172 protein-coding genes (1 of these 172 running past the window's edge) are annotated in these 212329 nt (G+C 59.2%); 73 read left to right on the top strand and 99 right to left on the bottom strand.

Annotated features, from left to right (window positions below; translation table 11 throughout):
• Positions 1-173: 173 nt before the first annotated feature.
• From rpoH to ftsY, 4 genes are all read right to left on the bottom strand, one after another.
• Positions 174-1028 (bottom strand): RNA polymerase sigma factor RpoH, encoded by an 855-nt coding sequence (gene rpoH, locus ACNKU7_RS11375; protein WP_418297101.1) that lies wholly within the window; start codon positions 1026-1028, stop codon positions 174-176.
• Positions 1029-1289: 261 nt separating this feature from the next.
• Positions 1290-2315 (bottom strand): permease-like cell division protein FtsX, encoded by a 1026-nt coding sequence (ftsX, locus tag ACNKU7_RS11370; RefSeq protein ID WP_418297100.1) that lies wholly within the window; start codon positions 2313-2315, stop codon positions 1290-1292.
• Positions 2278-2964: a cell division ATP-binding protein FtsE gene (gene ftsE / locus ACNKU7_RS11365; protein ID WP_418297099.1), complete on the bottom strand. Its 687-nt coding sequence runs from the start codon at positions 2962-2964 to the stop codon at positions 2278-2280. The genes ftsX and ftsE overlap by 38 nt, the downstream gene beginning before the upstream one ends.
• Positions 2965-3007: 43 nt before the next feature.
• Positions 3008-4261, bottom strand: a complete 1254-nt coding sequence (gene ftsY, locus ACNKU7_RS11360) for a signal recognition particle-docking protein FtsY (protein ID WP_418297098.1) — start codon at positions 4259-4261, stop codon at positions 3008-3010.
• Positions 4262-4385: 124 nt separating this feature from the next.
• Between ftsY and rsmD the strand changes: the two genes are divergently transcribed.
• The 3 genes from rsmD to ggt all read left to right on the top strand — a co-directional run bounded on the left by rsmD (position 4386) and on the right by ggt (position 7366).
• Positions 4386-4985 (top strand): 16S rRNA (guanine(966)-N(2))-methyltransferase RsmD, encoded by a 600-nt coding sequence (rsmD, locus tag ACNKU7_RS11355; RefSeq protein WP_418297097.1) that lies wholly within the window; start codon positions 4386-4388, stop codon positions 4983-4985.
• 85 nt (positions 4986-5070) lie between these two features.
• Complete coding sequence (gene coaD, locus ACNKU7_RS11350) at positions 5071-5559, top strand: pantetheine-phosphate adenylyltransferase (protein WP_418297096.1); 489 nt, start codon at positions 5071-5073, stop codon at positions 5557-5559.
• Positions 5560-5629: 70 nt separating this feature from the next.
• Positions 5630-7366 carry a gamma-glutamyltransferase gene (gene ggt / locus ACNKU7_RS11345; RefSeq protein ID WP_418297095.1) on the top strand — a complete coding sequence of 579 codons (1737 nt, stop codon included), beginning with the start codon at positions 5630-5632 and terminating at the stop codon, positions 7364-7366.
• Positions 7367-7629: 263 nt separating this feature from the next.
• On the opposite strand, the gene ACNKU7_RS11340 is transcribed toward ggt, so the two are convergent.
• The 6 genes from ACNKU7_RS11340 to radC form a co-directional block, all read right to left on the bottom strand.
• The gene (locus ACNKU7_RS11340; RefSeq protein ID WP_418297094.1) at positions 7630-7962 is read right to left on the bottom strand and encodes a hypothetical protein; all 333 of its coding nucleotides are present in this window, start codon (positions 7960-7962) and stop codon (positions 7630-7632) included.
• Positions 7959-8450, bottom strand: a complete 492-nt coding sequence (locus ACNKU7_RS11335; protein ID WP_418297093.1) for a type VI secretion system amidase effector protein Tae4 — start codon at positions 8448-8450, stop codon at positions 7959-7961. Before ACNKU7_RS11335 ends, ACNKU7_RS11340 begins: the two co-directional genes overlap by 4 nt.
• 336 nt (positions 8451-8786) lie before the next feature.
• A complete protein-coding gene (gene mutM / locus ACNKU7_RS11330) occupies positions 8787-9602 on the bottom strand; it encodes a bifunctional DNA-formamidopyrimidine glycosylase/DNA-(apurinic or apyrimidinic site) lyase (protein ID WP_418297092.1) in 816 nt (271 codons plus the stop codon).
• A 181-nt stretch (positions 9603-9783) separates the two neighbouring features.
• Complete coding sequence (rpmG, locus tag ACNKU7_RS11325; protein ID WP_043319942.1) at positions 9784-9939, bottom strand: 50S ribosomal protein L33; 156 nt, start codon at positions 9937-9939, stop codon at positions 9784-9786.
• A 33-nt stretch (positions 9940-9972) separates the two neighbouring features.
• Entirely contained in the window at positions 9973-10209 is a 237-nt protein-coding gene (gene rpmB / locus ACNKU7_RS11320; protein ID WP_160151975.1) for a 50S ribosomal protein L28, read from the bottom strand.
• A 251-nt stretch (positions 10210-10460) separates the two neighbouring features.
• Complete coding sequence (gene radC / locus ACNKU7_RS11315; RefSeq protein ID WP_418297091.1) at positions 10461-11135, bottom strand: RadC family protein; 675 nt, start codon at positions 11133-11135, stop codon at positions 10461-10463.
• A gap of 139 nt (positions 11136-11274) precedes the next feature.
• On the opposite strand from radC, the gene coaBC reads away from it, so the two are divergent.
• From coaBC to slmA, 4 genes are all read left to right on the top strand, one after another.
• Positions 11275-12489, top strand: coding sequence for a bifunctional phosphopantothenoylcysteine decarboxylase/phosphopantothenate--cysteine ligase CoaBC (gene coaBC, locus ACNKU7_RS11310; protein WP_418297090.1), 1215 nt, complete (start codon positions 11275-11277; stop codon positions 12487-12489).
• A gap of 80 nt (positions 12490-12569) precedes the next feature.
• Positions 12570-14915, top strand: a complete 2346-nt coding sequence (locus tag ACNKU7_RS11305; protein ID WP_418297089.1) for a phosphomannomutase/phosphoglucomutase — start codon at positions 12570-12572, stop codon at positions 14913-14915.
• 44 nt (positions 14916-14959) lie between these two features.
• Entirely contained in the window at positions 14960-15871 is a 912-nt protein-coding gene (gene argB / locus ACNKU7_RS11300; protein ID WP_418297088.1) for an acetylglutamate kinase, read from the top strand.
• A gap of 198 nt (positions 15872-16069) precedes the next feature.
• The gene (slmA, locus tag ACNKU7_RS11295) at positions 16070-16681 is read left to right on the top strand and encodes a nucleoid occlusion factor SlmA (RefSeq protein WP_418297087.1); all 612 of its coding nucleotides are present in this window, start codon (positions 16070-16072) and stop codon (positions 16679-16681) included.
• A 34-nt stretch (positions 16682-16715) separates the two neighbouring features.
• On the opposite strand, the gene ACNKU7_RS11290 is transcribed toward slmA, so the two are convergent.
• On the bottom strand, positions 16716-17345 hold the full coding sequence (locus tag ACNKU7_RS11290; protein WP_418297086.1) for a hypothetical protein: 630 nt from the start codon (positions 17343-17345) through the stop codon (positions 16716-16718).
• A gap of 70 nt (positions 17346-17415) precedes the next feature.
• The gene (gene pyrE / locus ACNKU7_RS11285; RefSeq protein ID WP_418297085.1) at positions 17416-18072 is read right to left on the bottom strand and encodes an orotate phosphoribosyltransferase; all 657 of its coding nucleotides are present in this window, start codon (positions 18070-18072) and stop codon (positions 17416-17418) included.
• A 122-nt stretch (positions 18073-18194) separates the two neighbouring features.
• Between pyrE and ACNKU7_RS11280 the strand changes: the two genes are divergently transcribed.
• The gene (locus tag ACNKU7_RS11280) at positions 18195-18962 is read left to right on the top strand and encodes an exodeoxyribonuclease III (RefSeq protein WP_418297084.1); all 768 of its coding nucleotides are present in this window, start codon (positions 18195-18197) and stop codon (positions 18960-18962) included.
• A 101-nt stretch (positions 18963-19063) separates the two neighbouring features.
• Here ACNKU7_RS11280 and ACNKU7_RS11275 read toward each other — a convergent pair whose 3' ends face one another.
• Both ACNKU7_RS11275 and rph read right to left on the bottom strand, forming a co-directional pair.
• Positions 19064-20776: a hypothetical protein gene (locus tag ACNKU7_RS11275; protein WP_418297083.1), complete on the bottom strand. Its 1713-nt coding sequence runs from the start codon at positions 20774-20776 to the stop codon at positions 19064-19066.
• Between the two features lie 166 nt (positions 20777-20942).
• Positions 20943-21662, bottom strand: coding sequence for a ribonuclease PH (gene rph, locus ACNKU7_RS11270; protein ID WP_418297082.1), 720 nt, complete (start codon positions 21660-21662; stop codon positions 20943-20945).
• 125 nt (positions 21663-21787) lie between these two features.
• Here rph and ACNKU7_RS11265 point away from each other — a divergent pair, with 125 nt between their 5' ends.
• The 8 genes from ACNKU7_RS11265 to ACNKU7_RS11230 all read left to right on the top strand — a co-directional run bounded on the left by ACNKU7_RS11265 (position 21788) and on the right by ACNKU7_RS11230 (position 32300).
• Positions 21788-22657, top strand: a complete 870-nt coding sequence (locus ACNKU7_RS11265) for a YicC/YloC family endoribonuclease (protein ID WP_418297081.1) — start codon at positions 21788-21790, stop codon at positions 22655-22657.
• 7 nt (positions 22658-22664) lie between these two features.
• On the top strand, positions 22665-23900 hold the full coding sequence (locus tag ACNKU7_RS11260) for a glycosyltransferase (RefSeq protein ID WP_418297080.1): 1236 nt from the start codon (positions 22665-22667) through the stop codon (positions 23898-23900).
• A 529-nt stretch (positions 23901-24429) separates the two neighbouring features.
• Positions 24430-26502, top strand: a complete 2073-nt coding sequence (locus tag ACNKU7_RS11255) for a S8 family peptidase (protein WP_418297079.1) — start codon at positions 24430-24432, stop codon at positions 26500-26502.
• 289 nt (positions 26503-26791) lie between these two features.
• Complete coding sequence (locus ACNKU7_RS11250) at positions 26792-28036, top strand: sterol desaturase family protein (RefSeq protein ID WP_418297078.1); 1245 nt, start codon at positions 26792-26794, stop codon at positions 28034-28036.
• A gap of 243 nt (positions 28037-28279) precedes the next feature.
• Complete coding sequence (gene gmk, locus ACNKU7_RS11245; protein ID WP_418297077.1) at positions 28280-28906, top strand: guanylate kinase; 627 nt, start codon at positions 28280-28282, stop codon at positions 28904-28906.
• Positions 28907-29051: 145 nt separating this feature from the next.
• Positions 29052-29315, top strand: a complete 264-nt coding sequence (gene rpoZ / locus ACNKU7_RS11240) for a DNA-directed RNA polymerase subunit omega (protein WP_226664147.1) — start codon at positions 29052-29054, stop codon at positions 29313-29315.
• Positions 29316-29363: 48 nt separating this feature from the next.
• The gene (locus ACNKU7_RS11235) at positions 29364-31481 is read left to right on the top strand and encodes a RelA/SpoT family protein (protein WP_418297076.1); all 2118 of its coding nucleotides are present in this window, start codon (positions 29364-29366) and stop codon (positions 31479-31481) included.
• A 435-nt stretch (positions 31482-31916) separates the two neighbouring features.
• Positions 31917-32300 (top strand): RidA family protein, encoded by a 384-nt coding sequence (locus ACNKU7_RS11230; RefSeq protein WP_418297075.1) that lies wholly within the window; start codon positions 31917-31919, stop codon positions 32298-32300.
• A 50-nt stretch (positions 32301-32350) separates the two neighbouring features.
• On the opposite strand, the gene ACNKU7_RS11225 is transcribed toward ACNKU7_RS11230, so the two are convergent.
• On the bottom strand, positions 32351-33229 hold the full coding sequence (locus tag ACNKU7_RS11225) for an NAD-dependent epimerase/dehydratase family protein (RefSeq protein ID WP_418297074.1): 879 nt from the start codon (positions 33227-33229) through the stop codon (positions 32351-32353).
• Between the two features lie 202 nt (positions 33230-33431).
• Positions 33432-33689, bottom strand: a complete 258-nt coding sequence (locus ACNKU7_RS11220; protein WP_418297073.1) for a GlsB/YeaQ/YmgE family stress response membrane protein — start codon at positions 33687-33689, stop codon at positions 33432-33434.
• A 236-nt stretch (positions 33690-33925) separates the two neighbouring features.
• Between ACNKU7_RS11220 and ACNKU7_RS11215 the strand changes: the two genes are divergently transcribed.
• From ACNKU7_RS11215 to ACNKU7_RS11200, 4 genes are all read left to right on the top strand, one after another.
• On the top strand, positions 33926-34849 hold the full coding sequence (locus ACNKU7_RS11215) for a hydrogen peroxide-inducible genes activator (protein WP_418297072.1): 924 nt from the start codon (positions 33926-33928) through the stop codon (positions 34847-34849).
• Positions 34828-36954, top strand: a complete 2127-nt coding sequence (gene recG, locus ACNKU7_RS11210; protein ID WP_418297071.1) for an ATP-dependent DNA helicase RecG — start codon at positions 34828-34830, stop codon at positions 36952-36954. The genes ACNKU7_RS11215 and recG overlap by 22 nt, the downstream gene beginning before the upstream one ends.
• A 212-nt stretch (positions 36955-37166) precedes the next feature.
• Positions 37167-37865: a hypothetical protein gene (locus ACNKU7_RS11205; RefSeq protein ID WP_418297070.1), complete on the top strand. Its 699-nt coding sequence runs from the start codon at positions 37167-37169 to the stop codon at positions 37863-37865.
• 287 nt (positions 37866-38152) lie between these two features.
• Positions 38153-38830: a hypothetical protein gene (locus ACNKU7_RS11200; RefSeq protein ID WP_418297069.1), complete on the top strand. Its 678-nt coding sequence runs from the start codon at positions 38153-38155 to the stop codon at positions 38828-38830.
• A gap of 124 nt (positions 38831-38954) precedes the next feature.
• Here the strand turns inward: ACNKU7_RS11200 and ACNKU7_RS11195 are convergent, their stop codons facing one another.
• Complete coding sequence (locus tag ACNKU7_RS11195) at positions 38955-40268, bottom strand: dicarboxylate/amino acid:cation symporter (RefSeq protein WP_418297068.1); 1314 nt, start codon at positions 40266-40268, stop codon at positions 38955-38957.
• Positions 40269-40499: 231 nt separating this feature from the next.
• On the opposite strand from ACNKU7_RS11195, the gene ACNKU7_RS11190 reads away from it, so the two are divergent.
• The 4 genes from ACNKU7_RS11190 (at position 40500) to phoR (ending at position 44386) form a co-directional block, all read left to right on the top strand.
• Positions 40500-41072, top strand: coding sequence for a chorismate--pyruvate lyase family protein (locus ACNKU7_RS11190; RefSeq protein WP_418297067.1), 573 nt, complete (start codon positions 40500-40502; stop codon positions 41070-41072).
• 29 nt (positions 41073-41101) lie between these two features.
• Complete coding sequence (ubiA, locus tag ACNKU7_RS11185; RefSeq protein WP_418297066.1) at positions 41102-41989, top strand: 4-hydroxybenzoate octaprenyltransferase; 888 nt, start codon at positions 41102-41104, stop codon at positions 41987-41989.
• A 133-nt stretch (positions 41990-42122) separates the two neighbouring features.
• Complete coding sequence (gene phoB, locus ACNKU7_RS11180) at positions 42123-42827, top strand: phosphate regulon transcriptional regulator PhoB (RefSeq protein WP_418297065.1); 705 nt, start codon at positions 42123-42125, stop codon at positions 42825-42827.
• Positions 42828-43072: 245 nt separating this feature from the next.
• On the top strand, positions 43073-44386 hold the full coding sequence (phoR, locus tag ACNKU7_RS11175; protein ID WP_418297064.1) for a phosphate regulon sensor histidine kinase PhoR: 1314 nt from the start codon (positions 43073-43075) through the stop codon (positions 44384-44386).
• 67 nt (positions 44387-44453) lie between these two features.
• On the opposite strand, the gene traF is transcribed toward phoR, so the two are convergent.
• The 5 genes from traF to ACNKU7_RS11150 form a co-directional block, all read right to left on the bottom strand.
• Complete coding sequence (gene traF, locus ACNKU7_RS11170; RefSeq protein ID WP_418297063.1) at positions 44454-45611, bottom strand: conjugal transfer protein TraF; 1158 nt, start codon at positions 45609-45611, stop codon at positions 44454-44456.
• Positions 45612-45834: 223 nt separating this feature from the next.
• Positions 45835-46194, bottom strand: coding sequence for a hypothetical protein (locus tag ACNKU7_RS11165; RefSeq protein ID WP_418297062.1), 360 nt, complete (start codon positions 46192-46194; stop codon positions 45835-45837).
• 52 nt (positions 46195-46246) lie between these two features.
• Positions 46247-46849: a DUF938 domain-containing protein gene (locus tag ACNKU7_RS11160; protein WP_418297061.1), complete on the bottom strand. Its 603-nt coding sequence runs from the start codon at positions 46847-46849 to the stop codon at positions 46247-46249.
• A 5-nt stretch (positions 46850-46854) separates the two neighbouring features.
• Complete coding sequence (yaaA, locus tag ACNKU7_RS11155) at positions 46855-47634, bottom strand: peroxide stress protein YaaA (protein ID WP_418297060.1); 780 nt, start codon at positions 47632-47634, stop codon at positions 46855-46857.
• Positions 47635-47708: 74 nt separating this feature from the next.
• Positions 47709-48200, bottom strand: a complete 492-nt coding sequence (locus tag ACNKU7_RS11150; protein WP_418297059.1) for a DUF4265 domain-containing protein — start codon at positions 48198-48200, stop codon at positions 47709-47711.
• A gap of 72 nt (positions 48201-48272) precedes the next feature.
• On the opposite strand from ACNKU7_RS11150, the gene ACNKU7_RS11145 reads away from it, so the two are divergent.
• Entirely contained in the window at positions 48273-49568 is a 1296-nt protein-coding gene (locus ACNKU7_RS11145) for a M48 family metalloprotease (RefSeq protein ID WP_418297058.1), read from the top strand.
• A gap of 94 nt (positions 49569-49662) precedes the next feature.
• Here the strand turns inward: ACNKU7_RS11145 and ACNKU7_RS11140 are convergent, their stop codons facing one another.
• The 7 genes from ACNKU7_RS11140 to ACNKU7_RS11110 all read right to left on the bottom strand — a co-directional run bounded on the left by ACNKU7_RS11140 (position 49663) and on the right by ACNKU7_RS11110 (position 57248).
• Positions 49663-50466 (bottom strand): putative porin, encoded by an 804-nt coding sequence (locus ACNKU7_RS11140; RefSeq protein ID WP_418297057.1) that lies wholly within the window; start codon positions 50464-50466, stop codon positions 49663-49665.
• Between the two features lie 376 nt (positions 50467-50842).
• Positions 50843-51559 carry an outer membrane beta-barrel protein gene (locus tag ACNKU7_RS11135; RefSeq protein ID WP_418297056.1) on the bottom strand — a complete coding sequence of 239 codons (717 nt, stop codon included), beginning with the start codon at positions 51557-51559 and terminating at the stop codon, positions 50843-50845.
• 133 nt (positions 51560-51692) lie between these two features.
• Complete coding sequence (phoU, locus tag ACNKU7_RS11130) at positions 51693-52388, bottom strand: phosphate signaling complex protein PhoU (protein ID WP_418297055.1); 696 nt, start codon at positions 52386-52388, stop codon at positions 51693-51695.
• A 25-nt stretch (positions 52389-52413) separates the two neighbouring features.
• Positions 52414-53154 (bottom strand): phosphate ABC transporter ATP-binding protein PstB, encoded by a 741-nt coding sequence (gene pstB, locus ACNKU7_RS11125; protein WP_418297107.1) that lies wholly within the window; start codon positions 53152-53154, stop codon positions 52414-52416.
• 187 nt (positions 53155-53341) lie between these two features.
• Positions 53342-54658, bottom strand: coding sequence for a phosphate ABC transporter permease PstA (gene pstA / locus ACNKU7_RS11120; RefSeq protein WP_418297054.1), 1317 nt, complete (start codon positions 54656-54658; stop codon positions 53342-53344).
• On the bottom strand, positions 54651-56030 hold the full coding sequence (gene pstC, locus ACNKU7_RS11115; protein ID WP_418297053.1) for a phosphate ABC transporter permease subunit PstC: 1380 nt from the start codon (positions 56028-56030) through the stop codon (positions 54651-54653). Before pstC ends, pstA begins: the two co-directional genes overlap by 8 nt.
• A 150-nt stretch (positions 56031-56180) precedes the next feature.
• Positions 56181-57248, bottom strand: coding sequence for a PstS family phosphate ABC transporter substrate-binding protein (locus ACNKU7_RS11110; protein ID WP_418297052.1), 1068 nt, complete (start codon positions 57246-57248; stop codon positions 56181-56183).
• Between the two features lie 244 nt (positions 57249-57492).
• Between ACNKU7_RS11110 and ACNKU7_RS11105 the strand changes: the two genes are divergently transcribed.
• Both ACNKU7_RS11105 and ACNKU7_RS11100 read left to right on the top strand, forming a co-directional pair.
• Complete coding sequence (locus ACNKU7_RS11105) at positions 57493-58119, top strand: TRAP transporter small permease subunit (RefSeq protein ID WP_418297051.1); 627 nt, start codon at positions 57493-57495, stop codon at positions 58117-58119.
• The gene (locus ACNKU7_RS11100) at positions 58116-59477 is read left to right on the top strand and encodes a TRAP transporter large permease (RefSeq protein WP_418297050.1); all 1362 of its coding nucleotides are present in this window, start codon (positions 58116-58118) and stop codon (positions 59475-59477) included. The genes ACNKU7_RS11105 and ACNKU7_RS11100 overlap by 4 nt, the downstream gene beginning before the upstream one ends.
• A gap of 337 nt (positions 59478-59814) precedes the next feature.
• Here the strand turns inward: ACNKU7_RS11100 and ACNKU7_RS11095 are convergent, their stop codons facing one another.
• The 4 genes from ACNKU7_RS11095 to ACNKU7_RS11080 all read right to left on the bottom strand — a co-directional run bounded on the left by ACNKU7_RS11095 (position 59815) and on the right by ACNKU7_RS11080 (position 66364).
• On the bottom strand, positions 59815-62943 hold the full coding sequence (locus ACNKU7_RS11095) for an efflux RND transporter permease subunit (RefSeq protein WP_418297049.1): 3129 nt from the start codon (positions 62941-62943) through the stop codon (positions 59815-59817).
• Positions 62940-64556 (bottom strand): efflux RND transporter periplasmic adaptor subunit, encoded by a 1617-nt coding sequence (locus ACNKU7_RS11090; protein WP_418297048.1) that lies wholly within the window; start codon positions 64554-64556, stop codon positions 62940-62942. Before ACNKU7_RS11090 ends, ACNKU7_RS11095 begins: the two co-directional genes overlap by 4 nt.
• 18 nt (positions 64557-64574) lie before the next feature.
• Positions 64575-65885, bottom strand: coding sequence for a TolC family protein (locus ACNKU7_RS11085; protein WP_418297047.1), 1311 nt, complete (start codon positions 65883-65885; stop codon positions 64575-64577).
• A 71-nt stretch (positions 65886-65956) separates the two neighbouring features.
• A complete protein-coding gene (locus tag ACNKU7_RS11080) occupies positions 65957-66364 on the bottom strand; it encodes a hypothetical protein (protein WP_418297046.1) in 408 nt (135 codons plus the stop codon).
• Between the two features lie 245 nt (positions 66365-66609).
• Between ACNKU7_RS11080 and ACNKU7_RS11075 the strand changes: the two genes are divergently transcribed.
• Positions 66610-67002 (top strand): acyl-CoA thioesterase, encoded by a 393-nt coding sequence (locus ACNKU7_RS11075; RefSeq protein ID WP_418297045.1) that lies wholly within the window; start codon positions 66610-66612, stop codon positions 67000-67002.
• A gap of 104 nt (positions 67003-67106) precedes the next feature.
• On the opposite strand, the gene ACNKU7_RS11070 is transcribed toward ACNKU7_RS11075, so the two are convergent.
• Entirely contained in the window at positions 67107-72533 is a 5427-nt protein-coding gene (locus ACNKU7_RS11070; RefSeq protein WP_418297044.1) for a S8 family serine peptidase, read from the bottom strand.
• Between the two features lie 402 nt (positions 72534-72935).
• A complete protein-coding gene (locus ACNKU7_RS11065; protein ID WP_418297043.1) occupies positions 72936-73532 on the bottom strand; it encodes a hypothetical protein in 597 nt (198 codons plus the stop codon).
• 231 nt (positions 73533-73763) lie between these two features.
• Here ACNKU7_RS11065 and groES point away from each other — a divergent pair, with 231 nt between their 5' ends.
• Both groES and groL read left to right on the top strand, forming a co-directional pair.
• Positions 73764-74078, top strand: a complete 315-nt coding sequence (groES, locus tag ACNKU7_RS11060) for a co-chaperone GroES (protein WP_418297042.1) — start codon at positions 73764-73766, stop codon at positions 74076-74078.
• Positions 74075-75715, top strand: coding sequence for a chaperonin GroEL (gene groL, locus ACNKU7_RS11055; protein ID WP_418297041.1), 1641 nt, complete (start codon positions 74075-74077; stop codon positions 75713-75715). Before groES ends, groL begins: the two co-directional genes overlap by 4 nt.
• 57 nt (positions 75716-75772) lie before the next feature.
• Here the strand turns inward: groL and ACNKU7_RS11050 are convergent, their stop codons facing one another.
• Entirely contained in the window at positions 75773-76939 is a 1167-nt protein-coding gene (locus ACNKU7_RS11050; RefSeq protein ID WP_418297040.1) for a TRAP transporter substrate-binding protein, read from the bottom strand.
• A 154-nt stretch (positions 76940-77093) separates the two neighbouring features.
• Positions 77094-79325 carry a DNA helicase II gene (gene uvrD / locus ACNKU7_RS11045; protein ID WP_418297106.1) on the bottom strand — a complete coding sequence of 744 codons (2232 nt, stop codon included), beginning with the start codon at positions 79323-79325 and terminating at the stop codon, positions 77094-77096.
• 318 nt (positions 79326-79643) lie between these two features.
• Between uvrD and hexR the strand changes: the two genes are divergently transcribed.
• The 3 genes from hexR to ACNKU7_RS11030 all read left to right on the top strand — a co-directional run bounded on the left by hexR (position 79644) and on the right by ACNKU7_RS11030 (position 83754).
• On the top strand, positions 79644-80498 hold the full coding sequence (hexR, locus tag ACNKU7_RS11040; RefSeq protein WP_418297039.1) for a transcriptional regulator HexR: 855 nt from the start codon (positions 79644-79646) through the stop codon (positions 80496-80498).
• Positions 80499-80513: 15 nt separating this feature from the next.
• Positions 80514-82313: a DUF4153 domain-containing protein gene (locus tag ACNKU7_RS11035; protein ID WP_418297038.1), complete on the top strand. Its 1800-nt coding sequence runs from the start codon at positions 80514-80516 to the stop codon at positions 82311-82313.
• Positions 82314-82509: 196 nt separating this feature from the next.
• Entirely contained in the window at positions 82510-83754 is a 1245-nt protein-coding gene (locus ACNKU7_RS11030; protein ID WP_418297037.1) for a multidrug effflux MFS transporter, read from the top strand.
• 3 nt (positions 83755-83757) lie between these two features.
• On the opposite strand, the gene gstA is transcribed toward ACNKU7_RS11030, so the two are convergent.
• Positions 83758-84357 (bottom strand): glutathione transferase GstA, encoded by a 600-nt coding sequence (gstA, locus tag ACNKU7_RS11025; RefSeq protein WP_418297036.1) that lies wholly within the window; start codon positions 84355-84357, stop codon positions 83758-83760.
• Positions 84358-84380: 23 nt separating this feature from the next.
• Between gstA and ACNKU7_RS11020 the strand changes: the two genes are divergently transcribed.
• On the top strand, positions 84381-85223 hold the full coding sequence (locus tag ACNKU7_RS11020) for a sulfotransferase family protein (RefSeq protein WP_418297035.1): 843 nt from the start codon (positions 84381-84383) through the stop codon (positions 85221-85223).
• A gap of 18 nt (positions 85224-85241) precedes the next feature.
• Here the strand turns inward: ACNKU7_RS11020 and ACNKU7_RS11015 are convergent, their stop codons facing one another.
• From ACNKU7_RS11015 to ACNKU7_RS11005, 3 genes are all read right to left on the bottom strand, one after another.
• Positions 85242-86216, bottom strand: coding sequence for a glutathione S-transferase family protein (locus ACNKU7_RS11015; RefSeq protein WP_418297034.1), 975 nt, complete (start codon positions 86214-86216; stop codon positions 85242-85244).
• A 35-nt stretch (positions 86217-86251) separates the two neighbouring features.
• Complete coding sequence (locus tag ACNKU7_RS11010) at positions 86252-86659, bottom strand: DoxX family protein (RefSeq protein ID WP_418297033.1); 408 nt, start codon at positions 86657-86659, stop codon at positions 86252-86254.
• A 304-nt stretch (positions 86660-86963) separates the two neighbouring features.
• The gene (locus ACNKU7_RS11005; protein WP_418297032.1) at positions 86964-87851 is read right to left on the bottom strand and encodes a LysR family transcriptional regulator; all 888 of its coding nucleotides are present in this window, start codon (positions 87849-87851) and stop codon (positions 86964-86966) included.
• 139 nt (positions 87852-87990) lie between these two features.
• Here ACNKU7_RS11005 and ACNKU7_RS11000 point away from each other — a divergent pair, with 139 nt between their 5' ends.
• The 3 genes from ACNKU7_RS11000 (at position 87991) to ACNKU7_RS10990 (ending at position 92185) form a co-directional block, all read left to right on the top strand.
• Entirely contained in the window at positions 87991-88863 is an 873-nt protein-coding gene (locus tag ACNKU7_RS11000; protein WP_418297031.1) for a pirin family protein, read from the top strand.
• Positions 88864-88959: 96 nt separating this feature from the next.
• Positions 88960-90258, top strand: a complete 1299-nt coding sequence (locus tag ACNKU7_RS10995) for a cation:proton antiporter (RefSeq protein WP_418297030.1) — start codon at positions 88960-88962, stop codon at positions 90256-90258.
• A gap of 67 nt (positions 90259-90325) precedes the next feature.
• Positions 90326-92185: a monovalent cation:proton antiporter-2 (CPA2) family protein gene (locus ACNKU7_RS10990; protein WP_418297029.1), complete on the top strand. Its 1860-nt coding sequence runs from the start codon at positions 90326-90328 to the stop codon at positions 92183-92185.
• Positions 92186-92216: 31 nt separating this feature from the next.
• Here the strand turns inward: ACNKU7_RS10990 and ACNKU7_RS10985 are convergent, their stop codons facing one another.
• The 16 genes from ACNKU7_RS10985 to ACNKU7_RS10910 all read right to left on the bottom strand — a co-directional run bounded on the left by ACNKU7_RS10985 (position 92217) and on the right by ACNKU7_RS10910 (position 121795).
• Positions 92217-93563: a c-type cytochrome gene (locus ACNKU7_RS10985; protein WP_418297028.1), complete on the bottom strand. Its 1347-nt coding sequence runs from the start codon at positions 93561-93563 to the stop codon at positions 92217-92219.
• 1 nt (position 93564) lies between these two features.
• On the bottom strand, positions 93565-95172 hold the full coding sequence (locus ACNKU7_RS10980; RefSeq protein WP_418297027.1) for a GMC family oxidoreductase: 1608 nt from the start codon (positions 95170-95172) through the stop codon (positions 93565-93567).
• Between the two features lie 3 nt (positions 95173-95175).
• The gene (locus ACNKU7_RS10975; RefSeq protein ID WP_418297026.1) at positions 95176-95697 is read right to left on the bottom strand and encodes a sugar dehydrogenase complex small subunit; all 522 of its coding nucleotides are present in this window, start codon (positions 95695-95697) and stop codon (positions 95176-95178) included.
• 36 nt (positions 95698-95733) lie between these two features.
• Complete coding sequence (locus ACNKU7_RS10970) at positions 95734-96192, bottom strand: lipocalin family protein (protein WP_418297025.1); 459 nt, start codon at positions 96190-96192, stop codon at positions 95734-95736.
• 109 nt (positions 96193-96301) lie between these two features.
• Positions 96302-96544 carry a VF530 family protein gene (locus tag ACNKU7_RS10965; RefSeq protein ID WP_418297024.1) on the bottom strand — a complete coding sequence of 81 codons (243 nt, stop codon included), beginning with the start codon at positions 96542-96544 and terminating at the stop codon, positions 96302-96304.
• Positions 96545-96721: 177 nt separating this feature from the next.
• Positions 96722-99190 (bottom strand): thrombospondin type 3 repeat-containing protein, encoded by a 2469-nt coding sequence (locus ACNKU7_RS10960; RefSeq protein WP_418297023.1) that lies wholly within the window; start codon positions 99188-99190, stop codon positions 96722-96724.
• Between the two features lie 296 nt (positions 99191-99486).
• Positions 99487-100134 carry a hypothetical protein gene (locus tag ACNKU7_RS10955; RefSeq protein WP_418297022.1) on the bottom strand — a complete coding sequence of 216 codons (648 nt, stop codon included), beginning with the start codon at positions 100132-100134 and terminating at the stop codon, positions 99487-99489.
• Positions 100127-109282 (bottom strand): FG-GAP-like repeat-containing protein, encoded by a 9156-nt coding sequence (locus tag ACNKU7_RS10950; protein ID WP_418297021.1) that lies wholly within the window; start codon positions 109280-109282, stop codon positions 100127-100129. Before ACNKU7_RS10950 ends, ACNKU7_RS10955 begins: the two co-directional genes overlap by 8 nt.
• A 1240-nt stretch (positions 109283-110522) precedes the next feature.
• Entirely contained in the window at positions 110523-112880 is a 2358-nt protein-coding gene (locus ACNKU7_RS10945; RefSeq protein WP_418297020.1) for an outer membrane protein assembly factor BamB family protein, read from the bottom strand.
• 350 nt (positions 112881-113230) lie between these two features.
• Positions 113231-115060 carry a glutamine--fructose-6-phosphate transaminase (isomerizing) gene (glmS, locus tag ACNKU7_RS10940; RefSeq protein ID WP_418297019.1) on the bottom strand — a complete coding sequence of 610 codons (1830 nt, stop codon included), beginning with the start codon at positions 115058-115060 and terminating at the stop codon, positions 113231-113233.
• Positions 115061-115156: 96 nt separating this feature from the next.
• Positions 115157-115930, bottom strand: a complete 774-nt coding sequence (locus ACNKU7_RS10935) for a DeoR/GlpR family DNA-binding transcription regulator (RefSeq protein ID WP_418297018.1) — start codon at positions 115928-115930, stop codon at positions 115157-115159.
• 60 nt (positions 115931-115990) lie between these two features.
• Positions 115991-117148 carry a dihydrolipoamide acetyltransferase family protein gene (locus ACNKU7_RS10930; RefSeq protein ID WP_418297017.1) on the bottom strand — a complete coding sequence of 386 codons (1158 nt, stop codon included), beginning with the start codon at positions 117146-117148 and terminating at the stop codon, positions 115991-115993.
• Positions 117145-118167: an alpha-ketoacid dehydrogenase subunit beta gene (locus tag ACNKU7_RS10925; protein WP_418297016.1), complete on the bottom strand. Its 1023-nt coding sequence runs from the start codon at positions 118165-118167 to the stop codon at positions 117145-117147. The genes ACNKU7_RS10930 and ACNKU7_RS10925 overlap by 4 nt, the downstream gene beginning before the upstream one ends.
• Positions 118168-119292 (bottom strand): pyruvate dehydrogenase (acetyl-transferring) E1 component subunit alpha, encoded by a 1125-nt coding sequence (pdhA, locus tag ACNKU7_RS10920; RefSeq protein WP_418297015.1) that lies wholly within the window; start codon positions 119290-119292, stop codon positions 118168-118170.
• Between the two features lie 263 nt (positions 119293-119555).
• Entirely contained in the window at positions 119556-120917 is a 1362-nt protein-coding gene (gene glmU, locus ACNKU7_RS10915; protein ID WP_418297014.1) for a bifunctional UDP-N-acetylglucosamine diphosphorylase/glucosamine-1-phosphate N-acetyltransferase GlmU, read from the bottom strand.
• Between the two features lie 77 nt (positions 120918-120994).
• Positions 120995-121795 (bottom strand): formate/nitrite transporter family protein, encoded by an 801-nt coding sequence (locus tag ACNKU7_RS10910; RefSeq protein WP_418297013.1) that lies wholly within the window; start codon positions 121793-121795, stop codon positions 120995-120997.
• A 308-nt stretch (positions 121796-122103) separates the two neighbouring features.
• Here ACNKU7_RS10910 and ACNKU7_RS10905 point away from each other — a divergent pair, with 308 nt between their 5' ends.
• Positions 122104-125433 carry an amidohydrolase family protein gene (locus ACNKU7_RS10905; RefSeq protein WP_418297012.1) on the top strand — a complete coding sequence of 1110 codons (3330 nt, stop codon included), beginning with the start codon at positions 122104-122106 and terminating at the stop codon, positions 125431-125433.
• An 81-nt stretch (positions 125434-125514) separates the two neighbouring features.
• Here the strand turns inward: ACNKU7_RS10905 and ACNKU7_RS10900 are convergent, their stop codons facing one another.
• The 22 genes from ACNKU7_RS10900 to rpmH all read right to left on the bottom strand — a co-directional run bounded on the left by ACNKU7_RS10900 (position 125515) and on the right by rpmH (position 147421).
• Positions 125515-126990 carry a tetratricopeptide repeat protein gene (locus tag ACNKU7_RS10900; RefSeq protein WP_418297011.1) on the bottom strand — a complete coding sequence of 492 codons (1476 nt, stop codon included), beginning with the start codon at positions 126988-126990 and terminating at the stop codon, positions 125515-125517.
• A 41-nt stretch (positions 126991-127031) separates the two neighbouring features.
• Positions 127032-127661 carry a glutathione S-transferase family protein gene (locus tag ACNKU7_RS10895; RefSeq protein ID WP_418297010.1) on the bottom strand — a complete coding sequence of 210 codons (630 nt, stop codon included), beginning with the start codon at positions 127659-127661 and terminating at the stop codon, positions 127032-127034.
• 37 nt (positions 127662-127698) lie between these two features.
• Entirely contained in the window at positions 127699-128733 is a 1035-nt protein-coding gene (locus ACNKU7_RS10890; RefSeq protein ID WP_418297009.1) for a patatin-like phospholipase family protein, read from the bottom strand.
• Between the two features lie 78 nt (positions 128734-128811).
• On the bottom strand, positions 128812-130185 hold the full coding sequence (locus tag ACNKU7_RS10885; protein WP_418297008.1) for a tetratricopeptide repeat protein: 1374 nt from the start codon (positions 130183-130185) through the stop codon (positions 128812-128814).
• 298 nt (positions 130186-130483) lie between these two features.
• Positions 130484-130903 (bottom strand): F0F1 ATP synthase subunit epsilon, encoded by a 420-nt coding sequence (locus ACNKU7_RS10880; protein WP_418297007.1) that lies wholly within the window; start codon positions 130901-130903, stop codon positions 130484-130486.
• A gap of 65 nt (positions 130904-130968) precedes the next feature.
• A complete protein-coding gene (gene atpD / locus ACNKU7_RS10875) occupies positions 130969-132366 on the bottom strand; it encodes a F0F1 ATP synthase subunit beta (protein WP_418297006.1) in 1398 nt (465 codons plus the stop codon).
• A 51-nt stretch (positions 132367-132417) separates the two neighbouring features.
• Positions 132418-133278, bottom strand: coding sequence for a F0F1 ATP synthase subunit gamma (atpG, locus tag ACNKU7_RS10870; protein WP_418297005.1), 861 nt, complete (start codon positions 133276-133278; stop codon positions 132418-132420).
• A 62-nt stretch (positions 133279-133340) separates the two neighbouring features.
• The gene (atpA, locus tag ACNKU7_RS10865) at positions 133341-134885 is read right to left on the bottom strand and encodes a F0F1 ATP synthase subunit alpha (RefSeq protein ID WP_418297004.1); all 1545 of its coding nucleotides are present in this window, start codon (positions 134883-134885) and stop codon (positions 133341-133343) included.
• A 51-nt stretch (positions 134886-134936) separates the two neighbouring features.
• Positions 134937-135473, bottom strand: a complete 537-nt coding sequence (locus tag ACNKU7_RS10860) for a F0F1 ATP synthase subunit delta (RefSeq protein ID WP_418297003.1) — start codon at positions 135471-135473, stop codon at positions 134937-134939.
• 11 nt (positions 135474-135484) lie between these two features.
• The gene (locus ACNKU7_RS10855) at positions 135485-135955 is read right to left on the bottom strand and encodes a F0F1 ATP synthase subunit B (protein WP_418297002.1); all 471 of its coding nucleotides are present in this window, start codon (positions 135953-135955) and stop codon (positions 135485-135487) included.
• 54 nt (positions 135956-136009) lie between these two features.
• A complete protein-coding gene (atpE, locus tag ACNKU7_RS10850; protein WP_010131056.1) occupies positions 136010-136258 on the bottom strand; it encodes a F0F1 ATP synthase subunit C in 249 nt (82 codons plus the stop codon).
• A gap of 93 nt (positions 136259-136351) precedes the next feature.
• Positions 136352-137293, bottom strand: a complete 942-nt coding sequence (atpB, locus tag ACNKU7_RS10845) for a F0F1 ATP synthase subunit A (RefSeq protein ID WP_418297001.1) — start codon at positions 137291-137293, stop codon at positions 136352-136354.
• A gap of 50 nt (positions 137294-137343) precedes the next feature.
• The gene (locus ACNKU7_RS10840) at positions 137344-137793 is read right to left on the bottom strand and encodes an ATP synthase subunit I (RefSeq protein WP_418297000.1); all 450 of its coding nucleotides are present in this window, start codon (positions 137791-137793) and stop codon (positions 137344-137346) included.
• 183 nt (positions 137794-137976) lie between these two features.
• On the bottom strand, positions 137977-138885 hold the full coding sequence (locus tag ACNKU7_RS10835; protein WP_418296999.1) for a ParB/RepB/Spo0J family partition protein: 909 nt from the start codon (positions 138883-138885) through the stop codon (positions 137977-137979).
• Positions 138886-138905: 20 nt separating this feature from the next.
• The gene (locus tag ACNKU7_RS10830) at positions 138906-139712 is read right to left on the bottom strand and encodes a ParA family protein (protein ID WP_418296998.1); all 807 of its coding nucleotides are present in this window, start codon (positions 139710-139712) and stop codon (positions 138906-138908) included.
• Between the two features lie 195 nt (positions 139713-139907).
• Positions 139908-140552, bottom strand: a complete 645-nt coding sequence (gene rsmG / locus ACNKU7_RS10825; protein ID WP_418296997.1) for a 16S rRNA (guanine(527)-N(7))-methyltransferase RsmG — start codon at positions 140550-140552, stop codon at positions 139908-139910.
• A 94-nt stretch (positions 140553-140646) separates the two neighbouring features.
• Complete coding sequence (mnmG, locus tag ACNKU7_RS10820) at positions 140647-142536, bottom strand: tRNA uridine-5-carboxymethylaminomethyl(34) synthesis enzyme MnmG (RefSeq protein ID WP_418296996.1); 1890 nt, start codon at positions 142534-142536, stop codon at positions 140647-140649.
• A gap of 764 nt (positions 142537-143300) precedes the next feature.
• A complete protein-coding gene (mnmE, locus tag ACNKU7_RS10815; protein ID WP_418296995.1) occupies positions 143301-144674 on the bottom strand; it encodes a tRNA uridine-5-carboxymethylaminomethyl(34) synthesis GTPase MnmE in 1374 nt (457 codons plus the stop codon).
• A gap of 105 nt (positions 144675-144779) precedes the next feature.
• Positions 144780-146468: a membrane protein insertase YidC gene (gene yidC / locus ACNKU7_RS10810; RefSeq protein ID WP_418296994.1), complete on the bottom strand. Its 1689-nt coding sequence runs from the start codon at positions 146466-146468 to the stop codon at positions 144780-144782.
• A gap of 31 nt (positions 146469-146499) precedes the next feature.
• Positions 146500-146745 (bottom strand): membrane protein insertion efficiency factor YidD, encoded by a 246-nt coding sequence (gene yidD / locus ACNKU7_RS10805; RefSeq protein ID WP_418296993.1) that lies wholly within the window; start codon positions 146743-146745, stop codon positions 146500-146502.
• The gene (rnpA, locus tag ACNKU7_RS10800) at positions 146742-147245 is read right to left on the bottom strand and encodes a ribonuclease P protein component (protein ID WP_418296992.1); all 504 of its coding nucleotides are present in this window, start codon (positions 147243-147245) and stop codon (positions 146742-146744) included. The genes yidD and rnpA overlap by 4 nt, the downstream gene beginning before the upstream one ends.
• Positions 147246-147286: 41 nt before the next feature.
• Entirely contained in the window at positions 147287-147421 is a 135-nt protein-coding gene (gene rpmH / locus ACNKU7_RS10795) for a 50S ribosomal protein L34 (protein ID WP_105102590.1), read from the bottom strand.
• A 611-nt stretch (positions 147422-148032) separates the two neighbouring features.
• On the opposite strand from rpmH, the gene dnaA reads away from it, so the two are divergent.
• The 4 genes from dnaA to gyrB all read left to right on the top strand — a co-directional run bounded on the left by dnaA (position 148033) and on the right by gyrB (position 154517).
• Positions 148033-149625 carry a chromosomal replication initiator protein DnaA gene (gene dnaA, locus ACNKU7_RS10790; protein ID WP_418297105.1) on the top strand — a complete coding sequence of 531 codons (1593 nt, stop codon included), beginning with the start codon at positions 148033-148035 and terminating at the stop codon, positions 149623-149625.
• Between the two features lie 103 nt (positions 149626-149728).
• A complete protein-coding gene (dnaN, locus tag ACNKU7_RS10785; protein WP_418296991.1) occupies positions 149729-150838 on the top strand; it encodes a DNA polymerase III subunit beta in 1110 nt (369 codons plus the stop codon).
• Between the two features lie 111 nt (positions 150839-150949).
• Complete coding sequence (gene recF / locus ACNKU7_RS10780) at positions 150950-152050, top strand: DNA replication/repair protein RecF (RefSeq protein WP_418296990.1); 1101 nt, start codon at positions 150950-150952, stop codon at positions 152048-152050.
• A gap of 46 nt (positions 152051-152096) precedes the next feature.
• The gene (gyrB, locus tag ACNKU7_RS10775) at positions 152097-154517 is read left to right on the top strand and encodes a DNA topoisomerase (ATP-hydrolyzing) subunit B (RefSeq protein WP_418296989.1); all 2421 of its coding nucleotides are present in this window, start codon (positions 152097-152099) and stop codon (positions 154515-154517) included.
• 109 nt (positions 154518-154626) lie between these two features.
• Here gyrB and ACNKU7_RS10770 read toward each other — a convergent pair whose 3' ends face one another.
• Positions 154627-155106: a GNAT family N-acetyltransferase gene (locus ACNKU7_RS10770; RefSeq protein WP_418296988.1), complete on the bottom strand. Its 480-nt coding sequence runs from the start codon at positions 155104-155106 to the stop codon at positions 154627-154629.
• Positions 155107-155292: 186 nt separating this feature from the next.
• Between ACNKU7_RS10770 and ACNKU7_RS10765 the strand changes: the two genes are divergently transcribed.
• Entirely contained in the window at positions 155293-157455 is a 2163-nt protein-coding gene (locus ACNKU7_RS10765; RefSeq protein ID WP_418296987.1) for a TonB-dependent receptor family protein, read from the top strand.
• Between the two features lie 93 nt (positions 157456-157548).
• Here ACNKU7_RS10765 and ACNKU7_RS10760 read toward each other — a convergent pair whose 3' ends face one another.
• The 5 genes from ACNKU7_RS10760 to glyQ all read right to left on the bottom strand — a co-directional run bounded on the left by ACNKU7_RS10760 (position 157549) and on the right by glyQ (position 166126).
• Positions 157549-158739 carry a class I SAM-dependent rRNA methyltransferase gene (locus tag ACNKU7_RS10760; protein WP_418296986.1) on the bottom strand — a complete coding sequence of 397 codons (1191 nt, stop codon included), beginning with the start codon at positions 158737-158739 and terminating at the stop codon, positions 157549-157551.
• A 279-nt stretch (positions 158740-159018) separates the two neighbouring features.
• Positions 159019-162030, bottom strand: a complete 3012-nt coding sequence (locus tag ACNKU7_RS10755) for a S8 family serine peptidase (protein ID WP_418296985.1) — start codon at positions 162028-162030, stop codon at positions 159019-159021.
• 467 nt (positions 162031-162497) lie between these two features.
• Positions 162498-163052, bottom strand: a complete 555-nt coding sequence (gene gmhB, locus ACNKU7_RS10750; protein ID WP_418296984.1) for a D-glycero-beta-D-manno-heptose 1,7-bisphosphate 7-phosphatase — start codon at positions 163050-163052, stop codon at positions 162498-162500.
• 21 nt (positions 163053-163073) lie between these two features.
• A complete protein-coding gene (glyS, locus tag ACNKU7_RS10745; protein ID WP_418296983.1) occupies positions 163074-165155 on the bottom strand; it encodes a glycine--tRNA ligase subunit beta in 2082 nt (693 codons plus the stop codon).
• Entirely contained in the window at positions 165155-166126 is a 972-nt protein-coding gene (glyQ, locus tag ACNKU7_RS10740; RefSeq protein ID WP_418296982.1) for a glycine--tRNA ligase subunit alpha, read from the bottom strand. The genes glyS and glyQ overlap by 1 nt, the downstream gene beginning before the upstream one ends.
• 108 nt (positions 166127-166234) lie before the next feature.
• Between glyQ and ACNKU7_RS10735 the strand changes: the two genes are divergently transcribed.
• Entirely contained in the window at positions 166235-167170 is a 936-nt protein-coding gene (locus ACNKU7_RS10735; RefSeq protein ID WP_418296981.1) for a lysophospholipid acyltransferase family protein, read from the top strand.
• Between the two features lie 33 nt (positions 167171-167203).
• Here ACNKU7_RS10735 and ACNKU7_RS10730 read toward each other — a convergent pair whose 3' ends face one another.
• The 5 genes from ACNKU7_RS10730 to def form a co-directional block, all read right to left on the bottom strand.
• Complete coding sequence (locus tag ACNKU7_RS10730) at positions 167204-168655, bottom strand: TrkH family potassium uptake protein (RefSeq protein ID WP_418296980.1); 1452 nt, start codon at positions 168653-168655, stop codon at positions 167204-167206.
• A 16-nt stretch (positions 168656-168671) separates the two neighbouring features.
• Positions 168672-170057, bottom strand: coding sequence for a Trk system potassium transporter TrkA (gene trkA, locus ACNKU7_RS10725; RefSeq protein ID WP_418296979.1), 1386 nt, complete (start codon positions 170055-170057; stop codon positions 168672-168674).
• Between the two features lie 242 nt (positions 170058-170299).
• A complete protein-coding gene (gene rsmB / locus ACNKU7_RS10720) occupies positions 170300-171607 on the bottom strand; it encodes a 16S rRNA (cytosine(967)-C(5))-methyltransferase RsmB (RefSeq protein WP_418296978.1) in 1308 nt (435 codons plus the stop codon).
• A complete protein-coding gene (fmt, locus tag ACNKU7_RS10715) occupies positions 171600-172574 on the bottom strand; it encodes a methionyl-tRNA formyltransferase (protein WP_418296977.1) in 975 nt (324 codons plus the stop codon). Before fmt ends, rsmB begins: the two co-directional genes overlap by 8 nt.
• A gap of 68 nt (positions 172575-172642) precedes the next feature.
• Positions 172643-173149 carry a peptide deformylase gene (gene def / locus ACNKU7_RS10710; RefSeq protein ID WP_418296976.1) on the bottom strand — a complete coding sequence of 169 codons (507 nt, stop codon included), beginning with the start codon at positions 173147-173149 and terminating at the stop codon, positions 172643-172645.
• A 204-nt stretch (positions 173150-173353) separates the two neighbouring features.
• Between def and ACNKU7_RS10705 the strand changes: the two genes are divergently transcribed.
• The 3 genes from ACNKU7_RS10705 to ACNKU7_RS10695 all read left to right on the top strand — a co-directional run bounded on the left by ACNKU7_RS10705 (position 173354) and on the right by ACNKU7_RS10695 (position 176863).
• Positions 173354-174421, top strand: coding sequence for a LysM peptidoglycan-binding domain-containing protein (locus tag ACNKU7_RS10705; RefSeq protein WP_418296975.1), 1068 nt, complete (start codon positions 173354-173356; stop codon positions 174419-174421).
• A gap of 95 nt (positions 174422-174516) precedes the next feature.
• Positions 174517-175662: a DNA-processing protein DprA gene (dprA, locus tag ACNKU7_RS10700; RefSeq protein WP_418296974.1), complete on the top strand. Its 1146-nt coding sequence runs from the start codon at positions 174517-174519 to the stop codon at positions 175660-175662.
• Positions 175663-175732: 70 nt separating this feature from the next.
• Entirely contained in the window at positions 175733-176863 is a 1131-nt protein-coding gene (locus ACNKU7_RS10695) for a PQQ-dependent sugar dehydrogenase (protein ID WP_418296973.1), read from the top strand.
• On the opposite strand, the gene rrtA is transcribed toward ACNKU7_RS10695, so the two are convergent.
• Positions 176851-177456, bottom strand: coding sequence for a rhombosortase (rrtA, locus tag ACNKU7_RS10690; protein ID WP_418296972.1), 606 nt, complete (start codon positions 177454-177456; stop codon positions 176851-176853). The genes ACNKU7_RS10695 and rrtA overlap by 13 nt on opposite strands.
• A 421-nt stretch (positions 177457-177877) precedes the next feature.
• On the opposite strand from rrtA, the gene tsaC reads away from it, so the two are divergent.
• The 8 genes from tsaC to ACNKU7_RS10650 all read left to right on the top strand — a co-directional run bounded on the left by tsaC (position 177878) and on the right by ACNKU7_RS10650 (position 183895).
• Positions 177878-178465, top strand: coding sequence for an L-threonylcarbamoyladenylate synthase type 1 TsaC (tsaC, locus tag ACNKU7_RS10685; protein ID WP_418296971.1), 588 nt, complete (start codon positions 177878-177880; stop codon positions 178463-178465).
• Positions 178466-178529: 64 nt separating this feature from the next.
• Positions 178530-179435, top strand: a complete 906-nt coding sequence (gene hemF, locus ACNKU7_RS10680) for an oxygen-dependent coproporphyrinogen oxidase (RefSeq protein ID WP_418296970.1) — start codon at positions 178530-178532, stop codon at positions 179433-179435.
• A gap of 73 nt (positions 179436-179508) precedes the next feature.
• The gene (locus tag ACNKU7_RS10675; protein WP_418296969.1) at positions 179509-179946 is read left to right on the top strand and encodes a hypothetical protein; all 438 of its coding nucleotides are present in this window, start codon (positions 179509-179511) and stop codon (positions 179944-179946) included.
• 77 nt (positions 179947-180023) lie between these two features.
• Positions 180024-180854: a shikimate dehydrogenase gene (aroE, locus tag ACNKU7_RS10670; RefSeq protein ID WP_418296968.1), complete on the top strand. Its 831-nt coding sequence runs from the start codon at positions 180024-180026 to the stop codon at positions 180852-180854.
• Between the two features lie 357 nt (positions 180855-181211).
• Positions 181212-181703 carry a 5-(carboxyamino)imidazole ribonucleotide mutase gene (gene purE, locus ACNKU7_RS10665; protein ID WP_418296967.1) on the top strand — a complete coding sequence of 164 codons (492 nt, stop codon included), beginning with the start codon at positions 181212-181214 and terminating at the stop codon, positions 181701-181703.
• A 42-nt stretch (positions 181704-181745) separates the two neighbouring features.
• On the top strand, positions 181746-182861 hold the full coding sequence (locus ACNKU7_RS10660; RefSeq protein ID WP_418296966.1) for a 5-(carboxyamino)imidazole ribonucleotide synthase: 1116 nt from the start codon (positions 181746-181748) through the stop codon (positions 182859-182861).
• A gap of 209 nt (positions 182862-183070) precedes the next feature.
• Complete coding sequence (locus ACNKU7_RS10655) at positions 183071-183472, top strand: hypothetical protein (protein ID WP_418296965.1); 402 nt, start codon at positions 183071-183073, stop codon at positions 183470-183472.
• 33 nt (positions 183473-183505) lie between these two features.
• Complete coding sequence (locus ACNKU7_RS10650) at positions 183506-183895, top strand: c-type cytochrome (RefSeq protein ID WP_418296964.1); 390 nt, start codon at positions 183506-183508, stop codon at positions 183893-183895.
• A gap of 111 nt (positions 183896-184006) precedes the next feature.
• On the opposite strand, the gene ACNKU7_RS10645 is transcribed toward ACNKU7_RS10650, so the two are convergent.
• The gene (locus ACNKU7_RS10645; protein WP_418296963.1) at positions 184007-184918 is read right to left on the bottom strand and encodes a dimethylarginine dimethylaminohydrolase family protein; all 912 of its coding nucleotides are present in this window, start codon (positions 184916-184918) and stop codon (positions 184007-184009) included.
• A gap of 190 nt (positions 184919-185108) precedes the next feature.
• A complete protein-coding gene (locus ACNKU7_RS10640) occupies positions 185109-186353 on the bottom strand; it encodes a Zn-dependent hydrolase (protein ID WP_418296962.1) in 1245 nt (414 codons plus the stop codon).
• 134 nt (positions 186354-186487) lie between these two features.
• Here ACNKU7_RS10640 and ACNKU7_RS10635 point away from each other — a divergent pair, with 134 nt between their 5' ends.
• From ACNKU7_RS10635 to ACNKU7_RS10615, 5 genes are all read left to right on the top strand, one after another.
• On the top strand, positions 186488-187465 hold the full coding sequence (locus ACNKU7_RS10635; RefSeq protein ID WP_418296961.1) for a LysR substrate-binding domain-containing protein: 978 nt from the start codon (positions 186488-186490) through the stop codon (positions 187463-187465).
• A 216-nt stretch (positions 187466-187681) separates the two neighbouring features.
• Positions 187682-189103 (top strand): aldehyde dehydrogenase family protein, encoded by a 1422-nt coding sequence (locus ACNKU7_RS10630; protein WP_418297104.1) that lies wholly within the window; start codon positions 187682-187684, stop codon positions 189101-189103.
• Between the two features lie 73 nt (positions 189104-189176).
• Positions 189177-190577, top strand: coding sequence for an APC family permease (locus ACNKU7_RS10625; RefSeq protein ID WP_418296960.1), 1401 nt, complete (start codon positions 189177-189179; stop codon positions 190575-190577).
• Positions 190578-190771: 194 nt separating this feature from the next.
• Positions 190772-193099, top strand: coding sequence for a TonB-dependent receptor (locus ACNKU7_RS10620; protein WP_418296959.1), 2328 nt, complete (start codon positions 190772-190774; stop codon positions 193097-193099).
• 39 nt (positions 193100-193138) lie between these two features.
• On the top strand, positions 193139-194554 hold the full coding sequence (locus tag ACNKU7_RS10615) for an NAD(P)/FAD-dependent oxidoreductase (protein WP_418296958.1): 1416 nt from the start codon (positions 193139-193141) through the stop codon (positions 194552-194554).
• 131 nt (positions 194555-194685) lie between these two features.
• Here ACNKU7_RS10615 and ACNKU7_RS10610 read toward each other — a convergent pair whose 3' ends face one another.
• On the bottom strand, positions 194686-195525 hold the full coding sequence (locus ACNKU7_RS10610; protein WP_418296957.1) for a helix-turn-helix transcriptional regulator: 840 nt from the start codon (positions 195523-195525) through the stop codon (positions 194686-194688).
• Between the two features lie 203 nt (positions 195526-195728).
• The gene (locus ACNKU7_RS10605) at positions 195729-196295 is read right to left on the bottom strand and encodes a gamma carbonic anhydrase family protein (RefSeq protein WP_472439831.1); all 567 of its coding nucleotides are present in this window, start codon (positions 196293-196295) and stop codon (positions 195729-195731) included.
• 120 nt (positions 196296-196415) lie between these two features.
• On the opposite strand from ACNKU7_RS10605, the gene ACNKU7_RS10600 reads away from it, so the two are divergent.
• From ACNKU7_RS10600 to ACNKU7_RS10590, 3 genes are read left to right on the top strand one after another with little or no spacing between them, the layout of a single operon-like run.
• Positions 196416-198464 carry a M3 family metallopeptidase gene (locus ACNKU7_RS10600; protein ID WP_418296956.1) on the top strand — a complete coding sequence of 683 codons (2049 nt, stop codon included), beginning with the start codon at positions 196416-196418 and terminating at the stop codon, positions 198462-198464.
• Positions 198465-198488: 24 nt separating this feature from the next.
• Complete coding sequence (locus ACNKU7_RS10595; RefSeq protein WP_418296955.1) at positions 198489-198758, top strand: YheV family putative zinc ribbon protein; 270 nt, start codon at positions 198489-198491, stop codon at positions 198756-198758.
• A gap of 27 nt (positions 198759-198785) precedes the next feature.
• Positions 198786-199592: a hypothetical protein gene (locus ACNKU7_RS10590; protein WP_418296954.1), complete on the top strand. Its 807-nt coding sequence runs from the start codon at positions 198786-198788 to the stop codon at positions 199590-199592.
• Positions 199593-199607: 15 nt separating this feature from the next.
• Here the strand turns inward: ACNKU7_RS10590 and ACNKU7_RS10585 are convergent, their stop codons facing one another.
• Complete coding sequence (locus ACNKU7_RS10585) at positions 199608-200222, bottom strand: hypothetical protein (RefSeq protein WP_418296953.1); 615 nt, start codon at positions 200220-200222, stop codon at positions 199608-199610.
• A 186-nt stretch (positions 200223-200408) separates the two neighbouring features.
• Positions 200409-201767, bottom strand: a complete 1359-nt coding sequence (locus tag ACNKU7_RS10580; protein ID WP_418296952.1) for an MATE family efflux transporter — start codon at positions 201765-201767, stop codon at positions 200409-200411.
• 431 nt (positions 201768-202198) lie between these two features.
• Here ACNKU7_RS10580 and coxB point away from each other — a divergent pair, with 431 nt between their 5' ends.
• From coxB to ACNKU7_RS10560, 4 genes are read left to right on the top strand one after another with little or no spacing between them, the layout of a single operon-like run.
• Positions 202199-203368 carry a cytochrome c oxidase subunit II gene (gene coxB, locus ACNKU7_RS10575; protein WP_418296951.1) on the top strand — a complete coding sequence of 390 codons (1170 nt, stop codon included), beginning with the start codon at positions 202199-202201 and terminating at the stop codon, positions 203366-203368.
• Positions 203369-203392: 24 nt separating this feature from the next.
• Positions 203393-204943, top strand: coding sequence for a cytochrome c oxidase subunit I (gene ctaD / locus ACNKU7_RS10570; RefSeq protein ID WP_418296950.1), 1551 nt, complete (start codon positions 203393-203395; stop codon positions 204941-204943).
• A gap of 21 nt (positions 204944-204964) precedes the next feature.
• Positions 204965-205537, top strand: coding sequence for a cytochrome c oxidase assembly protein (locus tag ACNKU7_RS10565; protein ID WP_418296949.1), 573 nt, complete (start codon positions 204965-204967; stop codon positions 205535-205537).
• A 6-nt stretch (positions 205538-205543) separates the two neighbouring features.
• Positions 205544-206434, top strand: a complete 891-nt coding sequence (locus ACNKU7_RS10560) for a cytochrome c oxidase subunit 3 (protein WP_418296948.1) — start codon at positions 205544-205546, stop codon at positions 206432-206434.
• Positions 206435-206475: 41 nt separating this feature from the next.
• Here ACNKU7_RS10560 and ACNKU7_RS10555 read toward each other — a convergent pair whose 3' ends face one another.
• Positions 206476-206700: a DUF2909 domain-containing protein gene (locus ACNKU7_RS10555; protein ID WP_418296947.1), complete on the bottom strand. Its 225-nt coding sequence runs from the start codon at positions 206698-206700 to the stop codon at positions 206476-206478.
• A 141-nt stretch (positions 206701-206841) separates the two neighbouring features.
• Between ACNKU7_RS10555 and ACNKU7_RS10550 the strand changes: the two genes are divergently transcribed.
• The 6 genes from ACNKU7_RS10550 (at position 206842) to ACNKU7_RS10525 (ending at position 211890) form a co-directional block, all read left to right on the top strand.
• Entirely contained in the window at positions 206842-207531 is a 690-nt protein-coding gene (locus tag ACNKU7_RS10550; protein ID WP_418296946.1) for an SURF1 family protein, read from the top strand.
• A gap of 54 nt (positions 207532-207585) precedes the next feature.
• The gene (locus tag ACNKU7_RS10545; RefSeq protein WP_418296945.1) at positions 207586-208254 is read left to right on the top strand and encodes an SCO family protein; all 669 of its coding nucleotides are present in this window, start codon (positions 207586-207588) and stop codon (positions 208252-208254) included.
• A 53-nt stretch (positions 208255-208307) separates the two neighbouring features.
• Positions 208308-209351 (top strand): COX15/CtaA family protein, encoded by a 1044-nt coding sequence (locus ACNKU7_RS10540; RefSeq protein WP_418296944.1) that lies wholly within the window; start codon positions 208308-208310, stop codon positions 209349-209351.
• A 54-nt stretch (positions 209352-209405) separates the two neighbouring features.
• Positions 209406-210320: a heme o synthase gene (gene cyoE / locus ACNKU7_RS10535; protein WP_418296943.1), complete on the top strand. Its 915-nt coding sequence runs from the start codon at positions 209406-209408 to the stop codon at positions 210318-210320.
• The gene (locus ACNKU7_RS10530) at positions 210317-210985 is read left to right on the top strand and encodes an SCO family protein (RefSeq protein WP_418296942.1); all 669 of its coding nucleotides are present in this window, start codon (positions 210317-210319) and stop codon (positions 210983-210985) included. The genes cyoE and ACNKU7_RS10530 overlap by 4 nt, the downstream gene beginning before the upstream one ends.
• A gap of 113 nt (positions 210986-211098) precedes the next feature.
• The gene (locus ACNKU7_RS10525; RefSeq protein WP_418296941.1) at positions 211099-211890 is read left to right on the top strand and encodes a CPBP family intramembrane glutamic endopeptidase; all 792 of its coding nucleotides are present in this window, start codon (positions 211099-211101) and stop codon (positions 211888-211890) included.
• A gap of 18 nt (positions 211891-211908) precedes the next feature.
• On the opposite strand, the gene ACNKU7_RS10520 is transcribed toward ACNKU7_RS10525, so the two are convergent.
• On the bottom strand, positions 211909-212329 hold the 3' portion of the coding sequence (locus ACNKU7_RS10520) for an iron chelate uptake ABC transporter family permease subunit (protein WP_418297102.1). 380 nt of this gene lie beyond the right edge of the window; 421 of the gene's 801 nt are visible here — the last part of the coding sequence; its start codon lies beyond the right edge, outside the window; it ends in the stop codon at positions 211909-211911.

Here is a 212329-nt window from a genome sequence, read left to right as displayed (position 1 = left end):
CCCCCCCCCCCCCCCCCCCCCCCCCCCCCCCCCCCCCCCCCCCCCCCCCCCCCCCCCCCCCCCCCCCCCCCCCCCCCGCCACCGTACCAGCTCCAAAGCAAAACCACTGAAGCACATACGAAAAAACCGCGCCATAAGCGCGGTTCTCGAACCCGGATGACTCAGTCAGCCAATCAGGCCTCCATCGCCACCCGGACTTTTTTCATGGCGTTCTTTTCAAGCTGGCGGATACGCTCAGCGGAAACACCGTATTTGTCAGCCAGTTCATGCAACGTGGCCTTGTTCTCGCTCAACCAGCGCGCCTCAATGATATCGCGGCTGCGCTCATCCAGCTTCTCCATGGCCACGGCCAGGTTGTTCACGCTGGTTTCCTGCCAGTTATCGTTCTCCAGCATGGTCGCAGGATCGTAACGGCGATCTTCCAGGTAGTGGGCCGGGGCCTGCCAGGCAGACTCGTCGTCGTCATCCACACCCGCGTCAAACGCGGCGTCGTGGGCGGCGAGACGGCCCTCCATTTCGTGCACGTGTGCCACGTCCACATTCAGTTCTTCAGCAACCCGCTTGGCCTCATCACTGGTCAGCCAGGCCAGCTTCTTCTTCTGGCCACGCAGATTGAAAAACAGCTTGCGCTGCGCCTTGGTGGTCGCGATTTTCACAATGCGCCAGTTGCGCAGGATAAATTCGTGAATCTCCGCCTTGATCCAGTGCACCGCAAAGGACACCAGGCGAACACCTTTCTCCGGGTTGAAGCGCTTCACCGCCTTCATCAGGCCCACATTACCTTCCTGGATCAGGTCGCCCTCATTCAGGCCATAGCCGGAATAGGACTTGGCAATATGTACGACAAAACGCAGGTGAGACATCACCAGCTGACGTGCTGCGTCGAGATCCTGGTGATAGTAGAGGTCTTCCGCCAGCTTCTTTTCTTCCTCAGCGGAAAGTACCTCGAAACCACTCACTGTCTGAATATAGGCATTCAGGTTTGCGCCCGGAGACAGCGTGTGGATCGGCTGTAAACTGGTTCCCATTCAGGTTTCTCCTCAAAACTCTTATTTGCCCCGCTCCGCAGTAAGCCTGCGGTCCGCGGCGGCGGCGCTGTCCCGGCCCTTACAAGGCGCCAAGACGCGCTAAGTTGGCCACAGTGTAGCACCCACAGAGGGAAATGGAACCCCGGCTGTGGATGGCCGGCAACCCTCGCCAGCCCTTGTTTTGCGGCGCTTTAGATGAGTTATCCACAGGGAAAGTTCCACGCCCCGGGGGGCCTTTACGAAGCTTTACAGACCCAGCGGTCAGCGCGGCTGAATTGCCGAAATATGGCGCGCCACTGCCAGCCAGGCACCACCCAGTCCGAGCGCGGCAGCGCCGCCTGCCAGCGTCGCCAGGTAAGTAAACCCGGGGCCCTGCAGCCGGAAACCGCTGCCGTAGAGGTTGGCCAGCCCACCGACAGGGCCCGCCAGCAGCCACACGCCAACACTCACCAGCAACCAGGCCACCAGCCCCCCGACAAGGCCGTAACACAGGCCGGTGTACAGAAATGGGCGGCGCACAAACGCATCGGTGGCGCCCACCAGCTTGACCACCAGAATCTCTTCACGACGGTTTTCGATATGCAGGCGGATACTGTTCACCACCACCAGCAGCACCCCCAACGCCAGCAAAAGTGCCAGCCCCAGGCTCATACGGCGTCCAAGTTCGGTCAATTGCGCCAGGCGCTGCACCCATGCCATATCCAATACCACGGAGTCGGTAAGGGCACTCTCGCGAAGTTTTGCCGCCAGCGTCTCCAGCGCCGCGCGGTCAGAGCCGGCCGGGCGTACCAGCAGTACCGATGGCAGAGGGTTGCTGTCCATGCCCACCAGGGCGTCACCCAGCCCCGAAGCCTGCTGGAATTCCGCCAGTGCCTGTTCCGGGGAGATGTAGGTGACTTCCGATACCAGGGCGTTGCCACGCAGCTCGTCGGCGAAGCTCTGCACGGCGGCCTCTTTGGCGCGCTTGTGCAGGAAGACCGAGATCTGCGGCTGTCCGTCCCAGCCCGCCACCGCGCGCTGAAAGTTGGTAAGCCCTAACTGCAGGGCCGCGGGCAGCGCAAGGGCAATGGCGATCACCAGCGCGGTCATGCCGCTGGACATGGGGGAAGCAAAGAAACGCCGCCAGGCCTCACGCCACATCTCGCGGTGGTGCCCCAGCCAGCTGTGCAGGCGGTCGCCGGTACCGGTACGGGCGGTAACCGCACCGGCCGCCCGGCGTTCGGCGGCTGGCTGCGCCGCCTGAGAGGAGTTAGGAATACGCTGGTTCACGGCTCGGGTATCCGTCATAGATCAGTTGCCCCGCCTGCAGGGTCAGCACACGTTGTTTCATTCGCGCAATCAGTTCCAGGTCGTGGCTGGCGATCAGCACGGTAACGCCCACGGCATTGAACTGGCGGAATAGCTGCATGATTTCTTCTGAGAGCTTGGGATCCAGGTTGCCGGTGGGTTCATCCGCCACCAGCAGCGCGGGCTTGTTGACGACTGCGCGGGCAATACCGACCCGCTGCTGCTCACCGCCGGACAGCACGATGGGATTCTGCTTTTCCTTGTGCAGCAGGCCAACCTTGTCGAGCGCGGCGCGCACCCTGCGGCCCACTTCGCGCTTGCTGCAACCCGCCACCGACAGGGGCAGGGCAACGTTGTCGAACACGCTGCGGTCGAACAGCAGCTGGTGATTCTGAAACACGATACCGAGATTGCGGCGGTAGTAGGGAATCTGGCTGTTGCGCAGGCGATTGAGGTTCTGGCCACCGACGATGATGCTGCCTCGGGTGGGCCGCTCAATCGCTGTCAGCAGTTTCAGCAGAGTGCTTTTACCGGCGCCGGAGTGACCGGTGAGAAACACCATCTCCGCGCGCTCAATCTCCAGGCTGACGCGCCCCAGCGCGTCCTGCCCGGACTCGTAGCGTTTATTGACGTTGTCGAATTGGATCATCGGCGCGCTTATTGTTGTTGTGGTCAGGTGTGCGCAGGGCCGGTCAGCTCTGTTCGCGATTGAACAGCGCGGCGACAAAATCTTTCGCCACAAACGGTTGCAGATCTTCGGCCTGCTCCCCGACACCGATAAAGCGTACCGGAATCCCCAGTCGCTGTGCCAGCGCGAAAATCACCCCGCCCTTGGCGGTGCCATCCAGCTTGGTCAGCACCAGGCCGCTTACACCGGCCGCATCGCGGAAGGTTTCGGCCTGAGACAGGGCGTTCTGGCCGGTGCCGGCATCCAGCACCAACAGCACTTCATGGGGGGCACTGTCATCGAGCTTACCCATTACCCGGCGCACTTTGGACAGCTCTTCCATCAGGTTGGACTTGTTGTGCAGGCGGCCGGCCGTATCGGCAATCACCACATCGACACCGCGGGACTTGGCCGACTGGATCGCATCAAAAATCACCGAGGCGCTGTCGGCACCGGTGTGCTGGGCAACCACCGGTACATTGTGGCGCTCGCCCCAAACCTGCAGCTGCTCCACCGCAGCGGCACGGAAGGTATCACCCGCGGCCAGCATCACCGACTTGCCCTCGTTCAGGTAGCGGTGCGCCAGCTTGCCGATGGTAGTGGTCTTGCCCACGCCGTTAACGCCAACCACGAGAATGACAAATGGCTTTTTACCCTGGTCGATCACCAGCGGCGCCTCGACGCTGTCCAGCAGGCCGGCAAGTTCCTCCTGCAGGGCGCTGTAAAGGGCCTCGCCGTTGGCGAGCTCGCGGCGGGACACCCGATCGGTGAGGCGATCGATGATTTCTGTGGTGGCTTCAACGCCCACATCCGCCATCAGCAGCTGGGTTTCCAGCTCTTCCAGCAGGTCTTCGTCAATTTCCTTGGCCCCCAGGAACAGGTTGCCCATGCCCTCGGCAAACTGGCTGCTGGTGCGGGAAAGACCGCGGCGAATGCGGGCAAAGAAGCCCTCCTTCTTGGGCTTCTCCTGCACCACCGGCTGCGGGGCAGGAACCTCCGCGGCGGGAGCGGACACTTCGGGGGCCGGCTCTGGCTCGGGCTCAGAAGCCGAATCGGCAGCGGATGCCAGTTCCGCGCCTGGATCGAAAGATGCCTCCGGCGCCTCCTCTACCGACAGGTGCTCGCTCGCCACATCTTCAGCCAGCGGGTGTCCGGGCACCGGGTGAGTCTCTTCCGCCGCGGCGTCGCCGCCTTCGGTAACTTCCGGGCTTTCAACCGGTTCGACGGCGGCATCGTCAGCCTTCGCCTTTTTCTTTTTGCGCAGGAAATCAAAAATCATCTTGGTGTGGAATCTTTGGCTGGTCTTCGCTGGCCGGCAGCGATGGAAAGGCGCTAATCTTAGCACCGCTGGCTGTTTCGCACACAGTCACCTCCACATGAATTTACCGCCCACAGGAATCCCCTTGGCCAGACCACCCAAGTCCAGAAAGCAAGCAGACCGCCAACCCGAGTCACAGCTGCGCATCATCGGCGGCCGCTGGCGCGGGCGCAAAATTGCCTTTGCCCCGATCACCGGATTGAGGCCCACGGGCGACCGCCTGCGGGAAACCCTGTTCAACTGGCTTCAGTTCCACCTGCCGGGCGCCCGCTGCCTGGATCTGTTTGCCGGTTCCGGGGCACTGGGCTTGGAAGCGCTGAGCCGCGGCGCTGCAGCGGTAGACTTCGTCGAGCTTGATCGCGGTGCCGCACAGACCCTGCGCGACCAGCTGAAAATGCTGGACGCCGACAACGGCATGGTGCACAACTGCCCTGCGCAGGTGTTTCTGGGCCACCCCGGGGAACCCTGCAGCGTGGTCTTCGTGGATCCACCCTTTGCCGCAAACCTGTGGGCGGAAACCCTGTCAGCACTGGAAAGTAGCGACCATCTGGCGCCGGGCGCCCTGATTTACGTGGAGTCGCCACGGGATCTGCCACTGGCAGTCCCCGACAGCTGGCAGCTGGAAAAGGAAAAACTGGCGGGGCAAGTGAAGATGCAGTTGTTCTCACGCAACCAGCCCGTATAACACGCGGCAGCTCGCGCTTTTTTGAGCCCCGCCGCTAAATTGTTTAAGATGCGCGTCCCTTCAAGCCGGCAAGGCGATTTGCCCTATGAAAAAAGTGGTTTACCCCGGAACTTTCGACCCCATTACCAATGGTCATATGGACCTTGTGGAACGGGCCTGCCGACTTTTTGACCATGTGGTGGTCGCGGTCGCCGCCAGCACCCGGAAAAATCCGCTGTTTACCCTGGAAGAACGGGTAGAGCTGGCTCAGCAGGAGCTGTCACACCTCGACAACATCGAGGTCATCGGCTTCGACATCCTGCTCGCCGACCTGGTGCGCCAGCTGGACGCCTACGGCGTTGTGCGGGGACTGCGAGCGGTCTCCGACTTCGAGTACGAATTCCAGCTTGCCAATATGAACCGCCAGCTGGCCCCGCAGATGGAAAGCCTGTTCCTGACTCCGGCAGAACATCTCTCCTACATCTCATCCTCACTGGTGCGCGAGATTGCGTCCCTCGGCGGCGACGTCACCAAGTTCGTACCCCCGGGGGTGCAGAAGGCGCTGCAGGAGAAGTACAGCCGCCAGACCCCCTGACGCCGATTCCTGCCAGCCCGCGCAGGTCTGATACACTCGGGCGATCCCAGTCACAGCCATCGGATCGCCCGTGTACAGAAACCTCCTTTTCTCCATCGCCGCCTGCCTTTCCGCTTCTGTCTGCGCATTTTCACCCCAGGGAGAGGTACAGCCGGAAATTGCCACCGGCCGCACGGAAATCAAATCCGCCACTGCCGACAAATTTATGGCGGTCACCGCCAACCCCCACGCGTCCGCCGCCGCTGAGCAAATACTGGCTCGCGGAGGCAGCGCCGTGGACGCGGCGATTGCCGCCCAGCTGGTGCTGAGCCTGGTAGAGCCCCAGTCCTCGGGCATCGGCGGCGGCGCCTTCATGCTGAGCTACCGCGCCGACCAGAAAAAGCTGTATTCCTATGACGGTCGCGAAACCGCACCGCTGGCGGTTGACGAGAACTATTTCATGCGCGATGGCAAGCCGCGCGGGTTTCTCGACGCCGTCATTGGTGGTTACTCTGTGGGTGTCCCCGGCGTGATGCGCATGCTGGAACTGGCCCACCAGCGCGATGGCAAGCTGCCATGGAAAGACCTGTTCCAGCCCGCTATCGCACTCGCTGAGGAGGGCTTCGCCATCTCGCCGCGCCTTTACCAGCTGGCCGCACAGCTGCCGCGGGTCGCGGCGCGCCCGGCCATCAGTGCCTACCTGTTTGGCGAGGACGGCAAACCATTACCGGTGGGGCATATCCTGAAGAACCCGGACTATGCGCAGACGCTGCGACAGCTGGCAGGGGAGGGCGCCAGGCCGTTCTACGAAGGCGACATTGCGGCGGCGATCGTCGCAGCCGTGACAGGCGATCCGGAAAACCCGGGCGTGATGACTCGCGAGGATCTCGCCAGCTATACGGCAAAAGTCCGCGAACCGGTGTGCGGAGACTTCCTGCAGTACCGCTGGTGCGGGGCGCCACCACCATCTTCCGGCGGCACTACGGTCGGCGCCATGCTGGGTATGCTGCAGCACTTCCCACTGCAAAAATATGAAGTGGGCAGCGCCGAGCTTACTCACCTGTTTGTGGAGGCATCGGAGCTGGCCTTTGCCGACCGCAATACCTATTCCGCCGACCCGGACTTCGTCTCCGTGCCCACCACCGCCATGGTGGCTCCGGACTACCTCGCCCAGCGGGCCGAACTCATCAATCCACGCCGCGCCCAGCCTGCGGTTGCCGGGAATCCGCTTGGTTTTGCCGAACAGCGCCGCACCGCAAAATCCCCAGAATTACCGAACACCAGCCACCTGTCGATCGTGGATCAATACGGCAATGGCGTGAGTATGACGACCAGTATAGAAACCGGCTTTGGTTCGCGCCTGCTGGTGAAGGGCTTCCTGCTGAACAATCAACTCACCGATTTTTCTTTCACCCCCGTCAACGCGGATAAACAACTGGTGGCCAACCGGATTCAGCCGGGCAAGCGCCCGCGCTCGTCGATGTCACCGACGATCGTCTTCAACAAAGACGGCAGCCTGCGCCTGCTGGTGGGCTCACCCGGCGGTTCGCGCATCATCGATTACACGGCACGCACCACTCTTTACCACCTGGCCAAAGGCATGCCCATCGCCGACGCCATTCACGCAGGGAACATCGGTGCCATCGGCCACCAGGTCGAAGTAGAACCAGATACCCTTTCAGAGGCGGAATACGGAAAACTCGAGGCCATGGGGCATCGGGTGGTGCGCAAGGAGCTGAATAGCGGCATTCACGCCATCGCGGTAATGGATGGCGCGCTACATGGCGGTGCCGATACACGGCGTGAGGGTAGTGCGGTGGGGCGCTGACAGAATTCCGGAAAAGTGCGGTGGCGAGTTTCAATCCCGGGCAATTTGGCTCCGCCGATCCGTAGCGTTGATTGACTGGCTAACTCGGAGAATATCCACTACACCGGAGAAAGAGCCCAACCCAGCGCCCTTAACAATCGTTTTCGAGCTCCATCAAAATCAGGCTGGCGCTTCGCGTTTTTAAAAATCTACACGCTGGTGCAGCGAAGCAAGATACAGAGAGTAAATGCGCAGGCTTTTAAATTTGGGCTGAAATGGACGCTTCAATTAGCAATAAGTGCGCGAAGTTCAGCACTATTACTCAGAGAAAAACAACGTAGCAAATGGGGGTCTATGTTATTTTTTGATGCCAGCGCTGGGCTATAGTCTTTTATGAAGATCGACACTGCTTGAAATTTTTCCGCAGGTAAATCACTTTTTTCCACCATACCACCAGTGATCGCCCGGATATCCTTGGTATCGTACCCCTTTTCATCAAAATACCAGAACAAACAATTCGCCTGCGCAAACTCGTAAAGCTCTTTTTGCTTATCTGTAGCAGTCGCACATGAGCTCAACAAAAAAAAGGCGAGAAGCAATAGTCGAAATCTACTCACTGAAGTGTCTCCCAGAATAAGATTTGGTTGGACTTATTCCCATAATCGCTCCCTACACTAGTTTCCCCATCCCACAGATCGGCATGGCCAGTTGCATCGGACCACCCCGAAACCACATAAACAATAATGCCTCTCTTGCCCCTTAATTGGTTCCGGTATGAGTCGACCGGGATAATTTTTGGCCTCCCATACACTTCACCCAAATACTGTGCCATTACTTTAACGCGATAGATATACCAATACTTTTTTCCTCCAGAAGACACCTGAACAACTTCATTTCCACTGCCGTCTTTCGTTTTGTAAAAAGGGATCCTATGTTGATCTCCAGAAAAATTGAGAGCTCTAGAGATTCTTGTCGCACATGCGTTGCTAAAAACACCTATGTCGTAATTCAATTTGACCTTCCCGCCAATTTCTGTAAAGACCTCGGCAGCGGGCTTATTCGGGAAGTTGCGCAGAAGTGCCGCCCAGGCAGGCAAATTTTTCATATTTCTTCCATGAAATAAATTGATTCACAGAAGATACCACCTAGCAGGTTTTCAGGTCTCTTGACACCGGTACCACTTTCGCACTGTTGACGCCCGATCCATCCTGCGCCCGTATATCAAGAGATTCGACTTAATACAGCCTCTTTTCGCCAATTTTTTGATAGGTTCATCCCACAAAAATTGAATCCAATTCAGTAATGCTGAGATGTGCGCTAGCAGCAAATTGACCAAGGGTTGGATATCAAGCTATCCAACAGCATCCGATGTCATTCTGCCCTCACTCCTACCTTTCTCCCCTTGTCGCATCATTAAAAGGGCGGAGCCAAGCTCTAGCAGTTAGCGCTGACAGCGGGGGCAGAAGAAGGTGTTGCGCTGGCCGATGATTTGCTCGCGAATAGTCCCGGGGCAGCGGGGGCAGGGCTGGCCGGCACGTCCATAAGCGTTGAGCTGCTGGGCAAAATAGCCGGGCTTGCCGTCGCCACCGACGAAATCTTTCAGCGTCGTACCACCCTGCTGTATTGCTGCGGCGAGAACAGTTTTGATGGCATCCACTAACCGCTCGTAGCGCGGACGGGTGATCTTGCCTGCGGGTGTCTGCGGGCGGATGCCTGCCATAAACAGCGCTTCGCTCGCATAGATATTGCCGACACCCACGACGATGCGGCCATCCATGATGAAGCTTTTCACCGGGGCCTTGCGGCCGCGAGAAGCGCTGAACAGATAGTCGGCGTAGAAGTCGTCGCTCAGGGGCTCGGGGCCGAGGTGGGCAATAAGTTCATGTTCTGCCGGGTCTTTGGTTGTCCAGAGCAGGGCGCCAAAGCGTCGCGGGTCGTGGAAACGCAGACGCTGGCCGCTGTCGAGCAGCCAGTCGATATGATCGTGCTTCTGCGGGGGCAGGCTCGCATCCACCATGCGCAGGCTTCCCGACATCCCCAGATGCCAGATGGCCACTCCCTTATCCGTCTGCACCAGCAGATACTTGGCACGACGATCCAGGCGCAGGATGCGCGCGCCACAAATCTTCTCGGCAAAGTCGGCGTCCACCGGCCAGCGCAGGCTGTGCTGGCGGATTTCGCACAGTTTTACTTTGCGGCCTTCCAGGTGGGGGGCGAGGCCACGCTTGGTGGTTTCTACTTCTGGTAATTCAGGCATGCTCTGACTTCCGGGTAGCCACTGGATACTTCTGTGGCGGCCGCACTACCGCTAAACAATTGCGAAACCCGCCGTAAGTCTATCCATGGGGGCTCGACCGTCATTCTGAACTCTGACACTTCGAACAGACACAAAAAAGCCCGGATAACCGGGCTTTTTCGCGAACCAGCAAGGCAATCAATTACTTGATTTTGCCTTCCTTGTACATAACGTGCTTGCGAGCAACGGGATCGTACTTTTTGATCTCCATTTTCTCAGGCATGTTGCGCTTGTTCTTGTCAGTGGTGTAGAAGTGGCCGGTACCGGCGCTGGAATTCAGGCGAATCTTGTCACGCATTGTTCTATCTCCAATCTGCTCTTAAAGCAGCTATTAAACTTTCTCGCCGCGCTTGCGCAGCTCAGCCAGAACGGTATCGATACCTTTCTTATCGATAATACGCATACCTTTAGTAGAAATGCGCAGCTTAACGAAGCGCTTCTCTGCTTCCACCCAGAATCGGTGGGACTGCAGGTTCGGCACGAAGCGACGCTTGGTGCGGTTTTTGGCGTGAGAAACGTTGTTTCCGGTTACCGGGCGCTTACCGGTTACCTGACATACCTTGGACATCTGATTGGCCTCTTAAAAACTCTCGTGCCCTCTGCTCTGGGGCGGGGCAGGACTAAATTCGGTATCCAGCGCGACCGCGGGATCTGTACAGAATCTGGCCCGGCCGCAAAGAGCGGCGTTTTATACCAGAACACCCTATGCGGGGCAAGTTTTGATCAATCTTTTTACTGTCTGGTCGGCCACTTTTGGTCGATTCAAAGAAGCCTTCCGCCTCTGGCCCCAAGGTATGCGCTTTGATACGAAGGCACCAATCAAATCAGGCCCCGCTCGGCAAACGAGTACCCAGCCCCCTCACCAACGATCAAATGATCCAGTACCCGAATATCCACCAGCGCCAGCGCGTCCTTCAACCGCTCGGTGATATGGATATCCGCCTGACTGGGCTCGCTGACCCCGGAAGGGTGATTGTGCGCAAGGATGACCGCAGCAGCGCCACGGGTCAGCGCTGCCTGCACCACCTCACGGGGATACACACTTGCAGCATTCAGGGTGCCCTCAAACAACTCCTCAAAAGCGATCACCCGGTGCTGGCTGTCCAGAAACAAACAGCAGAACACTTCCCTGGTGCGGTGTCGCAACTGCGCGGACAGGTAGTCACGCACGGCCTGCGGGCTGGTCAGCGCATCGGTACGCTGTAAGTGCTCCGCCAGATGCCGGCGCCCCATCTCCAGCACGGCCTGCAACTGGACAAACTTGGCGTCGCCCAGCCCCTTGCCTGCGCAGAAAGCCTTGCGATCCGCTTCCAGCAGCGATCTCAGGCCACCAAAGTCCGTTAGGAGCTGGCGCGCCAAATCCACTGCAGAGACCCCGCGCAGCCCGGTGCGCAAAAAGATCGCCAGCAACTCCGCATCGGATAAATTACCCGCACCCTTCGCCAGCAACTTCTCCCGCGGACGCTCCTCCGGCGGCCAATCAGTAATCGCCATGTTTCCTCCCTGAATAAGTGAATACTCGCTTTCCATGCGAGATGCGTCAGACATATTGCCCGCCGCCCTAAAGTGGTAACCTTACCGGCTACGCCTTTGTAGAGTTTCACAAATATTTAGAGTTACGGAAACGCAAAATATGTCCTCCCTGGCCGACAAACGGATATTGCTGGGCGTCTCAGGCGGTATCGCCGCCTACAAAAGCGCCGACCTGGTACGAAGGCTCCAGGATCGCGGCGCCAACGTGCGCGTGGTCATGACTGCCGGGGCTCAGGAGTTCGTGCGGCCACTCACCTTCCAGGCACTTTCTGGCAACCCCGTGCATACCGACCTGCTGGATCCTGCCGCCGAAGCCGCAATGGGGCATATTGAGCTCGCCAAGTGGGCCGACTTCATTCTGGTCGCGCCGGCCAGTGCCAGCGTCATGGCGCGGCTTGCCGCCGGCATGGCCGATGACCTGCTGTCCACCCTGTGCCTCGCATCCGAGGCGCCACTGGTTCTGGCCCCGGCAATGAATCAGGCCATGTGGCGCCACCCAGCGACCCAGGCCAATGCGCGCACCTTACAAGCTCGTGGCGCAACCCTGCTCGGCCCGGCCGCCGGCAGCCAGGCCTGTGGCGACGTGGGCCCCGGGCGCATGCTGGAGCCTCTCGACATCGTCGACCAGCTCATTGCCACGCAGCTGCCGGCGCAGGTGTTAGCCGGAAAAAAGGTAGCCATTACCGCGGGCCCGACACGCGAAGCGCTGGATCCGGTGCGCTACCTCAGCAATCACAGCTCCGGCAAAATGGGATTTGCCATCGCCAGCGCCGCCGCGCGCGCCGGTGCCGAGGTCACCCTGATTGCCGGCCCGGTGAGACTCGACACGCCCGCCGGGGTACACCGCGTGGATGTTGTCAGCACCACGGAAATGCTGGCTGCCGCAGAGAAGGCCGCGGACAGTTGCGACATTTTCATCTCTGCAGCAGCGGTAGTGGACTTCCGCCCGGCCGTCGTGGCTGAACAGAAAATAAAAAAGCAAGACGGCAACGACGCCGATGTATTAAAGCTGGTAAAAAACCCGGATATCGTCGCCACCATTGCGGCACGCACGCACAAGCGGCCGTTTGTCGTCGGCTTTGCAGCGGAAACTGAGAACGTGATCGCACACGCACAGGGCAAACTTGCACGGAAGCAACTGGACATGATTGTCGCCAATGATGTCAGCGACCCGGAAGGTGGATTCAACAGTGACCGCAACCAGGTCGTCGTCATTGACCACAGTGGGCAGCAACCACTACCGGCAGGCCTGAAAACCGAACTCGCCGCACAGCTGATCGAGATGATCGCCAAACAGGCATTCACGTCGCACTGATACCGCGGTAGAAACACAATAATTACAAATACAACAGCACCCAAGTTATCGCTTAATACATATTGGTCTGGGTAGATTTCGTGGCAACACAAACACAAACAGAAAAAAAACCGCTGATTAACAGCGGCATGGTTCTGCCAGCCCTGCTGGCTGCAGCAGTTTGGCTTGGGGGTAGCTACCTGCTGTTCACCAATGTCATTGCCGGGCGCAATGCGGCCAGCGTCCAAGCCGCCAGCCAGCAGGTGGCCGACAAGATGGCGCTCCAGCTGCAGCCCTTTTTCGCCACACAGCGGCAGACACTGGACAAACTTCCCTCCGCGCCCGGCGCCTCCACAACAAGCCGCAGCAGCAGCGTCTTGCCGCAGGCATCCGTGCAACTGTTCACGCCGGCAGAGCTCAATGTAGGCACCGGCCAGCCTCCGCTGAGCTTTGCGCTGGTCGACCTGCTGAAGCGCAGCCTGGAGGGCCAGTCACCGCAGCCGGAGTTTCTGCAGGGCAGCGACAAGCAGTGGCACCTGTACCACGCCATTGCCAAGAACGGCGGAGCCCTGCTTGTTCAGCAGCCATTTGCAGTGTTCACCCAGCAAATCGACGGACTCGACCAAAGTGCCGGCACGGTGATCATCAGCCAGCAATTTGCCGACGGCCCGGCTCGCACCCTGTGGAGCTCCGCCGCACAGGCTTCCGCCGGCGGTGCGGCGACCGCGCCGGTTCCGGGCAGCTACCTGAAGATATCCGTAACCCCCTCCACAGCGTTTGCTGAGCAACATAGCATTCCGGCCAGCTGGCTCTATATGTTGGCCGCGCTCGGCCTGCTGGGCACTCTTTATGCCCTGTGGCGCCATGCCCCCGGGGATACCCCGGCCCCGTGGGAGAGGGCGGCGCAGCGGAGCAGCAAAGCCAAGGACAAGCTGCGCAGAGAAGATCTGGAAGCCGATACCATTGCCGAGCAAACTGCGGCAGCATCGGCGCTGCCTCAAAAAGCTGCTGCCGCGCCGCAGGCGGAAGAGCGCGCAGCCAGTCGCAATACGGTGATGCGAACCCCCAGCACGGAGTTTCCGCGTCATGTGTTTCGCGCCTACGACATTCGCGGTATCGCCGGCGAAGAAATCAATGAGCCTTTCGCTTATCAATTGGGTCGTGCGTTGGGCACCCTGGCATTGCAGTCCGGGGAGGAAATCCTTCTGGTGGGACGCGACGGTCGCAACAGCAGTGAGCTGCTGCGCGACTGCCTGATCGAAGGCATTTTGGAAAGCGGCTGTAACGCGGTGGATCTGGGACTGGTGCCATCGCCGGTGCTGTATTTCGCCTGCACCAAAGCCAAAAACACCAGCAGCGGCGTAATGGTAACCGCGAGCCACAATCCGGCAGATTACAACGGTTTCAAAATGGTACTTGGCGGCCGCCCACTCGCCGAGGAAAAACTGGCTGACGTTTACGACCTGATGAAGTCCGGCGAGTTTGCCACCGGTCAGGGCAGCCACCACCAGCAGGATGTCAGCGAAGCGTACATCGACGAGATCTTCAACGACGTAGCGCTTGCCGGCCAGCCGCAAATTGTCATCGACGCCGGCAACGGCGCAACTTCTGAACTGGCACCAGAACTGTTCGAGCAACTCGGCTGCGCCGTGGAACCCCTCTACTGCGAAGTGGACGGCAACTTCCCCAACCATGCCCCGGATCCGTCTCGCCCGGAAAACCTGCAGGATCTTATTGATGCGGTCAAAAAGGCCGGTGCCGATCTGGGTGTCGCACTTGACGGTGACGGCGACCGCGTGACCCTGATTACCAGTAGTGGCCGTATCATCTGGGCAGATCAGTTGGTCATGTTGCTCGCGCGGGACATTCTCGCCCGCAACCCGGGTGCGGATATCGTGTTTGACGTGAAGAGCTCTCGCGCCCTGGGCAACCTGGTAACCCAGTATGGCGGCCGCCCGATCATGTGGAAAACCGGCCATGCGCCGATGAAAACGAAAATGCTCGAAACCGGCGCGCTACTGGGTGGCGAGCTCTCCGGGCATATTTTCATCAAGGATCGCTGGTACGGCTTTGACGATGGCGCCTACGCCGCGGCCCGTATACTCGAAATCATGGCCCTGCGTGAGCAGTCACTCGACGAACTGATCGACTCACTGCCACATATGGTCAACACCCCGGAAATCCTGCTGCCGGTGCCCGAGAGTGAAAAGTTCGCGCTCATCGACCGGTTGCGCAAAGAGGGGAGATTCGAGCAGGCGGATCTCAACACCATCGATGGGCTGCGCATAGAATTTGCCGATGGCTGGGGCCTGGTACGGGCGTCCAATACCACCGCGGCCCTGACCTTGCGCTTTGAAGCCGACAACGAACCGGCCCTGGAACGCATCCGCCAGCTGGTCGCCGACCAGCTCCACAAACTCGATCCGTCCCTGGTAATTCCGGGCTGATCAAACTACCCCAGCAGTAAGACCCGAGCGGTAAGGAATACGCTATGTCCCTGGATCAGAAATCCGCCCTGCGCGTGGCGCAGGTTCTCAACGAAGCGCTGCCCTATATCCAGCGCTTCATCGGCAAGACCGTTGTGGTGAAGTTTGGCGGCAACGCCATGGTGGACGAAGAGCTGCAAAACAGCTTCGCCCGCGACGTGATCCTGATGAAGCTCGTAGGCATGAACCCGGTCGTGGTGCACGGCGGCGGGCCGCAGATCGGCGAGCTGCTGAACAAGCTCAGTATCGAGTCGCGCTTTGTGGACGGCATGCGGGTCACCGACAGCGAAACCATGGATGTGGTGGAAATGGTTCTCGGCGGTACCGTCAACAAACAGATCGTCAACCTGATCAACAAGAATGGCGGCCGCGCTGTGGGCGTAACCGGCAAGGACGGCCTGCTGATACGTGCGAAAAAACTGCGTCGCAAAGAGGAAACCGCTGGCCTGCACGCCTCTGAGATCATCGATATCGGCCACGTTGGCGAGGTTGAAAGCGTCGACACCGGCGTAATCGACATGCTGATTAACAGCGATTTTATCCCGGTCATCGCGCCTATCGGGGTGGGTGAGCACGGCGAGTCCTACAACATCAATGCCGACCTGGTCGCGGGCAAGATCGCCGAGTACCTGAAGGCGGAAAAACTGATGTTACTCACCAATGTGGCTGGGCTGCAGGATAAAAACGGCGAGGTGCTGACTGGTCTTTCCACCCTGGAAGTGGACGGCCTGATCGCCGACGGCACCATTTACGGCGGTATGTTGCCGAAAATTGCCTGCGCGCTGGATGCCGTAAAAGCCGGCGTCACTTCCGCACATATTATCGACGGCCGTGTACCCCATGCGGTGCTACTGGAGATCTTCACGGACACCGGCGTTGGAACCCTGATCACCAATAGCGCTCTCAATCGCGCGTGAAATCTGTCACATTAACGGTGTTAACAGGCACTAACAATTGATGGGGCGGCGGCGAATCGTTAGGATTCTGCCGCCGGCAACAGGCTTTTCAGCGACATGCTACGGGCTTCTGACACCCTTCGCCGAAAACCGACCCAAAAAAAAGCAGGCACAACAACAAAATCAGTTCCCGGCTGAATTTCCGGGTATAGGCAGTCAATGAGCAGCGAAAAAATCAATCGGCGCCAGCAGATACTGCAGGCCCTGGCCCATATGCTGGAAGCCAGCCCCGGCGCCCGCATCACCACCGCGGCACTCGCCAAAGAGGTGGGTTTTTCCGAAGCGGCCCTCTACCGCCACTTCCCCAGTAAATCCAAGATGTTTGAAGGGCTGATCGAGTTCATCGAAGAAACGATCTTCAGCCGTATCAAGTTGATCATGCAGGACGAACCCAGTGCGCTGGCGCGCTGCCAGAAAATCCTGCACCTGCTGCTGGCCTTCTGCGAGCGCAACCCGGGTATCACCCGATTGCTGACCGGCGACGCCCTTACCGGTGAAACCGAGCGCCTGCACGGGCGCATCCTGCAGTTGTTTGACCGCCTGGAAACCCAGCTCAAGCAGATTCTGCGCGAGGCGGAGCTGCGCGAGCAGCTGCGCCCCGCAATACCGCTCACCGCGGCGGCGAACCTGCTGCTCTCCAGTGCTGAAGGCCGGATCGTTCAATATGTGCGCAGCGGTTTCAAACGCCGCCCAACCGAGCACTGGGCGGAGCAGTGGCCGGTACTGGTCGCGGGCTTTTTCCGGGAAAGTGCGCTGGCTGCGCAAGCCTGAAGGTAATAGCGGGAAAGGTCACCAGATAGCCGGCTTACTTGCCGGCTATCTCCTGGTATCGACTGGCAGCCCGATCAAAATCACTGTTTATCGTTAGCGCCTCTTTCTCGCGCAGCGACAGGCGCTCCCGTACCACGCTGACCTCGGCACGCAGGTTTTCAATGCGTGACAGCAACTCGGGAGACACCGCCTCGCCGTTGCGCTGGGCGCGGGCAGCAACCGACTCTTCGCTTTCGATTTGGCGCTCAAGGCTCACCAGGTTGGAGCGCAGGATCGCCATATCCTGTTGTACGATCGCGAGTTTGCGCTTGCGTGCAGACTCGATGTCGGCAACGCTGTTGTACCGCTTGAGCAGCTGCAGGTCGGCAGCCTCACGGGCTTCGCGGCGCTGTTTTTCCGCCAGCTGCTTACCTGTCAGCTCCGGCTCGACCACTTCCAGCACGCGCCCGGACGGTGTGAGCACTTCGTACCCGCCCGCCACATAGCGGGGAGGCACCAGATCATCCAGCACTTGAACGCCGTGTTCGTTGGTATAGCGGTACAGCACCTTGCCGTCCCAGCCCTGTTCTGCAGCACTGACATCCACTGTCAGGAGGGCGCCGGCCAATGCCAGCGCAAGCGCAGTTTTCACGACAACCTCATTATTTTTTATTCTGCTTTTCATTCCACTTCCGACCTTTAGCGACAATCCCTTCGCGCCGCGATTAGGCAGGCTGACTTATGCGTTTCCCGGGTTACCCCTGGGAACTGACGCCATAGCGCTGCCGGTAGTCGATGATCCTTGCCAGCAGCTCTTCGCTACCGGCTTCCGCCTTAAGATAGGTAATAATATCGTCAAGTTCCACAATACCGATCACGGGAATGCTGTATTCCTGCTCAACCAGCTGGATAGCGGACATGTCTGTGTCGTCATTGGCCTTTTCCTGACGGTTAAGACCAATCACAACGCCGGCAGGCTCTGCACCCTGCTGGGCGATGATCTGCATCACTTCACGCACCGCGGTGCCGGCAGTAATCACATCATCGATGATCAAAACCTTGCCTTTGAGCGGCGCACCCACTAAGGTTCCGCCCTCGCCGTGGTCCTTGGCCTCTTTCCGGTTATAACAGAAGGGTTTATCTACCCCTTTCTGCGCTAATGCCACTGCGGTTACCGCACCCAGCGGGATGCCTTTATAGGCCGGCCCGAAAATGACATCAAACTCCACTCCAGAGGCAATGATCGCCTCGGCATAGGCGTTGCCCAGAGCGGCCAGCGCCGCACCGCTGTGGAACCGGCCGGCATTGAAGAAATAGGGACTCTGGCGGCCTGATTTCAGTGTAAAGTCCCCGAAGCAGAGCACATCGTGCTCCAGGGCCAGTTGGATAAAGTCGCGCTGGTACTGCTGCATGGCAATTTGATAACTATTGGCTAAGGTGAAGGAAGATCCCCACGGAATGGGGAGCGGCTATTGAAAATGTTCAGACGAATAACGACTGCAATTTTACACAGTCCGCTGGTAAGGGGCTAATAATGCGAATAGTGAGTTTGTCCGTAGATGGCGTGCACCAGGCTGCACAGCGCGGACTGTATGATTGGCTGGCAGAGCAGGACGCAGACATCATTTGCCTGCAGGATCTGCGCTCACTGGAACCGGAACTCGATCATCCGATTTTCCACCCGGATGGCTATTACAGCTATTTCTTCGATTCCGGCACGCCCCACGAAAACGGCGTCGCCATCTACACCCGTGCGCAGCCGAAGGCGCTGATCTATGGCATGGGCTTTGCCAACGGGGTCGATATGTACGGCCGCTACCTGCAGGCGGACTTCGAGCGCCTGAGTGTTGGCTCCCTGCTGGCACCGGTAGCGACTGACGAGGCCTCCCTGGAAGTCAAAGTGCAGTTCTTCGATGATATGCAGGCCCACTTGGCCAAAATCAGCCGCAAACGCCGCGATTTTATCTTCTGTGGCAACTGGGGTATGGCCCACCGCCGAGCGGATGTCCAGAATTGGCAGGATCATCAGGATACACCCGGATTCATGCGCCACGAACAGCGCTGGCTCGACCAGCTGTTCAATGAGATCGGCTATGTGGACGCCTTCCGCCGCGTAGTGAAGGACGCCGACGAGTTTACCTGGTGGCCCAGCGGTGAAGTAGGCAAGGGCGATGGCTGGCGTACCGACATGCAGATTGTTTCCCAGACCCTGAAGAACAAAATTGAGTACGGCGCGATCAATAAAAACGTGGCGTTCTCCAGCCACCTGCCGGTAATCATGGATTACGACCTGGAAGTCTGAAACGCTCCCAGCCATTAGCCGGCCAGTAGCAAAGGGCAAAGGGCGCATCCGCTGCGCCCTTTTTCATGGGTAAAATAAGCCCGTTTTGTGGCCGGCTGCCTCTAGCGAAAGCGCGACGCGCTGAGTTTTACATCCGCATTGCGCCACGCCTTTTTGAAGCGGGCGGCTATCAGTTCCTGCTCATCGAACTTGCGCTGCTTGCGCAGTGCCTCGGACAACCCGAACAGCGCCCAGCCATTGTTTGGATACCGGTTCAGGTTCTGCCAGTAAACGGTCTCGGCTTCCCCGGCGCGCCCCGCTTCCAGCAACACCGCCCCCAGGGCGAGACGCGGGGGGTAGTGCCACTCGGTGGGCTCGGTGTAGACCAGCCCGTCCTCCAGGCGAACCGCCCGATCGAGATGCGCAATAGCGGCGTCGAATTCCCCTTTGGCCGCAGCAATTTCTCCCGCCAGCACCTGCGGTGCAATCGACAGGATCGCAGCCGCGCTGTTGGGGGAAAACATGGTGTACTCCAGCTGATTGTCGGCGGCAATCTTCCGCACCTGATCAAGTTCCACCTCCGCCGCATCCAGGTTGCCCTTGCTGACCTGCGCCAGCCCGCGCACATAGTGCCAGGCTCCTTGCAGGAACAGATCCGCCGGGGGTTCTGGCAGCGCCAGGATCTCATCCCACTTGCCGAATCGCGCCAGTGCCCAGTAGGGAACCACCCGGAAACCCGCCAGCAGGGGCATTTCCGCCAGCGCCTGGTCTGAAATCTGCTCCGCGGCTTTGTTAGCGGCATCGATTGCCGCCTGGCTGCGTCCCTGTGCGGTGGTCGCAAACCAGAGGAAGTGAATGTTGTGGGGGTAGTAGGCCATCGGGTAAATACCCTGGGCCCGGCACTGGCTGATGTAGTCTTCATCCGCAGCAATGGCACGCACGTTGGCGTCGGCGGAGTCCTCGTAGCGCCCGACCCGCTGGTAGATATGGGCCGGCATATGCACGATATGCCCGGCACCCGGCATCAAACCGCTCAGGGCATCGGCGGCTTTTTCCGCACGCTGAGGCTGGTTGGTCGGCTCAATCAAATGGATGTAAAGGTGCAGCGCCCCCGGGTGTTTGGGATTGCGCGCCATCACCGACTCAAGCAGCGCAACGATATCTTCGGTGCCCGCATAAGGCGTGCCGTCGCGCATCCAGTAATTCCACGGGCGGAGATCCATCATCGACTCCGCATACAGGGTCGCGATGTCCAGATCACTGGGAAAACGCTTGGCCACCGCCGCCATCGCATCCGCATAGTCACTATCCGCCTGGGAACGATCCGCGGGATCCCCCGAATAGCGTTTCGATAATGCGCCGATCAGTGCGCGCTCGCGTTCATTCAACCCATCCTGCAGGGACAGCGCTTTCCGCACCAGTTCATGGGCCTTGGCCTCGTTTTCCGGATCCATGGGCACATTGATATTCGGCCCCAGCACCAGTGCCTGCCCCCAGTAGGCCATGGCGCATTTCGGATCCAGTCGTGCCGCCTCCCGGAAAGACCGACCGGCTTCTGCATGGTTGAAGCCAAAGGCGAGATTGACACCCTGGTTGATAAATTGCTGTCCTCGCTCGGAGGCGCAACTGACGGGAAAAGTGTGGCTACCGAGATTCTGCAATCGCGGCGCCACTGCTCCGGAAGGCGCGGGCTTATCTGCGACCGGCTCGCGGTAGTGCTTATGGTGGGGTTTGGACTCCTGGCGGGCGTCATTGGCGCTCGGCCCCGCGGTGACCAACAACGTCACTATCGCCACGATGGCCACATGGGAGGTTACAACCAGGCTATTCGTCATTCTTCTTTCTCTTCCCTGTCCTGGGTATGGGAAAGAAGCCTAATGGCAAATCAGACGGATCGAGGCGAAAACAGGTGGCAGGACATGCCTAAATTTTACCGCAGTGGAGGGATGCGACGCCCGCTACCGCCGACACCCCAAGCCAGGATGCCGGCGAAATCACAGGTTATTCAGCCAGAGCCTTTTTCTGCAGGCTGATCAGCTCTTTAATGCCCGCCTTGCCCAGAGCCAGCATTTCAGCAAACTGGTGCTCGGTAAAAGGCGCACCTTCGGCAGTACCCTGAACCTCGATCATGCCGCCGTCTTCCGCCATGACCAGATTCATGTCGGTATCCGCATTGCTGTCTTCCGGGTAATCCAGATCCAGTACGGCCGCCCCGTCATAAATACCAACAGAAATGGCGGCCACCATATTTTTCAGCGGGTCAGTGGCGATCATTTTTTCGCGCTGCATAAAGCGCAGTGCATCAACCAGAGCCACGCAGGCACCGGTGATCGACGCGGTGCGGGTTCCTCCGTCCGCCTGGATCACGTCGCAGTCAATCGTGATCTGGTGCTCGCCCAGTAGTTTCAGATCGACTGCCGCGCGCAGGGAGCGGCCGATCAGGCGCTGGATTTCCACCGTGCGGCCACCCTGCTTACCGCGCGCCGCCTCGCGGCCCATGCGCGAACCGGTAGAGCGGGGCAGCATGCCGTATTCCGCAGTAATCCAGCCGCTACCCTTACCGCGCAGGAAACGCGGTATGTCCGCCTCAACGGACGCGTTACACAATACCTTGGTGTCGCCAAACTCGACTAACACGGAGCCTTCCGCGTGGCGTGTGTAATGGCGAGTGATGCGCACATCGCGCAATTGCTCTGGTTTGCGGCCACTCGGTCGCTGCATAAGGCACCTCAGTTTTGCGTCAAATCATTTAAGGCCCGGCATTATAGCCATCATTTACCCCGATCACCCTGTGCTATGCTGTGCCGCTCTTTTTCTAGCAAGCAGCTTTTCTGGAGCACGGCAGTATGGCCAACAACAAAGTGCGCAGTATGACCTCCTTCGGCCGCGCCGAAGTGAACTTTTCCACCGGTACCGCCGTGTGGGAAATGCGCTCCGTCAACCATCGCTACCTGGAACCCCACTTCCGCTTGCCGGAAGCCGCGCGCGCACTGGAACCAAAGTTGCGCGAGCTCCTGCGCAAAACCCTCAACCGCGGCAAAGTGGAAATGAACCTGAACCTGAAAGCAAGCAGTGGCGAAGTAACCGGCCTGCAGGTGAATCAGGCGCTGGTGGAGGAGCTGGTCAAGGCTGCCAGGCAAGTAGCGCCTGAGAGCCAGCCCCTGAACCCACTCGAAGTCCTCAAGTGGCCGGGCGTGATCGCCGAACCGGAAACCGATGCGGATGAGCAGGCCAGCGCCATCCTCACCGGGTTCCAGCAAGCGTTAACGCAAATGGTAGATAACCGTGAGCGCGAAGGTGCGGAACTGGCCGGTTTTATCGAGGCGCGCCTTGTTGGCATCGATGAGCAGGTAGCCCAGGTGCGCAAACTGTTGCCACAGATTCTGCAAAACCAGCGGGAAAAACTGCGCAGCCGCCTCGAGGAATTGCTGGAAGAAATAGACAAGGATCGCATCGAGCAGGAAATTGCACTGCTCGCGCAAAAAGCGGATGTCGACGAAGAGCTCGACCGCCTGGAAGCCCACATCAACGAAACTCGACGCGTCCTCAAAAACGGCGGGCCAATCGGCCGCCGCCTGGACTTCCTGATGCAGGAATTCAATCGCGAGGCGAACACCCTGTCGTCAAAGGCCGTGGTAACGGATACCACCCAGGCTGCTGTGGAGCTGAAAGTACTGATCGAGCAGATGCGCGAACAGGTGCAAAACATCGAGTAACTTAAAGATGTATCCCAACGCGCCAAGCAAACGCGCGCTACTAATCGCCAAGCAGTGGCCCGAACCCAACTCGACCGCGGCCGGGCGCCGCACGCTGGATATACTGGATCTGCTCGCCGAAGCGGGTTATGCCATCGAGATTGCAAGCCCGGCCCAGCCCACGCCGTTCCAGGCCAAGACCGGATACGGCGAACACCAGATTGAAGTCAATGACACAAGTTTCGACGACTGGGTGCGCGTATTGAATCCCGCGCTGGTGATCTACGACCGCTTCATGATGGAAGAGCAGTTTGGCTGGCGGGTACGCGAACAGTGTCCGCATGCCGTCACGCTACTCGACACCAGCGATTTTCACAGCCTGCGCGAGGCGCGCCACCAAGCTCTCAAAAGCGGCCAACCGGTAAACCTGTTCAACGCCACTGCCGAGCGCGAAGTCGCGGCCATGGCGCGCTGCGATCTCACTGTGATGATTTCGCAGATTGAAGTGGAATTGCTGAAGCAACATTTCTGCCTGCCCGACTGGCAACTGCACTACCTGCCGTTTCTGGTGCGGGAGCTGCCCGATCCGGCCACACTACCGGGATTCGAAGAGCGCGAACACCTGGTAATGATTGGCGGCTTCAAACACGCCCCCAACCGCGATGCCACAGTCTGGTTTGCGCAGGAAGTCTGGCCGCAACTCCGATCCCTGCTGCCCGGTGTGGAGTGCCATGTTTACGGCGCCTATTCGGATCACGCCATGCATCGGCTGAGTGACCCGCGCACGGGCCTGCGGATCCACGGGCGCACCGAGGACGCACTGGCCACGCTGGCGCGCTACCGCCTGAATCTGGCACCGCTGCGCTTCGGCGCCGGGCAGAAAGGCAAGATACTGGAAGGCTGGCTCAGCGGCACACCGACGGTCACCACACCCGTCGGTGCCGAGTCCATGGCGCCGGCGGATGCCTGGGGCTATACGCTAAGCGATGCACCCGATGAATTTGCGGCAACAACCGCGCGCCTCTACCAGGACAAAACTGCCTGGCTTGCCGCAAGGGACGCGGGTAACCGCGCGCTGCAAGATGGATTTGCATACAGCGATCACGCCGGAGGATTTATCCAGCGACTGAAAGAAATCACCGCGAACCTGGAAGCGTATCGCAACCGCAATATCTGGGGACGCATTCTCCGGCGCACCGAACACCGCGCCGAAGAATTTATGAGCCGCTGGATCGAAACCAAAAACAAGCTCGCGGATACATAGATTTCACCCTATCGCTTAGGCGCAACAAATTCTCGTGCACTGCGTGCTGGCCGCCTTGTGCAGAGATCAACACAAGCCAGCTAAAACCCAGAGCTTCCCCCCTCTTAAAACCTTTCCGAGCGAAGCTGTGTACCGCGATTGCGCCGGAGGACATACGCACAGCACAAACACACCACGTCATCTTCACCAACCGACCCGACCACGCGCTGCGCTGCCGGCGCCATTTGCCTCTTTTCTGCACAACTGGATATACGCCACCCGGTGAGACGCAAGTCACGCTTCATTATCAATGGGTTACGTTCGTACCAAGTAGATCCTAATTTTGGCGCGAAAACCAAAGAGTTGTCCGCATTTTCACATGAGGCGCGCTTTGTACCTCTCGTTACAAGAAGACCTCGGAAGAAAAAGCGCAAAGAGACTGTGCCCGACTTGCCGCAGGTGCGCTGCTCAGGAGCTCCGCAGTGGCAATCCGACGGTCGCTCACACAAGCGCACCGTCGAAAAAAATAATGAAGGAGAAAATCACAACAATGAAAGTATCAAAGACATTAAAGAGACGCCCCGGCAGCCTGCTGGGCGCCGCGGCACTGATGTTAAGTGCCTCTATTTCAGTTCAGGCGGTAGAACCCGAACTTTCCGCAATGGCCGTTGCGCCGGCCGAGGTGGTCACCGATCGCATCATCATCAAGTACAAGAATGATATTGCCGGTGCCAACGCCGCCGTCATGTCGCAAGGTGCCCTGCAGCGTGCGGCGCACAGCGCCGGCCACGGCTTCAAGCACATGCGTCGCCTGGCCACCGGGGCACAGCTGTTGCGCTTGGAAAAGCGCGCCAGCAAGGCGGAGCTCGATGCCATCATCAGCCGCCTGCAACAGGATCCGGAAGTGGAATATGTCGAGCCGGATCGCCTGATGCAGCCCATGGCTACCCCCAACGACCCCAACTACAGCCAGCAGTGGCATTACTTTGAGTCCACTGGAGGCCTCAACCTGCCGGCGGCCTGGGATGTGACCCAGGGTGAAGGGGTGGTGGTTGGTGTGATCGACACCGGCTATCGCCCACACACGGATCTGGCCGCCAACATCCTGCCCGGTTATGACATGATCTCCGACACCACCGTGGCCCAGGACGGCAACGGCCGCGACAGTGACGCCAGCGACCCTGGCGACTGGTCGCCGGCGGGCGCCTGTGGCTCTGGCCAACCGGCGCGCAACAGCAGCTGGCACGGTACCCACGTGGCCGGCACCATCGCCGCGGTGACCAATAACGGTACCGGCGTTGCCGGGGTCGCCTACAAAGCCAAAATCGTGCCTATCCGCGTGCTCGGCCGCTGCGGCGGTTACACCTCCGATATCGCCGACGGCATCATCTGGGGCGCCGGCGGTAACGTCAGCGGCGTACCCGCCAACGCCAACCCCGCGCAGGTATTGAACCTGAGTCTCGGTGGCGGCGGCAGCTGTGACACCACCACCCAGAATGCGATCAATACCGCCCGCAGCCTCGGCACCACCGTCGTGGTCGCCGCCGGCAACTCCAACGCCAACGCGGCCAACTACAGCCCCGCCAGTTGTAACGGCGTGATTTCCGTCGCGTCCACCAACCGCGCCGGCAGCCGTGCCTACTACTCCAACTACGGCAGCGTGGTGGATGTCGCCGCACCGGGCGGCGAGACCTCAACCTCATCCAACGGCGTTCTGTCGACCCTGAACAGCGGTACTCAGGGGCCGGGCAGCGACAACTATGTGTTCTACCAAGGCACCAGTATGGCGGCACCCCATGTGGCCGGCGCGGCCGCGCTGCTGTATGCGGTGGACGGCACCATCACCCCGGATGAAGTGGAATCCACGCTGAAGAACACCGCGCGCAGCTTCCCCGGCTCCTGCAGCCAGTGCGGCAGCGGTATCGTCGATGCCTCGGCGGCAGTGAACGCAGTAAACGGCGGCGGCAACCCGGATCCGGATCCCGGCAATGGCGAGCTGGCCAATGGCGTAGTGGAAACCAACCTGTCCGCGAGCACCGGCGGCGAACTGCAGTACACCCTGCAAGTGCCAGCTGGTGCCACCAACCTGAGCTTCCAGATGAGCGGTGGCAGCGGTGATGCAGACCTTTACGTCCGCTACGGCTCTGCGCCCACTACCAGCAGCTATGACTGCCGTCCCTACCTGAATGGCAACAGTGAGACCTGCAACATCGCCAATGTCCAGGCGGGCACTTACTACGTGATGGTGCGCGCCTACAGCAGTTTCTCCGGCGTGAGCCTGACCGGCAGCTTTGATGAGGGCGGCAGTGGCGGCGGTGGCGCCACCGGCTGGACCGAGAGTAACCTGTCTGGCAGCAGCGGTGCCTGGCAGCATTTCACCCTGAACGTGAATAGCGGCATGGCGGCTCTGGAAGTGCTGATGAGCGGCGGCAGCGGCGATGGTGACCTGTATGTGCGCTACGGTGCACAGCCCACCACCAGCAGCTACAACTGCCGCCCCTACCGCTGGGGCAACAATGAGAGCTGCAGTATCAGCAACCCGCAGGCGGGTACCTGGTATATCAGCATCCGCGGTTATAGCGCCTATTCCGGGGTAACCCTGCAGGCCGAAGCCGCACCCTGAACCGCTCACCCCTCCGGCGCCTGAGCAGCGCCGACACCTTGTTGATTGGCCGGCGTCACGCCGGCCTTTTTTTGTGGCCGTTGCGCTCCGGATCAGGTGCCCGTATCCAGGGCAGTTCCACAGTGCGCTTCACCTGTTTCCCGGCGCGCAAAGAAAATTCACACGGAAAGTCTCACGGATTTTGAAATCCGCGTTCACAGGACATTGCCGGCGATAGCCGCTGTGGCAACATTAGCCCGCTGGATTCAGCCAATAACGATAACGATACACGCAACATTCCGAGGTAGCCGTGGGCCTTGTCACTCTCGCCATACCCTTTTTCCTGCTCGCTGTCCTGATTGAGCTGGCCCTGGATCGCTGGAAGGGCTGGGGCCTGTACCGCCTTAACGATGCGATCGGCAGCCTCAGCGCCGGCATCCTGAGCCGCATTCTGGGACTGGTGCGCGTGGGCATATTGATGCTCATCTACATCCCCCTGTACCAGTGGCTGGAACCCACTTACCAGCAGCTCGGTATCGCCTGGTCACTGGACAACCCCTGGCACCTGGTGTTGGCCGTGGTCGCCTACGACTTCTGTTACTACTGGAAGCACCGTATTGCCCATGAGATCAATATTTTCTGGGCCGAGCATCTGGTGCACCACCAGAGCGAGGACTACAACCTCACCACCGCACTGAGGCAGTCCAGTGACCTGGTGCCGCTCGGGTGGGTCTTTTACCTTCCGCTGATGCTGGTCGGCATGCCGCCGGAAGTATTGATCACCGCCGGCGCCATCGACCTGATCTACCAGTTCTGGGTGCACACGCAGAAGTTTCCCAAAGTGCGCTGGATGGAATGGTTCCTGGTCACCCCGTCCAACCACCGGGTGCACCACGCCCAGAACAAGGTCTATGTGGACCGCAATTACGGCGGGGTGCTGATCATCTGGGATCGACTGTTCGGCACCTATCAGGAAGAGCTCGATGAGGAGCCGTGTATCTATGGGGTGCGCAAACCCCTGAACACCTTCGACCCGCTGGCCGCCAACCTGCAGCACTTCCGGCGCATGTGGCTCGACGCGGTGCACACCAGAAGCTGGAAAGAAAAGCTCACCCTGTGGTTCCGCGCCACCGGCTACCGCCCCGCCGACGCGGAAGCGGCGATGCCGGTACCCAGCGGTGACCTGGACAACTTCAGGCGCTTCGATCCGCAGATCGGCCGCGGCCTGCGTTTCTATGCACTGGCACAACATGTCTGCTACTCCGCCGCCACGCTGGCACTGCTCTGGTACGGCAAGACCCTGGGCTACGGTACTACCGCGCTGTTGGTACTGATGCTCACTTTGGGACTGGTGGTAAACGGGCGCATCCTCGATGGCGAGCGCCGCACCCGCTACTGGGAACTGGTACGCCTGGCACTGCTTCTGGTGGCCGTGCCTGTCCTACCCCAGATCACCTGGCCAGCATTTGTCGGTTACATTGGCGCCAGTGCCGGTATCTGGTGGCTGTTGGTTTTTCACCGCAAAGACGATAGAGTCTCGCCCGTTAGTCATTAACATCAGGGATCCGCGGTAGCCCTGCGCCTTTCCCCAAAGGGCGTATTGGTTGTGATTCCGCAGGGAACCCCGGCCGGCCACGGCGGTAATACCTTCTGGTGCTGCCGCCACAAAGCCCAACACTTTGCCCCCAGCACCGGCCGTGTGGTTGCCTGTTACTCACTTCGATTTTGGCCCCCGGCCATCCGCTTTCGTTATAATCCCCGGCTAACCGCCAAAGTTTTACCCGCAACAGGATCCGCCGTGTCTACAGGTACCCTTTATACGGTGTCCGCGCCCTCCGGCGCAGGCAAAACCAGTCTCGTGAAAGCACTGGTAGAAAGTGACAGCCAAGTCACCGTATCCGTCTCCCACACGACCCGCCCGATGCGCCCCGGCGAGACAGACGGCATCAACTATCATTTTGTCGATCGCGACGAGTTCGTGGCGATGCTGGGGGAGGGCGCCTTTCTGGAGCACGCCCAGGTCTTCGAGAACTTCTACGGCACCTCCAGAGCCTGGGTCGAGGAGACCCTTGCCAGCGGGCGCGATGTCATTCTGGAAATCGACTGGCAGGGCGCTGCGCAAGTGCGCAAGCTGAAACCGGAAACCGTGGGCATCTTCATCCTGCCTCCGTCCCAGCAGGCCCTGCTGGAACGCCTGACCGGACGCGGGCAGGACGAACAGAGCGTGATCGACAAACGCATGGCCGAGGCGATCAGCGAAATGACGCACTACGCAGAAGCCGATTTTGTGATTATCAACGACGATTTCACCACCGCGCTTGGCGAACTGCGCGCAGTAATGGTTGCCGAGCGCCAGCGTCTGGATCGCCAGCAATCGCGCCACGGCGCGCTGCTGCAGTCGCTCCTTCGCCAACAGGGCGATTGAGGCGGTTGATCGATTTGCGTACACTGCGCTGTCCGGTAGAATAACTACCCCCTATCCGACTGCCGGCGACCTCCGTGCGCCCGCCCGGATCAAAGAATTCGCACACCTTGCCCGATATGCGGGCATATATTGGAACAGTAGATTTATGGCACGTATCACCGTTGAAGATTGCCTCGACCACGTCGACAACCGCTTTGAACTGGTTATTGTCGGCAGCAAACGCGCTCGCCAGATCGCTACCGGCGGCCGCGACCCCCATGTCCCGGAAGAAAACGACAAGCCCACCGTAATCGCCCTGCGCGAAATCGAAGAGGGTTTCGTTGACGCCAGCATCCTCGACGAGCCGGAAGACGAGCCAACCCCGCGCGCTGCGCCGGCGCCGGTATTCCTGTCCGAACAGGACATGTAATCCGAACCCTATACGTTTGATGCTGATCAGTTAGAGGCGAGCGCGGCTTTGCACACAATCGACAGTCTGGCCCATCGCCTCTCGTCTTATCTCCCGCCCGACCAGATCCAGTTCGTCCGCCGCGCCTATTTCTACGCGGAGCAGGCCCACGAAGGCCAGACCCGGCGTTCTGGTGAGCCGTATATCACCCACCCCCTGGCGGTAGCCACCATCCTCGCCGGTATGCACATGGACGCCCAGAGCCTGGCTGCGGCCATGCTGCACGATGTGATTGAGGACACCGGTGTCCCCAAGGCGGCGCTGGCGGAGCAGTTTGGGGAGGAAGTGGCGGACCTGGTGGACGGGGTCTCCAAGCTGACCCAGTTCGAGACCGACAGCCCGGCGGAAAAGCAGGCGGAAAACTTCCAGAAAATGGCCCTGGCCATGGCGCGGGATATCCGCGTGATCCTGGTGAAACTCGCCGACCGCCTGCACAACATGCGCACCCTCGGCTCGCTGAAACCCGAAAAGCGCGCGCGCATCGCCCGCGAGACCCTCGAGATCTACGCGCCGATTGCCAATCGCCTGGGCATGAACGATGTGCGGATCGAATTCGAAGACCGCGCGTTCTTCGCGATCCACCCCCTGCGTGCCAGCCGCCTGCGCGCGGCCTTGGTAGCCGCCCGCGGCAACCGCAAGGAACTGCTGGAAAAGATCCAGAACGCGATTGAACTGCGCCTGGAGCGGGAACAGATCGACGCGCTGGTAATCGGCCGCGAGAAACACCTGTTCAGCATTTACCAGAAGATGCGCTCGAAGAAGAAGTCGTTCAAGGAAATCATGGACGTCTACGCCTTCCGTATCATCGTCGACAGCGTGGATACCTGTTATCGCACCTTTGGAGTTATCCACAACCTGTACAAGCCGGTCATCAGCGAGTTCAAGGATTACATCGCTATCCCCAAATCCAACGGCTACCAGTCACTGCATACGGTTCTGCTGGGGATGCACGGGGTACCGATTGAAGTGCAGATCCGCACCAAGGAAATGGACGAGATGGCCAATAGCGGGATTGCTGCCCACTGGCTGTACAAATCCTCCGGTGACGAAGTGCTCAACACCGGCGGTACCAGCCAGGTGCGCGCGCGCCGCTGGGTACAGGGCCTGCTGGAAATGCAGCAGCGCGCCGGTGACTCTCTCGAATTCATCGAAAACGTAAAAATCGATCTGTTCCCGGACGAAGTTTACGTATTTACCCCCAAAGGCAAGATCATCGACCTGCCAGCGGGTGCCACTGCGGTGGACTTTGCCTATTCGGTGCATACCGATATCGGCAACTCCTGCGTGGCCGTGCGCATCAACCAGCGCCTTGCGCCGCTATCACAGCCGCTGGAAAGCGGCCAAAAGGTCGAAATCCTGACCAGCAAAAACGTGCAGCCAAACCCCAACTGGCTGAACTTCGTGGTTACCGCGAAAGCCCGCAGTGCCATCCGCCACTTCCTCAAGCACCAGCGCCACCACGATTCCATCGCGCTCGGCCAGCGCCTGCTGGAAAAAGCACTGGCGAAATTCAAGCTCAAAATTGCGGACCTGAACGACGAGGACAAACGCCGGGGCGTCAGGGAAGCCAGGTGCGAAAGCTTCGACAACCTGCTGGAAGAAATCGGCCTCGGAAACCGGGCTGCATATTCAGCGGCAAAGCTGCTGGTGCCCGCCGGTACCGAAGAGGGCGAGGCGAGCCATATTTCCTCGCCGCTGACCATCGATGCCCAGGAGGGGATGATGATCAGTTTTGCCCGCTGCTGCCGTCCGATCCCTGGCGATACCATCATCGGGCATATCAGCTCGGGCAAGGGGGTCGTGGTGCACCGGGATACCTGTCGCAATACCAGTGACCTGCGTGAGCACCCGGAAAACATCATGGCGGTGAACTGGTCGCCGGATGTAAAGGGTGAATTCCTCGGCGACGTGCGCGTGGAAGTGGAGTCCGAGCGCGGCATCATCGCCCGCCTGGCCACCCGGATCACTGAAGAGGGCGCGAGTATCGAGCAGATCCACGTGGACGAGAAGGATGCACAGCACAGCGTTATATCACTGACCCTGGAGGTGACCAACCGGGTGCACCTGGCGCAGGTGATGAAGCGCTTGCGGAACCTGCCGGCAGTGATTCGGATTGCGCGCCCCTAATCTCCTACCCACAACTACTGAGCAAAAATCACACAGCAGCACCCGGTAAACGCACTGATACTGGGGACTGTTCGCGGTGGCAGCGCCGCCCCCAAGCCTTCTACCTAACTCATCGCGGTGCGGCGTCTTTTTCGAGACCCGCCCCTGCCTGCATCCACCCGCCAGACAACCTCATCGGCCATCGTTCGCCGGATGGATGCCGGGAGGGGCCTCCGCGGGTTCTGGCATATCGTTAATCTCATGTGATTAAGGATGCATTTCCGCAAGCATGCGAAGAATCGAAAGGAAGTTTTCGGGAATATGGTGAGATGGGGATGGAGCGGGCCTATCACTCATCACGCGGCGCCAAATCTCCCAATCGCCATAAAAGCGCGCTATATTCTCCCGCTTCTTTTTTCAGTAAGCAGGACCGAAAGGCCCGGGAGAGAAGTAATCATGCCCAATCGCGCCGTGATAAAAACTGATAAGGCACCGGCCGCAATCGGCAGCTACTCGCAAGCCGTCAAAGTCGACAACACCGTATATCTGTCGGGCCAGATCCCACTGGTGCCCGAAACCATGGAAATGGTCTCCGACGATTTCGCGGAGCAGGCCCGCCAGGTATTCAAGAACCTGAGTGCCGTCTGCGAAGCGGCAAATGGCTCGCTGGATGCCATCGTCAAACTGAATTTGTACCTCACCGACCTCAGCAATTTCGCTACCGTCAATGAAGTGATGGAAGAACTGTTCACCAAGCCATTCCCCGCACGCGCTGCGGTCGGCGTCAGCGAGCTGCCCAAAGGCGCACTGTTTGAAGCCGAAGCCATTATGGTGATCTAGGCGGAAGCCTGTTCAGGACTGCGCTGCGAATGCAGCGCAGTTTCGCGAGATCAATCGTTTTCCAGCAGTGTGCTGTAGCCGGCACGGTAATCCGGATACAACATCTCGTAGCCGGTCTCCAGCATGCGCTTGTTGCTCAACTTCTTGGAGCGACGCTCACTGGTGACCACCTCTTCGCGCAAGTGCGCACTGGTATAACCCATCGATTTGGCCAGCCAGCTCTGCAGCTCATACATGGGCACCGGGGTACAGTCTGCGCCGATATACAGCTTTTCTAGCGGCATACCGACTTTCTGCCCGTCAATCAGGTGCGCAAGGAAGCCGACGGCATCGTCTACATGAATACGGTTACTGAATTGCGGCGGCGAGGGCGGCGCGCAGCGACCTGCCCGCACCTGTGACAGCAGCCGGTCACGGCCCGGCCCGTAGATACCGGCAAACCGCACAACACAGGCCTCTGTATTGACCTGCTGCACGATTTTTTCCGCCGCCAGCAGGGACTCGCCCTGAAAGCTGCTCGGGAGTGGCTGCGAACGCTCGTCGAGCCAGTGATCGCCGCTCTGGCCATACACCCTGGTGGAAGAAATCCACAGGAACAGGCGCGGCGGCTTTTCCAGCTCGGCAATGGCATTGCGCATGGCCATCGCTGTTTCGACATACGCACGGTGGTAAGCCTGGGGAGTGCTCGCGCCCGGGGTGAACGTAGCAATGACAATATCCGCACCACCGGAAAGGTGCCGCTGAATATCGGCCGGTTTGGTGGCATCACCACGCCGCCAATTCACCACATCAGCCCGACGCTTGCGCGCCAGTGCCTGCAGCGGATTGCGCCGCACACCGAATACGGTATACGCCTTGCGATCCAACTTTAAAGCCAGTCGTGTGCCGAGATCGCCGCAACCGAAGATCCAGACTTTTTCCTTTGCCATAGCCGCTTGTATAAACCTCCAGACTCCGTTGCCGGATCCTGTCAATGCTTTGCGCCATACCCTGGCGCTTCTGCGGAGCTCATTATCTTATCGGTACTATCCCCAGACGGGGCACCGTATTTATAGCCGGTATCGATTTTTTATTCTGTGAACAGAGCCCGGAAGCGCTCAACCCCGGGCCCGCTTGCAGCAGATTCAGTGGCTAACTGCGCGATTTCACCATGCGATAGATGACGAGCAGGACGATAGCCCCGATCACCGCCGTGATGATATCTCCCAGCGCAAAGCCGGTCACAGGGCCGCCGATGCCCACCAGAGACCCGAGCCAGCCGCCGATAAAGGCGCCGACGATCCCGATGACCATGGTGACAATCCAACCGCCCGGGTCCGGCCCCGGCATGATCCACTTGGCCAGCGCACCGGCGATAAGGCCAAGAATTATCCACGATAAAATTCCCATAGCGATACTCCGCTTAACGTGTATTTCAACACCTGCACATACACGTATAGCAAAAACTCCGCCACCTCACCGAACTTTAGCCGGCAGTTAATAGCAAAACTTACTATGTTGAAATGATTTTAATAGCATTTTTTTCTAGTTTGAGAACTTTAACCGGGTGATTAGCAGATTTGCTGGCCGCCCGCTGGTATTTATGAATAAACTCTATCGCCAAGTTTTATCTGATTGCCTTAACCATGACACTCAACGAATTGCGCTACATCGTCACCCTGGCCCAGGAACAGCACTTTGGGCGCGCGGCCGAGCGCTGCTTCGTCAGCCAGCCGACGCTCTCTATCGCGGTCAAGAAACTGGAAAAAGAGCTGGGTGTCGCCCTGTTCGAACGCTCCAAGACCCGCGTTCAGGCGACGCCGCTTGGGGAGCGCATCGTGGCTCAGTCACAACTGGTGCTCGAGCAGGCTGCCGCGATCAAGGATATTGCCAGTGCCGGTAAGGATCAGCTCAGCAGCCCGCTGTCCGTAGGCGCCATCTTCACCATCGGGCCCTACCTGTTCCCGCACTTCATTCCGCAGTTACAACAGCTGGCTCCGCAGATGCCGCTGTATGTGGAAGAGGGTTACACCTCGACCCTGCGCGCCCGGTTGCGCAAAGGCGAGCTGGATGCCGTGATCATTGCCCTGCCGTTCACCGAGCCAGACGTCGTCACACAGCCACTTTACGACGAGCCCTTCGTGGTACTCATGCCCTCGGATCATCCGCTGGCCAAATATGAAGCGCTCCTGCCCGAGCAGCTGTGCGAAGACAATGTTCTGTTACTGGGCGAAGGGCACTGCTTCCGTGACCAGGTACTCGAAGCCTGCCCCCAGCTGCAACAGTCCATCGAGAAGGAGGCCGGCAGCGGCCACATCCGCACGGCCGCCGACGGCAGCTCTCTGGAGACCCTGCGGCACATGGTGGCGTCGCGCCTGGGCATCACGGTACTGCCGCTGTCAGCCGCAGCGGCATCGCAATATGCCACTGGTGTGCTGGTCACCCGCCCATTCGCCGCTCCGGCACCACAGCGCACAGTCGCCCTGGCGTGGCGCGCGAGCTTCCCTCGCCACCGCGCGATCGACATGCTGCGCGACGCAATCAACCAGTGCCAACTCAAGAGTCCGTAAGCCAGGCCAACGTGAACCGCGAAGTAAAAACACTGGCGGACATCCCTGTCACCGAGCTCAAGGGGGTCGGCGCCAAGCTGGCAGAAACCCTGGCCAGGCTGCATATCAGCACACTGCAGGATCTCCTGTTCCACCTGCCTGCTCGCTACCAGGATCGCACCCGGGTCATCCCGCTCGCAGGGTTGCGCCCGGGTATGGATGCGGTGATTGAGGGCGAAGTGCGCGCGGCCGATGTGGTTTTCGGCCGCCGGCGCAGTCTCGCCGTGCGCCTGCAGGACACCACCGGCAGCGTCACCCTGCGCTTTTTCCACTTTACTGCCGCGCAAAAAAACCGCCTCACGCCGGGCACACGGGTGCGCTGTTATGGCGAAGCCCGCCGGGGCAGCGCCGGTATTGAGCTGTATCACCCGGAAACCGAAGTCCTCGGTGAGGAACTGTCGCCAACCGCCGACACCCTTACGCCGGTCTACCCACTGACAGAAGGGTTGGGGCAGGGCAGGCTCAGGGCGCTGATCGGGCAGGGCCTGGACTGGCTCGCGGACGGAAACGTCACCGAGCTGCTTCCGCAGCAGTTGCTGCCGGGCAAACTGCAGCTGCCCCTGGCCGGGGCACTGATGTACCTCCACCAACCGCCGGCCAGTGCCGACTTGTCCCTGCTCGCAGAGGGACAACACCCGGCGCAACAGCGCCTGGCACTGGAAGAATTGCTGGCCCACCACCTGAGCCTGCTGGAACTGCGCCGCAGTGCGTCAGCCATAGCCGCGCCGCCACTCAGTCCGAACCCGGCCCTGGAACGGGACTTCAATGCCCGCCTGCCATTTACTCCGACCGGCGCCCAGCAACGGGTTGGCCAGGAAATCGCCGAAGACCTGCGCCAGACAAAACCCATGATGCGCCTGCTGCAGGGTGACGTCGGCGCCGGCAAAACCCTGGTGGCCGCCAAGGCCGCTCTGCAGGCCATCGGCGCGGGGTACCAGGCGGTGGTCATGGCACCGACGGAAATTCTCGCCGAGCAGCATCGCATCAATTTCTGCGGCTGGCTCGAGCCCCTCGGCATCACCGTCGCCTGGCTCACCGGCAGCATGAAAGCCAGCGAGCGCCGCCAGCAGCTCGCCGCCATCGAGAGCGGTGAGGCACAACTGGTTGTCGGCACCCACGCCCTGTTCCAGGAAGGGGTAAGCTTCCACCGGCTGGCGCTGGTCATCATCGATGAGCAGCACCGCTTCGGCGTGCGCCAGCGGCTGCAGCTGCGGGAAAAAGGCAGCAGCGAAGGCACGCGGCGTACCCAGCCGCACCAGCTGATCATGACCGCCACACCGATACCGCGCACACTGGCAATGTCGGCTTTTGCGGATCTGGACTGTTCGGTAATCGACGAGCTGCCCCCCGGTCGCCAACCAATCAACACGGTCGCCATTTCCAATGAGCGCCGCGACGACGTTGTCGCACGCGTGTACGGCGCCATTCAGGAGGGTCGCCAGGCCTACTGGGTCTGTACCCTGATCGAGGAATCGGAAACCCTGCAGGCGCAGGCCGCGGAGTCCACCGCGGAAGAGCTGGCCGATGTACTCAACGGCGCCCGCGTGGCGCTGGTTCACGGGCGCATGAAACCCGACGCCAAGGATCAGGTGATGAAAGCCTTCAAGGCGGGCGAGGTCGACCTGCTGGTGGCCACAACCGTCATCGAAGTGGGCGTCGATGTGCCCAACGCGAGCCTGATGATTATCGAGAACCCTGAGCGGCTTGGCCTCGCCCAGTTGCACCAGCTGCGGGGGCGGGTAGGGCGTGGCAGCATCGCCAGCCACTGTGTGCTGCTTTACAGCACACCCCTGTCTGCGAATGGCCGCGCGCGCCTGCAGGCCCTGCGCAGCCATTCCGATGGCTTCGCCATCGCCGAAGAGGATCTGCGCCTGCGCGGCCCCGGGGAAATTCTCGGCACCCGCCAGACCGGCGAAATCCAGCATCGCATTGCCGACCTGCAGAGGGATGCACACCTGCTGCCCCTGGTGCAGAAAATTGCTGCCACCGATACACTGGATGAGAACCAGCGCAGAGCGATCATTCGCCGCTGGCTACACAATAAACCCCGCTTTGCCGAAGCCTGACGCCATCCCCCCTAACCACATCCGTCGAACCCGCATTAATACGACCAATTAGTCATATCTGGTCACCAATATTTTTGCAATGGCTCGCCACCGGTGGCAGCCTGACAGAACAATAATCAGGGTGGATGCTCTCCCAGCCGAACACCACCCAAAAAGCATTGCCCTTCCAGGGTAACTATCAATAGCGATCACTAATTTTCAGGAAGGTTTCCGTGAACACCTGTCATGTGCGCGGCATTTTTCTCGCAGGCCTGTTATTTTCCTCGGCCTTCACTTACCAACCAGCCCAGGCTCAGGGCTTATTCGGCAGCCGTGGTGAAGAGGCGCAAACGCCACATATAACCCTCGCCCGCGCGGAAATTGCCCTCGAGATCCCGACACCGCTTCAGGGCAATGATTTCGACACCCTGCTGGCACAGGCCACTGCCGGAAGCGGCGCCACAGCGGCCAAGGAAGCCGCAACGCGGCGCCACACCGACCAGTTGCGCCAGACACTCGAAGCCCAGTTGCGCGCCTTTTTCACAGACGAAGAGGTGCCACTGGTAGCCGACAATACCGCACTGACCCTCTACAACTTTGTCGATGTAGTTGTGGTGAAGCAGCTCAGCGGCCTCAAAAACACCAGTGAATACGAACTGGAGCGGGGCAACCTGAGCATCAGTGGAGATTTCCATTTCCGGGTGCATTCACCCAGCGGACAGGTTTTGAAAGAGAAGCACCTGGATCTCGCCGATCTGAACCTGAAGGAAAAATACGAGATAAAAACGCCCCTGGATGGCAGCGGCAGTGAAGACAATACCGATGAGAAGCTGGAGAAAGTACTCTCCCAACTCGTCGACAGAGTTTTGACCCGGATCGATGACGACCTGGAAGCCGACAGTCTCCGCGAACTGGCCGGTAGGCGCGATTGACCCTCGACTCGCGAATTGGGCCCCGGCGCAAGATGCCGGGTTCCCCTTTCACTAAAAGCCCTCGCCAGCCCCAGGTTAACCCCACCAGCGCCAACCCCTACCCTAATTTGCTTAAAAAAAACGCAAAGCGGCGCACAAAAACATCCGTTGACGCATAAGTCATCGAAAAATTTTGCTCTTCATCACAATAAATGGCAGCCTGTATGGGTTAATAAACCCATTTAGAGCGAAAACCATTTCGCCAGCTACCAATTCCCATACAGCAAAAAAATATTGGGGAGTGACGAGTGAATACATTCAAGATCCGCAACCTGGCTCTCGCCGGACTGCTCAGTGCTGCCAGCGTGTCCAGCATGGCTCAAAGTGGCTTGTGGGGAGGCGATGACGCCAACCTGAGCATGACGATTGCGCCTGCCGAGCTGAAAATTGATGTGCCGATGCCGGTGTCGAGCGGCAACTTGCAGGTGATGTTGGCCCAGGCCACCAATGACGGCGGCCTGGCCGACCTCAAGCAAGAGGCGGTGCGCAAATATTCCCAGCATATACACAGCGAACTGGGGCGGGAGCTCAGTGACCTGCTCGAGGGCGAAGACGTACTTCTGGTACAGGACAGCGGCGCCCTCAAGCTGCAAAACAGCCTGGACGTCAAGGTAATCAAGCATCTGGGCGGCATGGCACCCCGCGGCAATTACGACCTGGAAAAAGGCACCATCCAGGTAACCGGTGAGTTTCGCTACACCCTCAGCAACAAGGCCGGATCCTCGTTGCGCGAGCAGCGTATCAACCTGGAAGACTTAAAAGTTAAATCCAAGTATCTGGTGCGCACGCCGCACGACGGCTCGGCGGCGGATGACAACACGGAAGAGGCTATCAGGGAGGCCCTGTCCGAGATGGTCGAAGAACTGGTTGAACAGATGGAAGAGAGCCTCGACGCCGACAACCTTAAGGCACTGGCCGCACTCTGACCCGGCTTTAGTGCCGTCTCAACGCCGTTGCCGGTGGCGAGACAGCACTGTAACCGAGGCGCCTGCCATCCAATAAAAAAGCGAGCCAATGGCTCGCTTTTTTATTGGGTGTTCGTCAACTCTGTCAGCTGGAAACCGAAGAGCTTCGCTCACCGTCATTCATCACGCTGTGATACTTGTCATCGTTGAAGATTTCCAGATCCATCGCGCCCTCACTCTTGGCAACAATGGCACTGACGACTGAATCACCGGTGATGTTCACAGCGGTGCGCACCATGTCCAGCAGGCGATCCACTCCCATCACGATGGCAATACCCTCCAGCGGCAGGCCGACCTGCTGCAGCACCATCGCCAACATGATCAGCCCGACACCCGGCACGCCAGCGGTACCGACGGAGGCCAGCGTCGCCGTGAGGATCACGGTCAGGTAACCCATCAGGCCGATCTCGATGCCGTATAGCTGGGAGATAAAAACTGTCGCCACGCCCTGCATGATCGCGGTGCCATCCATATTGATGGTCGCACCCAGCGGTATGGTGAAAGAAGCCACCTTGTTGTCCACGCCCAGGCGCTTCTCCACCGTCGACAGGGTCACAGGGATGGTGGCTGCAGAGGAGGCCGTACTGAATGCGAACACCATCGCCGGGCGCATCTTCTTGAGCAACTGGATCGGATTCAGCCCAGACAGTACCTTGAGCAGCAGAGGGTACACACCCAGCGCGTGTATCAACAGCGCGCCCAGAACCACCAGGAAGTATTTGAGCAGCTGCAGGATGGCGTCCAGCCCCAGCTGCGCAATCTTGTTGGCCAGCAGCGCAAACACCCCATAGGGCGCAAACACCATCAGTACGCTGACCATGCGCATGATCACTTCATTCAGGTCATTGAAAAATCCCGCAATGCGCTGGCCCGGTTTACCACTGCGGGAAATCGCGTAACCCATTAACAGGGCAAACACGATGATCTGCAGCATATTGCCCTTGGCCATGGCATCCACCGGATTGGTGGGGAAGATATTGATCAGTACCTCAGACAGCGGCGGCGACGGCTTCGGGTCAAAGCTGGCGTCGCCAGCCATCGCTTCCATGCCAGCTCCAGGCTGGATAATCAGTGCCAGTAACAACGCCAGCGAGATCGCCGCAGCGGTGGTAAGCAGGTACAGCAAAAGCGTCTTGCCCGCGAGAACCCCAACGCGACTGCCCTCGGACAGGGCACAGGCACCGCACACCAGCGAAACCAGTACCAGAGGCACCACCATCAGTTTCAGCGAGGCAATGAAAATCCGGCCGACAATGTCGAACAACCCAGTGGTCAGGTAATTGTTGATAAACCCGGTGACACCGGCACCCAGCAGCTGGCTGGTATTGAGGAAGTTGAACAGCAGGCCGACCGCGATACCCGCGACCATTGCCAGCACGATTTTTTTGGTAAGCCCCATGGTTCGTCCTGTTGATTATCCAGCTAACGCTGAATGTTTATTGTCGATTCAATACGCGTGAACGCGATACAAGAGCACTTCGGTGGCAAGGGCAAGGCCTCACACCCACGCGCGAGCGCCTCAGGCAGACCGCCACTATATCGACAGGGTGCCAAGGGGGCAAAGCCCGCCGGTTTCCCATTGGCGCCGGTCGGTTACAATGGCGGTTTTTGAGCCCGCGCGGAGTCAGCGTTGTTCCACTCCCCCTATACCGCCACCGGCGACTGGCACCCACAACCCCTGGAAAGCCTGCACGGCCACGTGCCTCCAGGCAACCTGGTGCCCTGGCTGCTGCACGCCGGTTCGCTGACGGCCGCCCTCAAACACCTCAGCGGCGGCGAATTCAGTGTAAAAATCCTCAACCAGGGCTGGCAGCAACCGCATCCTGAAGAGCGCCGCGCGCTCAACCTGCGCGAGCGATCCCAGGCCCTGATCCGCGAAGTATTGCTGTGTGGCAAAGGGCAACCCTGGGTGTACGCCCGCAGCGTGTTGCCCGAACGCACGCTGGACGGCCGCAGCCGCTACCTGCGCACCCTGGACAACCGGCCGTTGGGGGAACTGCTGTTCAGCCAGCCGGATACCCGGCGCGGGCCCATTGTGCTGAACCGGCTGGAGCGCAACCCCAAATGCCGACTGGCCGAGCTCGCTGGCATGGCCCCGCAGGCCTGGGGGCGCCGCTCCACCTTCTGGTTACACGATAAACCATTACTGGTTGCAGAGACCTTTCTCAGCAGTTTCAATCCAACCATGCCCCCGATGACCTGAACGCCTCCAACAAGGTACGGATGTAAAAGATGCAAGTGATCAGCCAACAGATCCAACAACGGTGGCCCCTGGCCCTCCCGTACTGGCAACTGGCCCGCCTCGACCGGCCAATCGGCTCGCTGCTGCTGCTGTGGCCGACCTGGTGGGCACTGTGGATCGCCGCCGAAGGCTGGCCCGGGCTGCACCTGTTCAGCGTGTTTACCCTTGGGGTCATTTTTATGCGCGCCGCCGGGTGCGCCATCAACGACTTTGCCGACCGCAGGATCGATGGCCACGTGAAACGCACGGCCACGCGCCCCCTCGCAACCGGCGCCGCCACCCCGAAAGGCGCACTGTTGCTGTTTGCCGGCCTCAGTGTCGCCGCCTTCGCCCTGGTACTGACCACGAATACACTCACAATCCTGTTGTCGTTCGCCGCCCTGGCACTGGCGTTTTGCTATCCCTTTGCCAAACGCTATACCCATATGCCACAAGTGGTGCTGGGCGCAGCCTTCAGTATGGGCATTCCGATGGCTTTCGCCGCCGCAACCGGCGAAGTACCCGCGGTGGCCTGGCTGATCTTTACCGCCAACCTGCTGTGGACAGTGGCTTACGACACCTTTTACGCCATGGTGGATCGGGACGACGACCTCAAGATAGGCGTCAAATCCACGGCAATCCTGTTTGGCGAAATGGATCGGGCCATGACTGGCAGCCTGCAGGTGATGGTCGTGATCGCGCTGTTGATGCTGGGCGACCGGGCAAACCTGGGCGCGCTGTATTACTGCGGTGTCGCCGGCGCCGCGGTGCTCTTCGGCTTTCAGCAGTGGCTGATCAGGGATCGCCAGAGAGAACCTTGCTTCCGGGCCTTTCTCAACAACAACTGGGTTGGCGCCGCGGTCTTTGCAGGAATTTTTTTCCACTATCTGACCAGTTAGCGCGATTTCTCTGATTTTCTCGTCGTGATCCAGCGGGAGCTGTCATATATTTGTCATCAAAGTGCCGTTAAATGGCCACTCTAAGGAAGAGTCAGTTCGCTGACGACGCAATCAGTTAGGGTATGGCAGACAGATGCACAGCAAGACGATTCTGATAGTCGACGACGAAGCCCCGGTCAGGGACATGTTACGGATTGCGCTGGAGATGGCGGATTACCGCTGTCTCGAAGCGGAAAATGCCCAGGCTGCACACGCGCTGGTTATCGATGAAAAGCCGGATCTGATCCTGCTGGACTGGATGTTGCCCGACGTCTCCGGCGTAGAGCTGGCCCGCCGCCTGAAACGCGACGAACTTACTTCGTCCCTGCCCATCATCATGCTGACAGCCAAGGGCGAGGAAGATCACAAGATCAAGGCCCTCGAAACCGGCGCCGACGATTACATCACCAAGCCGTTTTCCCCCCGCGAACTCGTCGCGCGCCTGAAGGCGGTGCTGCGCCGGGCCGGCCCCAGCACACCGGAAGAGCCCCTGACCGCCGGCGGCCTGGTACTGGATCCGATCAGCCACCGGGTCACCATCAACGGCAATCCGGTTGATATGGGCCCCACCGAATTTCGCCTGCTGACCTTCTTCCTGTCGCACCAGGAGCGCGCCTATACCCGCACCCAACTCCTCGACCACGTGTGGGGAGGCAATGTGTACGTAGAGGAGCGCACCGTGGATGTCCACATACGCCGCCTGCGCAAGGCGCTCACCATTGACGGGCACGAGCGCTATATCCAGACTGTCCGCGGCACCGGTTACCGCTTCTCGGTACAGACCGTGGAAAGAGTATAATCTCTGACCCGCGCGCGACCGCACGGATCACTGATCCGTTCCGGAAGCAGCAAAGTACAGGTAACAGGCAAAGGCCGCTGAAAGCTTTTTGGGGTAATGCTGTGCAACCTGTCGCCAGCGGGGGCGTAAACCCGCTCGGTACTTTGTTTTCGCAGCTTTCACATTTTTTGCTTTCGCATAAAGTCTGCAGGTTTCTCCATGCCCATGGAGTTTCACGCAACGAAACAACAGATGGCCCAACCATCATGCTCGATCGCAGTATTGGCGAGTTCGCACGCTTCGTCGTCATCGCCCTGGTTACTACCATTCTCGGCTTCTCAACCGGGCACTGGTGGCTGGCGCTCTGCGCTGGCCTGACCGTCTATCTTTTCTGGATTCTCTGGCAACAGAATCAGTTCGACCGCTGGCTGTCCAACGGGCGGCGCGGGCCTGCACCCACCAGTTTCGGGGTTTGGGGCGACATCTCCGACGACTTCTATCGCCTGCAGCGCCGCCACCGCAAGGAAAAGCAGAAGCTGCACGCCATGCTGCGCCGGGTGCAGGACAGCACCAGCGCGCTGCGCGAAGGCATCGTAGCGCTGGAAGACGAGGGCAACCTCGCCTGGTGGAACCCCGCCGCAGAGCAGATGTTGCGCCTGCGACCGGATGATGCCGGCCAACCGCTGGTGAACTTCGTGCGCGACCCAAGGTTTGTCGAACACATGTACCAGCGCGTGGTGCTGCAAAAAACCGCCAATCAGGAGCCCATCACACTTCCGGCCCCCGGGGATGACTCGCGTATTCTGCAAATGGAAGTGACCCGCTTCGGGCAGGATGAGGCACTGGTGATCGTGCGCGACATTACCCGGCTGCACAATCTGGAGCAGATGCGGCGCGATTTCGTCGCCAATGTATCCCACGAACTGCGCACGCCACTGACGGTGATCGCCGGCTATCTGGAAACCTTGCAGAGCAGTGGCCAGGCCCCCCGGAACTGGGATCGCCCGCTGGCGCAGATGAGCGAACAGACCACCCGCATGACCAGCCTGGTCAACGACCTGCTGCTGCTGGCCCGCCTGGAAACCTCCGAGCGCGACAGCGGCCGCGACAAGGTCTCTGTGCGCGAGCTGATGGAACGTGTGGCCAGCGAAGCCCGCGCGCTCAGCGGTGAACGGCACGCGCTCACCGTGGAGTGCGACGAGGATTGCATCCTGACTGGCGACAGCGGCGAATTACACAGCGCTTTTGCCAACCTCGCGTTAAATGCCGTGAAGTACAGCCCGGACGGCGGCCCGATAGAACTGCGCTGGTATCGCGATGATCGGGGCGGACACTACGCGGTGAAAGACTGCGGTATCGGCATAGACCCTGTGCATATTCCCCGTCTCACGGAGCGCTTCTACCGCGTGGATGCGGGCCGGTCCCGGGAGAGTGGCGGCACCGGCCTCGGGCTTGCGATCGTGAAACACGTATTACTGCGTCACAGTGCTTCCATGAGTGTGGTCAGCACCCCCGGACGCGGCAGTACCTTTACGCTTAACTTCCCGGCGCACAAACTGACAGCCACCACCTCTGCCTGAACAGAATTCACGGCAATAAAAAAGGGGCCTCAAGGCCCCTTCTTGTTGTACCGATGCCAACCCGTGATTAAAGCTCAATCCCGAACTGCACCGCAGCACCCAGAGTGTCATCAGAAGACTTGATGGCCGATACGTGCAGCTGCAGCACATCGAACGGCGAGAAGCCCACGCCGAGCGTCATCGCGCCGTCAAAGGTGTCCTTCAGGTCGTGCCTGTAACCAACGCGCAGCTGTGCCCAGTCAAACAGGTCCACTTCCGCACCCAGGCGCGCAACCTGCACTTCGCCGGCTCCCTCGAAAAGCTCCACCGCATTGAGGTCGAGATCCGCGAGCAGGGTAAGTACTTCACCCGTATAACCAAAGCCTGCCGTCACCTGCGGATCCAGCTGGATTTTCAGTCCTCCCAGCGTCTCGTATTCCTGCGCCAGGCTGTTACGCACCGACAGACCGCCCTGCAACTCACCCCAGTTGATGGTGGCACCCAGGTCGAGGTTGAAGTTGCTGTGCTCCAGGGTGTAATCATCTACCTCGAAATCGTCGTCATCGAAATCCGCCACGGTCTCAATGTATTCGATGGTCTCAACCTGCTGGTGCTTTGGCGTGGCACCCAGGGAAACCTGGTACTCACCAAAAGTGAATGTACGGGCCATCGCAACGCCCACTTCCCGCATGCTGTAACCAAAAGCGCCAGCTTCGGACTGAAGGTCGTTTTCGTCGAACAGCTGTTCACCGAAATTACTCAGCAGTTCAACGTCGGCATCCGCCAGGTTAATTTCGGTGGAAATGAACGCAGACTGGCGCACAAACAGCAGGCCGGAAACTGCACTGCCGGGGATGGCGATAGTGAGCTGCGCACCGGCGTCCAGCGTCAGCCGCGATTGATCCAGCGCGCGCAGGGAGTCGAGAATGAAATCCGCATCGCCCTGGTTCGCCGTCATGCCATCGATCTCGTCGAGGTAGTCCGTCAGGTCTTCCGCGGTATCAATGAATTCATTCTGGTCATTGGCGATCACACCAAAATCCAGTGTCAGCGCGAAGTCGTCGTTTTCCTTGAAATTGGTGGCGGTCGCCGGATTGACCAGCGCGCTGTAGCTGTAGTCACCGCCGGCAACCCCAGCACCAGCCATTGCACTGCCGCGTCCGGAAAAAACTTCTGCGGCTACCGGCGCCGCCCCCAGAATAGCCCCCGCAGCAACAATGCTGGCAATTCGGTTCTTGATCCACATGATCAACCAGATCCCTTCGTAAGTGTTGTAAGAAAATTTTTGTTTTGCGCCGGTTATTAGCATTATTGGCGGCGCCAAAATACACGCCCGGATCGGCGTGATCAACGTTCCGAAAGGAATTTTTGTGACCTGGTCGGTGGAAACCAACCAGAAATGGATGGGCGTAGACGAAAGATAGTGCCAGGGTAGCCCTATTAAAAAGGCCACCCGAATACGTAAGTGCTTACTCCAGCTCTTGCAGCGCGCACTGTTCACCACCGGCGCGGAAGAAGGCCTCACCAGGCTCCACCGCCTCGACAGCCACATCACCTATGGTTACGTGCACCAGTTTTCGGCTGCTGTTGCGGATCATCACATGCTGTCGGCCCTGATCGTCCCTTGGCAGCTCGCGCTCGCCAGTCAGACCGTCACGCAGGGCTCGCAGTTGCGGAACATCGCGATAGCGGTCGAGATCCTTGGAGAGCTTGCGCTTCATCCGTTCCGATTCTTCCAGTGCGGCCGCAGTCTCGCGGTACTTGGCAAAGAAAAACACGGCGGCAATGGCGGCCACGATGGCCAGTGTCGCTTCAAACCAGGCGGGCATGTCAGGCTCCTATTGTTCTGCGGATATTCTTAAGGGTTTATGCATTTCGGAGTCAGCCCGCGTTTTTCCATACCAGTAACTGGTTGTTCGCAGGCAGGTCGTTATTCTCGGTGCGGCGGAGGCCCCCGGCGGCCGCCAGCTGATCCAGCCATTCAAGGTCACGGATACCGCGCTGCGGATCCTGTTCCCTGAGCCATTCATCAAACCCGGCATTGCCCGGGCCAATATATCGGCCCCCGATCTTTACCGGACCATAAACGATCAACTGCCCCCCCGGCATCAATACCGATGGAAGCCGGCGGAAAAATTGCTCTACCGCCGCGACAGGCATGATGTGCAATGTGTTGGAGGTAAACACCGCATCCACGGTAATCGCGGGCCAGTCGCCAGTCACATCCAGCGCGACGGGCTCGAGAAGGTTTTGCGCAGGCTGGTGGGCAATCCACGCGGCCACCTCGGGCAGATTCTGCAGCCGCTCACTGGGCTGCCAGGTAAGGTGGGGCAGGCGCGGCGCAAAATAGACCGCGTGCTGGCCGGTACCGCTGCCGATCTCGAGCACGCTCGCGCTCTTGCTTAACAGGCGCTGCAGTTCCGTCAATATCGGCTCCCGGTTGCGCGCCGTCGAGGGCGCATCCGGTAACTTCTGTTCTTCCATGTGGATCAAGCCGGCTGCTCGTCGCGCAGAAAGACCCAATCATTGCCCTTGGAATCTTTCTCGCTGAAGTAGTATCCGGCAACGTCAAAATCTTTCAGCTGCTCCGCCTTCTTTATGCGGTTGTCGATGGCCCAGCGGCTCATCATGCCGCGGGCTTTTTTGGCAAAAAAGCTGATCATCTTGTACTGGCCGTTTTTCCAGTCCTTGAAGTGGGGCGTGACGATGTCCGCGTCGAGGGCTTTCGGCTTTACGGACTTGAAGTATTCATTGGAAGCCAGGTTTACCAGCTCCCGGCTTTTTAATGCCTGCAGCTGCGCATTGAGCGCAGCCGTGATCTTGCCATCCCAGAATTCATACAGGTTTTTGCCGCCGGCATTCGCGAATTTGGTGCCCATTTCCAGCCGGTAGGGCTGCATCAGATCCAGCGGTCGCAGCAGGCCATACAGGCCAGACAGCATCCGCAGGTGTTTCTGGGCAAAGGCAAAATCCCGCTTGTCCATGCTTTCCGCTGCGAGGCCGGTATACACATCACCTTTGAAAGCCAGCAGGGCAGGGCGCGCGTTGCGGTCGGTAAACGGCCGCTTCCAGGCGTGGAAACGGTCGTAGTTCAGCACACCCAGCTTGTCGGAAATTTTCATCAAACTGGATATTTGCTGCGGACTGAGATCGCGCAGTTCCTTGATCAGGGCCGCAGACTCCTTCAGGAAGTCCGGCTGGGTGGTATCCAGTTGCGGAATGTCGCTCTCATAGTCAAGGGTCTTGGCCGGGGAAATAACGATCAGCATGATTCGGGTCGATGTCGCTTGGTGATTCGGGGCCAATCCGGCACACGCCGGAGTGGCATTTACAGAGGGCTGGATTACTCAGGCTTGAGAATATCCTGCCACCAGTTGAGAGGCGTTTGGCCGTCGACCGGGTCGTACACATTGCCGTAATACCAGACGCTGTTGGCCCCATCGCAGACGCTGTTGAGGATCTCTTCGATTTCGGCAAAGCCGCAGCTGACATGGATGCTGTACACCAGCAGGCGCGGGGTTTCCATGTCCAGCTCACCGCCGAGCTTTTCCAGTTGCGGGGTCAGCTGGTCCGACAGCTTGGTGCTGTCACCGCGGCAAAACACCCGCACCGCCAGGTTGCCGGAGCGCTTCACCAGCTCGAAGCTGGGCTTGTCGGGATCCTCGCGGTTGACCTTGATGGTATCGCCGCTGGCGATGCCCTTGATGAAGGCCGGAGAACGCACCAGCTGCACGCTGTCGTCCTCGTTGACCCGCACCTGCATACGCTCCACGACGGGCTCTCCGTCCGGATTGGTACCGGCAAACAGTTCGATAATTTGCAGTGCCGTCGTCATAACCTCACTCCCGGGACTGTGTACAATAACGCGCTATAGGCATAAACCGAACATTATACAGGGAGGGGAAGCATGTTTCCGCGTTCCATATCCAAAGGCCTGCTGGCCAGTGCGATCACCACGGTTATGGCGGTTGGCGTATCCAGCTGTGCCGTCAATCCGGTGACCGGTAAAAAAGAGCTTTCGCTCATGTCCCAGAGCCAGGAAGTGGCACTCGGCGCGCAGCAGTACCCCAAAGCCCAGCAACAGCAGGGCGGTGAATATCTGGTCGACCCCGCGCTGCAGAGCTATGTCAGTCGCGTGGGACAAAAGCTCGCCAAGGTTTCGGATCAGCCGACATTACCCTACGAGTTTGTGGTTTTGAACAACTCTGTGCCCAATGCCTGGGCGCTGCCCGGTGGCAAAATCGCGGTTAACCGCGGTCTTCTGGTGTTGCTGGAAGACGAAGCGGAGCTCGCTGCAGTGCTGGGCCACGAGATAGTGCACGCCGCCGCCCGCCACTCCGCTGCAGCCATGTCGCAACAGCAGATCCTGGGCGCTGGTATCGCCATCCTCGGCGCGACTACCCAAAACACCAACTACGGCGACCTGGTATCCCTCGGCAGCCAGCTGGGCGGCTCCGCTTATATCGCCAAGTACGGCCGCGAGAACGAGCTCGAATCGGATCAGTACGGCATGAAGTACATGGCCGCCGCCGGCTACGACCCAGAGGGCGCCGTGCGCCTGCAGCAAAAGTTCGTCGCGTTATCCAAGGGGGCAAAATCCGGTGGCCTCGAGGCCCTGTTTGCCAGCCACCCGCCCTCCCAGGCACGAGTGGATGCCAACAAGAAGCACGCATCCAAGCTGGCTACCCGTGGTTCAACCAACCGCGCCCAGTACCAGCAGGCCATTGCGCAGCTGAAGCGCGATGCCGCCGCCTATAAAAGCTACGACGATGCCGTCGCCGCGGTCGGCAACAAGGACTACGACCGCGCCCTGACCCTCACGCGCCAGGCGCAGAAACTGCAACCCAAGGAAGCTGCGTTTTTTGCACTGGAAGGCGACCTGCTGGCGCAGAAAAAACAGTACCAGCCCGCGCTCAAATCCTACGAAATCGCGGTGCAGAAAAATCCGACGCTCTTCTCCAACTGGCTGATGCGGGGCATGCTGAACGCGGAGCTGAAAAACTACAGCGCCGCCGAGCGCGACCTGAAGCGCTCCACCCAATATCTGGATACCGCGCATGCGCACTATTATCTGGGGCAGGTATATGAGGGTCAGGGCAATACCAAAAGTGCATTGAGCCAGTACCAGATTGCCGCACAATCGGAAGGTGAAATTGGTACCAAGGCACAGGCGCGCGTGCAGGCGCTGGGGAATAACGGCTGAGTACAGCGCGTTTCTTTAAAGCCGATAGTGACGAACAAAAAAAGCGGGCGAAGAAATTCGCCCGCTTTTTTATTGGTAATTTCTTGCGGAGAAATTACAGCTGGACGGTCACACCAATACGGAACATATCCATATCGTCGAAATCGCGGTTAGCGCCGTAGGCAACTTTAGCCGCAACGTTTCGATTGAAGAAATGGGTGGCATTGACTTCATAGTCTTCCACCAGTTCATCATACGCTACACCTACAGAGGTATTTTCGTTGAAGAAAAACTCCACGGCCCCCTCCCAGTAGAAGTCGCCACCGTCGGTATCTGTGATTCCCAGCTCTGCTGTCAAATATTGGCCACCGGCCAATGAAGTAAAATATTTTGAAGAAATGCTGCGGTAATCGAAACCATCGTCAATTTCTGCAGTGAAACCGATGTAGTCAGTTCCGCTCAGTTGGTAGTTGTATTTACCACGAACAAACAGAGCGGTATCTTCATCCTCCAACTTCACCGCTTCTACTTCGGCGAGCAAATTGGGAGAAAACAGGTAGCCAGCACCAGCGCTATATACGTTGGTGGTGAAAACATCCTGGAATTCACCAAATACTTTCCACTGACCGGTATAGTATTCACCACCCAAGGTTACGAATTCATCGTCGAAAGGATCACCATCGAAAGAGCCAAGGCCACCGTAGATGTTGCTCACCGGCAGGATGTAGTTGAATTCTTTACGGGGACCCAAGGTATTCAGGGCGCCAAAATAGTACTGAGACAGTACGCTCAGGATGCGATAATCTCCATAACCGTAGTCGCGGTTTTCATAATCGGCGTCAGTGAAAGAGTTGTACTGCTCTGCGGAAGCGATAGCAGAAACCAGCATCAGCGGAAGCGCTGCAAACTTGAACTTCATGGAAGTGTTCCCTGTTTAAATTACATCTGTACTTGCGTACGCGCGCATATCCCCCAAGGGAAAATGCGGCGCGATTGTAGCAAACAAAAGTCCCCGCGCAATAAATAACCACAATTGTGACGGCCGTCTCAAATGCGCGGTTTAACCTGTAGCGAGCTACAAGTCGATGCGATTTATCGCACTCTCTGTATTAACAGAAGCTGAACCAAAACTGCGACGAAAAATAGCCGGGCACCATGTGCTACTTTTTGGCAAAAAAAAGTAAGGGGAAATACAACGAGGAAAAAAGATGAGGAGCGAAAAAGGTAGAAGAACAATAAATTGCCGGCAATTGGATATCTGGTTAACTAGATACCACCTGCCGGCAATGTATTACTTAGAAACGCGTGGATACTGAGAAGATTGTACTTGCAGGATCCGCAAATTCGGTCTGGAATACGGTGTATTCAACACTCAGCGTCCAGTTGTCTTCACTGTAGCTGGCGAGTAACCCGAGATATGGATCGGTGCCGTCAGTCGATCTCGAATAGTCAATGAGCTCTTCATAAAATGGCACTATTGCCGTTTCACCAGAATCACCCACTTCTACAAGTTGGGTTCCTTTATTAACGGCCGAGAACTTTTCCTCAACCGTCCACATGTGAACGCCACCTTTCACCCCAACGGAAAACGGGCGCTCAACGGAAGTCGATAACACCACACCCACTGTGCCGGTATAGCCGGAAACGGTTGCCTTTGACCGGAACTGGCCGGTAATGCCATCAGCTTCCAGGTTGCCGTAATAGTAGCCTTCTTTAACGGTGGATTCGCCCCAATTCAGCAGCCCACCTTCCACGGCGATAAAGCGGTTGAACTGGTAGCCAAGCGTGCCACCGAGGCCCCTGGCAAGATCAAATTTATTTTCGAAACCCAGTTCGTCAAACAACAACTGCTCATACTGGCCGGCATCTGGCTCAGTCGCACTGTAACCAAACTTCGCATACCAGGAATGCTCTACCGCTTGCGCGGATGCCGTTGCGCAAAACACCGCTGCACCAAGTAAAAACTTCTTCAAACCGGGCCCCCAATTATATTTCGTTTTAAAAATGACCAAAAAAATGGCGCCGACGCACTTTAATAGCGCGAAAAGCGTTTATCAATAGGACATTTTTCTACAAAAGATACAATTGTGGATTTTTGTGCCAGTTATTACTATCCAGCGGCAAATTAGCTATTTTTGGGGATGCCTATTTCAGCCTCGCCTCATTCCCGTGGCGAATGTCCGTCCCTTTTACCAGGTAGACCACCTGCTCACAGATATTCTTGGCGTGATCGCCGATACGCTCCAGTGAACGCAGTGTCCACAACACGTTCATTACCCGTGAAATACTGCGCGGATCCTCCATCATATAGGTCATCATCTCGCGCACCGCACTGCGGTAATCCATATCCACCTGCTCGTCTTCTGCCAGGGTTTCCATTGCAGATTTCACGTCGAAGCGGGTGTAGGCATCGAGGGAATCATTCAGCATTTTGCGCACGGCGTTGGCGATATGGCGGATCTCGGTATACCCGCGCGGCGCCGTGCCTTCTTCCGTCAGCGCGATGGCCATTTTTGCAATCTTGCTCGCCTCGTCACCGACGCGCTCAAGGTCGCGGGCAATGCGGATGATCGACATCACCATGCGCAGGTCAGACGCCGCAGGCTGGCGCTTGGCGATGATCAGGGTCGCGTGCTCGTCCAGCTCCATTTCGCAGCGGTCGATTTCCTCTTCCACGCGCAGGACCTTCTCCGCCAGCTCGCTGTCGGCATTGGCCAGCGCTTCTACGGCGTCAGCCACCTGGCGGGTAACCATGCCGCCCATTTCCAGCATTTCCGTCTTGATGCTCTCAAGATCTTCGTTGAACTGGCGGGAGATGTGTTGATCGAAATGCATTTCCATAATCTTCTGTGGACTCCCCCAAACCTTAGCCGAAGCGGCCGGTAATGTATGCTTCTGTGAGTTCGTGCTCAGGGTTAGTAAACACGGTCTCGGTATCGTTGACCTCCACCAGCTTGCCCAGGTGGAAGTAGGCCGTGCGCTGACTCACGCGCGCCGCCTGCTGCATGGAGTGGGTCACGATGGCGATGGTGTAATTCTCGCGCAGCTCGTCGATCAGCTCCTCGATACGCGCCGTGGCAATCGGGTCGAGGGCCGAGCAGGGTTCATCCATCAGGATCACCTCCGGGCTCACCGCGATGGCGCGGGCGATACACAGGCGCTGCTGCTGACCACCGGAAAGACCGGTACCCGGCTTGTCGAGGCGATCCTTTACTTCGTTCCACAGACCGGCGCGGCGCAGGCTGTTCTCGACAATTTCATCGAGTTCCGCGCGGCGGCTGGCAATCCCGTGGATCTTGGGTCCGTAGGCGACGTTGTCGTAGATGGACTTGGGGAAGGGGTTCGGCTTCTGGAACACCATGCCGACGCGGGCGCGCAGCGGTACCACGTCCACCTTCGGGCCATAGATGGCTTCGCCATCCAGGGTCAGGTCACCCTCGACGCGACAGCCTTCGATGGTGTCATTCATTCTGTTCAGGCAGCGCAGGAACGTGGACTTGCCGCAGCCGGATGGACCGATCATCGCCACCACTTCATTGCGGCCAATGTCGAGGCTTACATCGTGAATTGCCTGGGTCTCGCCGTAGTAGACATTGACGTTGCGCATGCGCAGCTTCGCCTGGTCACTGAACGGCTGGCCCACAGTCTTCACTATTTCCGCACTGGTTTTCACGGCATTCTGCTCCGCGGCTGGATTTTTTGCTTGGTTGCCGGCGGCTACAGCCGGGCCCGTATTCAGGGTCATGGTAGTCATGGCTCTTTCTCAGGTCGCTATCTTAGCATTCGCCCGCGGCTTACCAGCGGCGCTCAAGTTTCTTGCGCAGCCAGACTGCGCAGGTGTTCATGGTGATCAGTACTGCCAGCAGTACCATGATCGCGGCGGAGGTGCGCTCCACGAACGCGCGCTCCGGGCTGTCGGCCCACAGGAAGATCTGCACCGGCAATACCGTGGACGGGTCAGTTACCCCGTGCGGCACGTCGACGATAAACGCCACCATACCGATCATCAGCAGCGGCGCGGTTTCGCCCAATGCCTGGGCCATACCGATGATGGCGCCAGTCAGCATGCCGGGCATCGCCAGCGGCAAAACGTGGTGCAGCACCACCTGCATGCGTGAGGCCCCCATACCCATGGCCGCTTCGCGGATGGACGGCGGCACCGATTTCAGCGATGCGCGGCTGGAAATAATGATCGTGGGCAGCGTCATCAGGGTCAGTACCAGGCCGCCGACCAATGGCGCCGAACGGGGCATTTCAAAGAAATTGATGAAAATCGCCAGGCCCAGCAGGCCGAACACAATGGACGGTACCGCCGCGAGGTTGTTGATGTTCACCTCGATCAGGTCGGTCCAGCGGTTCTTGGGTGCGAACTCCTCCAGGTAAATAGCAGCAGCCACCCCGATCGGGAAGGACAGCGCCAGGGTTACCAGCAGGGTCAGCAGGGATCCCACCAGCGCCGCGCGGATACCCGCCTGCTCGGGCTCGCGGGAGTCGCCGTTGGTAAAGAAGGTGGTATTGAAGTGCTTTTCCAGCTCGCCGCTGTCGCGAAGCTGCTGAATCCACGCCGCCTTCTGTTCCGAGGTGCGCCCGAGGAATCCCTCATCACTGTCGGAAAGGCTTTTCACGTACGTATCGACATCGTCGTCCGCATTCACCCAAACAGTCTCGCTCTGGCCCAGCAGCGCGGGATTGTTCTCCAGTCGCTCACGCAGGTTGAAGCCGGCGCCACTGGATACCAGGGAGTAAAGCTCGCGCTTGTCGCGGCGACCGGTGACATCCGGGAAGCGCTCGCGCAGGGCACTGCGAATCACGCCATCGAAGTTGGCCCAGGCCAGGCTTTCGTGATCGACCTTGTCGATGCCGAGCTCCGCCGGATCGTAGGTGACCTGCAGCTGGATTTGGCTCTGCACAAAGGCGCTGGCGCCCTTGCTGATGATGTCGGTAAACAGCACCAGTACCGCCAGCACGCCGAAGCCGATACTGGCAATACCCAGCCCGCGGAACAGTTTTTCCTTGCGGTGGCGGCTGGCAAGCCGCGCCTCGATGCGGCCGCGTACCTGATCCTGGCTCAGCGGAACCGGGCCGGTCTTTGATTCAGTTATATCAGTCATACTGTTCCCGGTATTTTTTCACGACGTGCAGGGCGATAAAGTTCAGGATCAACGTGGAGATAAACAGCATCAGACCCAGGGCAAAGGCCGCCAGGGTTTTCGGGCTGTCGAATTCCTGGTCACCCACCAGCAGGGTGACGATCTGCACCGTTACGGTGGTCACCGACTCCAGCGGGTTGGCAGTGAGGTTCGCGGCAAGGCCGGCGGCCATCACCACGATCATGGTCTCGCCGATCGCGCGGGAAACCGCCAGTAGTACACCGCCGACGATGCCGGGCAGCGCCGCCGGGATCACCACCTTGCGCACGGTTTCGGATTTGGTAGAGCCGAGACCCAGGGCGCCGTCGCGCAGGGACTGGGGCACCGCATTGATCACGTCGTCGGACAGCGACGACACGAACGGGATGATCATCACGCCCATCACCAGGCCCGCCGCCAGCGCACTTTCACTGGAGGCCTGCAGGCCCACGGACTGGGCAAGGTCGCGGATGAACGGGGCCACGGTCAGCGCGGCGAAGAAGCCGTACACCACCGTCGGTACACCGGCGAGAATTTCGATCAGCGGCTTGGCCACTGCGCGCACTTTCTTGCCCGCGTATTCCGCCAGGTAGATGGCTGACATCAGTCCCACCGGCACCGCCACAAACATCGCGATCGCGGAAACCATCAGGGTGCCGGTAAACAGCGGCACCGCACCGAAGGCACCGCTGGAGCCCACCTGATCCGCACGCATCGCCATCTGCGGACTCCAGTGCAGGCCGAACAGGAACTCGGTCACCGGCACGGCATGGAAGAAACGGATCGACTCGAACAACACCGACATCAGAATGCCCACAGTGGTGAAGATCGCGGCACAGGCGCAGGTCAGCAGCACCGCGCGCAAAACTTTTTCCACTTTTTCCCGCGCGCGCAGTTCCGGGGTAATGCGCAGCAGGGCGAAGGCGCCGAGACCGATCGAGAGAATGAGGATCAGTGCAGACTGCATCAGCTGGCCGCTCTGGCGCAGGCTGGCCAGGTGTTCGGCGGCGGCCAGCAGCTGGGGCGTCACTTCACCGAGCTGGTTGCCCGCCGCCAGGTTCTGGATCTGCGCATACAAAAGGTTCTGCCCGGAAAGGCTTGTCGGCTTTTCAGCGATGCCGCTCATCACCAGGGTGCGGATGATGGCATCGTCAAATGCCAGCCAGACTCCCAGCAGGATCAGTGCCGGCAGTCCACACCAGAGTGCGGTATGCACGCCGTAATAGCTGGGCAGGGAGGCCAGGCTGCGGATACCACCGCGGCTGCGGGCGGCGGTAATGGCCCGACTGAAGCCGGTACCGTAAGCCACCAGTACCAGCAGCAACAGCAGGGCGAATAAAGTGGGAGTCTGCATCGATTCGCTCGGTTGAAAATTTGCTCGGCAATTATCAGGGCTTCAGGCGACTTTTACATGACGTTTTCAAGCCGCGTTCTTTATATATGCAAACGGCCAAGCCCTGGGGGGCTTGGCCGGTAATTCCCTTTACCTGCTCTGGTTGCCGATTTATTTGGCCGCCAGATTGGTCAGGGCATTCAGTTTGCGCACGTCGGTGGCAACCTGCTGGCGCATGGTAGTGGGCAGCGGGATCATGCCCTTGTCGGCGAGGTAACCTTCGTCGCCCCAGGCGCGCTCATTGGTGAACTCTGCCAGGAACTGCTTGATGCCGGGTACCACATCCACGTGCGCTTTCTTCACGTAGATGAACAGCGGGCGGGATACCGGGTAGCTCTGGTCCGCGATGGAGTCGAAAGTGGGCTCCTGGCCCTCGATCACTGAGCCCTGCACCTTGTCCGCATTCTGGTCGAGGAAGCTGAAACCGAAGATGCCCAGGGCATTCGGGTTGGCTGCCAGCTTGTTCACGATCAGGTTGTCGTTCTCACCGGCTTCCACATAAGCGCCGTCTTCACGGATGTTGTGACAGATTGCTTTGTAGGCATTCTTGTCGCCGTCTTTCTTGGCCGCGATCCAGTCAAATTTCTTGCAGCCACCTTCCATCGCCAGTTCGGCAAAGGCGTCGCGGGTACCGGAAGTCGGGGGCGGGCCCAGCACTTCGATCTTGTGCGCGGGCAGTGCCGGGTTCACGTCTTTCCAGGTCTTGTAGGGGTTGGCGACCAGGGTTTCGGAGCCGTCCGGGTTCGGGACATCTTTCGCCAGCGCCAGGAAGATGTCCTTGCGGCTGAGCGCGAACGGCTCGGCAGTCTTGGCATTGGCCAGCACGATGCCGTCAAAACCGATCTGAACTTCCACCACGTCCACACCATTGCCGTTACACATTTCCAGTTCGGACTGCTTGATGCGACGGGAGGCACCGGTGATGTCTGCGGTATTTTCGCCAACACCCTGGCAGAACAGCTTCATGCCGCCACCGGTGCCCGTGGACTCGACCACCGGGGTCTTGTACTGGGTGGCGCGGCTGAAGCGCTCGGCCACCACAGTGGTGAACGGGTAAACCGTAGAGGAACCGACAATGCTGATGTGGTCGCGTGCGGCCAGGGCGACGTTGGAAGCCGCTATCGTCAGGGCTGCCAGGGCCGAGGCCAGGACTTTCTTGTTCGTGGAACGCTTGTTCATGGGTGTCTCCAGGGTGTTCAAAATCTCTTCACGCGAGGCATGCTATGTCGAACTGGTGACGATTCTATGAATGAAAAGTTACAAACAGGTTACAGTCTCCCGCTGCAATTTTAACCAGAGCCCTCCGGATCGACCTGTGGTGCCGGGACTGGCCGGGCGCGCAGCGCTGGCGTCCTTCCTGACCAGAGGGTACGCTCAGTGCCATAACGAAAAAAACGATATCTAGGGATTAGAGAAAACGGGTATGTCGCTTCTGTTACGGGCCGCTGACGGCCTCGACCGGTTCGCCACGGCCACGGGCCGCGCGCTGGGCTGGTTTACTTTGCTGATGGTATTGATCCAGAGCCTGGTGGTGGCTTTGCGCTACGGTTTTGATGCCGGCTCCCTGGCGCTACAGGATACCGCAGCCTACCTGCACGGTGCCGCGTTTATGCTCGGCCTGGCCTACGCACTGCGCTGTGGTGCGCACGTGCGGGTGGATGTTTTCTATCGCGAAATGCAACCCCGCGGCAAAGCGTGGGTCGACGCAGTCGGCTGCCTGATCTTCCTGATGCCGCTGTGTGTATTTATTGCCGTGGGCGGCTGGCACTTCGCCGCCAACAGCTGGGCGGTGCACGAGAGCAGCGCCAGCGCCGACGGCCTCGGCGGTGTCTACCTGCTGAAAAGTCTGATCCCGCTGGCCGGTGCCACCCTGATCCTGCAGGGCATTTCCCAGTTTGCCCGCGCCCTCAATACCCTGATGCAGCTCGAGTCGCGAGCGATCGGCACTGCACAGCCGGCGACCACCAGGCAGACGGAAGTCACTCTGCCGGCGAGCGGCCCGGCTATGCGCGAGGCGCCCGGGAAGCTGGGCAGCGAGGTGAGCGCATGATGGAACTGATCCCGCTGTTGATGTTTCTCGCCGTATGTCTCGCGCTCATGTTCGGATACCCGGTGGCCTTTACCCTGGGCGGCACCGCACTGATCGCCGCAGGGCTTGGCATCGTCGCCGGCATCTTCGATGGCGAGCTGCTGCGCGCCTTCCCGGATCGCCTGTACGGCATCATGCAGAACGGCACCCTGATGGCGGTGCCGCTGTTTGTGCTGATGGGAATCATGCTCGAACGCGCGCGTATCGCCGAGGAGCTTCTGGTCAACCTCGCCCGGGTGTTCTCCCGGGTACCCGCTGGCATGGGTATCTCGGTGGTGGTGGTCGGTGCGCTGCTGGCGGCGAGTACCGGCATCGTCGGTGCGACGGTAGTGACCATGGGCCTGATGTCCTTGCCGACCATGCTCAAGCGCGGTTACTCGCCGCAGTTGGCCACCGGCACCATCTGCGCCACCGGTACCCTGGGGCAGATCATTCCGCCCTCGATTGCGCTGGTTCTGCTGGGGGACACCCTGTCCAATGCTTATCAACAGGCGCAGTTATCCCAGGGCATTTTCAATCCACAGCCGGTCAGCGTGGGCGACCTGTTCGTCGGTGCGGTAATTCCGGGTCTATTGCTGGTCACCGCGTATATCATCTACCTGCTGTTTATCGCCCGACGCGAGCCTGTACTTGCGCAGCGCAGCAGGGAAGAGGTGAACCTGGCGGAAACCCTGAAGAGCCTGTTGCCACCCATTGGTTTGATGCTGCTGGTGCTGGGTTCGATCATTACGGGCGCGGCCACGCCGACAGAAGCCGCGGCCATCGGCGCCCTCGGCGCCGGTATCCTGGCCTGGGGCCGCGGTGCGCTGAACTGGAAGCGCGCCGGTGAGGTAGGGCAGAGCACATTGCAGGTGACGGCGATGGTGTTTGCGATCCTGATCGGCGCCTCGCTGTTCTCGCTGGTATTCCGTGGTTTTAATGGCGAGGAAGTGGTCACTCACTTCTTCAACAGCCTGCCTGGTGGCGTGGTCGGTGCGACGCTGCTGGTGATGCTGGTGATCTTCCTGCTGGGCTTCATTCTCGACTTTATCGAAATCACTTTCGTGGTGGTGCCGATCGTGGGCCCGGTACTGCTGGCGATGGGACTCGACCCGGTATGGCTGGGTGTGATGATCGCGCTGAACCTGCAGACCTCGTTCCTCACCCCCCCGTTCGGCTTTGCGCTGTTCTACCTGCGCGGGGTGGCGCCGGCCGAAGTGGCTACCGGAGCCATCTATCGTGGCGTGGTGCCATTTATTTTTATCCAGTTGCTGGTGATGTGTTTGCTGGCAGTGTGGCCTTCGCTGGCGACCTGGCTGCCGGGCTTCGTAGCGGGATAGGTTCCGAGGTTTTTGGGCAGGCCCGGTGGCGGTAGAGCACCGGGGATGCGTTTTTGAAACCGGCATGAATACGTCCCTGTAGCCTGCGTCGGAAACATCCCTGTTTCCGACGCTTTCAAAAACGCATCCCCGGCACTCTACCTTCGCATTTGACTCTCAAGCTTCGTAAGCGGTTAGAGCCTCAGCTACGGAGTGCATTACTGGAAGCTAAGGCGGGGTACCGGGTGCAGGTTTTCAGGAGCGTCGCAAACAGGGACGTTTGCGACGCAGCGTACATGGATGTACTCGCAGCGGTCCTGAAAACCTGCACCCGGTGCCCCGCCGCCACAGCACTTTGCTACGAAGCCCCCTGCAGACCCCGCCCTTTCCACAACCGATAAACCGCAGGTAAAACCATCAGGGTCAGCAACATGGCGCTGACCATGCCCCCCACCATCGGTGCGGCAATCCGCTGCATCACTTCAGAGCCCACACCCGAGCCAATCATTACCGGAATCAAACCGATAAATACCGTGGCGGTGGTCATCAGCACCGGCCGCATGCGTTGCCCGGCGCCACTGCGGATCGCATCGCGCAGGTTTTCAAGCGTGGGCTTGCGTTCAGCGGCCACGCAATCCGCCTGCGTCCGGTCCCAGGCCTGGTTCAGATAGACCAGCATGATCACGCCGATCTCTACCGCCACCCCGGCCAGTGCGATGAACCCCACACCCACCGCAACCGACAGGTTGTAGTCGAGTAAATACAGCAGCCACAGGCCGCCGATCAGGGCCAGCGGCAGGGTGCCCATGATCACCAGCACCTCGCCCACATGGCGGAAACTGAAATACAGCAGCAGCACGATGATCCCGAGAGTGATTGGCAGCAGCAGGCCGAGCCGCTCGCGCGCGCGCTCCATGTATTCATATTGCCCCGACCACGCCAGCGAATAACCCGGGGGCAGCTCCAGCTCCTGCGCCACCAGTTTCTGGGCCTCCGCCACCCACGAGCCCAGGTCGCGACCGTGAATGTCGATGTACACCCAGCCATTGGGACGCGCATTCTCGGTCTTGATCATCGGCGGACCGCCCTGCACCTCGATTTTCGCCACGTCCCCCAGGGACAGGTGGGTACCGTTCGGGGCAACCAAGGGCAGCCCGCGCAGACTCTCTGGCGAGTCACGCCAGGCCTGTGGATAACGCAGGTTGATCGGGTAGCGTTCCAGGCCCTCCACGGTTTCGCCGACGTTCTTGCCGCCCACCGCCGTGTCGATCACCGTCTGCACATCCTGGATGTTCAGGCCGTAACGGGCCGCGGCACTGCGGTCGATCTCGATATCGATATAGCGCCCGCCCTCGACCCGCTCGGCAAACACCGAAGTAGTGCCCGGCACAGCACCCAGCAGGGACTCCAGGCGGGTGCCGACTTTTTCAATCTGGTGCAGATCCGGGCCGGCAATCTTGATTCCCACCGGGGTCTTGATGCCGGTGGCGAGCATGTCGATGCGGGTCTTGATCGGCATCACCCAGGCATTGGTCACGCCCGGCAACTGCACCGCCGCATCCAGTTCCTCGCGCAGTTTTTCCGGGGTCATTCCCGGGCGCCACTGGTCGCGGGGCTTGAAGCGGATGATGGTCTCCACCATGGTCAGCGGCGCCGGATCGGTTGCGGTCTCGGCGCGGCCCATCTTGCCCCACACCTGCGCCACTTCCGGGACCTGCATGATCATCTTGTCGGTCTGCTGCAGCAGCTCGCGCGCCTTGCCGATGGAAATGCCCGGATGGGTGCTGGGCATGTACATCAGGTCGCCCTCGTCCAGCGGCGGCATGAATTCGCTGCCGGTGCGCGACAGGGGATACAGGCTGCTGGCAAGCAGCAGCAGCGCCACACCGATGACCCATTTGGGATGGCGGATCGCCAGCTCCAGCATCGGCCGGTAGGCCGCGGTAAACGCGCGGTTGATGGGGTTGGCCTGCTCCGGTTTCACATTCCCGCGCACCAGGTAGCCCATCAGCACCGGTACCAGGGTGATGGCGAGGCCGGCGGCGACGGCCATGGCGTAGGTCTTGGTGTAGGCGAGAGGGGCGAACAGCCGTCCCTCCTGGCCTTCCAGCGCGAACACCGGCAGGAAGCTGAGGGTGATGATCAGCAGGCTGAAAAACAGCGGCGGGCCCACCTCGCTGGCGGCCTCACCGACGACTTTCCACCGGTTCTCATCATTGAGCGGAGTGCGCTCCATGTGCTTGTGCAGGTTCTCGATCATCACGATGGCGCCGTCCACCATGGCGCCGATGGCAATGGCAATGCCGCCGAGGCTCATGATGTTGGCGTTGATGCCCTGCAGGTGCATCACGATAAACGCACCGATGATGCCGAGTGGCAGGCTGATGGCGATCACCAGCGACGAGCGCAGGTGGAACAGGAAGAGGGCGCACACCAGCGCCACCACGATGAATTCCTCCAGCAACTTGTGCCACAGGTTTTCCACAGCGCTGTCGATCAGCTCGCTGCGGTCGTAGGTGGGGACAATTTCCACTCCGTCCGGCAGGCTGCGCTGCAATTCATCGAGCCGCGCGCGCACGCGGTCGATCACCGCGCGGGCATTTTCACCGAAGCGCATCACGATTACGCCGCCCACCGCCTCGCCCTCGCCGTCGAGCTCCGACAGGCCGCGGCGCATCTGCGGCCCCAGGTGTACATCGGCCACATCCCGCAGCAGCAGCGGGGTGCCGCTGGCGTTGACCATCAGCGGCAGCTGGCGCAGGTCTTCCACGCTCTGGATGTAACCGCTGGCGCGCACCATGTATTCCGCTTCCGCCATCTCCACCACTGAGGCGCCCGACTCGCGGTTGCCGCGCTCAATGGCCGCCTGCACCTGGGCAAGCGTCAGGTCGTAGGCGCGCAGGCGCAGCGGATCGACTTGGACCTGATACTGGCGCACCATGCCGCCCACGGTGGCCACTTCGGACACCCCGGGCAGGGTCTGCAGTTCGTACTTGAGGAACCAGTCCTGCAGCGAGCGCAGCTGCGCCAGGTCGTGCTGGCCGCTGCGGTCCACCAGGGTGTAGCTGTAGATCCAGCCCACCCCGGTGGCGTCCGGCCCCAGCTCCGGGGTTGCCGCTGTCGGCAGGCGCGGGGCCACCTGGCTCAGGTATTCCAGGACCCGGGATCTCGCCCAGTACAGGTCGACATCGTCGTCGAAAATCACGTAAACATAGGAATCACCGAAAAACGAGTAGCCCCGCACCGTATGCGCGCCGGGCACGCTGAGCATGGCGGTGGTGAGGGGGTAGGTGACCTGGTCCTCCACCACCTGTGGCGCCTGGCCCGGGTAGCTGGTTTTCACGATGACCTGCACATCGGACAGATCCGGCAGCGCGTCCACCGGCGTATTGCGCAGGCTGTAGAGACCGGCGAGGGCCAATGCCACGGCACCGATCAGCACCAGCGCGCGGTTGTGCAGGGACCAGTAAATGATGCGCGTGATCATTTCTGTGGCTCCTGAGAATGGTCATGGGACATGGAGCCGTGATCCATCTGCGAGTGATCCACGTCACCCTGACCGCCGTCTTCGTGGTTCATGCCCTCGTGGTTCATGCCTTCATGGGCCCCATCGCCACTGGCCAGCGCGCGGGTGGCGATCACTTGGTACTTGCCGTCCTCCCGCTTGCGCACCTGTACCCGGAGGCTCGCACCGCTGTCGAGCGCCGCGCGCAGTGCAGCCTGCGCAGGCTCCGCCACATAGAAGCCCATTACCATGCCGGGCCAGTCCCAGGCCGGCACCGGCCCGTGCTCGAGGCGCGCGTAGTGGTTGTCATCGGGCATGCTGAGCACTTTGGCCTCGGCCCACGCCGTATCCGCAGTCGCCGCATGTTCGCTGCGTTTATCCTGCTGATCACCGCCAATGCGCTGCAGATCGGCGCTGATGCTGGATTCCGAGTCGATCAGGAACTGGGCCGAGGTCACGACCTCGGTACCCGCCTCAATGCCTTCGAGAATCTCCACCCGATCGCCCAGCTCGCGGCCGGCCCGCACCCGCACCGAGCGGTAACGGCCACCGCCCTCGGCAATTACCACGCGATCCATCTCACCGGTACGGATCAGCGCGCTGCGCGGCACGGTTAACGTATCCACCTGCGGGCCGTCCAGCTGCAAGCGCACGAACATGCCCGGACGCAGGGATTTATCTGCGTTCGGCACCAGTACCCGCACGCGCAGGGTGCGGGTCTTCGGATCGAGATCCGGCAGGATATGCACCAGCTCCCCGCGCCAGCTGCGGCCGGGTGCGAAATCCCCGAACAGGGTCGCGGTGTCGCCCACGCGCACCTGTGCGCCCTGTTTCGGGAACAGCTCGCCCTCGACCCATACGGATTCCAGCGGACCGATGCTCATCAGGGTGGCGGCGGGGGTGATGTACATGCCATCGCGGGCGGCAAATTCATTCACATAGCCGTGAATCGGCGCAAACAGGGTGATGTTCTGGCTCACCTTGCGCGAGCGGGTGACCTCGCGCACCTGCTCGGCCGGCACCCCGAGACTGTTGAGGCGCTCGCGGGTGGCTTCGATCAGGGTGCGGTTGCCACTCTCCAGCGCCGCCACCAGTTCACTCTGCGCCTTCACCAGTTCCGGCGAATAGATTTCCAGCAGTGGCTGCCCCTGCTTTACGTGGTCACCCACCGCCTTGACCCAGCTCTTGTGCACCCAGCCACTCAGGCGCGTGTGGATGTGGTGCAGCTTGTCCTCATCCAGCTGCACCAGCCCCACGGTCTCCACGCGGGTGGTCACCGGGCCTTTTTCCGCACGCGCGGTGCGCACGCCGAGATTGCTTTCGACCTGCGGCGAGATGCTGACGGTACCCGGTGCCGCGCCACCTTCCTCACCTTCGTACACCGGAATCAGATCCATGCCCATGGGCGACTTGCCAGGCTTGTCGCGGCGATAATTGGGATCCATGGGGGCAACCCAGTAGAGAATCTTTTTTTCCGCCGCCGCGCCCTCGGTTGCGTTTTGTGCGGTGTTGTCGCCGGTGGTCAGGCTGCGGCCAATCAGCACGCCTGCGACCAGGGCAATCAGGGCAAAGGCGGCTAGTTTTACTTTGTTCATAACGTCTGGAACCGGTTGTTATTTGAAGTTGCCGATGGCGTCGCCACTGGAAGGGGCATCGAGCGCGCGCAGGTAGCGGATGCGGGCGAGGGCGCGGTAATAACCATACGTCAGGCGGGCCGCGCTGATCTGCGCCTCGATCGCGTCCATGCGCGCGGCGATGACGGCATCGAGATCCGCGGTGTTGGCGGCATAGCCCTTGAGCACGGCATCGGCAGTGGCCTCCGCCTGGGCCAGCAGTTCCTCGCGGTATTCACGCCGGCGGCGATCCAGGTTCTGCGCCATGGCCACAGTGCCATTCAGCTCCGCTTGCATCTGCTGCAGCAGGTTCTGGCGCTGCAGCATGCCGGCATTTTCCCGAGCGCGGCTGGCAGCCAGGCGCCGGTCCTGGCGGTTCTGGCGAAACAGCGGCAGGTCGAAGGTCACCATCACGCTGGCAAAGTCGGCGCCATCGCTCATCGGCGTGCGGTCGCGCTGGCCGTAACTCACGTCGACACCAAACTGGGGCTTGTAGGCTTCCTGGGCGAGCGCCACATTGGCCCGCTCAGCCTCCACCCGCGCGCTGCTGGCGGCCACCGCCGGGTGGCTTTCCACCACTGCCAGGGGCACCGGCAAAGTCTGAGCGGCGAGCCAGTCGCGGGATTCGCGCCACTCTGGGGGCGCCGAATCCAGCTCACCCCAGGCGGCACCGCCGATCCAGCGGCTCAGCACACCTCGGGCGCGACTGATTTCACCGTCGGCGGCGGCGATGCGGTCGTCCAGGCGCGCCAGCGCCAGCTGCGACTGCAGCAATTGCTGGGACTGGATCTGTGCGCTGGCCAGCCGCGCGCGGTTGTATCCCACCAGTTCCTGCATCCAGCGCCGGTTTTCCGCCAGCAGCGCGCGCACGCGCAATTCCTCGGACAGGGTGAGATAGGCGAGGCCAACGTCTCGGGCCAGCGCCAGCGACAGGGTCGCCGCATCCGCAAAGCCCGCCTCAGCCGCGAGGGCGCCGCGCTCGCCGGCGAGTGCAGCGGAATCCCCGCGCGGCAGCTTCTGGCTGATGCCGATCACTTTCTGTGTCATCGGCTGCTCATCGAAGGCAAAGGAGTCGGTGGGCAGGTTGGCGACGCCGAGCCTGAGCATCGGGTCGGCCCACTGGCCGTCGGCGACGGCGCTTTCCGCCGTCGCTTGCGCCGCGGCGAGCGCCGCGGCGGTTTCCGGATCCTGCTGGCGAGCCAGCTGAATGGCGCCTTCCAGGGTCAGTTGTGCCTGTGTGGGGAGCGCAAATGCGGCAAGCAGCAGCACCGGGGCGACAATACGGCCCAGGGAGTGCATGGAAATTCCCATGAATAAATCCTGTCTGTCTGATACGCGAACGAGGGCACCGGCAACCGGTCAGCTGGCGGTGGAAACGGGTATCAGGCGCCGATCGGCGGGCGCAACAGGTTTCGCGGTGTGGCGGCGAGGAGAGAAGGGGATATGGGCAGGAATGCCGGGGCGGAGGGAGCTGGGCTCAGTTGCCATTCGACCCCGGGCAGGGCGACCGCGGTGCATCCACCGGCAGCACAGGTCAACTGACACAGCGTCTTGGCCGATTCGCCACTGGCATCGTCACAACAGGGCATAGCGCCGTGGTCTGACATGCCGCTATGGGCACCGTCAGGTTTAGCCGGGTGACCGTGGGCATGCTCCGCGCTGGATACCATTCCTGTGTCATGTGCACTGTGGGCAACAGACCCTTGATGATCACAGGCAGGCGCCACCGCCAGAGCCAGGCTCTGGGCAGTGAAAATCATCAGCAGCATGGTCAGAATCAGTGCGCGCATAGCTGCGAGTCTATGTGAGGGGAGAAGTCGGCACAAGCCGGGTGGGTCAGACGCGTGCCCGGCGGCGCCTCAGCCGACGTTTTATACCGCGAAACCGTTAAATTCAGCACGATGTGCTCTGGCTAATTAGTGCCCACTTTGTGCTAGAATGCGCCACCCTGCGGGCTGCACCATCACAGACCTGCCAGACCTGCCGGATCAATAAATTGCCGGATGAATAAATCTAAAAACCGTGAGCACTTTCGATGTCCGCCATTGATGAAGAACCAAAGCCCAGCGGCACCCTGACCCTGCAGACCCAATCCATGCCCCGGGATACCAATCCCCAGGGTGACGTTTTCGCTGGCTGGCTGATGTCACAGATGGATGTCGCCGGAGCCATTCTCGCCCAGAGCATTGCCCGCGGCCGTGTAACCACAGTAGCCGTCGGCAGCATGGTATTCCTGCGCCCGGTACCCGTAGGCTCCACCGTGAGCTGTTACGCCGAGGCCGTCGAAGTCGGCCGCTCCTCCATCAAGACACTGGTGGAAGTCTGGCTCACCCGCGTGGATACCGGTGAGCAGGTCAAGGTGACGGAAGGCGAGTTCGTGTTCGTGGCCATCGATGATCGCGGACGCACGCGACCGCTGCCGAACTGATCGCCAGAGCTACAACGTTCTGCATAAAAAAAAGGGTTGCCCGAGGGCAACCCTTTTTTGTTTTGCGTTGAGCGGCGACAGGCAAGCTGTCGCCACCCTGACCGTCAGTGCAAGGTAACCTTGCGACGACGGATCAGGCCCGCTGCTGCCAGCAGGGCCAACAGGTAGTAGACAGAACCACCTTTTTTCTTTTTCTTCACCGGCTCAGGTTCCACCACAGTTTCACCGCCAGAGCTGCTGGAGCTGCTGGAACCACCAGAAGAGCTGCTGGAAGAAGAACTGCTGGTGGAGCCACCGGAAGATGAGCTGCTGGAGCTGCTAGAGCTGGCGGCGCCACCGGAAGAGCTGCTGGAGCTGCTTACCGGAGCCATCACTGTCACCATCACGCTCGCTTCGGAAGTCTCAACCCCGTCACTCACGCTGACGGTGAAGGTGTACTCACCTTCCGCCAGGCCGGTTACCGTCGGCGCGGCCGTGTCTGCCCCCTGGATGGTGCCAGGGCCAGCCCAGCTGAAGCTGAGTGCATCACCATCGGCGTCAGTGCTCATGCTCGCGTCAAGCATTGCACTGTCACCTTCGGTGATGGTCACGTCACCGGCAACGGCCGCCACAGGTGCGTCCTGAACGCCGGCGACGGTCAGCATGAAGGTGGTGGACACGGCGTCGTTCGGGAAGGTCGCGTCGGCAACGGTTACGGTCACTTCAGTGGTGCCATTGAAGTTTTCAGCCGGGATCAGGTCGAAGGTCGATCCGGAATCCCCACCGTGAACTTCCGCACTGACGTTGTCACCGGATACGGTGATCACGTTGGTGCCGTTGTCGTCATCGGCGTAGAGCACTTCGATGCCGGTCAGCACTTCGTCCTCGTTCACCTGCTGGTCGGCAATCTCACCCAGGGTGATGTTGCTGGCCACATGGATATCCGCGGTCACCTGCAGGGTATCCAGTCCATCGACAGCGTTAGCAACGTCAATGGTCTGCACCGTGCCGGTGGCCTTGGAGTTCACACGCACCTGGAAGGTCACGTCGAAGGCGGAAGTTTCCGGGCCGCGGTAGTCGAAACAGAACACCTGGTTGTCGTTCAGCACCGACGGCAGGTTGCCGTTGCCGATGGCGGTAGACAGGTCACCCCACTTGCCGAAACCACCGATCGCAGTCGAGGGTGATTTCAGGCCGCGCACACCGGCAGAGGCCAGGTCGCCAACGCTGAATGGGCCAGTTACTTGCGAACCCCAGTTCAGGTTGTCGTACGCCAGGTACATCTCGTAGGCGTTGTCACTGTGGTCGTAGCCCCGACTCAAGATGAACTCCACGTCGTAGCTGTCGTCCATTGCCGTCATGGTGGCAGGGTCGATACGCCCAATGCGATCCCACTCGATGAACAGGTGGTTTTCGGTAAAGGCCACGGTGGTACCGGAGTTCTCCTCATCGTTGGCGCTCGGGTTGTACAGCGCGCCAAGGATTCGACCGGGTGCCCCGTACCAAAGTCCACCGACAACCTGCATCGGGGTACCCCAGATGTAGGGATTCTGCTCGCCAAACCAGGTGTTCGCACCGGAACCACGGGTCATAATGCCATTCAGGTCAATGGCCCCGTTCGGGTGAACGTAGATGGTATCGGTAGCCAGCCCAGGTGCTTCGGTGTTCATGTAGAAGCTGTAGTTGCCGAAGTCCGGCCAAACCCAGCTGAACGGGAACGGGGCAACGCCTTGAGTAAAGTTCTCGCTGAAGAAGGAGCTCGGGTAGATACCGGCCTGTTTCAGGTCGACATAGCCACCGTCACCAATACCCACATCCGGGGCACGACACATGCTGTCTTGCAGCGAGTTGGTGATCACATACTCCGGCTTCCAGTCCACGGAACTCGGCTGTACGCCGGTCACGGCGAAACCGTTTTCAGTTTCCACCACATTGCCATGGTACTGGCTCTGGTTGGTGGACACAGAGCCACTCACCAGGGTCAGGCCTTCCGGCAGCACGCTCGCCAGCTCAAAGCTGCGGTCATAACCACCAAGGTTAGGCTGCACCTTGACCGCCACATCGATCACTTCACCACTGCGTGCACGGGTCTGTGAAGTTTCGATATCCACGTCGTTGGCGCCGCGGGTTACCTTGAACGGCACCATACCCAGGTTACCAGCGTTCATCGGGCTGTTGCCGAGGTCAAAGGCACTGTAGAAGAACTCACCCTTGGCCAAATTGAGATCCTGCCAGTGGATGCTCAGGTCGAAGGCTTCACCGGCTTCGGCGCTGGACGGCAGGGACAGGCTCAGATCGGTGGACTGATCCGCAGTCACTACGCCGGTAGCTACCTTGAAGTCATCAACATAAGCGCCGCTGTAAGTCGCGTGGTTCTGCCAGGCGATCCAGTAGTTACCCGCCTGCGGGTAGTTGATGTTACACCAGTCCTTGCCCTCGCCACTGTTGAGCACAGACTTGCACACCGCTTCGGTATCGAACTGCGGGACACCGTCGCCATTGAGGTCGATACCCACGTACAGGCCGAGCTGGCCGTAACGGTTGCTCTCGCGAGTCTCGTCACTGTGCAGGTTTTCCACCACTTCCGCGATCAGGCGCACGGCGTTTTCCGGTACGGAAACCCAGCTCATGTGCACGGTCGGATCTTCGGCATCACTGGTCACTTCGAACAGGTTGCTGCCGTTGCCGCTGGCCCGCTGATTGACCTCAATGGTCTCGAAGGTCGGTGCGACTTTTTCGAATACACGCCCGGTCAGCTGCGGAGCGTCCTTCACCTGAACGCCGGACAGGGTGTACTTGTCCGCGTCGCGGTGCGCGGTGATGTTGATATCGGTCGGCAGATCGCCGGCCGCCAGGTTCATTTCCACCGGCATACGCGCGACGGTTTTGCCCGGAGCAGCGGCATTCTCGAAATTCACCGCGCCGAACACGCTCAGGCCGTAGGGCACACCGATGATGCTCTGGGAGTCGACCCATTTGCCGGTGAACACGATGGACTGCTTCTGGCCCGCCTGCAGGGTGAAGGTGGCCGGGCTTGCGCTCAGCTGCACGCTGGCCTCGCCGGTTTCGGTGGAGATGTTCCAGGTACCGTCCACGGTGGCTTCCACGGTGCGCACCCAGGTACAGCTCAGGCGGCAGTTCATGTCGATCATGTACGGGGTATTCAGCGCGCCCGCATTGCCACCGTTGGCCGGGTTGGCGTCCAGGTACTGTTCTACCGGTACATCCATGATCAGCTGCGCATCGATCGCCGCGGCCACATCCATACGTCCGGAGCCGGTGGCCCAGGTATTGGCCTTGCCGTTGCGCGCGGGATCCCACACATCCGGAACCGCAGTCAGCTGCAGCGCAGACTGGATTTCCGCCGGGGTCCAGTCCGGGTGCGCCTGGGTCATCAGGGCCAGGCCACCGGCCACGTGCGGGGCAGACATGGAAGTGCCCTGCAGGGTGGCATAGTCGCCGGAAGCAGCTCCGCTGAACGGGTGCTCATCGGCATAGGCTGCGTAGATCGCCACACCTGGTGCTGAGATGCTCGGGGACATCACTTCACGGTTTTCCGGGATCACGGACGGCCCACGGGAGGAGAACTCCGCCATTTGATCCGCTGCTTCCGGATCGATACGGCGCTCGACCGTGGCCGGGCTCAGGGTGATCATGTGACCGCGCTCGGTGGTGCTGTCGACCCAGCGCATCAGACCGTAGTTCGGCCAGGTACCGACCCACTGACTGTTGGTAAAGTGCACGGACGGCAGTTCGTAGGCTTCGGCAACAGCGCCCTGGGTGCGATCCTGGTTGTACAGGATAAAGCCGTCGGCGCCGCCGGCTTTCACGTTCGCCACTTTGGCGGTACGCGCATTGGCATTCGGGTCATTGGGGTGGTGACGCTGACAGATCACAAACACGTTCACGTCGCCATTGGCGGCGGTGCCCCCAGTAGCAGGATCGGTAATCGGTGTGCCGTCTTTGTAAAAGTCGAAGGTGCCCGGCGCATATGGCGTGGTGCAGTAGCCGCTGTTGTCCTTCACACCTTCGGCATCTTCGTAATCCTTGGCCCAGACCACGACACCGGTGATTTCTTCACCGTTCAGGGAGCCACCGACCAGTCCGGTCTCGGACCAGCCCGGTACTTCGCTGCCGAGGGACGGATCGATAAAGCCGGCGTGGCTGACCGCAGTTTCCACCGCCATCTCACGGCCGTGGGTGGTCGCCGCCACGCTGGTCAGCCAGGGCGAGGTGTGGTTGACGGTCTGCAGGGTAGGACCTGCGTTACCGGCGGAAGCCGCAACGCTGATGCCCGCCTCGCGCGCCGCCAGGAAGGCCAACTCGGTGGCTTCATTCCACGGGTCAACGCCACCACTGATGGAGTAGTTGATAACGTCTACACCGTCCTGGATTGCCTGTTCGATACCGGCGACCAGCGCATCGCCGGGACAGCCGGCTTCCGGGTAACACACCTGGTAGGAAATGATGTTGGCGTGCGGTGCCACACCGGAAATCATCTCGAAGTCGTAGCCGGTATCGATACCGTCACTGATTTCGGCAAGTTCCGGAAGGCTGTAGGGCGCGTTGTACAGCACGTTACCGGCAACGGTGCTGGCGGTGTGAGAACCGTGACCGTTGTAATCTTCTCCGTTGGCCTGACGAATCTGTGGTCCGGGTACGCAACCGCGCCAGGTACATGTCTCGGGACCCTGATAAGTGTCGGTAATGGTCGGGTGAGACCAGACACCGATCAGCTTGCTGTTACACAGGTCTTCCTGGCCACTCACCGCACAGTCGTGCAGGTAAACGCCTTCACCCAGCGGGTTCTGCACGGTGTATTCGTCATCACCGGTTGCAGCGAAAGAGGGGTGGTCGGTGTTTACGCCGGTATCCAGGATACCCGCGACGATACCTTCACCCATGTACTGGCCACCAAGCGCGGTGATGCCGGTCCACACCTTACCCGCGCCGACGTGCTCCGGGCCGACATCGGTATGCAGTTCATAGGTGCGCACGCGCTCGATGCCTGCCACATTCGGCAACTGGGCCAGCGCTTCGGCTTCATCCTGGGTCAGTTCTGCGGTTACCGCGTTCAGTGCGATCTGGAAGCTTTCCAGTACACGCAGGCTCACACCTTTGGCAGCCGCCTGGGTAACCAGCGCTTCCTGCTTGGTTTTCAGGTGGCTGGTATACGCGTTCAGGGTCTGGTTGCCACGCGCCTTAACACCGCTCTTGAGGAGGTCTCTGGTGCTGTCGAGCCCCTCGATGCCGCCGTCGTATACGGCCGCAGGCATGTCTTTCAGGCGCACGAAATATTTGTGCGCGCCGCTGAGACCTTCCTCGCGGACAAATTTCTGGCTGTTGCTGGCATTCTGGAGCTGGATATTGGCTCCGTTGTTTTCCAGAACCTGGGACTTCTGATATTGCGCTTTATATTCCTGGTAAGCGGGTAGACTCAAATCGATCGATTTGAGCACTGCCTGCTCCTGGCCAGCAGCGGAAACGGCTTGCGCCGCTCCGAGGCTGTATAACGCGGCAGCAATAGCGCTGCTCAACGTCTTTATTTTCATAAATGCTCCTGGGCTTTTATTTTTATATCGGCTGGCCGTCATAAACCCCAGACAGACCAAGGACAGTCGATGCTAAATAACCCGCCATAGGGCATGTAACCGATCCTTTGTAACAGTTTGTAACTGCACCGATTTGGCGATTCCAAATTGAATAAAAGTCAGGTAAGGCACCAGCACGGTGCATACTTGAGTGGCGAAGAGACTGATTAATTTTCTTCAAAAGAAGGGGATCAAGCAGGAAAAATCGATCAACTTACGTAAACGACACAAAAGCACGCGGGCATTACAAAAAATAAAAATAATGCCGAACAGCCACAAATGCTTATTGTGATTATTGTGACATACGCAAATAACTTCAGCGCCGCTTGTTTGGCTTTCGAAGAGGCTGGGCCCGTAACAGCGTCAGTGAATGCCGCCGGACTCCGGAAGCATCACGCCCAGCCCGCGCAGTTGTGCTGCCAGTTGCGGGTCGCCGGATTCTCGCCAACGCTGGAACAGCTGCAGTATGTCGGTTGCACCCATCTGCCGCCCGCGGCCACAGGCCGCCGCCACCAGCTCCAGCAGCCGGGCAAAGCGCGCGGATAACTCGCGGAACACACGTCGATTGTCCCGCGCATTTTCCCCGAGATAGTCGTAGGCGCCACCGCCCATACCGATAAAGTAATCCCGGCTTATGCCGCGGCGCGTGTAGTTATCAGGAAAGAGCGCGCCCATAAACAGGGCGAGGTCGCCCAATTGCCGCAGGATCAGGCAGCGGTGGTAGTGGCTGTCTACCTCCAAGGCGTCACGGTACAGCAATGCCAGCGGCCGGATGGCGAGCTCGCCCGCGTCATAACTGAACACCTGGCCGCTGTCGCCAAACCGCGCCAGCAGGCTGCCCAGATACCACAGGGTTTCCTCCTGCGGGCGCGGATCCAGGTCTTCGGCGCCGGCCTGCAAGCGCTCGCGAAAAAAATCCGCCAGTGTCTGTTCAAAGGTGGTTTGAGATACGGATGGCATCTGCTCCTCCTTATCAGTCGGTCACTAAAACTATAAATCTGCTTTTATCGCGCTTCTATTTTTTGGACCCGGATTTTTATAAAAATTTTTTATAAAAATTCTTTTTTAACCACCCTTGAAAAATGTTTCCGGGCTCATATTTTCGCGATTGTCGGCGGGAGACCCAGACCCTGGCCGACCAACCAACCTTTAACCATTGAATCCTGCAAATGCTTATTGGGAGGAAATCCGATGAGTATCAAACCGCTCTACGACCGGGTGGTTGTCAAACGCCTTGCCGCCGAAACCACCACCAAAGGTGGCATCGTCATTCCGGACAAGGCCGCCGAAAAACCCACCCAGGGAGAAGTGATCGCCACTGGTAGTGGTGCGCCCCTCGACAACGGTGAGCTGCGCCCCCTAGCGGTCAAGGTGGGAGACCGCGTGCTGTTTGGTCAGTACGCCGGTACCGAAATCAAGCACGACGGTGAGACCTACCTCATCGTTAAGGAATCCGACATTTTTGCCGTCATTGAATCAGTGAAAGAACAGGAGAAAGCCGCATGAGTGCCAAGCAGGTCAAATTTTCCGACGACGCCCGCGAACGCATGCTGGCTGGTGTGAATATTCTCGCTGATGCCGTAAAAGCGACCCTGGGCCCCAAAGGCCGCAACGTCGTGCTGAGCAAAAGTTTCGGCGCTCCGCGCGTCACCAAAGACGGCGTGTCCGTAGCCAAGGAAATTGAGCTCAAGGACAAGTTCCAGAACATGGGCGCGCAGATGCTGAAAGAAGTCGCGTCCAAAACCGCCGATGTGGCCGGCGACGGCACCACTACCGCCACCGTACTCGCCCAGGCCCTGGTGCGCGAAGGGCACAAATCCATCGCCGCCGGCATGAACCCGATGGATCTGAAGCGCGGCATCGACACCGCAGTGAAGGCGGCGGTGGAGGAGCTGGCAAAACTGGCCAAGCCCTGTGATGACACCAGGTCGATCGGCCAGGTGGCCACCGTGTCGGCCAACTGGAACGACGACATCGGCAAGATCATCGCCGACGCCATGGAGAAAGTGGGCCGCGATGGTGTGATCACCGTCGAGGAAGGCAAGTCGCTGCACAACGAACTGGAAGTGGTGGAAGGCATGCAGTTCGATCGCGGCTACCTTTCCCCGTATTTCATCAACAACCAGGAAAAAATGCAGGCGGAACTGGATAACCCCTACATCCTGTTGTTTGACAAAAAGATCTCCAGCATCCGCGACCTGCTGCCGCTGCTCGAGTCCGTTGCCAAGTCCGGCCGCCCGCTGCTGGTGATCGCCGAAGACATCGAGGGCGAGGCGCTGGCAACGCTGGTGGTCAACAGCCTGCGCGGCATCATCAAGGTGGCAGCCGTGAAGGCCCCCGGTTTCGGCGACCGGCGCAAGGCCATGCTGGAAGATATCGCCATTCTCACCGGCGGTACGGTGATCTCGGAAGAACTGGGGTTCACCCTGGAAAAAGTACAGCTGGAACAGCTGGGCAGCGCCAAGCGCGTGGTCATCGGCAAGGACAACACGGTGGTGGTGGACGGTGCTGGCGACAAAGCGGCGATCGATGTGCGCGTGAAACAAATTCGCGCGGAAATCGAAAACTCCAGCTCCGACTACGACCGGGAAAAACTGCAGGAGCGCGTGGCCAAGCTCGCGGGCGGCGTCGCGGTGATCAAGGTCGGTGCCGCGACCGAAGTGGAAATGAAAGAGAAAAAGGATCTGGTGGACGACGCCTTCCACGCGACCCGTGCGGCGGTGGAGGAGGGCATTGTCGCCGGCGGTGGGCTCACGCTGGTGCGCGTCGCCGACAGCCTGCGCAAAAATGGCCTCAAGGGTGCCAACGACGATCAGCAGGTGGGTATCAACATTGCCCTGCGCGCAATGGAAGAGCCTTTCCGCCAGATCGTTGCCAACGCCGGCGTGGACGGCAGCGTGGTGCTGAACAACGTGCGCGACACTGCCAAGACCGCAGACAACGCCAGTTTCGGCTACAACGCCCAGACCGGTGAATACGGCGATATGCTGGAGTTCGGCATCATCGACCCGGCCAAGGTCACGCGCTCGGCGCTACAGAACGCCGGCTCCATTGCCGGACTCATGCTGACCACCGAAGTGATGGTGGCGGACAAGCCGGAAGAGAAAACATCAGAAGCCGGGGCAGGTGCCTACGATTTCTGATAGCGCTCCTCCCTCAGTGCTTACCGTGCTTAAATTCGGGGCCGCAAGGCCCCGTTTTTATTCCTGCCCGGCCTTCTGTTCAATGTGCCGGGTCTGGTAATACGCTTCTTCACTGATGCGGTGATAAGGGATCACCTGCTGCTCGAAGGCCTTGTACGCCTCGTATACCCGCCGGAACTGCGGATCTTCCAGCGCCGTCTCTTCCATGATCTGCGCGTTGATCGCTTTCAGGTAGGCAATCACATCGTCCGGCAGCCGCCGCAATTCCACCCGGTGTTCGTCCACCAGCTCCCGCAATGCGCGGTTGTTGCGCGCGGTGTACTCGTCGAGCATATCCTGGTTGGCGTCGCGGGCCGCCGTGCGCACGATGGCCTGCAGGTCTTTCGGCAGTTTTTCAAAGGCGGTTTTGTTGACGATGATTTCGAGGATGGAACCCGGCTCGTGCCAACCGGGGTAGTAATAGTATTTGGCGATCTGGTGGAAACCGAAGGCGAGGTCGTTGTAGGGGCCGACCCACTCGGTGGCATCGATGACACCGGTCTGCAGCGCGGTGTACAGCTCGCCCCCGGGGATGGTCACCGCGGTGCCGCCCGCGCGGTTCAGAACGTCACCACCGAGGCCCGGGATGCGCATTTTCAGCCCCTGCAGATCCTCGACGGAATTGATTTCCCGGTTAAACCAGCCTGCCATCTGCACCCCGGTGGAACCGCCGGCCATAGGGATCAGATTGAAGGGCGCGTAGATTTCTTCCCACAGTTCCTGGCCGCCGCCGTAGTGCAGCCAGCCATTCATTTCCTGGGCGTTGAGCCCGAAAGGCACCGCGGTAAAAAACTGTGCGGCCGGGATCTTGCCCTTCCAGTAATAGGCCGCGCCGTGCCCCACCTGGGCCGCGCCATCGGACACTGCGCCAAACACGCCCATTGCCGGTACCAGCTCGCCCGCGCCGTAGACCTTGATGGTCAGGCGGCCATTGGACATTTCCGCGACCTTGCGCGCGAAGCGCTCCGGCGCGCTGCCGAGACCGGGAAAGTTTTTCGGCCAGGTGGTGACCAGTTTCCATTCGTAGGTTTGCTGGCCCGACGGGTTGGGGGAAGAGCTGTCGTATGACGTTACGCTTTGTGCGCTATCCACCCTCGATACCACCAAGGCACCGAAAGTAACTACCAAGAGCGCAAGCAGGCCGAGGATGACGGCGGGATACCAGTTGAGTTTTTTCATATCCATTTGAATTTTTATTGTTCGTTTTTTACGTCATCCCGGCGTATGCCGGGATCCAGTGGGAATAGCAGGCACTTTAAAACTTTTGCATAGCCTGCGGTTAGCTGGATCCCGGATCAAGTCCGGGATGACGGTGCCATTTATCCGGGTAGTGGCGGCCTTAAAGCGGCTGTAACTTGGCCATGGACACCACCAGCCACTTGCTGCCGGCATCGTCGAAGTTGACCTGCACGCGCGCGCGCGGCCCCGAGCCCTCGAACTGGACCACCGTGCCCTCGCCGAACTTGGCGTGTTCCACGCGGCCGCCCAGTGCCAGAGGCGGCAGGTCGTCGTCGAACTCCGGCGCCGGGTCGGAGTAGGGGTTGATACCGCTTCCAAATTTACCGTAGTTGGGCTGGAACAGGGGCTTGGAGATCTCCGTCTTGAGACGCACTTCATGCACCAGGTTCGGCGGGATTTCATTCACAAACCGCGACGGCTTGTTGTAGGTCTCGGTGCCGAACAGGCGGCGGCTCTCGGCGTAGGTGATATACAGCTTCTGCATCGCGCGGGTGATGCCCACGTAACACAGGCGCCGCTCCTCCTCCATGCGCCCCGGCTCCTGCGCCGACATTTTGTGCGGGAACAGGTTTTCCTCCACCCCGGCCATGAACACCAGCGGAAACTCCAGGCCTTTGGCCGAGTGCAGGGTCATCAGCTGCACCGCATCCTCGAACTCATCCGCCTGGCCTTCGCCGGCATCCAGCGCGGCGCTGTCGAGGAACTGGTTGAGCAGGGAGACTTCTTCTTCGTCCACCACTTCACCCTCGGCGTCGGTGGCCTGGGGCACACCGTCGAAGGCGCGGCACGCGCTCACCAGTTCCTGTAGGTTCTCCACCCGGGTCTGGCCTTTCTCGCCTTTTTCCTTGCTGTGGAAATCCACCAGGCCGGTCTTCTCGATCGCCAGCTCGGCAATATGATCGAGGGTCTTGTCGACACTCTCTTCGTCCAGTGCGTCCACCAGACTGAGGAAGCTGGCCAGGGCATTGCCGGCGCGGGCCGCGAGCACTTTCTGCTGCAGCATTTTCTCGGCCGCCGACCACATGGAACTGCCGTGCTCGCGCGCGAATTCACGCACCAGCTCCACGGTGCGCGCGCCGATGCCGCGGGTCGGGGTGTTCACCACCCGCTCGAAGGAGGTGTCGTCGTGGCGATTGGTAATCAGGCGCATGTACGAAAGCGCGTTCTTGATTTCCATGCGCTCGTAGAAGCGCTGGCCACCGTAGATGCGGTAGGGCACCTGTTCCCGCAGCAGGCCTTCTTCCAGCACCCGCGACTGGGCGTTGGAGCGGTAGAGGATGGCCACGCTGTCGCGGCGGTTGCCATCGCGCACCCAGTCCTGGATGCGCTCGACGATAAAGCGCGCTTCGTCCTGCTCGTTGTAGGCGGAGTAGAGCGCGATCGGCTCGCCCTCGTCGCCCTCGGTCCACAGTTCCTTGCCGAGGCGGTCGCTGTTGTTGGCGATCACCGCATTGGCCGCCTTCAGGATGGTGCTGGTGGAGCGGTAGTTCTGCTCCAGGCGCACCATCTGCACCTCGTGCAGGTCCTGCTCGAAGTGCTGGATGTTTTCGATCTTGGCGCCGCGCCAGCCGTAGATAGACTGGTCGTCATCGCCCACCGCAGTGATCCGGCACTCGTTGCCTGCCAGCAGGCGAAGCCAGGCGTACTGTATGGTATTGGTGTCCTGGAACTCATCCACCAGGATATACGGGAAGCGGCGGCGATAGTGGGCAAGGATGCCGTCGTTGTCGCGCAGCAGTTCGTGCGCGCGCAGCAGCAGCTCGCCGAAATCCACCACGCCCGCGCGCTGGCAGGCTGCCTCATACGCGCTGTAGATCGTCACCATGGTCTGCAGCCACGGATCGCCGGTGAGCTGAATGTACTGCGGGCGCAGCCCTTCGTCTTTCTGCGCACCGATCCACCACTGGCTTTCCCGCGGCGGCCACTTCTTCTCGTCCAGCCCCAGCTCGTTCTGCACCCGCTTGATCAGGCGCAGCTGGTCGTCGCTGTCGAGGATCTGGAAGTTCTGCGGCAGTTTCGCTTCCTGCCAGTGGGCGCGCAGCAGGCGGTGGGCAAGGCCGTGGAAGGTTCCCACCCACATGCCGAAGGTGTTCATCCCCAGCAATTCTTCGATGCGCCCGCGCATTTCGCGCGCGGCCTTGTTGGTGAAGGTCACGGCCATGATGGAGTAGGGCGAGGCGCCCTCGACCTGCATCAGCCAGGCGATGCGGTGCACCAGCACACGGGTCTTGCCCGAGCCGGCGCCGGCCAGAACCAGTTGGTTACCCGGGGGCGCGGCCACGGCCTCGCGCTGGGCGTCGTTCAGGGGGTCTAAAAGTAGTGATACGTCCATGGGCGGGGATTGTATCAGAGCCACGGCTGGATACCTGTTTATATGAACAGGATTTATATCCACAACTACTGGCTGCGAAGGGACTGCTGCCGGGTGCGCCTTCGCCGGACCGTCTGCGGCCAGGACGGCCGCAGCCGAGCCCCCAGGGATGGGTTTACGGCGTGTCCGGCGAAGGCGCACCCGGCAGCAGACCCGCCACCAATTCTGGTATGTGCTCAGCGATTCGCCAGCATGCAGGCTTCTACGATACCCGCAGTGCTCGCCAGCACCCGCCTGTGCCGCTAAACTGCACGGCTTGAACCAGAGTAAGGTAATGTCGTGAAGCCAGCGGAAGTCACGCAGAAGATCAGCGAACAATTGAGTTCCATGCGCAAATCAGAGCGCAAGGTCGCTGAATATATCCTCGCCAATCCCGACGAAATCATTCATATGCGTATCGTCGACCTGGCAACCGAAGCCCAGGTCAGCGAACCCACTGTGGTGCGCTTCTGCCGCGCCGTGGGCTGCTCCGGGTTCCAGGAATTCAAGCTCAATCTCGCCCAGCAGCTGGCCTCAAGCCCCAGCTTCGGCCAGATCGCGGTCACCGACACCGACACCATCGCCGAATACAAGCGCAAGGTGTTCGACTCCACAGTCGATACCCTGCTGAACGTGCGCGACAAGATCGACAACCGCGCCCTCGAGGCCGCCGTGACCGCCATCGCCGCCGCCAAGCGGGTGGAATTCTTCGGCTTCGGCGCCTCCGGTGCCGTCGCCGCCGACGCCAAGCACAAATTCTTCCGCCTGCAGCTGGCCGCCGCCGCCCACTCCGACCACCACATGCAGAGCATGTCGGCCATGAGCATGGAGCCCGGTGACGTCGTTGTGGCGATCTCCCAGAGCGGCCGCACCTCCTCGCTGCTGCGCTCAATGGAAATGGCCAAGCAGCAGGGCGCCACCGTGATCGGCCTCGGCCCGAGTGGATCCCCGGTTACCCGCAAGGCGACCATTCCGCTGGAAGTGGACGTCGAGGAAGACATCGAACTCTACACCCCACTGTCCTCACGCATCGCACACCTGGTGGTGATCGACGTGCTGGCCATCGGCGTGGCCCAGCGCAAGGGGCCCAAGTTGCAGGAACACCTGCTCAAGCTGAAACAGGGGCTGTACAACCTGCGGGAAGAGAAGCACTAAACAAGAGACGCAGGAATGCAGGGAAGCATCCAGACCGCCGAAGCGCCGGAGTCCGCAGGGGAGCCTGGCAACCTGACGCACGCCAACAAGCGCGTGATCCTCATCAGCGCACTGATCCAGGGGCTGGCCCTCTACGGTCTCAAGTTCTTTGATGCAGTGGAAAGCTGGTCGCCAGTCTGGCAGTACCTCTGCTACACCCTCGCCATCGCAATACCCCCCCTCGTCATTGCGATCACAGCCCCGCGTGTTGCCCACAGCGCCCGCTGGGTAATCGCCGGCTACGCCGGCGTCCTGGCCCTGCTGGCAATCTACCGCGGCTATCAGTGCACACCTGCGGAAACGGTTCACTGCGGCCCGCCTGTGGCCTATGCCATTGCCATCGTCATCGCCACCTTCATCCTCGCATTCCTGTTGCGTGCCAGCGCCACCGGTAACCGCGCGCTGCAGCGCCCGGATTACCCGGCACTGTTCCACTACTCCTGGGATAACGCCCTGACCGCGGCGCTCACGCTGGCCTTTACCGGCATCTTCTGGCTCATTTTGCTGCTGTGGCAGGGGCTGTTCCGCCTGGTTGGGATAGATTTGTTCCACGAGTGGTTCAGGCAGGACTGGTTCATCTATCCGGTGACCTGGCTGGTGGCCGGGTGCGGCGCCATCCTGTTCCGCGCCCAGCAAAGTTTCGTGCTCACCCTGAAACGACTGCTGCGCACCATGCTGATGGCGCTGCTGCCACTGCTCGCCGTGCTCACGCTGGCATTTCTGGCGACACTGCCCTTCACCGGGCTGCAGCCCATCTGGGATACTGGCCGCGGCAGCGCTCTGCTGTTATGGCTGGTGGCCGCACTGCTGTTTTTCACCAACGGGGTGATCCAGGACGATTTCCCGTTTGCCCGCTACCCCAAGTGGGTCAACCGCCTGTTGCTGCTGGCAGTCGCCTTGACGCCTTTTTATTGCGCGTTTGCCGTGTACGGCCTGGCGCTTCGGGTGCAGCAGTACGGCTGGACCCCGGAGCGGCTGTGGGCACTGGTGGTGGCTCTGACTCTCGCGCTGCTCGCGCTGGCCTACAGCCTGGCGATCGTGCGCCGGCACAGCCTCTGGTCCGGGAACCTGCGCCAGATCAATACCGGCCTGGCATTCTGGGTGCTGGCAATCTGCCTGCTGACCCAGACACCGCTGCTGAATTTCTGGCAGATCAGTGCCCACCACCAGGCCGCGCGCCTGGCCTCATCGCGAGTAGCGCCAGCGGAGTTCGATTTCTTTTTCCTGCGCCAGCAACTGGGCCGCCCAGGACTGGCGGCATTGCAGGACCTACAGAGCCTGCCAGCGGTGCAGCAGGATCCCAAACTGGCCGCCTATGTCGGGGAACTGCTCGCCGCCGGCAAAATTGACTGGAAACTGCGGGAGAACCCACTGCAGTCCGCCGCCGACGCGCGCAAGCTGCACGCCATCCCGGTACTGCCGGAGGGTCAACGGTTACCTGACGCCTTCGACTATCGCCGTCAGGGCAATGATTGCGGCGAGTCGCGCCGCCAGTGCCTGTGGCTGGCGCAGGATCTGGATGGCGACGGTGGGCGCGAATATCTGCTGTTCATTTTTACCCCGGCCACCGGGGATGAGGCGCACTGGCTGCGTATTCTGGCTTACGCTTACCAGGATGAAGACTGGCGGGTGGTCGCCAGCAGCAGCCGGCAGACCCGCGAAGACTTCGCCAGCCTGCGCGGGCGCCTGTCCGCTGGCGACTTCAGCCTGCGGCCGTCGCACTGGCAAAGCCTGTATATCGGCGACGAGTTGCTGTTCGATCCCACCCGCGACTGAGTCCGCGATAACTCGCCCCTGTTCCTCACTTTAATTTGTCATTCCGGGCAATCGCCCGGAATTGCCCCTTGGGTTTGCCGCCGCCGATCCGCTACCATGCGCGCGCAGTACACACTGCCCATCGCCGGCATGTGGCCCAACCTGAACGGGCTTCCCCCAGCCGGCACCTCCTTTTTACCGCTGTTTCCGAGTCGCCATGCCGCCGCTGAACCTTACCGCCGACACCCGTCCGCCACGCTGGCTCGCGCCCTGCCTGGCCGCGCTTGTCGCCCTGACTCCGTTTGCCATCGACACCTACCTGCCGGCAATTCCCGCCATGGCAGCAGCCCTCGGGGTTACCGTCGCGCAGGTGCAGCACTCGGTGTCCAGCTACCTGCTGGGGTTTGCCATCGGCCAGCTGTGCGGCGGGCCGCTCTCGGATCGCTGGGGCAGAATTGTGGTTGGCACCATCGGCCTTGGGATCTTTATCGCCAGCACCGCGCTGATCCTGCTGGCCAACAGTGTGGAATGGCTGGTGGCACTGCGCTTCCTGCAGGCGCTGGGCGGCGGTTTTGCCACAGTGATCAGCGGTGCCATTGTGCGCGACCTGTACAGCGGCCGCGAAGCGGCGCGGGTCATGTCGATGATTGCGACCATGATGCTGATCGCACCGCTGGTGGCGCCGGTGATCGGCTCCACGCTGCTGACACTGGGCGACTGGCACGGCATCTTCGTGTTTCTGCTGGTGTACGGTGCGCTGATGCTACTGCTGGTGCGCGGTGTGCTGCCGGAGACCGTATCGAAATTCCGCCGCGCGCGCCGGCAGCGGGAATCCCGCCGCAACCTGTTCCGCAACTATGCGCAGATCTTCCGCACACCGCGGGCACTGGGGTTCCTGTTCGCGCAGGCGCTGGTTAGCGGCTGTATGTTCATCTACATCACCACCGCACCGTTTGTGTTTATGGAACACTTCGCGCTGCCGGCGGCACGGTTTCCGCTGATGTTTGGCAGCTGTGTGCTGCTGCTGGCGGTAATGGTGCAGCTGAATATTCGCCTGCTGAAGTTCTTCGAGCCGCGCCAGATCCTGCAGGCGGGTATCGGCCTGCAGCTCGCGGCCTGCGTGGTCCTGCTGGCGAGCACACTGTATTTCGGCGAGGCGCAATCACTGCTGGCGTGGATGCTGCCGCTGGTGATGGCCATGGGCGCCATCGGCATCATTACCCCCAACAGCGCCGCCTGTTACCTGGAATTTTTCCCCGGGATCAGCGGCACTGCCAATGCGCTCTATGGGGCGTCGATCTTTATCGCTGGCGGCCTGCTCGGCGGACTGGTCAATAGCGTGCACACCGGAACCTTGGTGCCAATTGCCGCGGGTATGCTGTGCTGCGCGGCCGCCGCGTTTGCCTGCCTGCTTTTTGTCGCGCGCGCGCGGCAACCGATCGAGATTGGTCGCGCGCGCTGAACCCTAGGCCAGCCCCTCGTCCTGCATCGCCTTCTGCACCCCCGGACGGGCGGCCATGCGCTCGGCAAAGGCCTTGAGCTTCGGCCAGTTGCCGGTGTCCACACCGACCTTGCTGCACCAGCTGTACACGGTAAACAGGTAGGCGTCGGCGATGCTGAAATCGTCACCCAGCAGGTAGTCGCCGCCCAGGTTGTCCTCGACAAACTGGAAGCGGTCGCCGAGGACTTGTTTGGCGCGCTGCTTTTCACTGTCGTTGCCGTCCCAGAACAGGGGCACAAACGACTTGTGGACTTCGGTACTGATGAAATTCAGCCACTCCAGCAAACGGTAGTGGGGCAGGGTGCCGTATTCCGGCGCCAGCCCCTGTTCGGGTTTCTGCTCCGCCAGGAACTGCACAATGGCCGGGCCCTCGGTAAGCACTTCACCACCTTCCAGCTGCAGCGCAGGCACATAACCTTTCGGGTTAACCTGGGTGTAATCACCGCCGCTTTCCAGTTCTTTGGTCTTCAGGTTCACCTTGCACAGCTCCAGCTCGATGCCCGCTTCGCAGGCCACGATGTGCGGGGACAGGGAACAGGCACCGGGTGCGTAGTAGAGTTTCATTGAATTGATCTCCCGAGTTGGTCATGAACTTCTGGCTAAAAAAGCGCCCGATTGGTACCAGAGCGCAATCGGCGGCGGCGGGCTGTGATAAAATTTGCGCCCATCAGCCGCCCCGTTTTACTTCCGATAGTGGCATCGACATGCATCAACTGCTCGACAAACTACTCTTCAACCGCGCCACGCTGCCCCTGCGGCCGTTTTACCGGCGCTACCCATTCCGCGCTGAGGTTTCCATGCGCAGTGCCAATGACCGCGGGATGGTGGACATGGAACTGGGCTTCTTTTACAACCGCATCCCCAAGGCCGCCAATTCCACCATGGTGACGAACCTGGTGCGCCTGAAGCTGGGCTATGACCTGCCTTCCCGGCAGGCCAAGCGTACATTCCCGCACCCGGGACGCCTGGGCACGACAGACATGTCGCGCTTTCCCGGCCTGTTCAAGTTCACCGTGGTACGCAATCCCTACACCCGGGTACTGTCGGCGTACCTGGACAAGATAGCGCGCTTTCCCGAGCGCCCGGGCAACAACATTACGTTTGACGAATTTGTTCAGAAACTGAGCGACAACCGCCAGTTCCTCTACAGCAATGCCCACTGGGTGCCGCAAGCCGACCTGCTGCTGGTACCGGCCGCGGAGCTGGACTTTATCGGCAAGGTTGAGTCGCTCGACAGCGACCTGGATGAGATCAAGCGCCGCCTGCAGCCGGACAACCGCGACCAGATCACCACCGCGGGGCCGCCGCCCACCGGTGCATCCAGGAAGTTGCGCCGCTACTACAGCAACGAAAGACTGGTGGATCAGGTGGCGCGTATCTACCGAGCTGACTTCGAGACCTTCCAGTACAGCCCCGAATTTCCGGCCTGAGCCGCCATTGGCCCGCGGCTAGTTGCCGCGGCCGTGCGGTGCTGAGTAGTCCAGCTCGGGTCCCAGAGGCACGATCCCGGTGGGATTGATATTGCGGTGGCTGGCGTAGTAATGGGTCTTGATATGGTGGAAGTCCACCGTATCCGACACCCCCGGCCACTGGTAAAGCTCGCGCACGTAGTCCCACAGGTTGGCGTAGTCCGCCAGCCGCTGCTTGTTGCATTTGAAATGGCCGTGGTACACGGCATCAAAGCGGATCAGGGTCGTGAACAGGCGCCAGTCCGCTTCGGTGATTGCGTCCCCGGTCAGATAGCGGTTCTTGCCCAGCCGCTGCTCCAGTTGCTCCAGGGTTTCAAACAGCCGGTGATAGGCTGCCTCGTACGCGTCTTTGCTCGTGGCAAAGCCGGCGCGATACACCCCATTATTGACGTTTTCGTAAACAACACGGTTGGTGGCGTCGATATCACCGCGCAGCGCCTGTGGATAGAAATCCTGCGCATCGCCGGTGAGATCGTTGAAGGCACTATTGAACATGCGGATGATCTCCGCCGATTCATTGCTCACGATGCACTCGCGGTCCTTGTCCCACAGCACCGGCACAGTGACGCGCCCGGTGTAATCCCCGCGGTTGCGGGTATAGACCTGGTGCAGGTATTCACTGCCATAGAGGTGGTCACCGCTGCTGCCCTCGTCTTCCGCAAAGCTCCAGCCACTCTCCAGCATGTACGGGCTGACCACTGAAACCGTGATGTAATCCTCCAGCTGCTTTAACTGGCGGAAGATCAGGGCGCGGTGGGCCCAGGGGCAGGCGAGGGACACATACAGGTGATAGCGGCCCTTTTCCGCCACAAACCCGCCCTCACCACTGGGGCCGGCGCTGCCGTCTGCGGTGATCCAGTTGCGCAGCTGCGCCGCCTCCCGCTCAAATTCCCCGCCGTGCTTATCGGTGTCGTACCAGCGATCCTGCCACTGGCCGTTAACCAGTAATCCCATAGTGGCTCCTGAAAATCTTATTTATTTACTTTTCTTCATTGACGGCCGCCGACCCGGGCCATGGCATGGTCGAAGCTGAACTTGCCCGCCCCCGCGCAGGCCAGCACCAGAAAACCGCCGGCAATGGTGAGGTTTTTCATGAACATGATCTGCTGCATCTGGTCACCGGGTACATTGTGGAACAGCCACGCGCTGACCAGGCAAAAGAGCGCGAAGGCGAGCGCGACCCAGCGGGTGAAAAACCCGAACAGGATGGCAAGGCCGCCGCCCAGTTCGAGCAGGATCACCAGCGGTAACAGGGCACCGGGCACGCCGACCGACGACATATATTCCTGGGTACCGGCGTAAGCGCCGATTTTTGCGAAGCCGGAAACAATGAACATCACCGACATAAGAATGCGTGCGATCAGCTTGGTGAAGTCACAGAGAACAGGGTTGTTCATGGTAAAGCCCTCAGTCGTTGGACTTGGATTGAGTCAATAGTTGGACTGACAACGCTGTTCAGTGTAGTTCGGTGCAGAAGAACTAAAACCGCAAATTTTCGGTGGGAATGGCCGGATTTTTCGGATTTTCCGGCCGGGGGAAATCAAGAGGGAGGGGAGGAAGCTTCTGCTTTATGCACACCTCCCCCCCGCCCCGGAGTTGCATGGCGTGGAGCTGAGCCGGATGGCAGCAGCCCTCTATTCAAATCATACACTGCAGTCTGTGGCTTAACGCCCCCAGCCTGAGCCAGCCAGGTAATACGGCCTATTCAAACGCCGGCAAGCCTTCCCGCAACGCACGCAGCAACATGCACGCCGCGGGCCCGCTGCGATCCTGATCGGCGTACACGAGATACACGGTAACATCCCGCTCCCAGGGTTCCTCAGTAGGCAGGGGCAGCAGGCGGTCGGCGGAGAGGGACTCGCGGATGCGGGTTTCCGGCAGCCAGGCAAAACCCAGGCCGCGCTCGATCAGTTCCACCGATGTCTGCACGTTGGTCACGGTAATCCGCTGGTCCGAACCCAGCCAGCCGCTGTCCTGGCGGTTGCGGATCGCGGAATCCCGCATCACGATCTGGCGGCTGGCTTTCAGGTCCTTGCGTTCCACCGGGCGCCCGAGGTTATGCAGGGGGTGATCGGGGTGGGCGACGGGCAGAAACTTCACCCTTGAGACCGGCTCGCCCACGAAGCCCTGGGGCACCCGCGCGGTCAGGATGAAGTCGGCCTCCTGCTGCAGTAACAACTCTTCGGCGCCAGACAAAACCGTCTCGCGAATTTCCAGCCGGGTATGCGGAAACTCGGCGGCGAAACGCTCCACCGCATTCAGCAGGCAGTCGTAGTCAAAGATGACATCCACGGCCAGGGTCAGGCGCGCTTCCGCGCCGGCAGCAAGGCTGGAGGCCACCGCCTCCAGCGCCTCGGCCTCGTCGAGCAAGCCGCCCGCGCGGTTCAGCAGCACGCGGCCCGCATCGGTCAGCTCCGCCTTGCGCCCGCGCACTTCCAGCAGGGAGATCCCGAGGCTCTCCTGCAGCTTGTGCACCGCGTGGTTGATGGAAGACTGGCTCTTGTGCACCGCGTCGGCGGCCTGGGAAAAGCCCCCGTGTTCCACCACCGCCTGAAACATACGCCACTGTTCCAGAGTTACCTTGGCCATAGACCGTCCTTTGCCTGTTTTGTATCAGTAAGAGCTTATTTTCGAGAACCTGTCGATAGGGTCGAATGTTAGCTGCAAATATTTGCCATTTTCTAGCGGATTTATCGGCCTATACTGCCGGAAACGGAGGAAGAGAACCATGCAAGACTTCACATTGAACAGCGGTTCCCGGCCCGCGATCCGCGCGCTGGCGAGCCAGGCTTCGGCGGATGGCGCCGGGGTCAAGATCCGGCGGGTCGCGGGCTTCCAGGCACCGGAGCTGAGTCCGTTCCTGATGATCGATGAGATCCGCTCAGAGAATCCCGACGACTATATCGCCGGCTTTCCGCCGCACCCGCACCGGGGCATCGAGACCCTGACCTATATGTTGTCGGGCGAATTCGAGCATCGGGATCACCTCGGCAACCGCGGCGCCATTCGCCAGGGCGGTGCCCAGTGGATGCGCGCCGGGCGCGGCATTGTTCACTCGGAAATGCCGAGTCAGGGCGAGGGCGGTATGCACGGCTTCCAGCTGTGGATCAATATGGCGGCCAAAGACAAAATGACAAAAGCCGAGTGGCGCGATATTCAGCCGGATGAAATCCGCGAGTTGGCCCTCGACGATGAGGGCTCGCAGGCACGGCTGATCACCGGCGAGTGGGTCGTGAACGACGCGGAAGTTGCGGCACCGCTGACCGAGGCTGCGGCGGAAGCAGCTGTTGCCGATATTCGCCTCGCAGCCGGCGCGGAAGTCACCCTGCCACTACCGAAAGACCACACGGCAATGGCTTTTGTGTACCGCGGCAGCCTGCAAACCGAGCGCGGCAGCATCGGTCGGGGCAATCTGGTGTTGTATGGAGAGGGCGAGGCGGTACAATTGCGCGCGCTCGCGGATGGCGCCGGTCTGCTTCTGCTTCACGGCAGGCCACTGAATGAACCGGTGGCGCACTACGGCCCGTTTGTCATGAATACCCGCGAGCAAATCGAACAAACCCTGCGCGACTACAATAATGGCACCCTGACCGATTACTGAGCACCGTAATTTTGCGGGGCGGGCACACGTCCGCCCGCGTTGCGGGCGCAATGGAGTCGCGCGTAACCCTGCAAAATACCGAGGTAATCCCGCGGCATGGAAGTCTATTACACCTTTTGTTTACTCGCGGCCATCTCGGTTTTTCTCGGTTTCCTCAACCAATACGTTCTCCGAACCCAGACCACCATCGCCATTACTGCCGGCGCGCTCGCGCTTTCGCTATTGGTGACGGCGCTGGGCAAGTTCGAGATCGTCGAATTGCGCGACTGGGCAGCGCAGCTGCTGCCGGTGATGAACCTCGAAGACATTTTGCTCAAGGGCATGCTCGGGTTCCTGCTGTTTGCCGGCAGCCTGCATATTGACCTGCTGATGCTGCGCAACCAGAAGCTGGAAATTTCGCTGCTGGCGATTTTCGGCACACTGATATCCACCTTTGCGGTGGGCTATATGCTGCACTGGTTCCTGGCCTTTATCGGCCTGCCGGTGAACCTGGTGTACTGCCTGCTGTTCGGCGCACTGATTTCCCCTACGGATCCGATCGCGGTACTGGCGATCATCAAGAGCATGCACGCGCCGGAACAGGTTTCCATTCAGGTGGAAGGGGAGTCCCTGTTCAACGACGGCTTCGGTATGGTGGTGTTCGCGGTTATTTACGCGCTGGCTTTCGAGGGTGTGGATCCGACGCTGCCGGCAATCTCGCACCTGTTTTTGGTGGAGGCGCTGGGCGGTATTGCCATGGGCCTCGCCATCGGCGGTCTCTTCCACTGGCTGATCTGCTGCACCAATGACCACAGCCTGGAACTGCTGCTGACCCTGGTGATCCCCACCGCCGGTTTTGCCGCCGCCAATGTGCTGGGGGTTTCCGGCGCACTGGCGATGGTGGTGGCCGGTATCATCATCGGCAACTTCACCCGTGAAAAAGGCTTCTCGCGGGTGAGCCAGCACGAGCTGGACAACTTCTGGACCATCACCGAGGAATTCCTCAACGGCCTGCTGTTCCTGCTGGTGGGACTGTTCCTGATTACCATCGACTTCCAGCCGGTGGATTACCTGCTGATCGTGGCGGCAATCATTATCGTGCTGCTGGGGCGGGTGCTCGCGGTTACCACGCCGTTCCTGTTCCTGAAACGCTTTCGCACCTATCACCCTTATACCGGGCGTATCCTGATCTGGGGCGGCCTGCGCGGCGGCCTGGCACTGGCACTGGCGATGTCTATTCCGGCCGGCTATACCGTTGCCGGCAACCACGACCTGCGCCACTTGTGGGTGGTGATGACCTATGGCGTGGTACTCTTTTCCATCGTGGTACAGGGTTCCACCATCTCGCCGCTGATCCGCCGCAGCCGCGCCGCGGCATATCCGGAGGGGGATCCGGCCACGCCGCTGCCCGACTGAGTAATCCCGGGTCGCGGCCCAACACCTATAACAAATTCGAAACCAGGCCATGCCGCACGATAATTTTTTGCTTCAGACCGTCATTTTTCTCGCCGCCGCGGTGCTCTCGGTGCCGCTCGCCAAACGCCTCGGTTTCGGCTCGGTGCTCGGCTATCTGGTGGCCGGTGTCCTGATCGGCCCCCACGCGTTCGCCCTGGTCGGCGATACCAGCGACGAATTGCACTTTGCGGAATTCGGCGTGGCCCTGATGCTGTTCCTCATCGGCCTGGAACTGCAGCCGCGCAAGCTGTGGGCCATGCGCGGATCCATCTTCGGCACCGGCGGCGCCCAGGTGTTGCTCACCACCGCTGCCGTGGGTGCCATTGCCATTTCCCTGTTCGGCTTCGACTGGCGCAGCGCCACCGCCGTGGGCCTGATTCTCGCCCTGTCTTCCACCGCCATCGTGTTGCAGTCCCTGTCGGAGAAAAACCTGCTCAAGACCGAGGGCGGGCGCAATGCCTTCAGCGTGTTGCTGTTCCAGGACATTGCGGTGATCCCGATCCTGGCGCTGCTGCCACTGTTGGCCACCGCCGACGTCAACCCGGCGGCGCCGGGGCAGCTGCAGGGCTGGGGATATGCCGCGGCGGTTTTGCTTTCGATCGGCGGACTGGTGCTGGCAGGCCGCTACCTGCTGACACCACTGCTGCGGCTGGTGGTGGGTTCCCGCACCCGCGAGCTGTTTACCGCCTGCTCCCTGCTGATCGTGCTCAGCGCCGCCGCCATCATGACCTGGCTGAACCTGTCGCCGGCACTGGGTACGTTTATCGCCGGTGTGGTGCTGGCCGAAAGCGAATTCCGCCACGAGCTGGAAGCGGATATCCAGCCGTTCAAGGGCCTGTTGCTCGGCCTGTTTTTCCTCGCCGTGGGTGCCAACCTGGATCTCGCGCTGGTGATGCAGAAGCCGCTGTTGCTGCTAGGGCTGCTGGGGCTGCTGGTGGCAGTGAAATTCGCCGTGCTGTTTGCACTGGCGCGCATGCGCGGTATGGCGAAAGGGGAGGACTGGCTGTTTGCGGTATCCCTGGCGCAGGCGGGGGAATTCGGTTTTGTATTGCTGGCCTACGCCAGCCAGAACCGGGTACTGACGTCAGATGTGAGCAGCCTGCTGATCGCGCTGATCGCGCTGTCCATGGCGCTGACGCCGCTGCTGCTGCTTACCTATGAGCGGTTGATCCAGCCGCGGTTTTTTACCGGCCCGCAGCATCCCGACCTGACAGACTCTGCGCCCCAGGACGACGGCACCCCGGTGATCATCATCGGCTATGGCCGCTACGGGCAGATTGCCGGGCGCCTGCTGAATGCCTGCGGCTTCGGCACCACCCTGCTTGAGCACAATGCCGAGCAGCTGGAGCTGGTGCGCCGCTACGGGATCAAGGCCTACTACGGCGACGCTTCCCGCGAAGACCTGCTGCACGCCGCCGGCGCCGAGAATGCAAAGATTGTCATCCTCACCCTGAGTGACCAGGCGGCGTCGCTGGAAATTGTCAGCCGCATCCAGAAACACTTCCCGCACCTGACCATCCTTGCGCGCGCGCGCAACCGCATGCACCAGTACGCGCTGATGGAGGCCGGGGTGCAGTATATCTACCGCGAGACCGTGGACAGTGCGCTGGATATCGGTGCCGGAGCGCTGGAACTGCTGGGACTGTCGAAGCACCAGGCAAAGCGCTCGGCGCGCAAATTCAAGCAGCACGACCAGCGCATGCTGGAGTCCCTGTTCCCCTACTGGCGCGACGAGTCACAGCACATCGCCCAGACCCGCATCTACCGAGAGCAGCTGCTCCAGGCCCTGCGCGAAGACCGCCGGGATCCGGATCTGCACCTGGATCACCACTGGAAGGATTTCGACAGGAAAAAACCAGGCAAGCAAACCGTGACGCCCGGGCTGTAACGCCCGGGTATCTCGGGTATTAAGCTATCCCTCAGTCAGCCGGCGCACTTTCTGCGCTGCCGAATTGGTGACGTAGATAGCGCAGCAGTGCCTCAAACTGCACCTCGTTCAACTGGGGCGCAAAGCCCGGCATCATTTTTTCGTGGCCACCAACGGTGCGCGATACACCATCGAGAATGGTACGACGCAGGTTGTGGTCGCTGTGGGCACCTACGGTGGAATTGTGGAACAGGGAAGGGTAATAGCCATCAGCACTGCCGGCGCCATCCACACCGTGGCAGCTGGCACAGAGCCCGAGATACAGGCGCGCACCGTCCGCGGTATTTTCGCGGCCACCGCCGATGTCTTCCTCAAAGGTGTTCCCGCGTAGCGGAATCACGTCGCTGGCCGGCGCGCCCAGGCTCTGGCGCGGACGGCGATCTTTACCTTTTACCGCGGGAATACTGCGCAGATAGGTGACAATCGCGGCAATATCGTCGTCACGCACCAGGGCAAAACTGTTCTCAATCGCCTCCGCCATCGGCCCGCCGGCCTGCGCGAGGCGGTTTACGTGGCCGGTTTTCAGGTATTGCGCCAGCTGCTCGGCGGTCCACTTGCCGATGCCGCTATCCGGATCCGGGGTGATGTTGTATGCCTCCCAGCCATCCAGCACTGGCCCGCCCGCCAGGAAACCCCGCTGGCGCTCGTTGTATGCCTTTTCCTGAAACGCGAGGCCGCGCGGTGTGTGACACTCGCCGCAGTGGGTCAGTCCCTGCACGAGGTAGGCACCGCGGTTCCAGGCGCTGCTTCGCCCGGGATCCGGCTCGAACACGTCGCGCCCGACAAACAGCCAGTTCCAGATTTTCAGCGGCCAGCGCGCGCTCAGCCAGCGCGGGATTTCGTTCGCCGGCGGCTGGTTGTGCACCGGCGTTACGCCGAACAGGAAATAGGCGTACAGCGCGCGGATATCCTCGTCCGTCACCCTGGCATAGGCTTCATACGGCATCGCCGGATACAGGTTGTCGCCATCCTTGCCGATGCCGCGGCGCAGGGCGCGGTCAAACTCCTCCAGGCTCCAGCTGCCGATTCCAGCTTTGAGATCCGGGGTGATATTGCTGGTATACAGGGTTCCCAGTCCCGGCACCGGCATCGGTCTGCCACCGGCGAACGGCAAACCATCCGCGGCGGTATGGCAGGCCTTGCAGTCCCCAAGCACAGCCAGGTAGCGGCCCCTGGCGATCAGCTCCGGGCGGTTCAGCTCCCGGTTCACTTCCAGCGCACCGGCCGCGTCCCAGATTTCCTGGGCCTGCGACCAGGCAGGCCACAACTGCAGGCACAGCGCCAATAGCGGCAGCCACCAGCACCACCCCCTGTCATCCGAGTGATCAGCGACCCGCATCTCACGCCTCCCGCAGCAGCTGATCCGCCAGGCGCAGTGCCAGCGCAGCGATGGTGAGGGTGACATTCACCGTGCCCACACTGGGCATCACGGAACTGCCGGCAATGAACAGATTCGGGTGGCCGAAGGTGCGGCAGTCCTTGTCCACGACCGAGTCTTCCGCGCGCGCGCCCATGATCGTGGTACCGGTGATGTGGTTATTGGGCGCGAATTCATCGGTGTAGGTGATTCCGGTGGCACCCAGTAAACGCGCTATCTCGCTGTAGGTCTCGCGGGTGTGCCGGGCGCTCCTGGCCACATAGTCGCCGATGCTGTAGGTGATTTCCGGGCGCGGAATACCACTGGCATCTTTCTCCGTGGCGCTTGGCACTATGCGGTTACCGGGATCCGGCAGTAACTCGTGGAAGCTGTTGAACTCCACATAGCGGGCAGCCAGGTCGCGGATACGCGCGTTGAGTGCGGGAACGTCCACGCCGAGGTTTTCCCCCAGGGCCACATGGGCGGCATGATCAACGGCGGACAAGTTCGACAGGTGCAGTTTTTTACCGGCGTATTCGGCCCGGAAGTCGCCATCGCGGAAACCCACCACCGAGGTCATTTCCTGCGGGCCGCGCCCGGGCCACAGGGGTTCGTCGGCGTAGAAACGGATACCCGTACCGGGGTGATCCATCAGGTTGCGACCGACCATGTCGGAGTGATTGCCAACCCCGTCGGGATGGTGGTGGCCGCGGGAAAGCAGCATCAGTTTGGGTGTTTCGATGCCATTCGCTGCCAGAACGAAGGTTTTCCCGTCGACCCGGAAGTTGTTGCCCGCAGGGTCTTTGTATTCCACCGCGACGATGCGATCACCCTCACTCACCAGCCGGTTTACCACGGCGCTGTGGATCAGCCCGGCACCGCTGGCCTCAGCCTTTTCCACATGGATGATGCCGTTATACATGGCTCCGATCGGGCAGATCGGCATACAGTTGTTGTTGCCGCAGCAGGTTGGGCGGCCGTCATAGGGGCGGCTGTTGCGCGCCACCGGTTCGGTGACCACCCGCCAATCCGGGTTGTGCGCATTCATGCGCTGCTTGATGCGCGCCTCGTTGTACGACAATGGCAGCGGGTTCATGGGGTAGGGCTGGCGGCGCGGCGATCCGAGATCCTCGTCCGCCGGTCCCCAGACCCCGAGTTCGGCCTCTGCGCGCTGGTACCAGGGCTCCAGGTCCGCGTATTCAATGGGCCAGTCGCGACCGACGCCATACAGGCTGTTGAGCTTGAAATCACTGGGCAGGAAGCGCCAGCAGGACGCCGCCCAGTGCCAAGTAGTGCCACCCACCGCGCGGATGTACTGGGAGTTGAAACGGTGGCGGCCCTTGAGGATCAGGTAGTCGTTTTTGCCGGCACCGTACTCCGGGTGCGGTGCCCAGGGCGCGCTGGGATAGCACGCCATAAAATCGGTTTTATCCGCCTGGTTGCGGTAACGCTCCACGGTCTGCCAGCGCGGCAGGCGCGGGCCTGCCTCCAGCATGATCACGGTTTTTCCGGCGCGCGCCAGCTCACTGGCCACCAGCGCACCGGCCACCCCGGAGCCAACGATGACAAACTCAGCGGCTGCGTCTGCCACCGGTCACACCTCACCGTAACGCGGCAGCGGTGCACTGGCCCAGTCGCCCGGTTTGCCCGTGCAGTAGGTTCGAACCGGCAGTACATCGGCCACCACTCGGTACATCAGCGCGCGCTCGAACGTCACCAACTTGCCCTCGATAACACCGGTGTACCAGGCGGCAACGATGCGCTGTGCCGCCTGTGAATGGCGCTGTGAGGCATCCGGATTTTCGCTGAGCTGATCCAGCTGGTGCTCAAAGTCGTCGTACTTGCGATTGAGGATGGTCAACAGGCGCACCGCAACGCGCTTGTCGATGCGGGCGTTGAGGGGGAGGGGAGAGAGCAGGTTGCGCGAAACCGTGAAGAACTTGTCCAGCCGGCGGGCGGCCGCCTCAACCGACGGCGTTGCGGGATCCCGGGTCCCCTGGGATGCGATCAGAGCTGCCGGGCCGGCGAGCAAGCCGCCGGCAAGCGCCAACTGGGAACGCAGAAATTGTCTTCGCCGGATTGCACCCACATGATCCCCACTGCACAGTTTTCCCACAGATAATCGCAGTATAGGAAAGGCTGGGAATCCGTTTCACGGCGACGGTGAAGATACCGGATCCTGGGAGACGAACAGGATTCTGGAGGTATCGAAGCCCAGCTCGGCAGCCCGCGCCAGAAACGCCTGCCGGGTCTGCGCATCGACCTCGGGCTTGCGCGCCAGCAGCCACAGGTAGGAGCGGCTCGGCCCGGCTACCATCGCGTAGCGGTACTCCTTGTCCAGGTCGAACACGATATAGGATCCATAGAAAGGGCCGAAAAAGGATACCTTGAGATGAGCGATCGTGGGGTCTCCGACAAAGTAGGCCTTGCCCTCCGCCGACTCCCAGGCGCCTTTCTCTTTCGAGTAGCCCCGGTTCACAACCCTCACACCGCCGTCGTCCCGCAGGCTGTACTCCGCGGTGACATTCGTCAGCCCGCGCTCAAACGAGTGATCCAGGCGCGCGATTTCATACCAGGTGCCCAGATACCGGTTGAGCGCAAAGTTATCCACAGGTTGTATGCCTTCCGGTATCCCGGTGCAGGCAGCCATCAAACCTGTGAATAACAGCAGTAGTGAGCGGAGCGCGTGTTTACTCATCGGCAGAACCAAACCGTTGGGTTCAGGAGGTCTTCCACGGGTTTTCCCGGCAGAAGGTAGCGACGTACAGCGCTTCCACCTTTTCCCGGGCCCAGGGGGTCTTACGTAAAAACTTTAGACTGGATTTGACCGACGGATCATTTTTGAAGCAGTTCACCGGCACCCGCTCCGCGAGGCCCTCCCAACCGAAATACTCTTCCAGCTCAATCACGATGGTCTCCAGCTTGATGCCGTGGAGTGGGTTGTTGGGTTGATCGTGGTGCATAGGGTCAGTTATCCGGCAGGTCGGTGTTCACGAATATGGTGCCGGAATCGCGGCCGGCGCCATGGCTCGGGAGAATCGCTCGAGGCACATGAGCATTCTATATTTATCCATTCAGGCGAGGCTAATTTCGCCCCATTTCCCGCGCTGGCGCGTCTCGGGTGCCCCGGGTGTGCCGGCCTACTTTTCCTCGTATCGCAATATCAATACATGCTCGTCTTCCCGGTTGATACCGAGATAAACCAGATGATCACCCGCGCTCAACAGGTTGTGTACATATCCGTCTGGAACCGGCATATGTCCCAGCTCTTCGCCAGAAGAAGCGTAGCGCGCGATGCGATTTTCTTCTTCACTGAGGTGATAGAGAGTTTGTCCCCGCCAGACAGCATTGGCCGGTGAGATATCCGGTATTTCCGCCAGAAGATTCTGGTTGCGGTCGATGATACCGGCACTGGTCAGGGCAAACTGACCATCTGCGGAAATAACCGGCCAAATGCCGGCCTCAAGAAGGGTATTGGTACAGGGATCACTCTCTGGATCCCCATTGCCAGCGTCCATGAAGGTGCTGGTTACTTCGTCAAAATGCACTCCCCAGGTACAGAAAGGGGCTACCTGACTGGGGCGGAGTACGACATCATCGTCTTCAGCAGCATAGGCTTCCGGGACTTCACTGGTGTGGCGGTCGAGCTCTTCACCATTCAGGCCAAAGGCCACATAGTCCCGTGAATGGTTGTCCACCGCTTCCACTACCAGCGCGGATTTCGTTTGATCTTTCATTTCAAGCCAGCGGCTGTGTTCGAAACCCAAGGCTGCAACCTGATCCCTGTTCAGGAATACGGTTTCCTCAAATCCCGCGGCCAAGTCAACCCTGGTAACGTCAACAGTTCCTCGGATCGTATCGAAGAAAACATACGCCGCATTTTGTGATGGCGCGATGGCCAGCCTGTTAACTACGCCGAGTACTTCGTCGCTAAATCGGTCATGATCAAAATGAACCGACTCCAGAAAATGCCCGCTGTTTGCATCCCACCGATAGATTTTCGTGGATAGAGCACTCCAGTAATAGAGTATCCCGTCGCTGGCGAGAGAGAAGCCCCAGGGATGGGTGGTAGGCCGATCCCAGAAGTAGGTGACAGAACTCGCGTCTCGAACCACCTTCCATTCCCCGGGATTACCGTTTGTCAGCAATACCCGATGCAAGCACACTTCACCGTTGGTATCACTTTCGATGCTGCACAGGAAGTCCAGGGGCTGAACGTCATCCCCATCCGCAACAAGGTCACCATCGTCGTCCTGATCGGCATTATTGCCAATGCCATCGCCGTCCGTGTCTTCCCACTCATTGGGGTCGCGGGGCCAGAGATCGCGATAATTGCTCACGCCGTCGCCGTCGATATCGTCATCAGAGATGTCCGGCGTGCCATCGTCATCCTGATCCCGGTAGACGGGAACCTCCACCACTAGTGGCTCTGTGGTTGTCTGCCCATGCGAGTTCCGGGCGGTCACTTCAAAGCTGTAGACAACCAGCGCGCGATCGAGCGTGGACGTGAGACGGTAATGACCCGCATGGATCTGCTCCAGCAGGTATTCGGCGGTTCCAGCCAATTCGGTGCGCGGATCGGACAGGTCGGAACCATGTACCTCCTCTACGCGGACCAGCTCCAGTGTGAACTCAAGCAGGTTGCCACCCGGATCGCGAAAAAATGGCGCCACATCAAATGCAACGCGATTGTGACCTTGCTGTTCCACATCTCCATTCGGATCCAGGCTGGTACCGCGCAGCACCGGTGTTGCAAAATCTCCGCGGAGAAAGGGCTCCTCCTCGAATTCATCGAACATGGCGAACAGTGTATTGTCGCGAAGCCCGTCGCCATCACCGTCAAACCCGAGCAGCATGTTAAGGCTGTTGGGGTAGATACCAGCCACAAGCGCGCTGGCACTGGCAACGGTGGCACCTGCGAGGTGGACTTGCAGTGGGTCGTCAGGTTCCTTCACGGCGCCGGTCACCACCACACTCCCGGCGGGAGTAGCCAGGGTGCCGGACAGCGCTTCTATCGCGCTGTCGAAGTGAACCCGATAATTGTCCCGGTACAAATCGAAGTGCAGCTTTTCCGCGCGGATATTGAGGCCGCTGCTGTCGCGGATGGACAAGTCCAGCAGTATATCGCCGGGGCGAGAATCGACTCTGGAATCAATCACTTCGACAACACCATCCGTGGTCAGGCTATCGCCCTCGGCGGCTACCCGGTAATCGTCGTACTCCAAGCGTACCAGGCGCTCGCCGGATTCATCCCGCAGAAAACTCTGGCGCTGGGCGCCGGACAGAATGGCACGTCCCTCGATACCCTCAAGCTCTTCGACACAATCGAAATAAAACGCTGACAATACCGTATCGGCAGCGGAGTAACGCAGCTCTACTGTACCGCCGTGCCGGCATTGGAATACGCCATTGTAGATGTCCAGCGGATTGAAGCCCCAGGCTTCTTCATACAAATAGTTGTAATAGAGATTCTGTGCGACTGAATAGAACTCGAAGAAAGTACCAGACAGCAGAGGGGTGTTTTCCAGGGTGATTTCCACCGCAGGACTGTCGATGGCGATGCGTTCGCGCAATTGCTGCGGGGTGGCGGTGAACTCGGACGGAGGCAATGGTTCTGGCTCCAGCGGTTCATTGCCACCAGCGTTCGAACTACCGCCACCGCCTCCGCAACCGGCAAGTAGCAGGGTCAGGCCAAGCGTGTATGAAAAAAATCTTCCCGAAGCTTCCATCTTATGTATTTTTATTCCATAGAATTAAATTGGGTCGCCAGAAAACCGCTGTTATTTGGCAGACATAACTTGTAGCAGTCTTCCCTGACAGTTCCGGTTCGCATTTATGCCCGATTGAATAGGCAAACACAGAATTGTGCTCTGACCCCCAGTTTTTTGACCCCAGTTATTTATTATTACTGAATATATGTATGAAATTCAGTCAGCTCTAAATTCCCTGATTTTTCGGTAAATCCCACATCACAAATAGTTCCGTCTAAATAAAGCCGATAGAAGATATGGTTAGAATCGAGCTCAAAAGTATACGGTCTACCAATCATAATTCCGGCCACACTGATTTTTTTACTTTTAGTGAATCCACACTTTTCAGCTACTTTTGATTTACTATCTTTAATCAAGCCATATGTCTCAGCAATATTTTTTCCGGACATATTATCGCTCAATAAAACAGCCTCGCCTTCATTGCACGTATCCCCGCCCAAATTTGCCACATACATATTTAACTGCCTGTCGAAGGGGGAAAAGGGCATAGATTTTTTAAGGTTTTCGAAATATAAAACCTCAAAAACTCCCTTGCAAACCCCCTCGACCAGGTCTGGCTGATGGAAAACATAAACTTTAGAAACATGCTTCGATTGCTTTAAATCGCAATAATAAAATGATTCTTCACTCGATCTTTCAATAAATTTGTGCCAACTTTCGTTTATTGATTTCAAATATGACGGACCATGAATGTCACGGCATCCACCTCCCAAGTTATCAAGTTCGATAAGGGGCATGAATGCGATACCCAAAATTGCACTAATTTCCATGGCTTCACTCACTATAATAGTAACGTTCCATTAGCCTTTGATTTGCGAATTGGTAACTTGGATATCTGTCATAACTCATTAAATTTCCGCTTCCTTCAGAGAAATGCCAAAAGCCAAGAACATGGCCAAATTCATGTTGGATTCCAATCTTGTCAGTCATTAGTCCGATACTATCGACATTGACCACTGATCGTCCTGGGTAATTTACACATGCATACCTTCCAGGACATGCACCTAGGGTTCTCTGAAAGTGTACGTCACCAACGTCAGAGGCGGCTGAGAAATCTAAATCCAAGACATGGCGCACGCCATTTCCATCGATGAATTCATGGTCAAAACCATCATTTAGAGTATTAACAATATCTCCTTGATATTTTCGAAGCCGGTCATCCGTAGATACAGAAATTTCTCCTGATATTCGTATTTCTTCTACAGTTCCATCATCTCCCACTATCTCAGTGTAAGAAATTCTTTCTTTAAGTTTTTGGTTTGGCACCATCTCATTTTCATTTACTTGTTTGATTGGCCCCCTAGATTTGTCTAGTGGTGCTTTAGGTAATGCCGAGGCTTCCATAGCCACAGCAAAAGCTGCAAACGCCGCGCCATTCCCAAACTTACCCCCAGTAGCCCGAGAAACAGACCCTGCGATCGTGATCCGCACGGCTGCGCGCCCTACATTGGCCCAACCACCTCCGGACTGTAATTTAAGCCCCTTATTGGCTCCGACGGCTGCACCTATACCGGCACTTACAAACCCATGCCCGAACTTGCCGCCCTGAAGCACACTGGTAATCCCGCCGACTACGCCGGAAGCGAACACTTTTATCGGGACATTACCAAACTCCATCCCCATAAAGTTGCCCTGGCCAATGCCGGCGAAGGCCGCCGCGGATACCCCCTGGATAAAGCCCGCCTTAAGGGCGTCTTTGAAGCTGGCGCCTTGAGACATGGCATCCAGGAAGCCCGCAGCCCCCATCACCAAACCAACGATCCAAACGGTCGTTATTTCAGCGGCAGCCAGATAAATCGCCGCAGCCAGAGTGAAGACAAAATATCCACTTGGATCTGTCGCATTCAGCGGATTATTCCGGACATAGCTATAGCGGTTATACATCTGTGTATCAGAAGCAGCCTGAATAAACGGATCTGCCTGCAGAAAACGTCCCAGCCGCGCATCGTAAATACGGCCGTTCATATGAATCAGGCCCACCTCATCCAGCATTTCATGCCCGGTATAACCACGGGTGGTAACACTGCTGTCAAAGTCGCTGAGCGCTGAGCTGATCAGGGCATCCCAGCTCTGTGCATGCCTGCGCTGCCCCCAGGCATCGAACGACATCTCCTGAATGACGGAGCCACTAGCATCGGTGATGACGTCCACCGACCCCAGGTGATCCTTGTGCAGGTAATTCGTTTTACGCGCGCCGCCGGCGATGGTTACCACCGCACCGCCGGGCAGGTAACGCTTGATCTCCACGCTGCCATCGGAGCGGCTGATCTTTTCCACATTGCCGATATAGCGGGTTTCGGTACGCTTGCCGGTGCTGTCGATATCAACGCGCAGGTAGCGGCTGCGGTTCACGTCGTAGGCAAATGACGTGGTGTGTCCGTCTTTCTTGATTTCCAGCGGTTTGTCGAAGGTGCTGTATTTCAAGCTTCGGCTACTGGAGTCGCTAGAGTCGCTGGTCATATTGCCGTTGGCATCATACGAATAGGTTACCCCATCGGATGTGGCGCACAGTGCGTGCGGGCCTGCGATGGCTTCGCACTTGTCTGCATCCGCGTAGTAGTAAGTGCCCACGTCGGACTTACGCTTGATATTGCCGAAGCCGTCGTACTCCAGTGTCTGCGCGTCGCGCCCGGTGACCTGGGCACTTTTCAGTCGGTTGAGGGCGTCGTATTCGAAGTCTTCGAACAGGTCCTTGTCGCCGCTATTGTCGTGACGGTAATCCAGGTTGCCGAGGTTGTCCCACTGATAGGTGAGATCCTGGATCTGGTTGATGCCGAGCACAGAGGCCGACTGGTATTGCAGGCGTCCGGTGGCCGGGTCGTACTGGCGACGGGTGACGACACCATTGCCCTGGCGGGATTCAGTGACGTTGCCGCGCGCATCCATGGCCAGTACGGTGTAGAAGCTTTCTGCACTGGCCTGGTTGATGTTTTCACCATCCACCACCGCTTCGAGGTAGCCGTAGGCGTTATAGTGATTTTCGGTAACGCTGCTGCGCCAGCTACCACCGCCAGCCGCATCGAACTGTTGAAGTGCGCGGCCGTATTCGTCGTAGGTGGTCCTGACCCAGTGATCATCATTGGCGGCAAGACTGGTGAACTGTATGTCCACGCGGCCCAGCCTGTCGTAGCTGGGGGTCTGAGTATAGCCCGTTACACTGTCAGTTACCCCGCAAAGGGCGCCCGGTGGTATCTCGTCATTTTCACCCCCGTCACACGCCGCCAGCTCTTCCTCTGACTCCCCGTTATTCTGGTAATACCAGGCGGTATTTCCGGAAATTTGGCCATGGGCATCGTAGTCAGTACGGAGTGTCTGGCGCCCGAGTTTGTCGTACTGGTTTTCGACAACCTGTCCTTTGGCATCGGTCTGCGAGATTAGCTCGCCGAAACCGTTGTACCGGTATTCCCAATGCTTGTTCTGCCAGCCACCTTTATCGGGATCCAACATCCAGATTTTGCGCCCGAGGCGGTCGTAGCGCATTTCGGTTTCCGGCATCAGGGCACTGTCGGTGGCCTTTCTATTCACGAAGCGCAGGTGACCCTGGGCGTCGTAGCGGTAGCGGATCTCCCCTTGCAGGTGATCTTTAACCAGGGTCAGTTCGCCCTTGGCATTCTTCACCTCGGTTTTGCTGTACCCCTCCGGGTTGGTGGTGACGGTGGTATAGCCGCTGTAGGCCATATGCACATCGTAACCGGTACCGTTGTTGCTCACGGTGCCGGGCAGGTCAGTACCGACCACGCGGCCGAGAATGTCATAGGACATTACCGTCCAGTACTGGGCGCTGCCCGGGCTGCCGCTGTAGGGTTCGGACTTGCGGTGTACGCGGCCGAGCTTGTCGTATTCGGTATCCGCGTACACCCAGTTGCCATCGAAACCACGGGTGGCACTGCGCACGGTGCGCGCCAGCGCATCGAAACAGGTGAGCGACTCGCCACCGCCTGCCGTTTTCACCGACTGCTGGTAGGCGCTGCCTGCCGGGCAGTGACTGGACGGGCCGGCCAGCACGCTGATGGTGTGTGCGCCGGTGGGACTGTATTCCAGTACCTTGCGACCGAAGGCGTCGTAACGGATCTGGGACTCATTACCCAGGGCATCCTTGACCGCAATCGGGAGTCCGAGCGTATTGCGTGCGCTCACCTCGCTGACGACCTGGTTATACGCATTGGTTTCGCGCAGCAAATAACGCCCTTCGTTATCCTGGTACTCCCAGTGGCTGCTGCGGAGCTCTGTCACATCAGCGGCTTTCTGGGCAACACTCACCTTGTTACCGTAGGCGTCGTACTCGTAAGACGTGGTCAGTTTCAGGTTGGCATCTTCACCTTCGGCATCAGGCTCGATGACCTCCGTCTTCAGAAGGCCAGACTGGGCGCCGCTCTGGTAGTAAGTGAACGCGCTGGTGCGGGTTTCTTCACTCAGTTCACCATTTTCCGAGCGGCTGTGGGTAACACTAACCCGGGTCAGGCGGCCCAACTCCCGGTAACCGGAAAGGTTGTGGTCGGTATTGGCGAAGCTCAGGCTTTGGGTATCGTCATACACATTGTCAGTGACGGTAGAGAAGGTATCGCCGTTCTCCGCCACCATCTCAACCGTGATCAATTCCGGGTTACCGGCATTGTCGTACTCGTTGGTGGTGGTGACGGTTTTAAGCGGCTCGTCTCCGGTAACGCTGTCCAGTGCCCAGGTTTTCTCAACACTCGTTTGCAGCCACGGCTGCAATGGCCCCAGTTGCGCGCTGCCCTGTGCTTTGTCGTAGTTGCCCCAACCACCCCAGGCGCTGCCATCGGCGTGCTTGAGCTGCCAGGTATTCACGGACTCACTGAGCAGCAAACCGTCTGCGGTAATCACCCGGGTACTGACCGGGTAGCCCTGGAACGGGAAGTCCTGGCGGTAGCTGGTGACGGTTTCTGTCCCGGTCTGTTCGTCGACAGTACGCAATTCCTCAAAGCCAAGCATCCCGCGGCCGCCGGCCTGCACCTTGGCCTGGGCGTAGTAATAGCTGATTTTGCTGGTTGCTGCGGTGCCCTCGGCATCCACATTGATTGCGGTGGGTGCGCTACTGGCCACACCGGTAACCACGTACATCGGGCCCATTAGTTCAAGAGTGGGGGACAGTTTGCCCAGTCCGCCTTTATCTGACCAATCATCGTTCAGGGCGCTGTAATAATCTGCCAGGTCAGCCACGGCGTAATCTTGGCACCAGGCGGCACTGGTAACGCCCAAGTTGGGATCCGACACTCCACCATAGCTTGCGGTCTCGCAGCGATTTTGCGTCGTGGTGTTTATATCGCGGCGGGTATAGTGGCCGCTGTTCGTCAGCGCACCGTAGGTAACATCCGTTTCAGCGCCAAGGCCATTGGTGATTTTGTCGATCACATTTACCGGCACCCGGAAATCGGTGGCGCGATACAGGTAGGCGCGATCATCTTCCACACGTATGTAGTCGCTGACCCCATCGCCGTTCATGTCCGTGAACAGGTGCAATGCATTTTCGCTACCACTGGTGGTGCGGAAAGATTCGGCATGCGCAAACGTTCGGTCGAGGCTGCGCCAGCGTCTCACCTTGAGGCGGTGGGCGTCCTCATCGTGCCAGACGATATCCGTATCGCCATCGTTGTCATAATCAAAATACTGGCGGTTTAACGGCAGTTCGCCCAGAGAAACGGCTTCTTCAAAACCTGTGCCGGTATTTATCCGGTAATAGCCTGTTGCGCCTTGTCGATAAATAATGTCCGGCAAACCGTCACTATTGATGTCAATAGCCTCTACGCCAGCGACAGACCCGAGATAGATATTGCTTTCATACTCGCCAAGCGCTCGAGAGAAAACGATCGCCGTTCCGGCCGAATATTCACACGTGCCGGTTGTCATACCTCCGGGAAGACATTGGGCCCGCATAAAGAGACTGGCGAAAGGATCGACCAGGCCGTCGCCGTTGAAATCTGCCGGTGCACTCTCGCTGCGTATAATGGCGCGCACGGGTGTGGCTTCGTCGCCCATCGGGCCTTTCCAGGTGACCTGGTCCCAGTTGATGTCGAAGGTAACCGGCTTGCTTTGGCCAAAGCCGTAATTGCTATTACTGGCAGGAGCCCCCAGCGGTTCCAGCAGGCGATACTCGCTACCAGTAACGTAGTCGACCAAGCCATCTCCGTTGATATCGGCAAACTTTGCATGGCGATTGGTCAACTCCGTCAAATGGCGCGGGAAACCCTGCAAATACCAGTTGCCATCGGCTGCCGGTGTCGAAAGAACCACGCCCCAGTGCTCGTCGTCCTGAAGGTAGGTAACGAGATCTGCGCGGCCGTCGGCATTGAAATCAACCATCTGCCACTCATAGGGGCGATAGGTATTGTCTCCTTCCCGATAGACAGTGCGTTCAATACCGAATCCATCTTTTTCAGCGAGAACATATTTAAAGGTCTGGAATGCGATCTCCCCGGAGCCATCGTCATACCAGTCTGGTTCCAGCCAGATAAGATCCATCTGGCCATCACCATTGATATCTGCCGGCCGCGTACCAACAGAAGCGCGGTCCCTCTGCGTACTCAGAGTCACGATATCGGCGGGGGTGGCGGCGAAGCTGCCTGGTAGCGGCAGACGCCAATCAAATACGGTATCGGGCTGGCATAGGGCTCCCACACACTGACGAATACGCTCGAGTCGACTCAGGTTGTCCGCAGAGTAATCAAGGTACTCAAGCTCATACCGGCGAACTTCCGTATTGTTATTCCTGATGTTAATTTCGAGCAGGCGCTGAGAGGTTTGCATGAACTCGCCAGCGGTATAGCCGCTGATGTAATCCGTGCGATCCTCGTACTCGAATACCACACTGGCACCATAGTTACTGCTTTGTCGATCGCCAGACAGGTCGCTATATGCATAACGAATCTCGCGTATTTTCTGCCCACCAGTGCTCTCATAGAAGAATTCAACCCGGTTGCGGGCGCTGTCTTCCAGGGTACTGATCGCCCAGCCCAGGGTTCCTTTGCCAGTATCCTGCTTCGCATCCTCGGCACTACCGTAGTAGCTGATGGATCCGTCTTTGCGTTCGACCGTGAAGAACTCTGGGTGCCCGGCGCTGCCCTGGTGTGCTTTCACCAGAGCAAAGCTATCAATTTCCGTTCGATAAAGACTGCCAGGCGCTCCATACTCACCGTCTACGACCAACAGCCGCTGGCCATCGAGGCAGAAACGGTCTTCACTGCTCCAGGTAATCGGGCGTGCCTTGCCATCCTGGCCAAGGGTCTGGCGACAGCGAGTGATCGCCGAAATACCACCCAGCGCCCAGCCGTGACCAACCAGCCCATTGCCATTTTGACTGGAGTAATTCAGCGAGAGCTCAGGCACCACACCCGCGGTGCCGGCCGGCAGACTCAAGGGAATCTGGTAAGTCGCCGCGCCGGATTCATTCACTCGGAAGTTTCCGGGCAGGGTTCCTATCATGCTGGATGCATTCATCAGGCCCTGATCCAGGGTCGGCATCGGTGCCGCATCGCGCTCGATAATGGTCGCACCGTTTATGCATAGATTTGCACAGGGATCCAGGTTCGCCAGGAATGCATCGCGGTTGCTCAGTCCATCGCCGTCTGCATCTGTATCGCCGTTTTCCGATTCGATGTCACCGAAAAATAGAATTTCCCAGTAATCCGGCAGGCTGTCACCATCGCAGTCCCGGGTATATTCATCGCCTTCGTCACAGCTGAATACCGCCCATTCGTAATTCTGGATATAAAAGTAGTCGAAGCTCTGGCGCAGGTCTTCGTTCGTTAGGGCAGTGAACTCCGTTGATTGTGCGAAGATTACAGCAATATCCGCTCGGCTTGAGCCGGCTGACAGCGCAGCGATCAAATCGTCGCGGCTGTAGGTTGTACCGGCAAACGTGAGATCCGGGGACGCTTGGCCTGGGAAACCTCGCTCGTACAACTTGTCGACAAAGGCTTCATAACCGAGCTGTGACGAGAAATTAACTTTGCCGGTATCCGATTTCAGGAACGCATTGGCCACTTCCTTGGTGCTTGCGCCATTGACCAGCGCATAGGTCCAGAAAGTAAGTACATCGCGACTCAGGTTGAGAGGGGGTTGCAACAGCAGCCGGTAAAGCCGACCAGCCATCTGGTATTCAGGCAGCTGGTGCTCAGCCGGTTGCCAGTTGGTATCTTCCAGCGATTCCTTCAGCAGCGACTGGTCGCTGCTTTCCCACACCAACTGATCCTGGCCGAGAATTCCGCGGCCAAGCGCGTAGACCTCGCTGCTGGCAACGGTGGTGAAGTACAGCGTCCCGTTACCCGCTAACACCGGCGTTTCGGCAATGCCCGCACCGGCGGAATAGGTCCACTGCACGGCGCCATTCTGCGACTGAACGGCATACAGAAGGCCGTCCATGGAGCCTTGGTAGAGAATCCGGTTTTCATCAAGCACCGCGGAAGAAACCAGGTCACCACCGGTCTTCAGGCGCCATTTCTCCAGCCCCAGGGAAGTCAATGCATAGAGGTTGTCGTCCAGCGATCCGACATAAATATCGCCACTGACTGAATCGACGGTAGGCGTGGCCTTGACGAGATCACCGGTGGTGTAGGGCCACCCGGAAACAACGGAGCCATCCTCCGGGCTTAGTGCGTATACCTTGTTCCCGGAACCCACATAGATAGTGCCATCGGCGCCGACCGTTGGCGCTGAGTCAATCTGGCTGAGGCGCTCGACCGTTTGATCACCGTAGGCGTTGATACCTGCCAGCTCGCCATTACCATTCGCAACAGAAACTCGTAAACCTTTTTTCTGTGTGGCAAACAGCACTTCGCGCATAGCGTTACTGAGCGCGAGCTGCACATAGGTGGTGGCATCCTCTTGTGTGGGCGATGTCCAGATGAGCATGCTTTCCGCCAACGACTCTTGCACGCCACTCTCTATGTCGGTGAGCGTAAACCTGCTATCCGGATCGAGACCGGTACCGCTTATTCTGAGGCACTGGTTTGCGCACGACGGCTCCGCGGCAAGCAACGCGGGGGGCTGGACATCGACAGTGATGATCTCACCGGCGAGGCCGCAACCTTTGCTATTGCAGGCTTTCAGTCGATAGCTATACCTGCCAGGTACCAAGAGTTCCTCAGACAGAAATTCGGCAGCACTCGCGTGGGATACCTCAGCCAGCTGTTTCCACTCCTGCTCGCTATCAACACCACCGCGCTTAGTTTCCAACAAATAGTAATTAGGCAGAGGCTGCGCATCGAGTTTCTGCCAGGTGAATTTCAGGGCTCCGGTCAAATCGAATTCACCGTGAACCGAATTTACGGACAGGCCGGATGGCGCCTGTGGCTCAAAAAGTTCAACTGCCTGTGTATAGACTGCACTCGGCTCACCGCAGCCTGCCGCATTACAAGCGCGTACGCGGTACATATATGTGCCATGTGCCTGATTGGGTCGTAGCCAGGAAGAAATATCGGAGCCGACCGTAGAGGAACAGTAATCGGAATTAGCATCGTATTGCTGGCTACATGCATCACCTCCGATTCCTACCTGACGCTCTTCAATCACATAGCCATCTGTAGCACCCGCGACTTCATTCCAGGTAAGTGTATAAAAGCCTGAAGTATTAACCGGGAAGGGCGCGTGTTGGTCGTCCACTTTAATGACGGTGGGAGAAGTCGGAGGAGTCAGCGCATCGAAATGTACCTGTTGATTGGTTTCAGCTTCAATGCCGTCCTCGTCCGTCACCCGCGCAGTAATCGTATAGGTACCTGCAGCAGGAACAGACCATGGGAATTCGAATACTTTCCAGCCAGTAGTCAAGCCAGTATCAGTCTCAACCCCAACACCCACCAGCGCTCCACTGACATAGAACTCAACCGGGCTGATATTCCCTTCGTCATCTCTGGCTTCAGCAACGAGATTGACAGTCTGCCCGGCAACAACCTCTGCCGGTAGGTCATCTGGCACGAACTTAACTTGCGGAGGAGTGTTGGAGCTGACCGAAATATTTACTGATGCGATAGTGGTTTTCCCGGCTTTATTTTCTACAACGGCAATAAGTTTTGTTGTGCCAACCTGCACCGACGGCCAATTTGCATAGAAGCAGCCACTGCATTGATTGTCTATATCGACAGGAAAATTGAGTAGGTTGGCAGAATCTATTGTATTCCGGTAGAGCTTGACCGATATATCGAGGCCACTCTCATCACTGGCAATGATACGCAATGTTTGCGAAGTACCTTCTTTCAACACTGCGCCGTTCGACGGTGTACGCCAAGACACCGTCGGGGCAGGTATTGACTGAACATTAATGGTTATCGGATCACTCGCTTCTCCACACTCAAGTGCATTGCAGGCAAAAACCCGATATTGATAGGTATCAATGTCGCGCCCTACCACGGAGTAAACTCTGGGAGAGCTGACGGGAACTTTCTTTGCGTAGCAAATTCCCTGATCCAGGCCCTGCTGGTTGTAACACCAATTACCGGCACCTTTCTTTTCCTGGACCAGGAAATAATCGAAATCTCCGGTAGTCGGTGACAGCCAACCTATACTGTACGCGCCATCTTCTGACTCGATTCCATCATCAGCTGGATAAGAATTAATTTCGGGCTTGCCGGGAGTTTTCGGTTTGTTGACAACAACCGTAATAATGGCGGTTTCGACACGGTCTTGTACGAGTCCAGTCTGTCCGCACGAGCCTTCATCACAGTATCGGTTTACCTGAGCATAATACTCATATTCGCCATTTTCGCGCGGCAACTCTCCATCAAGTGGTATGGATACTGAGTACTCGCCATTAAAGTCGCTATCCGGTTGCATCCAGTAAAGGGCACCGCTATAAGCGATATTCGTCCATTCCGTTGTCTCACCTACTTTTCGCTCGTAAATGCGATATGCATTCCATGCCTTTCCGGCCAATGTGACAGGACCCGACTGAACGATAATAGAATACTCACCATCTATGCTTTCCAGCCCGTCGCTTGCCGATATGGTCGCCGAGCTATTGGCATTTGCGGATACTGAAAGACCCAGGATTGCCAAAAAGTGGGCAATAAAAATCCTGATGTTTTTTGAGAGCCAAGACAATCCCTTATCCATGTAATCAAAGCCTTTCAATATATCTGGTGTTCCACACCGCTTATTAGCGTATTTATTCGATTTAATTGCCGAGTGAATTTGTTTCCCCATTTGGAAACAAACAAGTTCAATTCAGAGTCCTGCTCCAGAGAATCCGATCACCCTCAATTTCAACTCTCGAATCCAACGCAAATATTTTTTTGTCTTGCGTATGCACAATCAATTTGTGCCCGGACAGTGCCGGACTGCTGGTAATACCCGACCCGCCAGGTAGCTGCAATTGCCACAAGCTGGCACCGTCCTGTGCATTCAGCGCATATACGCTTCCACTGTAAGTGGCGATAAAAACGATAGCGTCATCACTGCTCATTAACGGGCCTGCAACAACAGCACCGTGTGTGGCAAAGCTCCATAGTGGTTGCTTGCTGGAACTGAGCGCAAAGACACGACCGGTATTACCCGATTGAGCGCTTTCACTGATATTCGCACCGAAGATAATCCGGTCACCTGAAATTGCCGCTTTGCCCATTACCAGGCCGGAATTTTCAAAGGTCCATTCGATTTCACCGCGTGAATTTACCTTGTAAAAATTTCCGTCAAACGCACCAACATATGCGCTCCCATCGTCCGATACAGCGAGCGATGTAGCGATTTTTTCCTGAACCGGAACACTGGGTTCTGTCCAAAGCTCGGATGGTTGGGGTGTATTCAATTTCACGCTGACACTTGCTCTGGTTTCGCCAGCTGGGCCGGTGGCCGTCAGGAAGTAACTTGTCGATAGCTGCGGATTAACAGCCAGTTCGCCCTGCATTTCGCTACTTTCATGAGTGTCTTCGTTGACGTCATTACTGATAACGACCTTTTCGGCACCGGTCACTTTCCAGCGCAGCGTCACCTGTTGGCCTTCACTATCGATGGCCGAGGGAGTCACGGAGAAGTTTTCGATCAGCAGTTGGGGGAAACTGGTTGCATCTTTGGGATCCGAGCCTGCTGCAAGTTCGTCGGCATCACTGATTCCATCGGCATCACTGTCGAGCTGGGTTAGCGAGCAACCTTTTTCATTAACGCTCTCGGTTGCCGAGGTTTCCGGGCACTGATCCAGATAATCAGCAACCTTATCGAAGTCGCTATCTATCGCCGTGGTCATCGACACCTCGGCCAAATTGCCAGCGCTGTCATTTACGCGTGCAAAAAAAACAATTTCAGAATCAATAGGTAAAGGCTGGGAAAATTGGCAGGTCGCCCGCCCATTTGCCAGTGAACACTCTGAAGGAGTACTAGTGCTGGCACTTAGAGAAAACGACTGCTGGTCGATCGCAATATTGTCGGATAACAGCAGCTGTACCGTCGGTTGCCGGTCGCGCAACAGTGCCCCATTCGCCGGTGATATAAAGTTAATTTCTGGCGAGGTAGTGTCGAGATTGAACGTTACTGACGTCGATACCACATTGCCGGCCTGGTCGATGGCACTTCCGCTGGCCAACTGGCCGGCACCATCTCCGGAATAAATCTCGCTGGCCGTACAAGTTTCTATGCCGCTGAGAGCGTCCGTGCAGTTGAAGCTGACCGTGACAGGAGTGTTATGCCAACCAGCGCTGTTGGCTGCTGGAGACATACTTGCGTTGATTGTTGGTGGCGTCAAATCGAGGTTGATTAAATCCTCGATTTGCTTCTTGTTGCCCGCCAGATCCATCGCTTCGGCAGTGACAGATTGACTTTGTCCCTCAGTGCTTACCGGTGAGTTTTCAGGACAAACTGAAATGCCGCTAAGTGAATCTGAGCAGGTGTACGTGATGACAATCGGCTGGTTATGCCATCCGTTGCTATTGGCTTGGGGCGAAACTTCAGAATTCAGAGCAGGAGCGGTTTTGTCCAGGCTAACTGTTGCGATAGCGCTGGCGACATTCCCGGCCCTATCGATGGCTTCCCCGGAAAAACTCTGTACAGCACCTTCAGCGGAAATCTCGATGGGTGCGGTACAGCTCTCTATGCCACTGAGGTCATCCTCACAGAGGAAGCTGACACTCACATCAGTGTTGTGCCAGCCTGCCGAATTCGGGTCTGGATAGATATTTGCGCTGATGGTTGGCGCTGCATTGTCGATTCCAATAACTTCCGCAGCCAACCCGCTACCGGGCTTACCCTCCAGCATGACATAGAGCGAATTCTGCAATTGCAGGGATATCAGCGGGGTGTCGAGAAATAGGGCACTTTTTTTGAAATCAGCGGGTTCGAAATAGTCCATGCCATTTAGGGAGACCCTGGCAGAGGTAACCAGATCTTCAGCATTTTCACCGTTATAGATTCGAAGAATGTAATGCTGCCCAGTTTTTGGTGCTGAAAACTCAACTGTCTGTGCTTCTGGCGTGCCGGGAGAACGTACAAAGTTGTGACTTCCGGATACCTCGAATTCCCCACTAAACGCAGCGGAATGAAAGCCCAGACTCAGTACGGCAAGGAAGACATGTTCCTTGCGTTCACACAATTTCCCTATGCGCCGCATAACAATCCCTAGTTGGTTTCGTATTTGTAATACGGAGAGCCTCCATAGAGAGACCCCAATTTGACGGCGGCAGATGTCACCACACTCATGAATTAGGCGCCAACCGAACTAGCAGATTTGTTGAATCATGCGCCAATCAAAGTGATTTTTGTGATATGCATCACGATATGTTTGAGTTTTATGTGTGATCACATTTTCAACCCCAATCGATACTTCTAAAGCGGGGGTTACCTGTGCGAGGTTAACGGGTTTTTAATTGTTCTTATTTCGAAAGAGGGGACAGCCGGCCTCTTTTTCGGACTCGGCTGTCGTTTGTTTTTTGAAGTTGTGGGTTACTCGACTGTAACCGACTTGGCGAGATTGCGCGGTTGATCCACATCAGTGCCTTTGAGTAATGCCACGTGATAGCTCAGCAGCTGCAGCGGTACGGTGTACAGAATCGGCTGCAGGCTTTCCGGCGCATCCGGGACTTCAATGACCGTGACACCCGGTTCGCTGTGGAAACCGGCTTGCGGGCTGGCAAATACAAACAGCTCGCCGCCGCGCGCGCGCACTTCCTGCAAATTCGATTTCAGCTTTTCCAGCAATTCATCGTTGGGCGCAACCACGATGACCGGCATGTCCGCATCCACCAGCGCCAGGGGCCCGTGTTTGAGTTCGCCGGCAGGGTAGGCTTCGGCGTGGATATAGGAAATTTCCTTGAGCTTGAGCGCACCTTCCAGCGCGATCGGATACTCGACGCCGCGGCCGAGGAACAGCGCATGGTGTTTCTCTGCAAATGCTTCGCTGGTGCTCTGTACCAGCTCGTCGAGAGCTGTGAACTTCTCCATCAACTTCGGCAGCCGGTGCAGGGCCTGAACCAGCTCGGCTTCGCGCTCGGCGCTCATGCCATTGGCGCGGGCGAGGGCGATACAGAACAGCTGCAGTGCCACCAGCTGGGTGGTGAATGCCTTGGTAGAGGCGACACCGATTTCCGGGCCGGCCTCGGTCATCAGGTGCAGTTCGGATTCGCGCACCAGTGAACTGTTGGGCACGTTGCAGATGGTCATGGACGCGAGGTAACCCAGCTCCTTGGCCTGGCGCAAAGCCGCAAGGGTATCGGCAGTCTCGCCGGACTGGGAAATAGTCACAAACAGGGTACCCGGGCGCACCGCGGTCTTGCGGTAGCGGATTTCGCTGGCGACCTCGACGGAGCAGGGCACGCCGGCCCAGTCTTCCAGCCAGTAGCGCGCCACCAGGCCGGCGTGGTAACTGGTACCACAGGCGACGATCTGCACCTGTTTCACTTGCGGCAGGATTTCGTTGGCGCTGGTACCCAGGGCCTGGGCCAGTACCGCGGTTTCGCCAATGCGCCCGGCGAGAGTTGCCTCGACCACTTTCGGCTGCTCGAAGATTTCCTTCTGCATATAGTGACGGTAACGGCCTTTGTCCGCCGCATCGTGGCCACCCTGCAGTTTGTTGACCGGGCGGCTGACTTCTTCACCGGACTTGTCCCACACGGCAATGCCAGCGGTGGTGACTTCGGCAATGTCGCCTTCCTCAAGGAAGATAAAGCGGTCCGTGACCTGCTGCAGCGCCATGGGATCTGAGGCAATGAAGTTTTCCTCGATGCCCACACCAATCACCAGCGGACTGCCGGAGCGGGCACATACCAGGCGGTGCGGTTCGTCGGCGCAGACCACGCCCAGGGCGTAGGCGCCATGGAGGCGCTGGGTGGCAGCGCTCACGGCCTGCAGCAGGTCGCGGCCGTCTTTGGCGAGATCGTTAACCAGGTGCACGATCACTTCGGTATCGGTTTCAGACAGAAACTCGTAGCCCTTGGCAATGAGCTCTTCGCGCAGTACCTGGTAGTTTTCGATGATGCCGTTGTGCACCAGGGCGAAGTTGCCGGAGGCGTGCGGGTGGGAGTTTTTGTCGGAGGGAACACCGTGGGTGGCCCAGCGGGTGTGGGCGATGCCCAGCTGGCCCGCGGTGGGGCTGCTGTCGAGGGCGGACTCCAGATCCGCCACCTTGCCCTGGGTCTTGCGCAGCTGCAGCTTGCCATCGCCATTGACCAGGCACACGCCGGCCGAGTCATAACCCCGGTATTCAAGGCGTCTCAGGCCTTCCAGGAGAATGCCGGTGACATTGCGCTGGCCCAGCGCACCTACGATTCCACACATCTTTTCAGACCTCTTTTTCTTTGGTTCTCGTCATCTTTGCCCGCCGATCGTGTAATTGCCGGCTGGTGCTTCGATTCATTGGTAATTGTTAATTGGTTACAGCACCGGCGCACCGACCGCAGCGCAAATCACCCGCACACCGAGTGCCTCAAGCCGCTTGCGCGCCGCTTCTTCAATGCCGTCATCGGTCACCAGCGCAGTGACCTGTTCCCAGTGCAGTTCCAGGTTGGGGATACGCCGACCCACCTTGCTGGACTCCGCCATCACGATCACTTCCCGCGCGACCTCTGCCATCACCCTCGACAGGCCAATCTGCTCGTTGAACGTGCAGGTGCCGCGCTCCAGGTCGATACCATCGGCGCCGATAAATGCCTGGTCGAAGTCGTAGCCGCGCAGTACCTGCTCGGCTACCTGGCCCTGAAACGCCTCGAAGTGGGGATCCCAGGTGCCGCCGGTCATCAGCAGCGTCGGCTCGTTTTCGAGTTCGCGCAGCTGGTTGGCCACGTGCAGGGAGTTAGTCATGACCACCAGGCCGCGCTTGCGGGTCAGCTCCGGGATCAGGCCGGTCGTGGTGCGCCCGTAATCAATCACGATGCGGTTGTGGTCGCGGATCAGTTCCGCTGCGGCGCGGCCGATGGCGCGCTTGGTCTGGGAAAGGGGATCTTCCACCACCAGTTCGCGCGGCAGGGGAATGGCACCGCCGTGACGGCGCAGCAGCAGGCCGCTGTCTTCCATCGCGGCCAGATCCTTTCGGATCGTAACTTCGGAAGTTTCGAACTGGCGCGCGAGATCTTCCACCGAGGCCTCGCCGGCGTCGTTGATAAGCTGGAGTATCTGATGGCGGCGCTGTTGGGTATTACGTTTCGACATGGAAGCTTAAGTTTCGTTTCGAAACATAAGCATAGCGAAATGAAAGCTAAGACGCCAACCTCAATCTTGCTGTGGGCGTGAGAGGTGCTCGATCAGCGCACCCAGAAATCGCGCCAGCTCGCCGCCGGTGACCGCGCGATGATCGGCGCTCACGGAGAGGGGCAGCAGCCGGCGCACCCGCGCCTTGCCCTCAAACGGCAGCACCGCCTCGTGGCTGCGGCCGGCACCCACAATACATACCAGTGGAGGCACCACAATGGGTGTGGCAAAGCGTCCGCCGAGGCTGCCGAAATTGGACAGGTGGATGGTGGCCCCCTGGAGCTCGGCCTGGGGAATAGCGCCGTCGCTGGCCAGTTGCTTGAAGAGCGCAATCTGTTCCAGCAGTGCCTGGTCGTCGAGGGCATCAATATCCCGCAATACCGGTACAAACAGCCCCCGCGGTGCATCGACCGCGAGCCCCACATTTACCGGTGCCTGCGGTGCCAGGCTGTCATCGATGTAGTGGGCATTGAGATTGGGCTCTGCCGAAGCCGCCGCCGCGATGGCGCGCAACAGGCGCAGGGTGGCTGATTCCTGGCTGTCCCAGGCGGTGACATCCGCTTCATCACACAGGGTCATGGGGCACACCTGATCCCGGGCGCGGCTCATCGCCAATGCCATGGCGCGGCGCGCGGGATCGCCGGCGGCAGCCTCTGTTGGCTCAGCGGCCGGCTCGGGCTGCGAGCGGGGCGGGCGACCTGCCGCCGCGCGCACTTCGGCCTCGGTAAATCGGGCGCCGGACGGGTGCAGGGAGACGAGATCCACACCCAGGCTCCGCGCCAGTGCACGTACCGAAGGCGTAGCGTTGCGCGGGCGATTGTGCAGCGGGCGGCTCTCCAGTGCGAGGGACTCATTGCCCTGATCGATTGTCCCAACTACCGTGCCGGAATCGCGCGCCTTGCCATGGCCTGCGGCGTGCGCCGCCGGTTGTGCCGGCTCTCCTTCGGTTGCGGCAAAGCCCACCAGCGGCTGGCCCGTTTGCAGGGTTTCCCCCGGTGCGGCAAAGAGTTTTTCCACCACGCCACCCCAGGGCGACGGCACCTCAACCAGCGCCTTGGCAGTTTCCACCGTCACCAGCGACTGATCGGCGGCGACGCGCTCACCTTCCTGCACATGCCACTCGCGGATCACCGCGTCCGGCAGGCCCTCGCCGAGATCCGGGAGTTTGAATATTTTCACTGCCGCCCCCCCTGTTGTACCGGTCGCGGCGAGTAATCCAGCGCCGCGCGCGCGCCGGCGAGGATACGCGCCACGCCGGGCAGGTAGACATTCTCCAGCTGGTAATAGGGCATGACTGTGTCGTAGCCGGCGACCCGCTGCACCGGGGCATCCAGCAGGTCAAACGCGTATTCCTGTACCTGCGCGGCGATCTCGGCACCCAGCCCGCCGAAGCGCGCAGCCTCGTGGATCACCACGCAGCGACGGGTCTTTTCCAGCGAGTCGATAACGGTGTGGATATCCAGTGGTTTGAGGGTGGCGGGATCGATCACTTCCGCCTCGATTCCGTCGGCAGCCAGTTGCTCGGCGGCGGCCAGGGTTTCCCGGAGTGCCGCGCCCCAGGCGATCAGGGTCAGGTCGCGGCCCTCACGCAGCACAAAGGCACGATCCAGGGGCAGGGCTTCACCGTTGTCTGGCACCGGCTGGCGCGCCGCGCGATAGATGCGCTTTGGCTCCAGGAACAGAACCGGATCCGGATCGCGGATCGCCGCCAGCAGCAGTCCGTAGGCCCGCGCCGGGGAGGAGGGCACTACCACGCGCAGGCCGGGTATTTGCGCAAAGATTGCCTCGGTGCTCTCGGAATGGTGCTCCGGCGCATGAATACCGCCACCATATGGCGCGCGGTATACGATCGGGCAGCTGAGGCGTCCGCGAGTGCGATTGCGCATGCGCGCGGCGTGATTGAGAATCTGGTCGAGCCCGGGATAGATAAACCCCATAAACTGGAATTCCGCGACGGGCCTGAGCCCCTGGGTCGCCATGCCCACCGCTATGCCGGCGATCATGGTTTCCGCCAGTGGCGTATCCAGTACCCGGTTTGCGCCAAAGGTCTGCTGCAATCCGTCGGTGGCACGGAACACGCCACCATTGGCCCCCACATCCTGGCCAAATACGACGACCGCCGGATCCCGCTGCAGTTCGTGGGCGAGGGCCTGGGTGACCGCTTCGACCAGGGTAATTTCCCGTGTGGTTTCCGTCATTTACTGCTGCCCCCCGCCACCGGCTTCCCGCAGCCGCTGCTCGTCCCGCAGCTGGTCGTATTGCTCGTACAGTGCCTCGGGCAACTGCGCGTAGAGGTGATCGAAAATCGCAGTGGCTGGCTCCGGAGCGCGCTCTTCCCAGCGGTTCAGCGCCCGCTCCATGACCTGCGCCAGCTCCCGCGACATGTCCTGCTGCTGGGCGTCACTCCAGATTTCCTGCTCACGCAGGTAGGTCTCCAGCCGCCTGATTGGCTCCCACTGCCAGGCAAGCTGCAGCTCCTCTTCTCCGCGATAGCGGCTGGCATCATCGGCGGTGGTGTGATCGCACAGTCGGTAACTCAGGGCCTCAATCAGCGCTGGCCCTTCGCCGCTGCGCGCGCGGTTGAGTGCATCCCGCACAGCCCAGTGCACCGCAACCACATCGTTGCCATCCACCTGCAGCGCCGGTATCCCCGCGGCAATCGCCTTTTGCGCGATGGTGGCCGTGGCGGTCTGCGCACGCCGGGGCACCGAAATGGCCCACTGGTTGTTGTTGATCACGAATACCACCGGCAGCTTCCACACCCCGGCGATATTGATCGCTTCGTAAAAATCCCCTTTTGACGTGGCGCCCTCACCCGCGCTGGCTACCGCAGCCTGCAGCGGCGTGTGGTGTTGCTGGTGGTGATATTTGAGGGCAAAGCCGACCCCGGCGGCGTGCAGTAATTGAGTGGCTATGGGGACACAGATCGGGAGGTCATGGGGCGCATGCTGGAACTGTTGGCCGCGCTCATCGCCACCCCAGTTGGCGAGGATTTCCTCAATCAGCACACCGCGCTCAAGAAAGGCGCCAGTTTCCCGGTAGTAAGGGCAGTAAACGTCCTCTGCCAGCAGCGCGGAGCCGGTGCCGACACCGATAGCTTCCTGCCCGAGGGAAGACGGGTAGGTGCCCAGGCGCCCGGTGCGCTGCAGCTTTACCGCCCGGTCGTCGACCATCCGCGCGAGCTGCATCTGCCGGTAGCTCTGGGTCAGCCACTCCGGCGTGGCAAATTCCGGTAACGGCTGGGTGGCCTGGCCCCGCTTGTCGAGAAATTGCAGAAATGCGATATCGAAGGAGGCCTGTAGCTGCAGGCGGGGTTTGTGCATCGGCTCGTGTCCATTTATTCCGATGCCTGTAGTGTAGTTGGGGGTTCAGCCGGCTTCCGCGGTTCGTTTTACGCTCGTGTGGTTTGCCCATGCGCAACCTAGCGCGCTTCGAAAAAAGTAACGAAAGTGACTCACGCCGCATTAAAGGTTTGTTGCAAGGTGGAGCACTGCATGCAGGTGTTCGGGAGCGCCGGGCTCAGTTCCGAAAACCGGCGCCCGGTGATTTGCACCACCGGGCCGGCTTAAACCTTAAAGCCCGCCGATCAGGACTTCTTGGTAGGCCGCTGCCACCCGGCGATATTGCGCTGCTTGCCACGGGCAACAGCCAGTTCGTCAGCACTCACTTCGCGGGTAATCGTCGAACCTGCACCGATGGTGGCGCCGGCACCGATTGCTACCGGGGCAACCAGGGAGGAGTTGGAGCCGATAAAGGCGCCGTCACCGATGATGGTCTTGGACTTGTTCACGCCATCGTAGTTACAGGTAATGGTGCCGGCGCCAATGTTCACACCGTCGCCCACCTCGGCATCACCGATATAGGAGAGGTGGTTCACCTTGCTGCCGAGACCGATCTTCGCCTTCTTGGTCTCGACGAAGTTGCCAATCTTGGCGCCACTGGCCAATTCAGTGCCCGGGCGCAGGCGCGCGAACGGCCCCACGGTGCAGGCTTCACCCACGATCGCGTCTTCGATAATGGAATTGGCCTCCACCACGGTGCCCGCCGCCAGCGTGCAGTTCTTCAACAGGCAGTTGGGGCCGATCTGGACGCCAGCACCCAGTTTTACCTCGCCCTCGAACACACAGTTGATGTCGATCGCCACATCCGTATCGCACGCGAGGGTGCCGCGGACATCGATGCGGCTGGGATCCAGCAGGGTGACACCGGCATTCATCAGCGCCAGCGCCCGGCTGTGCTGCAGGGCGCGCTCCATCTGCGCCTGCTGGGCGCGGCTGTTTACCCCGGCGACTTCCAGCGGGTCACTGGCGCGCACACCGGTGACCGCGATTTCTTCGCTGACCGAACGCGCGATCACGTCGGTCAGGTAGTACTCGCCCTGGGCATTGTCATTGGACAGTTCCGGCAGCCACTGCGCCAGCAGGTCGCCCGGCGCCGCCAGAATGCCGGTATTCACTTCGCGGATCGCCAGGGTATCGGCATCCGCATCCTTTTCTTCGACGATCGCCAGCACCCGGCCGGCGTCATCGCGCACGATGCGCCCGTAACCCGCAGGATTCGCCATCTCTACCGACAGCAGCGCCGGGCCCCTGTCGGAAGCCGAGAGCAGGGACTGCAGGGTGCCGGTTTTCACCAGGGGCACATCGCCGTAGAGCACCAGTACGGTGGCACCGGCGCGGAAGTTCGGGATGGCCTGGGCCACCGCATGGCCGGTGCCGAGCTGCTCAGTCTGTTCTACAAACTGCACATCGCTGTCGGCGAAGCGCTCCCGCACCAGCTCGGCGCCATGACCAACCACCACGGTAATTTTCACATCGCCCAATTGCTGCGCCGCTTCGATTACCCGTCCGAGCATGGGCACACCGCCGATCGGGTGCAGGACTTTGGGCAGGTCAGAGCGCATGCGGGTACCTTTGCCCGCGGCGAGGATAACGACATCAATGGTCATGGTGGTTCCAGTAACAAATTCAAAAACGGCGGCAATTGTGGCCAGCCATCGCCGCAAGCTCAAGGCTGACAGGCAAATTATCCTCGCCCGCTGGCGACATAGCTGTATTTGAGCAGGCCCACAAAGATGGTGCCGCCGACGGTATTGCCCAGGGTGGAGAGCACCAGAAACTGAGTCGCATCCCCGATACTGACCGCGGCATCGCCGTCTATCAGCGCGCTGAAAACCCCCACCGCGCCGGCAATGCAGTGGGCCAGCCCGCCAAAGCCGATGACAAAGGTGATCAGGGTGACTACCGCCATGCGGCTGATGGTCTCGGCGGACGAGGTCACCATCCAGCCCAGCAGTCCCATCAACCAGCCCGCAAAGATTGCACCGAGAAACTGGCCTGCGGCGTTGTCACCGAGCAGTTTTTCGCTGTAGTAGCTGAAAACCCCGGCATCCAGGCGATCCGTCAGGTGCACGAACTGCACAAAAATCAGGCTGAACAGTGCGGCACCAACCAGGTTGCCGCTGTAAATCAGCCCCCAGACCCGCATCAGGCCAGCAAACGAGCGGCGGCGGTCGAGTACCGGCAGAATTGCCAGGGTCGTGTGTTCGGTAAAGAGATCCGTGCGGCCGATGATGACGAGAATAAATCCGACGGGGTAACTGAGCGCCACCAGCAGCGACATCAGCTCCTGCGCGATACTTCCGTGCAGGTGGGTATAAAAAGCAGCGACAAGGAACAGGCTGAAGCCGATCTCGAGCCCGGCCGCAACGGAAGACAGGAACAGGGATCGGTTGGCGCGACGGTATTCGTGCAGGCTGTCCTCCATCTGCTCCTGGAGGATATCGCTGTCGCTCTTGGGCCGGTCACTGTCGTCGGTCTGACTCATGGCAAACTCTTCAGGGCCTGGTTTGCGGGCCGCAAACACCAAATACCTAATCCATATCCCTTCCAACAGTCTAGCCAGTGAGGTTATCCACAAGCGGTGCACAGGGCAGACAAATGTTCCACGGGATTGCCGCGTCCCGAACAAAATGCCGTTCGACGCAGATGAATTGCATTCCTGTGACAATCACGTAATTTCCACTGATATCCACAGTGTGGCCTCACTGTGAATGATCGCCTCGCAGCGAGACCAGGGCGCACCCTGTGCGCCGCCGGAATCATAACCATAACCCCAAATACCGGGAGCCAAGCATGTTTGAAAAGACCAAAGGCAGCCGACTCGCGCGCCTGATTGGCAGCGCGAGCGTCGCCCTTGCACTACCTTTCGCCGTCCAGGCGGAGGAGGCGGGCAAAGACGCCGACAAATGGGATGTGAATAAACCACCCTATGAATTCAAATCCATCCCGCTGGATACCCGCGAGACGACCTGGAGCAACCTGGACATCAGTCCGGATGGACGCAGCATCATTTTCGATATGCTCGGCGACATCTACGAGATGCCGGTGGCCGGTGGCGAAGCGCGCGCGCTGACCAGTGAAATTGCCTGGAATACCCAGCCGCGTTTCAGCCCCGATGGCAAATCCATCGTGTTCGTGAGTGACCGCGACGGCGCCGACAATATCTGGGTGATGGATCGCAATGGCGAGAACCTGCGCCAGTTGACCACCGAGAAAGAAAACCTGGTGCACTCGCCGAGCTGGAGCCCCGACGGCCAGCACCTGGTGGCACGCAAGGGTTTCATGTCCGGCCGCAGTATCCCCGCCGGTGAAATCTGGATGTATCACTACGGCGGTGGCGAAGGGCGCCAGATCAAGAAACGCCTGGGCGGCGACATCGCGCAGAAGAACATCTCCGATGCGGTCTTCTCTCCCGACGGGCGCTACATCTACTACACCATCGACACCACGCCCGGCACTGTGTGGGAGTACAACAAGAACTCCACCCAGCAGATCTTTGCGATCAATCGCTACGACCTCAATGACGGCAAGGACGAAACCTTTGTCTCCGGTCCCGGCGGCTCCATTGCCCCGATGCCGTCTCCCGACGGCAGCAAGCTGGCGTTCATCCGCCGTCAGGATTTCAACACCTCTTTGTTCGTCAAAGACCTGAACACCGGCCTGGAAACCCCGCTATTCTCCGGTCTGGAGCGCGACCTGCAGGAAACCTTCGGTTCCCACGGCAATTATGTGCAGTACGACTGGATGCCGGATGGCCAGTCCCTGATTGTCTGGAGCAAGGGCAAGTTCCTGCGCATTGCCGCCGACGGCAGCAGTATCGATAGCGGCGCGCGTGAGATCGCGACCCACATCAAGACCGAGAAAAAAGTTGCCGACGCAGTGCGCTTCCCGGTGGATGTGGCCCCGGAACAGTTCGATGTAAAGATGATCCGCTGGGCACAGAAATCCCCGAACGGCGAGCAGATCGCGTTCCAGGCATTGGGGAAAATCTATATTCAGGACGTTAAAAGCGGTGAACGTCGCCGACTGACACGTCAGGATGAGCACTTCGAGTTCTATCCCAGCTGGTCCCGAGACGGCAAGCAGATCACTTATGTCACCTGGGACGACGAGCAACTCGGCCAGGTGCGGGTGGTTTCCGCCCGCACCGGCCGCGGCCAGAACATCACCCGGGAGCCGGGCCTCTATGTAGAACCGAGTTTTTCACCGGATGGCGAGACCGTGGCATTCCGCCGCTTTACCGGCGGTTACCTGCTGAGCCCGGAATACTCTCTCGAGCCCGGTATCTACCTGGCGGATGCCGGCGGTGACTGGCAGCGCCGCATTGCCAAGTCCGGCTATGAGCCGCACTTCGGCGCCGACAGCAACCGCATCTACTTCTCCGAATTCGTGTATGAGGACGGTGGCAAGCGCGTGTTCAAGAGCGTGGACACCAACGGCAAGGATGAGCGCGAGCACTTGCACGGTGCCGAGATCACCTCGTTCCGCCTGTCCCCGGACGGCCGCTGGGTGGCCTTCACCCAGGACTTCAAGGCCTACGCCGCGCCCTTCATGCACACCGGCAAATCCGAAGCGATCGGTCCCAACGCCACCGCGGTGAAGGTGACCCAGCTATCCAAGCGCGCCGGGGAAAACCTGCACTGGTCTGCGGACAGCCAGACCCTGGGCTGGGCCCACGGCCCGAAACTGTATGAGCGCAAACTGAAGGATGCCTTCAGCTTTGTGAGCGGCGCACCGGAAGAACTGCCGGAGCCGGTCAGCGAAGGCATCGATCTCAGCTTCCCGCAGAAATTTGCCGACAGTGACAAGCTGGTGGCGCTGACCGGCGGTACTGTGGTCACCATGCGCGACGCGGAAACTTCGCAGGAAGTGATCGAAAACGGCGTGGTGCTGTTCCGCGGCAACCGCATCCTCGCCGTAGGCAAAGCCAGTGAGGTGGAAATCCCCACAGGTACCCAGCGTATCGACGTCACCGGCAAGACGGTGCTGCCGGGCCTGGTCGACGCCCACGCCCACGGTGCCCAGGGCCGCGAGGAGATCATCCCGCAGCAGAACTGGAACCTGTACTCCAGCCTTGCATTCGGTGTGACCACCATCCACGACCCGTCCAACGACAGCAGCGAGATTTTCTCCGCCGCGGAAATGCAGAAGGCCGGCATCATCAACGGCCCGCGCATCTTCTCCACCGGCACCATCCTTTACGGTGCCAAGGGGCCGGGCTACCGCGCCAAGATCAACAGTCTTGAAGATGCAGATTTCCACGTCAGCCGCCTCAAGGGAATGGGCGCCATTTCCGTGAAGAGCTACAACCAGCCTCGCCGTGAACAGCGCCAGCAGGTGCTGGAAGCCGCGCGCAAGCATGGCATCATGGTGGTGCCGGAAGGCGGCGGTAAGTACCAGCACAACATGAATATGATCGTCGATGGTCATACCGGTGTTGAGCACTCCCTGCCGATCGCCAACATCTACTCGGATGTCGAGCAGCTTTGGAGCCAGACCGCTGTGGGCTATACCCCCACGTTCGTGGTGGCTTATGGCGGCCTCAGCGGTGAGTACTACTGGTACGACCAAACGGACGTTTGGAAGAACGAGCGCCTGACCCGCTTCACCCCGGACTTTATCGTCAACCCCCGCTCCATCCGCCGCGAGAAAGCGCCGGAGCACCACTACAATCACTTCAATGTGGCGCGCCACGCCAAACAGCTGCGTGACAAGGGTGTTACCGTGCACATCGGCGCCCATGGCCAGCGTGAAGGCCTCGGTGCACACTGGGAGATGTGGATGATGGAGCAGGGCGGTTTCACTTCCTGGGAAGCCTTCCGCGCCGGCACCATCGACGGTGCGCGCTATCTCGGCCTGGACAAGGATCTGGGCAGCCTGGAAGCGGGCAAACTGGCGGACATCATCGTGGTGGACGGCAATCCGCTGGAGAACCTGCGCCAGTCGGAGAACATCAAGTACACCGTGATCAACGGCAAGGTGTTCGACGCCGCCACTATGAATGAAGTGGATGGTGATCAGCGCCTGGCATTCTTCCACGAGCGCCTGCCAGTCAGCGCCATGCCGGCACCGACCGCTGAAGCCATTCAGGAGAAGCAAGAGCGCCACCACTGGGTGCACTGATATTTTCCGAATGGTGTAACGAAAAAGCCCGCGGAATTGCCGCGGGCTTTTTTTATGGGCGGGGCCAAAGCGACAACAGCGTCAGTCCGTGGTTGAAAGAAACTTCTCAGCCCTCACGCGCAATCCATCGTCATGGGACCAGGCCACCACCCGCTCCAGATATTCCCGGGCCAGCGCCGCCTTGCCGATATGGGCCAGATAAAATCCGATCGCCGCGTTCAGGTGCAGGTGGTTGGGTTCCTGCTGATAAGCACTCATCAGGACCTGCAGCGCCGCATCCTGTTTGCCTTTCTGCTGGTAGGCGGTCCACAGGTACTTGTAGCCGGGAAGATAGTGCGGCCCCATTTGCATGGCGAGCATGCCGTATTTGACCGCAGCACTATAAAATTCTTCATTCCATTGACGCTGGAGGGCCAGTGCCTGCAACCTCAGCAAGTAATAACGTGCAAGGGAAGCCGCGGTTAAATGGCTTATCTGGCCGTGCTCGCCAATCTCCTCCAGAATTCTCTCACCAAACGCAAAGTCATTGTCCTGTGCCTTGAGTGCGGCCATCGCGGCCAGGTTTTCCTGCCAGCCCAGGCCGTGTTTTTCACTCTGGTCCAGGTATGCCTGCGCCAGTTTCCTTTTTCCAAAGTCCTGCGCCTCGTCAGCGAGCACAAAAAGTCGCTCGTTTTCATTCAGTAACCGGCGGGGAATTGAGTATCGATATTCCGGGATGTCCAGCCGGTGAGCATAAATATCACCCTGCATATAACCCAGAATCTGGCGCTGCATTTCCGCAGCTGACTTGCCAAAGTAGTCTTCGAAAACCTCAAGGGGATCCTCACCGCCAGCGACGGCCCGCAGGTAATCGCCGGTTGCGCCGTGGTAGTCCGGATTACCAGCGAAGCGCCCCAACTGCAGGTAATGAGTAAACAGCCACGCGCTCGCATAGAAGTTGTTCCAGTAGGCGCTACTTTCATCGCCACCACCGGCAACCATGGGCCTGGGTACAAGCAGCTGGGCAATGGTCAGCGGCTCATTCTCCGGATTGGCCCAGGCCGTCAGTCGCCACTCCGGCACGCCGCCGATCACCACGGTGTCTTTGCGCAATTCCGCGCTGGCCAGCAGCTCGGCAAACCCTTCGGAATACCACTTCGGGTAGGTCATGCCGCTGTGTTCGCGCATCAGGTGATGCACATATTCGTGGAAAATAAGCCCGGATCCGGATATCCCGTGTCCCTGCTGACGAGAGAAAATCACCGGCCCGCGCCAGGATTCACGGTAGAAACCAGCGATTTTTTCATCCCCGGAAAACGCACGGAATTCGCTGCTATCGTCGAAGTGGAATACACGGAGTTTCTGGTTTTCCGGAAAATCTTCGATGCCGGTAAAGCTGAGGGCGGCGCGGCGAAACCTTTCGAGATCACGCATCATCGCGTTGACCTGGCGCTCGGGTACGTCCGAATAAACGGTAAAATTATCGGATCGGTATTCGTACCAGTCACTGGCGTCGCAAACCGGCAAGTGCAGCAGTGTCGCTACAAACAATGCGGCACAAAATAGAATTTTAACCATGGCTCATTGATAAATTTTCGCGGCTGATGGCCGCGTACTTCTCAGTTAGTGCTCTGGACCGCCGCCAATTCATCGTCCATCTGATTGGCGCGAACAAAAGCATCCCGGCTACTTAACCGGGAAAAATATTCGATAAACTCCGGCCGTTTTTCCATGGTCCCAAACTGCAGCCCCCAGCCGATCTGAGCGCCCACATAAACATCGGCCGCGGTAAATCGGGCTCCGGCGATGTAGGGGTTGGCGGTAACGGCGTGGGACAGCCCATCCAGCGCCGCACTCAGGTTGCCGTACCCGGCCATGCGCTGTTTATCCGGTGCGGGATCGGCGCCGTAAATACTGCGGTTGGTGATAGCCGCTTCCACCGGGCCCGCGGTAAAGAACAGCCAGCGGTAATAATCGGCGCGCTCGTCCGGGGTGGGTGCGAGCCCGGCGTTCGGATAGGCCTCTGCGAGGTAAGCACAAATCGCTGCGGTTTCGGTCACGACGCGACCGTTGTGCATGATAGCAGGCACCTTTCCCAGTGGATTGATCGCGAGGTACTGGGGCGATTTAATCGAAGTGTCGTATTCGAGCACCTCAACGGAATAGGGTACCTGTAGTTCCTCCAGCATCCAGCGCACAATGCGCCCGCGAGACAGGGGGTTGGTGTAAAAAATCAGCTCGCTGCTCATCATGACCTCCGGTGTCATTTATCGCTTGTTAGTTTATTTACCGGTGATTTTGCACCATATCTTCGATCCAGGTCCGCAGGCGGCGCGCTTCCGCTTCACCGGCATCTACCGCTTCCGCGGCGCGAGAAAACTCCAACCCGCCGATGCTGCCAACTTTGGGCATGATCAGGACGTCCGGTGGCGCACCGACCATGCGTGCTCGCTTGTGGCGACGCTCGAGTATCGCCATGGCCTGGGACATCGTATCGAGCATGCCGGGCGAGGTTTCACGACTGCGATTGCGTAAGCCGCGAAATTGATTGAACTGCTCCTTTCCCTGCTCCAGCAGGCGACTGAAGATAACGCCGTGACTTTCCCCGTCGATCTCAAGCTGGTCGGTTATTTCAGCTTCTGCCTCTGCTTCCGCGCGGGTTTTGGAAACGGGATAGGCGTTTTGCGCGGGCGCTTCGGCGGATTCTTGACTAACCACTTTTTGCACCTGTGCCTGCTGTGGTTGCATCAAAGGTGCGCCATCTTCGGTTACATCCACAGCGATGACACAGGTAGCCCCCATCGCTCGGCAGACATCCACCGGAACCGGGTTTACCACCGCGCCATCGACAAGCCAGCGCCCGGAGAGGGACTTGGCGGACAGCAGTCCCGGAATCGAACAGGATGCACTGACCGCATCCTGAAGGTTGCCCTGCTGCAGCCAGATCTCCTGGCCACTGTGCAGGTCGGTGGCGACAGCAGTAAAGGGAATAGGGAGGTCTTCAATGTTTTCGAATTCAAAATTATCAAAGAACGTCCGAAACGGTTTCTTGCCGCCCAGGATGCCGCCACTCAGAGTCCAGTTGATATCGAGCAGTGAAAACACCTTCCAGTTATCGAGCAGCCGCACCCAGTCTTCGAGCTTCTCGAGATAGCCGGCGGAATAGGCGGCGCCCACGAAAGCCCCCATTGACGTGCCGGCAATGACATGGGGTTTGATGCCCATATCGTCGAGGAACTTCAATACGCCAATATGGGCAAACCCCTTGGCCGCGCCGCTGCCAAGAGCGATACCTATGCGCGGCTCACAACCAGATTTCATCGTTACATCCACCAATTTTTTCGCTGCTCTAGTTAAGGATTAATTACCAGTTCGCCTCCCACACCAATGTTACCGGCTTTAATGGTCGCTCGCGGTCAATTCCCCATCCTGTTCACTTAACCGGGCGAGGAGATTTTTGGCTCTGGTGCGGTCTCTGCCCGGGTGGGACCAGGCCAGTACACGCTGCAAGAATGGCGCGGCAAGGTCCAGCCGTTGCAGGTCTGCGAGGTAGAAGCCAATTTCCTTATTGATAAACAGGCCATCGGGATTGAGCTGAAAGGCGTTCATCATCGTCTTTAGGGCATCAACCGGGGCCTGAGTATTTTCTTGCGCTCGCCACAGATGACGATGCGCATCGACGGACTCAGGGTTGAGGGATATGGCGATCTCCGCGTAGCTTGCCGCCCAGTCCTGCAACCCCTGATCATTATGGCCGCCCTCGCGAAGCGTATCGAGTTGATCCATGTAGTAGTGGGACAGATGCATTGCCGTTCGATAGTCGGAAATATTTTCCGGGGCTGCGGGAGAGCCGATACCGAGATTAGCTACGATACTCTTTGCCGAGTTCAAAGACTCGGGCGTACCGACATGGTGATCCAGTAACGCGACCAGAGAGAGAGCTGGCCGCCAATCCGGTTTCTGTTTGAGGGCCTTGGCGAGATATTTGCGCGACAGTTCCTCTTTACCGAACTCGAATGCCTTATCTGCCAAGATATAAAGGCGTTCGTAGTCGGGAATCTTTCTGTGGGCGATTGGCTTGTCATAAGGGGGACTGGCAAAACTCGCACCGCGGATACGCCCGCGGCGATACTTCTTGAGCTCGCTTTCCATGTCCTCGGCAGATAAGCCAAAATGCTGTTCGAATGCAGCGATTGGGGCTGCCCCACTATGTAGCGCTAACAAATAGTTTTGGTTTTGCTCGCGGTAAGAGGGGTTGTCAGAGAGATCGCCCAGCTGCAAGTAGTGAGTGAACAGCCACGCGGAGGCATAGAAACTGTTCCAGTAGTGGCTACGATCATTTTCAACGTCTGGATCGAGTAGCTCCGGAACTGCTAACGGCCCGCGAAAGGCCCTGCCATCAAACACCGGGCGACGCCACTCGGGCACCAGGCCCAAGGAGATCCGGTCATCAGTCAAGGTCGCGCTGGCCAGTAATTCCGCAAAGCCCTCCGCGTACCACATCGGGTAGGTCATGCCGCTGCGGGAGCGCATCAGGTGATGGATGTACTCGTGAAACATCACTCCATTGCCGGAGATACAGCGGCTGCTGCCCTTTTGGGAAAAGATCAGCGGCCCGTCCCAGGTCTCTTTGTAGAATCCAGCGACTTTCCGGTCACCGGTGAATTGCTGGAATTCGGACCGGCTGTTGAAGTGGAAAATCTGCAGTCGCCGATCTTCTGCCTGATCCGGCAGGCCAGTGAACATGAGCCCCGCCGCGCGGAAGCGCTCCATGTCCCTGAGCAGGCCTTCAGCCTGCCTTTTGGTTACGTCGGTATATACCGTGAAGTTATCCGAGCTGTATTCGCGCCATTGGCGCGCATTCGCGGCAGGTGGATCTGCGAGCACCAAAACCAGCCACAACAAGCAGTATTTTTTCATCCCTAAGACTCAAGTTTTTTTAATAGTACAAACTCCGTTTGATCATCCATTTAATCGCCAAATACCGATGGCGGCAAATTTCGGACACAAAAAAAGCAGCCGAAGCTGCTTTTTTTGATCGCCTGCAAGCAGGCTCCTACAGAGTAGGGTATTACTTGCCGGCAGCCTTGCGGATCGCCTGCAGGGTACGCAGACGGGCTTCGGCTTCGGCGAGTTGCGCGGAGATACGGGCATAGTCGATATCTGCCGGGGCACTGCGCAGGGCGTGTTCCGCTTCTTCGCGGGCCTTGCGGGCGGCATCTTCGTCGATTTCGCGCTCGGCGACGTCGGCGAGGATGGTGACCATATTCGGCTGGATTTCGGCATAGCCACCGCTCAGGAACAGCACCTCTTCATCACCATTATCCTTGATGATGCGTACCGGACCGGGCTTGAGGGCGGTGAGCAGCTGCGCGTGACCGTAGGAGATACCGAGTTCCCCTTCGATGCCGCTGACAATCACCATCTTCACCAGGCCGGAGAAGAGGGATTCCTCTGCGCTAACGATGTCGCAATGTACTGTCATAGCCATAAGGCTACCTCATTCTCAGCTGTTTGCCTTGTGATCTCCGGAAAACCGGAGATCACGCGCGTGCCTTACTTCTTGTTGGCTTTCTCGACGGCTTCGTCGATGGTGCCGACCATGTAGAAGGCCTGCTCCGGCAGGTGGTCGTAATCACCGTTCAGGATGCCCTGGAAACCGCGGATGGTTTCTTTGAGGGAAACGTATTTGCCCGGTGCACCGGTAAATACTTCCGCCACGTGGAACGGCTGAGACAGGAAGCGCTCGATCTTACGTGCACGGGCTACGATCAGCTTGTCTTCTTCAGACAGCTCGTCCATACCCAGAATCGCGATGATGTCCTTCAGCTCCTTGTAGCGCTGCAGAACGCTCTGCACGCCACGGGCACACTCGTAGTGCTCCTGACCGATTACCAGCGGATCCAGCTGACGGGAAGTGGAGTCCAGCGGGTCAACGGCCGGGTAGATACCCTTGGCAGCGATATCACGGCTCAGTACTACCGTGGAGTCCAGGTGCGCGAAGGTGGTCGCCGGAGACGGGTCAGTAAGGTCGTCCGCCGGTACGTATACCGCCTGGATGGAGGTGATGGAGCCGGTCTTGGTGGAGGTGATACGCTCCTGCAGAACGCCCATCTCTTCCGCCAGGGTCGGCTGGTAACCTACCGCAGACGGCATACGGCCGAGCAGTGCGGATACTTCGGTACCGGCCAGGGTGTAACGGTAGATGTTGTCTACGAACAACAGTACGTCACGACCTTCGTCACGGAATTTTTCGGCCATGGTCAGACCGGTCAGGGCTACGCGCAGACGGTTGCCGGGCGGCTCGTTCATCTGACCGTAGACCATCGCTACCTTGGACTTGGAAAACTCTTCGACGTTAACAACGCCAGCTTCCTGCATCTCGTGGTAGAAGTCGTTACCTTCACGAGTACGCTCACCCACACCCGCGAACACGGACAGACCGCTGTGCTCGGTGGCGATGTTGTTGATGAGCTCCATCATGTTTACGGTTTTACCTACACCGGCACCACCGAACAGGCCAACCTTACCACCCTTGGCGAACGGGCAGACCAGGTCGATTACCTTGATGCCGGTTTCCAGCAGTTCGGTAGAGCTGGCCTGCTCTTCGTAGGTCGGTGCAGCGCGGTGAATAGAGGAACGCTCTTTCTCACCGATAGGGCCACACTCGTCGATGGGGTTACCCAGAACGTCCATGATGCGACCGAGGGTTTCAATACCAACCGGTACGGATACCGGGGCGCCAGTGTTCTTCACCGGCAGACCGCGGGAAATACCCTCGGAAGAACCCATGGCGATAGCACGTACAATGCCGTCGCCCAGCTGCTGCTGCACTTCCATGGTGAGGTTCTTACCCTCAACCACGAGTGCATCGTATACATTCGGTACGGCGTCGCGCGGGAATTCCACGTCGATGACCGCGCCGATAACTTGCACAATTTGCCCGTTACTCATTTCCCGATCCTCAAAGTTCAAATCTTTCTGCGGCTCTCACTCTAAAAAGAGTTAAACCGCCGCGGCGCCGCCAACAATCTCCGACAGCTCTTGCGTAATCGCTGCCTGGCGCGCCTTGTTGTAAACCAGCTGCAGCGCATCGATCAGCTCACCGGCGTTGTCGGTGGCATTCTTCATCGCAATCATGCGCGCTGCCTGTTCACAGGCCTTGTTTTCAACCACTGCCTGGTACACCTGGGATTCGATGTAGCGGGCCAGCAGACCGTCGAGCAATTCGACCGGCTCCGGCTCGTACAGGTAGTCCCATTCGTGTTGCAGTTGCTCGTCTTCGTCTTTCTTCAGCGGCAGCAGCTGTTGAACCTGCGGCTTCTGGGTCATGGTGTTCACAAATTCGTTGGACACCAGGAAAAGACGGTCGATGTCGCCATTGGCGAAACGATCGAGCATCACTTTGACGGAACCGATCAGTTGCTTGGCTTTGGGCTGATCGCCCAGGTCGCGTACTGCAGCAACGACGCTACCGCCGATATTGTTGAAAAAGCTGGCCGCCTTGTTGCCGACAGCGCAGATCTCTACGCCGACACCCTGCTTGTCCCAGGAGTGCATTTCGCGGATAGCTGTCTTGAACACGTTGACGTTCAGACCACCACAGAGACCGCGGTCAGTGGATACCAGGATGTAACCCACACGCTTAACTTCGCGCTCTTGCAGGTAGATGTGCTGGTATTCAGCATTGGCATTGGCAACGTGGCCAATCACCGCGCGGATGCGGCTTGCGTAAGGGCGCCCCAGTGCCATGCGATCTTGAGCTTTGCGCATCTTGCTCGCCGCAACCATTTCCATGGCTGAAGTGATCTTCTGCGTGCTCTTGATGCTGGCAATTTTTGTGCGTACTTCTTTTCCGCCTGCCATAGTGCTTTACCTTGTTCGCTCGCGTTGTCCCGCCCCACTCAGAAGAGCAGGGCGGAAGCGGATTACCAGCTACCGGTAGCGACGAATTTCTCGATCGCGGCCTTGAAGGCGCTGTCGATTTCGTCGTTGTAGTCACCGGTGCTGTTCACTTTCGCCATCAGCTCTGCGTGTTCGCTGTTCATGTAAGCGAGCAGGGCGGATTCGAAATCCAGCACTTTGGCAACTTCTACGTCTTTCAGGTAACCCTTGTCCGCGGCGTAAACGGAAACAGCCATGTCCGCGATGGACAGCGGAGAGTACTGCTTCTGCTTCATCAGCTCGGTAACGCGCTCACCGTGATCCAGCTGAGCCTTGGTGGCTTCGTCCAGGTCAGATGCGAACTGGGAGAAGGCCGCGAGCTCGCGGTACTGTGCCAGTGCGGTACGGATACCACCGGACAGCTTCTTGATGATCTTGGTCTGCGCAGCACCACCAACACGGGATACGGAGATACCCGGGTTGATTGCCGGACGGATACCGGAGTTGAACAGGTCGGTTTCCAGGAAGATCTGACCGTCGGTAATGGAGATTACGTTGGTCGGTACGAACGCGGAAACGTCACCCGCCTGGGTTTCGATGATCGGCAGTGCGGTCAGGGAGCCGGTCTTGCCTTTCACTTCACCGTTGGTGAACTTCTCTACGTACTCCGCGTTTACACGCGCAGCGCGCTCCAGCAGACGGGAGTGCAAGTAGAAAACGTCACCCGGGTATGCTTCACGGCCCGGAGGACGCTTCAGCAGCAGGGAGATCTGACGGTAGGCCCAGGCCTGCTTGGTCAGGTCATCGTAAATAATCAGGGCGTCTTCACCGCGGTCGCGGAAGTACTCACCCATGGTGCAGCCTACGTACGGAGCCAGGAACTGCATCGCAGCCGGATCGGCAGCGCCAGCGGCAACCACGATGGTGTGATCCATCGCACCGTGCTCTTCCAGCTTGCGTACAACGTTGGCAATAGAGGACTGCTTCTGGCCTACGGCAACGTAGATACACTTAATGCCGGTGCCTTTCTGGTTGATGATCGCATCGATCGCAACCGCAGTCTTACCGATCTGGCGGTCGCCGATGATCAGCTCACGCTGGCCACGACCGATCGGAATCATGGTGTCGACCGCTTTCAGACCGGTCTGTACCGGCTGATCAACGGACTGACGGGCAATTACGCCAGGCGCTACTTTCTCAACCGCGTCGGTCAGCTTGTTGTTCAGCGGACCTTTACCGTCGATCGGGTTACCCAGTGCGTCAACCACGCGACCCAGCAGCTCCGGGCCAACCGGGGCTTCCAGGATGCGGCCGGTACAACGGCACTTCTGGCCTTCCGCCAGGGACTTGTAGTCACCCAGTACGATGGCACCAACGGAATCGCGCTCCAGGTTCAGCGCCATACCGTAGACGCCACCGTTGAACTCGATCATCTCACCGTACATCACATCGGCCAGGCCGTGGATGCGGATGATACCGTCGGATACGGAAACAATGGTGCCCTCGTTCTGGGCTTCGGTGCTCACATCGAGATTGTCGATGCGGCTTTTGATAATTTCACTGATCTCAGAGGGATTCAGTTGCTGCATGCTCTGTTCCTCGAATTTCCTTCCACCGCCCGCGGTGGAAGGAAAGGTAATTTAGGAGTTCATCGCCTCGGCGAGTTTGGCCAGTCGGCCGCGCACGGTACCGTCGATGACCGTGTCGCCAGCGCGAATGATCGCGCCGCCCAGCAGGCTTTCATCCACCGCGCTGTGCAGGTGCACCTCACGGGAAAACTTCTTGCTGAGTGCCTGGGTGAGGCTCTGTGCCTGTTCAGAACTGAGCGCGCGGGCAGAGATGACTTCCACTTCTAGAGTGGCCTCTGCTTCGGCCTTCAATTCTTCGAACAGCGCGGAAATTTCCGGCAGCAGCGGCAGGCGGTGGTTTTCCGCCAGCAGCTTGATGAAATTCTGCTTGGGCGCATCAAAATCATCGCCACAAACAGCCAGGAATTTTTCCGCACGCACTTCGCTGGTCAGCTGCGGGTTATCCAGCAGCTCGCCGACTTTTTCGATCTGGCTGACCGCCGCTGCGGTTGCCAACGCAACGCTCCAACCAGCGAGGTCGGAGCTTTGTTGTGCGTGGGCAAATGCCGCTTTTGCGTAGGGCCGAGCCAGTGTGCTGAGTTCCGCCATGGGTTCCTCGCTTACAGCTCGGCTGCCAGTTTCTCAATCAGATCATCGTGTGCCTTGGCATCGATGTTGACCGAAAGAATTTTCTCGGCACCGGCAACAGACAGGGCAGCAACACGCGAACGAAGCTGTTCTTTCGCGCGATTCACTTCCTGTTCGATTTCCGCCTGTGCGGCAGCTTTCAGGCGATCGCCTTCAGTGCGCGCAGCCTGTTTTGCTTCATCAACGATCTGGTTGGCGCGCTTGTTGGCGCCATCGATGATTTCAGCAGCTTGGGCTTTGGCTTCTTTCAGTTGCTCGGCCGCTTTGCGCTGGGCCAGCTCAAGATCTTTCTCCGCGCGCTCGGCTTCTTGCAGACCGGTAGCAATCTTCTGCTCACGCTCCTGCATAACACCCAGCAGGGCCGGCCAGACAAACTTCCAGCAGAACCATACAAAGGCGAGAAAGGTGATCGACTGGCCGATCAGAGTCAGGTTGATATTCACACCGACACCTCTTGCTCTTTCAAAAGTGGATTAAAGGGCAATTGGAAGATGGAATTAACCAGCCAGACCAGGAGCAACCGCGAAAATCAGGTACATAGCGATACCAACACCGATCATCGGTACGGCGTCGAGCAGACCAGCCATCAGGAACATTTTGCCCTGCAGCGCCGGAGCCTGTTCAGGCTGACGAGCAGAACCTTCCAGCAGTTTGCCACCCAGGGTGCCGAAACCGATAGCAGTACCCAGTGCGCCCAGACCGATCAGCAGTGCAGCAGCTACGTAAACCAGACCTAATGCTTCCATTGTTTTCTCCAAAGTAAAGTTAAGAGTTGTTGAAGTTGATAGTGAGTGAAAAAAGTCAGTAACCCGACAAAACCTTTACATCCGGCACGACCATTACTGGTCGTGCGCGTGCTCCTCTTCCCGGTCGTGCGCCATGGCCATGTATACAGTGGTCAGAACCATGAATACGAAGGCCTGCAGGGTGATGACCAGAATGTGGAAGATAGCCCAGCCCATCTGCAGCAGGCCGGCACCGATAAAGCCCAGCACGCCCACGCCAAACACGATGGCGATCAGGATGAAAATCATTTCACCGGCGTAGAGGTTGCCGAACAGACGCAGACCGAGAGAGACCGGCTTGGCGATCAGGGATACGGCTTCCAGCAGGAAGTTGAACGGGATCAGGAAAATATCGATATACCACTTGCCGGAATGGAAAGGGTGCAGGGTCAGCTCCTTGATAAAGCCGAGAGCGCCTTTTTCCTTGATGGCAAAGAAGATCATCAGTACGAATACCGCCAGCGCCATACCCAGGGTGGCGTTCAGGTCGGTAGTCGGCACCACTTTGAAGAACACGTGATGCGGGTCGGCGCCGGTGATGGCGGAGGTGCCGTGGGCGAATGCCAGGGGCAGCCAGTCAACCGGGATCAGGTCCATCAGGTTCATCAGGAACACCCACACGAATATGGTCAGCGCCATCGGGGCGACCATGCTGTTGCGGTGGGGGAAGGTGTCTTTAACGGTCTTGTCGATAAAGTCGACCACGACCTCGACAAAACTCTGGAAACCGGTGGGAACACCAGCGGTAGCCTTTCTTGCTGCGCGGGCGAACAGCAGGCAGAAAATCAGACCCAGACCGATGGACCAGCCCAGAGTGTCCAGGTGGACAGCCCAGAAGCCCATATCGGCCGCTTCCTGGGAGCTGTGTGCGATAGTCCAGGTGGATTCAGACAGTACGCTTCCATCGGCACGGGTGTACCCGGCAGGAAGTTTACCGTAAGCGAGATTTTGCAGGTGGTGCTGGATATACCCCGTCGCGGTTTGTTCGGCAGCCATAGTTCCTCAACACGTTCTAAGATAAAAAACTTTTTAGGGCGCGCCTGCACTCAAGGTTTTGCGTGCAGGCGCGCCACAAGAATCCATTGCAAAATCACGCACAAGCTGTAGCTGACAAACAGCACCGCTGCGTTCAGCGGTCTCACGGCGGCGAATACGGCCGCAAAGCCCGCGAGGGTCAGCACAAACTTGCCGGTTTCGGCACGGTAGAAACTCATTACCGTGCGCTGGCTTGCGCGCGCGCCGCGGAGCTTTCCGCGTTGATCCGGGGCAAACCGTCCCGAACCCATCAGGTCAAAGGCGCGCAGGCCGAAATACAAATTGGGCAGCACGCAAAGCAGGCCGCCGAGCAGGGCGGAGCACGCGATCACCCGTCCTTGCGTCAGTTCGAGCGCAAGCGCAGCGAGCAAAATTACTGCAAGCTGGATCAGCGAAATCTTTACTACCGGGGGATTACGCATAGGCGGGGCTTGACCGGCCAGATTTTGATCTCCGCCCAAAATTTGGGCGTGCGAATTATGTAGGAAGCAGCCTGCCGATTCAACTGGCAAATCCCGTCAGATGGGCTGTTGTTCGCGCTCTTTTCCTACACAAACTACAAAAAGTTAGCGCCCACTCACAAGCGAAGTGGGCGCCATTTTGGTGCATTGTTTTGGTGCGGGACCACAACCCACACAGCACCGTTAGTCCTCGCTGTACCCGAGATGCGCGAGGATACCGTCGAGCTCGTCGAGGCTGGTGTACTTGAGAACCAGCTTGCCGGCGCCTTTTTCACCGTGGTCAATACTGACCGGTACGCCGATTTTCTCAGCCAGACGCTCGGTAAGACGGCGGATGTTCGGGTCCACTTCGGGCTTTTTCGCCGCAGGTTTGCCTGCCTGCTCCTGTATCTGGCGCACCAGCGCCTCGGTCTGGCGAACCGTCAGGCCGCGATCAACCACCTGACGGGCAGCTTCGCGCTGGCGGTCGCCGGCAAGGCCGAGCAGCGCCTTGGCATGGCCAAGCTCCAGGTCACCGCGCTCGAGAAACGTACGTACCTCGTCGGTGAGGCTAAGCAGTCGCAGCAGGTTGGTGACGGCGGTGCGGGATTTGCCGACCGCTTCAGCCACCTGCTGCTGGGTGAGTTCAAACTCATCTTGAAGGCGCTTGAGGGCAACCGCTTCCTCTACCGGGTTCAGGTCTTCACGCTGGATATTCTCGATCAGCGCCATGGCGATGGCGGCCTCATCAGCCACTTCGCGTATCAGTGCCGGCACTTTATCCAGCCCGGCGAGCTGCGCGGCGCGCCAGCGACGCTCGCCGGCAATGATTTCATATTTGTGTTCGCTGACCGGGCGTACCACGATCGGCTGCATGATGCCTTGGGCGCGAATGGAGTCGGCCAGCTCCTGCAGGGACTCCTGCGGGAAGTCACGACGGGGCTGGTAGCGGCCGCGCTGCAGGAACTCGATCGGCAGGTCGCGCAGCTCGCCGTCGACGCGCTGGGCGATATCGCCATTGCGCTCACCGGTTGCCACCGCAATGGCTTCACTGGCGTTATTGCTGATCAGGTGGGAAAGTCCTTTCCCGAGGCCTTTGCGTTTCGCGGCCATAGTGTTTTTACCTCAAATACTCAAACCGCTTCCGCAATCGGGCGGGAGCCACTGGATTTCTGTGGGTTGCCGTGTCGACGGGTAATTTCGCCGGCGAGGGCGAGGTAGGCAATCGCGCCTTTGGAGTTGCGATCATACTCCAGCGCGGGCTTGCCAAAACTGGGAGCTTCCGCCAGGCGCACATTGCGCGGGATGCAGGTGCGGTACAGGCGCTCACCAAAGTATTCGTTCAGCTGATCGGACACATCGCTGGTCAGGCTGTTGCGCGGGTCGTACATGGTGCGCAGGATACCCTCGATCTTGAGGGTTGGGTTGGCGGCCTGCTGGATCTGGGTGATGGTATCGACCAGTGCCGACAACCCTTCCAGCGCATAGTACTCGCACTGCATCGGGATAATTACGCCGCCAGCGGCACACAGCGCGTTCACCGTCAGCATGTTCAGCGAGGGCGGGCAGTCGATGATGATGTAGTCGTAGTCGGCACTGATCTGCGCCAGGGCGTCACGCAGCCGGGACTCGCGGCCGTCCATTTCCAGCAGCTCCACCTCAGCGGCGGAGAGATCGCCGTTTGCAGGCATCAGATCGAAGCCGCTATTGGTGGCGACAATCGCCTTGCGCGGCGGCAGCAGGCTGGCGAGCACATCGTAGCTCGACAGCTGCAGGTCGCTCTTGTCGACGCCGCTGCCCATCGTTGCATTGCCCTGGGGATCCAGGTCAATCAGCAGCACCCGGCGCTTGTTGGCGACCAGGGATGCCGCGAGGTTCACACAGGTGGTGGTTTTACCCACGCCGCCTTTCTGGTTGGCTACCGCGAAGATCTTACTCAAGGTTTTGGTCCTGTTGTTCCCGGTGGTGGGCACTCCGGCCACCTGCCGGGCTCGCCGCTAGGCCGGATTCACCGGAAGACGCGGCAGCAAAAAACGCATCCGCGAACATCTGCCCGGTGCGCTGGTATCAAATTCAGTTCTTTGGCCGCAACGCCCGCAGGGCACTGCTGGGCCCGGAGGCACCTGCCACCCGGCTCAGGCGGCCCGGGTGAGCACGATCAGGTGGCGCTCGGCATCGCAACCCGGTACCGAAAGGGTGTGCACCTGCTCGACCTTAATGCCTTTTGGCAAAGCACTCAACTCATCTTCCGGCAGCTTGCCTTTCATCGCATAGAAGCGGCCACCCTCCGCGAGCAAATGCTCACTCCCGGCAACCATATCCTGCAGCGAAGCAAAGGCCCGCGACACCACGCCGGCATAGCGCTGGTCCGGTGTATACGCCTCGACCCGCTCGTTCACCACGTTGATATTGCGCAGTTTCAGCTGGCTGGCGACCTGGAACTGGAAGCGGGATTTTTTGCCATTGCTGTCGAGCAGGCTGATCGGGCGCTGCGGGTGCACGATCGCCAGCGGGATACCTGGCAGTCCGCCACCGGATCCTACATCGATCAGCGGCGACTGGTCAGCGGCGCTGGTGCCGCACAGGTTTACCACGCTCAGGCTGTCGATGATGTGGCGCTCCAGCATCTCCGCCGGGTCGCGCACGGCGGACAGGTTGTAGGCGGCATTCCAGCGGGCAAACAGATCGAGGTACGCGAGCAGCGCGTCGACCTGGGCGTCGCTCAGTTCCAGCGCGAGCTGACTGGCAGCCTGCAGCAGGCGGGGACGGAATTGTTGCATGCTTTCTGGTTTCTTCGGTTTATCCCGGCTACGCGACGGTTGAGTGCTTTGACCGGCGCGCGCGGGGTACTTCAATTCTGGGTTTCGCGAGGCCTCAGACGGCTTTTTTGCGCGTCAGCAGGCCCCGCTTTTTCAGCTGAATCAGCAGCAGCGACACCGCCGCAGGGGTAACGCCGGGTACACGACTGGCGCGGGCCAGGGTATCCGGACGGGCGTCGCTGAGCTTCTGCACAACCTCGTTGGACAGACCGGAAACCGCGGCATAATCAAAGTCCACCGGCAACGGCGTGTCTTCATACGCCTGCAAACGTTCGATTTCGTCGCGCTGGCGGTCGATGTAGCCCGCGTACTTGGCGGAAATCTCTACCTGTTCAGCGACCTGCTCATCGGCCACAGGCTCGCCTTTCAGCCCGGCAATGTCGGCATAGCCAAGCTCCGGGCGCTTGAGCAGATCCTGCAGGCTGTACTCGCGAGCGAGCGGCTGGGGCAGCTTCTCCTCGACGCTTTTTGCCGCCTCGCTACCGGGCTGGATCCAGGTTTCCCGCAGTCGCTGCTGCTCAAGTGCGATCGACTCCCGTTTTTCACAAAATGCCTGCCAGCGCAGATCATCCACCAGTCCGAGCTCGCGGCCCTTTTCGGTCAGGCGCAGGTCCGCATTGTCTTCACGCAGCAGCAGGCGGTATTCCGCGCGGCTGGTGAACATGCGGTAAGGCTCCTTGGTGCCGCTGGTGATCAGGTCGTCGACCAACACGCCCAAATAAGCCTCATCGCGGCGAGGTGCCCAGGAATCCTTGTCCTGCGCCTTGAGCGCGGCATTGGCGCCGGCCAGCAGGCCCTGGGCCGCCGCTTCTTCATAGCCGGTAGTGCCGTTGATCTGGCCTGCGAAGAACAGACCCGCAATGAATTTGGTCTCCAGCGATGGCAGCAGGTCCCGCGGGTCGAAAAAGTCGTATTCGATGGCGTAGCCCGGGCGGGTGATGTGCGCGTTTTCAAAGCCCTTGATCGAGCGCACCAGGTTCATCTGCACATCGAAGGGCAGGCTGGTAGAGATGCCATTGGGATACAGCTCATGGGTGCTGAGCCCCTCGGGTTCGATAAATATCTGGTGGCTGTTCTTGTCCGCAAAGCGGTGCACCTTGTCCTCGATGGACGGACAGTAGCGCGGACCGATGCCTTCGATCACACCGGAGTACATCGGCGAGCGGTCGAGGCCGCCGCGGATGATGTCGTGGGTGGATTCGTTGGTGTGGGTAATCCAGCAGCACACCTGGCGCGGATGCTGCCCGCGATTACCGAGATACGACATGACCGGCAGCGGCTGATCTCCCCACTGCTCCTCAAGGCCGCTGAAGTCCACTGAGCGCGCGTCGATACGCGGCGGGGTGCCGGTTTTCAGGCGCTCCACACGGAACGGCAGTGCTCGCAGGCGCTCAGCCAGGGCAATCGACGGCGGGTCACCGGCGCGACCGCCGGAGTGGTTCTCAAGCCCGATATGAATACGGCCGCCGAGGAAGGTTCCCGCGGTAATCACGACGGTCCTGGCGCGGAAGCGCAGTCCGGCGTTGGTGACGACGCCGGTCACGCGATCCTGTTCCACGATCAGGTCGTCCGCCGCCTGCTGGAATATGTCCAGGTTGGGCTGGTTCTCGAGGATGTGGCGGATAGCGGCCTTGTACAGGGCGCGGTCGGCCTGAGCGCGGGTGGCGCGAACAGCCGGACCTTTGCGCGCATTGAGAACACGGAACTGGATACCACCGAGGTCGGTAGCCGTGGCCATGGCGCCGCCAAGGGCGTCTACTTCCTTGACCAGGTGGCTCTTGCCGATCCCGCCTATCGCGGGGTTACAGGACATTTGCCCCAGGGTCTCAATGTTATGGGTGAGCAAGAGCGTACGTGCGCCCATGCGGGCAGACGCCAGGCATGCCTCGGTGCCGGCGTGTCCGCCGCCGATGACAATCACATCATATTGAGTTGGGTAATCCATAGCTGCTCTTGCTGAATTTGCGGTCTGATTTTCATATCCAGGTTGAAACCCGGAGCCGTCGAACCAAGGGCTTGAAAAATCGGCCGCACATTATAGGCACCTTCAGCTGTGCAAAAAAGCGGCACAGTGAAATTTCAGCATTTCAGTTCTTTTCTCTTAATAAATAAATTTATACATACCTTACGTATAAGACTGTGTTTGTATTTATAGTAATTATTAGTGCCCCCCAGTTTCATGTATAACAAGAATAAATCTTTAAAAATCAATAACTTGTGTTGATGATAACCGGGCCTGAAACCCCTGTTCAGACGGGGGGGTAACCGGGGTACAAGGCTGTGGATGAACGGTATAACTTTGAATGTTTTTTGACCGACCAGTACTTATCCCCGTTTCCCTCTCACTTATCCACCCCTTTTTTCCCGCCAGTTCTCCACAGGAGCCAATCTTGCTCTACCGCGGAACCGATACTGTGTATAACTCTGTGGGTTTATGGGATAAAACGCTGTGTTTGACGCGTGGATCAATAGTCCATCTGGATAAGTCTGTGAATTTGTGTGGGCAACTCCTGTGGGCTGGCGTTGGAGAGCATGTAGATGAGTTCCCGGAACTTGAATCGTGACGACTGCATGCGGTCTGGGCTTGCGCGAGAAGTTGGGAACGAAGTGGTGGGCAACGGGTCGGGGAGGGATGTGCCGGAAGGGGGGATGGCCCTGCCTGAGTATCGGCAGGGCCTTTGTGGGCGGTCAGGCGTTGCGGGAAAGGTGCTACTTACCGATGCAGAAGCTGCCAAAGATTTTGCCCAGCAGTTCGTCAGCGGTCATGGCTCCGGTGATTTCCCCCAGCGCCTGTTGGGCGTGGCGCAGGTCCTCTGCGAGGAGCTCGCCAGCTCCGCTTGCGGTCAACTGGGCCTGCCCTTCAACAATGAACGCCCTGGCGCGGGCGAGGGCGTCCAGGTGGCGGCGGCGGGCGCTGAAGTTACCCTCGTTGCCGGCGTGGTATCCCATGCACTCCTTGAGGTGATGTTGAAGCGCCTCCAGGCCCGCGCCGGTTTTTGCGCTGATGGCGACCACCGGTATCCCGTCACTGTGGGCCTGCAAGCCCGGGCTGTAATCGGTCAGGTCGATCTTGTTGAGCACCAGGGTGAGCTTTTCCGGATCCGGCAACTGGCGGGTAAAGTCCGGCCACGCGGTTTCAGGATCGAGGGTGTGGACGTCGCCTGCATCCACAACCAGAAGTACCCGGTCAGCGCCGCGGATTTCATCCCACGCGCGCTGCATACCAATCTGTTCCACCTGGTCCGGTGACTCCCGCAGGCCCGCGGTATCGGCGATATGCAGGGGCATACCGTCGATATGAATATGCTCGCGCAGGACATCCCGCGTGGTGCCGGCAATATCGGTCACGATGGCGGTGTCTTTTCCGGCAAGGGCGTTGAGCAGGCTGGATTTACCGGCGTTGGGTTTTCCGGCAATGGCTACCTGCATCCCCTCACGCATGATGGTGCCCTGTCGCGCCTGGGCTTCGACCAGGTCCAGTTGTGCCAACAGTGCCCGGATATCGGCTGCGACTTTGCCGTCGGCGAGAAAATCGATTTCTTCCTCTGGAAAATCGATCGATGCTTCGACATAGATGCGCAAATGGGTGAGTTGCGTCGCCAACTCTTCGATTTTTTCGGAGAAAGCACCCTGTAGCGAGCGCAGCGCATTTTGCGCGGCCTGCGCGCTGCCGGCGTCAATCAGGTCGGCGATCGCTTCTGCCTGGGTCAAATCCAGCTTGTCATTCAGGAAAGCGCGCTCGGAAAACTCACCCGGACGCGCCTGGCGTGCGCCTAGGTTAAGCAGGGCCGTCAGCAGGGTATCGAGAATCACCGGTCCCCCATGGCCCTGCAGTTCGACGACATCTTCGCCGGTAAACGAGTTAGGCCCGGGGAAAAACAGTGCCAGGCCCTGGTCGAGCAGCTGTTCGCGGTGGGTAAAGTTGCAATAGTGGGCAAAGCGGGGCTGGAAGCTTCGGCCACAGAGTTGTTCGCCAATCGCGCGTGCGTGTGGGCCAGAGAGGCGAATGACGCCGATACCGCCACGCCCGGGCGGTGTGGCAACGGCGGCGATGGTGTCGTTACTGAGACTTTGCTGGGTCATGTTCTGAGTTTATCCAAAAGTCAGAAAGAAGAAGGGCCGCGTAGTGCGGCCCTTTATTTCCATTTGCTCTAGTGCAAACCGCGCTTGTAGCGGGACGCCCTTGGCTTATTTGCCTGCGGCTTCAACCTGCTTGTTGATAAACCAGGTCTGGGCGATGGAGATCAGGTTGTTGGCAATCCAGTACAGTACCAGGCCAGCCGGGAACCACAGGAAGAAGAAGGTCATCATGACCGGCATCAGCTGCATGATGCGTGCCTGGGTTGGATCGGTGGGCTGAGGGTTCAGCTTCTGCATGAACCACATGGTTACACCCATGACCACCGGCAGAATGAAATACGGATCCTTTACGGACAGGTCGTGAATCCACCCGATCCAGGGGGCGTGGCGCAGTTCCACGGTCTCCATCAGCATCCAGTAGAGGCCGATGAATACAGGCATCTGCAGCAGGATCGGCAAGCAGCCGCCCACCGGATTGATCTTTTCCCGGCGGTAGAGCTTCATGGTCTCTTCCGCGAGCTTCTGGCGGTTGTCCTTGTACTGTTCCTGCAGCTTCTTCATCTGCGGAGCAAACTTGCGCATGCGTGCCATGGAGCGCAGGCCCGCCGCGGACAGCGGGTAAAGAAGCGCCTTGATGAACACGGTGAGCAGGATGATTGACCAGCCCCAGTTATCCACGATGTGCTCGTGGATCCAGTTCAGTACCCGGAACATGGGCTTGGCCAGCCACCACAGCCAACCGTAATCGACAGTCAGATCCAGATACGGAGAGATCTCTTCCAGGCGGTAAACATCTTTGGGGCCCGCGTAGAAGCTGGCTTCAACAGTGCCCTGTTGGCCCGGTTCGATGCGCAGTTGTGGGCTGGTAAAGCCCATGCTGTACAGGCCGTTGCCGGCCGGTGCCAGGGTGAAGGTGTTGGTCAGGTCCTGGGCGGGTATCCAGGCACTCAGGAAGTAATGCTGGACCATGGCCACCCAGCCGCCCTCGACGGTTTCCTTGGTGGGCTTGCTGGTAATGTCCTCAAAGTCCTGCTTGAAGTAGTTCTCTTCGCTGGTGTGCAGTGCGGCCCCCAGGAACGGAGACATGCCGATACCCACATCTACAGGGGGTTCCAGGCTGTCGCGAATGATCTCGCCGCACATGCTGGCGAGCAGGGGCTTGTCGCGACCGTTGTCTACCAGGTAGGCGACGTTCACCAGGTAATCACCGCGCTTGAAAGTAAAGCGTTTGGTGAAGGTGATGCCATTCTGGCTCTGCTTGAGGTCGACAGTGAGGGTGTCTTTGCCTTCCTGCAGTGCGTACTCGGTGGCATCACTGCTGAACAGCGGGCGGCCTGCCGTACAGCGGCCGTTGCCGCCGACAAGTCCGCTGCGGGAAACATAGGTGTGGCTGCGGGTCTGGTTCAGCAGGATCAGGGGGCGATCCGGCTGGTTCAGCTCCTCGTAGTATTTGCGCAGCGCGACCTTGACGATATCGCCGCCGTTCGGGTCGATCAGCATACTCAGGGTATCGGTTTGCACTGAGATCAGCTGGGCCTGAGTGGCGCTGCCGACTTCAGGTATGCCACTGCCGTCATTGGTTTGGGTTGAGCTGCTGCCACCTTCCGGGAGTTGGTCGGCATTGGAGGTGTTTGGAGCACTGCCGGGCAGCGCATCACTTTGACTCTGATTGTGGTGAACCACCGTTTTCTGATCGATGGCAGGGGCGTGCTCTTCTTTGAAAGCATTCCACTGGTATACCAGAGCCAGAAGGACCGCGGCGATGCCGCCGACCAGCGTATAGCGTTGCCAATCCATTATTTCGAAAGCCTTGTCGCAGGGGCCGGCATTACTCTGCCGCCCGGGTGTCAGTTTTTTCTTGGGCGGGAGGGACGTGGTCCAGACCGCCGGGATGCCAAGGGTGGCATTTTATAAGGCGGCGCAGGGTTAAATAACCCCCTTTCCAGAATCCGTGAGTATTAAATGCCGTTTCAGCGTAGTGGGAGCAGGTTGGATAGAAGCGGCACTGGTTGCCAACCCAGGGACTGGCAACCAGCCGGTAAAAATGAATCAGCTTGATTGCCAGCCAGGTCATTGGGGGTCTTCCTGAGAGGGAGCACCTGGTGCAGCGGTGTCGGTTTGCGCTGGGCTTTTGCTTTGCTTGCCCGACTTTTGCCGTTTATCCGGCGCCCTGCGTTTACGTGGCTGGTTATTTTGCGCTTGCGGATTGCGCGCGCGCTGATCGAGCTTGCGCCACAATTTTTGCAGCACTTTAGCTAATTCGGCTTTATCGAGTTCGCCGGCTCCGGGGCGTGCAAGTACCACCGCATCCAATGGATACAGTTGTTGCTGCTGCAGTCGGAAAGTTTCGCGGGCGATGCGCTTGATACGGTTACGGCTACAAGCGTGACGGACGTGTTTCTTGGCGATGACCAGGCCCAGACGGGGATGGTCCAGTCCATTCGGACGGGCAAGAATCAGGAATTGCGGGTGTGCTGCTCGGACAGGCGCATCGTCAAATACGACACGATAGTGCGATGCATTAAGCAGCCGCAGCGGCTTGCCGAAAGCGAAGTCGCTGCGCGAGTGCTGCATGCTTTAGTCGGGTGTCTTAAGTTGCTCGCTAGGCGGCAGACTTAGGCACACAGAACCTTACGGCCTTTGGCGCGACGACGGGCAAGTACCTTACGACCGTTTTTGGTGGCCATACGGGCACGGAAACCATGAGTGCGCTTGCGCTTAAGGTTGCTGGGCTGGAATGTACGTTTCATTGTGTTACTACCTGGAGTTGTGTCCTGGAATTTTGCGTATCTAGACCGCCTGCGGCAATCGGCCTTCCCTTGGTTTTCTTTCCTTTTATAGGACGCATGGTTGCGACTTCAAAAAGGGCGCTAACCTGGGAACGGCGGGTTATGCGCTGCGAAGGCGGCGGATTGTATAGAAAGGCATCAGTTAAAGCAATGGAATTTGGCGGCGCGGGAAGGGATTTTTGTTGTTTGCCGTACCGGCTTCTTTATACGGGAACGGCGAGCGCGAGCCGCTGCCCGTTGGGGCAATGCGCGCAAGGCTTTGTATTTCCTCATGTATTGGAAGCCGTGCACTGTTTGACCCCAAGATATCCTCAGATGGCTGTGGATAACTGCAGGGAGATCGACTGTTCAGTGTGTGCAAACATTGTTCAAGTGGCTGAAAAGGCAAGAGTTTTTATTGGTAAAGTTTTCCCCAGACTGCATTTAACTGTGGATAACCGCGGGAGCGCTCTGTATACTGCGCAGCTCTTTTGAGGCAACTTTCAGCGTATTTTGCTGCTACTTCTCGGCCTCATTTCTTGTTTTTGGGGGGTTCCTTGTCTGATTCCGTTTGGAAGCAGTGTTCGGCCTGTATGCAGGACGAGCTGCCGCCGCAACAATTCAGTACCTGGATTCGGCCATTGCGTGTCAGCGACGACTGTGGCGCGGGCGAATTGCGCCTTGTTGCGCCTAACCGCTTTATCCTCAACTGGGTAAGCGACAAGTACCTGGATCGCATTCGCGAACTTGCCTTGCAGTTTAATGGTGGCCAGGCCTTGCATGTCGAGGTCGTCGCCATGGATCGCCGCGCCTCCCGGTTTCGGCGCAACCTGTCATCCGGCAATTATCACAGCAGCGCTGACTCAGTAGCTCCTGGCGCGCGTTCCAGTGCGGATAGCGGAAGCTTCGGGCGTGCACGTGCGCCGTCGCCGAGTGCACCATCCCCTGCGCCCGCCGGTCGCTTTGGTGCGAGTGGTGGTTCCGCGACGCTGTTCGGCGCTGGAGATGCGCAGCTGGATAATGCAGTTGCGGAAGAGGCGGGGGCGGAAATTCTTACTGCAGCTGAGCGCCTGCCTGCCGATATTCACGGTAGTGTCGAAGCGTCAGCGCCCGTGATTCCGGCGCCGGCACCGCGCAAGGTAGAAGTAGAGGGTGCCATCAAGCACGGCAGCTCCCTCAATAGCGGATTTACGTTTGCCTCTTTCGTGGAGGGTAAGTCCAACCAGCTCGGTCTCGCCGCCGCACAGCAGATCGCCGACAACCCGGGTGGTGCCTATAACCCACTGTTTATTTACGGTGGGGTGGGGCTTGGCAAGACGCACTTGATGCATGCGGTTGGCAACGCGCTGGTTCAGCGAAACCCTAATGCCAAGGTGGTTTACCTGCACTCCGAGCGGTTTGTGGCGGATATGGTTAAGGCTCTGCAGCTTAATGCCATCAGTGATTTCAAGCGCTACTACCGCTCCGTGGATGCGCTACTGATTGATGACATCCAGTTTTTTGCCGGTAAAGAACGTTCGCAGGAAGAGTTTTTTCACACTTTCAACGCGCTGCTTGAAGGTGGGCAACAGATTATCCTCACCTGTGATCGCTACCCGAAAGAAATTGACGGCCTTGAGGAGCGCCTCAAGTCCCGGTTCGGTTGGGGCTTGACGGTTGCAGTGGAGCCCCCCGAGCTGGAGACGCGTGTAGCGATTCTGATGAAAAAGGCGGAGCAGGTCGGTGTCGACCTGCCTCACGATTCAGCTTTTTTTATCGCCCAGCGTATTCGTTCCAATGTACGTGAACTCGAGGGGGCGTTGCGTCGTGTGATTGCGAATGCACAGTTCACCGGGCGCGCTATTGACGATATTCTCGTGCGTGAGGCGCTGAAAGATTTGCTGGCGCTGCAGGACAGGCTGGTCAGTATCGATAATATTCAGCGTGTCGTGGCCGAGTATTACAAGATCAAGGTGGCGGATCTTCTTTCCAAGCGCCGCAGTCGCTCTGTGGCGCGGCCGCGGCAGGTGGCCATGTCCCTGGCGAAAGAATTGACCAACCACAGCTTGCCGGAGATTGGTGACGCGTTTGGTGGTCGTGACCATACGACGGTGCTGCACGCATGTCGCAAGATACGCCAATTGCAGGAGTCGGACGGCGACATTCGGGAAGATGTTCGCCTGCTGACGCGTTCGCTGACGACGTGACGGCGAACTGAAACTTAAACTTTTTTATTAAAAAAATACCCGGTATTGCCGAAGTGCAAACTGCCGCGGTAACAACAGCAAAAGACTGGATCAAGGCAAAAATATGAAATTTAGCGTTAGCCGTGATGCCCTGTTAAAGCCGCTGCAGTTGGTGGCTGGCGTTGTCGAGAAGCGTCAAACCCTGCCGGTACTGGCAAATGTACTGATGCAGTTGCAGGGGCAGGAGCTCTCTCTTACCGGTACTGACCTCGAAGTTGAGATTGTCGGCCGCCTGACACTGGAAGCACCGGTGGAAATGGAAGGGGAGGTCACGGTGCCTGCTCGCAAGTTGCTGGATATTTGCCGCTCTCTTCCAGATGGCGCCGCGCTGAAGTTCGAGCGCGATGGTGATCGCCTGGTACTGCGCAGTGGACGCAGTCGTTTCCAGTTGTCCACGCTACCCGCGAGCGACTTCCCGAACCAGGAAGAAACCAGTGCGCAAAGCCGCTTCAGTATTTCCCAGCGCGAGATCCGTCGCCTGATCGAAGCCACCAGCTTCGCGATGGCGCAGCAGGATGTGCGTTATTACCTGAACGGTCTGCTGCTGGAGTGTCGTCCGCAGCAGCTGCGTGCAGTCGCTACTGACGGTCATCGCCTGGCGCTCTGTGATCGCGATGCACCTGGTTTGAATGTAGAGACACCTGTGCAGGCTATCGTGCCCAGAAAGGGCGTTCTGGAGCTTGCACGGCTGCTTGAGGATAGCGACAACAGCGCGGACATCGTGCTCGGAAATAACCATATCCGTGTGCACTGTGGCCAGTACACGTTTACCTCCAAGTTGGTAGACGGCAAGTTCCCCGATTACGAACGAGTATTGCCGCGCGCGTCCGGCAAAGAAGTATTTGCGGATCGTCTGTCCCTGCGTCAGGCCTTCCAGCGCGCAGCGATTCTCTCCAATGAGAAGTACCGCGGTGTGCGCCTCCAGTTATCCCAGGGTCTGTTGCAGATCGTGGCGAATAACCCGGAGCAGGAAGAAGCGGAAGAAGAGCTGATGGTGGACTACCACGGCGAGGAGCTGGAGATCGGGTTCAACGTGGGTTACCTGCTGGACGTCACCGGTGCTATCCACAGCGACCAGATCCGTATCGGCCTGGGGGATGCGAACAGCAGTGCGTTGTTGCAGCAGCCCGAAAACGGTGATGCCCTGTACGTGATCATGCCAATGCGCCTGTAACAGATCGTTGTTTGTTAGTTCGGTTGCGATTTTGAAGCCGCGAATTCTCAGGGATTCGCGGCTTTTTCTTAGCGAGTATGTTCAGTTTTTCGGTAGTCCGGAGTAGATCTTTTGTCCCTCAGACGCCTGGCCATTTCCCGTTTCAGGAATATCGTTGCTGCAGACCTAAGGTTCCCCGCAGAGGTGAACCTGTTTGTTGGGGTCAATGGCAGTGGTAAGACCTCGATACTCGAGGCAATCCACATGCTGGGTACCGGTCGCTCCTTTCGATCCCGTCAGAGTCAGTCAGTCATTCAGTATGATCAGGAGGCATTGGCGGTCTTCGGCAAACTTGATAACGCCACCAGCCTTGGTGTCGAAAAGTTGCGGGATGGCAAGGGTCGGATTCGGATTAACCACAACCCGGCGGAGTCCAGTTCGCAGCTCGCTGCCTGCTTGCCGCTTCAGGTCATTAACAGCGAGAGCTTTGCCGCGCTGGATGGCGGCCCTGCAGTGCGCCGTCAGCTTTTGGATTGGACAGTGTTCCACGTGGAACATCGGTTCGCAATGCACTGGAAAGCCTATCAAATTGCACTTCGCCAGCGGAATGCATTGCTCCGTCGTGGTAAAATCGATGGCAATTTAATGGCTCCCTGGGAGCTGCAGTTGATCCAAAGCTCGGTGCTGGTGGATACGCTGCGGCAGCAGGTATTTGAATCGCTCAGGCAGCATTTTTTCCGAAGGGTTGAGTCTCTGCCCCAGCGTGTCTTTGGCGCTCTGGAGCTGCATTATCGCAGCGGCTGGAAGAAGGGGGTTGCCTTTGAAGAGGCGTTGGCAGCCTCGAGAGAATCCGATGCGGAGCACGGCTTTACCAGGGTGGGGCCGCATCGCGCCGATCTGCGCTTTAGCGTAAATGGGCAGGCTGCCGATGCAGTGCTTTCGCGTGGCCAGCAAAAGATGCTGGTGTGCGCCCTGCGCACGGCAATGGCTGGTGTCATCGGTGTTAATGCACCGCCAGTGTTCCTTGTGGATGACTTGCCATCGGAGCTGGATGAGGAGAATCAGCGGTTGTTTGCGCACTGGGTCAGTGAGTGTGCAGATCAGGTATTTGTTACGGGAATTGACGGTAAAGCGACGGCACAGCCCTGGCTTAGCCTGTCCAAACCCTGGAATAGGCCAACAATGTTCCACGTGGAACATGGTCAGATAGATCCGGTTGAACAAAATTTTTAGGTTTGAATTCGCCTGGCCGCAACGCCGGCATTGATGGAGCAACAGCATGTCGCAAGAGAATAACTACGATTCCAGTAGCATCAAGGTACTGAAGGGCCTGGATGCGGTGCGCAAGCGCCCTGGGATGTATATTGGCGATACCGATGATGGTACGGGCCTCCACCACATGGTGTTTGAGGTGGTAGACAACTCCATCGATGAGGCCCTGGCGGGTCATTGCGACGAAATTCGCGTGACCATCCACCCGGATGAGTCGGTATCCGTATCCGATAATGGCCGCGGAATACCGACTGAAGTCCATGCGGAAGAGGGGGTTTCTGCGGCCGAAGTCATTATGACTGTGCTGCACGCCGGCGGTAAGTTTGATGACAACACGTACAAGGTGTCCGGCGGTCTCCACGGCGTTGGTGTTTCCGTTGTGAATGCCCTGTCAGAAGAACTGAAGCTGGTCATCCGTCGTGGCGGCAAGGTACATGAGCAGATCTATCGTCACGGTGTTCCCCAGGCACCCCTGGCCGTTGTGGGCGACACCGATACCACGGGCACAACCGTGCACTTCAAACCGTCCGCTGAGACCTTCACCAATATCGAATTCCACTACGAGCAACTGGCCAAGCGCCTGCGGGAGCTGTCCTTCCTGAACTCAGGCGTGCGTATCGTGCTGAAAGACGAGCGCAGCGGTAAGGAAGAAGTGTACGAGTATGAGGGCGGTCTGCGCGCGTTTGTTGAATTCCTGAACCAGAACAAAACGCCAATTAACAAGGTTCTCCACTTCCAGAACCAGCGCGAAGACGGTATCTCAGTAGAAGTTGCGTTGCAGTGGAATGACTCCTTCCAGGAAAACATCTACTGCTACACCAATAACATCCCCCAGCGTGATGGTGGTACCCACCTTGCAGGCTTCCGTGCCGCACTGACACGGGGCCTGAACAACTACATTGAAAAGGAAGGTGTAGGTAAAAAAGACAAGGTCAGCACCACTGGCGACGATGCCCGTGAAGGCCTCACCGCCATCATTTCCGTCAAGGTTCCCGATCCGAAGTTCTCCTCTCAGACCAAGGACAAGCTGGTTTCCTCCGAGGTAAAACCGGCTGTCGAACAGGAGATGGGCCAGTCCTTCAATGATTATCTGCTGGAGAACCCGCAGGAAGCGAAGGCGGTCGTCGGTAAAATGATTGATGCCGCCAGAGCGCGTGAGGCGGCCCGTAAGGCGCGTGAAATGACCCGCCGTAAAGGTGCCCTGGATATTGCCGGGCTCCCTGGCAAGCTGGCAGATTGCCAGCAAAAGGATCCCGCACTTTCCGAGCTGTATCTGGTGGAGGGTGATTCCGCGGGTGGTTCTGCGAAGCAGGGGCGCGACCGACGCACCCAGGCCATCTTGCCGCTGAAGGGTAAGATCCTGAACGTTGAAAAAGCCCGCTTTGACAAGATGCTGTCCAGTGCCGAGGTGGGTACTCTGATCACGGCGCTGGGTTGTGGCATCGGCAAAAGCGAATTCAACCCGGATAAGCTGCGCTACCACTCCATCATCATCATGACGGATGCGGACGTGGATGGTGCGCACATCCGCACGCTGCTGCTGACCTTCTTCTTCCGTCAAATGCCGGAGCTGATCGAGCGTGGACATATCTTCATTGCCCAGCCGCCACTGTACAAAATCGGCAAGGGCAAGCAGGAGCAATACCTCAAGGACGAAGCGGCGCTGACCCAGTTCCTGACGAATGCCGCACTGGACAGCGCCACCCTGTTCGTCAACCCGGAAGCACCAGGCCTGTCCGGAACCGCGCTGGAATCCATGGTAAAAGAATACCGTGCGGTAATGGGGACCATTGATCGCCTGTCGCGCCTGTACCCGCAGGAAGTCCTGCAAAGCATGGTGTACCTGCCCAGCCTGCAAACAGCGCAGCTGAAGGATCAGGCGGCCATGGCGACCTGGTGCGAGCAGCTGGCTGAGCGTTTAGAAGGGGAGAGCGAAGGTGGCGGCCGCCGCTATCTGGTTTCGGTGGCGCGCGACAGCGAGCGGGATCTCTACCTGCCGCAAATCAATGTTGTTGCCCACGGCGTCAGCAGCGACTACCAGATCAGCCATGACTTCTTCGACTCGGCGGAGTATCGCGCGATCTGCAGTCTGGGTGAAAAACTTCAGGGGCTGCTGGAAGAGGGCGCCTATATCCAGCGCGGCGAAAAGCAACAGCCGGTAACGAACTTCCCCGAAGCATTGACCTGGTTGATGGGTGAGAGCCGCCGCGGCTATAACATCCAGCGCTACAAAGGTCTGGGGGAAATGAACCCGGAACAGTTGTGGGAAACCACCATGAACCCGGAATCACGGCGCATGCTGCAGGTGACGGTTGAAGACGCTATTGCAGCGGATCAGATCTTCACCACGTTGATGGGAGACCAGGTGGAACCCCGTCGCGAATTCATCGAGAGCAACGCACTTGCGGTAGAAAACCTCGACGTCTGATCGACGTTATCTACCGGCCTAGCCGAGTAAGCCCCGCTGGCATTTGTCTTTTAAAGACAGTGCATTTCAGCGGGGCTTTTTGCTGTCTCAGGGATCTCCGTAGAGCCCCTCAGGCAACCCGGCAACACATCACAACCTCTTCCTGATTGGCCGCCGCACAAAAGCGCCGCGACGTTTCGACGAAACCGTGCTGCTGTAAAAAGTAACGGCCGCCGAGATTTTCCTCCAGCACTGCAGCCTCCAGTTGCGCCTTGCCAAACTTGGCTTGGGCAATCAGCGCACTACCGATCCCCTGTCGCTGCGCCGCCGGCGAGACGAATATCGAGCGAACCTGGCCTTCCTTGCTGACAGTTACCAGGCCTTCCGCTGCCTGCGAACCGGGCAGGGTGTATACCCAGTGGGTAAGTGGTTCCCCTGCGGGATTCCCCTTTTTCCCCGGTCGCCCCAGTGCACCCACTAGTTCCCTGCGAACGGCTTCCTGCTGCTCACGCCAGAAATCCAGTGGCAGACTGGGATGGCTGGTACAGGCCAGGTGAAACCAGAGTTGAAGCAACCTTTTCACATCAGATTTCTGCAGCGGTCTTAACATGTACTCTCCGTTTGCGCCGAAGATGTAGCACCCAAGCGTAATCTCGCAACCTCATTGCGCCAAATTGATGTCTGCAAAATCTCCATAAAAACCGCCTGGCCTCGTGACACTGCCGTTATATAAAAATATAATCGTTCTCATTAATAATTCGGATTGTGTTAATAATTTAACAAGGACTTTGCAGCCATGCGCCGTTTTATCCTGAACCCCATTAGCCTTGCCCTGACCGCCTCCCTGGCTTCGGGCGTCAGCTCTGCCGCTGAGCGGGAAGTGCTGGAAACCGTCTCCGTTCTGGGAAATGCAGAACAACTGCAAAAGCTTCCTGGCTCCGCGCATCGCGTGACACCGGAAGATCTGCAGGCATTTGAATTTGTGGACATCAACCGCATGCTGCGCGCTGTTCCCGGTGTGTATCTGCGCGAAGAAGATGGCTATGGCCTGCGTCCGAATATCGGCATACGCGGTGCCGACGGCGGGCGCTCGGGGAAAATCTCCCTGATGGAAGACGGCGTGCTGGCGGCCCCGGCACCTTACTCCGGACCGGAGGCATACTACTTTCCGACCGCCGGCCGCCTGGAACAGATCGAAGTCCTGAAGGGCCCCGCCACGCTGAAATACGGCCCGTTCACCGTCGGTGGTGCTGTGAATATGCTGAGCACCCAGATCCCTGACAGCACCGTTGGGCACGTCCAGCTGGAAGCCGGTCAATATGGTGAAAATCGCCTGCACACCTATTACGGAAGTGCCACAGAAACTACCGGTTGGCTGGTTGAAACCCACCAGCAGCGCGCCGATGGCTTTCGCGAGATTGACGGCGCGGGCAGTGCAGATATCAGCAAAGAGGACTACCTGGTAAAGGGGCGCATCAAGTCTGACAATGACGCGACCTATACACAGCAGCTGGATATCAAACTGCAGTATTCCGAAGAAGAATCCGGGATGAGCTACCTGGGCCTCACCGATGCCGATTTTGCCGCTGACCCCAACCGCCGCTACGGCATCAGCGCCCTGGATGAAATGGAAAACCGCCACAGCACCGTGCAGCTGAACCACAGCATTGCCCTGGCGAAGAACTTCAGCATTAACACACAGGCGTACTACAACAAGTTCAAACGCGACTGGTTCAAGGTCGGCCTCGGCGACCTGATTGCCGAGGCCAACAGCGGCGACGACTTTGCCCAGGCGGTTCTGGATGGCGAAGCCGATTATGACTTTGGCATCAAGCACAATGACCGCAACTACACTGCACGCGGTGTGCAAGTAAGTGCAAACTTACTTGTCGAGGCCCTGGGCGTTGAGCACCAGCTGGAATTCGGCGTACGCCGACACTGGGATGAAGTGGATCGCCTGCAACCGACTGAGAACTACCGCCAAATCGACGGTGCACTGGTATTCCAGGATATTTCCGAGCCGAGCTCGAGTAATAACCGGGTTGAAGACGCCACAGCCAACTCACTGTTTGTCTATGACCAGATCCAGGTCTCTGAAAAACTGGCACTGACCGCTACTCTGCGTTACGAAGATGTGGAGACCACACAACAGCGTTACAACGATCCGGCGCGCAGCGAAAAGGGCAGCAGCAAGTCCAACCAGCTGGATGAATGGCTCCCCGGCCTTGGTCTGGTGTATGACGTGAGTGAGCAGTGGGCGCTGCTGGCGGGTGTGCACCGCGGCTTTGCTCCTCCCGGTGGCGGTGCCGATGACGGTACTGGTGCGGAACTCTCGACCAACTACGAGTGGGGTGCGCGTTTTGCTTCCACGCAGCTGAATGCTGAAATCATCGCGTTCTACAGCGACTACGAGAACACCATCCAGAACTGCTCCATCGCCGTTCCCTGTCCGAATGGTGACGATGCGGGAAGCTACCAGCTGGGTGAATCCGAGATCCGCGGCCTGGAAGCTTCACTGGGTACCCAGTGGCAGCTGGCTGGGGGCTGGGTGGTTCCGCTGACGGCCACCTACACCTGGACCGATGCTGAGATCACCCGCGACAGTGATGCGGGCGACCTGCTGGCGGGTGACAATTTTGCCTACCTGCCGGAAAACGTATTTGCCGTTACCACGGGTATCGATAGTGGCGCGGCCTGGCGGGTAAACCTGACCGCGGCCTACCAGGACGACATGTGTGTAAACAACAGCTGTAACCGTGGCGATACCGACCGCTTCGACTACACCGAATCGCTCTGGGTCGTGGATGCGGCCGCACACTATGACTTCAGCGAGGATATGACCGGCTACCTGAAAGTGGACAATCTGCTCGACGATCAGGCAATCATCAACCGTGCTCCCGACGGTGCTCGCGCCAACCGCCCGCGCACTGCATCGCTCGGGGTCAAATTCACTTTCTGACGAATCCTGAGTATTGAAGCGAAAAAAACCCCGGTCGAACCGGGGTTTTTTTATGTATGTGCCTAGGCGTCTGCCACTAATCCCGCGGTCTGGTCACAGGCCGTTACCGGCCGCCAGGTGCACGAAGTGCGCCTTCAAATAGCGGGTTTCGGGAATCGAAGGGTGTACCGGGTGATCCGCGCCCTGGCCACCACTGCCGATAATGCTGATGGACTTGTCCAGATGACGGCCGGCGCCGCGCAGGATTTCAAGCAGGGTATCGGATTCCAGGTGCATGGAGCAGGAGGCGCTTACCAGCAAGCCGTTCTTCTCGAGGAGGCGCAGGCCCAGTTCGTTGATATGCCGATAGGCGGCTTCACCGGATTTCTGATCCTTGCGGCGTTTGATGAAAGCGGGCGGGTCGAGAACAATCGCGTCGTAACGCTCACCGGCCGAAATCAGTTCTTTCATCGCATCGATGGCTTTACCCTGGATGGTCACAAGGTCGTCTTTGCGCTGATTCAGCGCGGCGTTCTCCTCGCACCAGTCCAGCGCCTGAGCGGAAACATCCACGCAGGTCACCTCTTTGGCCCCGTTAGCAAGTGCTTGCACACCCCAGCCGCCGGCGTAGGAGAACAGATCCAGAACGCGCAATCCCTTAACCCACTGATTGAGCCGCGCGCGATTATCGCGATGGTCATAGAACCAGCCGGTCTTCTGGCCATCGTACACCGGCGCCAGCAGCGGAACGCCGTTCTCCTCGAACGGCACCATTTTCGGTACTTCGCCGTGGGCGACCTCGCATACTTCGGGCAACTCTTCCACTTTGCGACCCTGGTGGTCGTTGCGCAGCAGTATCCCTTTCGGTTTAACCAGCCCGACCAGCGCATCGACGATGTCCGGCAGTAAGCGCTCCATTCCCCAGCTGCTCACCTGCACCACGAGGTAATCGCCAAAGCGATCCACCACCAGCCCGGGCAGGCCGTCGGAATCACCGTAGACCATGCGGTAACTGGGGTGATCGAAATAACGGCTGCGTAACGCGACGGCATTTTCCAGACGCTTCTTCAGCTGTGTCGTGGTAAATGGCCCCTTGCGGGAAACAAGCCGGCCACAGATCAGCTGGTTGGGGTTCACCAATGCATGTCCGAGACTCTTGCCCTTGCTGTCGAGGATCTCGCACTGGCTACCGGGCTCCAGCCCCTTTAGAGGAGTCTGCTTGGTGTCCACTTCGTTGCTGTAAATCCAAAGATGCCCCAGCTTCAGGCGGCGTTCGGCGCGGGGGTTTAGAATCAGTTGTTGCACGGGCTTTACCTCCGGTAGGTCTGGCGGGGCGCCATTGTTGTTTTCTGACGGGCAGATGACAAGCGCTCATTTGACACTCACTATCGGCCGCGGGCTAAGCCAACAATAGTTGAAGCCATGGAGCTTGGGTCAGCAGGCGTGATCCGGAGCAAAATCCCACGGATGACTGAACATCGGGTACAAAACATCGCGCAAAAAAAAAGCCCGCTGAACTGGTCAGCGGGCCTCCGTTGCGGGCCACGAATGTACCGCCTACATGGGAAAATTGGGTGGAATGCCCTAGCGGGTATTTACCATTACTTCTGTCGTACCAATAACGCCACTGCTGTCTTGATGCTCGACTACACCCAGCGCTCGAGTCCCTGCGGGCAGGTCGCGCCACTCAACCAGGAGATTCTCCGCGCTGCCCAACTTGGCCGTGGCGGGCCCGGTCAGCTGGGTATTCCCGGTGTCGCCGTTCAAATTGAAGTTGAACAGCGTGTAGGGTGTGGGGCCTGCTTCCGACGCATAGTCTATGACGAACACCGCGTACTCGCCGGCCGCCGGTTGCAACAGATCAACCTTCTCGGCCGAGGTCGAGTTACCACTGCTTCCGGCAAGTGGATAGCCGGCACTGGCCGGACCCAATACCTGCAGGTCGAGGTCATCAGAGCCGTTGCCCGCACCCACATCCTCATCAAACAGCGCAAAGCGCGCGAAGCTGGTGCCTTCAGGGATGGTTACGAAAATCAGGTCAGCTTCCCCGTCTACCACTGCGCCGGAGTTTGCCGCGCCCGCCACCAGCCCATTGATGACGGAACTGTAGCTACCTTCATAGCCGAACAAGAGCGGGATATTCACACTGCCACTGGTACCCTGCGCCTCGGCCAGATTGGGTGCCGACAGCGGAACCGGGCGAACCGCAAGGGGGCTGCGTACTTTGCGCAGGCCCTGTGACCAGGTCAGCGCACCAAAAGCCCACTCGTTCATCGCCGCATCGGCTGTCGCGGAGAAGGTGACCTGGAAGGTAGCCGTTTCCCCACCCGCGAGACGCAGGATCCGGGGGGACACCTCCACCTGCACGCCAGCGGGCGCATCTACTTCTGCCCAGTACCAGTGGGTACCCCGATCCACGTTGGTTACACGCCGGGTGACTGTTTGGCTGCCAACCAATTCGGCGATGCCGATAGAGGGCAGGTTGAGATCCGATGAATCGATGGAATAACCCATGTCCTGTACCGCAGCACAGGTACCGGAAGTGAAAATCTGCGGCTGGTTTTCAGCACCGCAGGTGAAGGCAATATAGTCAGCTATGCCAGCGTCATATACGAGCCCGGGGAAGAAAGCACTGGCTGGCTGCACCATGCCCGCGCCGATATCGAACGGATCGGCCACCACCTCGCCAAATGTTTTTTTCATATTCTGGCGTGCGGTGGTCATCAACGCCGAGCGGGCCATCGCCGGGGTCCAGTCCGGATGTACCTGCTTGAGCAATGCCATCACTCCCGCAATGTGCGGGCTGGCCATTGAGGTGCCGCTCAGCTTGCCAAAAATCTCACCACTGCCAACGGGCGAAATACCAGCCAGAATTCCCACACCGGGCGCGGCGATGTCGGGCTTGATGATATCCGGCGCACCCAGGTTAGCGCCGCGGGAAGAGAAGCCGGCGATGCGGTTGTCGCGGGAGATCTGGATTTCCGGGCTCAGCATCCCTTCGCCGCTGCCAGACGCGGCGAGCTTGGCACCATCCGGGTGCCGGATCATTATCCCCGGGATAGTCGCTTCACCCACGGACATGGTGATCGGGTCCATGCGGTCCGGGCCGGTACCGTCGTTGTACACAACAATCGCGCGCGCACCGGCGGCTGCGGCGTTGATGTACTTGTCGGTAAACGCGCAGGCGCCGCGAATAATCAGGGCGATATTGCCTTCCATTTCCGCGCTGTTCGCCAGGGGCTCACAGCCGTGGAGCGGCTCGGCCACAACCACCGAACCGGTGATTGTACCGGCGTCGGCCAGCCTTACTGGCCCGGATCCTTCCAGTCCTTCGAGGGTGCCGGCGAGCTCTGAGGGCGCACTGACCTGCAGTCCGGTGGCGAAACTGGCGTTGTCTTCCGTGGCGCCGACCGAGGTTACCCAGGGAACCCCGGAAGGGGTACCGATGGTTTCCTTGCCTGGGCCGGAGTTGCCCGCCGATACGGCGACAAACACACCGGCATCCGCTGCGAACAGAAACGCGATATCGTCAGGACCGTTAAAGCTCGTACTCGATCCACCGACGGAGAAGTTGATCACATCAACCCCGTCTGCAACCGCCTGGTCGATTGCCTTCATTGAATCGGAAGAGGGGCAGCCACTGTCATCCGGGTTGGCCGAGTCCCAGCAGACCTTGTACACCGCAACCCGCGCGCGGGGAGCAACACCACTGAGGGTTCCGGTTGCCTCGCCCCCCACAGTGCCTTCAACGCCGTAGTTACCGGCGGCGGTGGTGGCGGTGTGGGTACCGTGACCATCGGCATCGCGGGCAGACAGGAATTCATAATCCGCGAGTGTGGTTCTGGAAAGGAACCCTTCGGAAAAGGCCTGTGCCTTAAGCAGCTTATTGTTGCACTGGAAGGGCAGGTCCGCGGCATTGACCTCGGTATTGCCGAAGTCACAGCCGGTGCCGGTAAAACTTTCCGGTGCCGGGCCATACAGAATGGGTAGCCCCCGATTACCGCGCTTGGGTGTGCGGGTATCTTCGAGGCTGGGGTGTTCCGGGTGAATACCCGTATCGATGATGCCGACCACGACATCTTCGCCGGTGGCACCGAGCAACCAGGGCCCGGGTATGTGGTCGAGACCGAGATAGGAGTAAGTGGAATTGGTTTGTGGCTTGAGAAGTTTGTCTTCCCAAACTCCGAGTACGTCCTTGCGGTTGCGCAGCAGTTCTGCCTGCTTGTCGGTCATCTGTGCGGCAAAGCCGTTGAAGGCCACATTGTAGTCGTAAACCTTGCGCGCACCGGGAACCGCATCCAGCGCTTCATCCCTGCGTTTGGCCAGAAACGCGGCGTATTGTTTTATGTTAGTTGCGCTGAAATCCAAACGCTTGCGCTTGCCGTTTCCGGAAGTGGCAGGTTTGGTTGCAGCGAGTCCGCTGATATTTCCCTCATAGCCGATAAGCGGTTTATCGGCGAGTTGTACGATATAAATCTTGCGCTCTTTTTTTACGGCTTGTGGCAGCGCTGTCGTTTCGTCTGCAAATAACGGACTGGAAAATAACAGGCCGGTGAGCAACCCGCCGATCAGTCGATATGGTCGTGAAAATTTCATTCAGATGTGCCCCATGAAAATAAAAAACCTGCATCCAGCACGCTTTTGGCGAATGGTTGCAGGTCGTTCCGATGGATAGCGGAAAAGATCCTGGATGGAACGCTGGAGCTTCGCACTGGCCGAGGGGTATCTGGCGCCTGGCGAACAGCAAAATAATGTGTGGAGACACAGCGTGTTTCCTTGCCGCTGTCCTGCACTGAAAAATTCCGTCACTCTGGTCGTTCCATCAACCTCTGATCCGGTGTGCCGCCCGATTCTTGTTATTCCGTCCGTGGTAAATGGGAGGCGTGTGATCCGTCAAATTGGTTTCTACGGTAACCAAATGTGTGGGGCAACAGGGTGGCGCAAAAAGTCTTTTAATGATGAAAAAAAAAGAGATGATTCACAAAGGTGTCGTAAAAACCCCTGTGAAAACAGCGGGTTAACTGGTACAGGCGTTCCTGTATCGGGGAGGGCGTGTGCGGTGGCTAGCTGGATTCTGCCGCAAAGCTGGCGAATTGTGCCAGGTCTTCAAACACTAAAGTGGCGGCGAGATGGGGATCGGGATTGTGTATTAGATCCTGCAGTGTACGTTCGCCACAGCCGGACTTCACCAACACCGGTTTGCAACCTTTGGCCGCAGCGGCTTCGAGATCTTTGCGGCGATCGCCGACCATATAGCAGTCGTGCAGGCTGGTATCGAACTCTGCTTCAATGGCATCGAGCAAGCCGGTATTCGGTTTGCGACAGCGACAGTGATCTTCGTCGCGGTGGGGGCAGTAAAAAATCGCAGCGATTTCGCCGCCGGCGTCTTCCACCAGCGCACGCATTTTTTCATGCATGGCTTCAAGATCGTCGAGATCAAACTGGCCGAGGGCCAGGCCACTCTGGTTGGTTGCGATCACCAACTGGTGGCCAGCCTGGCTCAGCTGCGCCATGGCCTCGATACTGCCGGGAATCGGAATCCATTCGTCGGCACTGCGAACATGGTCATCCGAGTGCTGGTTAATGACGCCGTCGCGGTCGAGAACAATGATGGCCATGGTGCAGTGCCTACCCGGGACTTACTTGGCCGGAGCCAGCAGGGAAATATCGGCCACTTCCAGGAACAGCGCACGCAGGTTGGCCAGCAGTGCGAGACGGTTGTTGCGCAGCTGCTCGTCGTCGGCCATTACCATGACGCCATCGAAGAAGTTGTCCACGGTTTCGCGCAGGCTAGCCAGCCCGGCCAGGCCTTCGGCAAACAGCGCTTCTTTATATAGCGGCTCGACACCTGCAGAGGCTTCCTGGATTGCTGCGTACAGGGCTTTTTCCGCATCCTCCTGCAGCAGGCTTTCGTCAACCTGTGTCGGTGCCGGGCCGTTGAGCTTGGCCAGGATATTCGACACGCGCTTGTTGGCGGCCGCGAGGGCTTCGGCTTCTGCCAGCTGGCTGAAGCTATGTACCGCCTGTACGCGGTTGTCGATGTCCAGCGGACGTGACAGTTTGCGCGCAGATACCGCAAGGAATACCTCGGCCTTGATGCCAGCATCTTCGTAGCGGGCGCGGAAGCGCTCGATCATATACGCCAGGGTCTGCTCGACGACATTGTCGTGTTCCGCCAGTGCGGTGCGCGGGTAGCCATCGCGGGCGAGGGTGAGCAGTTCGCGCAGGTCGAGGTCGATATTTTTTTCCACCAGCAGGCGCAACACACCCAGACTGGCGCGGCGCAGTGCAAACGGATCGCGGGAACCGCTCGGTGGCTGGCCGATACCGAAAATACCCACCAGCGTATCGATACGATCCGCCAGCGCGATAATGGTGCCGGTTTCGCTCGCCGGCAGTTCATCGCCGGCAAACTTCGGCATGTACTGCTCGTACATGGCTTTGGCCACGTCCAGCGGCTCGCCGTCATTTTCCGCATAGTAGTAGCCGGCGATGCCCTGCATATCCGCAAACTCGAACACCATTTCGGTGACGAGGTCGGACTTGCACAGTTGTGCTGCGCGTTGCGCGAGAGCCGCGTCGCCGCCAATTTTTTCCGCGATCGCCGCCGCCAGTTTGGCGAGGCGTTCGGTCTTGTCGTAGACAGTGCCGAGTTTCTGCTGGAAAACGATGGTTTTGAGTTTTTCGCGGCGCGCTTCCAGGCTGATTTTCTTGTCGGTCTCGAAGAAAAATGCAGCGTCGGAAAGGCGCGGGCGGATTACGCGCTCGTTACCCTGGATAACCTGTTTGGCATCGGTACTTTCAATATTGGATACGGTGATAAAGAACGGCATCAGGTTGCCGTCTTCATCCACCACGTGGAAATATTTCTGGTGCTCCTTCATGGAGGAGATCAGGGCTTCTGCCGGCACATCCAGGAAGCGCTTTTCAAAGCGACCGGTGAGCGCCACCGGCCACTCGACAAGCGCGGTTACTTCGTCCAGCAGATCGTCGTCGATCACCGCCTCGCCATTCACATTGTTGGCTTCAGCCTGCACCTGCTCGCGGATCATTTCGCGGCGCTCGGCAAAATCCGCTACCACATAACCGGGATCGCGCAGCTGCTGCACATAGTCGTTGGCGGAGGCCACGGCCAGCTCGCGGTTGCAGTGGAAACGGTGGCCGCGGGTGGTGTTACCGGCCTTGAGGCCAAGCACTTCCGCATCGACCACATTGTTGCCGAACAACATCAGCAGCCAGTGTACCGGACGTACGAATTCTTCCTTGCGCGCCCCCCAGCGCATGCGCTTCGGGATCGGCAGTTGCGCAAGGGAGCGGCTGACGATGTCACCCAGCAGGTTTTCCGTCGCTTCACCTTTCTGCTCACTGATGAATGCCAGGCGCTCGCCTTTGTCGGTCTGCACGCGGGCGAGTTCATCCACGCTGACACCGTTGCCGCGGGCGAAACCTTCAGCGGCTTTGGTGGCCTTGCCGTCCTTATCGAATGCGGCGGCGACTGCGGGGCCGTGCTTTTCGACCTGTTTGTCCTGCTGCTTTTCCGCCAGGTCGCTGACCGCGACCGCGAGTCGGCGCGGGCTGGCGAACGCCTTGATCGCGCCATACTCCAGTTCCGCGTCTTTCAGTCCCTGCTCGATGCCGTCGGCGAATGCCTGCATCAGTTTGTGCAGGGCTTTGGGGGGCAGTTCTTCGGTGCCCAGCTCAACCAGAAAATCCTGAGCCATTACTTCTTCTCCTTCTGCGCATCGAGTTGGGCGAGTACATCATTGCGGGCGGATTCTGTCGCCAGCGGGAAACCGAGGGCGTGGCGCGCGTCGAAATAGGCCTGGGCGACCGCGCGTGCCAGGGTGCGCACCCGCAGGATAAAGCGCTGGCGCTCGGTAACAGAAATTGCGTGGCGTGCGTCCAGCAGGTTGAAGGCATGGGAGGCTTTCATCACCTGCTCGTACGCCGGCAGCGGCAGGCCGAGTTCGATCAGGCGCTGGCTTTCGCGCTCGCAGTGATCGAAGGTATTGAACAGGAATTCAACGTCGGCGTGTTCGAAGTTGTAGCGGGACATTTCCACTTCGTTCTGGTGGAATACATCGCCGTAGGTGACCGGCGTGCCGTCGGCATTGCGGGTCCACACCAGGTCGTAGATGGATTCCACGCCCTGCAGGTACATGGCAATACGCTCGATACCGTAGGTAATCTCACCGGTGACCGGGTAGCACTCGATACCACCCACCTGCTGGAAGTAGGTGAACTGGGTCACCTCCATGCCGTTCAGCCACACTTCCCAGCCGAGGCCCCAGGCGCCCAGGGTCGGGGATTCCCAGTTGTCTTCCACGAAGCGGATATCGTGCACTGCAGGGTCAATACCCAGGGCGCGCAGGCTGTCGAGGTACAGTTCCTGAATATTGTCCGGGGATGGCTTCATTACCACCTGGTACTGGTAGTAGTGCTGCAGGCGGTTGGGGTTTTCACCGTAGCGGCCGTCTGTAGGGCGGCGACAGGGCTGTACATACGCCGCGTTCCAGGTTTCCGGGCCGATGGCGCGCAGGAAGGTGGCCGGGTGGAAAGTACCGGCACCCACTTCCATATCCAGAGGCTGTAGAATGACGCACCCTTGGCGCGCCCAGTATTCCTGCAGGGTAAAAATCAGACCCTGAAAGGTGCTCAAGTCCTGTGGACTGGAATTATGTTGCTCGGACACCGCAATCTCCGGTTTCAGCTGGGTGAAAAGACAAGGGGCGCAATTATAGCGGCAGCGGGTTGCGCACTAAACAGCGGCTGTCGAATTCGTGTCGATCTAGCGACCATAATGAGAAATCCGGGTGGGAAACACCCGTGTGAGAAGGATGTAGAGACGTTGGACATCAAAGGGCAACTCGCGGCGGGCGCATTGAAACTGGTGGGCAGGCTGCCCCTGCGCTGGTCGCGCCGGCTTGGCGGTCTCGTGGGCTATATGGCGGTGGCCAGCCGTGGCGAGAGCCTGCGCGTGAGCAGGATCAATCTGGCGCACTGCTATCCGGCGATGAGTCCGGCGCAGCGCAACAGCCTCGCGCGCCAGAGTGTGGTGAATACCGCCATGACCGGGTTTGAAGTGGCGAGCCTTTGGCGCCAGTCGTGGAGCCGCGCCGAGGATGCGATCGTGCGGGTGCGCAACCAGCAGCTGCTGACGGATGGCGTGGACGAGGGGCGCGGGGTTCTGGTGCTGGCGCCACATATCGGCAATTGGGAGATATTCGGCCAGTACCTGGCCACGGTGGGCCCCACCACCAGTCTCTACGCGCCGCCGAAGATTGCGGCGCTGGATCCGGTGATCCGCGCCGGGCGTGAATCCACCGGTGCGAAGCTTGTGCCCACCAATGTGCGCGGGGTGCGCGCGCTGCTCAAGGCCCTGAAGGCAGGGGATATCGTCGGCGTGCTGCCGGATCAGGAACCGGAAGAGAGCGGCGGCGATTTCGCGCCGTTTTTTGGCCACCCGGCGCTGACCATGACCCTGGCTTACAACCTGGTCCAGCGCACGGGCTGCAAGGTGGTATTCGGGTTTGGCAAGCGTGTGCCGGGAGGTTTCGAACTGGTATTGCTGCCCGCTGAGCAGGCGATCTACAGCGAGGAGCAGAAGGTTTCACTGGCGGCGCTGAATCGCGGCGTGGAAGCGTGTATCGCGGAAGCGCCGGAGCAGTACCAGTGGGAATACAAGCGTTTCCGCCGGGGACCCGAGGGCAAGACCGGAATCTATCGCAGGGGTTGAGGCTGCCGCTTTGCGGCAGCCACGCAGAATGGCTCAGTGCCGCCAGAACGCCGGCGTCAGCAGAACCAGCAGGGTAAAAATCTCCAGGCGGCCCATCAGCATCGCCAGGATCAGGAAACACTTGGCGACTTCGTTCACCGAACCGTAGTGGGCGGCCGCATCGCCCAGTGCCGGGCCGATATTGCTCAGGCAGGCGGCGACGGTGGAGAACGAGGTGACGAAGTTCTCGCCGGTCGCCATCACCACGATGGTGAAGACGAAGAAAGACAGGATATAAACCGCAAAGAATCCCCACACCGCATCAGTTACCCGCGGCGGCACGATCTTTCCGTTGACCTTGATCGGCACCACGGCATTCGGGTGTACCAGTCGATTCAGCTCCCGCAGCCCCGACTTCAGGATCAGCATCACCCGCACGGTCTTGATACCACCACAGGTGGAGGCGGCGCAGCCGCCCATAATCCCGATCATCAGCAGCACATAGGGCAGGAACGCGGGCCACAGCGCGAAGCTCTCGGACGCGAAGCCCGCGGTGGTGCCGATCGACACTACCTGGAATATCCCGTGCAGCAGGCTGCCATTCAGGCTGAAGGTGCCGGACAGCCACAGGTAGCCGACGATGACTGCGCTGGCACTGATCATGGTCCAGACGAAGAAACGGAACTCGGAGTCTTTCCAGTAGTGGCTCAGGCTGCGATTGCTGAACGCGAAAAAGTGCAGGCCGAAGTTGATCCCCGCGGTGAGCATGAAGATCACGGCAATGGCCATGATCGCGTGGTTCTGCGCATAGAACCCCATGCTTGCGTCGTGGGTGGAGAAACCGCCGTTGGCGACCGTGGAAAAGGCGTGGCCGACCGCGTCGAACACCGACATGCCGGCCCACCAGTAACCGATGCCACACAGGATGGTGAGAATCACATAGATCACGATCAGGGCGCGCGCGGTTTCGGCGATGCGCGGGGTCAGCTTGGTGTCTTTCACTGGCCCGGGCATTTCCGCCTTGTACAGCTGCATGCCGCCGATGCCGAGCATGGGCAGGATGGCGAGCGCGATCACGATCACGCCAATGCCGCCAAACCACTGCAGCTGCTGGCGGTAATACAGAATCGCCGGCGGCAGGGTGTCGAGGCCGGTAATGGTGGTCGCACCGGTGGTGGTGAGGCCGGAAATCGATTCGAAGATGGAGTCGACCACGCTCAGGTCCGGCTGTGGACTGATGATGAGCGGCAATGCACCAAAGCTGCCGAGTACCAGCCAGAACAGCGAGGTGACGACGAAGCCGTCGCGGGTGCGCAGGTCCTGTTTCAGGTCGTGCACCGGCAGCCACATAAAGAGTCCGGTCAGCAGGGTGATGCCGAAGGCGATGCTGAAGGCGATGTGGGTACCGTCGTCGTACCACAGGGATACGCCGATGGGCGGTAGCAGCGTGAGGCTGAAGACCGTGAGCAGAATGCCGAAAACCCGCGCGATAACAGCAAGACGCATGTGCAGTAACCCGCCGTCAGAAGAAGCTGAAGCCGACCTGGAACAGCTGTTCCACGTGGCGGGTGTGGCGGCGGTCTACCAGGAACACGATGACGTGATCGTCGGACTCGACGATGATGTTGTCGTGAGCGATCAGCACCTGACTCTCGCCATCGCGTTCACGCACGATGGCGCCGATCGAGGCGCCTTCCGGCAGGTCAATATCCTCGATCTTGCGTCCCACCACCTTGGACGTGCGGTTGTCGCCGTGGGCGATGACTTCGATGGCTTCGGCGGCACCGCGGCGCAGGGAGTGCACGTTCACCATGTCGCCGCGGCGCACATGGGTAAGCAGGCTGCCGATGGTGTTCTGCTGGGGCGAGATGGCGATATCGATATCGCCACCCTGAACCAGGTCCACATAGGCGCGGTTGTTGATCAGGGTCATGACCTTGCGTGCCCCCAGGCGCTTGGCGAGCAGCGACGACATGATGTTGGCTTCGTCGTCGTTGGTGAGGGCAAGGAAGACATCGGTGTCTTCGATGTTTTCTTCCAGCAGCAGGTCCTGGTCCGAGGCGCTGCCGTGCAGCACGATGCAGTTGCTGAGTTCTTCTGATAGGAAGATACAGCGGTCGTGATCCTGCTCGATGATTTTGACCGAGTAGCGGTTTTCCAGCTTGTGCGCGAGGCGCAGGCCGATGTTGCCGCCGCCGGCGATGGTGATGCGTTTGTAGCCCTGTTCGAGCCGGCGCAGTTCGCTCATTACCGCGCGGATGTCCTGGCGGGCGGCGATAAAGAAGACTTCGTCGCCGGCTTCGATGACGGTGGAGCCCTGGGGAATGATGGGGCTGTTGCGGCGGTAGATGGCGGCTACGCGGGTGTCCACTTTGGGCATGTGTTCGCGCAGGTAGCGCAGCTGGTGGCCGACCAGGGGCCCGCCCTGGACGGCGCGCACGGCGACGAGCTGTACGCGGCCGTCGGCAAAATCCAGTACCTGCAGTGCGCCGGGGTGTTCGATCAGGCGCGCAATGTATTCGGATACGATCTGCTCGGGGCTGATGAGTACGTCGATGGGGATCGACTGGGGGTCGAACAGTTCGGGGTACTGCAGGTAAGCAGATGAGCGGATGCGTGCGATCTTGGTGGTCACCCGAAACAGGGAGTGGGCAATCTGGCACGCGGCCATATTGGTTTCGTCATTGTTGGTGACGGCCACCAGGATGTCGGCGTCTTCGATACCGGCTTCCTTGAGGATGTCCGGGTGCGACGCGTGCCCCTGAACCACACCGATATCGAAGCGGTCGCGCAGCTCGCGCAGGGTCTTCTCGTCGCTGTCTATCAGAACTATGTCGTTGCGCTCAGAAGCGAGGCTCTCTGCCAGCGATCCGCCGACCTGGCCGGCGCCGAGAATAATGATTTTCATAATTGGTTTTGGGGGCCTTTGTTATCTGGCCTTAGTGCCCTGTCCGCATTGGCTTTTTTGCTGGCGCGGTGGCGTCGCGGCTCCGGGTGTGGGTTTTCAGGACCGCTGTGAACCCATCCCTGGGCGCTTCGGCGCAAACATCCTGTTTGCGACGATCCTGAAAACCCACACCCGGCACCCCGACTTCAATTCTTACATTTTTACTTCGTAAGCGACTTGCACGACATTTGATGCCATGAATTCTATGGCTCGGCCTTAACCAGCTTCGCATAGTAAAAGCCATCGCCCACATGGATACCTGGAAGTAGCTGCATACCAGCTTCCTGTGGCAGTCCCCAAGACTGATCATTCAGCAACGGCGGGGTATTGTCGCTCGCATCCCCGGTCTCCGCAACGAAGCGCGCGACCTGTGCGCTGTTTTCCTCAGGGAGTATGGAGCAGGTGGCATAGAGCAGGGTACCGCCCGGCTTCAGCAGGCCCCACATAGCCCGGAGGATTCTGCCCTGTAGCGCGGCCAGCTCTGGAATGTCTTCGGCGCGGCGCAGCAGTTTGATATCGGGGTTGCGGCGGATGACGCCGGTGGCGGAGCAGGGCGCGTCGAGGAGGATGCGGTCGTATTGTTCACCGTCCCACCAGTGCTCGGGCTCGGCAGCGTCGGCACAGATCAGCTGCGCGGCGCCGCCGATGCGTTCGAGGTTTTCGATCACCCGGTCCAGGCGCTCTTCTTCCACGTCGAGGGCGGTGAGGTCGATGTCCGGTTGCAGTTCCAGTAAATGGCAGGTCTTGCCGCCGGGGGCCGCGCAGGCGTCGAGGATTTTCTCGCCTGGCTGTGGTGCCAGAAGCTGGGCGGCGAGCTGGGCGGACTCGTCCTGTACGCTCACCATTCCATCTTCGAAACCGGGCAGGCGGGTTACCGGTACGGCCTGTTCGAGAACCAGGCCGGCAGGGGAAAAACTGCAGGGTGTGGCGGTGATTTCTACTTCTGCGAGGGCATTCAGGTAGTCGTCGCGGCTGGTCTTGCTGGTGTTTACCCGCAGGGTCATCGGCGGGTTGCTGTTGTTCGCAGCGAAAATGCTTCTGGCGTCGTCGCCCCAGGCGGCCTTGATCGCCTGCTGCAGCCACTCGGGGTGCGCGGAGCTGAATTGCGGGTTGCCGGAGAGCTTGCGAGTGAGTGCTTCTTTATTTCGCAGCGCATTGCGCAGCACGCCATTGACCACGCCGGTGGCGTGCCCCAGTTTGAGCGCGCGCGCGGCTTCCACGGTGGCGGCAATGGCGGCGTGATCCGGTATGCGGGTGTACTCGAGCTGGTACAGGCCCACCAGCATCAGTGCGGTGAGCTCTTCATCCTTGACCGGTTTGCGTACCAGTTTGCCCAGCAACAATTCCAGGCGCGGGGCGAAGCGGGCGGTGCCGTAGCAGAGTTCGCGCAACAGGGCGCGGTTCTGCTCCTCCACCTGTTTTTCTGCCCACGGCAGCAGGCGTTGCAGGGAGCCCCGGTCCTGTTGCAGGCGTGCGATAACACGAGCGGCGAGCGCGCGGGGATCATTCATGGGTTTCACCCAGTTTGGTGCCAGCGCCGAACAGGTCGCGGTAGCCCTTGAGGATTTCGGCAATCGGCAGTGCTTTTTTACCCGGCAATTGTAGTTGTGTCAGGCGCAGGGCCTCGCGCCCGCAGGCGACCAGCAGGCCTTCGTCGTCGGCACTGAGAATGGTGCCCGGCTGGTCGGTGTGGCAGCCCTGTTCCAGTTTTGCGCTGTAGACGCGCAGGCGCTGTGGGGCTCCCTTGCCGTCGAGATATTCGGTCCAGCAGACGGGGAAAGGATTAAAGGCGCGAATCAGGCGCTCCAGCTCTGCGGCGGGCCGCTGCCAGTCGATGCGGGCTTCTTCTTTGGTGATCTTGCCGGCGTAATTGGCGAGATCGTCGTTTTGTGTCTGCGGGCTGGCGGTGCCGTCGCGCAGTTGCGCCAGTGCCTCGAGCAGCGCCGGGCCGCCCAGTTGCGCGAGCTTGTCGTGCAGGCTGCCGCCGGTTTCGCGGGGGGCGATCGGGGTTCGCACTTCCACCAGCACCGGGCCGGTATCCAGGCCGGCTTCCATCTGCATGATGGCGACACCGCTTTCGGCGTCGCCGGCTTCCACCGCACGCTGGATCGGCGCGGCACCGCGCCAGCGCGGCAGCAGTGAGGCGTGTACGTTTACACAGCCGAGACGCGGAGTATCCAGCACCACTTGCGGCAGGATCAGGCCGTAAGCCACCACCACCATCACATCGGCCTTGAGTGCAGCCAGTTCTGCCTGTGCGGCTTCATCCCGCAGGGTGAGGGGCTGGTACACGGGGATGTCGTGCTCGAGCGCCAGCTGTTTTACCGGGCTGGCGAGCAGCTTCTTGCCGCGCCCGGCGGGGCGATCCGGTTGGCTGTAAACGGCAACGACATTGTGCTCGCTGTCGAGCAGGGCTTGCAGGTGTACGGCGGCAAAGTCCGGCGTACCGGCGAAGACGATGTTCAGTGGCTGGTTCATGGTGTCCGGAGGTCTTTAGCCCCCGGCCGCTGAGAATGTGCCGGGGGCGGAATTCGGGAGGAGTGGGGTCAGGCGCGCTGCTTGTGCGCTTTTTCCAGCTTGGAGCGGATCCGGTTGCGCTTGAGCGGTGAGATGTAATCCACGAACAGTTTGCCATCCAGGTGGTCGATCTCGTGCTGGATGCACACGGCCAGCAGGCCTTCGGCTTCCAGTGCGTAGGCTTCGCCGTTGCGATCGAGCGCCTTGAGGCGGATCTGGCGCGGGCGCTGCACGGTTTCGTAGAAACCGGGCACCGACAGGCAGCCCTCGTCGTACTTGTGGATCTCCGGGTCGAGCACCTCAACCTCAGGATTGATCAGCACCAGCGGCTCGCTCTGATCCTCGGACACATCGATCACTACGATGCGCTCGTGTACATTGATCTGGGTCGCAGCCAGGCCGACACCCGGGGCGTCGTACATGGTCTCGAACATGTCATCGATCAGTGTGCGATGCGCATCGGTTACTTCCGCGACAGGTTCTGCAACCTTGCGCAGGCGGGGATCGGGGAATTCTAGGATTTCCAGTTTGGCCATAACACCTGTGACAAACTTCTAGTCTTAGTGGAACTTGCGCTGATAACATAATGATCGCGCTTGAAATTTGCTGCTGGGGCACTTTTTCCGCACACTGGCAATTCTGCCAGCGAGAGCGCTTTTCGCGCCCCTCAACCGGTGGCATCAGCCGACCCCGGTCCAGCGCTGTGAGATTATAGCGATAAAGAGCATAGGAATGCTTCCATGAAAAAAATAATCCTGGCCGCCGCCGCAACCCTGCTGGCGACCTTCGGCATTCAGGCGCAAGACTCGCGCCTAAGGCCTGACCATCCGGACACCTATGTTGTCGAGAAGGGCGACACCTTGTGGGATATTTCCGGACGCTTCCTTTCCCAGCCCTGGTACTGGCCGGAAATCTGGCAGGTAAACCCGCAGGTTGAGAACCCGCACCTGATCTATCCCGGTGACCGCCTGAACCTGGTATACGTCGATGGCCAGCCGCGCCTTGAGCTGGAGCGCGGACCCACCGCCTATAAGCTCTCCCCGGTGAGCAACAACCGCCTCGGCCCGAGTGTGCGCCGGGAGCCTATCAGCAGCGCGATCCCCGCGATTCCGCTGGATGCCATCAATGCGTTCCTGTCGCGCACGCGCATCGTCGGGCCGAATGCCTTCAGAGGTGTGCCCTATGTGATTTCCGGTCAGGATCAGCGCATCCTCATGGGCGCGGGCGAGAAAATTTATGCCCGCGGCGATTTCCGCGAGCCGCTGGCATCCTATGGCATCTACCGCCCGGGGCCAGTGTACGCCGACCCCTACACCGGCGAGCAACTTGGCCAGCAGGCGCTGGACATCGGTTCTGCCGATCTCCGCCAGCTGGATGAAGACAACGCCAATACCGAGTATGCGGTTGCCACGCTCGACGTTACCCGTACCTCCCGTGATATCCGCCTGGAAGACCGTCTGCTGCCGGTCGAGGAGCGCTCCATTGCTGCCCTGTTCCAGCCGGGCGCACCGGCGACCCCGGTTGAAGGTGTCATCCTCGGGGTGGAAGAGGGGGTGACCCAGGTCGCCAAGTACGATGTGGTGGCCATCAACCGTGGCCTGCGTGAAGGCCTGGAGCCCGGTCATGTGCTGGCAATCTACAAGCGTGGCGCTACCGTGCGCGATCGCGTTGCGCGCCAGAATGTGAAGCTGCCTGACGAACGCGCTGGCGTACTGATGGTCTTCCGCAGTTTTGAAAAAATGAGCCTGGGCCTGGTACTGGATGCGGACAAGCCGCTGGCCGTGATGGACGTAGTACGTAACCCCTGATCAACTGCTGAGCGACCGGCGGCGCCACAAAGGATTGCGGGCGCTGCCGGGAATGAACCCGCGCAGTCACTACCTTCCAGATAACAGGATCGCGCATGGATGCGTTGACCGCGACTCTGGCGCTGATGCGCCTCGAGGGGCTCGGCCCCGCTCTCTACTGGCGGCTGCTGGAGCAATTCGGCAGTGCCGCTGCCGCCCTCGAACAATCCCCCACACATTTTTCCCGCAAGCTCCCTGCGCGTGCATGCGCGCAACTGGCCGAATACCAGCGCCAGGGGCTGGACAGTGAGCTGGCGCAGTGGGCGCAGGAAGAGCGTCACCGCTGTGATACCCAGGCTGTGCACTTGCTGGCATGGGACAGCGATGGCTACCCGGCACTTTTAAAGGAAATCCACCGCCCACCGCCGCTGCTGTACGTGCGCGGCAGTGTAGATGCGCTCGCGCTGCCACAGATCGCGGTGGTGGGAGGGCGCCGGGCCAGCCAGGCCGGGCTCGACAATGCGCACGCCTTTTCAGCGGATCTGGCGGCGGCCGGGTTTGCGGTTACCTCCGGACTCGCCCTGGGCGTTGATGCCGCGGCTCACGCTGGGGCGCTCAAGGTTGCCGGTAACACTATTGCGGTATTGGGTACCGGGGTGGATCGCCTGTATCCCCGGCGCAACGGCAAGCTGGCGGCGGAAATTCTGCAGGCGGGTGGTGCCATCGTGAGTGAGTTGCCGCTGGGCACGGCGCCGGAAGCGGGAAATTTCCCGCGCCGCAACCGCATCATCTCCGGGCTGAGCCTCGGCGTATTGCTGGTTGAAGCGGCCGTACGCTCCGGTTCCCTGATCACGGCGCGGCTCGCGCTGGAACAGAACCGTGAGGTGTTCGCCATTCCCGGCTCGATCCACAACCCGCTCGCGCGGGGGTGCCACCACATGATCAAGCAGGGCGCGGCGCTGGTGGAAGCGAGCAGCGATATCGTTGCGCAGCTCGGCGGCTCACTTGGCGCGCTAGCACAGCAGGCGGAGTTATTCGCCGATTCCGAGGCCAGTCTGGTGTCACTGCCACAGGAGTTGCGACGCATCGTGCAGGCCATCGCTGGTGATGTCCGCACCCTTGAGCAGCTCGCGCGCGACACCGGTGCGGAAGCGGGTGCGCTGATGTCGGGACTACTGCAACTGGAGCTCCAGGGACTGGTTGAAGGGTTGGGCGGCGGCTACCAGCTTACTGTTCAGGGGACAAAACATCTGGCCGGATAAGGCAAAAATCGCTAGGGTCTGCGAAAACATCCGTTTCATTTCGACCCAGCAATTCCGGAGAGCCTCCCTGATGCGCATCCGCCATTGGCACCGCACGGCCATTTTTAGCGCCGCAACCCTTTTACTGACTTCACTCGGCGCGGCCGCTGCCGAGAAGGGCGAGATCTTTCTCGACAAACTGAACCTGCCCCAGGGCTTCAAGATCGAGCTCTACGCCAAAGACGTTCCCAATGCGCGCCATATGACACGGGGCGACAGGGGCACGCTGTTCGTCGGTTCCATGCGCGAGGGCAAGGTCTACGCAATTACCGACAAAGACGGCGATCAGAAGGCGGACGCGGTGCAGGTCATCGCCGAAGGGCTCAAACTGCCCACTGGCGTCGCCTTCAAGGATGGCGACCTGTATGTGAGCGCTGTCACCAGCATCCTGCGCTTTGACGATATTGAGTCGCGCCTCGATAACCCGCCGCCGCCGGTCACCATCACCGAGCAGTTCCCCGACAAGCACCACGGGTGGAAATACATCGCGTTCGGGCCCGACGGCTGGCTGTACGTTCCGGTGGGCGCGCCGTGCAATATCTGTGATGAAGAGGATTACGCCAATATCCAGCGTCTCAAAATTGAAGGCGACAAGGTGGCAAAAACCGAAACCTGGGCGGAAGGGGTACGCAACACCGTGGGCTTCACCTGGCACCCGCAGACCAAAGCATTGTGGTTTACCGACAACGGTCGCGATCTGCTCGGTGACGACACGCCGCCCTGCGAGCTGAATACGGCGCCGGTTGCCGGCCAGCATTTCGGCTACCCCTATTGCCATGGGGGCGACATTGTCGATCCCGAGTTCGGCGAAGGGAAAAATTGCGGCGCTTTTGTGCCGCCGGTGCAGAAACTGGGCCCCCATGTGGCACCACTGGGAGTCAAGTTTTATACCGGTAAGCAGTTCCCGGCCGAATATCGCAACCAGGTACTGATTGCGGAACACGGCTCCTGGAACCGCAGTAGCAAGATCGGCTACCGGGTGACCATGGTCACACTGAACGACGAGGGTGAAGCAACGGCCTACAAGCCGTTTATCGACGGTTGGCTGCAGGGCGAGGAAAACTGGGGACGCCCGGTGGACGTGCTGGTGATGCCGGATGGCGCCCTGCTGATATCAGACGACTACGCCGGCGCCATTTATCGGGTCAGCTACGAGGGCTGAGAGACTTCCTTATTGGCTGGGCCGGCCCGACGCTCAAGTGCCGGCAGGCCCAGCAGCATTCCGGCCGCAGTACCCCAAAGGTGCGCGTCGATGGCTACTTCCGCGCCAATCATGCCGGCGGTGTCCGCACTGGCGCCAAACCACTGCTCCAGTCCCACCTTGATCCAGGTGCCTGCCACCAGCAGGTACCCGGTGCGCCAGCGCGCGCGAATATCCAGCAGCCCGCCCCAGATAATCAGGCCGTGCAATACCCCGGACAGCCCCAGGTAAATCTCGGTACCCGGGCTGAACAGGTACAGCGCGACGCCGGTAACCAGACAGAGCAGGGCGGTCATGCCGAAGAATGGCCACAGCCGGTAGTGCTGGCCGTGCAGTATCCACAGCAGAACGAGCCCCGCAGTATTCAGCAGCAGGTGTTCGCTATTGGTATGCGTGAGATGCCCGGTTAGCAGGCGCCAGACTTCACCCCCGTCAATAAGGGCCCGGTTATAGACCAGCCAGGTCTCCGCTGCAGGCATGGCCGCGACCAGGACAATAACTGCGAGCAGGATCAACGGGCCTGCTATACCGGATCGGATCAGGGCGAGATGCATCGGGAAATTCGCTACCACTACTTATAAGGAACCGGCACTGTCGCCGGTGTACGCCTATCGCTAGCGCAGTATCACACGGCGGACTGCCGCGAACAATTTTCCGGGTAAGTGTTTGGTAATGGGATGGAGAGAACAGCCCAGCGGTTTACGCCGACAGGCGCCGGCTTGGGGCCAACTTGTCTAGGATGAGAGTATCCGCTAAATTGCTGCGCTCCCCGAACCAGCCCCGGCACCAACTGTATATTGGCGCGCGTCGGCATAAATGACGCGGTGTACAATAGGCAGCGCATCGGCTCCGTTGGTGCCGAATGGCACGTTGGTTTGTTACAGGGTGCCGCGCCGATGCAGAAGTCGTTAACGCCTGGAACGCGCCGCTGCAGCATACGCTGCAGGGCCGCAAGGCCTGATAGAGTCTCGACCCTTGCCAGAAAAAAAACATCCAATCCTGCTTAGTGCTGGCCTCTCGCTGGCGACCGCTGCGCGAGAACTCGCCGCCGGCGGCGTGATTGCCCACCCGACGGAGTCTGTGTGGGGCCTGGCCTGCGACCCGAACAACCCGGATGCGGTCGCGCGCCTGCTGAAGCTGAAAAACCGGCCGCTGGAGAAAGGCCTGATTCTGGTGACGGGCGATGTGAATCACTTCAGCGGACTGCTGCATAACCTGAGCGGTGACCAGCGTGCCCGTGTGGATGCCACCTGGCCCGGGCCCGTGACCTGGCTGGTACCGCATTTTGACCAGGTGCCGGCGTGGATCAGTGGCATTCACCACAGCGTGGCCCTGCGCCATACAAACCATCCGTTTACCGCCGCGCTGTCGCGCGCCTTTGGCGGCGCCATCGTATCCACCTCCGCGAACCCAACCGGTTGTCAGCCGGCACGACATAAGTTCCAGGTACTGCGTTACTTCGGTGACGAGCTGGACTTTGTCGGTGGTGGCAATACCGGTGGTCGCACTGCCCCCAGTGAAATCCGCGATGTGACCAGCGGCCGCATCGTGCGCGCCGGCTGAGGAATATCAGCACCATTGATCCTGCGCTGCTGGATCCCGCCAAAGAATTGATTGTGAGTTTTCCATGACACAGATAAACATCCAGGCCGTAAAAGACTATCTGCTGAACCTGCAGGATCGCATCTGTGGCGAACTTGCCGCAGTAGACGGCAGTGCGTTTATGGAAGACGCCTGGGAGCGCGAGGGCGGTGGCGGCGGCCGCACCCGGGTACTGGAAAATGGCAATGTGATCGAAAAGGGCGGGGTGAATTTTTCCCACGTGCACGGCGACAAACTGCCGCCTTCCGCCACTGCCGCACGCCCCGAATTGGCCGGGCGCTCGTTCGAGGCCATGGGCGTTAGCCTGGTCATCCACCCGAAAAACCCTTACGCACCCACCAGCCACGCCAATGTGCGTCTGTTTGTGGCGGAAAAAGACGGCGCGGAACCGGTGTGGTGGTTCGGCGGCGGTTACGACCTGACGCCATACTACGGTTTCGAGGAAGACGTGGTGCACTGGCACCAGACCGCGAAAAATGCCTGCGCGCCTTTTGGTGCGGATATCTATCCGCGCTTTAAAAAATGGTGCGATGAATATTTTTACCTGAAGCACCGCGGGGAAGCCCGCGGTGTCGGCGGCCTGTTTTTTGATGACTTCAGCGAAGGTGGCTTCGACAATGCGTTCGCCTTTATGCAGGCTGTGGGGGACAGCTATTTGGATGCCTACCTGCCGATCCTGAAAAAACGCAAAGACACCGCATACGGCGAACGCGAGCGCGACTTCCAGCTCTACCGCCGCGGCCGCTATGTCGAGTTCAACCTGGTGTTTGACCGCGGCACCCTGTTCGGCCTGCAGAGCGGTGGCCGTACCGAATCCATCCTGATGTCGCTGCCGTCGGAAGTGCGCTGGCGTTACGACTGGCATCCGGAGCCGGGTACACCGGAAGAAAAGCTCTATACCGACTTCCTGCCGCACAAAGAGTGGGTGTAAGTCAGGCCCGTCGTATTTCCGCCGCAAAGGACTGCGGCATCCCCAAGTGGCATCGTTTATAAAGGAACAAGACATGCACAAGGCCCGTCTGGAAGAAATCAACAAGCTGTTCCTGGAGTACCGGCGCCTGTTCGAAGCGCGCGATGCAGAACAGATCGCTGACTTCTATCGCTTCCCGCTCCATTATTATTTTTCCAATGGCGAAAAGTCCCAGCTCTCCCGCGAGTACTTTATCGGTCGCGTTGAAAAGCTGCTGAAGCTCTATGCAAAGCTGGGGGTAAACCAGATTGTCGGTGCGGTGACTGACGTCAACGAGCTGAATGAAAACAACAGCCTCGCCACATTGAGCTGGGTGTTGCTGGATACCTCCGGGGAAAAACCGCGGCAGATTTACAGCGCCTTTACGCGCTACATTGTGTGTGACCACAATGGCAAACTGAAAATCGATGGCCTAATCGGCGTGGATGAAACCCTCCGCCTCAGGGAGGCATTGCGGGCAAAATCCGCGTGAAAACCTGCAAAAAAGGTCGTGAAGTAACCCCCCATTTTTCCAACACCCACCCATAAACAAAAAAGAGTGAGCCGGGCGTGACAGATTTCTACGCAGTTGTTGGCAACCCCATCGAACACTCGCTGTCTCCGGAAATACATCGCGCATTTGCTGCGCAAACCCGGCAGGACATCGCCTACGAAAAAATGCGGGCGCCCCTCGGTGAGTTTGCCGGCACTGCGGAAAAATTTTTTGCGGATGGCGGTCGCGGACTGAATGTTACGGTACCGTTCAAACTCGATGCGTTTGACTTTGCCGGTGCGCTAACCGAGCGCGCCAGGACCGCCGGCGCCGTCAATACCCTGGCGGTACAGGAGGATGGCTCGATTCTCGGCGACAACACCGATGGCGCCGGCCTGGTGGCCGATCTCAAGCAGCATCTCGGCTGGCCGCTTACCGGCAAAAAAATACTGCTGCTGGGTGCCGGTGGTGCGAGTCGGGGCGCGCTGCTGCCGCTGCTGGAACAAGCGCCGGCACAGCTGCATATTGCCAACCGCACCGCGGCAAAGGCGGCACAGTTGGCAGAAGACTTCTCCAGTTACGGGCCCGTGACTGCCAGTGGCCTGGAAGATATTCCAGCGGGCTTTGACCTGATCATCAACGCCAGTGCCGCGAGCCTGGCCGGCGACCGCCCGGCAATTGCCGATGCTGTGGTCGGGGCTGATTGCTGCGCCTACGACATGGTCTACGGTGCGGAGCCCACCCCGTTCATGCAGTGGGCCGGGCAGCTCGGTGCGCGCACCGCCGACGGGCTGGGCATGCTGGTGGGGCAGGCGGCGGAGGCGTTTTACCTGTGGCGCGGCGTGCGCCCTGAGGTGGCGCCGGTGCTGGCCCGGCTACGCGGCCAGCTGAATCTCAAGGCCAGCTGATACCACTTGGTCACTCTCACGTGGCGCGGGCTGCGCGCCACGCTATGGTTCCGTTATAGGCGCCAGCCGGCACCCAGTGAATGTTACTAATTGTCCAGATGGCCGGGTAAAAGGGAGATCACCAGCGGCAAACTCCCGCCCGAAACCCCTAATACCCCCGGAAATCGGCCTGCAGGGTGCTTTCTCGCTGAGTTTTGGTATCCTTCACGCCCCTGAATCGGGGCGGCCGGCGGCCGCAGTCGAGCCTCGGGTCACAACAGGCGCTTCCACGGCGCTGTCCCGGGCGATTACCCAAGTATTAATTGTGCTGCGAACCCCGCCAGGCTGGCGCTCGTACAACACCGGAGTTAACCGTAAGTGAATCAGCTTCCGTTTGAAAAAGTCACCATCGTGATGGGATCCCAATCTGACTGGCCGACCATGGAAATGGCGACCAAGCCACTTACCGATCTGGGTGTTCCCTTTGCCACCGCCGTGGTTTCCGCGCACCGCACGCCCCAGCGCATGGTGGAGTTCGCCACCACTGCCCACGAGCGCGGTACCCAGGTGATCATCGCCGGTGCCGGCGGCTCCGCGCATTTGCCGGGCATGATCGCGGCGATGACCCCGCTGCCGGTGATCGGTGTGCCGGTGGCGAGCAAGTTCATGACCGGTATGGACAGCCTGCTGTCTATCGTGCAGATGCCCAAGGGCGTAGCCGTTGCCACCCAGGCGGTGGGCGCTTCCGGTGCGTTCAATGCGGGCCTGATGGCGGCACAGATTCTGTCCCTGACCGATCCGGAGCTGCAAAAGCGCCTGATCGCCTGGCGTGAAAACCAGAGCGCCAGCGTCCCGTTCGAAGTGGAATAAGCCGGTTTTAGATTACTGAACGTTTACGAGGTGTAGCGGAAAATGACGGTCAGACGCGTAGGTATTGTTGGTTGTGGCCAGCTGGCCCAGATGATGGCCCAGGAGGCGCGCCCGCTGGGAATCGAATTCAGTTTCCTCGCTGAGGGCGACGAGAACACCACCTGTGTGGAAGGCCTCGGCCCTATCGTGCACGCCCGTGAAGGCGACGATATTGCGGCGCTTTATGAAGCCATGGGCAGCCCCGAAGTGATCACCGCCGAGCGCGAAGGCGTACCCGTGGACCTGCTGCGTGCGCTGGAAAAGTGCTGCCCGGTGTATCCGCGCCCGGATGCGTTTGAGAAAACCCAGCATCGCCTGCGCGAGAAAACTGCCATCACCGTCGCCGGCCTGCCGGTGGCACCGTTCCTGCCGGCCAACAATTACGATGAGATCTGCTCGGCAGTGAAACAGCTGGGCTATCCGTCGTTTATCAAGAGCTGTGAAAACGGTTACGACGGCAAGAACCAGTGGCGGGTCAACAGTGATGAGGATCTCGCGGCTATCGCCAACGCTGTGCCCGAATCGGAATACGTGGTGGAGAAGGGCATCAGCTTCTCCCGTGAGGTGTCCCTGATCGGTGCGCGCACCGCCGACGGCAAGGTCGTGACCTATCCGCTGGCGGAAAACGACCATTACAACGGCACCCTGCTGGTTTCCACCGCACCGGCACCGCATGTGAGTGAAGAGCTGCAGCACACCGCGGAGACCTACCTGGCCACCCTGATGAACGCCTGGGATTACGTGGGCGTGCTGGCGATGGAGTGCTTCGTCACCGACGACGGCCTGCTGATCAACGAGCTGGCCCCGCGGGTGCACAACAGTGGTCACTGGACTTTAGCTGGAGCCAAGACCAGCCAGTTCGCCAACCACGTGCGCGCGATCCTGGGCATGGAACTGGGCGATACCGAAGCGGCGCGCCCGGCGGTGATGATCAACATGCTCGGCGTGGACAAGAAGCCCGCGCTGCAGAATGAAGGCGTCTGGTCTTACGGCAAGGGCCTGCGCCCGGGCCGCAAAATGGGCCATGTAATCCTGCTGGACGACTCACAGGACGCGCTGGCCGAGCGTATCGAGGCGATGCTGGAAGAGCTCTACGGCGAAACCAAGCGTCCTGCCTGAACCTGACATCCCCTTTCTAAACGCATTGCCCCGGACTTCTCCTTGCCTATCGGGGCAGTGCGTTTTTTATTTCTGTGCTGCTCGCCCTCACACTGGCCGGTAAATGTGAACCCCGGTTTGCGATTCGCTGCTGTGGTTCTGGCATACTCCTCTCTATTCGTCCCTGAATTAGACATCGTTTTAACGGGCACCATTTCTGGAGGTTGTAAGTGCGAGAATTTTTGAGAAACCTGTCCTTCTGTTTTGCCGCCGGCTGCTTTGCCGGACTGGGTTACGCGCTCGCACTGTGGGCAATGGGGCACTACGGTTTCAGCCGCTTTCTGCATGTGGATATCGCACCCTATCTTTCCAGCGCTTATGTTTATCAGCGGGTGGTGTGGGGCGGAATCTGTGGCCTCATTTTTATGCTGCCGTGGCAGAAAAGCTGGATTACCCGCGGCTTCCTGCTGTCGCTGATTCCGGCGGGCATCCTGCTGCTGATCCTGTTGCCGATGCGCGGCCTGGGCATCGGTGCGCTGGCACTGGGGACGCTGACCCCGCTGGTAATTATTCTGGCGTGCGCGGCCGGCGGCATTGCCGGTTCCGGTTTACTGCGGGCGCAGGGAAAATAAACAAAACGTTTTATCGGCAAAAGGATCCATTGCATGAAATTCACGATATCGGTTGGCCTTCTGCTCGCAGCACTCTCTCTGCGGGCGGTCGCTGAGGAGCAGGACACGCGCAACCTGATTGCGCTGGGAGCGCTGACCTTTGCGGACAATTGCATCAAATGCCATCAGATCGACGGCTATGGCGAAGAGGCACTCTACCCGTCACTGCGCGACCCCAAGTTGCTGGCGAACAAACCGTTGCTCATCAAAACCCTGTTACACGGGCGTACCGCTCAGCTGGCCGACGGCTCTGAAGAACCACGGATGCCGTCTCTGGATTTCCTGACCGATCGCGAGATTGTGGCAATCATTGCGTTTATTTCGAATACCTGGGGGAATGGTGTGCTTCTGGTAAGCGAGAAGGAAATTAGCGAGGCCCGCTGAAAGGATCGATGAAAGGATCACTGGAAGTAGTACTGCGGCCATACACTCGCGTTGACGTAAAAGGGCGGCCATTGGCCGCCCTTTTTATTTGCCACTCTGTTTAAAGTGGTTTTACGCGGGCTTTCTCGCCAGCGGCTGGCACATGCAGTGCACGCCGCCGCCGCCGGCGGTGATCATCGAGATATCCGGGTCGATCACTTCCAGTCCATGGGCGCGGCATTTTTCTTTCAGTTCGGTGTTGTCCGACGGCAGCATGACGCGATCGCTACCCAGTGCAACTACGTTCACGCCCAGCTCCATGACCTGTGGGTAGGAGATGTCGATGATTTCGAAGTTGCGGGATTTGAACCACTGCACCAGTTCTGGCTCCACCGCATCCACGCATACGGCGACGAGCTTTTCCGCCAGCGCCGCCACCAGCACGTCGATGTGCAGGAAGTAGGGGTCGAACTCGTAACCCTTTACTTCCCAGCCTTCTTTTTCGATCCAGCTTTTCATCTGGTTGAAGCCCAGGGGTGAGGTGCGCTCGCCGCTGTAGCCGCACAGGATAACGCCAGGTTCTAGCACCATGAAGTCGCCGCCTTCGAGGCTGCCGGCGGTGATGATGTCGTAAATCGGGATGTCGAGTTTCTGGTAGGTCTTGACCACGTCGACCCATTCGCCGCGGCGCCAGGGGGAGTACATCTGGGTAACGATCGGGCCCCAGGGGGTCATGACGCTGCTGTCGCGTGCATAGAGCTGGTAGGGGAGATTGGGGTCGGCGGGCAGCAGGTGGGTAGTGACGCCGGCGTGTTTGTAGGCGTCGAGCATTTCCTGGTGCTGGCGCTTGGCGACGGCGGCGTCGAACTGGCGGCCGAGGCGCACGGAGCGGCGGGAGGCGGCGTTGCCCATCTGCCAGGTGTAGTTGTCGATGGGGCCGACCAGCAGGTCGGTGAGCACGCCGTATTCGGAGTCGATGCCCCAGTTTTCGAGGCGCACGGTGTTGCCGTTGTCGTTGCGGTGTTTGTAGGTAAATTCTGTCATCGTCTTTCTCGAATTCTTGTCGGAGTCCGAGGTACCGCTCAGGCGGTACCGTGGCGCCGCCGCTACCGGTAAACCTTCGCGAGACGCGCCGTATACCCATCCCTGGGGGCTCTGCGAAAACATCCATGTTTTCGAAGGTCTCGCGAAGGTTTACCGGCATCGGCGGCTTCGCATTAAGTGCTGAGCCTTGTTAGCTCGTCTTTGCCATTTTTAGCATCGCGTGCAGCAGCACATTGGCGCCCGCTTCCAGGTCTTCCGCCTTGGCATTTTCCGCTTCGTTGTGACTCAGGCCTTTCTCGCAGGGCACAAAGATCATGCTGGTGGGGGCAACACGGGAGATGTACACGGAGTCGTGCCCGGCACCGGAGACCATTTCCTTGTTGCTGTAACCCAGCTCGGCGACAGCGCTGCGCACGGCTTCCACACAGTTCTGATCGAAGGCGACCGCGGGGGAGCGCCATTCGTCGCGGATCTGGTGTTCGAGGCCGGTGTCGTCCGCGACGCGTGCGGTGATTTCGCGGAAGCGCTGGTCCATGGCGTCGAGAATATTCTGCTTCGGGTGGCGCAGATCGACGGCCAGTACCAGTTTTTCCGGCACGGTGTTGCGGCTGCCCGGCTCGACGCGGATGTCGCCGAAGGTGGCCCGGGCCCAGGGGCCGTGTTCGGCGGCGAGTTTGTAGAGTTCGTCGAGGATGCGGTGCAGGCCCATGAACGGGTCGCGCCGGGTTTCCATGGGGCTGGGGCCGGCGTGGCAGGGCTGGCCGATCAGGGTGAGGTCGTACCAGTACATGCCCTGTACCCCGGAGAGTACGCCGATCTGCTTCTGTTCGGCCTCGAGAATCGGCCCCTGCTCGATATGCACTTCAAACGCGGCGGCGAGGGGGCGCGGCTTGGCCGGCACTTCGCCTCTGTAGCCGATGCGCGCGAGTTCTTCGCCGAAGGTTTTGCCTTCCTTGTCAGTGCGGGCGTAGGCATAGTCCTGCTCGAACTCGCCGCTCCACACGCCGGAGCCGATCATGGCGGGGGAGAAGCGGGCACCTTCTTCGTTGGTCCAAACCGCGACTTCCAGTGGCGCTTCGGTTTCGATGCCGGCGTCGTTCAGGCTGCGCACCACTTCGAGGCCCGCGAGTACGCCGTACACACCGTCGAATTTGCCACCGGTGGGCTGGGTGTCGAGGTGCGAGCCGGTGAGTACCGGGGGCAGGGCGGGGTTGGTGCCGGGACGACGGGCGAAAATGTTGCCCATGGCGTCGACGGTGACGCCGCAGCCGGCGTCTTCACACCACTGTACGAAGAGGTCTCGGCCCTGCTTGTCGAGGTCGGTGAGGGCCTGGCGGTTGCAGCCGCCTTTGTCGGTGGCACCGATGCGGGCCATCTCCATCAGGGAGTCCCACAGGCGCTGGCCGTCGATGCGGACTTGGCTGGTATCGGTCATGGAATGCATCCGGAGTTTTATTGTGTAAATGGATGTATAGGGTTTAGCACAAGTCTATGGTTTGATTTTGCGAACACAATTAACTATTAATTGCCATCTTGGTGCCATAAAGGCACCGTAGTGAGAGTCGAACCATGGCCGCCGAGCTTCGAAACCTGTCCCTGACTTCCCTGCGCAGCTTTCACGCGGTGGGGCGCCATTGCCACCTGCGGCGGGCGGCGGAGGAGCTGCATGTGTCGCACCCGGCGCTCAGTCGCCAGATCCGCGAACTGGAAGAGCGTCTGGGTACGCCGCTGTTCCTGCGCAGCGGCAACCGCCTGTCGCTGACTGCCGCTGGCAAGCGCCTGCACCGTTCGGTATCCGAGGCCTTCGGGCGCCTCGAGCAGGGCCTGCTGACGCTGGATCCTGGCAACCTGTCCGGTGAGGTGGTGATCGCCACCACCGCGACCATTGCCACGCGCTGGCTGCTGCGGATCCTGGCGGAGGTGCAGCAGCGCTATCCGGAAATCCGCTTGCGGGTGACCACCATCGAGCCGCGCGCCCAGCGCCTCGCTGGCGAGGTGGACATTGCGGTGTGCCTCGGGGAGCCGGATGCACCGGGCCGCCAGGTGACGCCGCTGTACCAGGAGCACTACCTGCCGGTGGCGAGCCCGCAGCTGCTGCAGGCGCGGCAGGATGCAAGCCGCGCCCTGCGCCCGGCCGACCTGCTGGCACTGCCGCTGCTGCACGACCGCCAGCAGCAGTGGCAGGGATGGTTTACCGCGCAGGGGGTCGCGTACGCGCCGGCGGTCAATGGTTTGTCGCTGGATTACGCGTACCAGGCCATCGAGGCTGCGCGCCTGGGGATGGGGCTGGCACTGGCCGACCGGCTGGAAGTGAGTGAAGACCTGAAGAGCGGGCGCCTGGTGACGGTGATCGAGCGCTCATATACCATCGGCCAGTCGCTGTATCTGGTCTGCGACCACAGTGGCGCGGTCAATGATCGCACGCGGCTGGTGCTGGAGCGTATTTTCCGCTGGCTGGAAAGCCGCGGGGCGGAGCTGGCACCGGCGGCGCTGGCCCTGCAACAGACCCTGTCGTCAGCGGCCAAAGATGTGAATACCACCCGGTGATGGGCTGCCGCACGGCGGTTTCCGATGTGCACCCGCGTATCACCTGTTCAGGTGATACAGGCGCCCTTGACCTTCCCGCATACTGAATATTCATTCGAATAAGACTAACTATTGCGCAGATTGCCCGTTTGTTGGACGATTGCATGTCGCTGAAGATGAAAGCGGCGCCAAACGGTCGTGGACAATCGGTGTCCCCGCAGAACTGCAGTGAGCAAGATGGCAAACCATAACAAGATTTACGTCGATGGCCGCTGGACGGCGTCCTCCTCCAGTGCCTGGCTCGAAGTCATCAATCCCGCTAATGAATCCCCGATTACCCGTGTGCCTGCTGGCAGCGCCGCCGATGTGGCGCTTGCCGTGGAAGCTGCCGCGCGCGCGTTCGATACCTGGGCGAATACCCCCGCCAGCGAGCGCCGCGCGCTGCTGTTGCGCATCGCAGACCTGATGCAGGCCCGCCGCGGCGACCTGATCCGCGCCGTGTCCGAGAGCATGGGCTGCCCGCTGCACATTGCCGGTTGGCTGCAGGTGGATGGGCCGATCGCGGCGATGCGCCTGTTCGCCGAACACACCGGCATCACCGAGGAAACCGCCGAGCATGGCCACTCCCTGGTATGGCGGGAAGCGGTGGGTGTGTGCGGTTTCATCAACCCGTGGAATTACCCCCTGCACCAGTTTGTCGGCAAGGTCGGTGCGGCGCTGGCCGCCGGCTGCACCATGGTGGTCAAGCCGTCCGAGCAGACGCCGCTGCAGGATTACCTGATGGCGGAAATTTTTCACGAGGCCGGGTTGCCGGCGGGCGTATTCAACCTGGTACCGGGCCGCGGCACCGAAGTGGGCAGGGCGCTGTGTGAACACCCGCTGGTGGATATGCTGTCGTTCACCGGCTCCACCCGTGCGGGTATCGAGATTGCCAAGGCCTGCGCGCCCACCGTGAAGCGCGTGACCCAGGAGCTGGGGGGCAAATCCCCCTACATCATCACCGAGGACTGCGATTTCACCGCGGCGGTGCGCTATGGCGTGGACGATGTGATGATCAACAGCGGCCAGACCTGTACCGCGCTTACCCGCATGCTGGTGCCACAGAGCCGCTACGACGAGGCCCTCGACATCATCCGCACGCGCGTCGCCGAGATCGAGGTGGGCATGGGTGAAAACGCCTTTATGGGACCGCTGTCGTCTGCCCGCCAGTGGCAGCAGGTACAGGACTATATCCGGATCGGCCTCGAGGAAGGGGCGACCCTGGTGTGCGGCGGTGTCGGCAAGCCGGACGGGATTGCCGAGGGCTACTTTGCGCGCCCGACGGTATTTGCCCATGTCACCAATGACATGCGCATCGCCCGCGAGGAAATCTTCGGCCCGGTGCTGTGCGTGATTGCCTATGACGATCTCGACCAGGCGGTGGCCATCGCCAACGATACGCCCTACGGGCTGTCCTCTGGCGTGTACGCCAAAGACCAGCAGCAGGCCCTGAAGATTGCGCGACGCATTCGCGCCGGCCTGTGCTTCGTTAATGGCGGCGAGTTCAATTACCGGGCGCCGTTCGGAGGCTACAAGCAGAGCGGCAATGGCCGCGAATTTTCCCACCACGGCGTGGAAGAATTCACCGAAATCAAATCCGCACAACTGGGCGCGCCTTAACCGTGGGCGGTGCGCTGGCTGAAACTGAAAAACACAAACAAAAAAACAAAATAAGTAACGCGGGAGAATGTCCGTGACAGAAGTCGCCGTCAAAAAGAATCTCGGCAAACGGGACATGATCCTGTTTACCGTCTCCGCCATTCTGCTCGTGGACACCCTGGCCGCCACCGCGGCCATTGGTACCTCGAGTATTTTCTGGTGGCTTTTCCTCGGCCTGTTTTTCTTTGTGCCCTTCGCCCTGGTCTCTGCCGAACTGGGCTGTGCCTACCCGGAAAAGGGCGGTATCTACGCCTGGGTGCGGGATGCGTTTGGCGGGCGCTGGGCGTCGCGTATCAGCTGGAGCTACTGGGTCAATGTGGCAATCTGGATGCCGGCCATTTTCATCCTGTTTGCCGGCGTGGCGAAGCAGCTGTTCTGGCCGGACATGGGCGTCGCCGGGCAGATTGGCCTCGGCATTGTGCTGACCTGGATCGCGGTTATTGCCAATGTGGTGACCCTGAGCGTGGGCAAGTGGGTGCCCAACATCGGCGCCATCTTCAAGATCATCATTTTCACCGCGATCATCGCCGGTGCGGTGGTTTACGCCGGTGAGAACGGCCTTGCCAACCCGATCACCTTCGACAGCATCAAGCCCAACCTGAGTGACAGCCTGCAGTACATCCCGGCCATCATTTACGGCATGCTTGGTTTTGAGCTGATCAGTTCGAGTAGTGAGGAAATGCGCAATCCACAGAAGGATGTGCCGCGCGCGATTCTGGTATCCGGTGCGATCATCCTCGCACTCTACACCCTGGGCACCACCGCGATTCTGGCCGCAATTCCGGCGCAGGATATCGACCTGGTGGAAGGGCTGGTGGACACCCTGCGGCTGTTCTTCGCGGCGCTGCCGTTCGGTGACACCCTGGTGCTGATCCTGGGTGTGGCTGCGCTTTACACCTTCTTCTCCAATGGCGTCACCTGGGCCATCGGTGGCAACCGGGCGGCGGCGGAAGCGGCGGAAGAGGGCGAGCTGCCACGGGCGTTCGCGATCAAGAGCCGCCGGCGCAATACCCCGGTGGGCGCTGCGGTGCTGATGGGACTGGCGAGCACCTTCATCCTGGTACTGTACGGTTTCCTGGTGAATTCCAATGAAGACCTGTTCTGGTCGCTGTTTGCCTTCAGCGGCGTGATCTTCCTGTTGCCCTACGTGGGGATGTTCCTCGCCTTCCTGAAGATGCGCCGTGTGGATGGCGCGCGCCCGCGGCCGTTCCGCGTGCCCGGGGGCGAGCGGATCGCGCGTGTGATGACGTATTTCTGTGTATCGATCCTCGGGATCAGCATCTTCCTGTTCATCTACACCCCCGGTGAGGGTGTGCAGTGGCCGGTGCTGATTGGCTCGCTGGCGACCCTGCTGCTGGGCGAGCTGGCCATCCTGTGGGCCGAGAAGCAGAACCGCCGGCCGGCGGGTGACAGCGGCGCGGTACTGGCGACCTGAGCGCGTAAAACCGCCTCGACAGATTCCCGGCAACAAACCATACAAGAACCCGCTTTATGCGGGTTTTTGTGCTGGCGGCAAAAGTTGAAGGAAAACTCGGTTTTCTCACCCTTAGGGGTGATACCTGAATTCTTATTCGGTTTTTATAGTCTCCCCAACGATAAGACAGATAAAAGAACCTCAGGGAGCTCATCATGCCGTTACCGGGCAGCGCCTGCCGGCGCTTCACTAAAAATTCACTCGCGGTCGCCGTCACCGGCGCGTTTCTGTCCGCGATGGGTATATCCACCGGTGTCTTCGCCAACCAGATCGAAGAAGTATCCGTAACCGCGCAAAAGCGCGAGCAGTCCGTGAACGACATCGGCGTGTCCGCCAATGCCTTCAGCGGCGACATGATGAAGAACCTGGGCATCGACAGCGCCGTGGATCTGGGTGCACATACCCCCGGTCTGGTGACGGTAAACGCGACTTCCGGCGGCACCCCGGTGTTCGCCATCCGCGGCATCGGCCTGGACGACTTCAGCCCCAACAACAGCAGCGGGGTTGGCATCTACACCGATGAAGTGTTTGCCAGCAACCCTTCATTCCTCGGCGGCCAGCTGTTCGACATCGAGCGCGTGGAAGTACTGAAAGGCCCCCAGGGCACCCTGTACGGCAAGAACACCACCGGCGGTGCGATCAATTTCATCAGTGCCAAACCCAGCAGTGAATTTGAAGCGTTTGTGGACGCGGGTATCGGCAACTTCGGTGCCACCGAACTGACCGGCGTGATCAGTGGCGAGATCGGGGAAGAGGTACTCGGCCGCCTGAGCCTGAACACATCCAGCGCCGATGGCTGGCAGAAAGACCCGCAGACCGGGCGCGAATTTGGCAGCGTGGATCGCTCCGCGGGCCGCGGCCAGGTACTGTTCCCGTTCGCCGATAACGGCGAGGCCCTCGCGAAAGCTTATTTCAGTTCCGACAAGTCCACTCCGGTATCCCCCCAGGTGAGCGGCCTCGCGGATGCCTTTGGCGATGCCTCGTTTGCAGTGCTCAACAGCAGCGACGACCCCACCATCGTCAACGTGGGTGATCTCGCGGTGGCGCGCGACGAATCCGGCTACGGCGCCTCGCTGAACCTGAGTTACGGGTTCGAGACCGTCGACTTTATCTCGATCACCGCGTTCGACGCCTACGACCGCAAGGTTGTGGATAACTACGGCGGCTCCTCCGCGGCGATCCTCGACCTGTACCAGGACAACGAAATCAGCCAGTGGTCGCAGGAATTCCGCCTGGTCAGTACCGGTGATGGCGCGACCACCTGGGTCGCTGGCGTGAATGTGTCGGAAGACACCGTGAAGGTTTCCGACCGCTTCGACGATTCGTTCTTCGTTACCGATTCCGTCGCCAGCACCTTCGTGCTGAATCCGGCGGATATCACTGCGCAGGGCTGGGATCTGCTTAGCGCCGAGTACGAACAGGTTACCCAGTCCTCGGGCGCCTATCTGCACACGGAAACCGCCGTCAACGATACGCTTAACCTGATTGCCGGTATCCGCTACAGCGCCGATGACCGCACCTTCGACGGCGTGTCCACCAATCACGACGATGTGTATTCATTCAACGATGTGATTGCCGAGCTCAATGACAGCAGCAGCGAAAGCGCCGTCACCGGCAAGCTGGGCCTGGACTGGCAGGTGAATGACGATTTCCTGCTGTACGCGAATGTGGCCAACAGCTACAAGGCCGGCGCCTACTACGGCGCGGCCATCCTCGACGATGCCAGCTGGGCCTACGTGGCGCCGGAAAAAGTGCTGTCCTACGAGATGGGCTTCAAGGCCACCCTGTTTGACGCCTCCCTGCAGTTGAACGGCGCCCTGTTCAGTCTCGACTACAGCGACCGCCAGTCCCTGGTGACCATCATCGTCGACGATTTCAGTAACTATCTGGAATTCCCGGTGGCGGACACCACCCTGGTCAACGTGCCCGAGTCGAGAACCAACGGTTTCGAACTCGACCTGCACTGGCTGCCCACTGACAACCTGACGGTAATGGCCGGCATCGCCTACCTCGACAGCGAAGTCACCAAAGCGCCGACCACCGCAGACATGCGCGGCATCGCCGCCGATGCCGCGGTCAACGACAGCGCCGACGGCGTGAACCAGCTGTTTGTGGATGCGCTCGCCGCGCCGCTGCCCGCGGGTGTAGCCCTGTCACAGTCGCCGGAGTGGAGCTACAACAGCCTGCTCGCCTACGACCTGCCGCTTGCAGATTACAACCTGCGCCTGCAGACCAGCTACACCTACAGCGACGTCATGACCGCGCAGCTTGCGGATGACAATGCGCTGTCCGGACCGGTGCACTCCTGGGATGCGGAAGCCACCCTGAGTGACGGGGATGAGCGCTGGGAATTCAGCGGCTGGATCAAAAATATTGAGGACAGCAGCGCGGAGACCTATGCGTTCTCCAGCTTTGCTGGCCGTTCTTTCTATCGCCAGGCGCCGACCACCTTCGGGGTTTCGGTTCGCTACAACCTTTACTAACTGCCGCGCCGGCGACAACGCGATGATGGAGAGCTAGTCATGAGTGATGAACTGATCAGGGTAGATGCTTTGCAAGCGCTGGAGGCAACGACCTTCTTCCCCTACTGGCTGGATGCGCCGGAGCGCCCGCGCGACGAGCCGGCCCTGCAGCGCCCGCTCGACTGCGACCTGCTGATCGTCGGCGGTGGCTTTACCGGCCTGTGGGCCGCGGTCCAGGCCAAAGAGGCCAACCCCGAGCGCGACGTGGTACTGATCGAAGCAGGCAGTATTGCCATCGGTGCCTCCGGGCGCCCGGCGGCGATCCTGTCGACCTCGGTGATGCACGGCCTGGCCAATGCGCAGCGCCTGTTTCCTGAAGATATGGAAATGCTGGAGCAGCTCGGCAAGGAAAACCTGGACGGATTTCGCGAGACCATTGAGCGCTACGGTATCGAATGCGATCTGGAGTGGGGCGGCGAACTGACAGTGGCGGTGGGCGATGAAGGGATTGAGGATATCGAGAAGGAATACAAGCTCTATCGCCATTACGGTCACGACGCGCACCTGCTGGATAAAGAGGCGATCCAGCAGGAAGTGAAGTCACCGCTGTTCAACGGTGGACTCTGGTCGAAAAAACGCAGCGGCACCGTGCACCCGGCGAAACTGGCCTGGGGCCTGAAGCGCGTGGCGATGGAGCTGGGCGTACAGATATATGAAAACACGCCGATGGTCAGCAATGCCAAAAGCAAAGGCGGCGTACTGGTAAAAACCCCCAAGGGCCGCGTGCAGGCCAACAAGGTATTGCTGGCCACCAACGCGTTTGCGTCCGGGAATAAAAAAATCCGCAATCGGGTAGCCGCTATACGCGATCGCATCGTGGTCACCGAGCCGCTGAGCGAAGCGCAGATGGCGAGTATCGGTTGGCAAAACCGTCAGGGCATTTACGACACCCGTACGCAGTTGAACTACATGCGCTTGACCGCGGATAACCGCATCCTGTTCGGTGGCCGCCTGGATTATTTCTTTGGCAACAACACCGATCCGGAAGATGACAAGGCACCGGAACCCTATGTGCGCCTGATCGATAATTTCTACCGCACCTTCCCGTCGCTGCGCGGTATCAAATTCAGTCACGCCTGGAGCGGTCCGATCGCGCTGACCACGCGTATGGCGGTGCACTATCAGCACTACCACGGCGGCAAGATGCTGTACGCAGGTGGCTATTCCGGCTTCGGTGTCACCGCGACACGCTTTGGCGCCCGCGTGGGTCTGGCGATCCTGGACGACAAAAAAGTGCCGGAGCGCTCACTGAATTTCGCCCGTTCGCAGCCGGCGTATATTCCGCCGGAACCGTTCCGCTGGATCGGGGCGAAAATCACCATGTACGCGCTGGATACGCTGGATGAAAAGCGCGGTTGGCGCATTCCCTGGGTGCGCATGGTGGAAAAAATGGGATTCCCCATTACCCAGAAATAGTGCGTTTGAAATAGATTGTTTGCTGACCGTTGTTTTGAATTGAATTCTGTCTTGTGGACCTTCGCCCGCGCTGTCACTTTGGAACCTACCTCTCCTGAGTGACAAATGCGGGCTTTTTTGTGTCCGCGAATTTATTTTTCCAGGCTCGTGAGCGGATCCGGATCGCTGCCGGTGTGATGGCGCAGCGCACTGATAAACAGGTAGAACAATTCCGACTGCGAAGTGACGTCGAGTTTGGAGTAAATATGTTTGCGGTGGGTTTTTATGGTGTCGATACTGGCATCGAGCTTTTCCGCCATCGACTTGATGGAGTGGCCGCGCATGGTCATGTGCAGTACTTCGCACTCACGATTGGTCAGCAGTGAGCTGCCAAAATTCTCCAGTGCCTTTTCCAAGCGCTTGCCGAACGTTTCCTGCTGATGTTCTGCGCTGGCGTAATTGCGGATCCATTTCCGCAACACACTCTGTGCCAATGGCAGCAGGGATTTGAGTAGAGCAACTTCCTGAGTTGAAAATCGACCCTTGCCAAGATCCGAGGCGCGACCTATGGACAGGCTCGCGATGATCCCGCCTTCGCCGCGCACGAGATAGCAGGCTTCGTCACCGAGATTGGCCTCGCGGTAATACATGCGGAAATACTCGGTCTGGCTAAATGCGTCTGGCGTCACTTCGCGCAGGAGATAAAACCCTTCTTTCTCGTCATCCACGGCCGCGCGATAAAAGGGGTCAAACAGGTAGGCACCTTCAATGTAGCGATCAACCTGTGTGCTGAGTTGCTCATTTGCCAGCAGGCGGTGGTGGGTGATTTCCGGCGCGCTGTCCACCGGGTACAGAATTGCCATGCTGCTGTTGCCGCTCACCAGTGATTCGGCGCCGCGCAACAATTCATAGATGCGCTGCGAATCAGACTCGCTGTCGAGCAGGTTGGCTACACACTGGTGCCAGTGGGTGAGATCTGAAGTGACACTCATACACGGTAATCGGTAAAGAACGGGATAATTGTGCTGCAAAAAATAAGATTCTTGGCACCCTGTTCCGCTACTCAGCACGGGGGAAAATCAGCACGAAAGCGGAGCAAAATCTTAACAAAAAAGCCCGTTTCAATGGTGGTTGAAACGGGCCTTTAAGAAATCTTTATACCGATTTTTCAGCGAGGGAAAGAACTTTCTGTGCCCTATTCATGTGCAAGATATTCGTCCTTGAGCTTGACGTAATTGCCGGCGGTGTAGGTAAAAAAGTTGCGCTCTTTTTCCGATAGCGGGCGCGCCTGCTTGGCCGGTGAACCCACATACAGGTAGCCGCTTTCCAGGCGCTTGCCCGGTGGCACCAGTGCGCCTGCGGCGAGCACCACATCGTCTTCAATCACTGCGCCGTCGAGTACAATCGCGCCGATGCCGATCAGTACCCGGCTGCCTACCGTGCATCCGTGCAGGCAGGCCTTGTGGCCGATGGTCACGTCCTCGCCGATGGTGAGCGGCCAGCCGCCCTCATTGAATGCGCTCGCATGGGTGATGTGCAGTACCGAACCATCCTGTACGCTGGTGCGCGCGCCGATGCGCACACGGTGCATATCGCCGCGGATCACCGCCATGGGCCAGACGGAACAATCGTCCCCCAGCTCCACGTCGCCGATCACGGTGCTCATCGGGTCAACAAACACGCGGGCGCCGAGCTTTGGCGCGCTGCCACGGTGCTCGCGCAGGTTCACATTGGGGGTTTCGGCGGGGGCGTTGGTGGACAAGGCTGACCTCCGGAATGGCTATCCACTAAAATACAGCGCATATGTTAACCCCGTCTGCCGCGTCCGCGGTCGTTCGGGGCGCGTTTGTTTTCTGTATCCGCTTACCGACAAGGAATGCCCATGTCCGACACGCTGTGGTCCAACCCGCTGTTAGAGTCCCCCGTACTGCCGCCTTTCGACCGCATCCAACCGCAATTCGCGGAGCCGGCCATTGTTGAACTTATCGACAAATGTCGCGAAAAGCTGCGAAAAGGTCTGGAAAGCGCGGGAGAAAATCCTAGCTGGGAAGAAACCCTGGCACCGCTTGAGGAGGTTCAGGACCAGTTGGGAAAGGCCTTCAACCCGGTATCCCACCTCAACAGTGTGCTGAGCGGCAAGTGGCGCGCGCCCTATGAGGCCTGTCTGGCAAAAGTCACCGAATACTGGACGGAAGTCGGGCAGGATCCGGCCCTTTATGCGGTGTATCGCACACTGGCCAAGGCACCGGACTTCGGCAGCTGGCCCCAGGCCCGCCAGCAGGCGGTACGCCACGGCCTGCGGGACATGCACCTGGGCGGGGTGAGCCTGGAGGGCGCTGCGCGCGAGCGTTTTGCCACCATCAGCAAGCGCCTGGCAGAACTGAAAAGCACCTTCGCTAATAACGTGCTTGATGCCACCAACGCCTGGACCCTGAATATTGAAGACGCTTCCGAACTGGCCGGTATCCCGCAGACGGCACTGGCCACCGCGCAGGCACTGGCGGAGTCCAAGGGCAAAAATGGTTGGCTGCTGACCCTCGACGGTCCCTGTTTTCTCGCCGTGATGACCCATGCGGACAATCGCGACCTGAGGCACAAGATGTCCATCGCGTACATCACCCGCGCGTCCGATGTCGGGCCCAACGCCGGTGAGTTCGATAATGCCAATGTGATGGCGGAAATACTCGCGCTGCGCGCTGAGCAGGCACACCTTCTGGGCATGAAGAACTATGCCGAGCGCTCGCTGGCCAGCAAGATGGCAAGGGATCCGGAAGAAGTGGAAAACTTCCTGTGGGATCTCGCCAAGCGCGCGCGGCCTGCGGCGGTGAAGGAATTTTCGGAGCTGCAGGCGTTTGCCGCGGCAGAGCTTGGTATCGACCAGTTACAGCCGTGGGACATTGCCTGGGCCGCAGAAAAACTCAAGCAGTCCCGCTATGCGATCAGCCAGGAAGAGCTGCGCCCATATTTCCCGTACCCGAGAGTTCTGCAGGGGTTGTTCGCCGTTGCGGAAAAACTGTTTGGGGTAACCGCGCAGGAGGATTCCTCTGTCGCCACTTACCATCCCGATGTGCATTTTTACTGGCTGAAGCGTGGAGACGAGCGGATTGCGGGCTTTTACCTGGATCCCTATGCGCGGGAGAACAAGCGCGGCGGTGCCTGGATGGACGACGCCCGGGTGCGGCGCCAGAGTGTCGGCGGCCTGCAGTTGCCTATTGCTTACCTGGTGTGTAACTTTTCATCTCCATCAAAAGATGCGCCAGCGCTGCTGACCCACTACGAAGTCACCACGCTGTTTCACGAGTTCGGCCACGGCCTGCACCACATGCTTACCCGGGTGGATGTAGCGGCGGTGTCGGGCATCAACGGCGTGGCCTGGGATGCGGTGGAGCTGCCAAGCCAGTTCCTGGAAAACTGGTGCTGGGAACCGGAAGCGCTGGCACTGATTTCCGGTCACTACCAGACCGGAGAGCCCCTGCCGCAGGCACTGCTGGACAAAATGCTTGCAGCCAGGAACTTCCAGTCGGCGATGTTTACCGTGCGCCAGCTCGAGTTTGCCCTGTTCGATTTCCTGTTGCACTCCCGCCCGGAGGGCGCCAACGGGCTGGAAATCCAGCGCCTGATCAACGAGGTGCGCAGTAAGGTTTCGGTGGTTCCGGTATCCCCAGAAAATCGTTTCCAGAACAGCTTTAGCCACATTTTTGCCGGTGGCTATGCGGCCGGGTACTACAGCTATAAATGGGCGGAAGTGCTGTCCGCAGATGCATTCTCCCTGTTTGAAGAGAACGGGATTTTCGATCCGGCAACAGGGCAGAAATTTTTACATACCGTGCTGGAGCAGGGGGGAAGTCGTGATGCTCAGGATCTGTTCACGGAATTCCGCGGCCGCGCGCCTAAAATAGACGCGTTGCTGCGTCACTCCGGCATTGAATAAGCGGAATTGAAAGAGGTAACAATCATGTCCGATCAGAATGAAATACAGAAACCGGCCAAGCGCCGGTTTATCGCCGGTGCGGTGTGCCCACGCTGCAGCGAGATGGATCGCATCGTCAATTACAAACTCGGCGATAAAAATTATCGTGAATGTGTCGCCTGTGGATTCAAGGATGAAATCCGCCTGCAGGCAACGCCGCGGGAACTGGATACCCGCGTTAATCAGACTGATGACAGGGAAGTAGAGGAGACTGCGGTGAAAATATTGCAGCCGCCAGGTAGCAAAAAAAAATAACCTGAATTCAGATCACAAGAGAAACGCTTGAAAAAAATTTATCCACTCATTGCGCTCATCCTCGTATTGGCCATTGCCGGAAAGAAAGGATTCGACTACTACCAAAATCAGCGTGCCGAACAGCGCGCACAGGTTTCCTATCTGTTGAGTCGTTGTGTAAATCAAAGCCTGCTATCACTGTTCCACTTGCAGTCGAATGACTGGAAAGCGAAGCCGGAGTTTTACCGCGAGGAGGAAAGTTTGCTGCGCGCGGCAGTGTCCGAACTGCCCGTGCAATTGCTTGATGGGAAACCATTTTCGGAGTGGCAGGCCGCGGTGGATATCTGCAACCGCCTGACAGAAAACAGCAACCGGCAGCATCGAACCATTTTTCGCCCGGTCGCTTATATGGCGAAAACCGGGCTGTGGGAAATGGAGCGCCTGACCGATACCCGCACCCTGGAGCGGAGAAAAAAAGCGCTTTATCGGGTGCAGGTGAGTGCACAGGCTGCGGACAGTTACCTGGAAGATTTCCAGGCCGACGTCACCAGTTTGCTAAATAATAGTTTGTTATCTGAAGAAAGTCGCAGGGCTGCGCAGGAGGAGATTCAGCGGACTGTTTTTTCCGGTTATCGGCACGGAAATTTTTCTCGTAAAGAAGTTGACCTCTATCTTGACCGACAGCAGCACTTCTATCAGCTGCTGGTCGACAATCCCAAGGGTTTTGCCGTGCGCGCCGGCAGCCTCTATTTTTACGATAAAAAACTGCACCGTGAAGTGGATGGCCTCAATCGCGCGTTACTTACCAGTGAAATTGATTTTTATAATCAATGGCGGCAAATCGTCACTCGATAGCAGGAGCCAGCGAACCTAATGGGAATTGTCCAGCTCCCTGTCCATGGCCGGAGCGAGCAGGGAAATCTGCATGTGCTGGGCAAAGTCCGGCCAGTTTCCCGGGTCATCTTCGAACCGTTGCTTGCTCAGAATCAATGAAACCAGGTGTGCCGGATCCAGCTGTTCCGGTTCAAAACGGCGCACCAGTAATTCGCTCAGGTTATCCAGTTGGCAAGCGAGTGATTCACCCAGCAATTCACGCACCACCAGGTTAGCGACCATGGGATCCATGGGCAATATTGGTGTGCCGCAGAGTGGCTGCAGGATATCGTTGATTTCTTCCATCGTCCGGTGGGCCAGGTAAGCCTCATCCAGGATCGATCCGAGACCGTGTTCATGTGGTTGACGCTCCGGTACGGAGCTGAAGCTGTGGAGAATTAGTTCCCTTACCGGACGGAAATTGAGACCGGCCGCCTGACAGAGCGTATCTATCTGTTCGAGCCAGGCTGGGATCACCTGAATGTAGCGGATAACGAAACATGTCAGGTGCAGCGGCGCATCGCGCTGGGGCAACTGGACACTGCGATGGATTCTCGGCAGCGTATCGTGCAGGGAGCGCCGAAAACGACAGCGATCCTGCTCGGCCTGCACGGCTCGATCAATGCATTGTTGAATGAACTTGTAGGATTCGCACATCGGTCAAAAATAAAAAACGGCGAAGCCGCTTCCCCGTTTCTTTGCCGTGTTAGATGCTGCCGAATAATACCGCTTTCCGGCCATATAACGGTTCCGGCAAGACTGCTTGACGCTGGAAGAGGGTTCTAACCGTAGCTCCAGTTACAGCCAGTTGTTTTTCTTAGTGTAGCGGTAAAAATAGACCATAAGCCCGCCGGAACGTGCGACAAACCACAAAAATAGGCTGAGCCAGATGCCAGCATTGCCCTGGTGGCGGGTGAACCACCAACAGGGTAAGAACACGATCACAGTGGCGATAAACATGGTGTCACGCATCTGGCGGCTCTTGCCTGCACCGATGAACACCCCATCCAGCTGATAGCTCCAGACCGCGACCAGTGGCAGCGCACACAGCCAAGGGTAGTACGCCTGAGCCAATTCCAGTACGTCCGGGATGCTGGTGAACAGGGGCAGTATCCAGCTGCGCCCGGTAACCAGTACCGCGGTAATCAGGAGTGCTGAACCGAGAGCCCAGATGCCGGCGGCGGTGACTGTGCGCATAAAGCGAATAGTCGATTGCCGGCGCACGGCGTTGCCGACCAGGGATTCGGTAGCATGGGCAAAGCCATCCAGGGCATAGGAGGTTGCCATTAACAGCTGCAGCAAAATCGCATTTGCGGCCAGCACCGCATCGCCCTGGGCCGCGCCCTGAGCGGTAAAAAAGGTCAGGGTGAACAATAACAGGCAGGTGCGCACAAACAGGTCGCTGTTGATCTGGAGCAATTCACGCCAAGGGGCTGCTTGTTGCCAAGGCCAGAAATTCCCGCTGGTCACGCTGCGATCTACCTCTTCCTGCAACTGCGGATAGCGTCTGCCGAGCAGCCAGGCGGCGAGGGCAAAGCTGCAGAGGTCCGCAGCTACCGAGGCCCAGGCCGCACCCTGTGCGCCCATATCCAGGCCGATAATCAGCAGCAGGTCGAGTGCGATATTCAGCAGGTTCGCGCATACCAGGATCAGCAGCGGGGTGCGACTGTCCCCGCGGCCAATAAAAAAGCCGAGAATGGCAAAATTGGCTAGTGCAAACGGGGCGCTCAACAGACGGATCTGGAGGTAGTCGTGGGCGTGTGGGGCGGCCGCGGTGCTGGCATTCATCCACTGGGTTATGGCCGGCAACAGGGGAGTAGCCATGGCTGTGAGTAACACCCCGAGGGCTCCGGCCAACGCGAGGGCGCGCAGTAGCCAGGGGATGCCGGAATCCTTGGCCCGGGCTACCAGGCCGGTTGTGCCCATACGCAGGAAGCCGAACGCCCACAGCAGCATGGAAATGACGCTGGCCCCGATGGCGACTCCGGAAAGATATTCTGCACTGGACAGGTGGCCGAGCACGGCAGTATCTACGGCGCCGAGTAACGGTACGCTTACGTTGCTTAAAATCATCGGCCAGGCGAGATCCCATACGCGCTGGTAGGGGGCGAACCGTCGGCGCGAAAAGGCACGCGTGCGAGCCAGTAAATTCTTCATCTAGTTTGGCGGTGTAATTGACTTTTATTGAGCGATGTGTTCCTTTTGACTGTGCAGTAGATGCGACAAAAAAACACAGGTTGTTGGTTGTACCTTTCGGGCGGCGACATCTGAAGTAAATAAGCTTTTAGCGAAAAATAACAAGTTGCACTGACAGCAGTATCGCGCAGCTGTGGCCTCCCCCGGCGTGCGCACAGTGTATGTAGTCTTGGTTTACTACAGCATGTCCACATTGATGTGTGGAATATTTCCGGCGTAAACGCCGGGCAGACTCCAGTCCTCCGCAATAGCCAACGGCTGTTACAGGGCTTTGCTACCTTGTTGGTGACCGCGCTGCGGCCATGCGTACACGTTTCTGTGTTGCGGGTCCGCAACCGTGTGACCGCAGGAAAGCGGCTCGCGAGAATAACAAACATGGAGATCTGCAGGCGATGTTGATGGGCTTAAAACGGCTGTTCGCCTTCCTGTTCCTCTCGATCCTCACACCTATCACGTTTGCCCAGCAAGCTGCGGAAGCAGCCGGGAATACAGCGGGTGAAGCGGAGCGCTGGGGGGTCAATATGACCCAGGGAGTTACCGAAGTTTCCCGTACCACTTACGATTTGCACATGCTGATTTTCTGGATCTGCGTGGTGATCGGTGTTCTTGTGTTCGGGGTGATGTTCTACAGCATGTGGCGTCACCGCAAGAGTAAGGGATACGAGGCATCCCAGTTCCATGAGAGCACCCTGGTGGAGCTGGCCTGGACGATTGTGCCAACACTGATCCTGATCGGCATGGCCATACCGGCAACCAAGACCCTGTACGAGATCTATGACACCAAAGAAGCCGACCTGGACATCATGATTACCGGCTACCAGTGGAAGTGGAAATACGACTACCTGGGTTCCGATGTGTCTTTCTTCTCCAATCTCTCCACTTCCCGCGCTCAAATCAATAACGAACTGCCCAAGTCGGAACACTACCTGCTCGAGGTGGATGAGCCGCTGGTGGTGCCCGTCAATAAGAAGATCCGTTTCCTGATCACGGCCAATGATGTCATTCACGCCTGGTGGGTGCCGGATCTCGCGGTGAAAAAGGACGCGATCCCCGGGTTTGTGAACGAGGCCTGGACCCGTATTGACGAGCCGGGCCTGTACCGTGGCCAGTGCGCCGAGCTGTGCGGTAAAGACCATGGCTTCATGCCGGTCGTGGTGAAAGCGGTTCCCGAAGATGAATATCACTCCTGGCTCAGCGAGCGCGCCGAGGCGGCCGCAAGGGTCAAGGAATTGACCAATAAAACGTTCACCTTCGATGAGCTCTATGCGCGCGGTGAAAAAGTTTACAACAGCACCTGTGTTGCCTGTCACCAGGCCAAGGGTGAAGGGGTGCCCGGCGCCTTCCCGGCGATCGCCGGCTCCAAGATTGCCACCGGCCCCATGGATGGCCATATGAGCATGGTGGTGGACGGGTCGTCGAAGAACCCGGCGATGCAGGCATTCGGTGCACAGTTGAGCGAGGTGGATATCGCCGCGGTGATTACTTACCAGCGCAATGCCTTCGGCAACAACATGGGCGACACCGTGCAGCCCATCGACATTCTCAATTTCAAGAATAAGTAAGCAGGAGCCGAGAGGAGTTTAGTTATGGCACACGGTCCGAAACCCGGTTTTACCCGCTGGCTCTACACAACTAACCACAAGGACATCGGTTCGATGTACCTGTGGTTCAGTTTTGCGATGTTCCTGCTTGGCGGTTGTATGGCGCTGGTAATCCGCGCTGAGCTGTTTCAACCCGGGCTGCAAATTGTGCAGCCGGAATTCTTCAACCAGATGACCACCATGCATGGTTTGATCATGGTGTTTGGGGCGGTGATGCCTGCATTCGTGGGCCTGGCCAACTGGATGGTGCCGATGATGATCGGTGCTCCTGATATGGCCTTGCCGCGTATGAATAACTGGAGCTTCTGGATTTTGCCATTTGCATTTGCAATGTTGGCTTCCACGCTCTTCATGGAGGGGGGCGCGCCCAATTTTGGCTGGACGTTCTACGCTCCACTGTCCACCGAATATGCCCCGCCGAGCGTCACCTTCTTCATATTCTCCATCCATATCATGGGTGCATCTTCGATCATGGGGGCGATCAATATTGTCGCCACCATTCTGAATATGCGTGCACCGGGCATGACCCTGATGAAAATGCCGCTGTTCGTGTGGACCTGGCTGATTACCGCCTATCTGCTGATTGCGGTTATGCCGGTACTCGCAGGTGTCGTAACCATGATGCTGATGGACATCCATTTTGGTACCAGTTTCTTCAGCGCGGCCGGTGGCGGTGACCCGGTGCTGTTCCAGCACGTGTTCTGGTTCTTCGGTCACCCGGAGGTTTACATCATGATCCTGCCGGCGTTTGGTATCGTGTCGGCGATTATTCCCACCTTTGCGCGCAAGCCGCTGTTCGGCTACAGCTCGATGGTGTATGCCACGGCATCCATCGCCTTCCTCAGTTTCATCGTGTGGGCACACCACATGTTCACCGTGGGAATGCCGATTGCCGGTGAGCTGTTCTTCATGTACGCCACCATGCTGATCGCGGTACCCACCGGGGTGAAGGTGTTCAACTGGGTCACTACCATGTTCCGCGGTTCCATGACCTTTGAAACCCCGATGCTGTTTTCCGTTGCCTTTGTAATCCTGTTCACCATCGGTGGCTTTTCCGGGCTGATGCTGGCCATTGCGCCGGCAGACTTCCAGTACCACGACACCTACTTTGTCGTGGCGCACTTCCACTATGTGCTGGTGCCGGGCGCCATCTTCTCGATCACCGCGGGTGTTTACTACTGGCTGCCGAAGTGGACCGGCCACATGTACAACGAAACCATGGGGAAAGTGCATTTCTGGCTCGCGTTTATCGGACTCAACGTGACCTTCTTCCCGATGCACTTTGTCGGGCTGGCGGGAATGCCCCGCCGGATTCCCGACTACGCCCTGCAGTTTGCCGACTTCAACCAGATTGCGAGTATCGGGGCCTTTCTGTTCGGGGCTGCGCAAATCGTGTTCCTGTTCAATGTGATTCGGACTGTACGCGGTGGTCGCAAAGCGACGGACGAGGTATGGGATAACCCGCAGGGACTGGAGTGGACCGTGCCTTCGCCCGCTCCGTACCACACCTTCAGCACACCTCCGGCGGTGCGTTAAATATCGGGTTGAGGCTGCCAGATGACCTGGAGTGACAACAGTAAAACCGCCGCAAAGCTTCTGACTTTTGCCGCCGGGATGCTGGGGTTTGCGCTCTTCGTGATGCCGCCCCTGTACGACGCCTTCTGCGAGATCACCGGCCTTAACGGCAAGACCGGTGGTCGCTATGAGGCGGTGCCGGCGGCGGTGGATCAGGAGCGACTGGTCAAGGTGCAGTTTGTTGCCACCCACAATGAGAATATGCCCTGGTCGTTCCGGCCAGACGTATTGGAAATGAGGGTACATCCGGGGCAGGCCGTGGACACGGTGTTCCATGCCAGTAACCCGACCGGGCGGGACATGGTGGGACAGGCAATACCCAGCCTGGTGCCATCCAAGGCCGCTGCGTACTTTCATAAAACGGAGTGCTTCTGCTTCAACCAGCAGGCGCTGGCTGCGGGTGAAGCGGCGGAGCTGTCACTGCGGTTTATTGTCGACCCTGACCTGCCGCGCAGCGTTAATACAATCACGCTTTCCTACACGCTGTTTGATGTCACGGAAAGGGTTGCGAACAAAACAGACAACAAAAATACCGACTCCGAGCGAGAGGGATGAAAAAATATGGCCACTGAAAGCAGCTACTATGTTCCCGAGCAGTCCCGGCTGCCGATTTTCGCCACGATCGGCCTGTTCCTTACGGCGTTTGGCGCTGCCAACTGGATCAATGGTGGTAGTTCCTACATTTTTTTTGCCGGTGCCTTGTCCATGGCAACGGTTCTCTGGTTCTGGTTTGCTGCCGTCATCAGGGAAAATATGGCGGGCCTCAACAGCGCCCAGCTTAAGCGCTCCTACGTCTGGGGGATGGGCTGGTTCATTTTTTCCGAAGTGATGTTCTTCGCGGCATTCTTTGGCGCGCTCTACTATATTCGCACCTTCGCGCTGCCCTGGTTGGGCGGTGAAGGAGATCGCGGTTCCTCCAACTTACTGTGGCAGGGTTTCGAGAATAGCTGGCCCTTAATGGTCACGCCGGAGCAGGCTGTCAGCGGTGAGTCTGCCAAGGTAATCGGTCCCAAAGGCATCATCGACCCCTGGCACTTGCCACTGCTGAACACCGTCCTGCTTCTCGCATCCAGCGTCACGGTGCACGTTGCGCACGTATTCCTGAAAAAGGGAAGGCGGCAGGCGTTCAATCTGTGGTTGGGCATCACAGTGATCCTCGGTGCGGCGTTCCTGTTCTTTCAGGTTGAAGAGTACCTGGAAGCATACCAGCACCTTGGGTTGACACTGGAATCCGGGATTTACGGCACCACCTTCTTCATGTTGACCGGATTTCACGGCGCACATGTGACAATGGGCACCATCATGCTGCTGATCATGCTGTTGCGTTCAGTAATCGCAAACCATTTCAAGCCCGATGACCATTTCGGGTTTGAAGCGGCCAGCTGGTACTGGCACTTCGTCGATGTCGTGTGGGTAGGGCTGTTTATTTTTGTCTATGTTCTGGGCGCCTGATTCCCCAGGTTTACGACTTAATTACCGGGACTCCGGCCAACTCAATACTTGTCCGCCCAGGGTGCAGTATTCGCGAGTTGGCCGCTGTCGAAGCCATACCAGATTGCGAACAGCAACAGTGCGGCGAGGCCCACGCGGATACCGAGAGCATAAAGAGTACGTTTGGATTCCGGTGCTCCCATGTCGCGCAACAGAAACACAAGGGCACTGGTCAAACTGGCCAGTACGGCGAGAAACAACAGTACGATTATTGCTTTTAGCCACATAGTAAAAAGCCATTTATAGAAGTAGTTATTGGCATGACAGTTCCGAATTCGTCGTCCGCCGGAGGCGACAAAGCGTTACCAACCGGGACCGGAAAATACTCCACGGAAAATGGAGAACCGTCGCGAGCAGCCAGTGTAGCATTGATACGCAGCTGGCCTCTCACGTTGTTGAGTTTGTGCCTGCTGCCGCTATTGCTTGCGCTCGGCAGCTGGCAATTACAGCGCGCTGATGAAAAGCAGCAGATTATTGCTGACATCGACGCGAGACTCGCGGCACAACCCCGCAAACTTTCTGCACTTGAATCCCCCGAAATTTTTACTCCGGTGCGCCTTCTTGGCTTTTATACCGATGAATACTTTTACCTCGATAACCGTACTCGCAATGGTCGCGTCGGTTACGAGGTGTTGCAGGTGTTTGTCAGCGGGCAGCAGCGCTGGTTGATCAATCGAGGCTGGCTGGCGGCGGGCTCAAGCCGCAACCAGCTACCGGAAGTGAATTACCCGTTGGCGGCAAAAGTAATTAACGGATTTCTATATCCCGTACCGGCCGGGAAGGGGCTTGCGAACATTGGTGCCCACGCACGGATACAGATGATTGATACCGGTTTGACGGCGGTGCTCGGACTGGATGAACCGGCATGGTCAATTCGCCTGAGTGCGGATTCAGATACGGCGCTGGTCACGGACTGGGAGTTTGTTAACAGCACGCCAGCTCGACACAAAGCCTACGCGTTCCAGTGGTTTTCCATGGCGGCTGCGCTCTGCATTCTTTGGTTGCTGGCAGCGACAAATATCCGCAGTATGATCACTGCTGGAATCATTCGCCGCTGAGCTTATTGAATAACAATAATCAGCGCCGCAGGGCGCACATGCGAGGTAAATAGGATGAGTGAATCAAATTACAGCGCGGGGGGCGCAGCGGTAGCCGCAACCAATTCCGCCATGGAGTCAGGGCACGCGGGGCGCAAGGCGGGTGTGGGGCGCATCGCCGCGCTCGGCGTTCTTGCTGCAGTGGCACTGCCGATTGTGGCGGCCTACCTGGTGTACCAGACCGGTTTCGGTATCCCCAAGGACACAGTTAACCAGGGCGAGCTGCTGCTTCCTCCACAGTCAGTCGCTGAGCTTGGATTGCTGGATGACAGCGGTGAAACGCTCGATCTGACTGCGGAGAGCCCACTCTGGCATTACCTGATTGTAAGCGAACAGGGCTGCAGCGACGTCTGTGCAGAATTGCTTTATACAACCCGTCAGGTTCATATCGGTCTTGGAGATAAGGCCCATCGTGTGGAACGGATATTGGTGACGGATACCGCCTTGGGGGGGCCGGCTCGGGAAGAAATTGCAAAGCAGCATCCGCGTATGCGCTTTGCGGTTGCGAACAGCCAGCAGCTGAAACAGTGGCTGGCCGACAGCGACCACGCTGACCAGCAAACCCCGAGTGTTTTGCTGGTTGATCAGGAAGGGTTTGCCATGATGGTTTATGACCACACCCATAGTGGCAAGCAGCTTCGCCAGGACATAAAGCGCCTGTTGAAGTACTCCTATGAACCCTAATGGGCACGCTTGGTGAAAGGTATTGGACATGGGGCTGAAAGGAGAGAGAACGGGTGGAATCTGATATCACAGAATTGAGAAAAAACTATAAAAAAGACTGGCGTTTCCGTCTCGCACTGATCGGTACCGGGCTGGCACTCACGGTCGTGGTATTGGGTGCGTTTACACGTTTGTCTCACGCCGGGCTGGGCTGCCCGGACTGGCCTGGCTGCTATGGACACTTGCTCTGGCCCAACGAGGGGCACGAAATTGCCATCGCGAATCAGGCGTTCCCCCACGCACCCGTGGAAACGGATAAAACCTGGCCGGAAATGGTGCACCGCTACTTTGCCGGCAGTTTGCTGCTTTTGGTCGTCAGCCTGACCTTTATGTTCTGGCGGCGCCGTGGACACCGCGGTTTTTACCAGAGCCATTTTCTTCTGGGGCTGATCATCCTGCAGGCTGCCTTTGGCATGTGGACCGTAACCCTGAAATTGTGGCCGCAGGTAGTGACTGCCCACCTGCTTGGCGGCATGGCGACATTGTCGGTCCTGTGGATGCTCGCCGAGCGGCTTCGCTACCGGCGCCGGCTGATCCCGCCCCACGAATTTACTGCCTTGCAGAACTTGCGCCCGCTGGCGATAGTGGCGGTTGTGGTGGTATCGCTGCAAATTGCCTTGGGTGGCTGGACCAGCTCCAATTACGCCGCGCTCGCCTGCCCGGATTTCCCAACCTGCCACAACCAGTGGTGGCCAGCTGCCGACTTCAGTGAAGGATTCAACATTGCCCAACAAATCGGCCCGAATTATCTCGGCGGTGCCATGGAAAGCGATGCCCGCACGGCGATCCATCTGACCCATCGCATTGGCGCACTCATCGTGGCGTTGCTGGTGCTGGCAGTGGCTTTTCGGGCTTGGAAGGCGGGCTCACCCCGCTGGGCGCAGGGCCTGATCGTTGTTCTGTGTTTGCAGATAGCGCTGGGAATCGCAAATGTTGTGCTATCGCTGCCGCTGCCTATCGCGGTTGCGCACAACGCCGGTGCCGCGCTGTTGTTACTGAGCTTGCTAACCTTCTGTTATCGAATCAATACGGTACAGCCGGAAATCAGGAAAACCTAGACAAGGCCGGAAGGAATTCGGCCACCAAAATAAGAAACAAAAGAGGTGGTAACCATGAGTACCCAGGCAGTAAGCATCCAACGTGCAACTTGGCGCGACTACTACGAACTCACCAAGCCCCGAGTGGTGATGTTGATGATACTCACCTCGGTGATCGGCATGCTGCTCGCCGTTCCCGGTATGGTACCTCTGGATGTGCTGCTCCTGGGCAACCTGGGTATCGCGCTGTGCGCGGGTTCGGCCGCTGCCGTAAACCACCTGGTGGATCGCCACATTGATATCAAGATGGCCCGCACAACCAACAGGCCCGTCGCCCGCGGACGGGTAGAACCGCAGAAGGCACTGGCTTTTGCCCTGATTCTGGGCTGTACAGGCATGGCGATATTGCTCGCATTTATCAATGCATTAACGGCCTGGCTGACCCTGTTTTCCCTGTTGGGCTATGCGGTCATCTATACCATGTTCCTAAAGCGCGCCACGCCACAGAATATCGTAATCGGAGGCCTCGCTGGCGCTGCGCCGCCCCTGCTCGGCTGGGTGGCCGTAACCGGTGACCTGCACGGGCACGGCTTGCTCCTGGCACTGATCATCTTTGCCTGGACTCCTCCGCATTTCTGGGCGCTGGCCGTACATCGCCGCGATGACTACGCCAAGGCAGAAATTCCCATGCTGCCGATTACCCACGGCGTGCAGTACACCAAAGTTCATATTCTTCTTTATACGTTCATCCTGTTTGCGGTCACACTGCTGCCATTTGCCACGGCGATGTTGGGGTGGCTGTATTTACTGGGGGCTGTGGTATTGGGGCTGGGTTTTGTGTACTGGTCAATTGAAATGCTGCGGGGAAAAAAACCCAATGCCGGTATGGAAACCTTCAAGTATTCCATCGTCTACCTGATGGCATTGTTCTGCATCATGCTGCTGGATCACTATCTGATTGTGTTGCCGCAAACTGGAGTGCTGCCGTGAGTTCGAACGTCCATCTGTCGCCGGATCAAAAGCGGGGCATTTTTCTCACCGTTGCGGTGATGGTGTTGTTCATGGTTGGCGTGCTGTTCGGGTTCGTCAACAAGATGGGCCAGCCGCGGATCATTACGGATTCGGAGTTGCGCGCGAATGGCGCAGTCACGCTGGAGCGGCCGCGCATTCTGGATCAGTTTGAACTGCTGGCAGATAGCGGTGACTCCTATTTCACCGATGAACTGGCGGGCGCCTGGACACTGGTATTTTTCGGTTTCACACATTGCCCCGATGTCTGTCCAACGACGCTGGCCACATTGAATCGATTCTATCTCACGCTGGATGAGGAAACCCGGAAAGACACCAGGGTGCTACTGGTTTCTGTTGACCCGCAACGCGACAAGCCTAAGCAGCTTTACGAATATGTGCGTTACTTCAACCCCGATTTCAGTGCGGTAACCGGTGAATTCCTCGCATTGAAGCGCTTTGCCAACCAGCTGAACGTGCCATTCAACAAGGTTCCACTGGGGGATGGCGAATACACCGTGGATCACGGATCTCAAGTTGTGTTGATCAATCCCCGCGGACACTATCACGGCTTTTTCAAGGCGCCGCTGGATCCGGCAAAAATGAAATTGACCTATCGCTCTATCCGCGCGACATACAATGGGTGAAAATACTGCTGGCGTGACAATGGAATTGTGTCACTGAATCACTCTTCAGCAGGTATTAAAATTGCAAATCTCTGCAGTTTTTTTACCCCTAATGTAATGAAAATGGATTTTCTATGTTTACCCTCAATATCGCTCAGGGCGAACCTGTAATTCGCGCGACCGAAACCTTTGAAGGGAAAATGGTGTGGTTACCGGCTGCACTGTTATGCACGCTCGCATTTCCATTTGGCTGGATCGGGGTGTTTCCTCCCGCAATCTGGTTATCACTGGTTGCGATAGAAAATGCGCAAGGCTGGAAACGGGCTGCCGCATTTGTACTGGCGGCGGTACTCATGTTGGTGGTTAACAGCGGCCAGATTCCCGGTAACGCACACATAGCGCTACTGCCACCATACAGTGATCCCGAAGGCAACCTGATTTACGCCAGCCTGCGACCGGCCAAAGCGGTGATCGCGCTGGCGCTGGTGGTGTTCATGTTGCTGCGTCCACAACCCCTGAAACGCGCCGACTTACCGGTGATGGCTGGCGTCATCGCCCTACCCATTGTTGCCGGTGCGCTGCTTCTCGGCACCGACTTCAAATTCACTGCCACCATCGCCGTTGCCGCATTGATCAATCTTCTGGTGGTTTGTATCGCAGAAGAGGGGTTCTTCCGCTGGGTACTGCAACGGGGGCTCGGGCAACTGGTTGGCAAGCGGAAATGGTTGGCGACGGGGATAGTCGCCGCCTTGTTCACCACACTTCACACCGCCTGGGCGGCTTCCCCATTGATGTTGGGGCTAGTGGGTTTGGCTGCGCTGGGATACGCGCTGCTTTGGCAGCTGCGGGAAAGTTTTTGGGCCTGCGTGCTGGCACATTGGGGCGTGAATTTGTTGCATATGACGATGCTGCCATACAACGGGTAATGCCTTCTGAGCATTCGTTTATGTACGCTCGCCTTGAATGAGCTGGCCGAAAAGAAACAGGCATCCCGCGGCCAATACAATGGACGGGCCCGCAGGTGAGTCCCAAAGTACCGACGCCGCCAGGCCCATCAGTACGGCGAGACAGCCAATGGCCGCAGCATAGACGGCCATCTGCTCCGGTGTGCGGGAAAGCCGGCGTGCGGTTGCCGCAGGGATAATCAGCAGCGCTGTTATTAACAGCACGCCGACCACCTTCATCGCGATTGCTATCAGCAATGCCAGCATCAGCATCAGTGCCAGGCGAATCTTTTCAACCGGTATACCTTCCACCGCAGCTAGTTCTTCATGCAGAGTGAATGCAAGAAGTTTTGGCCATAACCACAGCATAAGCAGGGCAATGATAACGGCAGCCACCGTCATCAGCAGCAAATCCTGGGTG

The sequence above is a fragment of the Microbulbifer weihaiensis genome (assembly GCF_048323715.1).
GTDB lineage: Bacteria > Pseudomonadota > Gammaproteobacteria > Pseudomonadales > Cellvibrionaceae > Microbulbifer.
The sequence above is the reverse complement of the archived record's forward strand: the minus strand, read 5'-3'. Positions and strand labels throughout refer to the sequence as shown.

Coding starts and splice junctions, on each gene's coding strand:
- rpoH (WP_418297101.1), bottom strand. CDS start 1,028: ATGGGAACCAGTTTACAGCCGATCCACACGCTGTCTCCGGGCGCAAAC.
- ftsX (WP_418297100.1), bottom strand. CDS start 2,315: ATGACGGATACCCGAGCCGTGAACCAGCGTATTCCTAACTCCTCTCAG.
- ftsE (WP_418297099.1), bottom strand. CDS start 2,964: ATGATCCAATTCGACAACGTCAATAAACGCTACGAGTCCGGGCAGGAC.
- ftsY (WP_418297098.1), bottom strand. CDS start 4,261: ATGATTTTTGATTTCCTGCGCAAAAAGAAAAAGGCGAAGGCTGACGAT.
- coaD (WP_418297096.1), top strand. CDS start 5,071: ATGAAAAAAGTGGTTTACCCCGGAACTTTCGACCCCATTACCAATGGT.
- ACNKU7_RS11335 (WP_418297093.1), bottom strand. CDS start 8,450: ATGAAAAATTTGCCTGCCTGGGCGGCACTTCTGCGCAACTTCCCGAAT.
- mutM (WP_418297092.1), bottom strand. CDS start 9,602: ATGCCTGAATTACCAGAAGTAGAAACCACCAAGCGTGGCCTCGCCCCC.
- rpmG (WP_043319942.1), bottom strand. CDS start 9,939: ATGCGTGACAAGATTCGCCTGAATTCCAGCGCCGGTACCGGCCACTTC.
- rpmB (WP_160151975.1), bottom strand. CDS start 10,209: ATGTCCAAGGTATGTCAGGTAACCGGTAAGCGCCCGGTAACCGGAAAC.
- radC (WP_418297091.1), bottom strand. CDS start 11,135: ATGGCGATTACTGATTGGCCGCCGGAGGAGCGTCCGCGGGAGAAGTTG.
- coaBC (WP_418297090.1), top strand. CDS start 11,275: ATGTCCTCCCTGGCCGACAAACGGATATTGCTGGGCGTCTCAGGCGGT.
- argB (WP_418297088.1), top strand. CDS start 14,960: ATGTCCCTGGATCAGAAATCCGCCCTGCGCGTGGCGCAGGTTCTCAAC.
- slmA (WP_418297087.1), top strand. CDS start 16,070: ATGAGCAGCGAAAAAATCAATCGGCGCCAGCAGATACTGCAGGCCCTG.
- ACNKU7_RS11290 (WP_418297086.1), bottom strand. CDS start 17,345: ATGAAAAGCAGAATAAAAAATAATGAGGTTGTCGTGAAAACTGCGCTT.
- pyrE (WP_418297085.1), bottom strand. CDS start 18,072: ATGCAGCAGTACCAGCGCGACTTTATCCAACTGGCCCTGGAGCACGAT.
- ACNKU7_RS11280 (WP_418297084.1), top strand. CDS start 18,195: ATGCGAATAGTGAGTTTGTCCGTAGATGGCGTGCACCAGGCTGCACAG.
- ACNKU7_RS11275 (WP_418297083.1), bottom strand. CDS start 20,776: ATGACGAATAGCCTGGTTGTAACCTCCCATGTGGCCATCGTGGCGATA.
- rph (WP_418297082.1), bottom strand. CDS start 21,662: ATGCAGCGACCGAGTGGCCGCAAACCAGAGCAATTGCGCGATGTGCGC.
- ACNKU7_RS11265 (WP_418297081.1), top strand. CDS start 21,788: ATGGCCAACAACAAAGTGCGCAGTATGACCTCCTTCGGCCGCGCCGAA.
- ACNKU7_RS11260 (WP_418297080.1), top strand. CDS start 22,665: ATGTATCCCAACGCGCCAAGCAAACGCGCGCTACTAATCGCCAAGCAG.
- ACNKU7_RS11255 (WP_418297079.1), top strand. CDS start 24,430: ATGAAAGTATCAAAGACATTAAAGAGACGCCCCGGCAGCCTGCTGGGC.
- rpoZ (WP_226664147.1), top strand. CDS start 29,052: ATGGCACGTATCACCGTTGAAGATTGCCTCGACCACGTCGACAACCGC.
- ACNKU7_RS11230 (WP_418297075.1), top strand. CDS start 31,917: ATGCCCAATCGCGCCGTGATAAAAACTGATAAGGCACCGGCCGCAATC.
- ACNKU7_RS11225 (WP_418297074.1), bottom strand. CDS start 33,229: ATGGCAAAGGAAAAAGTCTGGATCTTCGGTTGCGGCGATCTCGGCACA.
- ACNKU7_RS11220 (WP_418297073.1), bottom strand. CDS start 33,689: ATGGGAATTTTATCGTGGATAATTCTTGGCCTTATCGCCGGTGCGCTG.
- ACNKU7_RS11215 (WP_418297072.1), top strand. CDS start 33,926: ATGACACTCAACGAATTGCGCTACATCGTCACCCTGGCCCAGGAACAG.
- ACNKU7_RS11195 (WP_418297068.1), bottom strand. CDS start 40,268: ATGGGGCTTACCAAAAAAATCGTGCTGGCAATGGTCGCGGGTATCGCG.
- ubiA (WP_418297066.1), top strand. CDS start 41,102: ATGCAAGTGATCAGCCAACAGATCCAACAACGGTGGCCCCTGGCCCTC.
- phoB (WP_418297065.1), top strand. CDS start 42,123: ATGCACAGCAAGACGATTCTGATAGTCGACGACGAAGCCCCGGTCAGG.
- phoR (WP_418297064.1), top strand. CDS start 43,073: ATGCTCGATCGCAGTATTGGCGAGTTCGCACGCTTCGTCGTCATCGCC.
- traF (WP_418297063.1), bottom strand. CDS start 45,611: ATGTGGATCAAGAACCGAATTGCCAGCATTGTTGCTGCGGGGGCTATT.
- ACNKU7_RS11165 (WP_418297062.1), bottom strand. CDS start 46,194: ATGCCCGCCTGGTTTGAAGCGACACTGGCCATCGTGGCCGCCATTGCC.
- ACNKU7_RS11160 (WP_418297061.1), bottom strand. CDS start 46,849: ATGGAAGAACAGAAGTTACCGGATGCGCCCTCGACGGCGCGCAACCGG.
- yaaA (WP_418297060.1), bottom strand. CDS start 47,634: ATGCTGATCGTTATTTCCCCGGCCAAGACCCTTGACTATGAGAGCGAC.
- ACNKU7_RS11150 (WP_418297059.1), bottom strand. CDS start 48,200: ATGACGACGGCACTGCAAATTATCGAACTGTTTGCCGGTACCAATCCG.
- ACNKU7_RS11145 (WP_418297058.1), top strand. CDS start 48,273: ATGTTTCCGCGTTCCATATCCAAAGGCCTGCTGGCCAGTGCGATCACC.
- ACNKU7_RS11140 (WP_418297057.1), bottom strand. CDS start 50,466: ATGAAGTTCAAGTTTGCAGCGCTTCCGCTGATGCTGGTTTCTGCTATC.
- phoU (WP_418297055.1), bottom strand. CDS start 52,388: ATGGAAATGCATTTCGATCAACACATCTCCCGCCAGTTCAACGAAGAT.
- pstB (WP_418297107.1), bottom strand. CDS start 53,154: ATGCGCAACGTCAATGTCTACTACGGCGAGACCCAGGCAATTCACGAT.
- pstA (WP_418297054.1), bottom strand. CDS start 54,658: ATGACTGATATAACTGAATCAAAGACCGGCCCGGTTCCGCTGAGCCAG.
- pstC (WP_418297053.1), bottom strand. CDS start 56,030: ATGCAGACTCCCACTTTATTCGCCCTGCTGTTGCTGCTGGTACTGGTG.
- ACNKU7_RS11110 (WP_418297052.1), bottom strand. CDS start 57,248: ATGAACAAGCGTTCCACGAACAAGAAAGTCCTGGCCTCGGCCCTGGCA.
- ACNKU7_RS11105 (WP_418297051.1), top strand. CDS start 57,493: ATGTCGCTTCTGTTACGGGCCGCTGACGGCCTCGACCGGTTCGCCACG.
- ACNKU7_RS11100 (WP_418297050.1), top strand. CDS start 58,116: ATGATGGAACTGATCCCGCTGTTGATGTTTCTCGCCGTATGTCTCGCG.
- ACNKU7_RS11095 (WP_418297049.1), bottom strand. CDS start 62,943: ATGATCACGCGCATCATTTACTGGTCCCTGCACAACCGCGCGCTGGTG.
- ACNKU7_RS11090 (WP_418297048.1), bottom strand. CDS start 64,556: ATGAACAAAGTAAAACTAGCCGCCTTTGCCCTGATTGCCCTGGTCGCA.
- ACNKU7_RS11085 (WP_418297047.1), bottom strand. CDS start 65,885: ATGGGAATTTCCATGCACTCCCTGGGCCGTATTGTCGCCCCGGTGCTG.
- ACNKU7_RS11080 (WP_418297046.1), bottom strand. CDS start 66,364: ATGCGCGCACTGATTCTGACCATGCTGCTGATGATTTTCACTGCCCAG.
- ACNKU7_RS11075 (WP_418297045.1), top strand. CDS start 66,610: ATGTCCGCCATTGATGAAGAACCAAAGCCCAGCGGCACCCTGACCCTG.
- ACNKU7_RS11070 (WP_418297044.1), bottom strand. CDS start 72,533: ATGAAAATAAAGACGTTGAGCAGCGCTATTGCTGCCGCGTTATACAGC.
- ACNKU7_RS11065 (WP_418297043.1), bottom strand. CDS start 73,532: ATGCCATCCGTATCTCAAACCACCTTTGAACAGACACTGGCGGATTTT.
- groES (WP_418297042.1), top strand. CDS start 73,764: ATGAGTATCAAACCGCTCTACGACCGGGTGGTTGTCAAACGCCTTGCC.
- groL (WP_418297041.1), top strand. CDS start 74,075: ATGAGTGCCAAGCAGGTCAAATTTTCCGACGACGCCCGCGAACGCATG.
- ACNKU7_RS11050 (WP_418297040.1), bottom strand. CDS start 76,939: ATGGATATGAAAAAACTCAACTGGTATCCCGCCGTCATCCTCGGCCTG.
- uvrD (WP_418297106.1), bottom strand. CDS start 79,325: ATGGACGTATCACTACTTTTAGACCCCCTGAACGACGCCCAGCGCGAG.
- ACNKU7_RS11035 (WP_418297038.1), top strand. CDS start 80,514: ATGCAGGGAAGCATCCAGACCGCCGAAGCGCCGGAGTCCGCAGGGGAG.
- ACNKU7_RS11030 (WP_418297037.1), top strand. CDS start 82,510: ATGCCGCCGCTGAACCTTACCGCCGACACCCGTCCGCCACGCTGGCTC.
- gstA (WP_418297036.1), bottom strand. CDS start 84,357: ATGAAACTCTACTACGCACCCGGTGCCTGTTCCCTGTCCCCGCACATC.
- ACNKU7_RS11020 (WP_418297035.1), top strand. CDS start 84,381: ATGAACTTCTGGCTAAAAAAGCGCCCGATTGGTACCAGAGCGCAATCG.
- ACNKU7_RS11015 (WP_418297034.1), bottom strand. CDS start 86,216: ATGGGATTACTGGTTAACGGCCAGTGGCAGGATCGCTGGTACGACACC.
- ACNKU7_RS11010 (WP_418297033.1), bottom strand. CDS start 86,659: ATGAACAACCCTGTTCTCTGTGACTTCACCAAGCTGATCGCACGCATT.
- ACNKU7_RS11005 (WP_418297032.1), bottom strand. CDS start 87,851: ATGGCCAAGGTAACTCTGGAACAGTGGCGTATGTTTCAGGCGGTGGTG.
- ACNKU7_RS11000 (WP_418297031.1), top strand. CDS start 87,991: ATGCAAGACTTCACATTGAACAGCGGTTCCCGGCCCGCGATCCGCGCG.
- ACNKU7_RS10995 (WP_418297030.1), top strand. CDS start 88,960: ATGGAAGTCTATTACACCTTTTGTTTACTCGCGGCCATCTCGGTTTTT.
- ACNKU7_RS10985 (WP_418297028.1), bottom strand. CDS start 93,563: ATGCGGGTCGCTGATCACTCGGATGACAGGGGGTGGTGCTGGTGGCTG.
- ACNKU7_RS10965 (WP_418297024.1), bottom strand. CDS start 96,544: ATGCACCACGATCAACCCAACAACCCACTCCACGGCATCAAGCTGGAG.
- glmS (WP_418297019.1), bottom strand. CDS start 115,060: ATGTGTGGAATCGTAGGTGCGCTGGGCCAGCGCAATGTCACCGGCATT.
- ACNKU7_RS10935 (WP_418297018.1), bottom strand. CDS start 115,930: ATGTCGAAACGTAATACCCAACAGCGCCGCCATCAGATACTCCAGCTT.
- ACNKU7_RS10925 (WP_418297016.1), bottom strand. CDS start 118,167: ATGACGGAAACCACACGGGAAATTACCCTGGTCGAAGCGGTCACCCAG.
- pdhA (WP_418297015.1), bottom strand. CDS start 119,292: ATGCACAAACCCCGCCTGCAGCTACAGGCCTCCTTCGATATCGCATTT.
- glmU (WP_418297014.1), bottom strand. CDS start 120,917: ATGACCATTGATGTCGTTATCCTCGCCGCGGGCAAAGGTACCCGCATG.
- ACNKU7_RS10910 (WP_418297013.1), bottom strand. CDS start 121,795: ATGAGTCAGACCGACGACAGTGACCGGCCCAAGAGCGACAGCGATATC.
- ACNKU7_RS10905 (WP_418297012.1), top strand. CDS start 122,104: ATGTTTGAAAAGACCAAAGGCAGCCGACTCGCGCGCCTGATTGGCAGC.
- ACNKU7_RS10900 (WP_418297011.1), bottom strand. CDS start 126,990: ATGGTTAAAATTCTATTTTGTGCCGCATTGTTTGTAGCGACACTGCTG.
- ACNKU7_RS10895 (WP_418297010.1), bottom strand. CDS start 127,661: ATGAGCAGCGAGCTGATTTTTTACACCAACCCCCTGTCTCGCGGGCGC.
- ACNKU7_RS10890 (WP_418297009.1), bottom strand. CDS start 128,733: ATGAAATCTGGTTGTGAGCCGCGCATAGGTATCGCTCTTGGCAGCGGC.
- ACNKU7_RS10885 (WP_418297008.1), bottom strand. CDS start 130,185: ATGGAGCGCTTCCGCGCGGCGGGGCTCATGTTCACTGGCCTGCCGGAT.
- ACNKU7_RS10880 (WP_418297007.1), bottom strand. CDS start 130,903: ATGGCTATGACAGTACATTGCGACATCGTTAGCGCAGAGGAATCCCTC.
- atpD (WP_418297006.1), bottom strand. CDS start 132,366: ATGAGTAACGGGCAAATTGTGCAAGTTATCGGCGCGGTCATCGACGTG.
- atpG (WP_418297005.1), bottom strand. CDS start 133,278: ATGGCAGGCGGAAAAGAAGTACGCACAAAAATTGCCAGCATCAAGAGC.
- atpA (WP_418297004.1), bottom strand. CDS start 134,885: ATGCAGCAACTGAATCCCTCTGAGATCAGTGAAATTATCAAAAGCCGC.
- ACNKU7_RS10860 (WP_418297003.1), bottom strand. CDS start 135,473: ATGGCGGAACTCAGCACACTGGCTCGGCCCTACGCAAAAGCGGCATTT.
- atpE (WP_010131056.1), bottom strand. CDS start 136,258: ATGGAAGCATTAGGTCTGGTTTACGTAGCTGCTGCACTGCTGATCGGT.
- atpB (WP_418297001.1), bottom strand. CDS start 137,293: ATGGCTGCCGAACAAACCGCGACGGGGTATATCCAGCACCACCTGCAA.
- ACNKU7_RS10835 (WP_418296999.1), bottom strand. CDS start 138,885: ATGGCCGCGAAACGCAAAGGCCTCGGGAAAGGACTTTCCCACCTGATC.
- rsmG (WP_418296997.1), bottom strand. CDS start 140,552: ATGCAACAATTCCGTCCCCGCCTGCTGCAGGCTGCCAGTCAGCTCGCG.
- mnmG (WP_418296996.1), bottom strand. CDS start 142,536: ATGGATTACCCAACTCAATATGATGTGATTGTCATCGGCGGCGGACAC.
- mnmE (WP_418296995.1), bottom strand. CDS start 144,674: ATGACCCAGCAAAGTCTCAGTAACGACACCATCGCCGCCGTTGCCACA.
- yidC (WP_418296994.1), bottom strand. CDS start 146,468: ATGGATTGGCAACGCTATACGCTGGTCGGCGGCATCGCCGCGGTCCTT.
- yidD (WP_418296993.1), bottom strand. CDS start 146,745: ATGACCTGGCTGGCAATCAAGCTGATTCATTTTTACCGGCTGGTTGCC.
- rnpA (WP_418296992.1), bottom strand. CDS start 147,245: ATGCAGCACTCGCGCAGCGACTTCGCTTTCGGCAAGCCGCTGCGGCTG.
- rpmH (WP_105102590.1), bottom strand. CDS start 147,421: ATGAAACGTACATTCCAGCCCAGCAACCTTAAGCGCAAGCGCACTCAT.
- dnaA (WP_418297105.1), top strand. CDS start 148,033: ATGCAGGACGAGCTGCCGCCGCAACAATTCAGTACCTGGATTCGGCCA.
- dnaN (WP_418296991.1), top strand. CDS start 149,729: ATGAAATTTAGCGTTAGCCGTGATGCCCTGTTAAAGCCGCTGCAGTTG.
- gyrB (WP_418296989.1), top strand. CDS start 152,097: ATGTCGCAAGAGAATAACTACGATTCCAGTAGCATCAAGGTACTGAAG.
- ACNKU7_RS10770 (WP_418296988.1), bottom strand. CDS start 155,106: ATGTTAAGACCGCTGCAGAAATCTGATGTGAAAAGGTTGCTTCAACTC.
- ACNKU7_RS10765 (WP_418296987.1), top strand. CDS start 155,293: ATGCGCCGTTTTATCCTGAACCCCATTAGCCTTGCCCTGACCGCCTCC.
- ACNKU7_RS10755 (WP_418296985.1), bottom strand. CDS start 162,030: ATGAAATTTTCACGACCATATCGACTGATCGGCGGGTTGCTCACCGGC.
- gmhB (WP_418296984.1), bottom strand. CDS start 163,052: ATGGCCATCATTGTTCTCGACCGCGACGGCGTCATTAACCAGCACTCG.
- glyS (WP_418296983.1), bottom strand. CDS start 165,155: ATGGCTCAGGATTTTCTGGTTGAGCTGGGCACCGAAGAACTGCCCCCC.
- ACNKU7_RS10735 (WP_418296981.1), top strand. CDS start 166,235: ATGAGAAATCCGGGTGGGAAACACCCGTGTGAGAAGGATGTAGAGACG.
- ACNKU7_RS10730 (WP_418296980.1), bottom strand. CDS start 168,655: ATGCGTCTTGCTGTTATCGCGCGGGTTTTCGGCATTCTGCTCACGGTC.
- trkA (WP_418296979.1), bottom strand. CDS start 170,057: ATGAAAATCATTATTCTCGGCGCCGGCCAGGTCGGCGGATCGCTGGCA.
- rsmB (WP_418296978.1), bottom strand. CDS start 171,607: ATGAATGATCCCCGCGCGCTCGCCGCTCGTGTTATCGCACGCCTGCAA.
- fmt (WP_418296977.1), bottom strand. CDS start 172,574: ATGAACCAGCCACTGAACATCGTCTTCGCCGGTACGCCGGACTTTGCC.
- def (WP_418296976.1), bottom strand. CDS start 173,149: ATGGCCAAACTGGAAATCCTAGAATTCCCCGATCCCCGCCTGCGCAAG.
- ACNKU7_RS10705 (WP_418296975.1), top strand. CDS start 173,354: ATGAAAAAAATAATCCTGGCCGCCGCCGCAACCCTGCTGGCGACCTTC.
- dprA (WP_418296974.1), top strand. CDS start 174,517: ATGGATGCGTTGACCGCGACTCTGGCGCTGATGCGCCTCGAGGGGCTC.
- ACNKU7_RS10695 (WP_418296973.1), top strand. CDS start 175,733: ATGCGCATCCGCCATTGGCACCGCACGGCCATTTTTAGCGCCGCAACC.
- rrtA (WP_418296972.1), bottom strand. CDS start 177,456: ATGCATCTCGCCCTGATCCGATCCGGTATAGCAGGCCCGTTGATCCTG.
- hemF (WP_418296970.1), top strand. CDS start 178,530: ATGACACAGATAAACATCCAGGCCGTAAAAGACTATCTGCTGAACCTG.
- ACNKU7_RS10675 (WP_418296969.1), top strand. CDS start 179,509: ATGCACAAGGCCCGTCTGGAAGAAATCAACAAGCTGTTCCTGGAGTAC.
- ACNKU7_RS10660 (WP_418296966.1), top strand. CDS start 181,746: ATGACGGTCAGACGCGTAGGTATTGTTGGTTGTGGCCAGCTGGCCCAG.
- ACNKU7_RS10650 (WP_418296964.1), top strand. CDS start 183,506: ATGAAATTCACGATATCGGTTGGCCTTCTGCTCGCAGCACTCTCTCTG.
- ACNKU7_RS10645 (WP_418296963.1), bottom strand. CDS start 184,918: ATGACAGAATTTACCTACAAACACCGCAACGACAACGGCAACACCGTG.
- ACNKU7_RS10640 (WP_418296962.1), bottom strand. CDS start 186,353: ATGACCGATACCAGCCAAGTCCGCATCGACGGCCAGCGCCTGTGGGAC.
- ACNKU7_RS10635 (WP_418296961.1), top strand. CDS start 186,488: ATGGCCGCCGAGCTTCGAAACCTGTCCCTGACTTCCCTGCGCAGCTTT.
- ACNKU7_RS10630 (WP_418297104.1), top strand. CDS start 187,682: ATGGCAAACCATAACAAGATTTACGTCGATGGCCGCTGGACGGCGTCC.
- ACNKU7_RS10620 (WP_418296959.1), top strand. CDS start 190,772: ATGCCGTTACCGGGCAGCGCCTGCCGGCGCTTCACTAAAAATTCACTC.
- ACNKU7_RS10615 (WP_418296958.1), top strand. CDS start 193,139: ATGAGTGATGAACTGATCAGGGTAGATGCTTTGCAAGCGCTGGAGGCA.
- ACNKU7_RS10610 (WP_418296957.1), bottom strand. CDS start 195,525: ATGAGTGTCACTTCAGATCTCACCCACTGGCACCAGTGTGTAGCCAAC.
- ACNKU7_RS10600 (WP_418296956.1), top strand. CDS start 196,416: ATGTCCGACACGCTGTGGTCCAACCCGCTGTTAGAGTCCCCCGTACTG.
- ACNKU7_RS10595 (WP_418296955.1), top strand. CDS start 198,489: ATGTCCGATCAGAATGAAATACAGAAACCGGCCAAGCGCCGGTTTATC.
- ACNKU7_RS10580 (WP_418296952.1), bottom strand. CDS start 201,767: ATGAAGAATTTACTGGCTCGCACGCGTGCCTTTTCGCGCCGACGGTTC.
- coxB (WP_418296951.1), top strand. CDS start 202,199: ATGTTGATGGGCTTAAAACGGCTGTTCGCCTTCCTGTTCCTCTCGATC.
- ctaD (WP_418296950.1), top strand. CDS start 203,393: ATGGCACACGGTCCGAAACCCGGTTTTACCCGCTGGCTCTACACAACT.
- ACNKU7_RS10565 (WP_418296949.1), top strand. CDS start 204,965: ATGACCTGGAGTGACAACAGTAAAACCGCCGCAAAGCTTCTGACTTTT.
- ACNKU7_RS10560 (WP_418296948.1), top strand. CDS start 205,544: ATGGCCACTGAAAGCAGCTACTATGTTCCCGAGCAGTCCCGGCTGCCG.
- ACNKU7_RS10555 (WP_418296947.1), bottom strand. CDS start 206,700: ATGTGGCTAAAAGCAATAATCGTACTGTTGTTTCTCGCCGTACTGGCC.
- ACNKU7_RS10545 (WP_418296945.1), top strand. CDS start 207,586: ATGAGTGAATCAAATTACAGCGCGGGGGGCGCAGCGGTAGCCGCAACC.
- cyoE (WP_418296943.1), top strand. CDS start 209,406: ATGAGTACCCAGGCAGTAAGCATCCAACGTGCAACTTGGCGCGACTAC.
- ACNKU7_RS10525 (WP_418296941.1), top strand. CDS start 211,099: ATGTTTACCCTCAATATCGCTCAGGGCGAACCTGTAATTCGCGCGACC.